The 230686-nt window shown below is 37.6% G+C and carries 240 protein-coding genes, 5 tRNA genes, 1 other RNA gene, 5 pseudogenes, 3 riboswitches and 1 other annotated feature (1 of these 255 only partly in view); of the genes and pseudogenes, 193 read left to right on the top strand and 58 right to left on the bottom strand.

Features of this window, described 5'->3' with window-relative positions; all coding sequences use genetic code 11:
• On the top strand, positions 1–229 hold the 3' portion of the coding sequence (locus PQ474_RS06615; protein ID WP_273841241.1) for a GntR family transcriptional regulator. The gene continues 482 nt to the left of window position 1, outside the view; only the last 229 of its 711 coding nucleotides appear in the window; its start codon lies off the left edge, out of view; the stop codon is at positions 227–229.
• Positions 230–432: 203 nt separating this feature from the next.
• On the opposite strand, the gene PQ474_RS06610 is transcribed toward PQ474_RS06615, so the two are convergent.
• The 3 genes from PQ474_RS06610 to vrrA form a co-directional block, all read right to left on the bottom strand.
• Positions 433–1377, bottom strand: coding sequence for a 4-hydroxy-3-methylbut-2-enyl diphosphate reductase (locus PQ474_RS06610; protein ID WP_273841240.1), 945 nt, complete (start codon positions 1375–1377; stop codon positions 433–435).
• Between the two features lie 134 nt (positions 1378–1511).
• A complete protein-coding gene (locus tag PQ474_RS06605; protein WP_273841239.1) occupies positions 1512–2006 on the bottom strand; it encodes a CarD family transcriptional regulator in 495 nt (164 codons plus the stop codon).
• A 146-nt stretch (positions 2007–2152) separates the two neighbouring features.
• Positions 2153–2719 carry a VrrA/YqfQ family protein gene (gene vrrA / locus PQ474_RS06600; protein ID WP_273841238.1) on the bottom strand — a complete coding sequence of 189 codons (567 nt, stop codon included), beginning with the start codon at positions 2717–2719 and terminating at the stop codon, positions 2153–2155.
• A 232-nt stretch (positions 2720–2951) separates the two neighbouring features.
• Here vrrA and PQ474_RS06595 point away from each other — a divergent pair, with 232 nt between their 5' ends.
• Positions 2952–4304 (top strand): DEAD/DEAH box helicase, encoded by a 1353-nt coding sequence (locus tag PQ474_RS06595; protein WP_273841237.1) that lies wholly within the window; start codon positions 2952–2954, stop codon positions 4302–4304.
• 22 nt (positions 4305–4326) lie between these two features.
• Positions 4327–5220, top strand: a complete 894-nt coding sequence (locus PQ474_RS06590) for a deoxyribonuclease IV (protein WP_273841236.1) — start codon at positions 4327–4329, stop codon at positions 5218–5220.
• Positions 5221–5274: 54 nt separating this feature from the next.
• On the opposite strand, the gene PQ474_RS06585 is transcribed toward PQ474_RS06590, so the two are convergent.
• Positions 5275–5538 carry a DUF2624 family protein gene (locus PQ474_RS06585; protein ID WP_273841235.1) on the bottom strand — a complete coding sequence of 88 codons (264 nt, stop codon included), beginning with the start codon at positions 5536–5538 and terminating at the stop codon, positions 5275–5277.
• A gap of 168 nt (positions 5539–5706) precedes the next feature.
• Here PQ474_RS06585 and PQ474_RS06580 point away from each other — a divergent pair, with 168 nt between their 5' ends.
• The 3 genes from PQ474_RS06580 (at position 5707) to PQ474_RS06570 (ending at position 8788) form a co-directional block, all read left to right on the top strand.
• Positions 5707–6852: a two-component system sensor histidine kinase NtrB gene (locus PQ474_RS06580; RefSeq protein WP_273841234.1), complete on the top strand. Its 1146-nt coding sequence runs from the start codon at positions 5707–5709 to the stop codon at positions 6850–6852.
• A 317-nt stretch (positions 6853–7169) separates the two neighbouring features.
• On the top strand, positions 7170–7922 hold the full coding sequence (locus tag PQ474_RS06575) for a metal ABC transporter ATP-binding protein (protein ID WP_273841233.1): 753 nt from the start codon (positions 7170–7172) through the stop codon (positions 7920–7922).
• The gene (locus tag PQ474_RS06570) at positions 7922–8788 is read left to right on the top strand and encodes a metal ABC transporter permease (RefSeq protein WP_273841232.1); all 867 of its coding nucleotides are present in this window, start codon (positions 7922–7924) and stop codon (positions 8786–8788) included. The genes PQ474_RS06575 and PQ474_RS06570 overlap by 1 nt, the downstream gene beginning before the upstream one ends.
• 138 nt (positions 8789–8926) lie before the next feature.
• Here the strand turns inward: PQ474_RS06570 and PQ474_RS06565 are convergent, their stop codons facing one another.
• Positions 8927–11041 (bottom strand): RNA degradosome polyphosphate kinase, encoded by a 2115-nt coding sequence (locus PQ474_RS06565; RefSeq protein ID WP_273841231.1) that lies wholly within the window; start codon positions 11039–11041, stop codon positions 8927–8929.
• A gap of 86 nt (positions 11042–11127) precedes the next feature.
• On the bottom strand, positions 11128–12669 hold the full coding sequence (gene ppx / locus PQ474_RS06560) for an exopolyphosphatase (RefSeq protein ID WP_273841230.1): 1542 nt from the start codon (positions 12667–12669) through the stop codon (positions 11128–11130).
• 164 nt (positions 12670–12833) lie between these two features.
• Between ppx and PQ474_RS06555 the strand changes: the two genes are divergently transcribed.
• The 6 genes from PQ474_RS06555 (at position 12834) to PQ474_RS06530 (ending at position 16449) form a co-directional block, all read left to right on the top strand.
• On the top strand, positions 12834–13610 hold the full coding sequence (locus PQ474_RS06555) for a metal ABC transporter ATP-binding protein (protein ID WP_273841229.1): 777 nt from the start codon (positions 12834–12836) through the stop codon (positions 13608–13610).
• Positions 13611–13613: 3 nt separating this feature from the next.
• Positions 13614–14495: a metal ABC transporter permease gene (locus tag PQ474_RS06550; RefSeq protein ID WP_273841228.1), complete on the top strand. Its 882-nt coding sequence runs from the start codon at positions 13614–13616 to the stop codon at positions 14493–14495.
• A 10-nt stretch (positions 14496–14505) separates the two neighbouring features.
• The gene (locus tag PQ474_RS06545; RefSeq protein ID WP_273841227.1) at positions 14506–15336 is read left to right on the top strand and encodes a metal ABC transporter permease; all 831 of its coding nucleotides are present in this window, start codon (positions 14506–14508) and stop codon (positions 15334–15336) included.
• Between the two features lie 13 nt (positions 15337–15349).
• Entirely contained in the window at positions 15350–15769 is a 420-nt protein-coding gene (locus PQ474_RS06540) for a Fur family transcriptional regulator (RefSeq protein ID WP_273841226.1), read from the top strand.
• Between the two features lie 243 nt (positions 15770–16012).
• A complete protein-coding gene (locus PQ474_RS06535) occupies positions 16013–16165 on the top strand; it encodes a hypothetical protein (RefSeq protein WP_273841225.1) in 153 nt (50 codons plus the stop codon).
• Between the two features lie 65 nt (positions 16166–16230).
• Positions 16231–16449 carry a DUF1540 domain-containing protein gene (locus PQ474_RS06530; RefSeq protein ID WP_273841224.1) on the top strand — a complete coding sequence of 73 codons (219 nt, stop codon included), beginning with the start codon at positions 16231–16233 and terminating at the stop codon, positions 16447–16449.
• A gap of 44 nt (positions 16450–16493) precedes the next feature.
• Here PQ474_RS06530 and PQ474_RS06525 read toward each other — a convergent pair whose 3' ends face one another.
• Entirely contained in the window at positions 16494–17072 is a 579-nt protein-coding gene (locus tag PQ474_RS06525; RefSeq protein WP_273841223.1) for a hypothetical protein, read from the bottom strand.
• Positions 17073–17231: 159 nt separating this feature from the next.
• On the opposite strand from PQ474_RS06525, the gene PQ474_RS06520 reads away from it, so the two are divergent.
• On the top strand, positions 17232–17690 hold the full coding sequence (locus tag PQ474_RS06520; RefSeq protein ID WP_273841222.1) for a DUF4190 domain-containing protein: 459 nt from the start codon (positions 17232–17234) through the stop codon (positions 17688–17690).
• Positions 17691–17761: 71 nt separating this feature from the next.
• Here PQ474_RS06520 and ispG read toward each other — a convergent pair whose 3' ends face one another.
• Both ispG and PQ474_RS06510 read right to left on the bottom strand, forming a co-directional pair.
• Complete coding sequence (ispG, locus tag PQ474_RS06515; RefSeq protein WP_273841354.1) at positions 17762–18856, bottom strand: flavodoxin-dependent (E)-4-hydroxy-3-methylbut-2-enyl-diphosphate synthase; 1095 nt, start codon at positions 18854–18856, stop codon at positions 17762–17764.
• 262 nt (positions 18857–19118) lie between these two features.
• Positions 19119–19472: a hypothetical protein gene (locus PQ474_RS06510; protein WP_273841221.1), complete on the bottom strand. Its 354-nt coding sequence runs from the start codon at positions 19470–19472 to the stop codon at positions 19119–19121.
• A 173-nt stretch (positions 19473–19645) separates the two neighbouring features.
• On the opposite strand from PQ474_RS06510, the gene PQ474_RS06505 reads away from it, so the two are divergent.
• The 3 genes from PQ474_RS06505 to PQ474_RS06495 all read left to right on the top strand — a co-directional run bounded on the left by PQ474_RS06505 (position 19646) and on the right by PQ474_RS06495 (position 22628).
• On the top strand, positions 19646–20878 hold the full coding sequence (locus PQ474_RS06505) for an MFS transporter (RefSeq protein ID WP_273841220.1): 1233 nt from the start codon (positions 19646–19648) through the stop codon (positions 20876–20878).
• 126 nt (positions 20879–21004) lie between these two features.
• Positions 21005–21880, top strand: coding sequence for a DUF1002 domain-containing protein (locus PQ474_RS06500; protein WP_273841219.1), 876 nt, complete (start codon positions 21005–21007; stop codon positions 21878–21880).
• Between the two features lie 103 nt (positions 21881–21983).
• Positions 21984–22628 (top strand): NfeD family protein, encoded by a 645-nt coding sequence (locus PQ474_RS06495; protein ID WP_273841218.1) that lies wholly within the window; start codon positions 21984–21986, stop codon positions 22626–22628.
• A 2-nt stretch (positions 22629–22630) separates the two neighbouring features.
• On the opposite strand, the gene PQ474_RS06490 is transcribed toward PQ474_RS06495, so the two are convergent.
• Positions 22631–23416 carry a DUF1189 domain-containing protein gene (locus PQ474_RS06490; RefSeq protein WP_273841217.1) on the bottom strand — a complete coding sequence of 262 codons (786 nt, stop codon included), beginning with the start codon at positions 23414–23416 and terminating at the stop codon, positions 22631–22633.
• A gap of 206 nt (positions 23417–23622) precedes the next feature.
• Between PQ474_RS06490 and PQ474_RS06485 the strand changes: the two genes are divergently transcribed.
• The 6 genes from PQ474_RS06485 (at position 23623) to PQ474_RS06460 (ending at position 25867) form a co-directional block, all read left to right on the top strand.
• On the top strand, positions 23623–25248 hold the full coding sequence (locus tag PQ474_RS06485) for a Na/Pi cotransporter family protein (RefSeq protein WP_273841216.1): 1626 nt from the start codon (positions 23623–23625) through the stop codon (positions 25246–25248).
• A 182-nt stretch (positions 25249–25430) separates the two neighbouring features.
• Positions 25431–25505 (top strand) — tRNA-Asn (locus PQ474_RS06480).
• 6 nt (positions 25506–25511) lie between these two features.
• Positions 25512–25585: transfer RNA gene (locus PQ474_RS06475), tRNA-Met, on the top strand.
• Between the two features lie 29 nt (positions 25586–25614).
• Positions 25615–25690 (top strand) — tRNA-His (locus PQ474_RS06470).
• A 4-nt stretch (positions 25691–25694) separates the two neighbouring features.
• A tRNA-Ile gene (locus PQ474_RS06465) sits at positions 25695–25771 on the top strand.
• A gap of 3 nt (positions 25772–25774) precedes the next feature.
• Positions 25775–25867 (top strand) — tRNA-Ser (locus tag PQ474_RS06460).
• Positions 25868–25962: 95 nt separating this feature from the next.
• Here the strand turns inward: PQ474_RS06460 and PQ474_RS06455 are convergent.
• Positions 25963–26775: an undecaprenyl-diphosphate phosphatase gene (locus PQ474_RS06455; protein WP_273841215.1), complete on the bottom strand. Its 813-nt coding sequence runs from the start codon at positions 26773–26775 to the stop codon at positions 25963–25965.
• Between the two features lie 233 nt (positions 26776–27008).
• On the opposite strand from PQ474_RS06455, the gene PQ474_RS06450 reads away from it, so the two are divergent.
• The 4 genes from PQ474_RS06450 to PQ474_RS06435 all read left to right on the top strand — a co-directional run bounded on the left by PQ474_RS06450 (position 27009) and on the right by PQ474_RS06435 (position 31483).
• Positions 27009–27617, top strand: coding sequence for a superoxide dismutase (locus PQ474_RS06450; protein WP_273841214.1), 609 nt, complete (start codon positions 27009–27011; stop codon positions 27615–27617).
• Positions 27618–27784: 167 nt separating this feature from the next.
• On the top strand, positions 27785–29083 hold the full coding sequence (locus tag PQ474_RS06445; protein WP_273841213.1) for an MFS transporter: 1299 nt from the start codon (positions 27785–27787) through the stop codon (positions 29081–29083).
• A gap of 68 nt (positions 29084–29151) precedes the next feature.
• A non-coding RNA gene (ssrS, locus tag PQ474_RS06440) (6S RNA) lies at positions 29152–29332 on the top strand.
• A 72-nt stretch (positions 29333–29404) separates the two neighbouring features.
• On the top strand, positions 29405–31483 hold the full coding sequence (locus PQ474_RS06435; RefSeq protein WP_273841212.1) for a peptidoglycan D,D-transpeptidase FtsI family protein: 2079 nt from the start codon (positions 29405–29407) through the stop codon (positions 31481–31483).
• 81 nt (positions 31484–31564) lie between these two features.
• Here PQ474_RS06435 and PQ474_RS06430 read toward each other — a convergent pair whose 3' ends face one another.
• On the bottom strand, positions 31565–32020 hold the full coding sequence (locus PQ474_RS06430) for a hypothetical protein (RefSeq protein ID WP_273841211.1): 456 nt from the start codon (positions 32018–32020) through the stop codon (positions 31565–31567).
• A 1-nt stretch (position 32021) separates the two neighbouring features.
• Positions 32022–32396, bottom strand: a complete 375-nt coding sequence (locus PQ474_RS06425) for a hypothetical protein (protein ID WP_273841210.1) — start codon at positions 32394–32396, stop codon at positions 32022–32024.
• A 488-nt stretch (positions 32397–32884) separates the two neighbouring features.
• On the opposite strand from PQ474_RS06425, the gene PQ474_RS06420 reads away from it, so the two are divergent.
• From PQ474_RS06420 to PQ474_RS06370, 11 genes are all read left to right on the top strand, one after another.
• Entirely contained in the window at positions 32885–33526 is a 642-nt protein-coding gene (locus PQ474_RS06420; protein ID WP_273841209.1) for a DUF4912 domain-containing protein, read from the top strand.
• A gap of 13 nt (positions 33527–33539) precedes the next feature.
• Complete coding sequence (locus PQ474_RS06415; RefSeq protein ID WP_273841208.1) at positions 33540–36320, top strand: 1,4-alpha-glucan branching protein domain-containing protein; 2781 nt, start codon at positions 33540–33542, stop codon at positions 36318–36320.
• A gap of 18 nt (positions 36321–36338) precedes the next feature.
• The gene (locus tag PQ474_RS06410) at positions 36339–38753 is read left to right on the top strand and encodes a sugar phosphate nucleotidyltransferase (RefSeq protein ID WP_273841207.1); all 2415 of its coding nucleotides are present in this window, start codon (positions 36339–36341) and stop codon (positions 38751–38753) included.
• Positions 38716–39396 carry a hypothetical protein gene (locus tag PQ474_RS06405; protein WP_273841206.1) on the top strand — a complete coding sequence of 227 codons (681 nt, stop codon included), beginning with the start codon at positions 38716–38718 and terminating at the stop codon, positions 39394–39396. The genes PQ474_RS06410 and PQ474_RS06405 overlap by 38 nt, the downstream gene beginning before the upstream one ends.
• A 144-nt stretch (positions 39397–39540) precedes the next feature.
• Entirely contained in the window at positions 39541–39690 is a 150-nt protein-coding gene (gene rpmG / locus PQ474_RS06400) for a 50S ribosomal protein L33 (protein WP_273841205.1), read from the top strand.
• A gap of 117 nt (positions 39691–39807) precedes the next feature.
• Entirely contained in the window at positions 39808–40368 is a 561-nt protein-coding gene (locus PQ474_RS06395) for a 5-formyltetrahydrofolate cyclo-ligase (protein ID WP_273841204.1), read from the top strand.
• Complete coding sequence (locus PQ474_RS06390; RefSeq protein WP_273841203.1) at positions 40365–41156, top strand: DUF92 domain-containing protein; 792 nt, start codon at positions 40365–40367, stop codon at positions 41154–41156. The genes PQ474_RS06395 and PQ474_RS06390 overlap by 4 nt, the downstream gene beginning before the upstream one ends.
• A gap of 61 nt (positions 41157–41217) precedes the next feature.
• Positions 41218–42234, top strand: coding sequence for a ThiF family adenylyltransferase (locus tag PQ474_RS06385; RefSeq protein ID WP_273841202.1), 1017 nt, complete (start codon positions 41218–41220; stop codon positions 42232–42234).
• A gap of 35 nt (positions 42235–42269) precedes the next feature.
• Positions 42270–43217, top strand: a complete 948-nt coding sequence (locus PQ474_RS06380; protein WP_273841201.1) for an L-lactate dehydrogenase — start codon at positions 42270–42272, stop codon at positions 43215–43217.
• 81 nt (positions 43218–43298) lie between these two features.
• On the top strand, positions 43299–43502 hold the full coding sequence (locus PQ474_RS06375; RefSeq protein ID WP_273841200.1) for a sodium:proton antiporter: 204 nt from the start codon (positions 43299–43301) through the stop codon (positions 43500–43502).
• Between the two features lie 119 nt (positions 43503–43621).
• Positions 43622–45121 (top strand): rhomboid family intramembrane serine protease, encoded by a 1500-nt coding sequence (locus PQ474_RS06370; RefSeq protein ID WP_273841199.1) that lies wholly within the window; start codon positions 43622–43624, stop codon positions 45119–45121.
• Between the two features lie 72 nt (positions 45122–45193).
• Here PQ474_RS06370 and PQ474_RS06365 read toward each other — a convergent pair whose 3' ends face one another.
• Positions 45194–46072: a hypothetical protein gene (locus PQ474_RS06365; RefSeq protein WP_273841198.1), complete on the bottom strand. Its 879-nt coding sequence runs from the start codon at positions 46070–46072 to the stop codon at positions 45194–45196.
• 126 nt (positions 46073–46198) lie between these two features.
• On the opposite strand from PQ474_RS06365, the gene PQ474_RS06360 reads away from it, so the two are divergent.
• The gene (locus PQ474_RS06360; protein ID WP_273841197.1) at positions 46199–47662 is read left to right on the top strand and encodes a spore germination protein; all 1464 of its coding nucleotides are present in this window, start codon (positions 46199–46201) and stop codon (positions 47660–47662) included.
• A 64-nt stretch (positions 47663–47726) separates the two neighbouring features.
• On the opposite strand, the gene PQ474_RS06355 is transcribed toward PQ474_RS06360, so the two are convergent.
• The gene (locus PQ474_RS06355; protein ID WP_273841196.1) at positions 47727–48125 is read right to left on the bottom strand and encodes a YueI family protein; all 399 of its coding nucleotides are present in this window, start codon (positions 48123–48125) and stop codon (positions 47727–47729) included.
• A gap of 151 nt (positions 48126–48276) precedes the next feature.
• Between PQ474_RS06355 and PQ474_RS06350 the strand changes: the two genes are divergently transcribed.
• The 14 genes and pseudogenes from PQ474_RS06350 (at position 48277) to PQ474_RS26380 (ending at position 58775) form a co-directional block, all read left to right on the top strand.
• The gene (locus tag PQ474_RS06350; RefSeq protein ID WP_273841195.1) at positions 48277–48789 is read left to right on the top strand and encodes a hypothetical protein; all 513 of its coding nucleotides are present in this window, start codon (positions 48277–48279) and stop codon (positions 48787–48789) included.
• Positions 48790–48807: 18 nt separating this feature from the next.
• The gene (locus tag PQ474_RS06345) at positions 48808–49014 is read left to right on the top strand and encodes a YqgQ family protein (RefSeq protein WP_273841194.1); all 207 of its coding nucleotides are present in this window, start codon (positions 48808–48810) and stop codon (positions 49012–49014) included.
• A complete protein-coding gene (locus PQ474_RS06340; protein ID WP_273841193.1) occupies positions 49011–49970 on the top strand; it encodes an ROK family glucokinase in 960 nt (319 codons plus the stop codon). The genes PQ474_RS06345 and PQ474_RS06340 overlap by 4 nt, the downstream gene beginning before the upstream one ends.
• 78 nt (positions 49971–50048) lie before the next feature.
• Positions 50049–51467 carry an aspartate ammonia-lyase gene (gene aspA, locus PQ474_RS06335; protein WP_273841192.1) on the top strand — a complete coding sequence of 473 codons (1419 nt, stop codon included), beginning with the start codon at positions 50049–50051 and terminating at the stop codon, positions 51465–51467.
• 268 nt (positions 51468–51735) lie between these two features.
• Positions 51736–52854 carry a YqgU-like beta propeller domain-containing protein gene (locus PQ474_RS06330; protein ID WP_273841191.1) on the top strand — a complete coding sequence of 373 codons (1119 nt, stop codon included), beginning with the start codon at positions 51736–51738 and terminating at the stop codon, positions 52852–52854.
• Positions 52855–52927: 73 nt separating this feature from the next.
• Positions 52928–53034, top strand: a riboswitch (TPP riboswitch).
• A 117-nt stretch (positions 53035–53151) separates the two neighbouring features.
• Entirely contained in the window at positions 53152–53778 is a 627-nt protein-coding gene (thiE, locus tag PQ474_RS06325) for a thiamine phosphate synthase (RefSeq protein WP_273841190.1), read from the top strand.
• 3 nt (positions 53779–53781) lie between these two features.
• A complete protein-coding gene (gene thiS, locus PQ474_RS06320; RefSeq protein WP_273841189.1) occupies positions 53782–53979 on the top strand; it encodes a sulfur carrier protein ThiS in 198 nt (65 codons plus the stop codon).
• A gap of 2 nt (positions 53980–53981) precedes the next feature.
• The gene (locus PQ474_RS06315) at positions 53982–54761 is read left to right on the top strand and encodes a thiazole synthase (RefSeq protein WP_273841188.1); all 780 of its coding nucleotides are present in this window, start codon (positions 53982–53984) and stop codon (positions 54759–54761) included.
• A 26-nt stretch (positions 54762–54787) separates the two neighbouring features.
• Positions 54788–55897: a glycine oxidase ThiO gene (gene thiO / locus PQ474_RS06310; RefSeq protein WP_273841187.1), complete on the top strand. Its 1110-nt coding sequence runs from the start codon at positions 54788–54790 to the stop codon at positions 55895–55897.
• Between the two features lie 84 nt (positions 55898–55981).
• Positions 55982–56794, top strand: a complete 813-nt coding sequence (thiD, locus tag PQ474_RS06305) for a bifunctional hydroxymethylpyrimidine kinase/phosphomethylpyrimidine kinase (RefSeq protein ID WP_273841186.1) — start codon at positions 55982–55984, stop codon at positions 56792–56794.
• A gap of 139 nt (positions 56795–56933) precedes the next feature.
• Positions 56934–57182, top strand: a complete 249-nt coding sequence (locus tag PQ474_RS06300; protein WP_273841185.1) for a hypothetical protein — start codon at positions 56934–56936, stop codon at positions 57180–57182.
• A complete protein-coding gene (locus PQ474_RS06295; protein ID WP_273841184.1) occupies positions 57145–57564 on the top strand; it encodes a hypothetical protein in 420 nt (139 codons plus the stop codon). Before PQ474_RS06300 ends, PQ474_RS06295 begins: the two co-directional genes overlap by 38 nt.
• A gap of 101 nt (positions 57565–57665) precedes the next feature.
• Positions 57666–58355, top strand: a pseudogene (locus PQ474_RS26385) (DUF1385 domain-containing protein); the annotation flags it as partial.
• 75 nt (positions 58356–58430) lie between these two features.
• A complete protein-coding gene (locus PQ474_RS26380) occupies positions 58431–58775 on the top strand; it encodes an MTH1187 family thiamine-binding protein (RefSeq protein WP_337956346.1) in 345 nt (114 codons plus the stop codon).
• Positions 58776–58813: 38 nt separating this feature from the next.
• Here PQ474_RS26380 and PQ474_RS06285 read toward each other — a convergent pair whose 3' ends face one another.
• The 3 genes from PQ474_RS06285 to PQ474_RS06275 are packed head-to-tail and all read right to left on the bottom strand — an operon-like array spanning position 58814 to position 60513.
• Positions 58814–59245: a GNAT family N-acetyltransferase gene (locus tag PQ474_RS06285; RefSeq protein WP_273841182.1), complete on the bottom strand. Its 432-nt coding sequence runs from the start codon at positions 59243–59245 to the stop codon at positions 58814–58816.
• A gap of 5 nt (positions 59246–59250) precedes the next feature.
• Positions 59251–59766 (bottom strand): YjcG family protein, encoded by a 516-nt coding sequence (locus PQ474_RS06280; RefSeq protein ID WP_273841181.1) that lies wholly within the window; start codon positions 59764–59766, stop codon positions 59251–59253.
• Positions 59767–59778: 12 nt separating this feature from the next.
• The gene (locus PQ474_RS06275) at positions 59779–60513 is read right to left on the bottom strand and encodes an esterase family protein (RefSeq protein WP_273841180.1); all 735 of its coding nucleotides are present in this window, start codon (positions 60511–60513) and stop codon (positions 59779–59781) included.
• 215 nt (positions 60514–60728) lie between these two features.
• On the opposite strand from PQ474_RS06275, the gene PQ474_RS06270 reads away from it, so the two are divergent.
• A complete protein-coding gene (locus tag PQ474_RS06270) occupies positions 60729–60914 on the top strand; it encodes a hypothetical protein (protein WP_273841179.1) in 186 nt (61 codons plus the stop codon).
• A 278-nt stretch (positions 60915–61192) separates the two neighbouring features.
• Here the strand turns inward: PQ474_RS06270 and msrB are convergent, their stop codons facing one another.
• The 3 genes from msrB to PQ474_RS06255 all read right to left on the bottom strand — a co-directional run bounded on the left by msrB (position 61193) and on the right by PQ474_RS06255 (position 62700).
• Positions 61193–61627, bottom strand: a complete 435-nt coding sequence (msrB, locus tag PQ474_RS06265) for a peptide-methionine (R)-S-oxide reductase MsrB (RefSeq protein ID WP_273841178.1) — start codon at positions 61625–61627, stop codon at positions 61193–61195.
• Positions 61620–62162 carry a peptide-methionine (S)-S-oxide reductase MsrA gene (gene msrA, locus PQ474_RS06260; protein WP_273841177.1) on the bottom strand — a complete coding sequence of 181 codons (543 nt, stop codon included), beginning with the start codon at positions 62160–62162 and terminating at the stop codon, positions 61620–61622. Before msrA ends, msrB begins: the two co-directional genes overlap by 8 nt.
• 61 nt (positions 62163–62223) lie before the next feature.
• Positions 62224–62700, bottom strand: a complete 477-nt coding sequence (locus PQ474_RS06255) for a hypothetical protein (RefSeq protein WP_273841176.1) — start codon at positions 62698–62700, stop codon at positions 62224–62226.
• A gap of 289 nt (positions 62701–62989) precedes the next feature.
• Here PQ474_RS06255 and PQ474_RS06250 point away from each other — a divergent pair.
• The 12 genes and pseudogenes from PQ474_RS06250 to PQ474_RS06195 all read left to right on the top strand — a co-directional run.
• Positions 62990–64472, top strand: a pseudogene (locus PQ474_RS06250) (BCCT family transporter); the annotation flags it as partial.
• A 242-nt stretch (positions 64473–64714) separates the two neighbouring features.
• Positions 64715–65035 (top strand): hypothetical protein, encoded by a 321-nt coding sequence (locus tag PQ474_RS06245; RefSeq protein WP_273841175.1) that lies wholly within the window; start codon positions 64715–64717, stop codon positions 65033–65035.
• 147 nt (positions 65036–65182) lie between these two features.
• The gene (locus tag PQ474_RS06240) at positions 65183–65560 is read left to right on the top strand and encodes a spore coat protein (protein ID WP_273841174.1); all 378 of its coding nucleotides are present in this window, start codon (positions 65183–65185) and stop codon (positions 65558–65560) included.
• Between the two features lie 190 nt (positions 65561–65750).
• Positions 65751–66209 (top strand): spore coat protein, encoded by a 459-nt coding sequence (locus tag PQ474_RS06235; protein WP_273841173.1) that lies wholly within the window; start codon positions 65751–65753, stop codon positions 66207–66209.
• A gap of 85 nt (positions 66210–66294) precedes the next feature.
• Positions 66295–66858 (top strand): annotated as a pseudogene (locus PQ474_RS06230) (manganese catalase family protein); the annotation flags it as partial.
• A 277-nt stretch (positions 66859–67135) separates the two neighbouring features.
• Complete coding sequence (locus tag PQ474_RS06225; RefSeq protein ID WP_273841172.1) at positions 67136–68914, top strand: PAS domain-containing sensor histidine kinase; 1779 nt, start codon at positions 67136–67138, stop codon at positions 68912–68914.
• 268 nt (positions 68915–69182) lie between these two features.
• Entirely contained in the window at positions 69183–69329 is a 147-nt protein-coding gene (locus PQ474_RS06220; protein WP_273841171.1) for a hypothetical protein, read from the top strand.
• Between the two features lie 517 nt (positions 69330–69846).
• Positions 69847–70434 (top strand): annotated as a pseudogene (locus tag PQ474_RS06215) (transporter substrate-binding domain-containing protein); the annotation flags it as partial.
• Between the two features lie 102 nt (positions 70435–70536).
• Entirely contained in the window at positions 70537–71193 is a 657-nt protein-coding gene (locus tag PQ474_RS06210) for an amino acid ABC transporter permease (RefSeq protein WP_273841169.1), read from the top strand.
• A complete protein-coding gene (locus PQ474_RS06205; RefSeq protein ID WP_273841168.1) occupies positions 71186–71908 on the top strand; it encodes an amino acid ABC transporter ATP-binding protein in 723 nt (240 codons plus the stop codon). Before PQ474_RS06210 ends, PQ474_RS06205 begins: the two co-directional genes overlap by 8 nt.
• Before the next feature lie 209 nt (positions 71909–72117).
• Entirely contained in the window at positions 72118–73086 is a 969-nt protein-coding gene (locus tag PQ474_RS06200) for an aromatic acid exporter family protein (RefSeq protein ID WP_273841167.1), read from the top strand.
• A 39-nt stretch (positions 73087–73125) separates the two neighbouring features.
• Positions 73126–73638: a L,D-transpeptidase gene (locus PQ474_RS06195; RefSeq protein WP_273841166.1), complete on the top strand. Its 513-nt coding sequence runs from the start codon at positions 73126–73128 to the stop codon at positions 73636–73638.
• Between the two features lie 57 nt (positions 73639–73695).
• Here PQ474_RS06195 and prli42 read toward each other — a convergent pair whose 3' ends face one another.
• A complete protein-coding gene (prli42, locus tag PQ474_RS06190) occupies positions 73696–73785 on the bottom strand; it encodes a stressosome-associated protein Prli42 (protein ID WP_157076802.1) in 90 nt (29 codons plus the stop codon).
• Positions 73786–73935: 150 nt separating this feature from the next.
• On the opposite strand from prli42, the gene mce reads away from it, so the two are divergent.
• The 3 genes from mce to PQ474_RS06175 all read left to right on the top strand — a co-directional run bounded on the left by mce (position 73936) and on the right by PQ474_RS06175 (position 77261).
• The gene (mce, locus tag PQ474_RS06185) at positions 73936–74343 is read left to right on the top strand and encodes a methylmalonyl-CoA epimerase (protein WP_273841165.1); all 408 of its coding nucleotides are present in this window, start codon (positions 73936–73938) and stop codon (positions 74341–74343) included.
• Between the two features lie 144 nt (positions 74344–74487).
• Positions 74488–75609 carry a M20/M25/M40 family metallo-hydrolase gene (locus PQ474_RS06180; RefSeq protein ID WP_273841164.1) on the top strand — a complete coding sequence of 374 codons (1122 nt, stop codon included), beginning with the start codon at positions 74488–74490 and terminating at the stop codon, positions 75607–75609.
• 194 nt (positions 75610–75803) lie between these two features.
• Positions 75804–77261 (top strand): NAD(P)/FAD-dependent oxidoreductase, encoded by a 1458-nt coding sequence (locus tag PQ474_RS06175; protein WP_273841163.1) that lies wholly within the window; start codon positions 75804–75806, stop codon positions 77259–77261.
• A gap of 28 nt (positions 77262–77289) precedes the next feature.
• On the opposite strand, the gene PQ474_RS06170 is transcribed toward PQ474_RS06175, so the two are convergent.
• The gene (locus PQ474_RS06170; RefSeq protein ID WP_273841162.1) at positions 77290–77490 is read right to left on the bottom strand and encodes a hypothetical protein; all 201 of its coding nucleotides are present in this window, start codon (positions 77488–77490) and stop codon (positions 77290–77292) included.
• A 112-nt stretch (positions 77491–77602) separates the two neighbouring features.
• On the opposite strand from PQ474_RS06170, the gene PQ474_RS06165 reads away from it, so the two are divergent.
• The 6 genes from PQ474_RS06165 (at position 77603) to PQ474_RS06140 (ending at position 84416) form a co-directional block, all read left to right on the top strand.
• Complete coding sequence (locus PQ474_RS06165; protein WP_273841161.1) at positions 77603–78787, top strand: DNA polymerase IV; 1185 nt, start codon at positions 77603–77605, stop codon at positions 78785–78787.
• Positions 78788–79019: 232 nt separating this feature from the next.
• Positions 79020–81653, top strand: a complete 2634-nt coding sequence (locus PQ474_RS06160; protein ID WP_273841160.1) for a hypothetical protein — start codon at positions 79020–79022, stop codon at positions 81651–81653.
• Complete coding sequence (locus tag PQ474_RS06155; protein WP_273841159.1) at positions 81650–81949, top strand: EscU/YscU/HrcU family type III secretion system export apparatus switch protein; 300 nt, start codon at positions 81650–81652, stop codon at positions 81947–81949. Before PQ474_RS06160 ends, PQ474_RS06155 begins: the two co-directional genes overlap by 4 nt.
• A gap of 52 nt (positions 81950–82001) precedes the next feature.
• The gene (gene fliS, locus PQ474_RS06150; protein ID WP_337956335.1) at positions 82002–82433 is read left to right on the top strand and encodes a flagellar export chaperone FliS; all 432 of its coding nucleotides are present in this window, start codon (positions 82002–82004) and stop codon (positions 82431–82433) included.
• Positions 82434–82465: 32 nt separating this feature from the next.
• Entirely contained in the window at positions 82466–83848 is a 1383-nt protein-coding gene (locus tag PQ474_RS06145; RefSeq protein WP_273841157.1) for a flagellin N-terminal helical domain-containing protein, read from the top strand.
• Positions 83849–83978: 130 nt separating this feature from the next.
• The gene (locus PQ474_RS06140; protein ID WP_273841156.1) at positions 83979–84416 is read left to right on the top strand and encodes a YaaR family protein; all 438 of its coding nucleotides are present in this window, start codon (positions 83979–83981) and stop codon (positions 84414–84416) included.
• Positions 84417–84452: 36 nt separating this feature from the next.
• On the opposite strand, the gene PQ474_RS06135 is transcribed toward PQ474_RS06140, so the two are convergent.
• A complete protein-coding gene (locus tag PQ474_RS06135) occupies positions 84453–85058 on the bottom strand; it encodes a CPBP family intramembrane glutamic endopeptidase (protein WP_390185868.1) in 606 nt (201 codons plus the stop codon).
• Between the two features lie 116 nt (positions 85059–85174).
• Here PQ474_RS06135 and PQ474_RS06130 point away from each other — a divergent pair, with 116 nt between their 5' ends.
• From PQ474_RS06130 to PQ474_RS06090, 9 genes are all read left to right on the top strand, one after another.
• A complete protein-coding gene (locus PQ474_RS06130; RefSeq protein WP_273841154.1) occupies positions 85175–85606 on the top strand; it encodes an SRPBCC family protein in 432 nt (143 codons plus the stop codon).
• 88 nt (positions 85607–85694) lie between these two features.
• The gene (locus PQ474_RS06125; RefSeq protein WP_273841153.1) at positions 85695–85934 is read left to right on the top strand and encodes a hypothetical protein; all 240 of its coding nucleotides are present in this window, start codon (positions 85695–85697) and stop codon (positions 85932–85934) included.
• A 105-nt stretch (positions 85935–86039) separates the two neighbouring features.
• Positions 86040–86810: a DUF4097 family beta strand repeat-containing protein gene (locus tag PQ474_RS06120; protein WP_273841152.1), complete on the top strand. Its 771-nt coding sequence runs from the start codon at positions 86040–86042 to the stop codon at positions 86808–86810.
• Between the two features lie 296 nt (positions 86811–87106).
• Positions 87107–87814 carry a phosphoadenylyl-sulfate reductase gene (locus PQ474_RS06115; protein WP_273841151.1) on the top strand — a complete coding sequence of 236 codons (708 nt, stop codon included), beginning with the start codon at positions 87107–87109 and terminating at the stop codon, positions 87812–87814.
• 60 nt (positions 87815–87874) lie between these two features.
• The gene (sat, locus tag PQ474_RS06110; RefSeq protein ID WP_273841150.1) at positions 87875–89011 is read left to right on the top strand and encodes a sulfate adenylyltransferase; all 1137 of its coding nucleotides are present in this window, start codon (positions 87875–87877) and stop codon (positions 89009–89011) included.
• An 18-nt stretch (positions 89012–89029) separates the two neighbouring features.
• A complete protein-coding gene (locus PQ474_RS06105; protein ID WP_273841149.1) occupies positions 89030–90106 on the top strand; it encodes an inorganic phosphate transporter in 1077 nt (358 codons plus the stop codon).
• Between the two features lie 300 nt (positions 90107–90406).
• Positions 90407–91003, top strand: a complete 597-nt coding sequence (cysC, locus tag PQ474_RS06100; protein ID WP_273841148.1) for an adenylyl-sulfate kinase — start codon at positions 90407–90409, stop codon at positions 91001–91003.
• A gap of 123 nt (positions 91004–91126) precedes the next feature.
• Positions 91127–92749, top strand: a complete 1623-nt coding sequence (locus PQ474_RS06095; RefSeq protein WP_273841147.1) for a nitrite/sulfite reductase — start codon at positions 91127–91129, stop codon at positions 92747–92749.
• Positions 92746–92946: a DUF3906 family protein gene (locus PQ474_RS06090; protein WP_390185872.1), complete on the top strand. Its 201-nt coding sequence runs from the start codon at positions 92746–92748 to the stop codon at positions 92944–92946. The genes PQ474_RS06095 and PQ474_RS06090 overlap by 4 nt, the downstream gene beginning before the upstream one ends.
• A 57-nt stretch (positions 92947–93003) precedes the next feature.
• Here PQ474_RS06090 and PQ474_RS06085 read toward each other — a convergent pair whose 3' ends face one another.
• From PQ474_RS06085 to PQ474_RS06070, 4 genes are all read right to left on the bottom strand, one after another.
• On the bottom strand, positions 93004–94854 hold the full coding sequence (locus tag PQ474_RS06085; protein ID WP_273841146.1) for a S8 family peptidase: 1851 nt from the start codon (positions 94852–94854) through the stop codon (positions 93004–93006).
• Complete coding sequence (locus PQ474_RS06080) at positions 94851–95420, bottom strand: GNAT family N-acetyltransferase (RefSeq protein WP_273841145.1); 570 nt, start codon at positions 95418–95420, stop codon at positions 94851–94853. The genes PQ474_RS06085 and PQ474_RS06080 overlap by 4 nt, the downstream gene beginning before the upstream one ends.
• On the bottom strand, positions 95399–96241 hold the full coding sequence (locus PQ474_RS06075; RefSeq protein WP_390185875.1) for a divergent polysaccharide deacetylase family protein: 843 nt from the start codon (positions 96239–96241) through the stop codon (positions 95399–95401). The genes PQ474_RS06080 and PQ474_RS06075 overlap by 22 nt, the downstream gene beginning before the upstream one ends.
• A 124-nt stretch (positions 96242–96365) precedes the next feature.
• Positions 96366–96671, bottom strand: coding sequence for a MerR family transcriptional regulator (locus PQ474_RS06070; RefSeq protein WP_035661684.1), 306 nt, complete (start codon positions 96669–96671; stop codon positions 96366–96368).
• A 295-nt stretch (positions 96672–96966) separates the two neighbouring features.
• Here PQ474_RS06070 and cobA point away from each other — a divergent pair, with 295 nt between their 5' ends.
• The 5 genes from cobA to cobT all read left to right on the top strand — a co-directional run bounded on the left by cobA (position 96967) and on the right by cobT (position 102445).
• Positions 96967–98436 carry a uroporphyrinogen-III C-methyltransferase gene (gene cobA, locus PQ474_RS06065; protein WP_273841143.1) on the top strand — a complete coding sequence of 490 codons (1470 nt, stop codon included), beginning with the start codon at positions 96967–96969 and terminating at the stop codon, positions 98434–98436.
• A 5-nt stretch (positions 98437–98441) separates the two neighbouring features.
• Positions 98442–99278 (top strand): sirohydrochlorin chelatase, encoded by an 837-nt coding sequence (locus PQ474_RS06060; RefSeq protein WP_273841142.1) that lies wholly within the window; start codon positions 98442–98444, stop codon positions 99276–99278.
• Entirely contained in the window at positions 99275–99907 is a 633-nt protein-coding gene (locus PQ474_RS06055; RefSeq protein WP_273841141.1) for an NAD(P)-dependent oxidoreductase, read from the top strand. The genes PQ474_RS06060 and PQ474_RS06055 overlap by 4 nt, the downstream gene beginning before the upstream one ends.
• 137 nt (positions 99908–100044) lie before the next feature.
• Positions 100045–101436: a cobyrinic acid a,c-diamide synthase CobB gene (locus tag PQ474_RS06050; RefSeq protein ID WP_273841140.1), complete on the top strand. Its 1392-nt coding sequence runs from the start codon at positions 100045–100047 to the stop codon at positions 101434–101436.
• Complete coding sequence (gene cobT, locus PQ474_RS06045) at positions 101426–102445, top strand: nicotinate-nucleotide--dimethylbenzimidazole phosphoribosyltransferase (RefSeq protein WP_273841139.1); 1020 nt, start codon at positions 101426–101428, stop codon at positions 102443–102445. The genes PQ474_RS06050 and cobT overlap by 11 nt, the downstream gene beginning before the upstream one ends.
• Positions 102446–102515: 70 nt before the next feature.
• Here cobT and folE2 read toward each other — a convergent pair whose 3' ends face one another.
• Positions 102516–103400, bottom strand: a complete 885-nt coding sequence (gene folE2, locus PQ474_RS06040) for a GTP cyclohydrolase FolE2 (RefSeq protein ID WP_273841138.1) — start codon at positions 103398–103400, stop codon at positions 102516–102518.
• Between the two features lie 209 nt (positions 103401–103609).
• Between folE2 and PQ474_RS06035 the strand changes: the two genes are divergently transcribed.
• The 4 genes from PQ474_RS06035 (at position 103610) to PQ474_RS06020 (ending at position 106520) form a co-directional block, all read left to right on the top strand.
• Positions 103610–103897, top strand: a complete 288-nt coding sequence (locus PQ474_RS06035) for a hypothetical protein (RefSeq protein WP_273841137.1) — start codon at positions 103610–103612, stop codon at positions 103895–103897.
• 24 nt (positions 103898–103921) lie between these two features.
• A complete protein-coding gene (locus tag PQ474_RS06030) occupies positions 103922–104551 on the top strand; it encodes a hypothetical protein (protein ID WP_273841136.1) in 630 nt (209 codons plus the stop codon).
• A 259-nt stretch (positions 104552–104810) separates the two neighbouring features.
• Positions 104811–106181 carry an aspartate kinase gene (locus PQ474_RS06025; RefSeq protein WP_273841135.1) on the top strand — a complete coding sequence of 457 codons (1371 nt, stop codon included), beginning with the start codon at positions 104811–104813 and terminating at the stop codon, positions 106179–106181.
• A gap of 9 nt (positions 106182–106190) precedes the next feature.
• Complete coding sequence (locus PQ474_RS06020) at positions 106191–106520, top strand: hypothetical protein (protein ID WP_273841134.1); 330 nt, start codon at positions 106191–106193, stop codon at positions 106518–106520.
• Between the two features lie 70 nt (positions 106521–106590).
• Here PQ474_RS06020 and PQ474_RS06015 read toward each other — a convergent pair whose 3' ends face one another.
• Positions 106591–107412: an ion transporter gene (locus tag PQ474_RS06015; RefSeq protein ID WP_273841133.1), complete on the bottom strand. Its 822-nt coding sequence runs from the start codon at positions 107410–107412 to the stop codon at positions 106591–106593.
• A gap of 156 nt (positions 107413–107568) precedes the next feature.
• Between PQ474_RS06015 and PQ474_RS06010 the strand changes: the two genes are divergently transcribed.
• On the top strand, positions 107569–107799 hold the full coding sequence (locus PQ474_RS06010) for a WYL domain-containing protein (RefSeq protein ID WP_273841132.1): 231 nt from the start codon (positions 107569–107571) through the stop codon (positions 107797–107799).
• Between the two features lie 44 nt (positions 107800–107843).
• Here PQ474_RS06010 and proC read toward each other — a convergent pair whose 3' ends face one another.
• Genes proC through proB form a run of 3 tightly spaced genes read right to left on the bottom strand, consistent with a single transcriptional unit; the run spans position 107844 to position 111056 of the window.
• On the bottom strand, positions 107844–108680 hold the full coding sequence (proC, locus tag PQ474_RS06005; RefSeq protein ID WP_273841131.1) for a pyrroline-5-carboxylate reductase: 837 nt from the start codon (positions 108678–108680) through the stop codon (positions 107844–107846).
• Positions 108681–108690: 10 nt separating this feature from the next.
• A complete protein-coding gene (locus PQ474_RS06000) occupies positions 108691–109938 on the bottom strand; it encodes a glutamate-5-semialdehyde dehydrogenase (protein ID WP_273841130.1) in 1248 nt (415 codons plus the stop codon).
• Positions 109935–111056: a glutamate 5-kinase gene (gene proB / locus PQ474_RS05995; protein WP_273841129.1), complete on the bottom strand. Its 1122-nt coding sequence runs from the start codon at positions 111054–111056 to the stop codon at positions 109935–109937. Before proB ends, PQ474_RS06000 begins: the two co-directional genes overlap by 4 nt.
• Before the next feature lie 90 nt (positions 111057–111146).
• Positions 111147–111369 (bottom strand) — a binding site (T-box leader).
• A gap of 125 nt (positions 111370–111494) precedes the next feature.
• Between proB and PQ474_RS05990 the strand changes: the two genes are divergently transcribed.
• A complete protein-coding gene (locus PQ474_RS05990) occupies positions 111495–112277 on the top strand; it encodes an SDR family NAD(P)-dependent oxidoreductase (protein WP_273841128.1) in 783 nt (260 codons plus the stop codon).
• 21 nt (positions 112278–112298) lie between these two features.
• Positions 112299–112487 carry a hypothetical protein gene (locus tag PQ474_RS05985; RefSeq protein ID WP_273841127.1) on the top strand — a complete coding sequence of 63 codons (189 nt, stop codon included), beginning with the start codon at positions 112299–112301 and terminating at the stop codon, positions 112485–112487.
• Here PQ474_RS05985 and PQ474_RS05980 read toward each other — a convergent pair.
• Positions 112472–112678, bottom strand: a complete 207-nt coding sequence (locus tag PQ474_RS05980; protein ID WP_273841126.1) for a YqzH family protein — start codon at positions 112676–112678, stop codon at positions 112472–112474. The genes PQ474_RS05985 and PQ474_RS05980 overlap by 16 nt on opposite strands.
• Positions 112679–112912: 234 nt before the next feature.
• Here PQ474_RS05980 and PQ474_RS05975 point away from each other — a divergent pair, with 234 nt between their 5' ends.
• Positions 112913–113821: an EamA family transporter gene (locus tag PQ474_RS05975; protein ID WP_273841125.1), complete on the top strand. Its 909-nt coding sequence runs from the start codon at positions 112913–112915 to the stop codon at positions 113819–113821.
• Between the two features lie 15 nt (positions 113822–113836).
• On the opposite strand, the gene PQ474_RS05970 is transcribed toward PQ474_RS05975, so the two are convergent.
• Positions 113837–114556 (bottom strand): polyphosphate kinase 2 family protein, encoded by a 720-nt coding sequence (locus tag PQ474_RS05970; protein ID WP_273841124.1) that lies wholly within the window; start codon positions 114554–114556, stop codon positions 113837–113839.
• 254 nt (positions 114557–114810) lie between these two features.
• On the opposite strand from PQ474_RS05970, the gene asnB (PQ474_RS05965) reads away from it, so the two are divergent.
• Positions 114811–116658: an asparagine synthase (glutamine-hydrolyzing) gene (asnB, locus tag PQ474_RS05965; protein WP_273841123.1), complete on the top strand. Its 1848-nt coding sequence runs from the start codon at positions 114811–114813 to the stop codon at positions 116656–116658.
• Between the two features lie 35 nt (positions 116659–116693).
• On the opposite strand, the gene PQ474_RS05960 is transcribed toward asnB (PQ474_RS05965), so the two are convergent.
• Positions 116694–116891 carry a hypothetical protein gene (locus tag PQ474_RS05960; RefSeq protein WP_273841122.1) on the bottom strand — a complete coding sequence of 66 codons (198 nt, stop codon included), beginning with the start codon at positions 116889–116891 and terminating at the stop codon, positions 116694–116696.
• Between the two features lie 414 nt (positions 116892–117305).
• Here PQ474_RS05960 and PQ474_RS26370 point away from each other — a divergent pair, with 414 nt between their 5' ends.
• The 10 genes from PQ474_RS26370 (at position 117306) to PQ474_RS05930 (ending at position 124669) form a co-directional block, all read left to right on the top strand.
• The gene (locus tag PQ474_RS26370; protein ID WP_337956333.1) at positions 117306–117440 is read left to right on the top strand and encodes a hypothetical protein; all 135 of its coding nucleotides are present in this window, start codon (positions 117306–117308) and stop codon (positions 117438–117440) included.
• Positions 117437–117598: a hypothetical protein gene (locus PQ474_RS26365; protein ID WP_337956332.1), complete on the top strand. Its 162-nt coding sequence runs from the start codon at positions 117437–117439 to the stop codon at positions 117596–117598. The genes PQ474_RS26370 and PQ474_RS26365 overlap by 4 nt, the downstream gene beginning before the upstream one ends.
• A gap of 85 nt (positions 117599–117683) precedes the next feature.
• Entirely contained in the window at positions 117684–117962 is a 279-nt protein-coding gene (locus tag PQ474_RS26360) for a YvdQ family spore coat protein (protein WP_337956331.1), read from the top strand.
• Positions 117963–117985: 23 nt separating this feature from the next.
• Positions 117986–118201 carry a DUF3231 family protein gene (locus tag PQ474_RS26355; RefSeq protein ID WP_337956330.1) on the top strand — a complete coding sequence of 72 codons (216 nt, stop codon included), beginning with the start codon at positions 117986–117988 and terminating at the stop codon, positions 118199–118201.
• Between the two features lie 348 nt (positions 118202–118549).
• Entirely contained in the window at positions 118550–120157 is a 1608-nt protein-coding gene (locus tag PQ474_RS05950) for a GGDEF domain-containing response regulator (RefSeq protein ID WP_273841121.1), read from the top strand.
• A 19-nt stretch (positions 120158–120176) separates the two neighbouring features.
• Positions 120177–121223 (top strand): HEAT repeat domain-containing protein, encoded by a 1047-nt coding sequence (locus PQ474_RS05945; protein ID WP_273841120.1) that lies wholly within the window; start codon positions 120177–120179, stop codon positions 121221–121223.
• The gene (locus tag PQ474_RS05940) at positions 121207–122619 is read left to right on the top strand and encodes a glycosyltransferase family 2 protein (protein ID WP_273841349.1); all 1413 of its coding nucleotides are present in this window, start codon (positions 121207–121209) and stop codon (positions 122617–122619) included. The genes PQ474_RS05945 and PQ474_RS05940 overlap by 17 nt, the downstream gene beginning before the upstream one ends.
• A gap of 19 nt (positions 122620–122638) precedes the next feature.
• Entirely contained in the window at positions 122639–122773 is a 135-nt protein-coding gene (locus PQ474_RS26350) for a hypothetical protein (protein WP_337956329.1), read from the top strand.
• Positions 122774–122798: 25 nt separating this feature from the next.
• Positions 122799–123014, top strand: coding sequence for a response regulator transcription factor (locus PQ474_RS26345; RefSeq protein ID WP_337956328.1), 216 nt, complete (start codon positions 122799–122801; stop codon positions 123012–123014).
• A gap of 176 nt (positions 123015–123190) precedes the next feature.
• On the top strand, positions 123191–124669 hold the full coding sequence (locus tag PQ474_RS05930) for a methyl-accepting chemotaxis protein (RefSeq protein ID WP_273841119.1): 1479 nt from the start codon (positions 123191–123193) through the stop codon (positions 124667–124669).
• A 592-nt stretch (positions 124670–125261) separates the two neighbouring features.
• On the opposite strand, the gene PQ474_RS05925 is transcribed toward PQ474_RS05930, so the two are convergent.
• Positions 125262–125687, bottom strand: coding sequence for a carotenoid biosynthesis protein (locus PQ474_RS05925; RefSeq protein ID WP_273841118.1), 426 nt, complete (start codon positions 125685–125687; stop codon positions 125262–125264).
• 139 nt (positions 125688–125826) lie between these two features.
• Between PQ474_RS05925 and PQ474_RS05920 the strand changes: the two genes are divergently transcribed.
• Positions 125827–126567, top strand: coding sequence for an SDR family NAD(P)-dependent oxidoreductase (locus tag PQ474_RS05920; protein WP_273841117.1), 741 nt, complete (start codon positions 125827–125829; stop codon positions 126565–126567).
• Between the two features lie 78 nt (positions 126568–126645).
• Here the strand turns inward: PQ474_RS05920 and PQ474_RS05915 are convergent, their stop codons facing one another.
• The 4 genes from PQ474_RS05915 to PQ474_RS05900 all read right to left on the bottom strand — a co-directional run bounded on the left by PQ474_RS05915 (position 126646) and on the right by PQ474_RS05900 (position 129567).
• Positions 126646–128169, bottom strand: coding sequence for a SulP family inorganic anion transporter (locus tag PQ474_RS05915; protein WP_273841116.1), 1524 nt, complete (start codon positions 128167–128169; stop codon positions 126646–126648).
• Positions 128170–128181: 12 nt separating this feature from the next.
• Positions 128182–128775 carry a xanthine phosphoribosyltransferase gene (locus PQ474_RS05910; protein ID WP_273841115.1) on the bottom strand — a complete coding sequence of 198 codons (594 nt, stop codon included), beginning with the start codon at positions 128773–128775 and terminating at the stop codon, positions 128182–128184.
• A 94-nt stretch (positions 128776–128869) separates the two neighbouring features.
• A riboswitch (purine riboswitch) is annotated at positions 128870–128971 on the bottom strand.
• Positions 128972–129059: 88 nt separating this feature from the next.
• Entirely contained in the window at positions 129060–129257 is a 198-nt protein-coding gene (sda, locus tag PQ474_RS05905; RefSeq protein ID WP_273841114.1) for a sporulation histidine kinase inhibitor Sda, read from the bottom strand.
• A 223-nt stretch (positions 129258–129480) separates the two neighbouring features.
• The gene (locus PQ474_RS05900; protein ID WP_273841347.1) at positions 129481–129567 is read right to left on the bottom strand and encodes a YjcZ family sporulation protein; all 87 of its coding nucleotides are present in this window, start codon (positions 129565–129567) and stop codon (positions 129481–129483) included.
• Positions 129568–129874: 307 nt separating this feature from the next.
• On the opposite strand from PQ474_RS05900, the gene PQ474_RS05895 reads away from it, so the two are divergent.
• The 6 genes from PQ474_RS05895 to PQ474_RS05870 all read left to right on the top strand — a co-directional run bounded on the left by PQ474_RS05895 (position 129875) and on the right by PQ474_RS05870 (position 136051).
• The gene (locus PQ474_RS05895; protein WP_273841113.1) at positions 129875–130393 is read left to right on the top strand and encodes a PTS sugar transporter subunit IIA; all 519 of its coding nucleotides are present in this window, start codon (positions 129875–129877) and stop codon (positions 130391–130393) included.
• Positions 130394–130482: 89 nt separating this feature from the next.
• On the top strand, positions 130483–131334 hold the full coding sequence (locus tag PQ474_RS05890) for a PRD domain-containing protein (RefSeq protein ID WP_273841112.1): 852 nt from the start codon (positions 130483–130485) through the stop codon (positions 131332–131334).
• Positions 131331–132278 (top strand): aminoimidazole riboside kinase, encoded by a 948-nt coding sequence (locus tag PQ474_RS05885; protein ID WP_273841111.1) that lies wholly within the window; start codon positions 131331–131333, stop codon positions 132276–132278. Before PQ474_RS05890 ends, PQ474_RS05885 begins: the two co-directional genes overlap by 4 nt.
• Positions 132279–132640: 362 nt before the next feature.
• Positions 132641–133171 carry a DUF8052 family protein gene (locus PQ474_RS05880; RefSeq protein ID WP_273841110.1) on the top strand — a complete coding sequence of 177 codons (531 nt, stop codon included), beginning with the start codon at positions 132641–132643 and terminating at the stop codon, positions 133169–133171.
• Positions 133168–134784 (top strand): carbon starvation CstA family protein, encoded by a 1617-nt coding sequence (locus tag PQ474_RS05875; protein ID WP_273841109.1) that lies wholly within the window; start codon positions 133168–133170, stop codon positions 134782–134784. The genes PQ474_RS05880 and PQ474_RS05875 overlap by 4 nt, the downstream gene beginning before the upstream one ends.
• A 157-nt stretch (positions 134785–134941) precedes the next feature.
• Positions 134942–136051 carry a metallophosphoesterase gene (locus PQ474_RS05870; protein WP_273841108.1) on the top strand — a complete coding sequence of 370 codons (1110 nt, stop codon included), beginning with the start codon at positions 134942–134944 and terminating at the stop codon, positions 136049–136051.
• A gap of 38 nt (positions 136052–136089) precedes the next feature.
• Here the strand turns inward: PQ474_RS05870 and PQ474_RS05865 are convergent, their stop codons facing one another.
• Positions 136090–137058, bottom strand: coding sequence for a TIGR03943 family putative permease subunit (locus PQ474_RS05865; RefSeq protein WP_273841107.1), 969 nt, complete (start codon positions 137056–137058; stop codon positions 136090–136092).
• 17 nt (positions 137059–137075) lie between these two features.
• Positions 137076–138113 (bottom strand): permease, encoded by a 1038-nt coding sequence (locus PQ474_RS05860; RefSeq protein WP_273841106.1) that lies wholly within the window; start codon positions 138111–138113, stop codon positions 137076–137078.
• Between the two features lie 203 nt (positions 138114–138316).
• On the opposite strand from PQ474_RS05860, the gene PQ474_RS05855 reads away from it, so the two are divergent.
• The 5 genes from PQ474_RS05855 to PQ474_RS05835 all read left to right on the top strand — a co-directional run bounded on the left by PQ474_RS05855 (position 138317) and on the right by PQ474_RS05835 (position 142187).
• Positions 138317–138871, top strand: coding sequence for a DUF2179 domain-containing protein (locus tag PQ474_RS05855; protein ID WP_273841105.1), 555 nt, complete (start codon positions 138317–138319; stop codon positions 138869–138871).
• 302 nt (positions 138872–139173) lie between these two features.
• Complete coding sequence (locus PQ474_RS05850; protein ID WP_273841104.1) at positions 139174–140124, top strand: CobW family GTP-binding protein; 951 nt, start codon at positions 139174–139176, stop codon at positions 140122–140124.
• Between the two features lie 60 nt (positions 140125–140184).
• Positions 140185–140823, top strand: a complete 639-nt coding sequence (locus PQ474_RS05845; RefSeq protein WP_273841103.1) for an SDR family oxidoreductase — start codon at positions 140185–140187, stop codon at positions 140821–140823.
• A 153-nt stretch (positions 140824–140976) separates the two neighbouring features.
• The gene (locus PQ474_RS05840; protein ID WP_390292351.1) at positions 140977–141105 is read left to right on the top strand and encodes a DUF1028 domain-containing protein; all 129 of its coding nucleotides are present in this window, start codon (positions 140977–140979) and stop codon (positions 141103–141105) included.
• A 146-nt stretch (positions 141106–141251) separates the two neighbouring features.
• Positions 141252–142187: an AEC family transporter gene (locus PQ474_RS05835; RefSeq protein ID WP_273841102.1), complete on the top strand. Its 936-nt coding sequence runs from the start codon at positions 141252–141254 to the stop codon at positions 142185–142187.
• 42 nt (positions 142188–142229) lie between these two features.
• On the opposite strand, the gene PQ474_RS05830 is transcribed toward PQ474_RS05835, so the two are convergent.
• Positions 142230–143063, bottom strand: coding sequence for an undecaprenyl-diphosphate phosphatase (locus PQ474_RS05830; RefSeq protein ID WP_273841101.1), 834 nt, complete (start codon positions 143061–143063; stop codon positions 142230–142232).
• 186 nt (positions 143064–143249) lie between these two features.
• On the opposite strand from PQ474_RS05830, the gene PQ474_RS05825 reads away from it, so the two are divergent.
• Both PQ474_RS05825 and PQ474_RS05820 read left to right on the top strand, forming a co-directional pair.
• On the top strand, positions 143250–143765 hold the full coding sequence (locus PQ474_RS05825; protein WP_273841100.1) for a TlpA disulfide reductase family protein: 516 nt from the start codon (positions 143250–143252) through the stop codon (positions 143763–143765).
• Between the two features lie 219 nt (positions 143766–143984).
• Positions 143985–145067, top strand: a complete 1083-nt coding sequence (locus PQ474_RS05820) for a DUF3866 family protein (RefSeq protein WP_273841099.1) — start codon at positions 143985–143987, stop codon at positions 145065–145067.
• Here PQ474_RS05820 and mciZ read toward each other — a convergent pair.
• Positions 144977–145192 carry a Z-ring formation inhibitor MciZ gene (mciZ, locus tag PQ474_RS26340; protein WP_337956327.1) on the bottom strand — a complete coding sequence of 72 codons (216 nt, stop codon included), beginning with the start codon at positions 145190–145192 and terminating at the stop codon, positions 144977–144979. The genes PQ474_RS05820 and mciZ overlap by 91 nt on opposite strands.
• A gap of 88 nt (positions 145193–145280) precedes the next feature.
• Here mciZ and PQ474_RS05810 point away from each other — a divergent pair, with 88 nt between their 5' ends.
• From PQ474_RS05810 to PQ474_RS05770, 9 genes are all read left to right on the top strand, one after another.
• Positions 145281–145826: an NUDIX hydrolase gene (locus tag PQ474_RS05810; RefSeq protein WP_273841098.1), complete on the top strand. Its 546-nt coding sequence runs from the start codon at positions 145281–145283 to the stop codon at positions 145824–145826.
• A complete protein-coding gene (locus tag PQ474_RS05805) occupies positions 145823–146986 on the top strand; it encodes an endonuclease Q family protein (RefSeq protein WP_273841097.1) in 1164 nt (387 codons plus the stop codon). Before PQ474_RS05810 ends, PQ474_RS05805 begins: the two co-directional genes overlap by 4 nt.
• Positions 146987–147106: 120 nt before the next feature.
• Positions 147107–147745 carry a stage II sporulation protein M gene (spoIIM, locus tag PQ474_RS05800; protein ID WP_273841096.1) on the top strand — a complete coding sequence of 213 codons (639 nt, stop codon included), beginning with the start codon at positions 147107–147109 and terminating at the stop codon, positions 147743–147745.
• Between the two features lie 122 nt (positions 147746–147867).
• Positions 147868–148332 (top strand): ferric iron uptake transcriptional regulator, encoded by a 465-nt coding sequence (gene fur, locus PQ474_RS05795; RefSeq protein ID WP_273841095.1) that lies wholly within the window; start codon positions 147868–147870, stop codon positions 148330–148332.
• 406 nt (positions 148333–148738) lie between these two features.
• Entirely contained in the window at positions 148739–148972 is a 234-nt protein-coding gene (locus PQ474_RS05790; RefSeq protein ID WP_273841094.1) for a YqzK family protein, read from the top strand.
• 28 nt (positions 148973–149000) lie between these two features.
• Entirely contained in the window at positions 149001–149891 is an 891-nt protein-coding gene (gene xerD, locus PQ474_RS05785; protein ID WP_273841093.1) for a site-specific tyrosine recombinase XerD, read from the top strand.
• A gap of 97 nt (positions 149892–149988) precedes the next feature.
• The gene (gene deoB / locus PQ474_RS05780; protein ID WP_273841092.1) at positions 149989–151170 is read left to right on the top strand and encodes a phosphopentomutase; all 1182 of its coding nucleotides are present in this window, start codon (positions 149989–149991) and stop codon (positions 151168–151170) included.
• A gap of 9 nt (positions 151171–151179) precedes the next feature.
• Entirely contained in the window at positions 151180–151992 is an 813-nt protein-coding gene (locus PQ474_RS05775; protein ID WP_273841091.1) for a purine-nucleoside phosphorylase, read from the top strand.
• 113 nt (positions 151993–152105) lie between these two features.
• Positions 152106–153407 (top strand): pyrimidine-nucleoside phosphorylase, encoded by a 1302-nt coding sequence (locus PQ474_RS05770; protein ID WP_273841090.1) that lies wholly within the window; start codon positions 152106–152108, stop codon positions 153405–153407.
• 79 nt (positions 153408–153486) lie between these two features.
• Here PQ474_RS05770 and PQ474_RS05765 read toward each other — a convergent pair whose 3' ends face one another.
• Positions 153487–154503 carry a sodium-dependent bicarbonate transport family permease gene (locus PQ474_RS05765; RefSeq protein WP_273841089.1) on the bottom strand — a complete coding sequence of 339 codons (1017 nt, stop codon included), beginning with the start codon at positions 154501–154503 and terminating at the stop codon, positions 153487–153489.
• Positions 154504–154644: 141 nt separating this feature from the next.
• Positions 154645–155016, bottom strand: a complete 372-nt coding sequence (locus tag PQ474_RS05760; RefSeq protein WP_273841088.1) for a Na-translocating system protein MpsC family protein — start codon at positions 155014–155016, stop codon at positions 154645–154647.
• Positions 155017–155355: 339 nt separating this feature from the next.
• Between PQ474_RS05760 and PQ474_RS26565 the strand changes: the two genes are divergently transcribed.
• The 3 genes from PQ474_RS26565 to PQ474_RS05750 are packed head-to-tail and all read left to right on the top strand — an operon-like array spanning position 155356 to position 155864.
• Positions 155356–155472: an ATP-binding protein gene (locus PQ474_RS26565; RefSeq protein WP_390185893.1), complete on the top strand. Its 117-nt coding sequence runs from the start codon at positions 155356–155358 to the stop codon at positions 155470–155472.
• Positions 155423–155665, top strand: coding sequence for a hypothetical protein (locus tag PQ474_RS05755; RefSeq protein ID WP_337956326.1), 243 nt, complete (start codon positions 155423–155425; stop codon positions 155663–155665). Before PQ474_RS26565 ends, PQ474_RS05755 begins: the two co-directional genes overlap by 50 nt.
• Complete coding sequence (locus PQ474_RS05750; protein WP_273841087.1) at positions 155643–155864, top strand: response regulator; 222 nt, start codon at positions 155643–155645, stop codon at positions 155862–155864. Before PQ474_RS05755 ends, PQ474_RS05750 begins: the two co-directional genes overlap by 23 nt.
• Before the next feature lie 359 nt (positions 155865–156223).
• Here PQ474_RS05750 and PQ474_RS05745 read toward each other — a convergent pair whose 3' ends face one another.
• Both PQ474_RS05745 and PQ474_RS05740 read right to left on the bottom strand, forming a co-directional pair.
• The gene (locus tag PQ474_RS05745; protein WP_273841086.1) at positions 156224–157369 is read right to left on the bottom strand and encodes an acyl-CoA dehydrogenase family protein; all 1146 of its coding nucleotides are present in this window, start codon (positions 157367–157369) and stop codon (positions 156224–156226) included.
• Positions 157370–157442: 73 nt separating this feature from the next.
• Complete coding sequence (locus tag PQ474_RS05740) at positions 157443–157937, bottom strand: L,D-transpeptidase family protein (RefSeq protein ID WP_273841085.1); 495 nt, start codon at positions 157935–157937, stop codon at positions 157443–157445.
• Between the two features lie 416 nt (positions 157938–158353).
• On the opposite strand from PQ474_RS05740, the gene PQ474_RS05735 reads away from it, so the two are divergent.
• Complete coding sequence (locus PQ474_RS05735) at positions 158354–158500, top strand: YycC family protein (protein ID WP_273841084.1); 147 nt, start codon at positions 158354–158356, stop codon at positions 158498–158500.
• A gap of 76 nt (positions 158501–158576) precedes the next feature.
• Here PQ474_RS05735 and PQ474_RS05730 read toward each other — a convergent pair whose 3' ends face one another.
• Positions 158577–160379 (bottom strand): dihydroorotate dehydrogenase, encoded by a 1803-nt coding sequence (locus PQ474_RS05730; protein WP_273841083.1) that lies wholly within the window; start codon positions 160377–160379, stop codon positions 158577–158579.
• A 191-nt stretch (positions 160380–160570) separates the two neighbouring features.
• On the opposite strand from PQ474_RS05730, the gene PQ474_RS05725 reads away from it, so the two are divergent.
• The 11 genes and pseudogenes from PQ474_RS05725 (at position 160571) to PQ474_RS26560 (ending at position 173461) form a co-directional block, all read left to right on the top strand.
• Positions 160571–161095 carry an alpha/beta hydrolase gene (locus PQ474_RS05725; RefSeq protein WP_273841082.1) on the top strand — a complete coding sequence of 175 codons (525 nt, stop codon included), beginning with the start codon at positions 160571–160573 and terminating at the stop codon, positions 161093–161095.
• Positions 161095–161511: an alpha/beta hydrolase gene (locus PQ474_RS05720; RefSeq protein WP_273841345.1), complete on the top strand. Its 417-nt coding sequence runs from the start codon at positions 161095–161097 to the stop codon at positions 161509–161511. The genes PQ474_RS05725 and PQ474_RS05720 overlap by 1 nt, the downstream gene beginning before the upstream one ends.
• A 169-nt stretch (positions 161512–161680) precedes the next feature.
• Positions 161681–162370 carry a response regulator transcription factor gene (locus PQ474_RS05715; protein WP_273841081.1) on the top strand — a complete coding sequence of 230 codons (690 nt, stop codon included), beginning with the start codon at positions 161681–161683 and terminating at the stop codon, positions 162368–162370.
• Positions 162348–164570, top strand: a complete 2223-nt coding sequence (locus PQ474_RS05710; protein ID WP_273841080.1) for a sensor histidine kinase — start codon at positions 162348–162350, stop codon at positions 164568–164570. Before PQ474_RS05715 ends, PQ474_RS05710 begins: the two co-directional genes overlap by 23 nt.
• A 129-nt stretch (positions 164571–164699) precedes the next feature.
• Complete coding sequence (locus PQ474_RS05705) at positions 164700–166679, top strand: transporter substrate-binding domain-containing protein (protein WP_273841079.1); 1980 nt, start codon at positions 164700–164702, stop codon at positions 166677–166679.
• A gap of 4 nt (positions 166680–166683) precedes the next feature.
• Complete coding sequence (locus PQ474_RS05700; RefSeq protein ID WP_273841078.1) at positions 166684–168036, top strand: sigma-54-dependent transcriptional regulator; 1353 nt, start codon at positions 166684–166686, stop codon at positions 168034–168036.
• Between the two features lie 160 nt (positions 168037–168196).
• Positions 168197–169210 (top strand): TAXI family TRAP transporter solute-binding subunit, encoded by a 1014-nt coding sequence (locus tag PQ474_RS05695; RefSeq protein WP_273841077.1) that lies wholly within the window; start codon positions 168197–168199, stop codon positions 169208–169210.
• Positions 169211–169304: 94 nt separating this feature from the next.
• Positions 169305–169754 carry a DUF1850 domain-containing protein gene (locus tag PQ474_RS05690; protein WP_273841076.1) on the top strand — a complete coding sequence of 150 codons (450 nt, stop codon included), beginning with the start codon at positions 169305–169307 and terminating at the stop codon, positions 169752–169754.
• A 5-nt stretch (positions 169755–169759) separates the two neighbouring features.
• Positions 169760–171733: a TRAP transporter permease gene (locus tag PQ474_RS05685; RefSeq protein WP_273841075.1), complete on the top strand. Its 1974-nt coding sequence runs from the start codon at positions 169760–169762 to the stop codon at positions 171731–171733.
• A gap of 13 nt (positions 171734–171746) precedes the next feature.
• The gene (locus tag PQ474_RS05680) at positions 171747–172535 is read left to right on the top strand and encodes an SDR family oxidoreductase (protein ID WP_273841074.1); all 789 of its coding nucleotides are present in this window, start codon (positions 171747–171749) and stop codon (positions 172533–172535) included.
• Between the two features lie 225 nt (positions 172536–172760).
• Positions 172761–173461, top strand: a pseudogene (locus PQ474_RS26560) (DUF421 domain-containing protein).
• A 66-nt stretch (positions 173462–173527) separates the two neighbouring features.
• Here PQ474_RS26560 and PQ474_RS05665 read toward each other — a convergent pair.
• Positions 173528–174490 carry a D-2-hydroxyacid dehydrogenase gene (locus PQ474_RS05665; protein ID WP_273841071.1) on the bottom strand — a complete coding sequence of 321 codons (963 nt, stop codon included), beginning with the start codon at positions 174488–174490 and terminating at the stop codon, positions 173528–173530.
• A 97-nt stretch (positions 174491–174587) separates the two neighbouring features.
• On the opposite strand from PQ474_RS05665, the gene PQ474_RS05660 reads away from it, so the two are divergent.
• Positions 174588–175322: an efflux RND transporter permease subunit gene (locus PQ474_RS05660; RefSeq protein WP_273841070.1), complete on the top strand. Its 735-nt coding sequence runs from the start codon at positions 174588–174590 to the stop codon at positions 175320–175322.
• Positions 175323–175392: 70 nt separating this feature from the next.
• On the opposite strand, the gene PQ474_RS05655 is transcribed toward PQ474_RS05660, so the two are convergent.
• Positions 175393–176253, bottom strand: a complete 861-nt coding sequence (locus tag PQ474_RS05655) for an MBL fold metallo-hydrolase (RefSeq protein ID WP_273841069.1) — start codon at positions 176251–176253, stop codon at positions 175393–175395.
• A 159-nt stretch (positions 176254–176412) separates the two neighbouring features.
• Between PQ474_RS05655 and PQ474_RS05650 the strand changes: the two genes are divergently transcribed.
• The 4 genes from PQ474_RS05650 (at position 176413) to PQ474_RS05635 (ending at position 178447) form a co-directional block, all read left to right on the top strand.
• Positions 176413–176958: a DUF421 domain-containing protein gene (locus tag PQ474_RS05650; protein WP_390185950.1), complete on the top strand. Its 546-nt coding sequence runs from the start codon at positions 176413–176415 to the stop codon at positions 176956–176958.
• Positions 176959–176995: 37 nt separating this feature from the next.
• Positions 176996–177379 (top strand): SMU1112c/YaeR family gloxylase I-like metalloprotein, encoded by a 384-nt coding sequence (gene gloA2, locus PQ474_RS05645; RefSeq protein ID WP_273841067.1) that lies wholly within the window; start codon positions 176996–176998, stop codon positions 177377–177379.
• Positions 177380–177466: 87 nt separating this feature from the next.
• A complete protein-coding gene (locus PQ474_RS05640; protein ID WP_273841066.1) occupies positions 177467–177667 on the top strand; it encodes an alpha/beta-type small acid-soluble spore protein in 201 nt (66 codons plus the stop codon).
• A gap of 357 nt (positions 177668–178024) precedes the next feature.
• Complete coding sequence (locus PQ474_RS05635; RefSeq protein WP_273841065.1) at positions 178025–178447, top strand: organic hydroperoxide resistance protein; 423 nt, start codon at positions 178025–178027, stop codon at positions 178445–178447.
• A gap of 17 nt (positions 178448–178464) precedes the next feature.
• Here the strand turns inward: PQ474_RS05635 and PQ474_RS05630 are convergent, their stop codons facing one another.
• Positions 178465–178917 (bottom strand): Rrf2 family transcriptional regulator, encoded by a 453-nt coding sequence (locus tag PQ474_RS05630; RefSeq protein WP_273841064.1) that lies wholly within the window; start codon positions 178915–178917, stop codon positions 178465–178467.
• 291 nt (positions 178918–179208) lie between these two features.
• Between PQ474_RS05630 and hmpA the strand changes: the two genes are divergently transcribed.
• Complete coding sequence (hmpA, locus tag PQ474_RS05625; RefSeq protein ID WP_273841063.1) at positions 179209–180435, top strand: NO-inducible flavohemoprotein; 1227 nt, start codon at positions 179209–179211, stop codon at positions 180433–180435.
• Between the two features lie 19 nt (positions 180436–180454).
• Here the strand turns inward: hmpA and PQ474_RS05620 are convergent, their stop codons facing one another.
• A complete protein-coding gene (locus PQ474_RS05620; RefSeq protein WP_273841062.1) occupies positions 180455–181246 on the bottom strand; it encodes an alpha/beta hydrolase family protein in 792 nt (263 codons plus the stop codon).
• 699 nt (positions 181247–181945) lie between these two features.
• Here PQ474_RS05620 and PQ474_RS05615 point away from each other — a divergent pair.
• The 4 genes from PQ474_RS05615 to sigF all read left to right on the top strand — a co-directional run bounded on the left by PQ474_RS05615 (position 181946) and on the right by sigF (position 184836).
• Positions 181946–183106: a D-alanyl-D-alanine carboxypeptidase family protein gene (locus PQ474_RS05615; protein WP_273841061.1), complete on the top strand. Its 1161-nt coding sequence runs from the start codon at positions 181946–181948 to the stop codon at positions 183104–183106.
• Positions 183107–183264: 158 nt separating this feature from the next.
• Positions 183265–183615, top strand: a complete 351-nt coding sequence (gene spoIIAA / locus PQ474_RS05610) for an anti-sigma F factor antagonist (RefSeq protein WP_273841060.1) — start codon at positions 183265–183267, stop codon at positions 183613–183615.
• Between the two features lie 3 nt (positions 183616–183618).
• Positions 183619–184059 (top strand): anti-sigma F factor, encoded by a 441-nt coding sequence (gene spoIIAB / locus PQ474_RS05605; RefSeq protein ID WP_273841059.1) that lies wholly within the window; start codon positions 183619–183621, stop codon positions 184057–184059.
• Between the two features lie 12 nt (positions 184060–184071).
• A complete protein-coding gene (gene sigF / locus PQ474_RS05600; RefSeq protein ID WP_273841058.1) occupies positions 184072–184836 on the top strand; it encodes an RNA polymerase sporulation sigma factor SigF in 765 nt (254 codons plus the stop codon).
• An 83-nt stretch (positions 184837–184919) separates the two neighbouring features.
• Here the strand turns inward: sigF and PQ474_RS05595 are convergent, their stop codons facing one another.
• The 3 genes from PQ474_RS05595 to mtnK all read right to left on the bottom strand — a co-directional run bounded on the left by PQ474_RS05595 (position 184920) and on the right by mtnK (position 187902).
• The gene (locus PQ474_RS05595; RefSeq protein WP_273841057.1) at positions 184920–185390 is read right to left on the bottom strand and encodes a DinB family protein; all 471 of its coding nucleotides are present in this window, start codon (positions 185388–185390) and stop codon (positions 184920–184922) included.
• Positions 185391–185651: 261 nt separating this feature from the next.
• On the bottom strand, positions 185652–186692 hold the full coding sequence (mtnA, locus tag PQ474_RS05590) for an S-methyl-5-thioribose-1-phosphate isomerase (protein WP_273841056.1): 1041 nt from the start codon (positions 186690–186692) through the stop codon (positions 185652–185654).
• Entirely contained in the window at positions 186685–187902 is a 1218-nt protein-coding gene (gene mtnK / locus PQ474_RS05585) for an S-methyl-5-thioribose kinase (protein WP_273841055.1), read from the bottom strand. The genes mtnA and mtnK overlap by 8 nt, the downstream gene beginning before the upstream one ends.
• Before the next feature lie 100 nt (positions 187903–188002).
• Positions 188003–188111: riboswitch (SAM riboswitch) on the bottom strand.
• A gap of 249 nt (positions 188112–188360) precedes the next feature.
• Between mtnK and PQ474_RS05580 the strand changes: the two genes are divergently transcribed.
• The 38 genes from PQ474_RS05580 (at position 188361) to PQ474_RS05395 (ending at position 229053) form a co-directional block, all read left to right on the top strand.
• Complete coding sequence (locus tag PQ474_RS05580) at positions 188361–189554, top strand: 2,3-diketo-5-methylthiopentyl-1-phosphate enolase (protein WP_273841054.1); 1194 nt, start codon at positions 188361–188363, stop codon at positions 189552–189554.
• A 5-nt stretch (positions 189555–189559) separates the two neighbouring features.
• A complete protein-coding gene (locus PQ474_RS05575) occupies positions 189560–190210 on the top strand; it encodes a 2-hydroxy-3-keto-5-methylthiopentenyl-1-phosphate phosphatase (protein ID WP_390185951.1) in 651 nt (216 codons plus the stop codon).
• A complete protein-coding gene (locus tag PQ474_RS05570; RefSeq protein ID WP_273841343.1) occupies positions 190204–190830 on the top strand; it encodes a methylthioribulose 1-phosphate dehydratase in 627 nt (208 codons plus the stop codon). Before PQ474_RS05575 ends, PQ474_RS05570 begins: the two co-directional genes overlap by 7 nt.
• Complete coding sequence (locus PQ474_RS05565) at positions 190831–191370, top strand: cupin domain-containing protein (RefSeq protein WP_273841052.1); 540 nt, start codon at positions 190831–190833, stop codon at positions 191368–191370.
• Positions 191371–191564: 194 nt separating this feature from the next.
• Entirely contained in the window at positions 191565–193472 is a 1908-nt protein-coding gene (gene asnB / locus PQ474_RS05560) for an asparagine synthase (glutamine-hydrolyzing) (protein WP_273841051.1), read from the top strand.
• A 181-nt stretch (positions 193473–193653) separates the two neighbouring features.
• Positions 193654–194112 (top strand): stage V sporulation protein AC, encoded by a 459-nt coding sequence (gene spoVAC / locus PQ474_RS05555; RefSeq protein WP_273841050.1) that lies wholly within the window; start codon positions 193654–193656, stop codon positions 194110–194112.
• 14 nt (positions 194113–194126) lie between these two features.
• A complete protein-coding gene (gene spoVAD / locus PQ474_RS05550; RefSeq protein ID WP_273841049.1) occupies positions 194127–195131 on the top strand; it encodes a stage V sporulation protein AD in 1005 nt (334 codons plus the stop codon).
• A gap of 2 nt (positions 195132–195133) precedes the next feature.
• Positions 195134–195487, top strand: a complete 354-nt coding sequence (gene spoVAE / locus PQ474_RS05545; protein ID WP_273841048.1) for a stage V sporulation protein AE — start codon at positions 195134–195136, stop codon at positions 195485–195487.
• Positions 195488–195492: 5 nt separating this feature from the next.
• Positions 195493–196068 (top strand): stage V sporulation protein SpoVABEA, encoded by a 576-nt coding sequence (gene spoVAEA, locus PQ474_RS05540; RefSeq protein WP_390185904.1) that lies wholly within the window; start codon positions 195493–195495, stop codon positions 196066–196068.
• Positions 196052–197545, top strand: coding sequence for a spore germination protein (locus PQ474_RS05535; protein ID WP_273841046.1), 1494 nt, complete (start codon positions 196052–196054; stop codon positions 197543–197545). Before spoVAEA ends, PQ474_RS05535 begins: the two co-directional genes overlap by 17 nt.
• A gap of 325 nt (positions 197546–197870) precedes the next feature.
• Positions 197871–199190 carry a diaminopimelate decarboxylase gene (gene lysA, locus PQ474_RS05530; protein WP_273841045.1) on the top strand — a complete coding sequence of 440 codons (1320 nt, stop codon included), beginning with the start codon at positions 197871–197873 and terminating at the stop codon, positions 199188–199190.
• Between the two features lie 274 nt (positions 199191–199464).
• Positions 199465–200223, top strand: coding sequence for a DeoR/GlpR family DNA-binding transcription regulator (locus PQ474_RS05525; protein ID WP_273841044.1), 759 nt, complete (start codon positions 199465–199467; stop codon positions 200221–200223).
• A gap of 112 nt (positions 200224–200335) precedes the next feature.
• Positions 200336–201094 carry a 2-dehydro-3-deoxy-D-gluconate 5-dehydrogenase KduD gene (kduD, locus tag PQ474_RS05520; protein ID WP_273841043.1) on the top strand — a complete coding sequence of 253 codons (759 nt, stop codon included), beginning with the start codon at positions 200336–200338 and terminating at the stop codon, positions 201092–201094.
• A 32-nt stretch (positions 201095–201126) separates the two neighbouring features.
• Positions 201127–201957: a 5-dehydro-4-deoxy-D-glucuronate isomerase gene (gene kduI / locus PQ474_RS05515; RefSeq protein WP_273841042.1), complete on the top strand. Its 831-nt coding sequence runs from the start codon at positions 201127–201129 to the stop codon at positions 201955–201957.
• A gap of 200 nt (positions 201958–202157) precedes the next feature.
• Positions 202158–203561 (top strand): glucuronate isomerase, encoded by a 1404-nt coding sequence (gene uxaC / locus PQ474_RS05510; RefSeq protein ID WP_273841041.1) that lies wholly within the window; start codon positions 202158–202160, stop codon positions 203559–203561.
• 144 nt (positions 203562–203705) lie between these two features.
• Complete coding sequence (locus tag PQ474_RS05505) at positions 203706–204455, top strand: NAD-dependent epimerase/dehydratase family protein (RefSeq protein ID WP_273841040.1); 750 nt, start codon at positions 203706–203708, stop codon at positions 204453–204455.
• Between the two features lie 173 nt (positions 204456–204628).
• A complete protein-coding gene (locus tag PQ474_RS05500; protein ID WP_273841039.1) occupies positions 204629–205330 on the top strand; it encodes a rhamnogalacturonan acetylesterase in 702 nt (233 codons plus the stop codon).
• A complete protein-coding gene (locus PQ474_RS05495) occupies positions 205323–206843 on the top strand; it encodes a glycoside hydrolase family 28 protein (protein WP_273841038.1) in 1521 nt (506 codons plus the stop codon). Before PQ474_RS05500 ends, PQ474_RS05495 begins: the two co-directional genes overlap by 8 nt.
• Positions 206844–206882: 39 nt before the next feature.
• A complete protein-coding gene (locus PQ474_RS05490; protein ID WP_273841037.1) occupies positions 206883–207707 on the top strand; it encodes a sugar phosphate isomerase/epimerase family protein in 825 nt (274 codons plus the stop codon).
• A gap of 242 nt (positions 207708–207949) precedes the next feature.
• Positions 207950–210250: a helix-turn-helix domain-containing protein gene (locus PQ474_RS05485; protein WP_273841036.1), complete on the top strand. Its 2301-nt coding sequence runs from the start codon at positions 207950–207952 to the stop codon at positions 210248–210250.
• Between the two features lie 369 nt (positions 210251–210619).
• Positions 210620–210772, top strand: a complete 153-nt coding sequence (locus PQ474_RS05480) for a hypothetical protein (RefSeq protein ID WP_273841035.1) — start codon at positions 210620–210622, stop codon at positions 210770–210772.
• Between the two features lie 36 nt (positions 210773–210808).
• On the top strand, positions 210809–211345 hold the full coding sequence (locus tag PQ474_RS05475) for a pectinesterase family protein (protein WP_337956345.1): 537 nt from the start codon (positions 210809–210811) through the stop codon (positions 211343–211345).
• A gap of 70 nt (positions 211346–211415) precedes the next feature.
• Positions 211416–211571, top strand: coding sequence for a hypothetical protein (locus tag PQ474_RS05470; RefSeq protein ID WP_273841034.1), 156 nt, complete (start codon positions 211416–211418; stop codon positions 211569–211571).
• A 91-nt stretch (positions 211572–211662) separates the two neighbouring features.
• Positions 211663–213210, top strand: a complete 1548-nt coding sequence (locus tag PQ474_RS05465; protein ID WP_273841033.1) for an extracellular solute-binding protein — start codon at positions 211663–211665, stop codon at positions 213208–213210.
• Positions 213211–213708: 498 nt separating this feature from the next.
• The gene (locus PQ474_RS05460) at positions 213709–214602 is read left to right on the top strand and encodes an ABC transporter permease (protein WP_390185954.1); all 894 of its coding nucleotides are present in this window, start codon (positions 213709–213711) and stop codon (positions 214600–214602) included.
• A gap of 134 nt (positions 214603–214736) precedes the next feature.
• Positions 214737–215612, top strand: coding sequence for a carbohydrate ABC transporter permease (locus PQ474_RS05455; protein WP_273841031.1), 876 nt, complete (start codon positions 214737–214739; stop codon positions 215610–215612).
• Between the two features lie 99 nt (positions 215613–215711).
• Positions 215712–216821 carry a prenyltransferase/squalene oxidase repeat-containing protein gene (locus tag PQ474_RS05450; protein ID WP_273841030.1) on the top strand — a complete coding sequence of 370 codons (1110 nt, stop codon included), beginning with the start codon at positions 215712–215714 and terminating at the stop codon, positions 216819–216821.
• Between the two features lie 36 nt (positions 216822–216857).
• Positions 216858–218057 carry an MFS transporter gene (locus PQ474_RS05445; RefSeq protein ID WP_273841029.1) on the top strand — a complete coding sequence of 400 codons (1200 nt, stop codon included), beginning with the start codon at positions 216858–216860 and terminating at the stop codon, positions 218055–218057.
• A gap of 15 nt (positions 218058–218072) precedes the next feature.
• Positions 218073–218384, top strand: coding sequence for a cupin domain-containing protein (locus PQ474_RS05440; RefSeq protein WP_273841028.1), 312 nt, complete (start codon positions 218073–218075; stop codon positions 218382–218384).
• A gap of 72 nt (positions 218385–218456) precedes the next feature.
• Positions 218457–220001, top strand: coding sequence for a glycoside hydrolase family 28 protein (locus PQ474_RS05435; protein ID WP_273841027.1), 1545 nt, complete (start codon positions 218457–218459; stop codon positions 219999–220001).
• Between the two features lie 24 nt (positions 220002–220025).
• A complete protein-coding gene (locus PQ474_RS05430) occupies positions 220026–221051 on the top strand; it encodes a dienelactone hydrolase family protein (protein ID WP_273841026.1) in 1026 nt (341 codons plus the stop codon).
• Between the two features lie 4 nt (positions 221052–221055).
• On the top strand, positions 221056–222645 hold the full coding sequence (locus PQ474_RS05425) for a glycoside hydrolase family 43 protein (protein WP_273841025.1): 1590 nt from the start codon (positions 221056–221058) through the stop codon (positions 222643–222645).
• Positions 222632–224197, top strand: coding sequence for a glycoside hydrolase family 43 protein (locus PQ474_RS05420; RefSeq protein WP_273841024.1), 1566 nt, complete (start codon positions 222632–222634; stop codon positions 224195–224197). The genes PQ474_RS05425 and PQ474_RS05420 overlap by 14 nt, the downstream gene beginning before the upstream one ends.
• Positions 224198–224213: 16 nt before the next feature.
• Complete coding sequence (locus PQ474_RS05415) at positions 224214–225329, top strand: glycoside hydrolase family 88/105 protein (RefSeq protein WP_273841023.1); 1116 nt, start codon at positions 224214–224216, stop codon at positions 225327–225329.
• Between the two features lie 131 nt (positions 225330–225460).
• Positions 225461–225994, top strand: a complete 534-nt coding sequence (locus PQ474_RS05410) for a hypothetical protein (protein ID WP_273841022.1) — start codon at positions 225461–225463, stop codon at positions 225992–225994.
• A 30-nt stretch (positions 225995–226024) separates the two neighbouring features.
• Positions 226025–226684, top strand: coding sequence for a YesL family protein (locus PQ474_RS05405; protein WP_273841021.1), 660 nt, complete (start codon positions 226025–226027; stop codon positions 226682–226684).
• Positions 226685–226777: 93 nt separating this feature from the next.
• Positions 226778–228070, top strand: a complete 1293-nt coding sequence (locus PQ474_RS05400) for a Gfo/Idh/MocA family protein (RefSeq protein WP_273841020.1) — start codon at positions 226778–226780, stop codon at positions 228068–228070.
• Positions 228071–228099: 29 nt separating this feature from the next.
• On the top strand, positions 228100–229053 hold the full coding sequence (locus PQ474_RS05395) for a sugar kinase (RefSeq protein ID WP_273841019.1): 954 nt from the start codon (positions 228100–228102) through the stop codon (positions 229051–229053).
• Positions 229054–229400: 347 nt separating this feature from the next.
• Here PQ474_RS05395 and PQ474_RS05390 read toward each other — a convergent pair whose 3' ends face one another.
• Positions 229401–230405: a LacI family DNA-binding transcriptional regulator gene (locus PQ474_RS05390; RefSeq protein ID WP_273841018.1), complete on the bottom strand. Its 1005-nt coding sequence runs from the start codon at positions 230403–230405 to the stop codon at positions 229401–229403.
• Positions 230406–230686 lie beyond the last annotated feature (281 nt).

The raw sequence follows: 230686 nt of genomic DNA, 5'->3' as shown, positions 1-230686 counted from the left end.
TATTAGGGATGCATTAGGATTAAAGGTCGGTTTTTCGGATATATACCTTCAAGTAGATAAGTTAAATGGGGAAGAAGCCAATTATTTAGGTTTGCCAAATCGGTCACCTAAACTTTGCGTTGAAACCATTTTTCATTTAACGAATGGCCAACCATTCGACTTCTCAAAAATCACTTATAACTATCAACAATCGCAGTTCTTCATCCAAGCGAATAGTCATTTTTTATAAAGGATATGTGTAAGCTTGTATTCCAAATTTAATTGAACATCCGACGGGGTTTTTTGCTAAAAGTAATTGAATAAGCGTAGCAAATAAAAAAACTAAAAAACTGCACCTCAAATGTTAGAGAATATCCAACAATTGAGGTGCAGTTTACGTTTTTTTCCAAAGTATCAGAATTTACTTAGATCATCAAAATTGGCTTTTTATCATTACTGCTTCGTCTTAACTTTAGGAAGAATCTTTTGGAGTGTAACTTTACGTTCAAGTGTCCAAGTAGATTCGTCTTTGGAGTCGTACTTTTCTAAAAAGGAAATAACCTCTTTTGTAATGGGTGTAGGAGTAGAGGCACCTGATGTAACACCCACGATTTCCACACCGTTTAACCACTCGAGTTTCAATTCAGAGATGTCCCCAATCCGGTAAGCGGTTGTTCCTGCTATTTGCTCAGACACTTGTGCTAAGCGATTAGAATTGTTGCTTTTTGGGTCACCTACTACAATGACAAGGTCACACTCTTTTGCTTGTTCAGCAACAGCCTCCTGTCGAACTTGAGTAGCAAGGCATATTTCATTATGAACCTCGGCACTTGGATAGACAGTCATGGCTTTTTTCATAATGTCACTAACATCCCATTGGCTCATGGTAGTTTGATTGGTAATAATGATTTTATCTGTTGAGATCGCTAAATTTTCAACATCCTCAACTGATTCGACAAGGTGAACAGATTCAGGAGCTACACCCATGGCACCTTCAGGCTCTGGATGTCCTTTTTTTCCGACATAAATAATTTCGTACCCTTCAGCTACTTGATCACGAATTAAATCATGAGTACGGGTCACGTCAGGACAAGTGGCATCAACAACCGTTAAGCCTTTTTCTTTCGCTAATTTCCGTACTTCAGGTGAAACCCCGTGTGCCGTAAAAATCACGGTTCCTTTATCGACTTGATTTAAAATCTCAACACGATTCGGACCATCTAAGGAGATAATACCATCTTCTTCAAATGCATCTGTAACATGCTTGTTATGAACAATCATTCCTAAAATATAAATCGGTCTTGGTAAATCCAAGTTTGCAGCAGCTTGTCTAGCAAGAACCATAGCATCAACAACGCCGTAGCAATATCCTCTTGGAGAAATTTTCTTTACATTCATGAAAGGCCTCCTACTAATAGAACGATTTAGTAAAAAAGTTCTTCTAAAAAAGAATAGCACCATCCGTATATTAACGAATGGTGTAATCTTTACCTATTATTTAGTATAAAGGAGTTTCTAATCAGTGACAATGCTTACGCTTCTTTTAACTCTGTAAGGGCATCATCTATGAATTCATATGCTTGCTCCTCAGTCATATCGTTAACAAGAACTAATTCGCTAGCAATCATTTGGCGAGCTTTCTGAAGGTGATTACGGTCTTGGATGTGGAGGCCATTTGCCCGTTCTGTTTGTTTCCTTGAAAGAGAAGAAATCAAGTGAGCTGCATCAATGATACTTCCGCTCTTTAAGAGATTTTCGGTCTCACGAGAGAAGTGACTTGTAGAAGGTGGAATGTCAGGTCCGTTTTGCAAAGCATCTACAAGTGAATCTAACTCTGATTGGTCTATAATCTTACGTAATCCAGAATCATTAATTTTGCTTTCTGGAAGCATAAGCTTCACATCAACGAGTGGAAAATTAAGAATAAAATAAGAGTGCGTTTCTCCTAAAACATCCTTTTCTTCTATATCTTGAATTGTTCCAGCACCGTGATAAGGATAGACTACGTGATCGCCAACTTTAAACATGGGCATTCCTCCAATCGGGTTGTAATCACAGTATAACACAAAAAAAAGCAAAAGTAAATTTTACTATCAAAAGGCGATTCTTGTCAATAAAAAAATCAGGAAATTATCATCTATTTTTGTTCACTGTTAGTTTATCCCATTAACGGTTAAACATACAACTTAGGTGCTGGTATTCCGTCAATGGTTTTGGGTTTTATAACTGTAGGTGTAATACCCTTAGAGGACGGAGCGCGTTCTATAGAATTTGAAAAAGATTCTTCATCTTCAATTGGTATTTCAGTTGCGACTGGAACATTCATTGGTTGCTCTGGTGATGGATTTGAATCATCTGTTGAATTGGTACTTCTCATAATTTTCCATAAAGCGGGTGCATTACGAATGAGAGGCCCATATTGATGAATCATTGGCATAACCTGTTGGGTTAAACCTAACACTTTTTGGGCGTTTGTTAATATTGTAGTAAAGTTCATCCCACCGGCTGCGCCAGCGGATGAAAATCCGCCCATTGCGGGAGCACTAGCCATATTAGATGCACCACCACCTAAGCCGCCTAGTAGCCTTGAGAGCACCCCTCCTCCTCGCATTGCCTGACTTCCAACTCCAGCCATAGGTGACATGTGACCTCCTGGTAACATGTTGGCTGCTTGAGACATGCCTTGCATCGGAGCTTGCATGGGCATTGAACTAAATGGTGGGCCAAAAAATGGTTGCATGTAAAAGTCTCCTTTCCTAGTTTAAAGCAATCTAAATAGTGTACCTTTAGTCATTTTTGGGAAGAATAAAATAAGCTAAAACACCGAAAATATTTTTCTTATAATTAGATATATGCAATGAATGATTTGGCGGTGAGTTCTAAGGTAGAAATATCATATTAGCCACGATCTGACAAAGTATGATAAAATGAACTATTGCACAAAGGAATCGGAAGGAAGATGAATTTATATTATGAAATCAGAAAACTTTAAGAGATTTGAATTGAAACCCTTTTTAATTGAAGCGTTAAGTGAACAAGGGTTTACGTTGCCGACAGATATACAGGAACGTTTAATACCAGCCATTCGAAATGGACGAGATGTGATTGGACAGTCACAAACGGGAACGGGAAAAACGTTATCGTTTCTCTTACCAATTCTAGACAGAATTGATTCGCAAAAAGATGAAGTACAAGCGGTAATTACAGCTCCAACTCGAGAATTAGCGGGGCAATTATTTGATGAGTTAAAAAAACTTTTAAATTTCTGTCCTGAAAACGAACAAATTCATGCCAAGCTGTTAGTCGGTGGAACAGATCGCGCTCGTGCTGTTGATAGCCTGAAAGTACAACCCCATATAGTTGTAGGAACTGCAGGTCGTATGGCAGATTTAATAGATGATCAAGCACTTAAGGTGTACACGGCTTCAATGCTTGTAGTCGATGAAGCCGATCAAATGTTAGATATGGGATTTATAGCGGATGTTGACAAGGTAGCATCTAGAATGTCAGAGAAATTACAAATGATGGTATTCTCTGCTACAATTCCAGAAAAATTGCAACCATTTTTGAAGAAATATATGACGGATCCTCGTCATGTTCAAGTTGAACCAAAACATGTGACGGCAACAAAGATTGAACACCGAATTATTCCTCTTAGACATCGTGAAAAAATTAAATTTGTTGTCGACATTGCTAAGTCAATTAATCCTTATTTAGCAATCGTCTTTACGAACACAAAAGAACAAGCCGATGAAGTAGCAGATGCTATGTATGAAGCTGGTTTAAATGTTGAACGTCTTCATGGTGGTCTTCAGCCAAGACAACGAAAGCAAGTTATGAAACAAGTTAAAGAGGTTAAAGTACAATATTTGGTGGCAACTGATTTAGCGGCTAGAGGAATTGATGTTAAGGGTGTTACTCATATTATCAATTTCGGATTGCCGCAGGATTTGGATTTTTATATTCACAGAGTTGGTCGGACGGCTCGCGCAGGTATGGATGGAATTGCGTTTACTATTTATGAAGATCATGATCAGCAAGCGATAGAAAAATTATTGAAGCGTGGAGTAAAATTCACTTACTATGACTTTAAACAAGGTGAATGGACTCAATTAGATCGAGCACCACTTGGAGTACCTGGAAAGAAAAAGACACCACGTTCAGGCGAAAGCAAAACAACAACGGCTAAAAAGCCAGCTGAACAAAAACGTACCGGTGGAAAAGCGGTCGCAAAAGCAAAGGCAGTCAAACCAGGATACAAGAAAAAGGCACGCTTTAAACAAGCAAAAGAAGAGCAAAAACTAAGACGTAAAAAGAAAAAGTAAGTAGGTAAAGGGAGAGGAAATAATGAAAGTCCGTTTAGGTTCTCATGTTTCGATGAATGGAAAAAAAATGCTACTTGGTGCAAGTGAAGAAGCAGCATCTTATGGAGCAAATACTTTTATGATCTATACAGGAGCTCCTCAAAACACAAGACGCAAACCAATTGAAGAATTAAACATTGAAGCTGGACTTGCTCATATGAAAGAAAATGGGATGTCTGACATTGTTGTTCATGCACCTTATATTATTAACATTGCTAATACAACCAAACCTGAGACATTTGAGTTAGGTGTTCGCTTTTTAAGGTCTGAGATAGAACGTACAGAGGCTCTAGGTGCTAAGCAGATCGTGTTACATCCTGGTGCTCATGTGGGAGCGGGTTCAGAAGCGGGGATTCAAAAAATTATTGAGGGTTTAAACGAAGTGTTTGAAGAAAAGCGTGATGTGCAAATTGCTCTTGAAACAATGGCTGGCAAAGGGTCAGAATGTGGAAGAACGTTTGAAGAATTAGCCGCTATCATTGACGGTGTTACACATAATGAGCGTTTATCGGTTTGTTTTGATACATGTCATACACATGATGCCGGGTACGACATTGTTTCAGACTTTGATGGTGTTCTTGATTCATTTGATCGAATCATTGGGATCGACCGTTTAAAAGTACTCCATATTAACGATAGTAAAAATGAATGCGGTGCAGCAAAAGACCGTCATGAAAATATTGGCTTTGGTCATATTGGTTATAAAGCCCTACACTACATTGTTCACCATCCACAACTAGCGGATGTTTCAAAAATTTTGGAGACACCTTTTGTAGGGGAAGATAAGAAGGATAAGAGAGCACCTTATAAACATGAAATTGAAATGTTACTTACGGGTGAGTTTGATGAAGAAATTCGCAGTAAAATGATGAATTAGGAAAAGAAGCAGAAGGTTTCCCCTTCTGCTTCTTTTTTATGATATGAACCACTCTTATAGGTATTGACTAAATTGTTGTAAAAGTTGTTGAATAACAGAAGAAACATATTCATCTACTTCTGTTTGCAAACGATGGATAATTCTCTCCACTTGTGCTTGGTTTCCAACATCAATTTGTTCAGTCCGAAGAATTGCAATAACTTGTTGAGCTTGTTGGGTAGACAGTTGAATATTATACTGTGTGGCTAGGTCTAATAATTCTTTCGTAGTAAGTGAGTTGACTTTGTTGTTTACGATTTGTTGCATAAAAGCATTCATAAAAACACCTCTCTTCAAGAGTTAAACATAATGACATTTTATGAGAGAACAAGAAATATGTGCAGAAAAAAAGGAAGTTTTGCTAGTTATAGCGAATTAAGGAGTTAGAGCAAAAAATACGTAGAAGATTTAATAGATAGATGTATGAAATAGAGGGGGTGGGGTCTTATGGATAATAAGTACCTAAATCAGAAAAAAGCCCCAATAGGGAGTAAGTTTATGTCGATGGATTCAAACAAGGAAACGTCGCATCTGCAGTCACCGACTCTTACCGAGGAGAAAAAAAATGAGAGGCATTTACTAATTGAGGAATTGGGTGTTCCTTTTCTACAAGTAAATGAATATTTACAACCTCTTAGTTGGAACCAGGCTTTTTTAGACCTAACCAATATAAAAGAATCAGAATTACAAATTTTCTCCTTAGAAGAAATAGGACGCAGAAATTCGGCTATTCAATTTAGTGGCAAGCTAATTCAGAAGGCACTGAAAAGTAAATGTAAACTAGAAGAAGACTTTGAAGAAGATGATTTACTTTATCGAATAAAAGCCATACCTTTTAGTAAAGATGGAGTTGTATACTTGATATATGAAGATCGCTCTCTTCAAAAACAATTTGAAAATTTACTTACTTTTCATCATCAAATGGAAGCTGTATCTCACATCGCTGCTGGAGTAGCTCATGAATTGCGAAATCCTTTATCGGTGATTAAAGGTTTTCTACAATTAGCTAAACTGACAAATGATCATCAAAAATACTATGATACGATTATGTCTGAGCTAAATAGAATGAATGGAATCCTTGAAGACTTTTTATCGGTCTCTAGGAGAAAACTTGACCGGCGTTTACAGTCACCAGCAAATATCATGCATTCATTGACAGAAATTATAAAGGCGGAGTGTCTTCTACATGATGTGGAATTTCATTTGAAGCTAACTGAAACAGATCAGCAAGTTCATGTAAATGAATCGATGGTTAAACAAGTGATGTTGAATTTACTTCGCAATTCAGTGGAGGCTTATGGAGAGTCCAATACAAACAGAGTTCTAACAATAGAAACAAAGATAGAGAATAACCAGTATGTAATAGAGGTTCATGATAATGGAAAGGGGATGCCTGAGTCTGTACTAAGGCAATTAGGTAAGCCGTTCTTCACAACGAAAGCAAGAGGGACAGGAATTGGTATTCCACTTTGTAAAAAGATTATTGAAGATCATGGGGGAAGCTTTCACATTCAGAGTACATATAATGTGGGTACGAAGGTTGTAATAACCTTACCATTAGAAATGCAAACAGGGGATAACTCTCCATATTAGGCTTTTCTAGTTTGATGAACTAGAGTCTAATATAGAGTTATTCTTTTTTGTGTTTTTTTTATAAAATTTACTCTTTATTTACAAGAGTGTTAATTCAGACTATAATGGACTTCAAGAGAAAGTTTACTTAGGGAAACTTTTCTGCCCTGTCCTAATTTTGCACATTTTTAAGTGTTTATCCATAAGATGTTGTGATGATTTAAGATTCTCGTTAAAACTAACATCCTCGTTCATTAACGAATTATAAGGACTAAGTGTGTAAATAAAGTTGCACTATGGCAAGAATATATATGGTTGAAAGATGGGAGGAGAAGTTAATGGCTGATGTATTAAAAGTTGAATCACTTTCTGTCTATTACGAGAAAAATGAAGCTGTTAAAGATATTAGTTTTAGTGCTGAACAAGGAAAACTCATTGGAATAATTGGGCCGAATGGTGCCGGAAAATCAACCCTAATTAAGGCAATCCTTGGTCTTGAAAAAGCCCTGGGTAAAGTCACTGTATTAGGGAAAAGTGTTAAAGATGTAAGGGAAAAGATCTCCTATGTTCCTCAGAGGAATCAAATTGACTGGGACTTCCCAGTACTAGTTGAAGATGTTGTGCTGATGGGGCGTTTCACACATATTCCTTGGTATAAAAAAGCGGGGAAGAAGGATCACTTGGTTGTTACTGAGTCTCTTGAAAAGGTAGGAATGTTAGACTTTCGTAAAAGACAAATTGGTGAATTATCGGGTGGACAGCAGCAACGTGTTTTTATAGCCCGCGCGTTAGCTCAGCATGCAGACTTATTTTTTTTAGATGAGCCGTTTGTTGGTATCGATGTAACATCTGAAGAGATTATTATCCATTTACTTAGAGAGCTTAGAAACGAAGGAAAAACGGTATTTGTAGTGCATCATGATTTAAGCAAAGTTGAACAATATTTTGATGAACTATTACTTATTAACAAAGAGTTAGTTGAGTTTGGTCAAGTGAAAGAAGTGTATCAACCTGACATTCTATCAAAGACATATAAGGGGAGTATCCAATTGTTCGGTGCTAATGAAAATATAATGGTGGTGAGTGATTAATGAGTAACATCATAATGTTCATTGACCAATTAACACGCTACGCTTACTTACAACAAGCGTTAATTGCAGCAATATTAGTAGGGATTATATGTGGTGTCATTGGGTGTTTTATTATTTTGCGAGGAATGGCTTTAATGGGTGACGCTATTTCCCACGCAGTCTTACCTGGTGTTGTTATTGCATATATGTTAGGAGCGAGTTTCTTTATTGGAGCAACCATTACAGGGGTTTTAACTGCGTTAGCGATCGGGTACGTTTCACAGAACAGCAGGATAAAAGATGATTCTGCGATTGGAATAATGTTTACGGCTGCTTTTGCACTAGGGATTGTAATGATTACAGGGCTTCGTGGAACAGGTGTAGACCTTTGGCATATTCTTTTTGGGAATGTATTAGCTGTATCAAGGAGTGATTTGTATGTCACTTTAGGAATTGGATCATTTGTACTGTTAATGATCATTATTTTTTATAGACCTTTACTTCTAAGTACATTCGATCCAATCATGGCAAAAGCGACAGGGATTCCAGTAAGGCTAATTCATTATTTACTTATGCTCCTATTATCGTTAGTTACAGTTGCTTCCCTTAAAACAGTTGGTATTGTTCTTGTTGTCGCCATGTTAATTACACCAGGTGCAACTGCATATTTACTAACAGATCGTTTGCCAGTTATGCTAACGTTATCTGCTCTATTTGGGGTATTGTCAGCCGTGATCGGAATGTATTATTCCGTCGTTTATGATGTAGCTTCTGGGGCATCGATTGTGCTTGTCGCTTCTTTCTTTTTCGGTTTAGCCTTTTTCTTCTCACCGAAGCAAGGAATCATTACAAAAAAATGGCGATCGAGAATGGTACAAAAAGCTTAAACTCATCAATCAAAAAAACGAAGCCGTTGGGCTTCGTTTTTTTGATTGATGTCTCAAGAAATGTAAGACTAGTAGAGACTTTTTTATTCTGCTAAGGAAGGGAAGGTCCCTTTTTAGAAGAAACTAAGTTTTATTATGTCATTCTTCACTAATTGTGAATCTAGCAGCAATTTCATGAAATTGCAATTGGCTTTGTATGGGCTGAACATGTTGAGGTCGTTTAACATAATGATAACTACCGTCTGCATTCTGTTCGCGCGTCTTTGTGTTATCACTTAAAGTAATCGTCAGAATTTCCTTAATCCGTTTTTTGTTTTGTTCACTAATAATAGGAAAGAGTATTTCAATCCGTTTATCCATATTTCGTGTCATCCAGTCTGCGGAGGATAAGTAAAATTTTTCTTCGCCACCTTGGTGAAAATAAAAGATACGGCTATGTTCTAAAAAGCGATCGACAATACTAAATACTTGAATGTTTTCGCTTACTCCCTTGATTTGAGGACGTAGACAGCAAATGCCACGGACAATTAAATCAACTTGAACTCCAGCTTGAGAGGCTTCATAGAGCTTTAAGATGATAGGTTTGTCAGTAAGAGAGTTCATTTTAGCAATGATTCTCCCGTTCCCTTGCTGTTTATGAAGGTCTATTTCTGAATCGATTAGGCTGAGAAATTTACTTCGTATTTCAAATGGAGCGATACTTAGATGATGCCAAACGGGTTTGTCACTATAGCCACTTAAAAAATTAAAAAAATTAGTTGCATCAATACCGAATTGTTCATTTGACGTAAGGTAACCGATGTCGGTGTATAATTTTGCTGTTGAATCATTGTAATTTCCTGTTCCTAAATGAACGAATCGTTGAATTTGATCGTCCTCGTGTCGGACAATAAGCGTTATTTTACTATGAGTCTTTAAAGCTGTTATGCCATAAATGACATGAACCCCAGATTTTTCTAACTTCTTGGCCCATTGAATATTATTTTCCTCATCAAATCGTGCCTTTAATTCCACTAATACAGTCACTTGTTTACCGTTTTCTGCTGCTAGTGCCAGAGCATTAATAATAGGAGAATCTCCACTTACACGATAAAGAGTCTGTTTTATAGCAAGTACATTCGGATCTTCTGCTGCCCTTGCTATAAAATCAATAACAGGTTGAAACGATTCATATGGATGGTGGAGAATAATATCTCGCTTAAGGATAGCTTGGTAAATATCCTCATCTCCCATTAAGTCTTCAGGTGGCTGAGGAATTAGAGTCTCATTGGCTAAATGCTCGTGATCCTTTGCAAGTTGTCCGTAAAGTTTAAATAAGAAGGATAAATCCATAGGTCCCTTTAATGAATATACATCATTTTTATGAAGTTCTAACACGTCTAATAAGAGATTTAAGACATTCTGATCCATCATATCTTCTTGCATTTCCAAGCGGACAGCAGATCCCCATTTACGCTTTTTTAATTCCTTTTCAATTTCAAGGAGTAAGTCACGTGCTCCCTCTTCGTGAATCGTCATATCAGCGTTTCTAGTAATTCTAAACGGAGAGACGGATTTAACCGCAAACCCATTAAATAAATCATTAATAAAATATCCAATGACATTTTCTAATAGAATAAATTGTTCTTTTTTTTCATTTGAAGGAAGTTTAATAAAACGATTTAAAACAGCTGGGACTTGAACGATAGCTAATTGTTCTTTTTCCTCCTCCCAGTTCCCAAGTTTTTTTAATACGACTGCAAGATTTAAACTCTTATTTAAAAGCATAGGAAAAGGGCGGTAAGCATCAATCGCCATCGGAGTTAAAACCGGAAATATATAATGTTTAAAACGATGTTTTAAAAATGCAATCTGCTCGGCATTGCATTCATCCATCGTCATAAATTGAAACCCCTCATGAAAAAGCATTGGGACAATGGTTTCTGTATATTCCGTATCTTGTAGACGTACTAATTTGTGGTTTTTATCAGCGATATGTTTGAGTTGCTGTTTCGGTGTTAATCCCGCCTTGTTTTCCGGTTTGTTATATCCTGCTTTCACTTGATCTTTTAATCCAGCTACTCTCACCATGAAAAATTCATCTAAATTTGAGCTGAAAATTGCCATGAATTTTAACCGCTCTAAAATAGGATTACGCTCATCTATTGCTTCTTCTAAAACTCGTTCATTAAAGGCCAGCCAACTTAATTCACGATTATTATAAAAGGTTGGGTTATTGAGATCAATGTATTCATGATTTTCATTTTCTATCATTGTACTCAACCTTTCTACTGAATTAGTCCCTTCTACATATTAAGAGGTGATTATAAATTTTATGTTGAATTTTCGTTTTTCAGAACTTACTTAAGCGGCTTATAGAGGAACTCAATTGACTGTTTAATCGATTTTTCTAGCTGTTTTTTATTTTTTTTAGCTTGAATATTTTCAAAATATGGATCTTCTTTGTAATAGAGCGGGAGCACTAATTGATCATTATTCTCTGTTACTTGTCCTATTTTTGTGATTATTTTTCTTTTTGTACGATCTAAAGAATAAGCTAACTTCATAATGGAGCCTAAAAATTCAAACAACTTCAAATTACTTTTTGAAATAATTTTTATGAAAGGCTCTGCATATTTCATCATTTGAGATTTGGACTTATATGAAGAGATAAACGCTACAGCTAATCGTTCTTGGTGAGATAATCCTTCAATGGTTATGTTTGTAAGTAAATAAAATGTATTTTGGCTACTTGATTCACTATTGATGGTTTCACCGATATATAAGACTCTAGCGCTGAGTTGAAGGAGTTTGAGTGCCTCTTTTTGATCGTGATCCACTAGAGCAAATGGTGAGAGCTGTTTATACAATTGCATGGCAAGATATGATATGTGGCTCACATAATCTAGCTTGATGTTATATTTAGATGTAATTTGGTACATGTTTTCTTCAATTACGTTTGGAAATCGGTTGGTTTCCATCGTTTTAAGCAGTTCCTCGTAAAATACCCCATCTCTTAAGCCCTTTCTACTCATGATGAATTTCTCTGCTTGAACGTGATCTACAATAGAAGATATAATCTCAACTGCTGGGACGATTATTTCTACTCTATCTTTAGAAAGGCCATCAATTTGTGAACGTTCCTCGGAAGAAGTAAGTTGCAACATGTCATTGATGTGAAACACCTCTGTCTTAGGTATTTCATATTGATGAATGCCTGCAAGCGGATAATTAACTTGACGTTGATGAATAAGGGAAAGGTTTCTTGCGCTTCCTCCGATTCCAATTACAGGGTAGTGTAAATGTGTTGCTAACCAAGGGAGTGTTAACCATTGCTCTCGAATATAGTTTTTCAAAGCTTGTACGGCATCAGCTAGGTTTTTTGTTTGTTGAAAGAACTTTTGATGGAGAGTAATGGCCCCAAATGGAAAGCTGTGATAGTGCACTAATGTTCGATTTTTAAATAAGGTTATCTCAGTACTACCCCCGCCAATATCGACGGTAAATCCGTCCGAAATATTGGTTGAATTGACAATGGCTAAATACCCATAGAAAGCTTCTTCATATTCACTGAGAATACGAATTGTCATACCGAGTTTTTTTTCTATGGAACGAACGATCTCCTCTTTATTCTTTGCTTTACGCATGGCAGCGGTAGCAATCACTATCAGCTTGGGAATTTGGTGGTAGTCGATTATTTCTTTAAATCGAGTAAGTGTATTACTAACGATCGCAACTCCCTCATCAGATAAATAACCATTGTTTAATATATACGTGCTGAGTCTAGCGACCGTTTTATAATTATGTAATTCGTTATACTGACCATGATGATCGACTTCATTAATAACGAGCCGAAAGGAGTTTGACCCCATATCGATAATAGCGTATTGATCTTTAATCACGAACCCCACCTCAAAACGAATAATAAAATTCTATTCCTGATTATACCAAAAGCGATAAGTAGAGCACAAAGGTAGACAGAATTGAAATAACCTTTATAATAAGAAAGGATAAGACACTAAATCGTAATTGTTCTGATAAAGTTGTGAAGAAAGGAGACGAATGTATGCATATTCCTATTCAAACTGAAGCTGTTGAATTAAAAAATATTTCATTTCACTATGGTAATCAAAAAGTTCTTGAAAATGTATCGTTAACGATAAAAAAAGGATCTTTTTTAGGTTTAGTAGGACCGAACGGGTCAGGAAAATCAACATTAATTAAATTAATGCTAGGATTGTTGCCTACTCAGCAAGGCGATATCGAATTATTTGGAGAAAAGGCTTCTAAGTTTCGCCATTGGGAAAAAATCGGGTTTGTATCTCAAAAAGCAAATAGTTTTAATACTGGATTCCCGGCAACGGTTTTTGAGGTTGTGTCGATGGGTTTATATGGGAAAATAGGGTTGTTTCGCTTTTTAGGCCGAAAGCATAAACAGCAAGTTAAAGAAGCGATTGATCAAGTAGGGATGTCTAAGTATATGAATAGAAATATTGGTGAATTATCTGGAGGTCAACAGCAACGAGTTTTTATTGCCCGAGCCTTGGTGAGTCAGCCTGAATTGTTAATACTAGATGAGCCAACAGTAGGAGTAGACGCAACCAGTGTTCGACAATTTTATGATATGCTCGATCATTTAAATAAAGATAAAAGGATTACTTTGGTAATGGTAACCCATGATATAGGTGCGATGACAGATCATGTCACCGATGTGGCATGTTTAAACAAAACTCTTCATTTCCATGGAAATACTGCAGATTTCGAAGCGAATCAAGATTTATCGACATTTTACGGCCATGACGTTCATTTGTTAACTCATAATCATAGTCATGGAGGACATTAATTCATGTTAGACGCCTTTTTTCGATATGAATTTCTACAAAATGCTTTCTACACAGGGGTGTTAATTGGTTTACTAGCACCAACATTAGGTGTTTTTTTAGTAGTAAGGAGACTTTCTTTAATTGCGGATGCTCTCTCTCATATTACGTTATCAGGAATTGCAGCAAGTTTGTTATTAGCTAAACATGTGGCATTTTTCCAAACGCTCAATCCACTTTATATGGGATTGTTTTTTTCCGTTAGTGGTTCTTTGTTAATTGAACAATTGAGGAGTGTTTATTCCTTTTATAAGGAGATTGCAATTCCAATTATATTGACAGGTGGGATAGGGTTAGGAGTTGTATTCATTTCACTTGCCGATGGGTTTAATAATGACTTATTTCATTATCTATTTGGAAGTGTCATGGCGGTAAGTCGCTCAGACTTATGGACTATCAGCATTATTACTGTTGTTGTATTGTTTGTCTTAATTCTATTGTATAAGGAATTATTTTTTCTTTCTTTTGATGAAGAACAAGCGATTGTTTCGGGTATTAACCGTAGGATTATTAATTTCATTTTTATTGTCATGGTTGCATTAGTTATCGCTGCTTCCATGAGAATTGTTGGTATTTTACTTGTATCTTCTTTAATGACATTACCCGTTGCTGCTGCGATGAGATTGGCTGTAGGTTTCAAACAGATGTTTCTTTACTCCATATTATTTGGTGAAATTGCCGTAATTGGAGGGCTCATCACAGCCTTTTATTTTGATCTTGCCCCTGGTGGAATGATTGTCATGATTGCGGTTGCAATCTTACTTCTTACCATGCTTTTAGAAAAAGTATTCGGAGAAATTAGGAAGGGAAGAAGACAAAAAATGAGCTTTGGAAATAACGAATGTTAGGGGCTCAGTAATGGAACTGTTAACACAATTGACGTTTATCGAACGAGGTATTTTAGCAGGAGTGATCATTGGATTTATCGCTCCGGTAGTAGGAGCATTTTTGTTAGTCCGTAGAGTTTCGATTATCACAGAATCGATCTCACACATTACACTAGCTGGATTATCAGCAGGAGTATTACTTGGAACGTTAGGGCCTTGGTTTTCAGAGTTAAATCCTATGTATATTGGGGTTATCTTTGCTTTGATTGGAGCTTTGGTCACAGAGCGTTTAAGAATGATTTATAAACATTTTCAAGAATTGGCTGTTCCGATTATCTTATCTACTGCAATAGGAATGAGTGCCATCTTTATTTCACTAGCGAGAACTGGATATAATGAATGGTATGCGTATTTATTCGGAAGCATTGTTAGTGTAACCATTAGTGATCTTCATTTTATCCTTGTGACAGCGGTGTTCGTTCTAATCATTATCGGTTTATTTTATAAAGAATTTATCTCAATTTCTTTTGATCAGGAATTTGCTAAGGTGTCAGGCATTCCATTAAAAGTGGTTAATTTTATGTTTGCGTTGTTAGTTGCCTTAGTCATTTCATTATCGATGAAGGTTGTAGGGATTTTACTTGTTGGTGCATTGGTCGTTATACCAGTAGCTACGAGCATACAATTAGCAAAAAGTTTTAAACAACTCGTGGGATATGGAGTCATATTTGCTCAATTGGCTATGTTGTCTGGATTATTTTTTTCTTATCAATTTGCCATTGCCACAGGTGGGATGATTGTTTTAATGAGCTTAGTAATCTTAATCGTTGTACTGGTATTGAAAAAAGTACAAGTAAAGTAAAGGAGGGCTTGTTTTGAATGTAAATGAAGCAATGGAACTCTTAAAAGAAAAGGGTTATAAGCATACAGATAAGAGAGAGGACATGTTACGCTTATTTGCTTTAGAAAAAAGATATTTATCTGCAAAAGATGTTTTAGAACGATTGCAAAATGAATACCCTGGAATGAGCTTTGACACGATATATCGTAATTTATCTTTGTTTGCCGATCTTAGCATTCTTGAAGAAACAGAACTGGATGGAGAAAAAAGATTTCGTTTTAGTTGTTCAATTTCCAAACACCATCATCATTTGATCTGTCTTGAATGTGGAAAAACTAAGCATATCGAAAGTTGTCCGATGGACTCGATTCGTCAACAATTTCCCGATTTTGAGGTTACTGGACATAAATTTGAGATTTATGGTAAATGCCAGGAGTGCGTTGCTATTAATTAACGAAGAGAAGTGAAATTAGGTTAAGATCAAATCTTTTTTTAGGTTTGGTCTTTTTTGTCTTTTCCTGTCTATGATGAACAGTTATCTCCAACCAATATTTTTAATTTCTTTCGGTGAAAGCGCTTGCTATTTGAGGGAATAATCGTATAATAAAAGATGTAATAAATTGTATGTATTTTTTGAATTTATATAAATATGCAAATTTACCGCAAATAAACTTGAGTTTAATCGAGGTGGGTAGTTATGGAATCCATAGTTAAGCATATGACGAAGGACTTTGAAGAGAAACTTAAACGAACACTTAATGATAATGAAGTAGAATTTATTAGGTGGATGGTTAGTAATAGTAACTATGATTGCCGCCCACTTCCGTTAGAGCATTTGAAACAGGCGTAACCATAAATTGATAAGGATATTTTAAATTCATTGTCCAATCCTAGAAATTAGGAGGGGATGATAAGATGGCTAATCCAATTGTTAAATGTAATGTAGCAAATTGTACGTTTTGGGGAGATGGCAACAGATGTCAAGCTGACTCCATTCTCGTAGAAATTGATGCACACGCAAACCGTGACTACAACATGGAAGCGGGAGAAGAATTTTACGAAAAAGCAGAACATAAGGATAAAGCTCAAGAGATTAAAGAGACTTGCTGTCATACCTTTCGACCAAAAGAGTAAACTAAAAAGAGGACTAGCTAAGGCTAGTCCTCTTTTTTATGTTCTCAGCTGTTTTCTTTTAACCAGTTGTCCACCCAATCTTTTGCTTCTATCCAGTTGTGCGCACGAATAACAGACTTAGGAGCAGGTAATCGATTGTAAGGTGTGTCTAATAAAATAACTGGAATATTAAATTCCTCCGCAATTGCAACAGCATTGTCATGTTTATCCTCAAAGAAGATATCAAGTTGATGTTCGCGAACGGCATCTAACTTATCATGTTTACCAACTAATTCAATATGGTCAAACGGAATAGCATTTGCTGTGAACCAATTAGTGGTTATATCTGCTAGATGGTTTCTTCTTGCCGTAATGTAAATTAAGTCATGAGATTTAGTCCAATCATGTAACGTTTTTTCAGCATAAGGAGCTAGCTTTGCTTCTTGATAAATAATCCCTTCATGATGTTCCATCCACTCCCAGAACTGCTTTTCTGTTATATCTAAAACAGAAGTTAAGTCGTATTCTGTTAAATCATCTAACGTTAACGTCTTATTAAAATGTTTGTTTAAATATGGAATAAATGTGTTAGGACTCGTAATTGTACCATCAATATCTAGTCCTATTCTTTTTTTAACGGACATAAATTCACCTCATAAATACCTTGTTTCTATTACCTTACACGAAAAAACGGAGTCGGTCTAGTGAACCTTCCTTTGCAAGAAAAGATTGACACCCATAATTATCTTGTCATGCGTCATACTAAGGACTGTTCCCCGAAACAAAGAAAGTGAGGGATTCGTATGACAGACCGAGAACACCCAAAAGATGAACCAATAAGGTTAGTTGATGAAGATGATCGATCATTAACTTTTGTGAATAACCATGTTGATGGAGAATATGAAAACGGACGAAGTGATACCCGGAGCTTAGATTTAACGGAAGAAGAAAAAGATCAACCATTCGTTACCAATTTTCAAGAAGAAACTGCCGTTGAATACGGAGTAATGAATGATAGGGTCGAACGAGATGAGACGGCGCGTATAAACGAAGATGATGTCACGGCTGGACGTGGTGTCGGAACATTTGCGATCGTATTATCCATTCTCTCCTTATTCTTCTTGCCAATATTACTTGGTGCAGCAGGTATTGTAGTAGGTTTTGTTTCACGTCGTTATGGCTCCACATCGCTTGGTAACTGGGCGATTGGTATTGGTGCGATTTCGATTCTCATGACCGTCTTTTTCTCACCATTCTTCTAACATTAGATTAATTAGGTGAGAGCGGGGAACATAGAGAAAGCACTAGTCAATTTCGGCTAGTGCTTCTCTTATTATGCATTTTCTAATTCACGTTGCTTTTTGAAGTGTTCTTCAGCAATTTTGTCAATTTCAATTTTTAGTTCTTCGACCATCGTTTCTTCAGGGACTTTTCTTACAATTTCGCCTTTCATAAATAAGAGGCCTTCCCCACGAGCGCCCGCAATTCCAATATCAGCTTCTCTGGCTTCTCCAGGTCCATTTACAGCACAACCAAGCACAGCAACCTTAATAGGGGCTTTAATGGTTGAAATGTAATCTTCTATCTCGTTTGCGATACTAATCAAGTCAATTTCAATTCGGCCGCAAGTTGGACAAGAGATAAGGGTTGCAGCGTTAGCAGCAAGACCAAATGACTTTAACAGCTCCCGTGCAACTTTGACCTCTTCTACAGGATCTGCACTTAACGAGATACGTACTGTGTTACCAATACCCATGTTTAAAATAGCACCAATTCCTGCGGCACTCTTGATCGTACCTGCAAATAATGTTCCAGACTCTGTAATTCCTAGATGTAGTGGATAATCAAAAGCTTTTGATGCTTTTTCGTATGCCTCAATAGCTAAATTGACATCAGATGCTTTCATCGACACAATGATGTCATGAAAATCAAGTTCTTCAAGAATTTGTATATGGTGAAGAGCACTTTCAACCATTCCATCCGCTGTCGGATACCCATATTTATCAAGAATTCGCTTTTCTAAAGATCCAGCATTAACTCCAATTCGAATGGGAATACCTTTTTCTTTAGCAGCTTTTACTACAGCTTCGACTTTATGACGTTTACCGATATTTCCTGGATTGATGCGGATTTTATCTGCGCCACCTTCAATGGCTTTTAAGGCTAACTTATAATCGAAATGAATATCAACTACTAATGGGATGTTAATCTGAGCTTTAATGTCAGCAATTGCTTCAGCTGCACGCATATCAGGACATGCTACGCGAACAATCTGACATCCAGCTTCTTCTAGTCGCTTTATTTCTGCAACAGTTGCTTCAACATCATGTGTTTTTGTCGTTGTCATGCTTTGTACAACTACCTCATTGTTTCCGCCGATCGTCAAATTGCCAACCTTAACCGGTCGCGTTTTTGTACGATGAATAATTTCGGTCATAGACCAATCGCTCCTTTATATTGAAGAGTGGACTCTTCACCTAATCTCACAAAGAGAATCGTCTCCATTTTATCAATGTCAGTATTTGTTTGGCAAGGATAAAGTCATTTCTATTTTAAGTAGGACGCTTTAAAGTCATACAAAAAAGGGGAGTGTCGTGTCTCCCCAAAGTGCGTGTCTTTCTGCTTAAGATTTGTCTGAGCGTTTTTTTACCTTGTCATTTTTATGAATGGCTTTGAAAAAAGAAATGAATTTAACGGTATACAGGGAATAAGTATGTTTTACCGATTTGAATCTCTTCAGGTCTAATACCATCATTTAATTCTTGGAAATCATAAACAATCTCTTGAATCGTTGCTTTAATGGTTCCTTCATGTAAGTGTTCTACAATGGAGAGAACGGTATGTCCAGGTTCAACCATCACTTCTTGGAAAGGATCTAATTCAACATTGGTCATTGTTTCTTCTGTCGTGTCAGAGTTAGTTACTGATTCTGCAACTGCTTCAGTAACTTCAGAAAGTCCATTGGGTAAAGTTCCAATAGTTAGATCATAATAAGTACTATATAAAATAACGAGGATAATGAAAATCGTCCCTATACGTTTCATTCAGCTTGTCCTCCTTTAGTGTATTCATTTATTCATTAAGAGTATATGTTCTTTCATCCTAAATATGCCAAAAAGGGAAGAAGAAATTTCAAAAGGTTGAGCTCAGGCTCTTTTGTTCTGCAATAAATGAAGAAGGTCTTAATGAACTAGTTAAACGTTTTAGGAGTGATAGTATGGCACTTCGTTCGTCTTACATCTTATTTTTTATTGGTCTTTTACCAGTCATTATGGTTATAGGTAATTCGATGTTTATTCCTCTCTTGCCCCAAATGCAATTAGATATGGGGCTAACAACAATTGAGAGTGGCTGGTTGTTAACAAGTTTCTCTATTCCCGCAGCACTGCTTGTCCCGCTAGGAGGTTACTTGTCTGACCGGTTTGGAAGAAAGAAAATAGCACTCGTTGCTTTACCCGTTATTATGATTGGCTGTTTGATATCAGCTCTTGCTGGTATCAGGGTAGAGGCAGCTGCGACGTTTCAATTAATGATGGTAGGTCGAGTATTTCAAGGTATAGGAGCAGGTCTAGTCACACCTCTTGCGATGGTATTTATTACAGAAATCTTTGAAGGGGAACAAAGAACCCGTGCACTGGGCAGCATTGAAGTATATAACGGAATGGGGAAAGTGATAAGTCCAATTATTGGGGGGATTATCTTAGCATTTTCATGGGAGTTAAGCTTTGTCATTCTTTTAGCTCTATCTTTATTTGCTTTTGTAGGAATATTATTATTTATCCGATCAGAGAAAACGATGGATAAAGCTAGTGAGAAGCAAAAAGTAGCAAGAGGCAGATTAAAGAAGATTTTTTCTATTCATTGGCGTTGGTTATTCCCTATATTCTCCTCTGGTGCAATCGGGATGTTTTTGCTTTTTGGTTATTTGTTTTATTTCTCTTATTTATTAGAGGCTACTCAGGTTCTTTCTTTTTGGAAGGGGATATTGTTAGCGACACCTTTATTTATGTTAACAATTTTATCTTATGGAACTGGTAGAAAATTAAAGGGGAAAGAAGATTCTTACAAAAAAGCGATTATTTTGGGTCTTATCCTCATGGTTTTAGGGTCTACATTAATGATCAACTTCGATTCGTTAATCCTATTCATTGGATCAATTATGCTTTTCTCAAGTGGGTTTGGTATATTACTTCCAGCTGCTAATGCAGCTCTTGCTTCAATTGTTCCAAAAAGGGAAAGGGGAACCATGTTTTCTCTTTACTCTATGATGAGATTTTTAGGTGTTGCTTTAGGGCCGCTTTTATTTGGATTATGGTTGCAAAACATTGAACAAATGATTTTTACTGCTTTATTTTTTATTAGTTTTAATTGTGTAATAGTCCTTTACTGCTGGCCTTGTTTACCAGTTGGTAAGAACTGCGATATACTAAATGAACACGTTATTAAGTAAAAAAAAGTGACTAAAGTCCCTTTTCTTTATGTGCGAAAAAGTGTTTCTTATTTAATAGAGCACTCGTCAATTAAGAGAGCTAGACTTAGGAAGATATTCTAAGTCATTAAAGGAGAGTTGATTGGGATGAATCTGAAATGGAAAAAAAGAATGATTCTTACACTTGTATTTGCTTTATTATTTCCAATGTTTGTTCTTGCAGATGCTGTACCAGGAGACGTAGTCATTACATTAGGAGAAAATTTATCAGAGACGCAAAAGCAAAGTTTGTTAACGGAAATGGGACACTCGGAAGATGACCTTGTCATCTATGTAACGAACGCGGAAGAGCATCAATATTTAGGAAATTATATTAGCGCTTCTCGAATTGGAAGCAGAGCGTTATCGTCTTCTAAGATCACACTTAGGGAAGCTGGTGCAGGCTTAACTGTAGAATCGAATAACATTGATTGGGTGTCAGATGAAATGTATGCCAATGCTCTTATTACAGCAGGAGTTGAAGATGCTGATATTTATGTGACAGCTCCTATTAATGTATCGGGAACAGCTGCATTAACTGGGTTAATTAAAGCTTATGAGATTGCAACAGAAATTGAAATTCCAGAAGAACAAAAGCAAATTGCTAATGAAGAAATGGTCCGTACGGGCGAATTAAGTGAATCAATTGGGGTTGAAGAAGCCACTGAATTAATGAATCGAATTAAAGAAGAAATTGCTAATAATCCTGTTGAGACAGAAGACGATTTACGTGAACTCATTCGACGTGTGGCAGCAGAGCTAGGCATAACGTTAACAGATGAAGAGTTAAATGGTCTTGTTTCACTTTTCATGCGAATGAAAGATATGAACATTGATTGGAATCAGGTTCAAGATCAAATTACAAAAGTTCGTGACAATTTAGGGGATTTTCTAAATCGAGAAGATACTCAAGGATTTATTAAGAATTTCCTTGATTTAATTAATCGTCTTATTGATTCCCTTCGAGGTTTATTTAGTTCATAATGAGAGAGGGGGGATTGCCCCCTCTCTTTATTTATACCATTTTTCCAAAAAAGTGAAACGGATTGATTTTGTACTCGTATACATTAAAAAGGAAGTTGTGAGTATGGAGTGGTTAAATTCTGCCAGTGTGGGCTTTATTGTTGTCTTTTTAGGAACTTTGTTTCTGATTGGAGAATTGCTTGTGCGGGCAAAAGGACTTTTTGCTATTTTGGGTGTTGCAATTATGGCTATGTATTTCTCCTACCATCTTTCAGGAGATGTAGGATTATGGGTCGTCATTTTATATATGGTAGGACTAGTCATGATTGTAATTGATGGTAAGGTAATCACAGATGGTACGATTGCTTTATTAGGAGTCTTATTAATGATCATAGGGATAGCAGTCCCTGCTCCCAACTTCATCTATGGTGCACTTGTATCAATGGGTTTCTTAGTAGGTGGGTTTAGTTCAGCACTCTTTCTTAAAGTCTTCCCATCAAGAAACTTATGGGCTAAAATGACGTTGAAAGACCGATTAACTGGAGATATTGGTTATAATTCTATTAACGAACGTTACCATGAATTAGTAGGTAAGCAAGGAAGAACGATTAGTTCATTGCGCCCAACTGGTACAATTGAAGTAGAAGGAGAACAGTATAGTGCGACTAGCGGTGGGCACTGGATAGAAGCCAATTCGGATATCATTATTACGTCCGTGGATGGTACGAGAATCCTTATAAAAAAAATAGAAGACGAAAAAAGCGAGTAAACCTATGGTTTTGTACTCGCTTTTCTTTTTGGAATTGGAATGGTGTGCACTGCCATAAAAACGAGCAACAAAGTCGAAAGTACAAATGCACTAAAAGGAATAGGTGTCACAAGTATATCAATCCAATAAAGGACAATGACAGGGAGTGTAAGAGCATGCGCTGTGATTGTCCAAAAGTGACGGTATTGTAACGGCCGACCCCTTTTAAAAAAGGTAGCAATAAATGCTAGTATAGAAATCCCTAAATAAGCAAGGCCTGAAAGACCTACATAAAGCAATGTGGTTACAATAAACAGCAATATAGGTAAGAACCCTTGCAAATCCTGAATTCGTTTAGCGAGTTCTTCTTTTGTTAGTTCGTTTAAGCCTAATAATGTATAAGAAATGCTCTGAATGTTGCCGTTAGCTACAAAAAGGATGTTGTGCTGTTGAAGTGCGATCCCTTCGTTTAGCAATTTTAAATCTTCATCTGAATAAAAATTAGCTGGGTCAATCAGAACGAAGCCTTCACCTAGTTCTTCTGTATAGAACGGTTCTGTACGGTCTAACTGGAGTGAACCGTTGATAAGTTGAAAGGAAGGTAAATCACTTACTAATAAATGATTTAATCGATCAACACCTGTATAAGTTGCCATATTTAAAGACACGAAATAAGGAATGCTAGCAATAAAAACGATAAAAAGGACATACCCAATTGTCGTTGTTATAGGGCGAAATCGACTATATGCAATCACTTTTCTACTATAAAAACTTTTAAAAAACCATTCCCAAAACGTCAGGTTAACCACCTCTTTCATCCCTAGCTATTTTATCTAAATAAGAAGAAAAATGCTATGACAATTTAAGAAATCGACAAGATGTGACTTATCAAAATAAAAAATATTTAATTGTTTACAAATCCTCTATGAATGCTTAATAATAGACAGAGTGTCCATGTTGATGTTTGTCGAATGGTCAGAATAATGTACCTTATGAAATGAAGGGATGAGGATTTGTGGATTTACAAACGCTCTTGTTCATGTTTTTCGGTGGTCTAGGAATATTCCTTTTTGGTATAAAATACATGGGGGATGGGCTACAGAAAGTGGCTGGCGATGGTCTTAGAGATTTATTAGATAAATTTACGACCAATCCAGTTATGGGGGTTTTTGCAGGACTATTTGTTACGGTTCTTTTACAAACGAGTACAGGAACTACGGTTTTGACAATAGGACTTGTTAATGCAGGGTTTATGACTTTGAAACAGGCAATAGGTGTGATTATGGGGGCTAATATTGGTACAACGGTTACAGCCTTCATTATTGGAATTAAAATTTCAGCATATGCCTTGCCTATTATTGCGGTAGGAGCAGCCCTTATTTTCTTTGTCAAAGCTAAAAAAGTTAATAATTATGGGCAGGTGGTATTTGGTTTTGGTGCCCTTTTTTATGGACTTGAATTAATGGGGACTGGATTAAAGCCTCTCCGAGAACTTGAATCATTTGCTGAACTAACAGTTAGTATGAGTAACAATCCACTGCTAGGTGTTCTGATTGGGACAATCTTTACGGTGGCCGTGCAAAGTTCAAGTGCGTCAATTGGTCTTTTACAACAATTGTATGAACAAGGAGCAATGGGGTTAGATGCGGCTTTACCTGTTTTATTTGGAGACAATATTGGAACAACAATTACAGCTATTTTGGCTTCAATTGGGGCTTCAGTTGCAGCAAAGCGTGCAGCTTTAACTCATGTTATTTTCAATCTAATTGGGACGATAATCGTTCTAATTTTATTCCAGCCTTTCTTACAATTGATAAGCTACCTTGCGATGCAACTAAATTTAAATCATCCAATGACCATTGCATTTGCTCACGGTATTTTTAATGTATCAAACACATTAATTCAATTGCCTTTTGTCGCTGTATTAGCCATTATTGTGACAAAGTTGGTCCCTGGTGAAGAATACAGCATTGAATATAAAGCGAAACACCTAGACCCTCGTTTTATCGGAAGTTCACCAGCTATTGCACTTGGACAAGCGAAGCAAGAAGTGCTACGTATGGCTGAATTCTCTGAAAGAGGTCTTTATGAAGTAAGTCAATATCTTGAAAATGGACAAAAAAGACATGCTGAGATGTCTATACAGTTTGAAGAAGCTATTAATAACCTTGATCGAAAAATCACGGATTACCTAATTCAAATATCATCACGCTCTTTATCAGCACAGGATTCAAAGTTACATTCCATGTTGATGGATACAGTTCGCGATATTGAGAGAATTGGTGATCATATCGAAAACATTGTAGAATTGAAGGATTATCAAAAGGCTAATAAAGTTCAGATCTCAGATAAAGCGCTTGAAGACTTACGCGAGATGTCGGAACTGACTTTATCAACATTGAGAGAGGCGATTACATCTCTTGAAATGGTGGATGGAGAAATGGCTCGTTCTGTTCTAGAAAAAGAAGAAAAAATAGATAAAATGGAGCGCAAGCTAAGAAAGCAACATATACAACGTGTGAACGAGGGGAAATGTTCCGGTTCTGCAGGTATCGTATTTGTTGATATTGTGAGCAATCTTGAACGTATAGGTGACCATTCAGTAAATATTGCTGAAGCGGTTATTGGGGAAGAAAACTAAGTAATAGATAAGAGGGACATATGGTATGTAGCCATATGTTCCCTTCTTTTAAAAAACATACTTGTCTATCTAAGTATAGTATGATAAATTAAATCAGTAAGTTGTTTGTCGATGAAGAAGTAAAAAAAGGGTTGACTTAAATTAGTTAGCGTGATATTATTATTCTTGTCTTTAAGAGATGTTCCACAGTAGCTCAGTGGTAGAGCAATCGGCTGTTAACCGATCGGTCGTAGGTTCGAGTCCTACCTGTGGAGCCAAATTATGGCGGTGTAGCTCAGCTGGCTAGAGCGTACGGTTCATACCCGTGAGGTCGTGGGTTCGACTCCCTCCGCCGCTACTTCCTTTTTAATTAAATAGAATTCTATGGCGATTGTGGCGAAGTGGTTAACGCACCGGATTGTGATTCCGGCATTCGTGGGTTCAATTCCCATCAGTCGCCCCATAGAGGACCCTTAGCTCAGTTGGTTAGAGCAGTCGGCTCATAACCGATCGGTCGTAGGTTCGAGTCCTACAGGGTCCACCATACGGAGGAATACCCAAGTCCGGCTGAAGGGATCGGTCTTGAAAACCGACAGGCGGGTTAAACCGCGCGGGGGTTCGAATCCCTCTTCCTCCTCCATTACATATTTAATGACAAAGGATCTGCAAATGCAGATCCTTTTTTGCATGTTCATAACGTTGTTTAACGGCTTACTCTCATTATGCGATAAGGCTTTATTGAAAACGCCAAGTTAGAATACCAAGAGCTATACAAAAGCCAGCAAAGTACGTTAGTTTTGTATTCTCAACCATTGAAATAATCCACTTTATCCCTACTAAAGCAAATAGAAAAGAAGTAATAAACGCAGCTGTTATTGCGTGAAGTTGTGTCTCGCTATAACTTTTTAGTATTTCAGGGATCTTCATTAAACTCATTCCAATGAAAACAGGAATGGATAACATAATGGAGTACCGGAGTGAGGTTCTTTTATTTAGACCTAAAAGAAGAGCTGTGAATAGTGTGCTGCCAGTTCTAGATATTCCAGGTATGAGTGAAATTGCTTGACCGAGCCCTATTATAATAGCATCTCTCCAATTAAGTTGAATCTCTGACCTATTTCCGTGTGTGAGCCCATGTTCAATCAAAACGAGTAATAAACCTGTAATAATTAAGGATACTCCAATTGTAGAAGGATTCGTAAAATTGTCGCCTAAACTAAACTCTAAAAGGTGAGCAACTACTAAAGTAATGATGGTTGAAATCATAATAAGCAGAGTAAAATGAAAATTGGTTTTGGTTCTTGGGCTTCTAGTTTGAATATGCAACCAAAAATCGCTCAATATTTTACGAATGTCGTGTCTAAAATAAACCAATACCGCTAAAACAGATGCAATGTGCAATAACGTTTCAATTGCTAGCTTAAAATCTTCACCGATGCTAATCTGGAGAAAACGCTGGATAATTAGCATGAGAGCTGTACTTGAAATTGGTAAAAACTCTGATATTCCCTGCACAAACCCAATTAAAATAGCTTCAAACATATTCATTAGATTTATGCCTCCGCCAGATTTCTTTTTACATTGTATGAGCTAGTCCAATCGTTATGACCATGAAAACGTTTATTTCATGTATGGGATGGGTAGAGTAAAAGAGTCTTCTATACGTAAAAATAGTGAGCATAATCGTTGCAAGAATGTTCAAATTTTGGTAATGTAAGAACTGGAAGACTTATGAAACATTTATGTTGATAAAGTTACATTAATCTGAGGAGGAATTTATTATGGCTTACGAATTACCACAATTACCTTATGCTGCAAACGCACTAGAACCACATATCGACGAGGCAACGATGAACATTCATCATGGTAAACACCATGCTACTTACATTGCAAAGCTAAACGCAGCTCTAGAAGGACATGAAGAGTTAGCTGGAAAAAGCATTGAAGAATTAGTCGCTAATTTAGATGCTGTTCCTGAAAATATTCGTGGAGCTGTTCGTAACAATGGTGGTGGACATGCAAACCACGCTTTATTCTGGCAACTACTTAGTCCAAACGGAGGCGGAGCTCCTACGGGTGAACTAGCTGATGCAATCAACTCTACATTTGGTAGTCTTGATGCATTCAAAGAAGAATTTGCAAATGCTGGAGCTAACCGTTTTGGTTCAGGTTGGGCTTGGTTAGTTGTTGATGGTGGAAAGCTTGCTGTAACAAGTACTCCAAACCAAGACACTCCTCTTATGGAAGGTAAAACACCAATTCTTGGACTAGATGTTTGGGAGCATGCTTATTATCTAAACTACCAAAATCGCCGTCCTGACTACATTAACGCTTTCTGGAATGTAGTAAATTGGGAAGAAGTTGCAAAACGTTATAACGAAGCAAAATAATACTTAGTTGTTGGACAAATCCAGAAGGTTACTTCTGGATTTGTCTTTTTTAATTAAGGATAAAATAAACTTCTAAAGACCAAATCAAAGGAAAAAAGCCTTTGGTTGGTCTTTTTTTGTATAACCCCATTTAGTGGTGACACACTATTTGTAAGGGTGGTGGAGTCGTGAATAAGTCTGTGTTAAAGAAAGTGATCGGTGATATAGAAGTAACAAGAGACTTAACACTTTTGCTTGTAATTGGAGGGCTTTATGCGTTAAGTTTTGCGTTGTCCAACACATTTGTAAATGTTTATTTGTGGAAACAGTCTGGAGAATTTGTTGATATTGCTCTTTACAACTTAGGTTCTGTCGTCATGCAACCTTTTGCTTTTATTTTAGCGGGAAGGATTGCTAAAAAAGTCGACAGGGTTATAGTGCTTAGGGGTGGTGTCATAACACTATCTATTTTTTTCTCAACTGTATTATTTTTAGGGGAGCATGCAAACGAATACCTCTTGCTTTTAGGTGCCTTAATTGGAACTGGAATTGGTTTTTATTGGTTAGCTTTTAATGTACTAACGTTTGAAATTACGGAACCTGAAACGAGAGATTTCTTTAATGGTTTTCTTGGACTATTAACTTCATTTGCTGGAATGATTGGCCCAATTTTGGCTGGGGTTATCATTACTCGAATGGAACAATTCACCGGTTACACAGTTATTTTTACCATTTCTCTTTCACTTTTTGTCGCTGCTGTTTTAACGAGCTTTTTGTTACAACGAAGATCAGCTGAGGGGCAGTTTTATTTTCGAAGAATACTCAAAGAACGTAAGAACAATTCAAATTGGCGGCAAATTACACGTGCTCATTTTTTCCAAGGTTTACGTGAAGGAACGTTTGTGTTTGTCATTGTTGTTTGGGTTTACATTGCTACTGGTAGTGAACTTGCCATTGGTACATATGGGTTAGTAGCTTCAGCTGTTCAATTTGTAGCGTATTATATTATTACTCGAGTCATAAAACCAACCTTTAGAAAGAAATTAATTTTAATTGGTGGGATGATATTATATGCTGCAATCTTCCTTATTGTAATCGGCGAACTTACTTTCACTAAATTAATTATGTATGGGGTCGTTGTATCAATAGCGTACCCTATGCTACTTGTCCCATATGTTTCTTTAACATTTGATGTTATAGGAAAAGGATGGAAAGCAGCAGAAATGCGAGTGGAATATATTGTAGTAAGAGAATTATTCGTAAATTCTGGTCGAATCGTTTCAGTATTAGCTTTTTTAGCCACCATTACGTTTTTCTCTGAGGAAAAAGGTATTCCTGTACTCTTACTTATTTTAGGTGCAGGACATGCGGTTATTTATTTCTTTGTCCGACATGTGCGTTTTAAAGATGGAAAAGGAGGAGAGAGTTACACTTTTGCTAGGCAAAAAGGTGGAGACGGCGATTCTACTAGTGAAACAAGAGTCTAATTTCATCGTGAGTGGATGGGTTTCCCTTTTGACAAAGAGAACCGATATGCTATAATAAAATCAATAAAAGTTACCTGCCGTGTTAGTCAGCTTCTACTTGTTTCGAACCTTGAATTTTCAAAGGGAGTTTTATATTGAAGCTCAGCCAACAAGCCAACATGTTTTGGAAGTTGAACGAGGTTCTGCGAACACCCACCTACTTAAGTAGGTTCATGAAACAACTGAAGCAACGGCATACGCGGGTTGCAACTACGATTTTTCTAGGCACCTCTTTGAAGGTGTCTATTCTACTTTTTAAGGGAGTTTGGAGGAATAACACAAGTGGGAAAATCAAGACAAAAGAAAAAACATCATGTCCCCATTCGTTTAAATGTGCTTTTCTTCGCGGTTTTTGTGTTGTTTTCGGCTTTAATACTTAGACTAGGAATGGTCCAAATTGTTGAAGGGCAAGAATTTGTGAAAGAATTGGAAAAAACTAGTGATACCACAGCAAGGATTGATGCTCCTAGGGGTCTCATGTACGATCGTTATGGAAATATAGTTGTTGATAATGAACTCGAACTCTCTGTCACATACACCAATCCTTCTAGAACAACGAATTCTGAAACGATCCTTGAATTAGCTCGTGAATTAGAAGAACTGATTGATGTCGAGACAGACCGAATCACAGAAAGAGATAAACGTGATTTTATTTTACTGTTGATGACAGAAGAAGAAAGATATAACTTAGTTACTCGTGAAGAAAGACAAGAGATTGAAACGGCGAGTGAAGAATATCGTCTAGAAGTTGAGCGTGTGTCAGAAGAAGCTATTCAAGCATTAACGGAACAAGACTTACGGGTGTTGGCTATTTATAGGGAGATGTCTCGTGGCTATGCAAATGCACCTCAACGAATCAAACGTGGGATTACAGATGAGGAATCTCACCAGTTAAGTGAAAATCTGTACAGGTTACCAGGGATTGATATCCAACGTGACTCTAGGAGAACTTACGTTTATGGCAACTCGTTTCGCAGTTTGTTTGGCTCAACTGGGGCTATACCGAAAGAAAAGTTAGACTATTATGTATCTAGAGGCTATGATCGTTCTGATTTTGTTGGAACTAGTTTCCTAGAATTGCAGTATGAAGATGTTCTTCGCGGAAAGAAAGCAGTAATAGAAACGTCAACTAGAGGGCAGGACAATGAAAGCTCTGTTAATGAACGTCCTGGACAACGGGGGAATGACTTAGTCCTTTCTGTGGATATGGAGTTGCAACAAAAACTTGAAGAGATTATTGAAGAAGAAATGAGAAAAGCAGGGAACTCATTTATCCTAGATCGCTCAGCCTATGGCGTATTAATGGACCCGCGAACAGGTGACATTTTAGCAATGGCTGGTTTTAATGATCCAGCGGGTTCAAATAGTCGGAATAAAGCAGATCATATCGGAAATGTGACAAAAGCTTTTGAGATGGGATCTTCAATAAAGGCAGCTTCAGTATTAACTGGTTTCGAATCAGGAGTTGCTTATCCAGGTAAGGTTTTTAATGACCGCCCAATTCGATTACCATCTACCCCTGAAAAGAAGTCGGTACGAAATTATGGTTGGGTTAATGACCAAAAAGCTCTTGAAGTTTCTTCTAACGTATATATGTTCGAAATGGGCATGTTGATGGCTGGATGTCAATATCCAAATAATTGTAGATGGACCAATTTACAGGGTGCATATGATGAAGTTAGATATAGCTTCAGTCAATTTGGTTTAGGTGCGGAAACGGGAATTGATTTACCTTCAACTTCTACAGGTTTAAGTGGTGGGAGTCAGGTTCCAGGTAATTTATTAGATCTTATGATCGGACAATATGATACGTATACTACTCTTCAACTAGCTCAATATATCTCAACTATTGCTAATGATGGATACAGAGTTCAACCACGTTTAGTGAATGAAGTTAGAGAACCGGTTGCTGATCGTAATGATTTAGGAGCTGTCGTTCAAAAGTTTGAACCAACTATTTTAAACCGCATAGATATGAGTGACGAGTATATTAGTCGTGTACAACAAGGTTTACGTAACGTGATGACGAGTGGCACTGCGAGTGGTCGCTTCTCGAATAAGTCTTATCAACCAGCTGGAAAAACTGGAACTGCTCAAGTCAGAGTGGCAGTTGGTGAAGGGGACAATCGTCGCTTAGTGGATGGCAATACACAAACGTTAGTAGGGTATGCTCCTTTCAATCAACCGGAAGTTGCCTTTGCTATTGTGGTTCCAAATGTGAAATTAGAACGTAACGGCGGTAGGCAGGGAATGGCTCAGGAAATTGCAAGCCAAGCACTAGATGTCTATTTTGATTTAAAAGAAGTTCGAAATGGTCCTAAAGCAGCAACTCCTATACTAGAGCAGCCTGACACGGAGTAAGGACCAACAGAATTTGAAATGTAGATTGCGAAGAGGGTGATCCGTAAGGTCGATACTGACCAAGCGAATCACCCTCTTTTATTACGAAATGGTTTGAATGATTTCTTCTATGGACATGTCACTACTCAATTCATATAATCCTATTTTTAATGAGGTTGACAAGCCTAATTGTTCGACAGTATGTAAAAATTGATTACGATCTTGAATGATATGACCGCTAACTAGACGATCAGCAATATCGTAACTAGACATGCCAGAATGTATCTCAAGAAAAAGAATATAAACTGTGTTTTGAAGCTCTTCAACTTGTGTATCTTGATTTTCTGGAATCTGATCTTCTCTTAAGCTCCTTAGCTCTTCCTCAGGTAAAACAGCAAGCCCATGGTTTACCATTTTAACTTTCATTTCTTTAATTGTTAGTGGTTCTTTTTCAGCTTCAAAAGAGGTGTCGTTTTGATTTAGGTAAAAGGTTGCCTCTAAAACAGCTGTTGCAAGAAATAAGCCCCCTGCAAAGGTTTGTAATCCATTGGAGCGCATACTACATCCCCGTAAAGCTATTCGATTTTTGGTAAGAATCAAGTAAGCCGTTTACTTCATCTTTCGACAATTTGGTCTTAATTGAGATCGATTGTATGTCATAGCCTTTTTCATAAAGGTCAATAATTTCTGTTAATAATTTATGATGTGAATTTGTATGGTTTTGTCTAATTGCTGTTGATTGATCAGCGCTTATTAGTAATTCGTCTTCAAGAAGGCGAATTTTACTCTTTAATTGATAAATTTCTTGCATATAAGTTATGGACATTTGATCGACTTGCTTTTCAAGCTCATCTGTTTTGTCTTTCCTGAAGAATGAAAGGATGAAGAGCAATGTTGCAAGTGTGAATAAACAAATTAAAACGATTTCTAACATAAAGCTACCTACTTTCTAAGCAATCCATTGGAGACTATGTGTGCTTTTTCTCTTTAAAAGCAATAACATCAGAAGTTAATTTAATTTTGTGTCAGAATTGAAAATCTTCTATTTGCATTATACAACTAAAAAAGCAAAATACGAAACGAAGACTTGTCGTTTCCTTCCGTATATCGACAAATTTCCTCCTTCCGGTTTTAAATCGAGTTAATCTGTGTTGTTTCAACAATATTCGACGCTCTTTTATTGACAAAATTCGCTAGCGAATAAAGGCGAATAATTTTTTTTGATCTTGAATGTGACAACTGGCTTTCGTCTGACAAAATGAGACAAATTCGCCTTCTTGTTCATAGAATTAGGGAGTTGTATGATTAACGTAACAAAAAAAGTAGTCATAAATTGAGTAATAATTGCATAAAGACATCGTTTGGCTACAGCTTATGAAAAAATAAAAGTGACAGCGAACTATTAATTAGGAGGTGAAGATAGTGATTGAACAAATATTAGCTCTACGTGAAGAGGGATACTCTTTTCGTAAGATTGCAAAAGAATTAGGAACAACGGTTGGAAAAGTGCAATATCGATATCAAAAATATCTTCAGCAACAAGAAAATCCTAACACTGTGGAGGAGGATGAACAGATTCAATTTTTACAAAGTATTCCTGCAAGCTATGATAGAGATGAGGTAACTTTATTACCGCAAAGCCCCACTGTTCTTCATGTTTTTTGGGAAATAAGCGAATCATTGAGACAAATGACAGAACATCAATGTAGGTTACCGTGGCACGAATTAAGGAAACAGTTACGTGTTTATGATTGTACGATGATTGAATTTAATGGTCACAATGCCCACAAATTTTTTGATATTGTGATTCCAGAAATGACTAATAATTGGACCATTCATAATTTAGAACCGAATCGAACGTATATGGTTGATTTCGGAGTTGTGACTAGACAGCAAACGTTTCTTTCACTGCTTCGTTCCAACGCCATAGATACTCCACGATCGACTGATAGTGAAAAGGGGTTACATGTGAACGCCGTTCATGAATGGAAACATGGTCAAACGACTGAGCCTAAATGGCTTGAACATTTTAGTACGTATTCTTATTACGAGACCGTAAAGTAAGGGGGGATTATTCTTGAAAGAAGGCTATTATTCATTAGTATTGCATGCTCATCTGCCTTATGTTCGACATAAAGAAGAGGGCCGACTGGAGGAACGTTGGCTTTTTGAGGCAATTACAGAATCTTATATCCCATTATTATGGGAGTTAAATGATACTGATATTAAGGGCGCGTTAACGATATCGTTTTCACCTCCTGTATTGGAAATGTTAGCAGACCCAATTATTCAAGAACGTTACCTAGACTACATTATTAAGACGGAAGAGTTGCTTCAAAAAGAAGTTGAATTAGCTAAAACGATAGAAGAAGAAGAACTTAACGACTATTACATACTTCGTTATCAGAAAATTAAAAAAACATTTTTAGATTTAAATAAAAATGTTTTAAATGGTTATCGGACTTTATTTAATAATGGTGCCATTTCTTGTATTACAAGTGCTGCAACACATGCCTTTTTACCTTACGTTAAAACGAAAGCTGCCATTCGCTCACAAGTTGTTGAAGCGATCCGTTGTTTTCAACAACATTTTGGAGTGAAGCCAAAAGGATTTTGGCTACCTGAGTGTGCAATAGCTCCTGGCATAGACCGAATTCTTGTGGAAGAAGGAATTACCTATTCTTTTGTTGATGAGCATGCAGTAATCACTGCTGATCCAACGCCTTCGAAAGGTTCCGGTTCACCTATTTATTCTCCGCATGGACTTATTCTTTTTCCTAGGCATACAGATCTTTCAAGTAAAGTATGGAGTTCTACATTAGGGTACCCAGGAGACGTTGATTATCGAGAATTTTATCGAGATATTGCGTATGAACGTGATTGGGATTATATCAAACCTTATGTACATGAAGAAGTAAGAATTGATACAGGAATCAAGCATAAGCGAATTACGGGACAAGGAGAAGAAAAGGACATCTATGTACCTAATTGGGCAAATGGAAAAGTACAGGCTCATGCCGAGCATTTTCTTGGAGCAATTGAACAAGAGATTTCCGAACATGGAGAACAATGCTATCCGCCTTATTTAATGATGACTCCATTTGATGCAGAGCTTTTTGGGCACTGGTGGTTTGAGGGGCCTGAATGGATTGGACAAGTTTTAGAAAAAGGACAAAATCGAATTCAATTTATCACTCCTGAGACTTACATCAACCGTCATTATCAAGATTTTGATACGGCACATGTTTCTTTTTCGACTTGGGGACGTAATGGTTATGGACATGTTTGGGTCAATGAAAAGAATGAATATTTATATAGGCATCATCAACGTATGGAAACAGACCTTACGGCAATGGTGGCATTGTTTTCGCAACCTACCGATCTTGAGAAGCGTGCTTTGAAGCAAATGGTTCGTGAATGGATGTTAGCTGTAAGTTCGGATTGGGCCTTTATTATTGATGGGCAAAGTGCGGTTCAATACGCTGAAGAGCGATTTTCTACTCACGTAAGCCGATTTGATGCTATAAAAGAAAAATTAATTGACGGAACGATTGGTGACAATTGGTTAGCTGTTATTGAACAAGGATTCCCATTCTTAAAGGATATTGATGAACAAATATTCTTTTCTACACATGATGCCTATGTGCAATCAAATAGTGAAAAGTATGGGATAGGTAATGAAAATCGTACCATTCTAATGTTGAGTTGGGAGTTTCCTCCAATGATGGTGGGAGGATTATCACGTCATGTGTTTGATTTATCAAGAGCTTTAGTTAAGGCAGGACATGAAGTACATGTTGTGACATCTTATGTAGAGGGTTATCCAGATTATGAAGTTAATCAAGGTGTGAATGTTCATCGAATAAAAGGGTTACAACCTGAATCTGAACAATTTTTTGATTGGGTAGCTAGTTTAAATCTAGCAATGGTGCAATACATTAACAAGCTTGCTAGAAAAATAAATTTTGATATTATTCATGCTCATGATTGGCTTGTTGGTGTTGCAGCAACAGCCATGAAGCGCTCCCTTCAAGTTCCTTTACTTGCTACGATTCATGCAACGGAACATGGGAGAAATAATGGCATTCATAGCGAACTTCAATATGAGATCAATCAAAAAGAATGGGAATTAAGTTATGAAGCTGATCATGTCATTGTTTGTAGCGAATATATGGAGAATGAACTTAAAACAATCTTTTCACTACCAGATGAAAAGGTCTCTGTTATTCCAAATGGTGTGGACTTTGAGCTAATCAAACCACAAATAAGTACTTATTCTCTACCGGCTAATGATGCGTTTACTATTTTTTCAGTCGGTCGAATGGTCAAAGAAAAAGGTTTTCAAACAGTCATTAATGCAGCTGCGATCTTAAAGGAACGAAATGTAAATATCCGTTTTGTTATTGCTGGTAAAGGTCCGATGCTCGCAGAATATCAGCAACAAGTGAGACAAAGAGATTTAGAGTCCCATATCGATTTTCTTGGTTTCGTAAGTGATGAAGAAAGAAACGAGTGGTTCTATCGTTGTGATGCTACGATTTTCCCTAGTCTATATGAACCATTCGGCATTGTAGCTCTTGAAGGTCTTGCAGCTGGTAAGGCAACACTTGTATCAGATACTGGTGGATTATCAGGAATTATTCGACATGAGGAAAATGGAGTTAAGTTCTTACCAGGTAATGAAGAAAGCTTAGTAACTCAAGTTCTTTATTTATATAATCATCCTATTCTAAGAGAAGCGTTAGCTACACAAGGATTAAAGGATGTCAAAACACGATTTGATTGGGGCACGATTGCAGGAGAAACAGAAAAAGCGATAAACAAGTGTCTAGGAGAAGAGTTAGAATTATCCATTTAATATAGGAGGTTTGATGCAATGAAAGGTGTCATCATGGCTGGAGGAAAAGGAACGAGACTACGCCCATTAACTTGTAATGTACCAAAACCAATGGTTCCATTAATTGAGAAACCTGTTATGCAATATAGCATTGAGCTATTAAAAAAGTATGGAATTACTGATATTGCGGTTACAATTCAATATTTACCGGATGTCATAAGAGATTATTTTGGAGACGGTTCAAGATTCGGTGTGAATTTAACATATTTCGAAGAAACAACACCTCTTGGTACAGCTGGTAGTGTAAAACAAGCTGAATCTTTCCTAGATGAACCTTTCATAGTTGTTAGTGGAGATGCCTTAACTGATTTTGATTTAAAGGCAGGAATGGACTTCCACAATGAACATAGTAGTGTTACGACTATTTTTATGAAGCAAGTGGAGTGCCCGCTTGAATTTGGCGTTATTATGACAGACGAACAAAATCAAATCGTTCGTTTTCTTGAGAAGCCGAGTTGGAGTGAAGTATTTAGTGATACGGTTAATACCGGCATATATATTATGGATCCAAGTATTTTTTCTTATATCCCAAATGATGCTGTTTGTGATTTTAGCAAAGATGTATTCCCGCGTCTATTAGAAGAACAAGCAGGAATGTACGGGTATTCTGCAACAGGATACTGGTCTGATATTGGAAATTTGAAGCAATATCGTCAAGCCCATAGTGATCTTTTGAACGGTGATATTGTTGCTGATATTGTTGGTACAGAAATTGAGCCAAAAATGTGGATCGGTGAAAATGTCATTATTGAAGAAGGTGTAAAATTAGAGGCTCCTATAGCCATTGGATCAAATACTATTATTCAGAATGGAGCTGTAATTGGTCCACATACGATTATTGGATCTGGAACTACAATCTCTAATGGAGCTTCTTTAAAAAGATCAGTGGTCTGGAATGGCAACTACATTGGTGAAAGCAGTGAACTTAGAGGTGTCACTTTATGCCACGGAGTTACAGTTGGGTCTAAGGCCTCCATCTATGAAGATGTAGTCATTGGACATCATAGTGCAGTAGGGTCAGGTGCGATTATCCAACCAGAAGCTAAAGTCTGGCCATATAAGAGAATTGAAGAGTTCTCCACAGTTGAACAAGCCTATGTCTGGAATGAAGTTGGGGTCAGGTCACTCCTAACGGGTCATAAAGCGACAGGTACTGCAAACGTTGAATTAACGCCTGAGAATGGGTCGAAATTAGGGGCGGCCTATGGAAGTTTACTTAATCAAGGAGATCGAGTGTTGGTAGCAAGTGATGGACATTCATTCTCAGAACTTTTAAAACTATCTTTGATCCAAAGTTTACAAGGGGTTGGTGTACATGTGGTTGAGCTTGGACGCACGATGTTACCAATCTTAAGATATAGTGTTGAAAATGAAGCTGTGCAAGGTGGTATCTACATTAGACTATCTGGTCGGAATGATGACAAACAAATGGTTATTGAATTCTTCAATGATGAAGGTCTACCAATTGACTCAGGGGCTCAACGTGACCTTGAACAAATTGTAACATTTCAAGCCTATCGTCGAGTGGCGTTTGATCACATTGGCGATTTAAAATATGACAATACATTAGAAGAGAAATATGATCAACAATTGTTACGTGAGATTAATCAAGTTGCAATTCAAGAAAAGAAATGGAAGGTTGGGCTTCATAATGAATCGACAAGTGAGTTAGAGTTCCTGCCTACACTGTTAAGGAAATTAGGTTGTGAAGTTCATCAAATTCCAAGGCAAATTGATGTTGATGCTATGAAAACCTATCTGCTTTCTCAAAACATAGACTTTTCAATCATGCTTGGGGAGAGTGGAGAATTTATTAGCTTAATGACAGAGCTGGGGGAACTTGTCACAGAAGAAGAACAGATGACATTGTTTCTATTATTACAACTTGAAAAAGGCTTGCGTTCAAAACTAGCTATACCTCTTTATGGTGGATCGGCTCTTGAGGAAATTGCAGCGAGTTACGAGAAGACCTTAATCCGTTCGAAGACATCAACTAGAGCAATGATGGAATCTGAAGGTACCGTGCAGATGATGTATTATGATGCTCCTTTTGCCATCGTTCATCTGTTAGAGTACTTAACAGAAAAAGACTTGTCCTTATCAACACTTTTGCCAAAGTTACCTATCCAGTCCATTTATAAGGAAGAGATAACATGCAAGACTGAACAAAAAGGATTGGTTATGAGAAAACTAATGGAGTCTATAAAAGGAAAAGAAGTCGAACTTATTGATGGAATGAAAGTACATCAAGAAGACAGTTGGACATTTATCATACCAGATCAAGAAAATGGATTGTTTACAATTTATGCTCAATCGAAAGATGGTGAGCATGCAAAACAATTGGCGGGTGAATACATTGAACAAATTAATGTTATTAAAAAGCAAACATCCTAAATGGATCATGATGTCCCACTATCGATCTCAGTTTATAAAGAGTTTTGCCATTTGGATGGAGGGGGAGTGCTCTTGGTTAAGTAGCAATGAATGGGATCTGTCTCCAAAAATCGATCATACATCTACTTTGTCCATCTTAGTGGCATATCATAAAAAGTGGAAGATACAAATTACCGTCTTACAAGAGAGATCTGCAAAGGATCTTGAAAATGTCATGACAGTTATTGTTAAAAATCAATCTGATACTAAGAAGACGATAAAACTTATTTTTCATTGTAAATTTATAGGTGAAAGTGTGAGTGGGATTTCTTTTGTAGCTCCTTCAGAGCAGAGCATCATGCAGCATAATGAAGGCCAGTTAACGTTAGTATCTTCTCAATTTAATAGGCAACAGGATAGTCAGCTTGCAGTTGGAAAGAAGGAAAAGATTTGGAACGAGCAAGAGGGGAGACTGGCTATAGCGCCTTTATGTCGCGACGGTCGTGAAAGTATGATTGTTACCAATGTAGAGCTTGATTCTTGGCAAGAAATTTACGGACGAATATGGGAAGTATCTGGATATTATGAAAGCGATGTATATGCGAAACATAAAAAGCAAAAGGCGTATGATCAATTGAAGCGAGCAGCAGAAAGAACGTTGTAAAAGAATAGAAAGATGAAAGAAACAGAGTTAATTAGTCTAAATGGAACGAATAAACACCACTGTAAAGAAAAAACACTTGATTGCTCTCTGAGAATTTGCTATCATATTCAAGTATGAAGTAAGCATAGTTTGGAGGGATAGCAAATGCGTGTACAAGTAACTCTTGCTTGCACTGAAACAGGAGATCGTAACTATATTACATCAAAAAATAAACGTGAAAATCCTGAGCGTATTGAATTGAAAAAATACAGCCCAAGATTAAAGCGTCATACGCTACACCGCGAAACAAAGTAAGCAGCTGGTTTATCCGCTGCTTTTTTTTTGTAGTTGGACCTTATTAGGTGTGAGTAGTATGCTACTAGTAAGATCGTTTTAGGTAGAAGGCTATTAAAAAAGGAAGTAGTGAGTGTTTTGAAGATAAAGCAATCTATTCGTAAACAAGTGGTCGAAAAGTTAAAGCACTTAACAAACGAACAGTACATAAAACAATCGGCACAAATAGCTCAACATTTGTTTGATTCACGATGTTGGAAAAAGGCTCAATTAATTGCCATAACAATTCCGCGTGACCAAGAGGTAGATACATATGAGATCATTAAAATGGGTTGGAAGCAAAATAAAATAATAGCTGTTCCTCGAGCGGACTTTAAAACGAAAACAATGACGTTTTATGAACTTACAAGTTTTGATAAATTAGAAGAAAGTGCATTTCGGGTAAAAGAACCTAAAGAATCGCTTTGTAGAACGATTAGTAAAGAAGAAATAGGGCTAGTTATCGTACCTGGTGTAGCCTTTGATAAAAGAGGATATCGATTAGGTTATGGTGGAGGGTTTTATGATCGTTTTCTTCCTCAAATTAAAGTCCCTACAATCGCGTTAGCATTTACGTGTCAATTGGTTAAGGAAGTACCGATCGACATTCATGATTGGAAAATAGACCATATTATTAGTCCAATGGGTTTCTATCGATGATGGAGACAGTTCTACTTTTACTTGGCGTTTTTAGTCTAGCCTTTCTCGCTTTCGCTAAAAAGAAGCTTACTGTATCTGGAGCGGTTGCTGCTTGGATCGTTGGCTCCCTTGTTGCAATGGGTTTAAAATGGTGTGGTCTTTTTTTACTAGGAATTTTCTTCGTTAGCTCAACTTGGTTGGGTACGTTAAGTGGAAAAAAAGAGAATGAGGTGATAGAGAAAGGCAATACGAGAGATGCTGCGCAAGTGTTAGCAAATGGTGGGATAGCAGCTATACTTGCTTGTGTGTATCTTTTCTTTCCGTCTCCAATTCTTATTTGTGGTTTTGTCGGATGTCTGGCTGCAGCTAATGCAGATACGTGGGCAACTGAACTTGGTGCTTTTAGTAAGAATAAGCCCTTCCACCTATTGAAAAGACAACGTGTGGAAGTAGGAACTTCTGGTGCCATGACTATACTTGGTTCAGGATCTGCTTTTGCAGGTAGTTTGCTAATTGCAATTGCGTCTATTTATTTTTGGTGGGGAGAAATGGACAGTAAAATGCTGCTACTATTTGCTTTAACAGTTGCAGGGTTTGTTGGGCATTTTGTTGATAGTTTACTTGGGGCTATTTTCCAAGTTCTTTATCGTTGCTCTTCTTGTCAAATTGAGACTGAGAGTAAAAAACATTGTGGTGTAGCAACCATTAGAATAAAGGGCGTTTCATGGATTAATAATGATGTTGTTAATCTGGTGTGTACTTTCGGTGGTGCAATTCTTGGCATCATTGCTGGCTTAATTCTTTTTTAATGTAATTAAGCAAATGTTAGTTAGTTGGTTAGTTAGTTAACTTTCTTAGGGAGGAATCAAAATGGAGGAGTCATTGGAGCGTTATTCAAGGCAAATACGTTTTTCACCTATTGGTGAAAAAGGGCAAAAGGATTTGGCCTCAAAGTCAGTCTTGATTGTTGGTGTTGGTGCACTTGGAACCGTGCTTGCTAATCATTTAGTGCGGGCAGGTGTTGGACTTGTTCGTATTGTCGACCGAGATTATGTCGAGATGAGTAATTTACAGCGACAAATGTTATTTGACGAACAAGATGTTGAGGATAGTTTACCGAAGGCAGTAGCTGCTGAGCGGAAATTAAAAGCAATCAATTCTTCCGTTACTATAGAAGCGTTTGTGACAGACGTTACAGTTGCGACATTACCAGAGTTATTAAAAGGAATTGATCTTGTTTTAGATGGAACAGATAATTTTAGGACACGATTTCTCTTAAACGATATGTGCTTTAAACAAGGTATTCCTTTCGCTTATGGAGGGGCTGTTAGTGCTAGAGGAATGTCAGCAATGTTCATTCCAAATCAAACTCCGTGCTTAAGATGCTTTATTAGTCATGGTGAAGGAAACGGACAGACCTGCGATACAATCGGTGTTATTAGTCCTGTTGTTGACATTGTTGCGTCTTATCAAGTAATTGAAGTATTAAAATACTTAGTTGGTGACCATCAGGCACTTAGAGGTACGTTAAAAAGCTTTGATGTTTGGAGAAATCATCAGTTTGATTTAAAAATGGATACACCTAAATCAGATTGCCCAACGTGTCAGAAAAAAGAGTATCCTGCGTTAATGGATGAAGAAGACCACATCACGACACTCTGTGGAAGAGAAACAGTTCAAATTCAGCGAAAAGAAAAAATTGATTTAAAAGTTTGGTCAAATAGGCTAGGTGGAATCGCTGAAATCCAAGTAACTCCCTTTCTTTTAAGAGTTCAGTTAAAAGAAGGAGAACGTTTAGTGTTATTCCCTGATGGAAGAGTACTCGTACAAGGTACAGAGGATCTGACAAGAGCAAAATCTTTGTATAGTAAATATATGGGTGGGTAAACTCATCATATTCAGGAAGGGAGTTGGCTAAAAATATGGAACAAAAAGATAAGGGCTCTAGAGTGATAGTCATTGGTACTGGATTTGTTGGTTCAAGCTATGCGTATGCTTTACTGAATCAAGAAGTAGTAGATGAACTGGTCTTGCTTGATTTAAACAAGGAGAAAGCAGAAGGCGATGCGATGGATTTAAACCATGGTATGCCTTTTGGTTCGCCAATGAAAATCTGGGCGGGAACGTATGCTGACTGCAAAGAAGCAGATCTTGTGGTTATTACAGCTGGAGCCAATCAAGGTCCTGGAGAAACACGTTTAGATTTAATTGAGAAAAACGCTAAGATCTTTAAGGGAATTGTTGAAGCAGTAATGTCAAGTGGATTTAATGGGATATTTATTATTGCCACGAATCCGGTTGATATTCTGTCTTATGCAACGTGGAAATTCTCTGGTCTGCCGATGAACCGAGTGATTGGATCAGGAACGATCCTTGATACTGCACGTTTTCGTTTTCTCATTGGACAATATTTTAATGTAGACTCACGGAATGTTCATGCTTATATAATGGGAGAACATGGGGATACGGAGTTGCCTGTATGGAGTCATGCTGATATTGGTGGTAAACCCGTTTTAAGTTACAGCAATATTGATATGAAGCAGTTAGATGAAATCTTCATCAACGTACGTGATGCAGCTTATCATATCATTGAAAGAAAGGGAGCCACGTATTATGGGATTGCTATGGGGTTGGTGCGGTTAACTAAGGCGATTTTACGAAATGAAAACTCAGTGTTAACGATATCGACCCTGTTACAGGGTGAGTACGGACTTGATGATGTTTATTTAGGGGTACCTGCAATTATTAACCGCCAAGGGGTAAGAGAAATTCTTGATCTAAAACTTAGTAATGAGGAGCACGACAAGCTTCATCACTCCGCAAGTGTGCTAAAGGAAGCAACAAAACCTGTACATGATTTATTAAAATAGATTTGTATCTTTATTTCTTTATTTGAAAAGCTTGGATAAAAATGAGGCTTTGAACACAAATTAAGAGTAGGAGGGATGATGATGTTCCAACGTCTTATTTCAATTCTATCGTTTGTGTTTTCTATGTACTTTGCTTATAAGTATCGTTATCGCGTAATTAACGCCGTACTTGGGCGTCGGATGTTACGGAAAATTGCAGTGATGCTTGCGATGCAAATTCCATTTATTCGCGATAAAGTACTTGGTTCCGTTTTACAATTTAACCGACCACAACAAAACATGTAACTATCGAAAGGTCTGTCTTCAGGTGTGATTGAAGGCAGGCTTTTTGTTTGGATTTCCTTCTAGAATAGAGAAAACTTGATATAATGGATAAAGATCCCAACTTGAACAGGAGGGTTTAAATGGAATGGCTACATCAGGATTACTTCTTTTGGAAATACATTCATCATTGTGTTTTTCAAAAAGGATACCGAGTTCATGAATTAAATCATAAAGAGGCATGGCTAGAAGATGAAGATGTAAAACCAAGACGTTTTATTCGGGTTGTTCGCATAGATATAGACTTCTCTAGTTGGCTGAGAAGAGACGTCGGTGAATCTGTGAACAAATTTGATCAAGTACGAAAACAATTGCGTTTAGGCAGGCTGATTGGAGAAAATGTATACATTAGTGTGTATCCACCTGTCGATCAATGGGAAGAGATCAATAAACCATTTTATGAGAGTAGAAAAAAACGAACAACCGTTTATTCCTCTATTATCGATCGTATTAAATCGAATCAGTTGGAAATATCTCCTGCGCCTTCTACTCATACGATTGAGGAATTAGAGTTCATGATTTTTGCTTTAAAACAAGAAATTCAACAAGCTATAAAACAGCGCGAAAGTCGGGAGAAATCATTATTTTTCTATGGCAATCCAATAGCTACTTATCTATTATTATTGAGTGTGGCCTTTATGTTTTACGTCTTAGAGCAAAATGGTAGGAGTACGTCGGTTTTGACGTTAATTAAATATGGGGCGAAATACAATCCGTTAATTCTTGATGGAGAATGGTGGCGACTATTTACGGCTATGTTTTTGCATATTGGATTTTTGCATCTATTTATGAATTCTCTTGCTCTCTTTTATCTAGGTGGAGCAGTAGAAAGGATGTTTGGAACCAGTCGTTTTCTTCTTATTTATTTTATTGCGGGCTTATCCGGATCTGTTGCTAGTTTTGCTTTTAATGAACAGGTAGCGGCAGGTGCATCTGGAGCTATTTTTGGTTGTTTTGGAGCTCTTCTTTATTTTGGAACGATTCATAAAAAATTGTTTTTCCGTACGATGGGGAAAAATGTTCTTGTGGTTCTCGTGATTAATTTAATTTTTGGATTTGCTTTTCCAATGGTAGATAACGGGGCTCATATTGGTGGGTTAATCGGAGGTTTCTTAGCTAGTTTTATTGTTCAATTACCCAAAACTCGTTTTTCAGTAAGGCAAATTACCTTTTTATTCATTACGGTTTGTTATGTAATGGGTCTTTATTGGTTTGGTGAAATAAATGAGAAGAAGGTCAGTTCTCCTTTGTTGGAACTGCAAATTGGGCAAGAGTATTTGCAAGAAGAAGAGATAGAAAAGGCCTATCCCTTTTTGCAACGTGCTGTCGATGAAGGTGCTGATATTCCTGAAGCGACTTTTCTGTTAGCATACGCAGAAGCCAAGTTTGAGAACTATGAGGAGGCAAAAACGTTATTGCTTAAGACGGTTGCTAAAAGACCTGACTTTCATGAGGCTCATTATAATTTGTCCCTTATTTATGTGGAGCTTGATCAGTTAGAAGAAGCACGCGCCTCCATCCAACGTGCAGTCCAAATTCATCCTGAACAAGCGTATCTCGACTTACAAGAGAGACTTCAATAAAGGCAATTGTTAGTAAGGTGGGATTTTAACATAGAAAAGAAGGTGTGAGTTTGCCCACACCGGATAGGTGTATTAATTTTGGAGCGTTTGTAGAAGTTGAACAGGTTCTCCATCGGATGTTCGAAATAGAACAAAAAAGTGGTCAGGAGTTTTGGGCACGAGAATGACAGGGACGGTACTACCTACAGGACTGACGGTAGTACCGTCTTGTTTTGTAATTCCTAGTACGTAGTTTTTATATAACCCCTCCCATAGCCCTCCTAAAAATTGAGCTGTTTTTTCTTGAGTTAAACCAGGTATAGGTTTTTCTTCGTATAGCACTAAGTCTGTTAAGGGAATACGAAGATAGTTATCTTGTGGAAGATTATAATATTCAAACAAAGAATCCCAGTCATAATCTTGCTGTTGTTTTAAAATGTAATCCAAAATTCGCTTACTTTCTTTTTCCTCTTCTGTTTGCGGTATGCGAAAAGCATGTAGTGGGGTTAAAGGAGAGTCAATGACATAAAGTTGGTCAAAACTCAACTTTTGGGCACTTTTAATCTCATCGTTGGGATAATGTAATTCAGCATGATGAAAGGTCACAACTCGATAATGACCACTGTCATCTGATTTTACATCTTTCTCCATTTGGATTGTTGATGTATTCTCCTGCCAAGAAGACAGTGTATCTTTTAAATATCCGTCTTCAAATAAAAGAGAAACATCTTGTCGTAAGTAAGCATCCTGATTTAGAACAGACTTTACAGTCCAATCAAGAGTATACTCGTCTTCGTCCTCCATAGTCTGGAATTGAATTCGAGATGTGGCCTCTTCGAAGGTAGCATTTGGATCTATAGGAAAAAAGATTAAAGCGTCCCTCAGTGGCTCCGGTTTGATTGAAATCACAAGAAAGAGTCCAACGAAAAATGATGTAATTAATAAGGTGATTGCAAATTTCCATTTACTCATACTAGTCCCTCCAATGGACAAACTATTTGCACCATTTATATGTCACTCAAAAAGGCAATATGCATGATCGATGCATGGAATTAGAACCTGAAGCAAATAATGTAAAACAATTGGAGGTGACGAAGGATGAGCAAAAAAGATATAAAAAACCCAGTAACGATCATCTACAAACAAAATGTTGAATTTCTAAAGAAAGAATTAGATGTAGATACAAGTTTTGATTTAATTCATTTGGAGCTTGAACATGCTGACCGCGAAATGTCGCTATTTCTAGTTGATGGTTTCGGGAAAGATCAGGCAATTACTCAAATTCAACGTGAATTACGTATCATGAAAGCATCAGATCTAGCAGATCGACCGTTAGATAAATTAATTAAACATCATATCCCTTATGCAGAAATAGAAACAACTGATGACTTAGATAATGTAGTAGATCAAGTTCTTGCAGGGCCAGCAGCTTTAGTTGTGGAAGGTCTAGATAAAGTCATTTTAGTCGACACGCGCGAATATCCAGTACGTGGACCGGAGGAACCAGATACTGAAAAGGTGATTCGAGGATCAAAGGATGGGTTTGTCGAAACACTCGTGATGAATGCTGCACTGATGAGAAGACGAATACGTGATAAGACGATGAAAGTCGAATATGTTTCAGTAGGACGACGGTCTAAATCAGACTTGGCAATTACATACATCGCAGATATTGCTGATCAAGATATCGTTCATAAAATTAAAGAGTCACTCGCTAAAATTGATACAGATGGGTTGCCAATGGGAGATAAGACGATAGAGGAATTTATCTTTGACCATAATTATAATCCTTACCCTATGGTGCGCTATACGGAAAGACCCGATGTTGCAGCTACTCACTTACTAGAGGGGCATGTTATCATTATGGTCGATGGTTCCCCAAGTGTGATGATTTCGCCGACAACATTTTGGCATCATATGCAGCACGCAGAGGAATACCGGCAAAAGCCACTAGTCGGAACTGCATTAAGGTTTGTTCGGTACATCGCTGTATGGGCATCACTATTTTTAATCCCTATGTGGTATTTAGTAGCAACCAATGATCAATTAGGTCCTCATACTCTTGATTTTATTGGTGCGGAAGAAGAAGGAACCGTACCCCTTTATATTCAATTTTTAGCTGCTGAGGTTGGAATAGAAATGCTGAGGATGGCTGCGATTCATACTCCTAATGCCCTTGCCACTGCTCTGGGTCTTGTCGCAGCTCTATTAATTGGTGATGTAGCAATCAACGTCGGATTGTTTTCACCTGAAGTGGTTTTATACTTAGCTGTCGCAGCAGTTGGAACATTTGCAACTCCAAGTTATGAGATGAGTCTAGCAAACCGATTAATTCGAGTTGCTTTATTAATTAGTACAGCGATTTTTGGTTTACCTGGATTTATGATAGGGGTAACCGTTTGGCTGTTAATGTTAGTACATTTAAAAGCTTTAGGAACGCCTTATATGTGGCCATTTATTCCTTTTAATGCATCTGCCTTACGTGATGTTTTCTTCCGTGTTTCCATGCCTGTTAAAAAACGTAGACCAACCGTCGTACATCCGAATGACCCAGATCGATAATAAACTCGATGGAGCAATATCAAATGTAAAGAAGGTGACTCAAATGAGTCACCTTCTTTACATTTTACAATTGCTCTTCCATTTCTCGCTCATATAGATCATCTTTAATAAAAATATTTGCCTGATCGACAGCTCGAGAATCATCTGCTACAACAAGTCCGAATGGAGTCTTTTTCTGAGGTGTCACAATGGTAAAACGTACACCTAGTTTGCTTGCTTCTTGAATGTAATTGGAATAATTGCTGTAATTTAGATCTCCATTCACATACAGGTGTATATTGGATTTTTTCTTCAGAATATCCAAGACTTCTGAATACATCCCTTTATGAATAACTTGTTTTTTGGTTAATGCAATATGAATTCGTTCTAATATAGTAGTTAAAAATAAATTTCTTTCCTCAGGTCTAATTTCTAAAGAACCGTATATTGCACGGTCAATGATATCTTGAACTTTTTCAGTCATTATTTTCCCTCTTCTCAAGCTGTACTTTGTCCTTCTTTTTTACTTAAGACATACATATCATACCATAACAGGCAACTAGCGCTGTGATCTTTCATACGTTTTTCAAGCGTAGGTTTCGTAAAAAAGCATCTAAAAAGGATGGTGTTTCATCATGTGGTTAATCATGATTATTTTAGTGTTTGTCTTCACATTGGGGCTAACAATAGGTGGTCTATTAGCTGCTCCACGGGAACCAGTTAAGCCGCTTCACCTTTTCTTATTTTCTTTATTTTTCTTATTTTTATGTTATATAGGAATGATCTCGGGAATGTTTATAACTGGTTGGTTGGCTATTAGAGTCGTTGAAATCCTCTTGTCCATTCTAGCTATTTTATTTATTGTTGCTTGCTTTAGCCGGTATCATCCCACTTTGGGATTCTTTCATCCAGAAGATCGTATTTTAATTAGTGTCTTGGCGTTACTGTTTTTCTTCATGGGTGTAGAATGGGGCCTACTTGAATTTAGAACCTTTTTTACGATAGCGGCAGGAGTATTATTTACTGCAGCACTGGCCTTAGGAATCTACATGCAAATGCAAATCCGACAAGCTTTATGGCGCCATTCTTCCTCAGCTTTCACTCCTCTTATTTGGCTACTTTTCGTATCCGTATTGAAGCTGTTATAATAAGACAGAGGTGGGCTTATGAAAACAATGTATGACATAGGGCAACTGCTAAAAAAGCATGGTACTATTATTTATACACGCGACCGTTCTTTTGATCTTTTGCTAATGGAGGACGAGTTGCGTGAACTGTACGAAATGAAATTAATCGATGTTTATCAATTTCAGCAAGGGTTACTCATTTTACGAAACGAAAAAGTAAACAAAGTTAAGGGTGGAGAGACATGAAAAAGAATTGGTATGTTGGTGTTGATATTGGGGGTACAACCATAAAAATGGCCTTTGTTACAGCTAAAGGTGAAATTGTAACAAAATGGGAAATACCAACGAATAAAATAGATGAGGGAAAGCACATTACTAGTGATATAGCACAAGCAATAGAAGAAAAGTGCAAGGAACTAGGCGAAGAAAAGGACATATTAGTTTCAATAGGGCTAGGTGCCCCTGGGTTTATTAATATGGAAAATGGCTTCATTTATCAAGCGGTTAATATTGGTTGGGTCGATTTTCCTTTAAAAGAACAACTTGAGGAAAAGACAGGTCTTACTGTAACGGTAGATAATGATGCCAATATTGCAGCTCTCGGTGAGATGTGGACAGGTGCCGGTGATGGTGCGAAAAATCTTCTATGTGTAACTCTTGGTACGGGTGTAGGTGGAGGGATTATTACGAATGGACAGATCCTACACGGAGTGAATGGAATGGCTGGAGAAATTGGCCATTATACTTCAGTTCCAGAGGGTGGAGCAGCTTGTAACTGCGGAAAAACCGGTTGCCTAGAAACGATTGCATCTGCTACAGGCATAGCGAGGCTTGCAGTTGAAAAACTTGCGGATTATCCTGAGAGTGTCTTAAAAGCAACTTATGATCAGCGTGCTACGATCTCATCTAAAGATGTTTTTGAAGCTGCAGAAAAAGGGGACAAGCTTGGAAATAAGGTAATTGAAGAGGTGAGTTTCCACCTAGGTCTGGCACTAGCTAACCTCGCCATTGCCCTAAACCCGGAGAAAATTGTTTTAGGTGGTGGAGTCTCAAAGGCAGGCTCACTTTTATTAGGACCACTTGAAGAACAGTTCAAACGATTTGCACTAGCTCGAGTGGCAGAAGGTTGCGAATTTAAAATTGCGACTTTAGGCAATGATGCAGGAGTCATCGGTGGGGCTTGGCTTGCAAAGCAGGTTTAGGGTAACGTTAGTTTTTTAAGGTACATATAATAAAGATGAAAATAGCAGCGAGCTTCATCATAAAGGAGACAAAATTGAATGTCAGAATTTAGAACAGAACGAGATCTAATTGGAGAAAAGCGAGTACCTAAGGAAGCCTATTACGGTATTCAAACGATGCGTGCAAGGGAAAACTTCCCAATTACAGGATACCCTCCTCATCCTGAGCTTATTCGAGCTTTTGGTTACGTCAAAAAAGCAGCAGCAATGGCTAATCGGGATGTGGGCGTTCTACAAGTGAACATAGCAGACGCAATCATTGAGGCTGCAGAAGAAGTGGTTAATGGAAATTTTAACGATTATTTTATTGTTGATGCCATTCAAGGAGGAGCCGGGACTTCGTTTAACATGAATGCAAATGAAGTCATAGCTAATCGTGCAATTGAATTGCTAGGTGGTCAAAAAGGCGAGTACATCCGAGTAAGTCCTAATACACATGTTAACATGGCTCAATCGACTAATGATGCGTTTCCTACAGCTATTCATATTTCGGCTCTCCGATTAGCCGATGGTTTGACGAAAGAATTAGAAAAGCTGATTGATGCAATGAAAGCAAAAGAATTGGAATTTGATGATGTTCTTAAAATGGGTAGAACTCACCTTCAAGACGCAGTACCAATTCGGTTAGGACAAGAGTTTGGTGCTTATCGTCGTGTGTTGACACGTGACCTTGGACGAATTAAACGATCAGTTGATCATTTATACGAAGTGAACATGGGGGCTACAGCTGTAGGTACTGGTTTGAATGCTAAGCCTGAGTACATTAAAAAGGTAGCTAAGTATTTAGCGGATATAACCGGCTATCCATTTAAAACGGCTGAAAATCTTATTGATGCGACTCAAAATACGGATGCTTATACAGAAGTATCAAGCGCTTTAAAAATTACAGCCATTAATTTATCGAAAATAGCAAATGACTTAAGGTTGATGAGTTCAGGACCTCGAACAGGTTTTAATGAAATTAATTTGCCTTCGAGACAACCTGGTTCTTCTATTATGCCAGGGAAAGTGAACCCAGTGATGTGTGAAGTAATTAATCAAATTTCGTTTCAAGTGATTGGTAATGATCACACGATCTGTTTAGCATCAGAAGCAGGCCAACTTGAACTTAACGTTATGGAGCCTGTTTTAGTATTCAACTTATTACAATCTTTCTCGATTTTACAAAATGGTATTCGGGTCTTTAAAGACTATGCCATTGAAGGATTGACAGCTAATATCGATCACTGTCGTGAGCTTGTTGAAAGAAGCGTGGGAATTATTACGGCTATTAACCCGCATGTTGGATATGAGGTAGCATCTAGGGTAGCGAAAGAAGCGATTAAATCGAATCGGCCAGTAAGAGAAATTTGTCTTGAACGTGGGATTTTGTCAGAAGAAGAGCTAAATGAAATTTTGGATCCTAAAGAAATGACCAATCCTGGCATAGCTGGTGCTCGTTTTATACAAGGGAAATGAAAGTTTTAAGAAAAAGAACCGATTATGATAAATTTAAGCAACATATGGCTATAAATTAAATAGATGACTCAACTTGCTTATTCTTTAGAATGAAAAGTAGTGCAAAACGGTTCAGTTTCGCGCTATAATGTAATTCTTTAGAGAATCGGTTGAGTGATCTTTTTTTTGAGTTTTTTTGATGAATTTGAAACATTTACGGTTAGTCATCCGTCTAATATATTAGGTAGTTACAAATAATAGCAATAGACAAAGAAAAGGGGTTGAGGCTGTGAAAAAGGTAATTTTAATAGTAGTATTATTAACAGTAACAGCGTGTACTCAAACCCCACTTGAAAGTCAGCCTTTACCGAAAAGTCTGATTGAATCACCAGTAAAGCGAGATATACCTCATTCATTTTTTGTTGGATCAGCTATCATACCTGTAGATGAAAATGCTCGAGTCGTAGAGGTTATGAACTGGTTTGATGATGAGACTATATTGTTTTTAGAGGAAGACATAGAAGGATCAACGATACATAAACACCATCTTTTTACAGGAGAATCTTCCGTCTTTTTTGAGATGAAGGGTTGGATTGTAAATGTTATTGCAAATGTTGATCATTCGTTATTTGCGTTACATGTTATAAATGAATTAGATCAATCTGAAATCGTCATCGTAGATAAACAAGGGGAACAGAAATTAACGATTAGGGATTTTGGTGAAGATTATTCTGTTTATTGGAATGAATATGAACCTGTTTCTTTCATCTTAACAGCGTACTTACCCGATTGGAATTTTGAGACCTATTTTGTGAATGTTGAAGAGGAACAAATCAACCAAATATATTTAGAACAATCTTACATCCAATGGATTTCCGCTGATTCAGTTGCATATTTGAATTGGGATGAGTTAGAACCTAGTTTCAGGGCTCCCCTTTACCGAGCCAATGTAGAAACAGGGGAAACTGAATTGTGGAAAGAGGATGTCATTGCTTATACGAGTTTTTCAGATGGTTTATCCTTATCCATATCAGTAGAAACCGACTATGATCTTTATTCTGTTTATAAATTTTATGATGATAAAGAAAAGTTCAGACAAATAGAAGTCCCAATCTTGAACACTTACTCAGAACAATGGTGGATTCCATTTTACACATATGACAATGAAAATGGAATTTTCTACTTTTTACGGCCTAAAACGAGTGGTGATTTCATTACCTACACAGATGGATATGATTTAATTGCCTATAATGTATATGCAGATTCTGAGACGAAATTAACAACGCTAGAGCGTCATGTCCCCATTTCCATTTCACCTGGTGGGTCTAGTCTTCTGATAGGAGAACGATTTGAAGACGTGTTGGACCTTAGTGAGGGCGTGCTTATTCCTGTCTGGGATAATGAATAGCGTAAGATCATAAAGTTTCACCTCTTGATTTTTAAGAAGAGTCTGTCATAATGAAAGTAATAACTAGTAGTATTTTCAAGACTAGGGGTGTCCATGTGGATGGACTGAGAAAAAGGAATTCCTTTTACCCTCATACCTGATCTGGATCACGCCAGCGTAGGGAAGTCGTCGCAGCCGTATTCCGTTCGTTCGGATACGGTTTTTTTCATGTTAAAGGTGAAAGATTACCGCTTGAAAAGCATGCTATGGACTTGACCTTCTTGAATATACATATTACCGATAAAGGTGGAATACAACATGAAAGAGTTTAAGTTATATGCGATTACAGGAGAAGAGTTTCACCAAGGTCGTGATTTAATTGAAGTGATGGAGCAAGCGATCCTGGGCGGTGTTGATATTATTCAACTTCGTGATAAAACAAGTAGTAAACGAGAGATTCTACAAAAAGCTAAGGCGTTGAGAGAGTTAACACATAAGTATGGTGTAACTTTTATCGTCAATGATCACATTGATGTTTCGCTTGCAGTTGATGCAGATGGTATTCATATTGGTCAAGATGATTTGCCACTCGCTGAAGCTAGAAAAATTGTTGGAGATAAAATTATAGGAATTTCAACACATAAAATTGAAGAAGCTCGTGAAGCTGAAGCTGGTGGTGCAGATTACATCGGCGTTGGTCCGATCTTCCATACAAATAGCAAAGTGGATGTGGTTGATCCTGTAACGACTACTTATATCAATCAAGTTTCTAATGAAATAACGATTCCGTTTGTTGCAATTGGTGGAATTAAATTGCATAACGTTGATCAAGTGCTAGAAGCAGGTGCAACAAGAATTTGTATGATTAGTGAGATTGTTGGAGCAGAAGACATTAAGGGAGTTTGCAAAACTTTCACAAAAATTCTATCTGAAAAGGGAGAATGAACAATGAGGTTATTTATTAATGGAGAAGCACATGAGATAGTGGTTGCCAATTTAGCTGAGGTCGTTACACACTTTGGTCTTGAGCCCCATCTCGTTATTACTGAAGTGGATGGTATAATTGTTGAACGTTCTAGCTGGGAAGAAACACAATTAAGTGATGGAATGAAAATTGAACTTGTACAATTTGTTGGAGGTGGATGATGATGAGAGATAAAAAGTTAACCATTGCTGGGAAAGAACTATCATCGAGATTTTTTCTTGGGACAGGAAGATATCCTAATCCTTTCGTTCAAAATGAAGCAATCAAAGCTTCTGAAGCAGAGGTATTAACATTTGCAATACGACGAGTAAACCTTGGTGCACCGAATGAAGATGCAATTTTACAACATTTAGAAGGAATGTCCTTTACTTATTTGCCGAATACATCAGGTGCAAAAACCGCAGAAGAAGCGATTCGGATCGCAAGACTTGCAAAAGCTTCTGGCTTAAGTGACTGGATTAAGGTAGAGATTAGTGCGGATGAGAAAACGTTGCTCCCAGATCCAATTGAAACATTAAAAGCAACGGAAGTACTAGCAGCTGAAGGTTTTGTTGTTTTACCTTATACATCAGATGACCCTGTGCTTTGTAAAAGGCTTGAGAGTGCTGGGGCGGCTGCTGTTATGCCTGGAGGTGCCCCAATTGGTACAGGATTAGGAATCCTAAATCCTTATAATTTACAACTGATTGTTGAACAAGCTGAAGTACCAATTATTGTGGATGCTGGACTCGGTTCAGCGATGGATATTGCTCAAGCGATGGAACTCGGAGCAGATGGGGTATTAATGAATACACCAGTCGCAAAAGCAAAGGATCCAGTTAAAATGGCTAGAGCAATGAAATATGCAATAGAGGCAGGAAGACTATCTTTTGAAGCTGGTCGAATTCCTAAGAAAAAATATGCTACAGCAAGTAGTGGTTTGGCTTCATACGTTTCAAAATAGAAAGAGCACTAGGGGGGAGATTGATTGTGCAAGAACGAGTACTGATTCTTGGGGGGGGAGTAATTGGTCTTGCTACAGCCTTTGAGCTGAGCAGACGTAATTACAATGTTACCGTTTTAGAGAAAACAACTTGTGGGGGACAAGCCTCAGGAGCTGCTGCAGGAATGCTTGCTCCTTTTTCAGAAATTGGAGAAGATCCTGATGATTTCTTTAAGTTATGTCTAGATAGTTTACGTTTATACAACAAGTGGCAAGCAGATGTGAAAAAAATATCTCAAATGAATTTCGAGTATGCACAGAGTGGTAGTCTTCATGCTGTCTATCATGATGCCGATGTATTGGCACTAGAAACGAGACAGTCCTGGCAACGCGAATGGGGAGCTGAAGCTGAACTAATCTCAGGAGAGCGTTTATGGAAGATGGAACCGTTACTTGCCAAAGATGTGAAGGCGGCTATGTACTACCCTGAAGAAAGCCATGTTTTTGCTCCTGATTATGTGAAGGCACTTGAAGCGGCTTGTCGAATAAATGGAGTTGTAATTGTTGAACAACTCGAGCAAGTGACGGTTACGGATTGGGCAAATTCCATTACTGTGAAGGCGAAAGAGGGTCAAGAATTTAGTGGTGATCGACTTATTGTCTGTTCGGGGGCGTGGTCGGGCGAATTGGAGGAAACGTTTGGGATTCGAATCCCAGTATATCCAATCAGAGGGCAAATATGTGCCTACGAAATTCCAATGAATCAAGTAAAACACATTGTCTATACAAGTCAAGGTTACCTCGTACCAAAGGCAAATGGAACTCTAGTCAATGGAGCCTCTGAAGACATTGCAGGATTTAAAACCGACGTAACGGAAAAAGGAATTGCTCGCTTAACCAACTGGAACAAGCATGTATTTCCATTTTTAGAAAAAGAAACGCCTTTTCATACGTGGGCAGGATTACGACCTGCCACTCAAGATGGTTTCCCGCTAATTGGTAAAATAGAAGAAGCTCCTCATGTAGTGTTTGCAACTGGACATTATCGAAATGGAATATTGCTTAGTCCAATCACAGCAGTGGCTATAGCAGACCTACTTGATGAGAAACAGCCCTATCAACCATTACAATCATGTAAACCAGAGAGATTTATATAGAGTTTGAACCCCCAAAGGTCGTACTTTACCTTTTGGGGTTCAAACTCTCAACTAATGTACAAACGTAAGGAAAGGATGAAGCATATGTCAATTGCTAAAGCTTTAACAATTGCCGGTTCTGATAGTGGTGGTGGTGCTGGCATTCAAGCAGATATCAAAACGTTTCAAGAACTTAATACCTTTGGCATGAGTGTTATTACGGCTTTAACAGCTCAGAATACATTGGGTGTTCATGGGGTATTTCCACAAACATTAGAAGCCATAGAAGCGCAAATGGAAGCAGTTTTATCTGATATGGGTACAGATGCAGTTAAAACGGGAATGTTATTTTCAGCCGATATCATCTCATTAGTGGCCAGAAAGTTAAAAGAGTACGAAGTGAAGAACATTGTAGTTGATCCAGTCATGATTGCAAAAGGTGGAGCTGCTCTTTTGCAGGAAGAAGCCATTAGGGCTCTTACTGAAGAACTTCTACCGATTGCAACCGTAATTACTCCTAATTTACCTGAAGCTGCGAAAATACTTGGACGTGAAGAAATGAAAACTATTGAAGAAATGAAGCAAGCGGCGGTTGATTTGCATAAGTTAGGTCCAGCCTATGTAGTCATTAAAGGTGGACATTTAACAGAAGGACCGGCAATTGACTTGCTATACGATGGTGAGTCCATTTATGAGTTAGAGACAAGACGAGTGGAAACAAAGCATACACACGGTACGGGATGTACGTTTGCTGCGGCTATCGCTGCAGAGTTAGCGAAAGGATCTCCCATTAAAGAATCTGTTGAGACGGCTAAAGCCTTTATTACAGCTGCGATCTCTTCATCTCTTGTGATTGGAAAAGGAATAGGTCCTACTAATCACGCAGCTTATCGAGCTGCTAGATTGCAAAAGCAATAATAGAATGAAAAGTGCAACCCAAATGAATCGTTTAAGTCTGCTAGAAGAATATTCTTTTAGCAGGCTTAATTGACTTTTAAGGTATTCTTTCCGTAAAAAGCGAGGTTGCGTTATAATGTAAATGAGCTTGAGTGATAAAATGAAGCTGTTAATGAAAGACATGGAGAGGAAGACGACAACGATGTTTAGTGGAAATAAACTTGTACTCATCTTACCAGGTATTTTAATGGTAGTCATGTTAATAGGTGGTTATCAATTCTTACAAGGGTCCGAAGAAGTTACAAATGAGCAACTTCAAGAACTTGTAGATTCTCAAGTAAACATTATAGAAGTAGAAAGTGGTCTACAGGTTGAAGTGGCATGGGATTTGGACTACGATGCCAGTTGAAGGTTTATACGGAGAAGATTATTTAAGTATATATGTATTGGATCAATCAACAGGAATAGCTAGAACGGATGTAGAAATGGAAGAGGGGTTGGTTCAACTTCTACATGCTGACCAAGTGATTGAGGAAGACACTGGTACGTTTGTTGATAATGGAATTATCTTCACTTTTTCTAATAAGCTAGTCGATCATGAAAGTTACGGTAATCTAGGTCAAGTTAGAGTAAAAGTAGAAGGGCTAAATCTTAATCCAAATGATGTAAAAGTACAACTTCTCCATACATGGACGGAACACAGCCCTCTTGAATTAGAAGATGCCACTTTTGCATCGCCCTCTTTTTCAGGTGCAGCCAATGTACCTTATTGGATTGAAGTACTTGATTGATTTGTAATAGTTAAGTGTAATAACTTTTAAACATGTTGCAGCTATTGTTGGGAAACTTGGATGATAAAGGGTAACTTGGTTGTTAACAAAAAAGGACTGGTATGGAAGTGAAAATTAGAGGACTCTCTTATCAAAATGGAATTTTTTACATAGGGAAAGAGCACGTTGCGTGCGCTTTCCATGAAAAAGGTAAATTAAAAAGCTGGGTAGAGCCTATTAATAGTCGTACATTATTCACAATGATGAAGCAGATAATGGTCTCAATGCCATTATGGTTTAAACTTCTAACGCTCCTTTATGTAGGATTCATTTTTGTACCTAAGATCATCGCAATCTGGCAACCTACAGTTTGGAACGGTATCCCTTTATACGCTATTTTTTATTTAATATTCGGAACCCACTTTCTCTTTCCGAAGCAATTAAAAAAATACCACGGAGCAGAACATAAAGTGTTTAGTGATAGGGGATTGATTGGAAGGGCGCGCTTGTTTCAAATTAAACAAGCTAGTATTACCAACCGATACTGTTCTACAAATGCCGTTGTCATCTATTTTATGAGTGTAATAGTTGGTTCCATCCTATTATTTGCTGTAACAAAACAAGTTTCAACATCGTTAGAAATAGCATCCTATAGTGGATTGATAATCGTACCAATGGTTCAAAAGCTTATGGAAGTTAAACAATTTCGATTACTCAGAAGGGTAATATTGAAAATTTCTTATTGGTTGCAGGTTCATGTGACAACAACTGAACCAGATCGAATTCATTTAATAGCATCAATAGAATCCTATCGACAGTTAGCGAAAAAGGAGTTTCCTGAAAGGCTAGTTGTTAGAAGAACAAGAGTGAAAAAGGAGGAGAGCCACATGGCCATAGTAGATGTCACAGTTATCCCAGTTGGAACAGAAAGTCCTAGTGTAAGTAAATATGTTGCAGAAATCCAAGAGGTGTTAAAGTCATATGATGGCAAAATTAAATATCAGCTAACGCCTATGAGTACTATCATAGAAGGCGAACTTCCACTTTTATTTGAAGTTATTCAAGCTATTCATGAAGTACCCTTTAAGCACGGACTTAAGCGGGTAGCCACAAATATTAGAATAGATGACCGAAGAGATAAGCTGTCCACGATGGAAGGGAAACTTGAATCGGTTCAGTCGCATTTAAAGGAAGAGGATGAGAAACTTGCTAAAGCAGATGATACGATTTAAACAAAAGGAAAGCTAACTAGTTAGCTTTCCTTTTGTTGTTATGAGAGTAATGTTTTGATCATAGTGACATGAGGGATGCCAGCATCCATAAATTGATCAGAAACGGTTTCATAGCCTAGTTTCTTATAGAACGTTTCGGCTTGAATTTGAGCATTGAGTTTGGTTTTCGATGCTCCTTTTTGTTGGGCTGCTTCTTCAATCTTATCCATTAAAAGGCGTCCAACTCCGGTTCCACGACTTGTTTTTACGATACAGATACGTTCTATTTTACCAAAGCCATCTATAAATCGAAGTCGGCCGGCACCGATCGCTGTTTCATTTTGATCATAAACAACAAAATGAATGGCTTGATCTTCAAATTCATCAATTTCTTCTTCCATCGGAACGTTTTGTTCTTCAAAGAATACTTCAGTTCGAACCCGAAAAGCGTCATCTAGCTGTTTTTTTGTTTCAACTGTTACAACATACATAATATTTAAGCATCCTCTCCAAGATGAAATGTTTCATATACACTCCAAGAACCATTTTCTAGTTGATAAAGCAATTGCATTCGATTAATGACTTCTTGAAACTCAAAGTTTCTCATTTTAAGTCTACCCACTACATCCGCATGTTCGTCATCAGAAAGTTCTTGTCCAATGGTGAGATGGGGAATAAAGCCATATTTGGGATTTTGGCTGAAGGGTTCACTGTGTAATTGATCGTATAAAAATGTCAACGACTCATGCTCTCGTATTTTAAAAAATATCGTATTTGATTGAGGGTAAAAACTATCAACCTTATAGATATCAATTAAAGCTGGCTGTGCTTTTTTAGCAATTTCACGGAGCATCGCCACTAATGTCGGTAATTCTTCTTCTTTTACGTCAAATGTTTCCTTTAACGTAATATGTGGTGGAATCATTGCATAGTGAGAATCATATCGCATACGAAATGAATTAGCTTGATCTTGTAGTTGCTTTGATGGAAACAGAGCAATACCAACCTTCATAGTAAATCCTCCTTAAGATAATAATGTAGTTAATCCCTTGGGTAGGTCTTTTTGCCAATAAGTCCAAGTATGGTCGCCGTCAAACTCATCATACGTATAAGCGGCAAATGATCTTTCTTTTATAGCCTTAAACAACTTCTTGTTTGGTGTTACAAAATCAATCACTTGGCCATCGGTTGTTTTAACGGCTGTCTCTTTTTTTCCAATTACATGATAGAGTACAATTTCTTCAGGCTTTTTACAAGTTTCAATTTCACGTAAAACCGTATCGTTCACAAATGGCGAGTGCATCATGACTTGACCAAATAAACTAGGGTACCTTAATGCGGCTAGTAGAGAAACTGTAGCTGCGAGTGAATCACCGGCTAATGTTCTTGCAGAAGCAAGTTGGTGGGTTGGATATGTTTTTTCAATAAAAGGAAGAAGTTCGTTTGCTAAAAATCGTATGTATGCTTCTACCTTTTCTCCGTTCGGATGATAACGTCTTCGTCTTTCATCAACAGAAGGATAAGGTACTCCAACTATGATTGTTTCTCGTATCTCACTTTCTTCGATTAATTCTTCAACCTGTCTTGGAATACGGCCGAGTTGGAAATAATCATTCCCATCCTGACAAATGAGGATGTCATATGTCTGCAAGGGCGTGTAATTGGGCGGAGTATAGATTAATAATGAAATCTCTTCATTTAATTCCTGACTTACTATTTTATTCTCAGATACTAAACCTTGTATAGACCTTCTAGCCAAATGTCTCAATCCCTTCCTTTCATTCTTTATTTTCATTTTACCTAATCACTGCTAAGAATGCCATGTTAAGCCTATTAATCCTGGTTATAATAAAGGGGACAACGCTAAATCATTCACTATATAAGGCTCTTTTTATTATGAGTTATAACCAATTGTGAAACATAATAATATTTTGTAATATAAGTTAATGAATAGTTTGGAAAGGTAGAGATGTTATGAGAAAAATACCAAAGTGGATCTATTATAAACAAGTGTTTCGCTCTAAATTTCAAGCCGGTTGTGTAAAAGCGAAGATTGAAGATAATTGGGTCAATGGTTATGAGGTAGGTCCATTGGTTGAAATTAAAAAGTTAAGAACGGATAAGTATGTTGTCAGGTATACGTATGACGAAACCATATAAATGAAGATCAATGGGTAATTTTAAATCTTCAAGAAGCTCTTTTATTGGGATTAATTGTTTGCTTTGCAATGTTAGGTGGGTGATTGTTTCTGGGCTTGTTCCATGGGAATTAGTCAAGGAACCAAAATTCTTTTTTTATAGGATAGGTGTTAGGATCTTTATAGTGATCAGCTATCTATTAACTAGAAGTTATTTACGATGAATAGAACAGTAAAAGGCAAGTGAAACTTAAGTTGAAAGAAAAGAGGGAAGAGACTGTGTCTCTTTCCCTCTTTATGTTAAGAAAATAATTTTTTATAGATACTATATCCTTCTTTATCTAGCTCTTCTTTTGCGATAAATCGGAGAGCGGCCGAGTTAATACAGTAACGTAACCCATTTGGTCCTGGTCCATCATTAAATACATGACCGAGGTGTGAATCGGCATCCTTACTACGAACTTCTGTACGAATCATGAAGTGACTGCGATCTTCTTTTTCAATAATTTCTTCATCAACGATAGGCTTTGTAAAACTCGGCCACCCACACCCTGCATCGTATTTATCTGTTGAACTAAATAACGGTTTTCCTGAGATAATATCGACATATATGCCTTCTTCTTCTTTTGCGTAAAACTCATTCTGAAAAGGAGGCTCTGTTCCGTTTTCCTGAGTGACATGATATTGCATCGGCGTAAGTCGCTGTTTTAAGTGTTCGTTTGATTCATTACTCATTTGTTTTCCCCCAGTGTTTATTGATAAACGCCTCTCTACCTGAACCTGTTCGATAACGATTGTAGTGCAGTGGGTTCTTTTTGTAATAGTCTTGATGATAGTCCTCTGCTAGGTAAAAGTGCTTTGCTGGTAGTATTTGTGTAACTACTGGTCGATTAAATTTATTGCTCCCCTTTAGTTCTGCTTTTGATTGCTCTGCTAAGAGGCGTTGATCCTCATTATGGTAGAAGATAGCCGTTCGATAAGAGTTGCCCCTATCAAAAAATTGACCACCTGCATCTGTGGGGTCAATTTGCTGCCAATAGATGGTAAGGAGTTTTTTGTAGGAGAATATAGATGGGTTGTATGTAATTTGAACAGCTTCGTAATGACCGGTTGTCTCGGAACATACTTCTTTGTAAGATGGATTTTCTGTATGACCACCTGTGTAGCCTGATACAACCGATAGTATTCCGTCAAATTGATCAAAAGGTTTGACCATACACCAAAAACATCCGCCTGCAAAAGTGGCAACTTCATAAGATGGAGATGTCATTTTATTACCTCCTTTTTTAATTAGTATACCAGTGTTTCGATTAAATTAAAAAATAAGGCATCTATGCTTGAGGATGAATACGTGCGGATCGAATGATGAATACCCTTATTATCATTCCAATCAAATAGCCACAGATAAGAAATAATATAGGTGACCAAATAACCCCGAGTATATGTCCAGAAATGGCGAAGGTGTGAGAATATATAACTCCGATTGTCCCAGTATACGCTGAAATGGCAAAAGGAATTGCTGAATAAGGCACATCCTTCCCTCCAGCATCCCTATAGGCATCATACATAGAAAATAAATATATACACGGATAAAACATTATCCATTGATAGTCAACAGTTTCATTTGCAACTTCACCTAAACCATAAAAACTGGGAATGATAGCGGCATTTAATCTTGCTTGAACATTAACAACGAATTCTAGAATAATAAATAAAAAGCCTTTTGCATATTTTTTATTTAGAAATTGACCAAATCCAGGAAAAGCAATACTCCAAAAAATGGCTTCTACTTTACGTTCTCGTTTCATTGACAACAACCTTTCGAAATAACCAATATGTAATGTGGAATCGATTTGCTTTAGCATAAGTGCTATACTTAGGTATTTCTCACCCCGCACTCATGTTCAATGTTTATAGTTTATCTTTTTATCATCTTTTTACCCTCGAAATTAATTTACAGTAATTAGGAGATTGTTTTGTTTTAGTCTTCTCTTGCATACTTTAGTTAGTGGGAGTAAAAAGGAAGGGAGTCAAAAATGAATCAAACGAATATATCCAATAAACCAGGTGTAGTACTGGTTGTTTCTGCTATAACCGGATGAACGCCCTGATTACTCATGGTATTCATGGATTGGGATGTTGTTTGCTGCTGGAATTGGCGTTGGTTTTGTCTTTTGGGGTGTGGCTGAACCGGTGTTGTATTACTTTGATACACCAATGGGATTTAGTCCAGAAACTCCTGAAGCCGCGGTTGCGAGGCTACGTTATGCCGTTTTTCATTGGGCCTTACATCCATGGGCTATTTTTGCAATCGTCGGTTTAACACTTGCCTATGTACAATTTCGAAAAGATCGACCCGCTTTAATAAGTTCTGCATTCTATCCAATCATTGGGGACCGTGTGAATGGATGGATCGGAAAATCGATAGATATTTTAGCCGTAATCGCCACTTGTACCGGGGGTGCAACCACTTTTGGTTTAAGTGCGCTTCAAATTACCGGAGGTTTGTCTTATATTTCTCCTATCCCTAATTCTGCTGTTACACAAACGGTTATCATCGCGAATGTCACATTTCTTTTTATGTTCTCAGCTGCAAAAGGAGTCGACAAAGGCATAAAAAGATTGAGTAATATTAATTTAGCTGTAGCAGGTGTCTTATTGCTTTTTGTCATTATAGTTGGACCTACTTTATTTATCTTAGAGAGTTTTGTAACTACACTTGGTGGATACATCACAAATGTAGCATCAATGAGTTTGACGATGACCCCTTTTACTGAAAGTACTTGGCTTGGAACAAATACGATTTTTTTCTGGGCATGGCATATTGCTTGGGCTCCATTTATGGGGATCTTTATTGCAAGGATCTCTCGTGGTCGGACGATTCGAGAGTTTATGACGGGAGTTTTACTTGTTCCATCTTTTTTAGCAGTTATTTGGTTTACTACATTTGGAGGAACGGCTTTAAGTTTAGAAATTGCAGGGGCAGCTCCTATTGGTGATCTAGTCATGAATAATGTGGAAATTGCGCTTTTTGCCATGCTAGGAGAATTGCCTTTAAGCGCTATTACGAGTTTTATTGCTGTAATCTTAATCCTTATCTTTTTCATAACTTCTGCAGATTCTGCTTCTTACGTACTTGGTGCAATGACGTCTAATGGAAGCTTGAATCCAAGTTTATTTGTAAAAATGCTTTGGGGTATTTTAATTGCAGGTACGGCTAGTGTGTTGTTAATAAGTGGTGATGGCGGCCTTAGTGCATTGCAAACCGCTTCGATTATCGCAGCGCTACCTTTTGCTATCATTATGGCTATCATGATTGTTTCGGTATTAATTATGCTTGGTAAAGATTATAAAGTAGAAGGAACAAAGAGAAAAAAGAAAAATCGAAAAGAAATTAAAGCTGAAATACGTGAAGAAATATATGAAGATATTTAAAGAAGAAGTACTAGAAGAAATGAGAGACGAAGTTTTGGAAGAAATAAAAGAAGAAGTCAAGGAGGAGCTAAAAGAAGAAATTAAAGATAACATTATAAAAGAATTGGACATTGAACATGAAAACAATAACGAGAAAAAAACTTAGCAGTATGTGAGATGAGAAATAAGTTCAATTACTATAAGTGATACTAAAAGTAAAAACAAACGTATTGGGTTTGATGTTCCCAATGCGTTGTTTTTTGTTCTAAATGTCTTACGTCTTTGAAAATTCGACTAATTTCAATTCCCCTTTAGCCTATTCTCTAGACATAGTTACACATCCCGAGCGCTTGTATCATATGCTAATAATGCCATTCGGCTACACTCAGTAAGAAAGGATGCCTGATTATGGGAAATTATCAACAAGACCTGATGGATATAATGGTCAAGAAGGTTTTAAGTAAGCATAATGTTACACCTGTTTCTGACTTGTCAGAAGAGGATAAAGAGAAAGTAAAAAAGGTAGTTGGTGAAATACAATCAGAAGTAGAAAGCTTCTTAGAAAATCAAAATAAAACACTAAGCGAACAAGATTTTCAGAGTAAGGATCAGCCTAAAGTAGAGGCTCAAAACACAACTAATCCAGTTGTTCATGAATCCCTGCAAAAGATTATAAAAAGCAACAATGATTTAGATAAAGTAAAAATGTTTTTAAATAAATTAAAATAAATAACTTACTTGTTAGATGGCCTCTCAGATTAGGGGCCATTTTTTTATAGGCCATTTCAATTTAGGCGCTAAGCTTGAGGCAAACGACCAAGCAAATATCCTAAGTGTTCATAGTTTACATTAGAACGGAAAAGGAGGAATTGAAAAATGAGTCAACAGATTTCACAAGATGCTGATCAATTAAATAAAACGTTGCAACAATCGGAAGAGCTAATTTTTATTAAAGATTCATGTGATGTAACAGTAAGCTCAACAGATACGAAAGCAGCAGTATCATTACAAGCTTCCTTACAAGCGGCAATCGCATTAGTGATAAGCATTTCCGTTGCGAGTAGTGAACAAGCAAAAAGCATCACTCAAGAATTATTACAAACAACCAAAACGAAGCAAGTGACTATACAAAAAACGGTAATCGAAAACTCTAAAAATGTAGATGTAACGACAACAGATACACAAGTTGGAGTTAATATTCAACTGTTGCTACAAATTCTTTTAGCATTATTAGTAAATCTAGATGTTTTATAGGTTTAACTAAGGGAACATTCATCGTTGAATATAGATACCAGTAAAAGAGAGCTTCTTCAACGTGTTTGGAGGCGTTCTCTCTTTTCATCTAATGCAAAATGAAAATTAGACACATGAACCAAGGCTAATAACCAAGCAAATTTCACGTAGAGACATAGTGTAAATTAGAAACGGAAAGGAGGAAATGAACATGAATCAAGACGTATACTATTCATCTAAAAAGAAAGAATCAAGGTGGTCAGCACTTGACACGAAAGCATGTCATCCAACTGACGATGCAGATGTAGAACAAGTTGCTGGTCAAGTAGATAAAACATTACAGTTCTCAGAGGAGTATATTTTCATTAAAGACTCTTGCGATGTAACGGTGAGTTCAACAGATACGAAAGCAGCTGTGTCATTACAAGCTTCTTTACAAGCAGCGATCGCATTAGTGATCAGCATCTCTGTTGCAAGTGCCGATCAAGCAGAGCAAATCACTCAAGAATTACTTCAAAGCACTAAAACCAAGCAAATGAACTATCAAAAAACAGTTATTGAAAACTCTCGCAACGTTGAGGTAACAACAACTGATACACAAATCGGTGTAAACATCCAACTATTGCTTCAAATTCTCCTAGCGTTACTAGTAAATCTTGACGTTCTTTAAACTGAGGTAGAGGCGGGATTTCCCGTCCTCTTTTTTTGATTTATCTTTTAAAATGCCTCTTAGACAAATAGATAAAAGTGCTTATCCTAAAATTGGAGCTGTGTTAGGTGGGATGAACCCTCAACATGCGATTGTGAGTGGACTTGGCGCAATGCCCGCCGATAGTGTAGGAAACCCATGGACTGCGTCGTACATTAATGCCAGCGGGAATATATTAGCTGACTTTCGATTGAACTTAACATATGAGTCACAAGGACGCCTCCAAGCAGTCAGACTATACGAAATGACAACCGACCCTGGTGTAAAAGATATGCTGTCTTTTTTAATTGTGCGTGATACCATGCATCAAAATCAGTGGTATGCAGCCATTTGCGAATTAGAAGAAAAAGAAAATATTGTTGTTCCTAGTACATTCCCACGTGAGCTTGAGAAGCAAGAAGTCGCGTATGATTTTTATGATTTATCAGGTGGTACAGCTAGTAAAGAAGGACGTTGGGCGCAAGGACCAAGTATGGATGGATTAGGTGAGTTTAAATATTATCATAACCCGAAACCGTTTAGAAAGATTCCTAAATTAAGACCAGCTCCACCTTACGTGCATAATACGATGCTTCCCAAAGGACCTCATATGCCACCTCATATGGGATAAGGTAAAAAAAGAGAGTTCAAAGGCTGAACTCTCTTTTGCTTTAATAAACTTATAAATAATCATTGAAAAAAATATGGTGGTAAAGATAAAAATTATGGATTTTAAAAAGGCTTTGTCTTACAAGTACTTGGAGAAAGTGGTATGTAGATCTAATCATAAGTTTTTTTGGGAGCATAAAGCATATGAAAAATTGTCTGTTACCTACATAAAAAATATAAAGGGTTTTGTGGAAGGATGGAGAATTTTATCGATAATAGAGTTTTTAAGGAGAATGTCAATGAATGGTTCTGTTTTTTCATCATGCTTAGAGGCATCATTACAGGGACAAGCAATTCTTAATGATAATGGAGAATTTTTGTTCGTTAATCGAGCTTTCTGTGAACATGTAGGTTATACCAAAGAGGAACTTCTGTTGTTATCAATTGAATCGTTTGTCATTTATGAGGCTAATGAAGACCTTATGAAAAAAGAACCGATCATTAAAAGAGGGATGCAGCAAAAACAGGTGGAAAAGCTCATCTTACACGGAAATGGTTATCTTCAAACAACACTGTTCACGGTTACGGATGTTTCTGACCTAAATCAGGGATATTACCATGTTCAGTTAGATAAAATTGTGACCACGTTTGACGATGTCGATTTCTCCATGCTCGAATCTAAATTACGTGATCGCGATGAAGTTCGTTTACCTAAAAAAATATTAGATGGGATTAAAGATACTATTATTACGATTAGGCTAGATGGTCAGTTCCTATATGCAAATGAAGCAGCGGAAAAATTGTTTAATCGTAGTATGGAAGAATTACTAAGTAATGATTTTTGGACTTATTTAAAACAAAATAATGATGAAGAACTTTTAAGTAAATTTTATCAATTATTAGCAGGTGAAGAATACACACAATTTGAAGTGTATAAAAAGGATCAAGATGAGTGGTTCGATGTGAGGGCATATCGTTCTGATGATCAAGTAACCCTTTATTTTATTAATATTAGCAATCGAAAGAAAATGGAGAAAGAATTAAAAGAGAGTGAAATGAACTATAGAAGTTTGGTTGAAAAGTCACCTGAAACCATTTCCGTACACAACGGAAAGGAAATTATATACATTAATCCAGCGGGCAAGAAACTCTTTGGTATTAGAAGCTTTTCAGAAGGTGCCTTGAATTTATCCGAAATAGTAGTAGCCCAAGATCAGGCTAGGATGCGTGAAAATTATAGAATGCTTTTAACGGGTAAGAAAGAAATGACTAATTCCGTCTATACATTAAAGAGGTTGGATGGGAAGAAGTTCGATGCAGAAGCAACAACCACTCTCATAACATTCAAAGGAAAACCAGCTTTTAGAACAATCTTAAAAGATCTTTCAGAGCGAAAAAAAGTAGATGACCTTATTAGAAAATCTGATAAATTATCAGTCGTTGCTCAACTTGCTGCGGGAGTTGCTCATGAGATTCGAAATCCACTAACAACAGTTAAAGGGTTCCTCCAACTCTTTCAGAAAGAACAAGAGGTTAAACCCTTTTATTTAAGTTTAGTAATGGAGGAGCTTGAGAGAGTGGAAGCCATTATATATGAGTATCTTACTTTAGCCAAACCAAATGTTGAGAGTGTTTTTAGTAAAATTGATATTCAAGTACTTCTTGAGCAAATCTTAACGCTAACCAAGGCTCAATCAAATATGAATAATGTGACATTGGAGTTTGAATATGAACAAGTACCAGCGATTTATGGTCTGGAGAAGCAATTAAAGCAAGTGTTTATTAACTTATTAAGAAATGCAATTGAAGCTCTAACAGATAAAGGGACTATTCATGTACGAATCTTAAAGCATCCAGATAATCAAGTTTGTATACAAGTAGAGGACAATGGTTGTGGCATACCAAGTGAGCGAATTGATCGCCTTGGAGAACCTTTTTATTCTACAAAAGAAAAGGGAACGGGTTTAGGTCTTATGGTTTGTTATAAAATTATCGAACATCATAATGGCGTTTTAAATATATACAGTGAAGCAGGAAAAGGAACAACATTAGAAGTAATTCTTCCCGCAAGTAACTAAAGAAATAGATTTAAACAACAGCCGTGAAACATTAGATTTTACAGCTATTGTATTGATCATATGTTCTTTTTTACGTGCAAAGAATAACGGCACCTCTTGAACTGTCAAAAAGTACTATAGAGATTGTGAGAATGTCAAAATAATTTGTAAAAAATTGTAAATGAGAGCGATAATCTTCTAACGAACCAGGTAGTTTAGTATGATAGGTACAGTTGGAAGCACATCTTACAAAGCAAATTCCAACCCAACTACAAAGGAGGAATTTACGATGAGCAAGAAACTACTTTATACGGTTTTAGCAGGAGCCCTTTCCATTAGTGTATTAGCAGCTTGTGGAGAACCAGTTGATGAGAACGCACCTTTAGAGGATCCAGCAACAATTGATGAGCCTGTAGACGAAGAAACAACTAATTAAGAATTCTTAACATGACAACATATGACAAAAGTGACTCAAATAGTTAATAGCTATTGAGTCACTTTTTGATTGGAACGATAAAATGGTTGTTTTCTTATTATTAAATAATATTTAAATATACAGAAATGCCGAATAAGTTTGAAAGAAAACCTGTCTAACATATTGAAACTATAAGTTGAATATGCTATTTATAATAAAGAACGTTTTTTCGTGACAAAAGTATTTGCATTCATAAAACAATGTGTTAATATGCATGTACAAGAATAAATATTATATTACTAGAGAAAATAGCGGGGGTTTAATGATGAAGAAAAAGTGGATGATGTTAGGGATGTCTGCAGTATTTTCTGTAGGTTTATTAGCTGGTTGTGGAGCCGAAGAGGACGCTGGTGAACAATTAGTGAGTTTTGAAATCCCAACTGAAGGTGAGTTAGGGTCAGCTATCGCTTTTCCTAAGGGCAGTGAGCTCGTGGAACCGTTTAACGAACAGTTGAATGAGTTAATTGAAAGTGGAAAAATGGATGATTTAATTTTAAAGTGGTTCGATGCTGGCGAAGGTTCTGTAGAAACGGATGATACAACAGAAGGAACGGAACGAACGAATACATTAATAATGGGTACATCAGCAGATTATCCTCCGTACGAATCTATTGACCTTGCAACGGGAGAAATTATTGGTTTTGATGTTGATATCGCTAAGTACATTACACAAGAATTAGGCTATGAATTAAAAATTGAAGATATGGATTTTAATGCGCTGATTCCTGCGATGGAAGCAGGTCGTGTGGACTTTGTTTTAGCGGGTATGACACCTACAGAAGAACGCAAAAATAATGTGAATTTTTCTGATATTTATTATGAGGCAACAAACCTTATCGTTTCTAAAGAAAACGCTAATCTTTCAACATTGGAAGACTTAGAGGGCTTAAAAGTTGGGGTTCAATTGGGTTCAATCCAAGAAGAGGAAGCAGAAGAACTTGCTGCAGAGTATGGTTTTGAAGTAGTGAAACTAAATCGTATTCCTGAAATTATGCAAGAATTAATAGCTGGGCGTATTGATGCAATTTTAATGGAAGATACAGTTGCAGAAGGTCACCTAGGAGCTCAACAATAAATATTAGTCATTAAGACACACCCGCGATTATATTCATGTCGCGGGATGTGTTATGTTTTATAATAAGTTACAAAACAGGAAGGATAATTGGGCATGAATTTGGACTTTAGCCAAATCGTGCCCCATATCCCTTTTTTATTACAAGGGATCGGGGTCACGTTACAATTCGTATCTGCAGCATTAGTGTTAGGACTCATTTTAGGAGTTATTTTATCTATTTTCAAAATTGGTAGGTTTCGTGTACTTCGTTGGTTTGCAGATGCGTATACATCTGTCTTTAGAGGAACGCCTCTTATCTTGCAATTATCAATAATTTATTTTGGGATCCCGCAATTTGGGTTTGATATCTCTGCTTATGTAGCTGGTGTTCTTGCTTTTGGTTTAAACTCGGCAGCTTATGTTTCAGAAATTATTCGTGCCGGTATTCAAGCTGTGGACAAAGGTCAGAAGGAAGCAGCGGAGGCTCTTGGGATCCCGTATCGTCCTACGATGCTTAGAATCATCTTACCTCAAGCGTTCCGTAACATTTTACCAGCTCTTTTTAATGAGTTTATTAATCTAACGAAAGAATCTGCTATCGTTTCTATTATTGGGGTTATGGATCTTATGCGTCGTGCTCAAGTTCTAAATGCTCAAATATATAGATACTTTGAGGCTCTTCTTTTTGTAGGATTGATTTATTACTTGTTAGTTATGGTACTGACGATAATCGGTCGTCTCATTGAAAGGAGGTTGCAACGTAGTGATTAAGGTTGATGATTTGCATAAATCGTTTGGGAAAGTAGAAGTGTTAAAAGGGATTACTACTGAAATAAAAAAAGGTGATGTAGTAGCGATTATTGGGCCATCGGGTTCAGGAAAGTCAACTTTACTTAGATGTATGAATCTTCTTGAAAAACCGACTTCCGGTAAAATATGGGTGGATCAAGAAGAATTAACAAACCCAAAAACGAATGTACTTCGAGTGAGACAACAAATAGGAATGGTGTTCCAACACTTTCACTTATTTCCACATATGACCGTTTTAGGGAATTTAATCTATGCGCCAATGACTGTAAAAGGACTTACAAAGCAAGAAGCTACAGAGAAGGCAGAAGATCTTTTGATGAAAGTAGGATTAATTGAAAAGCGAGATGAATACCCAAGTCGTCTATCCGGTGGGCAAAAACAACGTGTTGCTATTGCTCGTGCTCTTGCGATGGAACCGGAGGTCATGTTGTTTGATGAGCCGACTTCAGCGCTTGATCCTGAAATGGTAAAGGAAGTACTTGAAGTAATGAAAGACCTTGCGATGTCAGGGATGACTATGGCCATCGTTACGCATGAAATGGGATTTGCGCGTGAGGTAGCTGATCGGGTGCTATTTTTGGATCAAGGTATTCTAATGGAAGATGCTCCTCCTAACGAATTTTTTAATGCTCCGCGTTCCGACAGAGCTAGAGATTTTTTAGAGAAGGTATTATAATGCATGTAAGACTTACGGTGGAAAACTGTAAGTCTTTTTGTGACTTTCGTTTTGTAGGGATCGACAAAAGAGGTATTTCAAAACTCAAAACAGAAGAATGAAATGTTTAATAAACTATTATAGGTTTTTAACACACATTGTAGGTAGAGTTTAAGATGCTAGTTCATAAATGACACTTTGTAATTAAATTTTATACTTTGGGGGAGCGCATGCCATTTAAAATTGGTTATCGTACGTTGAAAACAGCTGTTGGAGCGGGCCTTGCTGTAGCAATTGCTCAAGCCATGCAGCTTGAATTTTATGGATCGGCTGCCATTATCACAGTGCTTTGTATTTCCGTTACAAGAAGAGACTCACTTAAAGTATCGTGGGATCGAATGGTGGCTTGCATGATCGGTATGGCTATAAGTGGTAGTTTGTTTGAGTGGATTGGTTATCAACCATGGACGTTAGCCATGATCATTATCGTTTTTATTCCTATTGTTGTTAAGCTAAACATGAATGCGGGAATTGCAACAAGCTCTGTTATTATTCTTCATCTTTACACGGTTGGAGGTATTTCTACGGCGCTAATCATTAATGAACTATTGCTCATTGTCATAGGTATTGGTGTTGCTCTTTTAATGAATCTCTATATGCCAAATAGTGATAAGGCTTTAAGACATTATCATAAGGAAATAGAAGATCATTTTAAAACAATTTTACATGAGTTATCTGTTTATCTAAGATATGGTGAAAGTAATTGGGATGGAAAAGAAATTCCTGAAACCGTTGATTTATTACAAAATGGAAAAAACCTTGCAATGAGGAATATACAAAATCATATTCTACGTTATGAAGACCAGTATTATTATTATTTTAAAATGCGAGAAAAACAATTTGAGATCATAGAGAGAATGATGCCTTATGTATCTAAAATGAACCATACTGTTGAACAGAGTGAAACGGTTGCCAACCTTTTAGACGAGTTAAGTAAATCAGTAAGTCCAGTTAATCGAGTACCCTATTTTTTAGATCGAATTAAAACAATGAAAGAAGGATTTGAAGAAATGCCATTGCCGACTTCGAGGGAAGAATTTGAAGTGCGATCAGCTTTGCTATACATCATGCATGAATTAGAGGAATATTTACACATTAAGGATCGCTTGTGGAACGATGCGGATAAAAAGAAATTATAGGGAAACACTAACAAAAAAATAGCAGAGGGAGGTTATCTTATGCAACTCTCGCTTCTAACGTTAGTAACATTTTTAATGGTTTCTCCTATTTGGCCGCTCGGTGAAAATCCTACCGTTGGGGACCCTTTTCTCATCGTGAACGTTTCAACCAATGAACTTGCGTATATCAATGATGGTGAAATTCAAGATGTCTATAAAGTAGCAACAGGTAAAGTGGGCGATGAAACACCTATTGGTACCTTTTCAATTATTGTCAAAGCGAAAGATCCATATTATCGAAAAAAAGATATTGTGGGTGGAGATCCAAACAACCCATTAGGCTCAAGGTGGATTGGATTTAACGCAAATGATACCGATGGTCGAACATTCGGTATTCATGGAACGAATCGCCCTGATTCAATTGGTTACTCGGTTACGGCTGGATGTATAAGGTTACCTAATGAAATAGTGGAGAAGCTTTTTGATGTAATACCTCTAGGAACAAAAATCTATATAACTGATAAAAATGAAAAATTTATTGAAGTGGCTCGTTCGTTTGGTGCTATTGAATAGTCAAAACCCCTGGTACACATGTACCAGGGGTTTAATATAAGATCCCTTAATTATTTTTTAGAAGAAAGATACGCCCATTAAAAGGGTGCCAAGAACCATTGTAATAATCATAAGGTAAATGATAGCTTTTTGAAATTTGCGTGGCATAAGAAAAACCTCCTCTACAATACCTACTTCTATTTTACTTTGTTATTAGCTTTTGGACAAGGGGAAAGTAGAAATACCAGATAAAAGCAGGAATTAAAACAATGATCCAGAACATAGTAGTAACGCTTACGAAAGAGTGGGGAATAGAAGATGACAAAACCGAAGAAAATCGATCATATAGGGATTGCGGTGGCATCAATTGAAGACACATTACCCTTTTATATGGGTGTACTAAATTTAGAGTTAGTTGGATTAGAAGAAGTGAGATCTCAAGGAGTCAAAGTAGCTTTTCTAAAAATAGGTGAATCTAAAATTGAATTACTTGAACCCTTAACGGATGAGAGTACGGTAGCTCAATTTATTAAAAAAAGAGGAGAGGGTATTCATCATATAGCTTTAGGTGTAATAAGTATTGAGGAAAGAATCAAAGAGATAAAAGAGAAAGGTGTGAACATGATTCACGATGAACCTGTAAATGGAGCTGGAGGTGCTAAAGTAGCTTTTTTGCATCCTAAGTCCTCTAAAGGCGTTCTTTATGAACTATGTGAAAAACAATGAGTGGAGTGAAACTTGCGCTTTTTAGTTTTCAACGTTACCATTTAAGAGGTTATTCAAATAGGAGAAATGACCTTATTGAACCCAAAAACTAATGAGTAAAGATATTGACAGACTTACAACACTATATTGGGAGGCAACATACATATGATTAATGAACAACGCTTGGTAGACGAGTTCCTTGAACTCGTACAAATCGATTCGGAAACCAAACATGAGGATGTTATAGCGCCAATTTTGAAAAGAAAATTTGAACAATTAGGTGTTCATGTAATCGAAGACGATGCAGCCAGTAAGACGGAGCATGCTGCTGGTAACCTAATTTGTACGCTTGAAGGTACGAAGGAAAATGTAGATATGATTTATTTCACTTCACATATGGATACAGTTGTGCCGGGCGTTGGTGTAAAACCTTCTATTAAGGATGGCTATGTGGTAACAGATGGAACAACGATACTAGGAGCTGATGATAAAGCAGGTATTGCCGCGATGTTTGAAGGTATTCGAGTGTTGAAGGAACAGAATATCGAACATGGGACGATTCAATTTATTATTACAGTAGGAGAGGAATCAGGCTTAAATGGTGCAAAAGTTCTTGATCCATCTCTTCTAAAAGCGAAATTTGGATTTGCCTTAGACAGCGATGGACCTGTTGGAAATATTATTGTCGCAGCACCAACGCAAGCGAAAGTAAAAGCAACGGTTCTTGGAAAAACAGCTCATGCAGGTGTAGCTCCTGAGAAAGGGATATCAGCTATTACTGTTGCAGCAAAAGCAATATCTAAAATGCCTTTAGGCCGTATTGATGAGGAAACTACAGCTAACATTGGACGTTTTGAAGGTGGAACACAGACTAACATTGTATGTGATCACGTGTCGATATTAGCAGAGGCCAGATCGTTAATTGCTGAGAAGATGGATGCTCAAGTGGCGAAGATGAAGGAAGCTTTTGAATCGACTGCTAAGGAAATGGGAACAACTGCAGAAGTAGAAGTGGAAATTATGTACCCAGGATTCAAACTTGGCGATGGTGATGAAGTAGTTGAAGTGGCAAAGCGTGCCATGTCATCCATTGGTCGTACACCAGAATTGCTACAAAGCGGTGGTGGGAGCGATGCAAACATTTTTGCAGGACACGGAGTTCCAACTGTAAATTTAGCGGTCGGTTATGAAGAAATTCATACAAAAAATGAACGTATGCCAATAACTGAATTAGTTAAGCTTTCTGAAGCCGTAGTTGCTGTAGTAAAAGAAGTAGCAATGAAATAAGGTTTATCAGATTGAATAAAAGGAGCACTTTTACAAGTAGTTTGTGAAAGTGCTCCTTTTTTTGCGAGGGTATAAATACGAACATTAACTTCGTTTGTGTGTAAAAACATTCGTAAATGTGTTGATTGTAAGTGTTCTCTTTGTTAAAATGATAAAGGTTCATGAGAGAACGCAAACGGGGAGAGTGAATAGTTGTGAATGAACGTTATGATGTAATTATTGTTGGTGGCGGCCCTGCGGGAATCTTCACTGCTTATGAATTATACAGACAACAACCTGAACTTAAAGTCCTTTTAATTGATAAAGGGCATACGATTTATCAACGAAGATGTCCCATAAATGAAAAGAAAATTGAAAAATGTCCACCTCCAGCCGGAAGAAAAGAATTTACGGGCTGTTTGCCTGCGTGTTCTATTACAAGCGGTTTTGGTGGTGCAGGTGCTTATTCAGATGGCAAGTTTAACATAACGACTGAATTTGGAGGTTGGTTACAAGATTATTTAGCTCCTTCTGAGGTACTAGAGCTTATCAAATATGTGGACTCAATTAATATGGAACACGGGGCACCTGATGAGATTACCGATCCCACAACAGAAGCGGTTCGTGATATAGAGAAAAAAGCAATTGGAGCTGGATTAAAGCTTCTGCGTGCTAACGTACGTCATTTAGGAACTGAGAAAAATCTCGAAATTTTAAAAAGTATTTATGAGTTTTTAAGTGATAAAATGGATGCTCGTTTTCGCACGGAAGTCAGTGACGTCATTACCGAAAAGACAGAAGAGGGTTATCGTGTAACTGGAGTCAAGCTTGTAAAAAAGGAGGAAGAAATCTTTGCTGATCAAGTTGTAATTGTACCAGGACGTGATGGTTCAGAGTGGTTTGGTAACATCCTACAAAAACGTGGCTTAAAAATGATGAACAATCAAGTTGATATTGGTGTCCGTGTTGAAACCTCAGATGTGATTATGGCTGAAATCAATAAACATTTATATGAAGCTAAATTTATTTTCAACACAAGTGTTGGAACGAAAGTCCGTACTTTCTGTTCGAATCCGTCAGGTCATGTAGTAGTTGAGAATCATAGTGGAGTCATGACAGCTAACGGCCATGCCTATAAAGCAGCGGAGCTTGGCAGCCAAAATACAAACTTTGCTCTACTCGTATCACATACTTTTACAGAGCCGTTCGACAAGCCAATCAGCTATGCGAAAGAAATATCGAAACGAGCTAATGATTTATCAAGTGGATCTATTATAGTACAAAAATATGGGGATATTTTAAAAGGTCGTCGGACAACCGAGAAGCGAATTACTGAAGGATTCATTGAACCTACTTTGAAAGAAGCTGTCCCTGGAGACTTAGGTCTTGTTCTACCTTATAACACAATGAAGAGCCTTGTTGAAATGATGGAAGCACTAGATGTAGTAACACCTGGTATTGCGTCAGAGCATACGTTGTTTTATGGAGTGGAGGCTAAATTCTACTCAGCTCGTCCTGAAGTAACGAAGGATTTTGAAACAAAGATTTCTGGGTTATATGCAGGTGGAGATGGTGCGGGGATGACGCGTGGTCTTGCGCAAGCTGGTGCTAATGGTGTTCATGTGGCACGCGCCATAGTTCGTAAGCGAGCGAGGGAATTGCAAACAGTCTAGGATTCTGAATGACTAGTTTTTCATTAATTTAGTGAGTGATTTTGTAAGGTTCAGGTCTACCAAGTTCCATACTCTCTAAAATATGTTCTTCTGTATCACCAGTGATTGCTGATATTTCAGCAATTGTTGGTGATTTTTTTTGCTCTTTTACATGGCTATGTTGAAGGAGTAATATGCTTTCAAGTAAAGCAGAGTAATTTGATGCTACTTTTAGCTTTCTTTTCGTCATAATCCCTCACTCCTTTACTCATAAGCTTACAAGAATTGATTAATGATTGCAACTAGGTCGAGCTTTCTTTAGCGAACGTATTTTCTTATAATAATGAGGAGGAGGAATGAACATGAATCGTGCACGATTAATCTTTCATCTGGATATGAATAGTTTCTTTGCATCTGTTGAAATCGCACATGACCCTTTGTTAAAGGGGAAGCCAGTTGCTATTGCAGGTAACCCAGAAGAAAGAAGAGGAATCATTGTAACGAGTAGTTACGAAGCAAGAGCTAAAGGTGTTAAGACAACTATGCCTCTATGGCAAGCTAAAAAACTCTGCCCAGGGTTGATTGTTCTTAAACCGAATGGTGATCGCTATCGAGTTGCGTCGAAAGCGTTATTTGAGATTCTATTTTCATACACTCCTCTTGTCCAACAAGTATCTATAGATGAAGGTTATTTGGATCTTACTTCATATTTAAAAGAGGTCCATCCAGTTAAACTTGCCCAGTCGATACAAGAAAGAATTTTAGCTGAATTAAACCTCCCGTGTAGCATAGGGATTGCCCCGAATAAATTTTTAGCAAAAATGGCAAGTGATATGAAAAAACCTAATGGAATTACCATTCTTAGAAAAAGAGATATAGCCACAATGCTTTGGCCATTACCTATCGATGAGATGCATGGGATTGGTAAAAGAACGGTTGATAAGTGGAAAAAGAACGACATTTTAACAATTGGTAATCTAGCACTAGCCGATCATGAAATGTTACTTAAAAGGTTTGGGGACCGAGGAATTCAATTGAAGGAAAGAGCAAATGGTCAGGATAATAGACCGGTTAACCCACATGCATATTCTGAGTATAAATCAATCGGTCATTCAACAACCCTACGTGCAGATACAAAGAGTTTACCATTAATAAGGTCAACTTTAGATGATTTAGCAGGGCGTGTCCATCAACGGTTACGGAAAAAGGATCTGTTTACAAGAGGGATACAAATCACGATTCGCTATCATGATTGGAAGATGGTAACAAAAAGTCAAAAGGTTTACAATCCCCTTCAGACAAAAGAAGAACTATTGTCTGAAGCTAACCGGATATTTGATAAAGTCTGGAATGGAGAGGCTATTCGCCTGTTAGGGATTAGTACCTATGATTTGTTAGAGAAAAAGTACGCGTATAAACAATTAGATCTCTTTACATATAAAGAGGATATAAAAAGAAATGAATTGGATGAAACGATGATGGAATTACGTGAACGTTTTGGAGACCATATTGTTCGAAAAGGTTGGAAGAAACAAGAAGATCAATAGAGTTAACATCTGATTCATTCAATCCGATAATAGTAACAAGAGAGAATTTTAAATAAAAAATACAAGGGCTAACCTAGGCGGTGCCGTTAATCACTTGAAAGATACGTTGTGTTTAGTTTTTTTATGAGATTATCAGTGCTTGTAACCTTGGGTTATGTCATTTTATAAGGGTTGTTTTTATTGAGAGTACAGCCTCAAATAGATTTGAAAAAGAGCGGAGCGTGAGCGTGAAATGCAAATTCAACACCATCTTCACACAACGGGACAACCAGTAGAGAAAATGCAACAGATGAAAGATGGGGAAATCTACTTGGCGAGAGTAAAGGAGCAAACGAGCAAAGATGAAGCACTGCTTTCCATCCGTGGCCGTGAAGTTCATGTGAAATTTGAGGGAGAAGTTCCGAAAATGGACCGAGTCTCGATTCAAATCATTGACTCGAAACAAGAGATCATGCAGGTTCGAGTAATTGAGGATAATCGAGTTCCATCCGCATCTTCTTCAAGGGTGAATGGAGAAACAGTGAATCAAACACTCCGTCAATTAGGTGTCCAACAATTCACACCTGAATTAAAACAAGCTGTTTCAATGATTTTAGATAAAGGATTAACATTAACAAAAGAATCGGTCCAAGATCTACAACGTTTTATGAGTGAAGGGAAAGTGGAGGCTCGACTTCAAACGGTACAGGCAATTGCTAATAAACATTTAGATGTAACTCAAACGCATCTTCGTGCTGCTCATGAAGCGATGCATGGTAGACCATTAAATGAAGTGTTGAATGATCTTTCAAAAGAATTAAACCGAGATTTTAAAGTAGAAGTCCCTGTTAGGGAGCGTCTTGATCGTAATGTCTTAGCTAGTCAGGAACAGAATCTGAATCCTATTAAGTCAAGAATGGAGTCGAACGTTCAAGCTCTAACTCCCCCTACTCAAGAAGGAAGGCTTCAGGAGCGGATTAAACAAGTGAGCGAATCAGTTCAAAAGGAAACATCTATTAACCGAGCTGTAGATAGAGTGCATGTATTAGTAAATCATCCACAAGTCAATGTGGAAACGAATCGGACGTTAGAACGAGCAATAACTGAATCAAGACACCTTGATCAGGTTGCTAGAGAAAGAGTCGATCAAACATTAAATCAAGTTGAACGTACGAGTTCACATCAAGTTGAGCAAAATACGGCGAAAGAAGCTAGATTGTTGATTCAAAAAGAAGGTCTATCACAGGCAGTTCGTGAGCAAGTCTCGGGAATGATTTACGAACGAGGGTTGGTTCAAAATGAATCTGGTGAACAAATTAATAAAGCTTTAAAGCAAGCGGATCAATTACAAGCTGTGGCTAAAGAGAAATTAGTCCAAGCGGTCCAACAACTCTCAGTCAAAGCAACTAATCTAGCTCATACGATCAATCGTGATATTTCCTCATTGAATGAAACCGTAAAGGAAAGCCAGACAGTCTTGCAAAGAGAAGCAAATCTCGAAAGGGCGATTCAACAAGTACAATCCTTGATGAGTGGTCAGACAGCGCTAGACGAAAGTTTGAGATCAGAACTCAATCAAACAGCGCAAACGGCAAGAGACTTGCAGCAGCAAGGTCGTGAGCTAAAAGCTAGACAAGAAATGGCAGCGGTGCTTAATAAAATAGAACAAGCCTCTAAGCAGGTTGTCACTTCGCAACCGATACTTGAGGCTAGAGTTTATACAGATAATGAACAGTTTCAAACGAGTGTAGAAATGGCAAGTAAATCGATTGCTGTGACAACGGTGACAGAAAAACTAGCGCAATTAACTGCTGATTTTAAACATTTACAACGAGATCTATCAAAGACACTTGATCAGGTTAACAGGCAAATTGAACAATTTCGTAATATGGCGCAACCGATTGTCAAACCTTTGCTTGAGACAACAATAAAAAAGTTAGATAATGCTATCTTGAAAAGCGAAATGATGCTTTTGACGGATATGAAAACAGAACGGCAACTCATGCAGGCAAGTAGTCAGTTAGCGGAAGCGAGCAAATTGCTCTCGCGCGGGAAGCATCGTGAAGCTAAGCAACTTGTCCAAGAGGTTAAGAAATTAGTTGATAAAATGAATTTTCAGCCTTCGGAGACGAAAGTAAAGTATTATACGGCAGTTAATGAAAGAGCATTACGTGAAGCTAATTTGCCATCGCAGTCTTTTTCAAATCAATACAGTGAAACCGTTCGAGGACCATTGCAAGAAGGTTCACCTAGAGCAATGTTTGAAACGATTCGTACTTTAGGGTTAAATCGTGATTCTGAAGTCGCGCAGTTTTTGGCTTCTGGAAAAGAGCAACAGCAAGAACAAGCGCAGCGTAACTTAAAAACGACTTTAATGCAATTAGCCCATGGGGAAGAAGAGACTCGCGTCCAACAATTGGCGAACCAAGCACTTCAGAACGTAACAGGCCAACAGTTGATGAGTCGATCGAATCAGCAGGGTAGCTTACAAAATTTATTCTTCCAGATTCCATTTTTATTACAAGAAAAAGTAGAAAACCTACAAGTCTTTGTGAATTCTCGTAATGAAAGTGAGAAGGTAGATTGGGAGAATTGTAGTTTATTCTTTCTAATGGAAACACCTAAGATGGGTGAGATTGGAATTTCAGTATCAGCTAGTGAAAGGAAATTATCGGTTACGATTAAAAATGACAACGCTGATTTTCAATCGAAAATGGAGCCTCTTGTGAAATTAGCTGTTGATAAGCTTTCGGAAATTGGGTATTCCATCAATGGAATTAAATATGCAAAATTGAAAAATGATGTGTCCATTATGGAAGAAAAAGAAGAAGGTACGTCCAGACAAACGCCTGTTATGACGGAGAAGGGATTTGACTTAAAAATATGATCGTATCTAAGCATTTCAACCATAAGCAACGTCGGCAAATAAATGGTCCAACAGCCGCAGTTATTCGGTATGATGACGAGAACGAAGGAGCGCCCAAAATTGTCGCTCAAGGGAAAGGACAAGTAGCTAACCAAATTATTGACTTAGCTAAAAAAAATAATATTCATATGCAAGAAGATGCTAGACTTGTTGAAAACTTGCTGGATATGGATTTAGGTGAGAACATCCCTCCACAATTATATTCAGTCATGGCAGAGATTTTACTTTTAATTGAGGAGATGGAGAAAAAGTATTAAACAATTATTTCAACTCTCCGATAATAGTATTAGTAAGAAAGAAAAAATGGAGGTGGGAGGTTTGACCACGTTCCTAACGAACGAAGCGCTTCACCAAAAAACATCTCAAGAATTAACGGCAATATTATATGAAGCGTGTCTAACCAATCTAGAAAATGCTAGCCAATTAATGGATGAAAAGAACTTCATTGGTGCTAATGAGTTGCTTCAAAAAGCAAGTGATATCATCCACCGGCTGGGTGCAGGTATAAATTATGAAGCAGGAATTATTGCTGACCAACTAGATCAAGTTTATAACTATATCGCTGATAAATTAATAGAAGCAAACGTGAAAAAGGATAAAAGTATTTTAGAAGAAGTAATTAAGCTCTTAACGATGCTAATGTCTTCTTGGAATGAAGCAATGAAGACGAAACATAATGTTCAAGCTAAAGGGATTAGACAAAAAACTTTAGCCTATGAAAGTAATTCAGTTTACGAATAAATCAATTAAATGCTGAAGGGACGTTCTCTCCTATGAAAATTAATAATAATATACAAGCGTTAAATTCATATCGCAACCTACACCAAAATCAATTTAATACATCTAAAAACCTTGAAAAGCTTTCTTCTGGTTTAAGAATTAACCGAGCGTCAGATGATGCTGCTGGACTAGCAATCTCTGAAAAAATGCGTTCGCAAATCCGTGGGTTAAAAATGGCTGAACGCAATGCGATGGACGGAATATCTTTAATGCAAACCTCTGAAGGTGCGATGCAAGAAGTGCATACAATGCTTCAGCGTATGCGTGAGTTAGCAGTTCAAGCTGCTAATGATACGAATACAGAGTATGACCGTGAGCAAATTCAAAAAGAAATTGATCAATTGAAGCTAGAAGTTGATGATATTTCAGAAAAAACGGAGTTTAATACTCGTAAATTATTAAATGGGTTTAGTGCGGTATTGACTACGTTTGATGCAGGTATAAATCCTATTAATATTGTAGGGTACCCAAAGGTTACTGATGCGAATATTAAATCAGGGAATTATCAATTAGAAGTGTCTAACGTGGTCATGACTGAGAAAGTTACACAACCTTCTGCTGGACTGGGACAGGGCGATATTAAGTTTGTGAATCCTAACGATGGGATGAAGCTTGGGGAGTATACCATTTTAGTTCGTGAGGTTGAGCAAAATCAAGATGCTAAAATTGAAGTCCTCGACCCAGATGGTCTCAGTATTGGTACTATGGTTATTCCAATTGGTAGTAATGGCGCTAATAATGCACAAGATGTTTATGGGATTCAAATGGATGCAACTAAAATATCAACTGCTGGTACAGTAAAAGTAAAATTAGAAGCAGAGGCTACATTGAAATTAAATGATGTATCTGATCCCGCGAATACAGTTACAATTCAAGCAGAAAGAAAGTTGACCTCTAACAACGGATTATTCCGTCATGGAGGAGTTGAATATCAATTTAACTCAAATCTGCAAGCAGCATCGTTAGATTATACAATTACGAACAATGCTCTTTCTTTTCAAATAGGACCAAATACAAATCAAAATGTTATGATTGATATCCCAAGGATGGATATTGTTACATTAGGAATTGAAGATGTTAATGTATTAACGAATGCTGATGCTAATAAAGCTATTTTTGCTCTGGATCAAGCTATTAATCGTTTATCTGACTCACGTTCTAAGTTAGGTGCAGTTCAAAACCGATTAGAACACACCATCAACAACCTTCAGGTAACACACGAAAACTTAACGGCTTCTGAGTCTCGTATTCGTGACGCTGATATGGCGCTTGAAATGACGGAATTTACGCGTAACAATATTTTAAATCAATCCGCTACAGCGATGCTTGCTCAAGCAAACCAATTGCCACAAGGTGTGTTACAGCTTTTACAATAATGAAAATATATGACGAGAGGAGGGTCTCTTCTCGTCGTTTTTTTATGCGAATAGAAAACGGATTCAACGTATAAATTTGTGATACACTACTAATAAAGAATATTTAGCGACTAAGGAAGTAGGTGTAAGAGTGGACGTCCAAAGAATTGGCAAAACTGGGATGAACCGAGTCGATACTAAGAAGGCTGGACCTGAAGCGAAGGTTTCCTTTCAAGAGGTCATGGGAAAGCAAAGAGATGAGAAAGCGTATGAGCGCTTAGCGCAGCTCATGCATAAAATAGATGATCAAGGCAAGGTGTTGGCTGAGAATAGAACCGTTGATGAATTGCGAAAGTACAAACAGTTAGTGAAAGAGTTTATGGAGGATGCCGTTCAATTTGGTCTAAGTCTTGAAGAACGTAGAGGTTTTAACCGTAGAGGGCGAACGAAGATTTATAAGATTGTGCAAGAGGTCGATCGAAAACTGTTGGATTTAACTGATGCTGTGCTAGAGAAGCAAAAAAAAGGATTGGATATCCTGAACATGGTTGGGGAAATCAAAGGTTTATTAGTGAATATATATGCATAAAGAAGAAAAAGTGTCTCAGAGTTCTGAGTCACTTTTTTAAATCAAAGGAAAAAGAACTAATAAAAATAAGTCAAAAATCAAATGAGATAGAATGGGTACCCAGATTGATTTTGACCGTACATAAAGAAAGGACCAAGCTAAACCAGCTAGAAGGGCAGCTAGGACCAGTAACAGACTTCCTGTTGCTAAATGGGCGCCTGCGTATAGAGTCGTCCCATAAACCGCAGCTTTGTTAACGGATAAATGGTTCGTTAACCTTTTTACAATAAAACCACGCCAAAACCATTCCTCTCCCGGTATTACAATGAAAAAAAGCCAAAGGTAATGAATGGGTTCGGTTGGTTTGACTAATGTAAATAAGGATTCTAGATCCGATAATAAAGGCAAACCAGTTATGAGCACGAACCATTTTCCAAAGGCGAAAAAACTATATAGCAGGATGCCGCTCCCGATAGCTGATAGTAATAGACGAATAGATGGTAATTTCAGGTCGTATGGTTCAAGTAACCAACTCCATACCGTCATGCAAAAGAGAGACAGGGGAAATAAGACCCAGAACTCTAAAGGTTGCCAATGAAAACTAACATAAAGTAAGCTAAATGCTAGTAGTAATCCACTGTAAAAGGTTTTTCTTTGATTCAATTTACTCATCCTTATTTCTTAAGTTGTAGTAATTTATAATAATTAGAAGTTATTAAGTCCATTTAATGTTAGTTGTCCCATGAGATTCTTAACTAGCTTGTAAAGGGGAATTCAAGATGACTTCTTTTGTTTACACGTATAAAACCATTATAAATGCACCGATTGATAATGTCTGGTCTTTTTTCTCATCTGCCACTAATTTATCTAAAATAACACCCTTTCCTAAGGTTGAGATTATATCTGATCCTAGGACTATTACTGGAAATAGAATTAAAATGAAACTAGGGTACGCTGGTTTTAATGTTAGGTGGATATCGTTGATTGAGGATGTTCAAGAACCTAACCGTTTTGTTGATACTGCTGTTAAGCTTCCCTTTCCGTTTGTAGAGTGGAGTCACATACATACATTCACACCAAACGGTAATGAAACCATTATGCAAGATCAAGTTCATCTACGCTCTTTCTTGCCTAGCGTTTTTTTGAAGCCTTTGTTAAACAGTATGTTTAAAGGGAGAGAACAAGCAATCAGACTTCACTTTTTAACGTAAATGCTGTGAGTGTTCGTTTTGTTGCATTCTTTTTAGTTTTATCTTCATTCTTTTCTGGGAAAGATAGACAGAAAAGGAGTGGCTTAGAATGCATTCAAAACAAACGGTTAAATATGTATGTGAGACTTATCCATCTGGTAATCATTATTATTATAAGATTGAGCTAATTACCCATGATTCTTGGGATAATATTGAATCGTTAATGTGGTCGACACCACGTCCTATTTCCAAAGAAACCTTTCATAAAAGAAAAAATGAGGGATACAAAGTAGAGTATGTAGCGAAGGAAAATCAACCTGCGGTCATTCTCCCTTTTGTTCAAAAGTGACTAAACCATGAATTTCAATGTTTATTTGTAGATTCTATTGGCTTATAATTGAGAATTTCTGTAGACTGTAGGATGGGTATGCAATATAGACAGGAGAGAATTGAAATGAATGGTCTTAAATGCTGGTTGATTTCAACTATGATTCTTATAACTTTGACAGGTTGTAACATAATTACGTTTGAGCACGAAGAAACGTACACGTTAGATGGAAAAGAGATAACAACTTTTAATATCAATCATGACGAAGGTGATGTCAAAGTTAAAGGTGTTGAAGGGATTGATCAAATCACAGTAACGGCTAAATTCACAGCCTGGAGTGATGATAGTGCTGAACAGGCACAGACGTTTAGTGAGAATAATTTAGCCGTTGATTTATTTGCGGAAGATGACCAAGCATTTCTTAAGACGTCAGTAAAACGAGGAGCCGAACCCGAACAAGGTTTTATCCACCTCGAGATTGAGGTACCGAATGATTTAGCTTTTGAATATCGTCAAAATGAGGGGCAGTTGCAAATTGAATCTTTGAGAGCTGATCTTAATCTACAGCACGGTACGAATCATTTGGTTTTGAAAGATATTCAAGGAAATATTCAAATCACCGATGGGGCAGGAGATATAACTTTAGAAGAGGTTGCTGGAGCTATTGTTATAAATAACAATGCAGGAACCACTAAAATCAATTATTCCACTGGTGAAACAAGTATTATTGCAGGGTCTGGTCATGTTGAAATTAACGAGCATGAAGGAAACGTGACCATTAGAAGTGGTGTAGGAAATATCGCAATTAATGATTTGGATGGAAATGTAACGATTTTAGAAAGTCGTGATGGGACCGTTACGATTGAGAACGTTACTGGCGAAATTGCGCAACCATAATTTGGAAAGTGCAGAGTGTTATGCTCTGCACTTTTTTTTGTGCCCAATTAAAGATTCATCAGGAAAACGATATTGACTTTTAATGGTAGGATCGGTAGAATACTATTAAACTAATAAATCATATCAATTTACAAGGAATTAAGTGTTGCTCTAGATTGTTATCGGTAAAGGTATTCAAGATCGGTATATCTAGTTTAAGAAGGTTTTGTTTAATCTATGAGTGATATGATCGGATTTAAAACAGAATATATAAAATCATCTGTTTTTACGATATCTTTTAAAAAAAGGGTGAGTATATGAAATTACAATTTGATGTACTGCAAAAGGGAGATTATGAAGTAATTAATAAAGAGTTAGAGAGAAAAGACTCCCTCGATGTTTTAAAATGGGTCTACAATGCTTTTGGTGACAAACTCGTTTATTCCTGTAGTTTCGGAGCAGAAGGAATGGTGCTAATTGACCTAATAAGCAAGGTCAAAAAGGATGCGACCATTGTTTTCTTGGACACCGACTTTCATTTTAAGGAAACTTATGACCTGATTGATCAAGTTAAAGAGCGCTACCCTTCTTTAAACATTGAGTTAGCAAAACCTGAAATCACACCAGAAGAACAAGCCAAACAGTATGGTGAGCGACTTTGGGAACGTGAGCCAGATGCTTGTTGTAAGGTACGAAAATTGGTGCCGCTAGAACGAGAGTTAAGTCGTTACGATGCTTGGATTTCTGGATTGCGTAGAGAACAGTCACCTACACGGATAAATACACAATTCGTCAATCAAGATAATCGTTTTCAATCGATTAAAGTATGTCCCTTAATTCACTGGACGGAAGAAGAAATTTGGATGTATATCAACCTTCACAAGCTTCCTTACAATGAATTACATGATAAGAGCTATCCTAGTATTGGCTGTGAGTACTGTACGAAACCAGTTGCAGAAGGTGAAGATCCTAGAAGTGGAAGATGGGCAAATTCAGAAAAGACAGAGTGTGGATTGCACAAATAAGTCACTTGTATGAATGAGGAAAACACAAAATTAGATGAGTAGAGAGGAAGATGATTTAGTATGATACAGGCACATGGAGGAAAATTAATTCAGAAATTTGATGCGAGTGTTAATTATTCAAACATAAAAAAGGAAATAGAATTAGATTCGTTTTCTCTTTCAGATTTAGAGTTAATTGGAATAGGAGCATTTAGTCCCTTAACTGGATTTCTTGGAAAAGAAGACTATGAATCGGTTGTTGAGAAAATGCGCTTGTCCAATGGAACGGTCTGGAGTATTCCAGTCACTTTACCTGTAACGGAAGAAAAAGCAGCTGAACTAGTAATAGGAGAACAAGCGAAGTTAACTTATAAAGGCGAAGTGTATGGGGTAATTGAAGTAGCCGATATTTATACGCCTAATAAAGCGGTTGAAGCAAAAAAGGTTTATCGTGCAACAGATGATCAACATCCTGGAGTTCAGAAAATGTTTGAACGTCCTAATGTATATGTTGGAGGAGAAATTACGCTAACAAAACGTGTGAAGCATGAACGTTTTGATTCGTATTATCTAGATCCAAGTGAAACAAGAGCAAAGTTTGCAGAGCTTGGCTGGAAACGAATTGTCGGTTTCCAAACACGGAATCCTGTACACCGTGCACATGAATATATCCAAAAATCAGCACTTGAAATTGTTGACGGACTTTTCTTAAATCCGTTAGTAGGAGATACGAAATCTGATGATATTCCTGCTGATGTTCGAATGGAGAGCTATGAGGTTTTATTAGAGAAATACTATCCGCAAGATCGAGTATTTCTAGCAGTATTCCCAGCTGCAATGCGTTATGCAGGTCCTCGTGAAGCGGTATTCCATGCAATTGTTCGTCAAAACTATGGTTGCACGCATTTCATCGTAGGACGTGACCATGCTGGTGTGGGTGATTATTATGGAACATACGATGCGCAGTTGATTTTCTCTGAATTCCAAGAGGGAGATTTAAGCATTCAACCATTGTTCTTTGAACATAGTTTCTTCTGTAAAGCATGCGGAAATATGGCTTCAACGAAAACGTGCCCGCATGGAAAAGAAGATCGTGTGATTTTATCAGGGACAAAGGTTCGCCAAATGCTATCAGAAGGTGTGACGCCACCACCGGAATTTAGTCGACGTGAAGTAGTGGAAGTTCTAATTCGTGGTATGCAGAAAGTACATGCTTAATAGGAAGGAAGAAAATATATGTTAACCATTGTCGCTATCATCATTGCTTGTTTCTTTGCAATGAATATAGGAGCAAGTGGAACAGCTGCGGCAATGGGTCCTGCCTATGGAAGTGGAGCTATTCCCCGAAAACGTAATGCGATGATTCTTGTTGGCGTGTTTGCGTTCTTGGGAGCTCTAGCAGGTGGCGAAGTAGTCCGGACTATAGGGAGTGGCATTATTCCTGTTTCTATTGTTGATGTCGAAATTGTCATCATTATTTTAGGTGCAGCTTGTCTTTCCTTATTCATAGCTAATTTACTTGGCATTCCTTTATCGACTAGTGAAGTAGTTGTAGGTGCGATCGTTGGAGCTGGTATTGCTTACCAATCCCTTTTCTTTGATAAATTAATTGTGATTGTTTCATTCTGGGTGATCGTCCCAATTGTCGCTTTTTTACTTGCCTTTTTGTTCGGTCATCTAGTCCGTAAATTAGAAAGAAAATATCCTGATCTAACAGGAAAGGGAAAATGGAGAAAACCTTTAGTTGCCCTTTTAATCATAAGTGGATGTATGGAAGCCTATGCGGCAGGAATGAATAATGTAGCAAATGCTGTTGGACCACTAGTTGGTGCAGGATTGTTAGACATCACACCTGCCATTTTAATGGGGGGCTTTTTCGTAGCAATCGGAGCTCTGTTGCTAGGAGGACGCGTCCTTGAAACAAACGGCAAACGAATTACAAAGTTAAGTCTATTGCAAGGGAGTACGGTTTCTATAACCGGTGGATCCTTAGTGATTACAGCATCTATTTTCGGTCTTCCTGTTCCGTTAACGCAAGTCACAACTTCAGCTATTATCGGGATTGGAACAGTAGAAGGTGGACTACGCTTATGGCAAAAAAGTATCTTAAAACAAATTCTTAAAGTGTGGATTGTTTCACCATTATTTTCACTTGTCTTATCATATGGACTCATTATGCTGTTTAAACAAGGTGATTATTACACTCTGTTTGTTTTAACCAGTGTACTAATCGCAACAGGCGGCGCCTACAGCATGTATCAATCAGCCAGAAAAGAAAGAAGAGCAACCTTCGACGACGGTGGCGGAATTTAAGAGCTTATACAAAAAGGTCGGTCTTTACCTTTTTGTATAAGCTCGAAGCATTGAGCGGAACCGCTGCAAGGTTTTAAGCCTTTTCTGAGCGGGTGTCTAAAGAAGAGGTGCAGAGCGAGAGAAGCCAATGCCGCTTCGTAGCTGGGCAGAAAAACCAAGGACAAAAAGGTCGGTCTTTACCTTTTTGTATAAGCTCGGTACGATCCGAAGAAAATCTATTGACAAACCATGCGAAGAAACGTATCTTAAAGCATAGTAAAAATGATCAGAATTTTTTGTGAGTTGGAAGGAGGAATTATAATGTCGCAGCAAAATATTGTTTGGCATGAGACAACGATAAAAAAAGAAGAGCGTCAAGAAAGAAATGGACATCGTAGCGCAATTTTATGGTTCACAGGGCTTTCGGGAGCAGGGAAATCTACGCTAGCCAATGCGTTAGAACAGCAGTTATTTAAACAAGGTAAAAATAGCTATGTATTAGATGGTGATAACGTTCGTCATGGTTTAAATAAAGGTCTGGGCTTTAGTGACGAGGACCGTAAAGAGAACATTCGAAGAATTGGTGAGGTTGCGAAGCTTTTTGTTGATGCAGGAACACTCGTCTGTACAGCTTTTATTTCACCGTTTAAAGAAGATCGTAATCGAGTACGTGAGTTGGTTGAAGATGGCGAATTTATTGAAGTGTATGTTCGTTGTTCTTTAGAAGCTTGTGAAGAGCGTGATCCTAAAGGTCTATATAAAAAAGCAAGAGCAGGAGAGATTCCAGAATTTACTGGAATTAGTTCCCCGTACGAAGAACCAGATGCTCCAGAAATTATTATTGATTCAGACAAAAAGTCAGTTGAACAATCGGTTGAAATGATTTTAGCTTATCTTAAAGAGAAAAAAATTCTTTAAGATGAAGGTTGTTATATAGAATCAGGAAGAAGGGCGTGAGGAAGATCTCACGCCTTCTATAAATGTATTTCAAAGTTGAATGAAGTAGAATGTGTAATTGACTACATCGAGGAGGAATTAGGCATGGGGTATGAAAAAGTTTGGTCTACGGACTTAGATAAATTAAATAAAGACGAGCTTCGCAAGTTAGAGAAGGACGGATTAGAAATATTAGAAGATATTGATAAGTATGCAAAGGAAGGTTTTGAATCAATTCCGAAAGAGGACTGGAGTTTATTTAAGTGGGCAGGTCTTTATTTGCAAAAGCCTAAAGAAGATGGGTATTTCATGATGCGTGTTAATATTCCTTCTGGTTTAATTACAAATGAGCAAGCCGAAGTATTAGCTGGAATTGGGCGTGACTATGGGAGAGATGTGATTGATATTACAACTCGTCAAGCCATTCAATATCACTGGCTAACAATTGAAACCTTGCCTGATATTTTTAAACGTCTTGAGTCAGTGGGTCTCTCGTCTGTTGGTGCCTGTGGAGATATTCCTCGTACGATTATGGGGAATCCGCTTGCAGGAATTGATCCGAATGAATTATATGATACAAGGGAGATTGTTGAGGATGTATACCGCTTCTTCCAACGTAACCCTGATTTTTCAAATCTTCCACGTAAATTTAAAATGTCAATTTCAGGAAATGTTCATAACGCTGGTCATGATCGCATTAATTGTATGTCCTTTACGCCGGCTGTGAAAGAAATCGGTGGAGAAGAAGTAATTGGTTTCCATGTTAAGGTGGGCGGGGGGCTTTCGGCTAAGCCTTATCTTGCAGAGGAGCTAGATGTGTTTGTACGTCCAGAGAAAGTAAAAGAGATCGCCATTGCGATTACCTCGATTTACCGTGATTATGGCTACCGAGAAAAACGTCACCGCGCCCGTCTGAAATTCTTAATTGCTGATTGGGGTGTTGAGAAGTTTAAAGAAAAATTGGAAGAATTTGTTGGAGAACTTCCGACAAAAGGAACTTGTAAGCTTGAAAAATGGAATGGTGGATATTTCTACGGAGTTAATCCTCAAAAACAAGAGGGTTTAAGTTATGTAGGTTTTAACGTTCCAGTCGGTCGAATGAGTTCAGACGAATGGTTCAATCTAGCTCGTATTGCAAGAGATTATGGAAATGGTGAAATTCGAACATGTAACACACAAAATTTGTTGATCCCTAATGTTCCAAATGAAAAGGTTGAAGATTTGTTACAAGAATCACTATTTGATCGCATTAAGTTAGAGCCTAAACACTTTATTGGATATTCTGTTTCCTGTACAGGGATTGAATACTGTAACTTAGCTCTTGTTGAGACAAAAGAGCGTATGAGACGTGTGGCTGAATATTTAGATGAGCATTTAGATATTGATGTTCCTGTTCGTATTCATATGATTGGTTGTCCAAATGCTTGTGGTCAACGTCAAATTGCGGACATCGGCCTTCAAGGTGTTTTATTAAAAAATAAAGACAAAAAAATGGTTGAAGCGTTTGAATTTTACGTCGGTGGAACTCTCGAGCAAGATGTGGCTCAGTTCAATAATAAATTAAAAGGAAAAATTGAAGCAGAAGAGTTAGCCCCTGCATTAACTTCTTTACTACGTTATTTTGAAGAAAACAAAGAACCGAATGAAGTGTTTTTTGATTTCTATACTCGTGTAGGACATGATGCTCTTCAAGCTACGTTAGATGAAATCCTAGTTGTTGCTTCATGATGTATTTATATCGATTTGAAGTAGAACTTGAAGTAAAAATGTTGCATGTGGTTGTTGCGGCCAATGATCAAGAAACCGCATTTGTGGCTGCAGAAGAAGAAGTTGAGAAGAACTTCCTGAAACTTCCAACTATTTCTTCTATTACACTATTAGAAAAAAAACCGATTCGTAAAACAGCTGGTTTTGTAATTGAATGATGAACAGCCCTCTTTAATGAGAGGGCTGTTTTTTTAATCATTGATTGCTTAGACTTATCAGTTCGCGATGGACTTTAAGGCGGCGGCTACATCAATTTCTCCATAGCCATAATAATAGTCATGGCCTTTAGTTCCTAAGTCTTTGGCTGTTGATCTCATCACTTCGTAGACTTCTTCGTTGGTTAAGTCCGGTCTGAATGAGCGTATTAATCCAGCCAAACCTGCTACATGTGGAGCAGCCATAGAAGTACCAGACATTACTACATAGTTGTTATCAGGGAATAAACTTGGTATATGCTCACCAGGAGCTGTAATGTCTACATGCTTTCCGTAATTCGAAAAGAAAGCGCGGTTCCTTGAATCATCTACAGCAGCAACAGTAAAGACTTCTTCATAATTTGCCGGATACATAGGATCCTCGACATTATCATTTCCAGAAGCACCAATTAAAACGACATCTTGCTCATACGCATAGGAAATTGCATCATAAAGAAGATCAGATGGATAATAATCTCCAAGACTCATGTTGATCACATCTGCACCTTGTTCAACGGCCCAATAGATCCCCTTTGCAACTTCATAGGATGACCCTTCGCCTTCGTCGTTCAGCACTTTTACGGGAAGTATTGTGCTGTTAAAAGAAATACCGGCAATCCCTGTTACGTTGTTTGTTAAAGCAGCAGCAACACCAGCTACATGAGTTCCGTGCCCGTGTGCATCTATAAAATCATCAGAGTCATCAATCGCATTATAACCGGGTCCTAGTTTCTCTTTTATGTCTAAATGATTCGGATCGACTCCTGTATCAAGAACAGCAATCTTAACCCCTTCTCCTCCAGATAAATTCCAGCCCTCATTAATTTCAATTTGCTCGAGGTTCCACTGATATGGTGCAAAAAACTCATCATTCGGTAAAGAAGTTAACACCGTTTGCTGACGCTCGGGCGGTCTAGCTTGTTTTGTTTTTTCAGGTGTCTCATTTGGAACGGTTGAAAAGATTGTAACCTGTTTTGAAATGATGAAGTTTGGTTCAACGATCGCTAAGTCGTAATCTCGTCTTAACCGTTGAATTAGTGCTTCAGTGGATTCTATGTTTGATTCAACGACGAATAAGGGGTTATTGTTTTCAACAATGATTAAATCTTGATGATCACTAAACCAAGTATCGGCCACTTCAGGATGCTTAAATTTAATTACCGCTTGGTTCTCATGATAGGACTGTTGTAATTTCTCTGGTTTCTGTTCATCCGAATGTACAACTATTTGCCAGCCTAATTCGGGCACTGTCTCAGACTGAAGATTTTCTGGTAGATCTTCAGTTGTTTCCCACTCAACTTCTGGATTATCACCAGATACGAAAAAAGTTCCGTTGGCATCTGCAACAGAAGCCATATCCTTCACGAAGGATTTAACGAAAGATAAGTCCACTTCTCCAACTACAGTGCGACCACCTTTCAACTTTTCTCCCATTAACATAAATTGTTTGCCATCAACGGTGTAAGGGTCGGAAAAATCACTTTTCATATGGTGATGAGTTAACTTAGATGGATGGTATCTTTTTAAATCTCCAACCTGCTCAACGATTTTTCCATTTTCTAAAATAGCAAACCCATTAAAATGCGGGTGTTCTGAGATTTCTTCTTTAAAACGTGCTCGCATTTCGTCTTCACTTAAATCTGCTTCGGCCCATCTTTGCATTTGGGCGGAGAGTTGTTTTAAAAACATGGAAGTTGTAAGCGATAAATCTTCAGCCATTAAGTGATCCATAGCTGAAACTTCTAGATTTTTGGGAATGTCTTTTGTTTGAATGGAATAGTTGTTATCATCTATTAGAGCACGTCCTATAATGGCTAAACCAAGACCTACGATCGCTACGATTGCTACTGTTTTTGCCATTCTCCACATCATTGGTCAGATTCACCCTTTCCTTTGAAAAAATACGCCATGAAAACCTCATCATGATATACATCGTTTATATACACCTGATCTTTTTGAACACCTTCTGTCACAAAGCCGTATTTTTCGTATAAACTCTTCGCAATTTTATTTGAATCAAATACGGTTAAACATAACTTGTGAAGTTGGTGAAGACGACACCAAGTAAGGGTATAATCCATGATTTGCTTCCCAATCCCTTTTCCTTGAGTATCTTCGTGTAACCAAGTTCTAAAAAGACCCGTATGACGCTTCATAGTTAATTCTCCTCGTATAACCCTTGCAATCCCCTTAACTAATCCGTTCACTTCTACAACTGTATACATATTGTCTTTCGAGGTCATTTCGATAATGAATGCTTGTTCTTCTTCTACGGTTCTTGCTCTTTCTTTTTGGATGGAAGAACCTTGTTTAATGATAGATTCAACTGATATGACTATTTCTTCAGCATCTTGTAAATGAACTGGACGTAAAACGACCTTAGAATGGTCTTTTGCCGTGAATGCTTTTTCTTGAATTAATGGATGAACGGTGTCCACGTGTGACTCTCCTCTCTAGGTTTCCAAAAACCGGAATGATCATGATCGATTTCGGTGTCTAATAAATGAGACATTGGTACAATCTCTATCTTTTCTTTAGAGAAGGTAGAAAGTGCTTGTTCAATACCAGCATAAGTTTCGTTTCCTTTAATACCAACATGTCCGATGGCAACAGCGTTATTCCTCTTTTTTGTGATTTTTAAAAGAGACGTCATTTGTTTATAAACATGCTGTTGTGAAGATAAGGTATCGTCTAGAAAGATATTCCTTGCTGCATGAGGGATATCTAACTCTTTTGCAAGTTCTAGAATAACAGAAGCCGAACTGGTCCCACTATCAACAATATATAGGTTGCGTTCTTTAGCGATTTCGAGTATTACTCTAATAATCCGCTCATCTTCAACTATTTTAGAACCCATATGATTATTAATGCCCTTTGCATATGGAACGTTCTCGATGGCTTCTAATACTCTTTTGCGTACTTCTTCATTTGAGAGGTCACTTGTAATGGCATTTGGACCTAACCAAGATGCCTTTCCTTTTTTTGGTTCCATTGGCATATGGATCATGACTTCAAGTCCTGCTTGATGGGCTCGCTCAGCTTGCTCAGTCGAGTGTTCCATAAAAGGCATAATAGCAACGGTAATAGGAATTTTGCCTGATAAAAAAGAATCGACGCCTTTTACATCACCACCGAAATCATCAATGATAATGGCGGCTTGTCCATACTCATTAGCTTGTGTGTAAGTTTGATTAATAAATAAAACAAAGACCATAGCTAAAAAAGAACAAAGAAGGACATAGGTACGCAAGGGTAACACCTCATTTCAAATGTTAGTTCCTATTAGTTTGTCAAAGGATAGAGCGTTCTATGTTAAAAAAGTTAAATTTAAAAAGAATGCAAAAAAAACACATATATTAACGAGGTTTTCGTTAATATATGTGTTATTTACGAATATTAAATGCGGCATTCAACTGACCACGAAGCATGCGATCGCGAACTTCTTGCTTCTGCATTTGTTTTTGCTCCATTTTTCGAATCTCAAAAGTCTGCATTCCGTCTTCCATTTTGTTGGCGATATCAAGCAGTCGCTCTACATCTAAGAAGGAATACTTACGTGTTCCTCCTTTAGAACGTTCTGGATAGATTAACTTTCTTTCTTCATAGTAGCGTATTTTTCTCTCTGATAGGCCTGTCAATTCACTAACGATCCCAATCGTTATCACTTTTTTATCTTTGTATGATGACACCCATTCCACCCCTTGTTAAGTTAGAATGTTCTGATCTTTTTTCTATCATAGCATAGCAGGCAGTGGAAAACGACTGGAAATGTTAGATAATCTGACAAGGTTTATTGATTGTTTCACATAAAATGTAAATTCTTTTGACTGGCTACTAATTTTAACAATGTAATTGAGGTGAACTCAAACTTATATTATAATTTATAAAACATATAAAAAAACTCGGAATAAGTTAAGCTTATGAAAAAATGGAACTTGTTATAAAATATGAATGACATGATGGAATCATCAAAGGAGCGAACTAATGAAAAAAGGTTATGTATATTTAGTTGGGGCAGGACCGGGAGATATTCGATTATTAACTGTAAAAGGACAACAATGTTTAGAAATAGCTGATGTTGTTTTATATGACCGTCTTGTGAACCCATTATTATTAGAAAAAACAAAAGCAGGGGCAGAACTTGTTTATTGCGGAAAGCTGCCAGATCGACATCTTTTAAGGCAAGAGGCTATTAATGACTTGCTGGTTAAATATGCGTTAGAAGGAAAAATAGTCGTTAGATTAAAAGGCGGAGACCCTAGTGTTTACGGTCGTGTCGGAGAAGAAGCAGCTGAGTTGGAGAAATTCAACATTGGCTATGAAATCGTACCTGGTATTACAGCTGGAATTGGCGCATCGACTTATGCAGGAGTACCCGTTACCCACCGGGATTATGGAGCTTCTTTTGCCATCGTGACAGGACATGATAAATCACCAGATGGTCACCCCTTGATTGATTGGCGTGGATTAGCTACGGGAATTGATACGATCGCTTTTTACATGGGTATTAAAAACCTCCCGTATATTTGTGAAAAGTTATTAGAAAATGGTCGGAGTAAAGAAACCTCCGTTCTACTTGTTCAGTGGGGAACACTTGGTAAGCAAAAAACGCTAATGGGTACGTTAGAGACAATTGCTCAATTAGTTAAAGAACAGAAATTTTCTAATCCAGCTATAACAATCGTCGGCGACGTGGCTCAACTGAGAAAAACGGAAAGTTGGTTTGAACGCCAACCTTTATTCGGAAAACACGTATTGTTTGGTCGAACTTCAGAGGGGGAAAGTGAAATTGCTTCTAAGTTAACGAGTCTTGGTGCCGAAGTTTTAGAATACCCAAGGTTTATGACAAAACACTTAAAAGAAACCTACGTTCATTTCGAGGACTATGATGAAATAGTATTTCATTCGCCAAAAAGTGTTGAGTGGTTTTTTAGTCAATTAAAAGAACAACGAGTTGATATTCGTTCGTTGAAAGCAACCCTCTATGGCGCATCAACCAAGTCTATAAAAGCAATTGAGTCTTTCGTTTGTCTTGGTTTTCCAGTTAATGAGATGATAGAGGGGAATAAAAGGTTGCTCATTGCATCTACTGTTTGGAAAGACAGGGAACAACAAAGAAGAGAACTTTATGGTCAACATGATTTCCTTGGCTCTCATTCAGAGTTAGTGGTTCGGCAATCAAACTTTACATGTCAACGAATTCTTGACGAAGATCGAGTAGATACCATTGTTTTTCCGAGTGCAGAGTCAGTTAAAGTTGTAACAGAGCAGATTACTGCCTGTCATGAGACACCTATGACACTCTCAGAACGTGCCGAGATTATTTGTTTCGGTCCTGCTACGTACGAAGCTGCGATTCGTTATGGGTACAAAGTAAAGACTACGTTACAAGAGCCCTCTGGACAAGCATTGATTAAAGAACTAGTAAAACAAGAGCAAGTTAAAGGGAGTTGAGCTTATTGCAAGCCATTTTATATATTGGACATGGTAGCCGAGTTCAAGCTGGAAATGAGGAGCTATATCATTTTGTGGAAAAAGCAAAGGCGGCTCATCCAAATGTAGCAATTCAAGAATGTTGTTTTCTTGAGTTAGCAGAGCCTACCATTCAAGAAGGAGTCGAAGTTTGTGTTAAAAAGGGTGCGACTAACATCGCAGTTGTGCCTGTTTTACTGTTAACGGCAATGCATGCAAAAGTAGATATTCCTGAAGCAATCGCTGAAATGAAAAAACAATATCCAGCTGTTTCCTTTTCCTATGGACGTCCTATCGGAATAGATACTACCGTTATTGACATTGTGAAGGAGCGCTTGCAAGAAGCAGGGTTGCCGTTACGAGATGGCCGTCCTAATTATGAAGACAGAGAGCCCATCTCTATACTTCTTGTAGGGAGAGGAAGTAGTGATCCTGATGCCACGAGTGATTTAATGAAAATTGCCCGTCTAGTTTGGGAATATACACCTGTAGCAGATGTAGATGTCTGTTTTATTGCTGCAACACGACCGAATGTAGATGAAGGGTTAGTAAGAGTGAATCGCCTACCGAATCAAAAGGTTTATGTCGTACCTTATCTTCTTTTTACAGGTGTTCTGATGAAAGGGTTACAAAAACAGCTCGACGAGTGGTCGAAGCAATCCAATAAGGAGTATATTCTTTGTGACTATTTAGGATTTGATGATCAATTAATTACCGTTCTAGCGAGGCGCGTCCAGGAAGTACTAGATGAAAGTGTGTTGGTCAATTGTGACACTTGCTTATATCGTTCAGGCTTCTTTGAACAACAAGGGACAAAGATATGAAGGGCCACCTACCATTAATGCTTAACATGGAAGGGAAAAGTGCTGCCGTGATTGGTGCGGGATCTGTAGCAAAACGGCATGTTTTAAAACTAATTAATGTAGGACTGAGTCAGATTTTTGTATATGCTCCAAGTTTAGACGACGCGTTTAAACCCTGGTTAAACGAAAAAAAGGTGATTTGGAAAAGAGGAGCAGTTGAACGCTCTCAGGTTTTTGATGAAGATCTATTACTTTTAACATCAAATCATTCCTCTCTTCATCTATCAATCTATCAAAACCGACAACCAGGTCAACTTATTTATATGGCTGATCACCCTGAACTTAGTGATTTTCACTTCCCACTGACATTGGAGAAAGGTCTTTTGACCCTTGCTTTGTCCACGGGAGGAGCAAGTCCAACATATGGCAAGCAACTCATGAATGAGCTAGAGTCATCTTTACCTTACACGATTGAAGAGGACTTAGATTTTTTAGTTGACGTAAGACAGCGAGTGCGTGCTAGTCGTTTAAAAGAGCAGGAGCGAAGAACTATTTTAAAAATGGTGGCTAGAAAAGAGTTCTTACATGAAAAAGAACGCGAAACATTATTCATACAGTTACTAGACGAGTATCTGAAGAAATCGACTTAATAGTCGGTTTTTTTCTTAGTCATAGCTGTGATCATTTCTAACTTTAAGATTTAGGTTTGAAAGCTAGATAATTAAAATGAGGTGAGTGAAGTCTAATAAAATACAATAAAAAGGAATTGTTAAATGGGAGTGATAAAATGCAACCGCGTATTATTGTATCAGGTACAGCTAGTGGTGTTGGAAAAACAACAGCGACACTTGGTTTAATGGCGGCTTTAACGAAGCAAAAAAAGGTAGTCCAGGGATTTAAGTGTGGGCCGGATTATTTGGATCCAACCTTTCACTTCGCCATAACCAACCGAAAGTCGCACCAACTAGATAGTTGGATGCTATCTGAAAAATGGATTAAAACCATTTTTTATAAAAATAGTGAGGAGGCAGATCTCTCTATCATTGAAGGGATGATGGGATTATTCGATGGACACTCAGCCTCCTCAAATGTTGGAAGTACATACGAGATAAGTCAAATCCTTGATACTCCGGTATTATTAGTTGTAGACATTAGCCATTGTGCAAGAAGTGCAGCTGCCATTGTCCGAGGCTTTCAATTAATGGAAGATAAAGTAAATATTGCAGGGGTTATTCTTAACAAGGCTGGTAGCGAAGGTCATGCTAAACTCTGTCAGGAAGCTATTGAACAAATGTGTGGAGTTCCTGTTGTGGGCTATTTAAAGTCAAATGATGTACCTGTTCTGCCTGAGAGACATTTAGGACTGGTTCCATCACTAGAACAGGGGCAACACGACTTACTTATTGAAACTTTGGCTCGTGCCGTATCCAATCAATTTGATTTAGCTAAAATCTTAGAGATCGCAGAGGGAGCGGTACGGATTCAAGAAGACATGGATGCCCTCCCCTGGCCTGTGCAATCAAAACAAATTCGTATTGCTGTAGCGTATGATGCTGCCTTTCATTTCTACTATGAAGAAAACTTTTCTCTACTCAAAAAGGCAGGAGCTGAATTAATCTTGTTCTCTCCTTTAGCAGGTGAATCATTACCTGTTGATTGCGATGGGGTTTATTTAGGGGGCGGATTCCCTGAAGAATATGTTGAACCATTAATGAAAAATAAGAAATTAATAGCCGATCTTCAGGAAGCTAGCAAAGCTGGAATGCCTATTCTAGCAGAATGCGGTGGATTTATGTTTTTAGCTAAAGAAATTCATGTTCATGGAAAGGCCTATTCAATGGCAGATGTGATTCCGATGGAAGTAACGATGCAAGAGAAACTTTCAGCAATCGGCTATCGCGAAGTGGAAACAGTGTCAGAGACCGTTTTTGGAAAAAAAGGGGCGCTTATTAGAGGTCATGAATTTCATTATTCAACTTCTAGATTCATGGAAAGTGTTCAACCGGCATTCAGCTATAAAACTTTAAATGGAGAAAGGCAACATGTCGGGTTTCAAGCCAATGGAGTTCTTGCTAGCTACATCCATCTACACTTAGCTTCGAATCCAGAGTTGGCCTTAACGTGGATGGATACCTGCCGACAATACCAGACAAAAGGGAGAAAAGAAAATGACGATTAAGACATTTAACAATGAAGTACTAAGGGAGACAAAAGCTCATTTAGATCAGTTAACAAAACCCATAGGCAGCCTTGGGAGAATTGAAGAATTAGCGATCCAATTAGCTGGAATTACAGGACAGTTTCCACCTATAATCGAGAAACCAGCAATTGTGGTTGCTGCGGCTGACCATGGGATTGTGGAGGAAGGTGTTTCAGCATATCCTCCAGAAGTGACGGCATTAATGATTGAGAACTTTGTCCGTGGGGGGGCAGCCATTAATGTGTTTGGGAAGCAAATAGGAGCAGAAGTGTTAGTAGTTGATGTAGGGGTTAACGCAGACATTAGTAGCCAGCCAATTATTCATCAAAAAATTAGAAATGGTACTAGGAATTTTCTTCGCGAAGACGCCATGACGGAAGAAGAGGCTCTTGCTGCCATCGCAGTCGGTAAAGAGATAGCTAACGATTTAATTTTAAAAGGTCATCGCTTACTAATTACAGGTGAAATGGGTATAGGAAATACAAGTGCATCTAGTGCTCTTGTTGCTTGTTTGACACAGGAGCCAATGGAACGAGTTGTGGGGATTGGAACAGGGCTGAAAGAAGAAGAAAGACAAAAAAAGATTGCCGTTCTTAAAGAAGCTATGTTGAATCGAAATATAACCGCTGGCACAAGTCCTTTGTCTATTTTAGCAAAGGTAGGTGGTCTTGAAATTGCCACATTAACAGGTGTTATATTAGCAGGGGCAGCAAAACAAACGCCTGTGCTAATTGATGGATTTATTTCAACTGCAGCAGCTTTAGTAGCGAAGAAATTAGAACCTGCTATTGGACCTTATTTAATGATCGCTCATCAATCAGCAGAATTAGGACATGAAGCAGTGATGAACTACCTAGAGGTCGAGCCGATTTTGCAACTTGACTTACGATTAGGAGAAGGGACAGGAGCAGCTCTAGCGTATCCTATTGTTGAGGCCTCATCTCGAATTCTAAGAGAAATGGCTACGTTTAAAGATTTAGGACTGTGAACGTTTTTTCAAGAATGAAGTTATAAAGAAAGGCAGTTGAGATAAACGATCTCAACTGCCTTTTTACAATTTATTTAGTATAAGTTAATTTAGCAATGGCATCGTGTTGGTGAATAGATTCTTCATTTCGACATTCAACGGTGAATGATTTAATGGCACCATTTTCATATAAATCAGCTGCAACAAGTCGAACGAGATCTTCAACAAAACGAGGATTTTCGTAAGCATGCTCAGTTACGGCTTTTTCATCAGGTCGCTTTAAAACGGGATAAAGGATGGAACTAGCATTTGTTTCAGCTGCATCTAGCAGAACAGATTTCCAATCAGCTTCATAGCTATCATCAACCGTTACAGTCATTGTTACGAAGCTACGTTGATTATGTGCACTGTACTCACTAATTTCCTTGGAACATGGACATAGCGTCGTTACGGCACCCGTTAATGTTATAATCGATGTATATCCTTTTTCTTCGTCAAAAGACACATCATAAGTTACGTCTGCATGAGCCATCCCTTCTTTTTGCATCGCAGGGCTTGTCTTTGTAAAAAACCAAGGGAACGTTACACGGACATTTGCAGCTCTCTGTTTCATTTCTCGAGCCAAGATAGCAGTGAATTCACGTAGTGTTTGATCCGTTAGTAAATGTGTTTGAAAAAACTTGTGCAGTTGTTCTGTTAGACGACTCATGTTAATTCCTTTAAAATCTTGCTCTAAACTAGTAGTTAATGCAAAAGTAGCTGTTGTTGTTTGAGTAGTTGGAGCCAACTCTGATTCAATCATGACAGGGTATTTCACATCAGAAATTCCAACCTGTTGAATAGGAAAATAAAAATCAGCTGGTTTATTTTGAAGATCTGGCATTTTCTCCTTATCTGTTGGTTTTGTTCCAATGATAGGGTCTACAGTCCCAAAATGACGGTGACGCTCAGCTTTAGGTGGTAAAGAACGTTTCATTTTATGATCACTCCTGAAAGTTAATTCTCTATTAAAAGTCCTAGCATAACTTTACATGTAAGTAAACGACATACATTAGTACTAAAATAGTTGCGAGTTATGCTTCCTACATATTACACTACAATGGGAAAAGGAAACAAGAATGTTGACTAATGTTATTAATCTAAAAGTTTAAAAAGTTGAAAAGGTAAAAAGAAAAGAGGTCAATTATGAAAAAAGGAACGACCATATGGTTAATGATAGCGATAGTACTTCTAATTGGGGGCTTCATCATTCAAGTAACGGTTATGCCTTCAGATGAGACAAGGGTTATTATTGATCACACACAGAAAGTCTATAGTGCACCTGCGTGTTATGACCAAGCGGGATTAACAAATAATCTAGAAGAAACCACACTTGGTTACGCAAAAAAACTAGACTATATGAGTGAATCAAATTGTACAGATCAGGAATTTTCAGGAGAACAAATGCCCTTTTTACTAAGCTTATTCCGATAATAAAATGAGACGGAGAACGAAAAAATGAAACAGTCGATACTCTTCCTCATGTGTCTTCTTAGCATTACTGGTTGCGATACATTACTGACTGCGGGGGGAGGGGAATCGGAGAGATTAAGAGAAATCACTTTATCAGAAAATGAGCAAGTGATTTTTTCATTGCTAGCTGATGAATTATTTTATATTGAATATATGGATCGAAGCAAACAGTTTCGTTCATTAGAAATCGGTGTTGATTATTTTCACTATGGTGAGCTCTCTGAGGAGAGTGGTGGGATCACGTTGGCTGCAAATAATCCCGACTTTGAAACCGAGGATGATCGAGCGAGATTTTTATTTACGATGGATTGGGAAGCGAGTGGCGATAGTCCTTCTGTCCAAGGTGAGATGATCATCTTTTATGACAGTGGAACGACGGGATCTAGTTCGTATTCCTTTTCACGCCCGACTTTAGAGCAAGGCGGACGAACAAGGGGCTATTTACTGGAGCAAATAGATAAAATTCCTTACGGAGAAAAGTTGTATGTTGCGTACCTGGCTGAGAACGTGAATTCTAATTCAATGAAGACATTTGACTTAGAACAGGTAACTACGCCTAACGACGAATATGAGCATGTATATTTATATTACGTAATGGTTAATCAGGAGTCATGATATAAAAAGGATTACTATTTATATACAAGGGGATGATGTTGATCATCCTCTTTCTTGTATATAAGCGTCATTGCCAAGAATAGGTGTGTATTGTATGGAACAATGTGGTGAGTTTAGCTGAGGAAGAATAAGGAGATTATGTAAGCTTATAACGGAACAGAATCACTTTGCAGATCGTATTTGATTGTGCTATATTGAGAATGTTCTAAAAACTTAAAATGTAGAGATAAACGAAGGATAAGGGAGCTGGAGACAACAGATGAAGGTAGCGAAATTTGGGGGAACATCGGTTGCAAGTGCGGAGCAAATTAAAAAGGTAGCTGCCATTGTAGCAGAGGATAAAGAACGGAAAATCATTGTAGTATCTGCACCTGGAAAGCGTCACAGCGATGACACAAAGGTAACAGATCTACTTATTCAATTAGGCGAAACGATGTTAGAAAAAGGAGAAGCAGAAATTGAATTGCAAGAAGTTGTAAAGCGTTACGAAGATATTGCAGAAGGTTTAGGCCTAGGTAGAGAGATCGTAGCAACGATTGAGGCGGATTTACGCAAAAGACTGGAGTTTGATTTAAATCGTGGGGACTCATTCATGGATTTAATCAAAGCCAGTGGTGAGGACAATAATGCAAAGTTAATTGCTTCATATTTTCAAAAAGTAGGGTTAAACGCTACATATCTTAATCCTCAAGATGCCGGTTTGTTTGTAAGTGATGAGCCGGGAAATGCGCAAGTTTTATCAGAAGCATATGATCACCTTATTCACTTACGCCAACGAGATGAGATTATTGTATTCCCAGGGTTTTTTGGTTATTCAAAAGAAGGAACACTTGTGACATTTTCACGTGGAGGTTCAGATATTACAGGTTCTATTTTAGCTGCGGGTGTGAAAGCGGACCTATATGAAAACTTTACAGATGTTGACTCTGTGTTTGCGGCAAATCCTAAAATCATTGACAATCCAGTAAAAATTAAAAGAATGACATATAGAGAAATGCGAGAATTATCGTATGCTGGTTTTTCTGTTTTCCATGATGAAGCTCTATTTCCGGCTTTTAGAAATGGGATCCCCGTTTGTGTGAAAAATACAAACAATCCTTCCTCGTCAGGAACGATGATCATTGCTGAAAGAGAATATTTTTTAAATCCAGTAATTGGGATTGCTGCAGATGAAGGCTTCGCAACCATTTATGTGCGTAAGTATCTGATGAACCGTGAAGTGGGATTCGGGCGTCGATTGTTGCAAATTTTAGAAGACGAGGGCTTGTCTTATGAGCATATGCCGTCTGGAATTGATGATACGTCCGTTATTTTACGTCAAGAGCAGTTAACAGATGAGATTGAAGAAAGAATTGTTGCAAAAATTAATGAAGAACTTTGTGTAGATGATGTCTATGTGGAACGTGACTTTGCGATGGTGATGATCGTAGGCGAAGGGATGCATAATACAATCGGGATATCATCACGAGCTACAGCTGCTCTAACGCGAGCCAACGTGAATATTGAGATGATCAACCAAGGTTCATCAGAAGTAAGTTTAATCTTAGGAATCCATGCCTCTGATGCTGACCGAACAGTAAGAGAATTGTACCAAGAGTTTTTTGGTGGAGCAGATGAAACCGTTCAATAAAAGATATTAATGACCAAACCACAAAAGGTTTGGTCATTTTCTGTTAAGCCACCGAATCAAGATGTTACTGTTAGACAGATGAAGGCGTTCTTGTCTTCGAATTATCTCGAGGAAAACAGTGGCGTTACTGATTTTGTGACCATTATTAATCGAATCGAAGAATTATCGAAACGATTAATCTCTTATCAGATTGATGGAGATAAGCAGGAGTGGGAGTCTAAGCTTCATCAATTTAAAATGGAGATCACATTCGAGGCTTATAAAAGATTTCATACTAGTAGAGAAACAAGAAGAGTGGAAATGATGATTCAAGATCTATTAAAAAGGAAGAGGAAATAAAAGAAACTAATAAGATTATCTCCAATACATAAGACAACCAGCCTTTCAATTAGATAGGCTGGTTGTTTCTTTATTTATGATCAGTAAGTTTCTGTAGCATGGATTTCATTTCTGAGATCTCAGCTTTTAATTCTTGCATTTCATTGTTAGATTCCTCTTCTTCTTCAGCTTTATTCGCTTTTTCAACATTACCAACAATGACTCCAATAAAAAGGTTAAAGACAATAAAAGTTCCAACAAGGATAAAGAGGACAAAATAAATCCAAGACCAAGCGACTTCAGCGAAGATAGGACGCATAACCCCACTTGCCCAAGATTCCAAGGTGACGACTTGGAATAAGGTTAAAAGTGAGAGTTGTAAATTACCAAAATACTCTGGTGCAATCCCAGCAAATAACATCGTTCCTATTACGGCAAAGATATAAAAGATGATACTCATAAGGATCATAATGTTTCCTAATGCAGGTATGGTCATCAATAAAGCATCAACTAGGCGACGCAAGGATGGAATAACAGATATGGCTCGAAGAACACGTAATACGCGCAGAATTCGTAGCACTGTAATAAAGTGTGCACCGACAAACAGATGCCCGGCGGCTACAATTAAAAAATCAAACCAATTCCAGCTACTTTTAAAGAAATTTTTTGTTGGTTTTGTTGCGATGAAACGCATGGCAATTTCAATGGTGAAGATCCACAGTAATATGTAATCTGCTAGAAAAAACCACTCTTTATGTTCCTGATAAATATCAGGATATGTTTCGATTCCAACAAGAATGGCATTTACAACAATGAGGCCAATTACAGTAGATGTAAATGCACGATGAAAAACAATTCGTTGTACGAAACGAATGAATTTATTTTGTGAACGTTCTGTGTTTGAAATTTCCATAATAATAACATGACTCCCCTGTACGCAATCTAACTTTTATTTTACTAGATTTTATACCTGTACAAAAGCATTAAGATAAAAAACGAACAAATGTTCTTGTTTTTGTTGTTCTTTTTTTGTATACTAAAAAAACGTAAGCATCAGGAGGGAAAGGTCATGGATAGATTGCTCAATCGTAGTGTGGAAGACTCCCTAAAATTAGAAATGGTATATCAAGCTCATAATGGTCTAATTACCCAAAGGACGATTAGTGTGAAATCTTATAATGAGATACAGCTGATTGCTTTTTGCCATTATCGTAATCAGAACCGCTTGTTTCGAAGAGATCGTATTCTGTCTTTGTTTCCACTCCATCGCCAAAAAGTGATAAATGATTTATATAATTAATAAAAACAAAGGCAACAAACTAGAATAGCCTGTTGCCTCAAATGTTATTTTTTTGTGTTTGAAAATACCGCTCCTAATTCTTTAGATCGAGCAATAGCGTTTGTGATTGCGTCTGTCAATGCTTCTTGACTGTTTCTTTCTTGTAGAACCTTCATACCGGCTTCGGTTGTACCATTTGGACTCATAACCTCTTCATAAAGCTCTTTAGACGTTTTAGTCGTGGACTGTAGTCTTTTCCCTACACCCACTACCGTTTGTGTAATAAGGGTACTTGCTTCTTCTTGTGAAAGACCCGCTTTTTCAGCTGCTATCTCCATAGCTTCAATTAAATAATAAAAATAAGCAGGCCCGCTTCCAGCAAGACCAGTTGCTGCGTCGAGTTTTTCCTCACGGACAACCGTAACCGTTCCTACTGCTGAAAAAAGTTTATCGACTTCATGCATATGTTGATCTGTTGCAAATGTACCTTTAGCGATAGCTGTTGCAGAAGCTCCCACTTTAGCAGAGGTATTTGGCATCGTTCTAATTACACCGGCTTGGTGACCAAGTAAATCCTCGATATACCCAGTTGGAATTCCAGCTAAGACAGAGACAAACAATTGTGATGGATTGGTTGTCTCTCTAACATCTTCAATCGCTTCTTTTACAGCCTTAGGTTTCATCGCTAGTATGACAATATCACCTTCTTTTACGGCTTCTAAGCGATCACTATTCGTTCGAATTCCGTATTCGATCTCGAGATAATTAAGCTTTTCCTGATCACTTAAATTTGTTGCGATAATTTGATTAGGTTGGACAACTTGAAGTCTAACAAGACCTGCAATGATGGCTTCGGCCATCGCCCCCGCTCCTAAAAAAGTAATGGTTTTGTTTTTAAGCAAACCTTTCCACCTATCCTTTCACTTGTCCCTGACCTTGGACGATGTATTTAGTAGAGGTTAAAGCTTCAAGCCCCATAGGACCGCGTGCGTGAAGCTTTTGTGTACTAATTCCAATTTCTGCACCGAATCCGAATTCAAATCCATCTGTAAAACGAGTAGAAGAATTATGGTAAACGGCTGCAGCATCTACTTTATTTAAGAAGTTTTCTACGTTCAGTGCGTCTTCACTTATGATGGACTCAGAGTGCTTGGTGCCGTAAGTATAAATATGATTGATGGCTTCATCGACAGAACCGACAATTTTTAAGGCGACTTTTAGATCAAGGAATTCATTTTCCCAATCAGATTCAGTGGCAGGCTCTATCCGACTATCGTATGCTCTTGCTTCTTCATCACCGACAAACGAAACACTCTTGTTCGCAAGTTCTTGCAGAAGCTCTTTCATATGAAGAATAGCCCATTCTCGGTCAACTAAGATGGTTTCAACAGCATTACAAACCGACGGACGCTGGGTTTTTGCATTAACAGCTATTGAAATAGCCATATCCTTTTCAGCTGTACGGTCGATGAATAAATGGCAATTTCCTACCCCGGTTTCTAAGACAGGAACGGAAGCGTTCTTAACGACTGATTGTATGAGAGAAGCTCCTCCTCTTGGTATGAGAACATCTAAATATTCGTTTAATGTAAACATTTCGGTAGCTGTTTCGCGACTCGTATCTTCAATTAGTTGTATCGCCTCAACTGGAATCTTCGTTTGCTCGAGGGCACGTTGTACGACAGTAACTAAGGCTGTATTCGAATGAATGGCAGAAGAACTACCACGTAATAAAACGGCATTGCCTGCTTTTAAACATAAACTAGAAGCATCAATAGTTACATTTGGACGTGCTTCATAAATCATACCAATTACACCAAGAGGAACACGGACTTTGCTGATCTTTAGCTTATTTGGACGTGTGTCAGTTGATAGAACCTCGCCAACTGGATCTGACAAAGACGCGACTTGTCTTAAACCTTCCGCCATATCCACTAAACGACTTGACGTTAACGTTAAGCGGTCAATAAGGCCTTCATTTGTCCCGTTTTGACGTGCGGTTACAATGTCTTTGTCATTTTCTTTAAGGAGGTAAGTTTCTTCTTCGATTAGCTGTATAGCAATCAATTGTAGAGCTTGGTTTTTCTCTTCAGTTGAAATAGTAGAAAGAATACGTGCACATTCACTTGCTTTCCGGGCTTTTTCTCGTAATTCACTCATTTCATCGTCTCCTTTATATTGGGAACCCATTCATTCCGATGAATGACAACGGGTTGTTTATGTTTTTTGGATGGATCATGTTCTTTTTGTTGATCTTGCAGAACTTTTAGTTCGTCAGTGGAGATATTCGTTTTTCCTTTTCCGATCACATAGCCACTCTTATTACGGACTTCTATCACGTCACCTGCAGAGAACTCACCATCTACTTTTAGGATTCCAACAGGTAATAAGCTTTTCCCACGGTAAAGAAGAGCATGCTCGGCACCTTCATCAATGGTGAGGCGAGCGGCAATGGTTGAATGGAGCGCAATCCACTGCTTAGTCATGGGCATAACGGGTTCATGCACAAAGGAACCAATATACGTTCCGTCTCCTTTGCCGTTTAAAATATCAATAAATGTCTCTGGATGATCTCCTTTACCAATAAAAACATTAACACCTAGTGTCAGAGCGGTTTGGGCAGCACTAACCTTAGACTTCATTCCTCCAGTACCAACTTTAGAGTTGGAATCTCCTGCAAAAGCAAGTAGATCTTCTGTTATATAAGGGAGATAGTTTATTTTTTTTGCTAAAGGGTTTTTCTGCGGATTCGCATCATATAATCCATTGACATCCGTCATGATACAAAGAGTATTAGCATGAATCAATCCACTTACAAGAGCGGATAGCATATCATTATCACCAAAGGTTAATTCCTCAATTGAAGTGGAATCATTCTCATTAATAATAGGGATGGCATTTCTTTTTAATAATTCAGTCAATGTTGAATAAGCATTTCCATATCGTGTTTCATCAGAAAAGTCTTGTCTAGTTAACAGTAGTTGGGCCGGTGTTAAGCTATATTTGGAAAATTGCTCAATATAAGCTTGCATTAACATCGCTTGCCCAACAGCAGCAGCAGCTTGTTTTCCTGCGATTGTTACTGGTCGACTTGGATAACCAATTGCTTTAAAGCCAGCTGCAACAGCTCCAGAAGATATCACAATGACTTCATGACCAGCTTGTTTTAGTTTCGCGATTGCCTGAACAAACCGAGTAACTTTTTCAAAACTAAGAGCACCTTGATTGGTCGTCAATGAGCTACTACCAATTTTAACGACTAGCCGTTGTCGACTCATGTTTTTCTCTCCTCATTTCCTTAGAATTTTATAAAGTGTACGAATGCTAAGGGCACTATCTACAAAATAAAAAAAACTTCTCTGTCCTATAAAAAGGACGGAAAAGTTTATCCGCGGTACCACCTTTGTTGGCAAGAAAATGCCCACTCATACCCGTAACGTGGGGAACGGTCTAATGAACAGAAAAAGTATGTTCATTCTAACTAGCTCAAAGGCAGGTTCAACAACATTAGCGGTGATGACCCTTTCAGCCGGTGAGGTCACTCTCTTTTCACATAATGATCTGTCTAATAATCCCTATCATCGCTTTTTCGTATTGTTTTTACTATTATATGAGGGAGAGAGGCTTGAGTCAACTATCAGTTTTTTTAGAGGGTAGTGAGGGTAGTTCATTTCTTGTAGAATGAAAAGAGATGATAAAGAGATGAGGAATTCTAGATGGCAAAGAGAAAAACAATTTGGATCACAGGGGCATCTAGTGGTTTAGGCTGGGAGATAGCCCTAGAGGCAGGGAAAAAAGGCTATAGAACCGTTTTATTAGCAAGAAACACAAAGAAGTTATATGAATTACAAAAATTAATTGAAGAACTTGGAGGCGAAGCGCACGTCTATTCGTTCGATGTTAGCAAGCCAGAGATGATTACAAAAGTAACAAAAAAGATCATGACAGAGGTAGGACAAATTGATGTTTTAATTAATAATGCAGGTTTCGGTGTTTTTGAAAGAGTGGAGTCGACTAATATTAAAAACGTTGAAGAAATGTTTGCTGTGAATGTGATCGGTTTAATTGCGTTAACGAAACAAATACTGCCGTATTTGTTAGAGCAAAATAGTGGACATATCATCAATATTGCTTCACAGGCCGGAAAATTGTCTACACCTAAATCGAGTGTTTACGCAGCAACTAAACATGCAGTTTTAGGTTTTACAAACGGGCTAAGACTTGAATTACATGATCAAAAGATTCATATAAGTGCCGTGAACCCTGGTCCTATTAAAACAGCTTTCTTTGAAAGGGCCGATCAAGAAGGAACTTATGTGAAGAATGTTGAAAAATGGATGTTAGATGCTCAAGAAGTCGCTAAAGCAACCATTCGCTTAATTGAAAAACCAAAACGTGAGCTTAACCTACCAAGGTGGATGAATGTAGGAACAACTTTATATCAACTTATGCCAGGTATCATAGAGAGAGTGGGAGGAAAGAGGTTCAATCAAAAGTAAAAACTCTTACAGGAGGGTACTATGAAAAATCGTTATCACTGTTGTGCGACGTGCCGTCATTTTTTAGCAAAGAAGAAAGAGAGCGGTGGGATGATTTATCGTTGCGTGCGGTTAGGTTTTGAAACAAAAACGACCTATACCTTTGATTGTTGGGACCCAAAAGATCAGATCAGCAGCCTTCTAAGAAGAGAAGGTCATTCTTCATCTTGACCTGTGAAAAAAGCATACACGACATCTTGGACGATATCTCTCACATCCGTTTGATTGGTTTCATTCATTTTTTTTACAATTTTTCGAGTTAGTTCCTTTTCTTCTAGTTCTGTTAAAGGAAGAGAAAAGTCGTGATCTGTATAGGTTTTAGCTACAGCTTTAATGTGCTTTTTAATTAAAAGAGTATCCATTAAACCACCTTCAGGTAATTAATTAGTCATTATTTTACTTAGTATAGTTGCGAATGAAGAAATGGTAAACCATTTGACTTACATTAGGAATCATTTTACAATCAGGCTAGTAAAAAATCAAATAGTTTAAAACCCTAATCTTTTATAGGGTGTGGACTTTTCTAGAGAAATCTATTTTCACCACACGTGTCTTTTAACGTGTGGTTTTTTTCATGGGGAAAAGGAGTGATTGTGATGAAGGCATGGCAGTATGCTTCATTGGTTTTTTTAGGTGGTTGCTGTTTTGGCATTTTATCTACGTTTGTCAAATTGGCGTACGGTGCAGGATTTTCAATAGCAGAAGTCACAGGGGGACAGTTTATTGTGGGGACCGTTTTGATTGGGGTACTGGCTCTATTCTCAAAAGGTAATAAATTATCGATAGGTCAAATCGTTCGTTTAGTAGTGGCTGGTATTCCAATGGGGTTAACCGGTATTTTCTATTACCAATCGTTGCAATGGTTGGACGCTTCTTTAGCGATCATTTTCTTATTTCAGTTTATTTGGATTGGTTCACTGTTGGAGTGGATATGGGAAAAGAAAAAAACATCCAAAGTAAAACTGTTATCTATAACGGTTTTACTTGTTGGATCGGTATTAGCTGCAGGAATATTCACACAAGGAGCAAACCGTTTTTCAATTCAAGGAGCGGCTTGGGCGAGTTCTGCTGCTGTTATGTTTGCTACATTCATCTATGTGAGTGGAACAGTAGGTAAGACATTACAGCCGGTTCAAAGAAGTGCATGGTTCTCAGTCGGAGGACTGCTCGCCGTTTTAACATTATATCCACCGATTTTCTTAACAGAGATTCCGCTCCTTATTGAGCTTACACCTTATGTTTTAGTTCTTGGGCTTTTCGGTGTTGCCTTACCACCGTTGTTATTTTCAATTGGAATGCCACATGTTGGAGCAGGTCTCGGAACGATTTTGTCATCTTCAGAGCTACCCGTTGCTATTATTCTTTCTACGCTTGTGCTAGCTGAACCTGTTAGTTGGTCACAATGGATGGGGGTTTCTATTATCTTAGCAGGAATTATTATCGGAAATAAAAAAGAGAGTTCAGTCTGTAGTAAGCAGGTTCGCATATCTGATTTTTCCGTTTAATTAAACAGGTAGGAGTTAGTCGATCTCTCCTACCTGTTTCTCAAATTCTTCAATAAGTTTGTCTAGAACAGCGATTCGAGCTGATTGTTTATCATTGCTATTTATGATATGCCACTTAGCCGAGGCTGAATTTGTTTGATTAATTAATTGCTCGACTGCTTCTTCATATAGATCCCACTTTTCTCGATTTCTCCAGTCTTCATCAGTGAGTTTCCAACTTTTAAATGGATCCGATTCTCGGGCTTTAAAACGACTTAATTGTTCTTCTTTCGATATGTCCAACCAAAACTTTATGATTATATGGCCATCATCTGCCAGCATTTTCTCGGTGTGATTAATCTCGTCATAGGCCCGCGTCCATTCTTCTATTGTTGCAAGTGATTCTACTCGTTCGACTAGAACGCGCCCATACCAGGAGCGATCAAAGATACAGATCTCGCCCTTTTTAGGTAGGACCTTCCAAAACCTTCTCATATAATGATAGTTTAATTCGTGTTTATCTGGAGCAGAAATGCCGTGTACGGAGTAACCACGCGGGTCAAGTCTTTCTGTTATTCGCTTAATGGTTCCGCCTTTACCAGCTGCATCCCACCCCTCAAAAATGAGAATGACAGGGATGTTTTGTTCATATAATTTTCTTTGTAGACGTATTAATTGTAATTGTTTCATTTTCAGTGTTTTTTTATAATGCTTTTTCGAAGTGAAGCGTGGGGATTCATTATTTGACTGAAGCATGGTAAACCTCCTTATTAAAAAGATTAACTCACTACTATTCTTACGATTATTAACTATTGTAAAGATTATGACCTTCTCATTACATCTTTACTAAATCAAATAGGTAATAAAAAAACATCACATCTGCCTAATTTTTGAATAGGATAGCTTATGGGTATAGAGCCTAGCATGGGGCATTGAGAGAGTAGACAACAGAGTTAAGTTCTAATGACTTACTCTTACAGAAAAACTTCCCAAAAGGGGCTGATGAATACATGTGTGGAATTACAGGGTGGATTGATTGGCGTCAAGACTTAAGAAAAGAAGAGAAACAAGTGAAGAAAATGGCAGAAACATTAAACCGGCGTGGACCAGATGACTTAAATGTGTGGACTTCAACGCATGCTGCTTTTGGTCATGCGCGCTTAGTGGTTGTTGATCCTGAAAATGGTGTTCAACCGATGAGTCGTACTTACAAGGGTAAAACCTACACGTTGGTTTATAACGGCGAGCTATATAATACAGAGGACATTCGGAAAGAACTCCTTGCTCGTGGTCATGACTTTAAAGGGCATTCAGATACTGAAGTATTATTAAAATCGTATATTGAGTGGGGGTATCAAGCACTCGAAAAGTTTAATGGAATTTTTGCCTTTGCCATCTGGAACGATAAGGATGAAAGTCTGTTTATGGCGCGTGATCGTCTAGGTGTGAAGCCACTGTTTTATACTGTTCGAAACGGTTTCCTAATTTTTGGATCTGAGCTAAAGGCTTTGTTAGCCCATCAAGAAATTGAACCGATTGTGAAAACAGAAGGTCTTGCTGAGATTATGGGTCTAGCACCATCACGAACTCCAGGTCATGGAGTATATGATGATATTCATGAATTAAGACCGGCCCATATGCTTATTTACGATCGGAATGGTGCAAAAATTAGTCGATATTGGACATTAAAAAGCAAAAAGCATGATCAAACGGTTGAAGAGACAGCAGAAAATGTACGTTCCTTATTAGGGGACGCCGTAGAACGCCAGTTATTTGCTGATGTCCCTGTTGGTATGTTTCTGTCTGGTGGAGTAGATTCAAGTGCGTTAACGGCTTTTGCTGCTAAGGTATACGAAAAAGAAGGGAAAGGCCCAATTAAGAGCTACTCAATTGATTACGACGAAAATGATAAATATTTTAAAGCAAATGATTTTCAGCCCAATTCGGATGCGCCTTGGGTGAAAGTAGTTTCTGATGCGCTTGGAACGGAGCATCATAATAAAATCATTTCAATTGATGAGTTGGCTAATCGTTTAAAGGAAGCTGTAGATGTCCGAGACTTGCCTGGCATGGCCGATATTGATTCATCCTTACTCTGGTTTTGTCATGAGATCAAGCAGGATGTGACAGTAGGATTATCTGGCGAATGTGCGGATGAAATTTTTGGAGGGTACCCTTGGTTCCATAAGCCGGAAATCATGAATTATGATGGCTTTCCTTGGATGAGGTCAATCGATGAACGTGAAAATCTTCTAAATGATAAATGGAAACCAAAATTAAAGTTAAAACAGTATGTTTATGATCGTTATAAAGAAACGATTGCTGAAACTCCACGTTTGGATGGAGACACACCTGAAGAAGCGAGAAGAAGAGAGATTTCTTACTTAAATATTATTTGGTTTATGACGAATCTCTTAGATCGCAAGGATCGGATGAGTATGGGTGCAAGTTTAGAAGTTCGTGTTCCATTTTCAGACCATCGGCTTGTTGAATATGTTTGGAATATTCCATGGGAAATGAAGCAACTAGATGGACGGGAAAAAGGAATTCTTCGGAAAGCATTAGAAGGACTTTTACCACATGACATTCTTTATCGCAAGAAAAGTCCTTATCCCAAAACGCACCATCCTAAATATACGGCTGCTGTTCAAAAAGGAATGCAAGAGGTTCTTGCACAAAAGGATGCACCTATTTTTGAATTCATAAACAAAGCTGCTTTACAGGAAATGGCAGAGTCAGGTGGGTTCCCAACAGGACAGCCGTATTTCGGACAGTTGATGGCTGGACCTCAACTTTTAGCTCATTTTATTCAAATGGACTACTGGTTAACAAAGTATAATGTGAAAATTAAAGAGTAATAAAAGGAAAAGAACCGACTAAGTGTCGGTTCTTTTTATGGACATGGGGAGGAAATTTCAAAGCCCAAAACGTTTTTTTTTACAATAAATGGATTTGCGCTATAAACATGTCCAGTTAGAGTAATGTACGGCTGAACTTCATATAAACGATTAGTAACTATCATGGAAATAGGATTTTCTTGGCCATCGAAAACTCCTTGCTGTAAGCCGGTAAAAAGCTCTGTAAAGGCCATTGGTGTCGGTTTTGCCCCAAGTGCTTTCCATTGTTCGTATCATTAACCCTTTCAGGTCGTTAACCTTTTTTATCTCCCGAATCAAAATTGTGAAATGTCGAAAGCCAATGTCAAGTGTTAACGCTTGTGTAATGGATTGTTCCTTTGTAGTTACGGTGGGAATCCTCATGATTTTAGTTCCCAATTTCTTTTCACTTTCAATCGTTGGAAAAGCGACTTGAAACATGGAAAGTATAATAAGCAAAGATTTAATTAGGTTATTCATTTGAGACCTCACAGTTTAATCTAAACACATATGCTTTATTTATGTTTTTCAAATGGAAGCAAAACATACAAATTTACTAAATATGGTCGAATGAGTTTTTTGCTAAGAAGGGAACAATATGAAGGAATAAACTTGCGGAGGTAATGAATATGTCGATTAAGCAGGCTTTCTCATCATCAGAACTAGGTACATTATGGATGGCATATCAACAAAATACGATGTTATCTAGGATACTGGATTACTTTATTAATAAGTCTGTAGATACAGATGCTTGGAGATCATGACTAATTTGCAGAAAGAAGTTGAGGTGTTTATAGAATTAACCGTTATATTTGAGGAAGATGGTGTGGTGGTACCAGTTGGGTATACGAAGTCTGATGTCCTATTAACGCACCAAATTTGTACGAACAAGATTTCGATATCGATTTTATCCGCATTATGAAAGCCGTTAGTATGGGATGCATGCACTTCATACTTGTATGGCTTACAGAGAGGACATCGTTAAATTATATCGGGATCTAACATCTATGACACAGAAATATTTTGACCAATGTACGGAATTTCTGTTAAGAAGAAGAACGCTAGTTAAACCACCACATATGACGATGCCTAATGAAGTAGAGTTTGCTACCAATCAAGATTACTTAAAAGGGATAAAATTAGTGGGCGACAAACGTACTTTAAATGCGGTAGAAGTGGCTTATCTTTATCATGCTGTTGAAAGCAATATTGTAGGAGCTAATTTGATCATGGGATTTGCCCATTCCGTTCCAGCTCTTGAAGTGGAACGATTACTTCATCTGTAACGCCCCCTTTTTCTGATAAGATAATGATGTATTGTACGAGCTTATTATGTAGTTTTTCTTTAGGTAGTAATGCATTTGGCACAAGTTTTAGTTTGCGGAATGACATTCCACCAGTTGTCGTATTAGCTGCTAAAGATATCTTTGATTATGCAACTGATGGAGCAAAGCTGATGGTTAAGCATGGATGGTTGGAAGAGCCTCCACAAATGGTAGACCGGAAAGAGTTAATTAACAAATAGGAGAATAAGTTGTTTGACATGGCCCCTCTCCTTAATCGATGAGGGGAAGGTCATTACCAATCAGTAAAACATCATAGTTGATGACCAGGTGAAAGCATTTCAGGAGACAGACACGTTCAGCAACTCCACCTCGTTTTTTCTCATTTTAGCTTATCACCCCACAACAAAACAACCAGACTCCATCTTCTAAGGATTCACGAACTAAAGTATTTCTGTAAGAGAATCATAAGGATTTAATTATTAGCCATAAGCTATTATTTTTGAAAAAATTATCGAATTATGTAGAAACTCCTCTATAATGATCATACATATATAGTTGTTTCTAGTGAGTTTTAAAAGGAGAGGCTTATGGAACGTTATCAAAAGAAATTTATCGAGCGTATGACGGAAACGATTGATAAATGGAAAAGTGAAAAGATGGTTTCACAAACAGCAGTTGTAAGATTTTTCCACACTGTGGTCGGAACTGGGGCGACTATTGGTCTACATGAATATGCGGATGCAGCAAAGGCACAGCTTGAAGTAGTGAAGGATGCAGGTAAAGAAAATGGTTGGACATATGACGAGTTACTTCCGATGCTAGTTAAGTTCCCCTCCAGTGAACAAGAAGTAAAAGAAGAAACAGAACAAGTGAATATAACAGTCGTAACCGAAGGGTTCAAACCACTGGTTTTGTTGATTGATGATGATCATGATTTCGTCAACTTCACAAAGAGACTGTTAGAACAAGAGGGATATGTGGTACTTGCAGCATTGACTGCAGAAAAAGGGCTTCAGTTATACATGAATCAACGCCCTGATTGCGTGATTCTCGATTTTGTTATTCCAGGAGTTCAGTCATTTGCATTATTAGAACAGCTATTAATCAAAGCAAAAAATGAATTTATTCCGGTTATGATGGTTAGTGCTGAAGATGACCCAGCAGTTATATTAGAAGCTTATCGAAAGGGAGTAACGGATTATTTTCTGAAACCCCTTCAGCAAGATGAGTTTCTTGTACGCTTAAAGAACAGACTCGATACAAGAATGGGTATCCAAAATTCTGTAATGATTGATGAATTGACGGGAGCTTTTTCACGACGATTCTTAGATATAGAAGCAAAACGTTTAATTGAAACGTATCATCGATATGGAGAACACTTTTCTGTAGCTTTACTCGATTTAGACCATTTTAAGCAAGTGAATGATACGTATGGTCATCCCGTTGGTGATCGAATTTTAGCAGAGTTTGTGCATTACTTAAATCAATCGAAACGTAAACTTGATATGGTCTTCCGTTTAGGGGGAGAAGAATTTCTGATGTTATTCCCTCACACTACCAAAGATCAGGCTCTAAAAACGTTAAACCGATTTTTAGAAGGTTTTCACGATATTGTTTTTCATGAAGCGGAGCAGAGTTTTCAGGTTACATTTTCAGCTGGCTTAACGGAAATGATAGAACAGACTCAAAGCCTTCAACCATTGATGGAAGAAGCGGATCAAGCCTTGTATGAAGCGAAAGGGAATGGACGAAATCAAGTAGCTGTTTATCAAGATTCTACGATTAAAAAGATTCATAATCAGGTTCATATCTATATTGTGGATGATGATCGAATTATACGCCAAGTTTTAACCGATAACATTCAGTCCTTAAAGGTAAAAGGTGTTGCGATTCATACTGAAAGTTTTCGGGAAGGGGAATCTTTCTTAGCATCAGATTGGTACAAACCAAGAGAACGCCATATTATTATTTTGGATCGGATTATGCCTCGAATGGATGGGCTAGAACTGGTGGCGAAAATTCGAGAAAAGTATCCACAAGGTAAAGTCGTCATTATGATGTTAACCGGAAGAACCAATGAAAAAGAAATCGTGAGGGCATTAGATCTTGGGGCTGATGACTATGTCACAAAACCATTTAAATTAGATGAATTATTAGCTAGGATAAAAAGATTGATCTATCGGTCAATCATATAAGTACTAGGAGGAGGAGACGATGACATATTTAATTTCGTTGATTATGATATTGTTCCTTCTGAACATTACACTCCTCATTTATTTGTTGATTCGCAAAAACTACCATCAGCGTAAACAAATTAGGAAAATGGAGTTAGAGAAAGAGGTAACCTTATTAATTGAAGAGATTGCTAGGAATAAACGTGAAGGGATTCCAAGTTCCGTTAAAAGATCTTTTTTGTTTTATGAAGTGCTACAAGAAATCATTAGTCATTATATCCAATTATTTAATGATCAGGAAACTAGTTCAGCTTTAAAGCAAGTAGCAAGTGATGAGTTATCGGTTTTGTATCGCAAGAAATTAAGAAAAGGTTCATGGAGTGAGCGAATGAATGTTTTATATTATATTGAAGATTTCGAAATGAAAGTCCTTCGAGGTGATCTTTGGTTGGAATATGAAACAAAAAAGCAAACAGAAGCAGAGAAATATCAAATTATTCGCGCATTAGCCACTCTTCATGATAAACGCTTATTAGATCAAATTAAAGGTTCGCCCGATTGGCCTTACTTCTTATTTAAAGAGTGCTTTAGAAGATATGGAGTTGAACCTCTACACTTTCTAATTGAAAATTGTTTAACAGATCTTTCAGAAAGAGTACAAGTCGCTTTATTAGATGTGGCCATTGAATCTAAGGACTTGAAACTAAGTTCTTTATTTGATGAATTGCTCTTGGCAGATTCACCTGAAGTTCGCATCAGAGCACTTAAAGCGATCTTTGTATTTGGAGCAACTTCAAAAGAACAAGAATTGGTTCAATTTCAATCGTCTGATCATTGGGTTGAGCGTATGTTATTTGCACGAATCGCTGGAAAACTTAAACTACAACGGTATTGTGAACTTTTGGTAAAACTTTTATCTGATTCTAGCTGGTGGGTTAGGCAAGCAGCAGCAGAGTCATTGGCTAGATATGAAAGTGGTTTATTTATTCTTGAGTTTGTCTATGAGACAAGTAAAGATAAATTTGCTAGAGATACGGCTTACCAATGGTTAGGAGAGGCGGTTGGACAAAATGTTGACAATGAATAGCATCTTCGATGGGTTTGGCCTTGCGATTTTTCTTTATATGGTAGGAGCATCTTTGTTTTATTTAGTCTTATTTATCTTTTCCTTTCTCGTTTTGCGCAGAGAAAAAGGGTTAAATAAAAAAGTTCCTTATGAAGATCTACTGATAAGTGATGATACTAAGCCAATTTCAATTCTTGTTCCTGCCTATAATGAAGAGTCGGGGATTGTAAGTAGTATCCGCTCACTACTAAGTATGAATTATAAGGAATATGAGATTATTGTCATTAATGATGGTTCAACCGATCAAACATTAGAAAAAATGATTAACTCTTATCAGATGACGGCTACAACTGTAACGATTCGAAAGCAGGTTCCGTCTAATGAAATCAAGACGGTTTATCAATCAACTCTTTTTGAGAACTTATTTTTAGTAGATAAAGTAAATGGGGGTAAATCCGATGCTTTGAATGCTGGCATAAATACTTCTCGTTTTCCTTATATTTGCACACTTGACGGTGATTCACTTCTTGAGCAAGATGCGCTTCTAAAAGTAATGAAGCCCATAATTGATTCGAATGAACAAGTAATTGCAACAGGTGGGAGTGTTCGGATTGCCAATGGTTGTGTAGTAGAAAAAGGAGAAGTTATGACTGTAAGCCTTCCTCGCAACCCCATTGTCATTATGCAAATCATTGAGTATTTACGTGCTTTTCTCATAGGGCGAATTGGTCTAAGTCGTTATAACTTGCTTCTCATTATTTCAGGTGCGTTTGGAGTATTCAATAAATCTTGGGTCATCAAAGCTGGAGGTTATGAACGAGGAACGGTTGGAGAAGATATGGAACTAGTCGTTCGTCTACATAAGCTTATAGTGGAAGAAAAATCAGATAAACAGCTTCAGTATATTCCAGACCCTGTTTGCTGGACTGAAGCACCTGACTCCATTTCGATTTTAAGTAGACAGAGGACTCGATGGCAACGAGGACTGTTTGAGACTTTGCGCACGCATAAAAATATGTTAATGAATCCAAAGTACAGAAAAGTTGGGCTTGTCTCAATGCCTTATTTTTTATTTATTGAACTTTTCGGTGCTGTCGTGGAAGGATTAGCGTATATATACATTATTTTAGGACTTTTCTTTTCATTTATCTCAATTGAAATTAGTCTTCTTCTACTTTTAGTTACGTGGTTCTATGGTTGTTATATATCGATGTGTGGTGTACTGCTTGAAGAATGGAGCTTAAGGCGTTATCCGAAGAAAAGACATTTACTCACACTTTTCGTTTATGCTAGTACGGAGATGTTTTGGTATCGCCCATTAACCGTTTGGTGGCGCTTAGAAGGAATTTGGCATGCCATAAATAAGCGTTCTGACTGGGGGATTATGACTAGAAAAGGAATCTCAAAGGACGATTAATAGAACGGAAAGTAAAATAATGAGAAAATTGCTGATTACGGATGATGAGGATGTATTACGAATGTTGATCGTCGATACTCTAGAGGATGAAGGGTTTGAGATTGATGAAGCGACTAATGGAGTAGAGGCATTAGAGCAACTTCAAGAAAAATAATTAAGTCCTGCTCATCCTCGAATATATGATGCCCAAACTGACTGGACTTGAAGTACTAAAAAAAGTAAGGAAAAATCCTTCTTCAAGCCATCAGAAAGTATTAATGTTAACAGCAAAGGGGCAAGCACAGGATAAGCAAGATATGCTAGATAGTGGTGCTGATTCTAATCTAATCAAGCCATTTAATCCAATGGAGTTAATAGATACCGTTCGTGACTTGCTAAAGGATAAAATTAGTTAATCTAAGTCAAGGAAACCAAATTGTATGATTCAAAAAGGGAAGCAGACTTTTTGAATCTTTTTTTATCTTCTGCTAAAAGCTGATAAGTCCATGATTGGAAAGAGATAGAGGTTATGCTACATTGTGATAAAACGCTTTCATTCTTGCGTGACGAGACTTTTACGAGGAGTGTTCATATGTCATTAGAAAATATAATTAGTCGAAATAAATTATTATCAAAATTAATCTGGTTTATGTTTGTTTTAGGGCTGGCTAGTAATTTTGCGAGCGGTGTTCCAACGGCCGGAATTCTAGCTTATTTGATTACAGGAATCCTATTAGCGGTTGTTATCACGTTAATAAGTTATCAACAATGGATTCCATCTACAGTTCCCTATATCGTGGCAATTTCCTTTGGAACTTTAATACTTGTTATGGGTTTAACTTCACCTAAATTATCAAACTACTTAATGGTTTATATTAGCTTAGCTATTGTCACACTCTATCATCATTATCTTGTCATTGCCTTATCAGGTGCAATTGGGCTTATATTAACAAATTATTTTTTTCTTACTTTAAATGAAACGATGTTCTTAGGTTTACAATCAGATGTATTAATCTCTTTAAATATATTTGTCGTTTTATTAACGTCAATACTAATAGCTCAAGCTAAAATCGGAGAACAGATGAAAATGGCGTTTGAAAATCAAGCGTTAGAAGCTTTAAAAGGAAAACAACATGTGTTGAAACTCTTGGAGAAAGTAACAGACTCGACAAAAATTATTCGTAATGTATCTATAAATGTTCAACAAGATGTTGAAGTAACTAGTTCAATATCAAATCAGCTTTTACAGACGTTTAAAGAAGTTTCAAAAGGAGTTGAACATCAAGCGGCTAGCGTAACAGATATGAATGAACAGATGTCCAAGCAATATGTAGCAGTCAAGGACGTCTCTCAACATGCAACAGAAATGAATGAAGCTGCTTCAGTAAGCTTAACTGAGACTAGGGCGAGCTACCAGGCGTTAAATAAGTTAACACAAGAAGTTAGTGATGTACAAAAAGTAGTTAATTCAACTACTGTAGTCATGAAAGACTTACAAGAGCAAACGCTAAACATTGGTTTGATCCTTCATGCAGTTGATCAAATAGCAGAGCAAACGAATTTACTGGCTTTAAATGCTACCATTGAAGCAGCACGAGCCGGAGAACATGGTAGAGGGTTTGCAGTAGTTGCTGATGAAGTTAGAAAGTTAGCGGTACATTCCCAACAATCTACAAAGCAGATAGCCGACATCCTCAGTGTAATTGAAGAAAGAACAGATAAGGTAGCAAATGAAATTGTCAGATGTGAGAAACTGATTAATAGTAGCAAAGCGAAGACGGAAGAAACCGAATTACAATTAGAAAGGGTGCTGAGTCAAATTGGACGAGTCGTTCAATCTTCAATTGGATTAGAACACCTTGTGAAACAGCTTGAGAAGTCGTCTCAAACCATAACATCTGAGCTTTCATCTGTCGCTAAAGTGACCGACGATTCAACTGCGATGGTAGAAGAAGTATTTGCATCGGTAGAGGAGCAGAATGGGTACATTACAATAATGAGTAATAGATTTAAAGAATTAGAAGTATTAAACAAAGATCTCATTGAGCTTGTACAATCTGTAGAGACATAATTACTTGGGTGATTCATTAAATACTATGTATTTCAGGATTGAACCTGTGGCTGTTACCGAATTGATGCTTGAATGGCGGTTAAAGGGCTCCTTTGATGTATCGAACTATTTAGGATCTAGTTCGTCGTAATCAATATGAAGTATTTCAAACGAAGAATTAAGTATGGAAACAAGATAAACGATAATTCAGACAAGCATTAAATCTGAAACATCTAAGTTCTACATGCATAAGGTGTAAGGGAAGCATGGATGTGGCCGCATTCATCTTCACCCTAGGGATAAAAAAGCGATTCAGTTTCGACTGAATTGCTTTTTTTATCCGGTAGTAATGACGAAAGATTATGTCGCTTAGTGACCATCAGTGAAGGTAATGATTTGCCATCAATGATATGAGCATTGGTTAACTTGGACAAATGCTGTATAAATGTCGGTTCCTATCTGTTAAATAATAGGTCTCCTACTCGATAAATATCTCAGGTTATGCTCATGTAAGAGGTATAATCATTGATGTAGGACCTTTCTTATTTAAATAGGTTAACTAGGTTTGAAGGTTAATTGTCTGATTTCTAATCCGGGAGCCAGAATTACAATATCAATATTCTTTAAAAATATAAACAACGGGGTCTAAAAGTAAATCCATGACAAAGGCAGCTCTAGCTCCAACAAAAGAAAAGGCAATCATTTTATATTTTGTGAGCTTTCTAGTAATATGTTTAGCAAGTACATGTGTAGTTGCAATAACCATTAGCCAAGCAAACCCAATCGTTAATGGAAGATCAAAAATAAAAAGTCCAAAATCTGGGTTGTAATAATAGTGACCAAAGAAAAGACCCAATGTGACTCCTAGCCACTCTACAAAGGTCGTGGAAAGTATTATGAAAATTGAAATGCCAGAGCCTATAACGGAGCCATAATTTCTTACAAAATAGGTACCACCTAGTAAGCATGCTAAGACAAGAAAAACGGCATTCGCCCATTCAAGTGAAGGGGGAAGTACATTAAAGGTTAATAGGATCACTCCACAGACATACCAAAAAATGAAGATTCGAAAAAGAATTAGGTCAAAGTAGTTTGGCCTAAAATACCTCCTCACATATAATTATAATGTTTTTTAATTTTTGTACAATATTTGCATAGTCAGAAAGGTAGGGAATACAATGAATGAACGTATTGTGATCGTTACGGGTGCAGGTCAAGGCCTAGGGGCATCTATTGCAAGAGAGTTCGGGAGAACAGGAGATATTGTGATCGTAACAGATGTAAGTGAAAGCCAAGCAAGGGAGACAGCCGCTCAGATTGTGAAAAGTGGAGGGGAAGCTCATGCTTTGTTGTGTGATGTTAGAAAGGAAGATCATATACGTGAATTGGTTAGTCATGTCGAATATCAGTTTGGACATATTGATGCATTAATAAATAACGCCGGGGTTTCTCGTTTTAAGTCGCCGTATGAGTTAACTATTGAAGAGTGGGATGACGTACAGAACACTAATGTAAGAAGCGTGTTTCTGTTCTCAAGAGAAGTGGCAAAAGTGATGCGAAAACATAGAAAAGGGTCGATTGTTAACATTGCATCAACCCGTGCAACAATGTCAGAACCTTTCTCTGAGGCTTATGCAGCATCGAAAGGAGCCATTTTGGCGTTAACTCACTCATTGGCTGCTTCTTTTCAAGAGGACGGAATTCAAGTCAATGCAATTAGCCCTGGCTGGATTCATACGGGAAAAATATCGGAGCTTCGTGAGGTCGATCATGAGCAGCACTTTTCTAAAAGAGTTGGAGAGCCTGGGGATATTGCAAGAGCTTGTCTATTCTTAACGGATGATCTAAATAACTTTATTAATGGTGAGAATTTGACCATTGATGGTGGAATGACACGAAAAATGATTTATGAGCATTAGAGATTTGGAACTGAAACTACTTAGCTCCTTTTTATATAGTCTAAAAAACCAGCTAATATATTAGCTGGTTTTAATGAATTAGGAAGCAAGTTTTTTCGCTTCTGTCTGTGAAGATGATAATGATAAAACGGAGCGTTGCTTATAGTAGGCATAGACAAAAAATATAGCTACCAAGACATAACCAATTGTAAAATCAGGAGCTGCATTTAATGCCAAACGAGGTGCATGCATAAAGCCTACAAACGATAGTAGTGCAGCGATGATTGAAAAGACGATTGCTTGCTTAAAGTTCTTATCAATGATGGCAACGGTCATTGCCCCAAGTAAAATCGCAGTAAACATTGCCCCTTGTCCTAGTGGAACAATCCCTGCAGAAATATTAGCTACAACTTCACCAGCTGCGTTGTTAAAGCGAGTCATGACGTAGTTAGCTAGATAAGGAAGCATCGCAATCGCAACAGCTGGATAATACTTTTTATCATTCGATAGAAAGGCTGTACCAACCATCGACATCCCAACAAAAACTAGAATAGGAGCAACAGCAGCAAGTGGAATAATAGCTGAAAATGCAGCAATCACACCAGTCATCGCAGCGAGTCCAAATACTACTGCATTTAAGATACTATAACCACGACCAGCTCCCATTTGTTTAGAACCTACTGTAGCAATGTAAACAGTTGTTGGGAAAAGCCCCCCGAAGAAAGCACCAATCATTGTACCAGCTCCATCTACAGCTTGACATTCACGAACATCATAAGAATCACCTGCTGCGGCCATGGCATCAACATTGTTCATTGTTTCAATCGCATTATATAATGTAATCGGAATTAAAACGGCTAAGATCCCAATAAGTGCACCAAATAAGTAAGTAAGTCCTTCAAAAGGAGCAAGAGTTGGAAGGATTGGATAAAAGCCAATGTTAGAAAGTCCTTCATTAATTTGAGCAGGTGACTGATAGCCTAAAGCAAAGGCTAAAATGGTTCCTGCAAGTACCGCAAAAAGAGAAGCTGGAATATTAAATGGCATCGCGATTTTAGCAACGATCCCTACTAGAATAATGGCTAAAGATACAAGGCCAACAACTGGAATAGAAAAGGTATTAAAAAGCATTTCACCAGCAACGAATGTTAAAGCAACACCAGCAATCGCACCAAGCATTGCTGCACGAGGCAAACGGTCGCGTACCCAATTTCCACTAAAGCTAACTAACAATTCAACTAATCCACTAAGTAAAGCAGCAGCTACCCCAATTTTCCAAGCAAGTTCTGGGTCACCTGTTAACGCATTAGCAGGTGCGAGGACGCCAAATAAGAAAACAAACATAACAGGTGTACTTATTCCATAGGAAAGAGCGGTGACATCCGTTCTACCTTCTTTTAAAGCTAATCGTTTAGCCATATGAGCATAGTAAAGATTTCCCACCATAACGGCTACCGCAGCACCAGGAATGACTTTTCCAAAAACGATGCTTGCAGGAAAGCCCATTCCAAGCATTGATACAGCAATGACAACAAAGTTAGCTAAATTATTTTGAAATAGTGCGAAAAAAGCATCTGTATCCTCTTTTTTATATAATGGATAATGAATGGATTTTGTGCTCATGTTGTTCTCTCCCTATCTGTTAGTAGTAACAAGTTCGTCTACGAAAGTGACATGTCCATTTTCTAATGAATGAATACGTGCTAACGATTCAACTCGATAGCCTGCCTTTTCCAACTGATTCCTTCCATCTTGGAATGACTTTTCAATTACAATCCCGATGCCTGCCATGTTTGCCCCTGCTTGCTTCACAATATTTATTAAACCTAATGCAGCCTGCCCGTTTGCTAGAAAGTCATCAAGAATCAAAACGGTATCGTTCTCGTTTATAAAATCTTTTGATACTGTAATTTCATTAGTTTCTTGTTTCGTAAATGAATATACTTTGCTTACATAAACGTTTTCGTTCATTGTTAGAGATTTTTTCTTCCTAGCGAAAATGAGTGGAGTTCCTAAATCGGCTGCTGTCATAAAACTAGGAGCAATTCCTGAAGATTCAATCGTGAGAACCTTTGTGATCCCCTCTTCTTTAAATAGCTGTGCAAACTCTTTACCTACTGCTGCCATTAAATCAACATCAATCTGATGATTTAAAAATGTATCGACTTTTAGTACTTCATTTGATAAAACGTTTCCACGCTCACGAATGGCTTGTTTTAGCCGTTCCATGTGAGTCTCCCCCTTTTTAAATAAAAAACCCGAATATCAAGGTTCCTCCATAACGAGTGACCATGACATTCGGGTTTTGTTTTAGACAAAACAAAAAAGTCAAAGAATCACTCGTAGTCAAGCCATTTACGGTAGCTTGGTAGAGACTTTCGGGCCATATTCCCGCGATTATACGAGTTCATATTTATTAGATGTTTGTTTATAGGGGTAAGTATAGATGAAAAAAGGTTGAAATGGAAGGTTTTTTTAAAAAAACACGAATAAAAAAAACCATTTTCATGAGTTTATTCGTTAATTGAAGGTTTTTGTGTGTGGATGAGGTATTTAGAGGAAGAAATGGAAAAACAATCATTGTATCGATCTAATATCCCTCTTTGTACGATTTCATTCTTAAGTAAGAGGATAAATTCTTCATCTAATTGTAAGGCAATTGATTGCTGATAAGAATCAAGAATGAATTGGTCATCTAATAGGTGTAGCATGCTATTCCTCCTTCCATATATATTTGTTTTATGTATTTTACTTTAAATATGCAATTTTTCATAGTATAATTGTATGAATTTTTAACAAACTTTTCGTTTGTAACGAATATGAAGTTCAAAATCATAGTTCTTATAGATTATATAAAAGGAACAAAGACTGCAATTTAGCAAGCTACAATAGTTGCAGTCTCATTTTGTTGTTCTAAAGTTTATCGAACATTAATTAGCAAACGTAAGCAGAACCTACAATTACTAATAAAATGAATAATACGACAATTAGAGTAAATCCACCTTTATATCCATAGCTCATTTTTTTCATCTCCTTTCTTACTTCTCGCTATATTATATGAAGGGAGACAAAAGGCGTATGGGCAAACGTATAGAGCAAGAAATATTTTAAAAGTGTAGCAAGAGTTTTAGATGAACAGCTACTGGGTAAAGTAAAGTAAGCCTTAATTGACTTTGGTATTCACTCATACTAAAATAACACTATACATTTTTGAATATCGGATTGTTACTGAGTAATATCAGGCAAGACTTAAATTCAAGAGGGGCTTATAGAGGTGCCCCCTGTTTTTAAGTCTTTTTTTTCGATGTATTCATGAAAGGGGAAAGACATGTTAAAAAAATTATTTGGTCTTGGAAAAAAAGAAGCAACACCGATTCAACCTCAAGAGGAAGTCATACATGCACCATTGACGGGTAAACTACTGGCTATAGAGGAAGTCCCAGACCCTACTTTTGCACAAAAAATGATGGGCGATGGTTTGGCCATTGTTCCTACAGAAGGTAAAGTGGTTGCACCAGTGACAGGTGAAGTGATTCAAGTTTTTCCAACTAAGCATGCAATTGGTATTAAAACAATTGGAGGCCTAGAAATATTGCTTCATATTGGACTGGAAACAGTCAATATGAAAGGAGAAGGATTTACTACTCATATAAAAGAAGGAGATCAAGTGAAAGTAGGAGACCTACTCGTTGATTTCGATTTAGCATTGGTTGAAGGAAGGGCTGCAAGTACGATTACCCCGATTGTAATAACGAACATGGAGCTAATTGAGAGCATGAAAAAGGAAGAAATAAATGAGGTAGTTGCAGGAGAAACTCCAGTATTATCGATTAAATATAGTGGTTAGACCATACAAGAGGATGACTCAAAAAAAAAACACATTAACCTTTTTTTGAGTCATCACCTCATTAATGTCCATGTGGGGAGCTAAGAAAAATGAGGATTAATCGAATATTAAATAATAATGTGGTTGTCGTTAAAGAAGATAATGAAGAGATTATTGTGATGGGTTCTGGGATTGCTTTTAGAAAAAGTAGGAATGATATTATCGCACCAGATAAAATTGAAAAGGTTTTTGTGATGAAGGATAAAGGAGAATATGAAAAGTTCACGCAAATTATTGATCAATTGCCTGAAGCACATATTATTGTAACAGAAGAGATTATTACACAGGCTGAAAAAACACTCAAAACGAAGTTGAACGAACATATTCATGTTGCGTTAACAGACCATGTTTCCTTTGCAATTGAGCGAGTAAAACAAGGATATCAAATACAAAATAAATTATTAAATGAAATTAGAGTTTTATATGCAGCGGAGTTTGAAATTGGACTTTGGGCGATAAGACATATTGAAGATAAGTTATTGATACACTTACCTGAAGATGAAGCGGGACATATTGCACTTCATATTCATACAGCCAAAATGAACGGAACAACGATGAACCAAGCCATGAACACAACTTCAATATTAAATGATCTTATTGTAAAAATTGAACAGAAGCTTAAAGTGAAAGTAGAACAGGACTCCATTTCATATCAAAGACTGCTCACGCATTTGAACTTTGCATTGAGACGTGTAGCGGAAGGTCAGCTTACGCAGGACGTAGATGAGGATATGCATCATTTAGTGAAAGAAAAGCATAAAACTGCTTATCAGGTTTCAGTAGAATTAGCAGAGTATTTAGATGCAGCATATAATTATACACTTCCTACTTCAGAACTCGTATATTTAAGTCTACATATTCAAAGAATTGAGCGTAATAAAAAAGGCGGGGTGGAAGAATGAGCGGAATAATTAGTCTAGGAGAAGCATTAATTGACTTTATCCCTTTAGACTCTGAAAACGTAACGTACCAAAAAAGTCCAGGAGGAGCACCAGCGAATGTAGCAGTAGCATTAGCTAAACTAGGAGCTAAGTCAAGTTTCTTAGGAAAAGTAGGTGAAGATGTTCTTGGGACTTTTATGAGGGAGACGTTAAATAGCCATGGTGTTGATACCACTAACATGTTGATGACAAATGAAGCGAGAACAGGGGTCGTTTTTGTCACACTTGACCCAACTGGTGAACGTAACTTCAGCTTTTATATCGACCCTAGTGCAGATCGTTTTTTAACAAAAGAAGAATTAGATTCAACCTTGTTTAATACAAATAATATCCTTCATTTTGGTTCCATTTCGATGATTAGTGAGCCGAGTAAGACAGCAACGTTAGAAGCGGTAAAGCTAGCAAAGAAAAACAATTTAATTGTCTCTTATGATCCTAATTTGCGCTTGGGTTTATGGCCTTCTGAAGAACAAGCTAGAGAAACCATCTTATCCATGATGTCAGAGGCCGATGTCGTGAAAATCTCAGATGAAGAACTTGCCTTCCTAACTGGAGAAACGTTACTTGAGAAAGGGATAAAGAAATTAAATTCTTATAAAATCCCCGTACTACTCGTTACATATGGTGGAGCTGGTAGTTATATACATCTAAACAATCAAACAGTTCACGTTCCGGCGATGAAGGTTCAAACGGTTGATACGACGGGTGCAGGAGATGCATTTGTCTCTGGCATTCTCTATCATTTAAATAAAGAAAAGTCTATGGAACAGATCTCTATAGAGCGATGGAAAGAAATTGTTACGTTTGCATCTGTATCTGGAGCACTCGCTGCGTCTACACATGGAGCAATGACTGCCTTGCCAACATTGGCAGATGTATTGGCAAAATTAGATCAAGTAAAATAGAGCTTTGTTTGAGACCATCGCTAAATAAGTGATGTTTCATTACTAGAGGTACAAGTGACTAAGAGTTGTACCTCTTTTTGTTGTGGATTTTGTAAGAGCCATGTATCTTAGGAGGAAAAACTAATCATTGATATGTGAAACAAGTTGTATATTAAGGGAAATTATGTATAATTAATTTAAGAATTATGTGAATATTTCTACTAATGAACTTGACACTTGAATATAATTTGTTCAAGGAGGGATGCAATAGAGAGAAGGATATTGAATTGGTTTTAATGGGAGATAGAAGAATGGGATCGTATGTAATGTTTAATCAAAATTTTCGATTTAAATTAAGTTAGTTAGAGATAGGTGGTTTTAGTATGACTGAAACATTGTCAAAGAAATTCGTAAATGAAATGGCAAACCAATATACCCTACAATTTAATGTTTATCGTGATGAAGCAATTGGCTCCATTCCTTTGGATTTCTATGCTGAGTTTCAGAGAAGAGATGAGAAATATTTAATGAGTAAATCGATTAAAGTTTGGGGAGTAGAAGTACAGCAATATGCATTTGTGACACAGCTAGATGAAGTTAATAAAGAATCGATTCAGCATTTTGCATCTGAAATCGACCGTCATATCCCGAGTTTTGTCCCAAAGAAACAAGATCACATGGCTACTTATTTTGTTGGAGTGATCGTAACAAATGAGTCGATCAATCATGAAATCATGAAACAAATCAAGAGGTCAAGAAAGATTCAATTCTTAAAATACGGGTGGCATGGCTGGGCTGATCGTTATATCGCCGTTGTTAGTTTAAAAGATAATCGTGTCTATGTACACAAAAAGGGTAGAGAATTTGTTACAGCTTTTGAAAACGCTTTATTGAAGGGGGATGTAAAGGTATGAACTTTTTAACTTTATTATTAATTGCCGGTGTTATTTTATTATTAGCTTATCGTATTTATGGAAAGTTCCTTGAAAAAGAAATGAAGGTTGATCCCAATCGTGTGACACCAGCGAACGAGATCAATGACGGAATCGAATACGTTCCAGCTAGAAAACCCGTGTTGCTTGGTCATCATTTTGCAACTATTGCTGGAGGTGGACCAATTACAGGGCCTGTTGCTGCTGTCGTGTTTGGATGGCTTCCTGCAGTCATTTGGATTATTGTCGGTAGTATTTTTATTGGTGGGGTTCATGATTATACGTCGCTACAAGCATCGATACGTCATAAAGCTAAGTCAATTGGTGGGATCATTAAAGAGTATATGGGTGGTCGAGGTCAGGTCTTATTCTTAACTTTCTCTATTGCGACACTTATTCTCATTGTTGGTGTATTTATGATTTTAGTAGCGAATACATTTGTAGCTGTACCTGAAGCAGCAACTGCATCGATCTTGTTTCTAGGGATTGCACTTGTGTTTGGTTTTTTAGTCAACCAATTAAGAATGAACCTTGTAATTGCTAGTATCGTAGGGGTTGCAGCGATGTTAGTTTCAATCTGGATTGGAATTAGTTTCCCTATTCACCTTAGTGCAACAACTTGGTCATTAATTCTTCTTGGATACGCCTATCTTGCATCTGTTATGCCTGTTTGGCTCTTGCTTCAGCCACGAGATTATTTAAATGCCTTTTTACTATATGGAATGATTATTGGAGCGACTGTGGGTATTTTAATTGCTTCTCCAACGATTCAAATGCCAGCTTATACTGGTTTTAGACATGAAACAATGGGCTTTTTATTTCCTATTTTATTTATTACGATTGCGTGCGGAGCTATTTCAGGCTTCCATTCACTTGTTTCATCTGGAACGACTGCTAAACAACTTGATAATGAAAAGAACGGTAAATTTATTGCTTATGGCGGGATGTTATTAGAGGCATTTCTAGCCATAATTGCTATTGGATCAGTAGCCTATTTAACTCAAGCTGATTTCGCAGCGAGAATGGATGCATTAGGTGGCCCAATCGGAACTTTTTCTGCAGGTATCGGATACTTCATGTCATTCTGGGGGATTCCAGAGCAAACAGCCGTGACTTTTACAGCTTTAACGGCATCAGCGTTTTTACTGACAACACTTGATTCAGCTACTCGCTTAATGCGTTATGCCGTTCAAGAAATTACAGAAGACCGAGCCCCTAAATGGTTCCAAAACAGCCATGTCGCTACGACAACAGGTTTAGTTGGGGCAGCGGCACTAGCATTAACTGGAAGTTGGCAACAAGTATGGCCTTTATTCGGATCAGCCAACCAAATGTTAGGAGCACTAGCTTTGCTTTCTGTTGCGGTATGGTTAAAGAAAACAGGCGCAAGAAACTTCTATGTGGTTATTCCGATGGTCTTTATGTTCATCGTTACCGTAGCTGCTCTAGGAGTTCTAATGTATAACAACTTTATCGCGGGTAATTGGTTCCTGTTTGGCTCGGCATTTGTCTTATTCATTCTATGTGCATTCTTAGCAATTGAAGGATGGAGATCAATGACTGAGGAAGAGCAAGATAGAACTGTAAAAATGTAGAAATTATTCTTTTTACAGGTAATGGGTTGATATGACTAGACGTCAACATTGCGCTGAGAGAACTCAGCGCTTTTTTAATACTTTAAGCAGGTTGTTATTGAAATAAATGATGCTGTGATATAGTAGATTCACTATTACTATTAAGGGAGTTGCCAGTGTGAACGTTCGCATTATTATATCAAGTCTATTGTTTATATTCATTTACAACGGTCTATTATTTTATATTGGATGGAATGGCTGGGTTTGGTTACAGCACTTTTTCACCATCAACTTATTTGTTTATACGCTCGTTATCATTGCTTTGGGATATTCTTATATTTTATCTCGGTTTATTGAGATGTCTTTTTTGAAATTAATTGGCTCCTGTTGGTTCGCGGTTATGCAATATGCACTCTTATTATTGCCAATAGCTAATCTAGCGGTATGGCTGATGGGCATGATCGGAGTAGACCGTGAAATGAGCATTATAGGAACTGGTTGGGTCACAGTTCTTGTGTTTATTTTTATTTTTGCTTATGGTCTCTTTAATGCGTATAGTCCAGTAATTAGACGGTATCAAATTGAAATTCCGAAGAAAGTATCTAAACAAAAAATGATGAAAATAGTTGTTGCTTCAGATATGCACTTTGGTACTCTCTCTGGTAAAGCACATCTGAACCGGTTGGTGACACTCGTAAACGGATTAAGGCCAGATCTTATTTTATTACCAGGCGATATTATTGACGATAACCCAAAGCCATTTATAAAAAAAAAGATGGACGATAAGATGAGAGAATTAACAGCTCCATTAGGGGTATATGGTGTTTTAGGCAACCATGAATACTATGGTGGTCAGATTCCTTGGTTCACTAAGATTATGAACGAGATTGACATCAGAATTTTACAGGACGAGATCATTAATATAGAAGGAATGTGCTATTTAGTTGGTCGCAAAGACAAAACGGATAAAAGAAGAAAAACGATTAAAGAATTGGTGAAGGAATTGAACGATGAACTACCGATTATTATGATGGACCATCAACCTTATCAACTAGAGGAGGCCATGACAAACCAAGTGGATATAATTGTTTCTGGACACACTCATCGAGGGCAGATGGCCCCAAATCATCTTATTACAAAACGCATGTATGAGTTGGACTGGGGATATAAGAAGAAAGACCAACTACATGCATTTGTTTCTTCAGGGTTTGGATTTTGGGGACCGCCTATTCGCTTAGGTAGTCGGTCAGAGATCGTGGTAATTGATTTGACGTTTACAGGAGAATAAATAGAAGAAAAGACCAAGCATAGGCTTGGTCTTTACAATTAGAAACTAAAGCGAGGAAATACATATGGACTATCAGGTTGCTCAACAACTTCAATTTCTCTTAATTGAATGAGTGGGATTTGAATATCATGGTAGTCTGTTTTATCTAAAACACCTGTTACTCGTACCCATGTATCATTCTCAAATTGATCTGCATCTTCGGTTGAGATCATTGTCCCATAAACAGAGGCATCGGCGACACAGCATGTCATACCAAAACGAGCCACAACAAGTTGATCATCCTCAAATTCTGGTTCGCGGTAAACAAATCCTACAATTTCAATGGTTTTACCCATAAAACGGTCAATTTGCAAATCAAGGACGGTCATCATATCTAAATAGTTTTCTTCTGTTACAATAATGCGCTCTTGAGCAAGGATTTCCTCTGTAAGCTCATCATAATATTGATTATAACCTTCTTCACTGAAGTAATCCTCAGCGGTTATGTGCTCACCGTCTATATCTTCAGGAGCTGACCCATTTTCTAACTCTTCAAAGTAAGCATCAGGGTCATTAAGGAAAGCTTCAGCACGGGATGTAGAAGAACTTTCCTTTGGTGATGCTGATTTTGTCTGATCCGTTTTAATTCCTGAGCCAAATTGAATGCCACGGTTCGCAGCAACTGAGCTGTCTAACAACTTATCGGGTAATACAAAACCAAGAACAATAGGTGTAATGAAAATAGAGTAGATAAGTAGTTTTGTGACAGGTGAACCAGAGATATTGTGATCGGTCCCACAGTCACAAAGCTGCTCTTCTTCTTGTCCTTTGGCGGTGCTCCGAATGATTTGAATGACCCCAAGTAATAAGAAGACGCCCGTTGCGAAATAAACGAAAGGCATCATTGTTGGTGCAATGTAATACGTAATGTTTCCGGTGATAATAAAAGCAAGCATGAGCAAAGCAAAACCAATAAGGATAATTCCACGGATATATGCATGAAAGCCTAAATCAGATTTTTTTTCCATTCTCATTCTCCTTTCTATTAAACAATCGCTAATAACTGCAACATCACAACAGCGATAAAGACAACTGCTGTTACGACGGCCATAAAGACTAGGACAAATCTAGCTTTAAAGAAAGCAAATAGCATAATCGTATTTTTTAAATCGAGCATAGGCCCATAAACTAAGAAAGCGATTAAGGAACCTGTTGTGAAGGTACTGCCAAATGATGCGGCAACAAAAGCATCTGCTTCGGAACAAAGAGAAAGCAAGAATGCAAAAGCCATCATGACGGCGGTTGAACTCCACTCATTACTGCCGATTGCTTGTAAGAGACTACGATCGAGGAATGTTTGAAAGAGGGCAGCAATAAAAGCACCCAATATTAAAAATTTCCCCATTAAAAAGAATTCATCTGCAGCATGATAAAGGGTTTGTTTAAGTCGGTTCATTTTTCTAGGCTGGGTATTTGTCTCTAGAACCACTTGGCGACCAACTAACTCTTCTTTTGTCCATTTTAACTGATCACGATTTTTAAAGACAAGGTACAAAACTCCCCCAATCAAAATCGAAAGAACAAAGGCCAGTCCCATTCGCGCATATAATACAGTTAAATCAGTTCGGAAAGCAAAAAAGGTCGAGGCCGCAACAACAGGGTTTAAGATCGGAGCTGCAACGAGAAAGACGACTCCAACATGCAAGGGCATTCCTTTTTTTATAAGACGACGGACAATCGGAACAATGGCACATTCACAAATGGGAAAAATAGCACCTAAAATCGCAGCTGGTAGAAGGGCTGCATAAGCATTTTTTGGTAGAAACCGCTGAATGAAATCTTCTTTCACGTAAATTTGTATAAGCGCTGAAACGAATACACCTAATAGAATGAAAGGAACAGCTTCAATTACAATTCCAAGAAAAATGGTGTTTACATTTAACCATGAATCGGGAACCGTAAAACCTGCTCGTTCGTTTTTAAAAGACTCAATATTAAAAAACAATACTAAGAAAAACAACAACAATATAAAACCTAAAAAATCTTTTCCAAAAGACAGGAAAAATTGTTTGAATTTCACCATCATATTCTCCTTATCTAATCTATCAAAATAGTCCTTCCGCCATTTTAACATAAATCATGTGTGGAAAGTGTGAAGAACCATTGTGTAAAACAATTGAAATGTTTGGCATAATTTCAAATATCCTTTAGAAAAATAGGCTAGCTTCAGTGCGTCATTCCTGTTACACTACGATAGTTATCTTAGATTGAAAGTTGGTGTTGAATGTGCTTCAAGCTTTAATTATTTTTGTTGCTCAACTCATATATGTACCTGTCCTAACGCTACGTACGATTACTATGGTAAAAGGGATGAAAGGGAAAGCATCAGCACTCGGTACGCTTGAAGGAGTCATTTATGTTGTGGCAATTGCGATTGTCTTTAGTGATTTATCCAACTATTTAAATATGGCAGCCTATGCAATTGGTTTTGGGGTAGGTTTATATATAGGTCAAATCATTGAGCAAAAACTGGCAATTGGGTACGTTACAATTGAAGTGAATATAATGAATAAAAATGAGCCATTAACCGAGAGACTTCGCGAAGTAGGTTTTAGTGTATCAACGGCTGAAGTGGAAGGGATGAATGAGGCAAGACGTTTTCGTTTAGATTGTACGGCAAGGCGAGATCGAGAACAAGAGTTTATCAAGATTGTCAGCGATTATGAACCTAGCGCATTCATTGTTTCATACGAACCTCGTAATTTTAAGGGTGGATATATTACAAAAGCTATGAAAAAACGGAAAGAAAAGTTTTTGAAAAACAAGAAGAATGTCTCTTAGTTAAGAACTTGTTATTGAGAGCTAATTGTTTTTTAAAGCCATTTCATAGATGATCATCAAGAGAAGGCACATCCTATCAAAACTGATAAGGGTGTGCTTTTTGATTCTATTAAGTGTACGAAATTATGGACAGGTGTTCGGAAATGAGTACAGGATCACACTGCTCTTGATCCATATTTTATATCAGAGAAATCGTAGTCTAAAGAAAGATAATGGATACATATGTATAATAAATAAGAATTATTCCTATTTGTAAATAGAGTAATAGATGTGCTATTTTAAAAAGTAAGGGGGAAGCGGAAATGAATAATAGAATACCAGTTTTTATCCTTACGGGTTTTCTCGGGAGTGGGAAAACAACGGTTCTCAAAAGAATGCTTACTCATGAAAAAGGCCTAGGGAAAAATCCTGCATTAATTTTAAATGAACTTGGTTCTGAAAATGTAGAGAAAGAATTGTTTGAAGATGAATCGATGATTGAAATGCTTAACGGTTGTATTTGTTGTACGATCCAAGATGATATGAAATCGGAACTTGTGCAATTATTAAACATGAGACAAGACGTGGATGTTTTATTAATTGAAGGAACGGGAATTGCTAATCCAAGGGAAATTGTTGAAGCACTTACTCATCCAGACTTAATTGATCAAGTCGATATTCAATCTGTTATTGGTCTAGTAGACGCTAGCAGGTACTTAGAATACCAAAGTATCTTTCAAAGCTCTAAAGAAATTAGAGTCATGTTAAAACAACAAGTAACATCCAGTACGCTGATTATTATGAACAAAATGGATCTATTAGATGATAAAAAAATGAAAAAAGTAATAGCTAAAGTAGAAGACATTAAAAGGAAAGATGCTCCTATTGCTTTTTCCACTTTTGGAGATGTAGCAACAGAGGTACTGTTCGCTAAACGGTTTCAAACTGAAACGATAAATTTAAAGGAAAACACACACCACCACCATCATCACTCCCATCCGTTTCAGGCATTGAAAATTTCAGGGTTTGAAGCTGTCTCTAAAGGGAAATTTAAAAGTTGGTTAAATGGTCAAGAACAGTCCTTAGTAAGAGCCAAAGGGTATGTTCGTTTTCAGGAAGATGACACTCTGTATTCCTTTCAATATGCATCTGGCCAATTACAGCTCATTCCACTTGAATCCAACTCAGAAACATGTATGATTTTAATTGGAAGCGATTTAGATCAAAACGCCCTTACTTCATCATTTGATCAATTTGTCAGGCAGATTCATTGAATTCATTAAGAATTTACTCCAGAATAAGGAAGGAAGAAGTTTAATTGAAGGAGTGATTTTGTGAAGGTACTTGTAATTGGCGCAAATGGGCAAGTAGCGAGACACACACTCGCTAAATTAAAGGAAGAGGGACATCAAGTAGTAGCGATGATTCGAGAGTCTGCACAAGCTAATGAGGTAAGGAATTTAGGCGCAGATGATACGGTTGTAGCTGATTTAGAGTCAAGTTTTGATCATGCTTTTAAAGAGGTGGATGCCGTTATTTTTGCGGCTGGTTCTGGAGGGCATACAGGAGCAGATAAGACGATTCTAATTGATCTCTGGGGAGCGATCAAAGCAGTAGACATAGCTGAAAGACTTGGGGTAAAAAGGTTTATCATGCTTAGTTCTATGGGAACGGTTGATCCAGACAAAAGTGAACGGATCAAGCACTATCTCGTTGCAAAGAAATTGGCTGATGACCATTTGATAAGATCCTCCCTTACTTATACAATTGTTCGACCTGGCAGTTTAACAAATGATGCAGCGCAAAAGTATATTAAGTTAGAAGAAGAAATACAAGTACGTGATGCTACAATTACACGAGAAGATGTAGCAATCGTGCTAGCAAAAGTAGTGAACTTAGAAAATACGTTTGGAAAAACATTCGAAATACTAAATGGCAAAGCCCCTATCGAGGAATCGCTACGCCAATTATAAGATTAAGGTTACGTAGGCTCTGCTTGCGTAACTTTTTTTCTTAAAGAATACATTAAAATGGTTCTTGGCTAAGTAGAAGTAACGTTATGAATCACCTTCATGAATGGGTTTATCATGGTATAATTTACAAAAAAAAGAAAAGGGTGACTTCTTGTGAAGAAAACCAACACAAAACTCTCAAGTGATCTTGTCCATACATTTTCAATCGTCGGATTTGATCCAAGTACGGCGGAGCTTGGAGTGGCAGTAGCATCCAAATTTTTAGAAGTTGGTTCGATTTAATTGAGAATTTTGATGAATGGGTTCTTGATGTTGGTTTAATTGATCAAAAAGTGTTGGATTTTATGGAACAATTAGCAGAACAGATGAAATAGATCGACTTCAGTCAAGAGGTAGACGAGAGAACCTCTTGTAGTTAGGGGAATGTGATGAGTGCTGTTCTTGGTTTGATACAAGAAATGCTAGTTTTATTAGTCATTGCTTTAATTGGCTTTGTGATGAGAAGAAAAAGTATTTTACCAAAAGAGACAAACTTTGTGCTTACTCAAGTCATTTTATATATTACTCTGCCTTGTTTAATTATTTACTCGATGGATGTAACTTTTTCTATGTCTTTATTAGTGGATATCTCATGGTTGTTAGGACTCTCGATTTTTGCACTATTAATGGCATCATTGATAGGCTATTGGATGAGAAAGAAGGCCAATTTAGATACAGAGCGCGAAGGTGTTTATGAGGCAGCGATCATTTTCGGCAATCAAGGATTTATGGGGTATGCAATTGCTTTTCTTCTATTTGGTGAAATTGGGGTATTGTATACAGCTTTTTTTATGATTTTTTTTCTGTTTTATGTATGGACTTATATCATTTATGTCGTGGCACGAGTGGGGCAGAAGGTGACTTGGAAACAGCTCGTTTTAAACCCAGGTGTATTAGCCACATCGATTGGGTTTATCGTGATGGTCCTTCCTTTTCATTGGCCACCTCTTTTCTCTAGTGTCCTAATTGATATCGGGACGATGACTTTGCCATTATCTATGATATTAATTGGGAGTTTGCTAGCGGCCATCAACTTTAAAGAATTTAAGCAACTTATGAAAAATAAATATATTTGGTATGCTACTGGTGCTAAGTTACTGTTGATTCCTTTGATGTTAGCTCCCTTTCTTTGGCTCCCAGTTTCTACAACCGTTATTGGAGTTGCACTATTAGTAACGGCTACTCCATCAGCCCCTACTGTTCCAATGTTTGCTCAAAAATACGGGGGAGATGTCACCTTTTCTTCAGTAATCGTGGCTACTACGACTATTTTATGTGTGCTCACAATTCCTGTTTTGTATGCCTTCATATTACTGATTAGATGAAAGGAGCCAGAAATCCATATAGTGGATCTCTGGCTCTAAACCTTATAATTCAATAATCATACTATTGTCTAAGAAGAAGTAGACAAAGATTGCTGCAGCGAAGCAGTAGATCGCGAAGTATACGAGCTTACTTTTCTTCAGAAAATCAATTAGCCAAACAATACCTAGCCAAGAAAAAATGAAGGTTACGATAAACGAAACGATTAAAGCAATTACTCCAACTTCTGATACCATAGCACCATCCCTAAAATCGCCGATAGCTAATACACTTGATCCAAGAATAACAGGAATGGATAGTAAGAAAGAATAGCGAACCGCTGTATCGCGACTTAATCCGGCAAATAAAGCTGTAATAAGGGTAGCGCCGGATCTAGAAATACCAGGAATAACAGCTAGTGTTTGACCTAGACCAACGATAATCGAATCACGAAATGTCATATCTCTTTCTGTACGATTTCCATAACGGACAAATCGTTCAATAACGATAAGGAAAAAACCAGTGACAGCTAAGGCAATCGCGATAAAAGGAGGTGTCTTAAGTGATGCCCCTACAAAGTCCTCCAGGAGCATACCGAGTACACCAGTAATTCCTGTTGCGACAATAATGTATAGTCCAAAGAAAAACTGAGTGCGATTATAACGTGACCGATTGGCAAAGTAACCAAAGAATCCTCTTATTACTTCGACTAAATCTTGTCTAAAGTAAATCACAACTGCTAAAATTGAAGCGAAATGAAGAAAAATTTCGAAACCAAATCCAGGGAATGAATAGCCAAGAAGAATTTGTGTAATAACAATGTGCGCTGTACTTGAGATCGGTAAAAACTCGGTTATACCTTGTACAATTCCAAATATAATAGCTTCGATAACTGACATATGTTAAATCCGTCCTTTCATAATAAAGGCAGCGTTTTTGAATGAAAAAGCACTACCTGACTCATTCTATCAAAATAATCTTTTTTCGAAAAGCTAGGATTGTTAATTAATTGTCACCGATGTTCTTGCCTTTTAAAGAAATACCTCACTATAATAAACTTATGGACTAGATATTGGAGGAACACTATGAAACGGAATGCAACAATAATGGTACTAGGTGTAGCAGCTATCCTTTTAATAGCAATCATCTTTTTCCAGGACCGTCAAGAAATCGGAAGTCAGCCTGGGATGATCGCAGAAAATTTCTCATTACCCATGCATAATCAAGATGCTGGAGAACTAAATGATTACAGTGGTGATGTCATCATCTTAAATATGTGGGCCTCATGGTGTGAGCCTTGTCGCGATGAGATGCCAGATCTGATGCGGTTGCAAGCAGATTATGAAGCTGAGGGGCTTACAATTCTCACGGTTAATATGCAAAAATTAGAACGTACGTTAACAGATGCTCCTCGTTTTATCGAGGAGCTTGAGATCAATCTTCCTGTATTTTTTGACGAAGATGGCGTAGTGTATGAACGTTACAATATAATTGGGATGCCGACTACTTATATTATAAGTAGAGACGGAACCATTGAGCATCTTATTAGAGGCGAAGTCCACTACGAGGGACTAGAAACCTTAATTGAACCCCTACTATAATATAAAGGTGAGTTTTTTATCCTTTTTGTACTTCTCGAAACATTAAGCGTTGGATTCATACGCTTAATGTTTTTTTTGCACATTTACTTAGCCAATGTTTTCAATAGAATCACAAGAGAGATTCCTTTTTCTGTACTACTTGAATAAAGGTATCTTGATATTGGTTACAATAAGAAAATATGGCATTTTTGGTAAAAAGCTTAGTTGAGGCGTGAGACTATGTATAAACAAATGGTAACGAAGGTTATAGACATTCAATTTGAAAATGAGAAGATACAAAAGTTAAAGACTGACAAAGGATCTAAGCGTGCGATTTTATATAAATGCTTATCACCATCTGTAGAAGTAGGAGCTGACGTTGTCGTCAATGTTACAGCAACTGATTTGCAGCTAGGTACAGGTGGATGGGACATCGTTCGAGAAGTCATTCCGGTTAAAAATTGGAGCGATGAAGCAGTTCAAGGTCACATAATGAAACTACGCTACACTCCCATTCAGCACAGTGTAATGGCTATTGAATCACAAGAAAGCGAGTATCATCATCTGTTTACAAAATCATTCACTTTAAAAGGAAGCCCTGTTTGGCTTGCGGAATTACATAGTATGGTTCCGCTTTTTTATTTTGTTTCCCAAGAAATAAAATCGGGTAGTCGCTGCTGTGTCATTTTCGATGATCAAGCCGGTTTAGCTTTAGCTATGAGCGATCAACTTAGAGCCTTACATCAACAGGGCCGTTTTCATTCCATTACAGTTGGTCAAGCTTTTGGCGGTGAATTTGAGGCTGTTACAATCGCCTCCGCCTTACAATTTGCAAAAAATACATTAGAGGCAGATTTTATTGTTATTTCTGTTGGACCAGGTGTTGTAGGTACAGGAACACGTTTTGGTTTCTCCGGGATGATTATGTCTCACTGGTCTCACACAATTAGTGCCCTTGAAGGTGTTCCTATTTGGATTCCTCGATTGTCATTTGCAGACTCCAGACAAAGGCATAGTGGACTAAGTCATCACACCCTAACCCCACTTTGTCAATTTACGTTTAAGGAAGCTGTTTTGCCAATTCCATACTTAGAGGAAAAGAATCGTCAGAAGCTTATGGAACAATTAGAATCATACCGTCCTTATCACGTAGAACACCAAATACATTTCTCTTTAGAGGATTACGTTACGGAAATGGTCACTCATGCTTTGAAAAGAGCTAGATTGCCAATTCAGACGATGGGTCGCAAGTATGAAGATGATCCGTTATTCTTTTGTGCAGTTGCTGAGGCAATTCGGGTAGGACTTTTGACGACAGGTTGATGATGGACACTTTCAACCCAATCTTCGACTAAATCAAATGATTTTTTAGCTTGATTTAACTTAGCTTTAATTTCCCAAGCCTTCCCTGCCAATACAATTCCTTTATCGTGAACGTAGATTTTCATTTGGGCTCGTCCTTTCCTATGAGAGGTATGCTACACTTTTATGAAGGAATGAGAAAAAAAAGAACCAATTAATGGAGGGAGAAAAAAGATGGACCATTTATATGAAAAAACAACCAAAACAACTGAGATTTTCAAAGGACGTGTTATAGAGTTACAAATAGAAGAAGTTGAACTTCCTAATGGAAAAACGAGTACCCGGGAGGTTGTGAAACATCCAGGCGCTGTTGCAGTGATACCAATAACGAAAGTAGGAAAAATCGTTCTGGTAAGGCAATATCGAAAAGCGTTAGACAAGGTCATTGTAGAAATTCCAGCAGGCAAACTTGAAGTAGGCGAAGATCCACTTGATTCTGCTATGAGAGAACTTGAAGAAGAAACAGGCTATAAAACAGAAAAGCTAGAGTTTATTCTCTCTTTTTACACGTCACCAGGTTTTGCTGATGAAATCGTTTATTTATATGCAACGGATAAACTAGAAAAGGGTCTAAGTCAAACAGATGATGATGAATTTCTGGATGTGTTAGAAGTGACTCTTGAAGAAGCAGAGCAAATGGTAAACAATCAAACGATTCACGATGCTAAGACAGCGTACGCAATTCAATACTTGAAAATGAGAGAGTTGAAAAAGCCGTGATAGAATTACAAGACTATGTTGCTGATTTACATATACATATTGGACGAACTCGGTTAGGAGCAGCCGTTAAGATAACGGCTGCTCCTTCGTTGACCTTAAAATCTATTATCCATTTTGCAAGAGAGGTAAAAGGGGTTGACATCATTGGAGTGATCGATTGTCATGTCCCAGAAGTTATCAATGAAATTGAAGATGATTTATTAAGCGGTGTCGCATTTGAGAAAACGGAAGGGGGGATCGAATATTCAGGTGTTACGCTTTTGTTGGGGTCTGAAATTGAACTTTATGATGAAAACTGTCATGGACCGATTCATATCCTTGCTTACCTTCCAACCATAGTAGCGATGCGTGAGTTTAGTGAATGGATGGCTCGTCGCATGAAAAATCCATCATTAAGTTCTCAGAGAATATATGAGAAAGCAAAAGTGCTTCAGAGGAAAGTTCGTGACCTTAAAGGATTGTTCATTCCTGCTCATGCTTTTACTCCCTTTAAAAGTTTATATGGTAAAGGTGTTAAAGAAAGTTTGGCCGAGGTATTTGATCCGCATCTAATTGACGCGATAGAATTAGGGCTAAGTAGTGATACAAAGATGGCCGATCAAATTAATGAATTACACAACTATCCTTTTTTAACGAATTCCGACGCACACTCTTTAGAAAAAATAGCAAGGGAGTATCAGATAGTAAGGTTAAAAGATCCATCATTTGAGGAAGTGCATAAAGCTCTTCAGAATACAGATGGAAGGGGGATTAAAGCTAATTTTGGTTTGAACCCGTTATTAGGAAAATACTATAATACCATTTGTGCGAAATGCTCAGTAACATCAGACACTCGAACTTGTTTAGCTTGTGGATCAACCAAATTTATTAAGGGGGTCTCTGACCGTTTAAAGGAGTTGGCTTCTTCAAATATGAATGAAAACCAGAGACCCCCTTACCAACACCAGGTTCCCCTGGAATTTATACCTAAACTTGGCAAGAAAACATTGGGAAAGTTACGTGACCACTTTGGAACGGACATGAATATTATTCATCACGTTACGGAAGAACAACTCAACCGCATTGTTACAGGTAAAATTTCTTCTGCTATTCTTGCTGCAAGGCAAGGAACTCTTTCTATTAAGGCGGGTGGTGGAGGAATGTATGGGAAGGTAGAATAAAATAGGGAGCTAGCAAGCAAAAGATAAAACTACCTTTTTTAATAACCTACATATCATAGTCATAGATTTCGGACTTGTCTCATAGATTGGAGTAAGAGCAAAAGAGGAGGTCATGACGTAATGAAGTACGGTTTAAGAGAGATGATATCTGCCCATCTGGAAGAAAATCGAACGATATACGTTTTTACGACAGTATTATTTCTTATTGGGATTGTATTTGGAGCGATCATTGTTAACAGCTTGAGCTTAACGCAAAAGCATGATTTATATATGTACTTAAATCAATTTTTTGGACATGTTCAAGAAGGAGAGCTTGCTCAATCCTCAGCTATTTTCAGTCAGAGTTTTGCCCATTATGCTAAGTACTTTGGCTTGATGTGGATTTTAGGATTATCAATTATAGGGTTGCCTGTTATTCTGATTCTTCTATTTCTAAAAGGGGTTGTTGTTGGGTTCACAGTGGGATTCTTAGTCAATCAAATGGGTATGGCAGGATTCTTCCTATCTTTCGTCTCAATTATGCCTCAAAACTTCATTTTAGTTCCAGCTTTTATTATTGTCGGAACAGCTAGTATCTCATTTTGTCTTAAAATGGTCAGGCAACAATTTATGAAACGAACTAATATGCCCATCTTTCCGCAGTTTATGAAATATTCATTACTCATCCTTTGTGTGGGATCAGCTCTTGTGTTCGCATCGGCTTTTGAAGCATATGTTTCACCGGTCTTAATGCGATGGGTCATCACAACAGGAGTTTGATTATAATGATTATCACTTACTATTGATTATAACTAATTAAGTAATAATCATTATCGATTGACACTGTTTTTTTGAATGATTATAATGAAAGGAGGTAAAAGGGTTGAGGGGAGGCATGAAAGATGGAGAAACGACTCGAACGAATAAAAAAACATCTGCACTCACAAAGTTATAAGCTTACTCCGCAAAGAGAAGCAACGGTAAGAGTGTTGCTTGAACACGAAGAAGACCATTTAAGTGCAGAGGATGTTTACCTCCTCGTAAAAGAAAAATCACCTGAGATCGGACTAGCTACTGTTTATCGTACTCTTGAATTATTAGCAGAGCTGAAAATAGTAGATAAGATAAATTTTGGAGATGGTGTTTCTCGTTTTGATTTACGTCAAGAAGGAGCTGCACATTTTCATCATCATCTCGTGTGTATTGAATGTGGAGCAGTGGATGAGATCCAAGAAGATTTACTCGGGGATGTAGAAGAAGTCGTAGAACGCGATTGGAACTTTAAAATTAAGGACCACCGTTTAACATTTCACGGGATCTGTCATCGTTGTCATGATAAAGAGACCAAGACAGGAACGGAAGAATAAAGTAGACAAAAAGTCTTGTTCTTTAGGAACAGGCTTTTTTTGTTGATTCTTTCGGATACGTATGTTGGTAGAGTGCCAATGCTGCGTTCTTTTCTATGGAACTAAAAGCCAGTTAAGGATGAAGTTGCTGAAAATGCATTAAAGTTGCTGAAAATGCATTAAAGTTGCTGAAATGTGTGATCAGCATGATGGATGTGGCACTGGCTTGGCACGCTGCGCACCGTTTCTGAGAAGAGCACTCAGAGACAGCTTAAAACCAGGCATCGGCTCAACTCAGTGCTCAGATTATAATCAAAAAGGTAAAAACCACCCTTTTTGATTATAGTCTGGTATATTCTCTATACTTTTTGGCATAGCTTGTATTAAGGGCTTAATGACAAGAAAGTCAAAAGCGGAGGTATGTCCCATGAGGTCATGGTTTTATTTAGTCATTCAAACTTTAAAAGTGTTTCTCTTATTTATGGGATGCACACTTCTCTTCTATTATGGTATTCTATGGGTAAGTCAAGAATATGAAAGCTACCATCGCTATGATGAGCCTCAAGGTAAGGCTGTAAAAGTATTTCAAATGGAGACTAGTGGTGCGAATTCGACTACTTGGATTGAACGTTTAATGATGTTTTACCGAGAAGGAGAATAGTAGTTAGCTCATAATGGGAGCGATTTAATTGGGTAATGAGATAACTGAGTTTTTACATTACATACAAGTGGAACGCGGCTTGGCCAAAAATACGATTCAATCGTATGAGAGAGATTTAAAGCAGTACGAGCTCTTTGTCAAAAATGTTGAAAATACAATGGATATTAACCAAATTGATCGGCAGACCATTCTTCACTATTTATATTTTCTTAAAGAACAAGGTCGCGCTGAAACAACCATTGCTAGATCCATTGCTTCCATCAGAGCCTTTCACCAATTTGCTTTGCGTGAAAAGTTAGCTGAGCAAGATCCTTCTGTACATTTAGACATTCCAAAAAGGGCTAAACGTTTGCCTAAAGTATTATCCATGCAAGAGGTTGAAGCGTTATTGGCAGTGCCTTTGGAAAAACATCCTATTTCTCGTCGGAATAGAGCGATGCTAGAAACGCTCTATGCTACCGGTATGCGAGTTTCAGAATTAATAAATTTAACTGTAACAGATACGCATTTAACGATGGGTTTTGTCAGATGCATTGGAAAAGGGAACAAAGAGAGAATTATCCCATTAGGCGGTGAAGCAACCAAAGCTTTACAAAGGTATCTAGAAGACAGTCGCCTAACGCTTTTGAAAAAAAATCGTCATGATGTATTATTTGTGAATCATCACGGCAAACCATTATCGAGGCAAGGATTTTGGAAAATTTTAAAACAACTTGCTGAAAAAGCAAATATTAATAAGCCATTAACTCCACATACGTTAAGGCATTCATTTGCTACTCATTTGCTTGAAAATGGGGCAGATCTTAGGGCAGTTCAAGAAATGCTAGGTCATGTTGATATTTCAACTACACAAATATACACTCATGTTACGAAAACCAGAATGAAAGAGGTCTATGCTCAGCATCATCCACGAGCATAGAATTTTTATATCGCAAGAGGTCAGACTTCTGACAACTAAATAGTTGTCAAATTTGGATGAAAGTAGGGCATAGTATAAAAAAAGGGGGAATCTAATCTTGAGTACGTTTCGATTTGAACGGGTGTTTTTAATAGTTATGGATTCTGTTGGAATTGGTGAGGCGCCTGATGCAGCTGAATTTGGAGATGTAGGTTCTCATACTTTAAAGCATATTGCTGAAAAAATGAATGGTCTTAATATGCCGAATATGGCCAATTTAGGTCTAAGCCACATTGATGAAATACCAGGGATTGAAAAAGTAGAAAAACCACTTGCACATTATGGAATCATGCAAGAAGCATCAAGTGGTAAAGATACGATGACTGGTCATTGGGAGATAATGGGTTTAAATATTCAAGAACCGTTTCAAGTATTTCCTGATGGATTTCCAGAAGAGTTAGTAGCAGAGTTAGAGAAACAATGGGGCCGTAAGATGATTGGTAACAAAGTAGCGTCTGGTACTGAAATACTAGATGAACTAGCAGCTGAACATGTTAAGACGGGAGATTTAATTGTCTATACTTCGGCTGATTCGGTTCTACAAATTGCGGCACATGAGGATGTGGTACCAATAGAGGAATTGTATGAGATTTGTGAGAAAGCTCGGAAACTGACTCTTGACCCGAAATACATGGTAGGTCGTATTATCGCTCGTCCTTTTGTTGGAAGGGAAAATAAATGGGAACGTACTCCGAATCGTCATGATTATGCACTAAAGCCATTTGAACGTACAGTTATGAATGAGCTTGCTGATAATGGTTTGGATTCAATAGCCATAGGGAAGATCTCTGATATTTATGATGGTGAAGGCATTACAGAATCTATCCGTACGGTTTCGAATGATGATGGAATGGAAAAACTGCTTGAGACCATTCGCAAGCCATTTACAGGTCTTAGTTTCATAAACTTGGTTGATTTCGATGCGAAGTATGGTCATAGACGAGATCCTATAGGTTACGGACAGGCGCTTGAACAATATGACTTGCAATTAAAGCAGGTCTTGGAGGAGCTTGGAGAGAAAGATCTATTAATCATTACTGCAGATCATGGGAATGATCCTACTCATCCTGGGACAGATCACACACGCGAGTATGTTCCTTTACTCGTGTACAACAAAAGGCAGTCAGAAGCAAGAGATTTAGGGAAGCGTCAGACGTTTGCTGATATTGGAGCGACGATTGCGGATAACTTTGCCGTAACACTCCCTAAGCATGGCACTAGTTTTTTACAGAAGTTATAGGAGGGAAATATGTTGAATTCGATTGAACAAACTGCATCATTTTTGAAAGACAAAGTGAATCAAGCACCAGAAATAGGTCTTATTTTAGGGTCGGGTCTTGGTATACTTGCAGAGGAAATTCAGAACCCAATTAAAGTTCCATATAACGAGATCCCTAATTTCCCAGTTTCAACGGTTGCGGGACATGCAGGTCAATTAGTTTTTGGAACATTAGAAGGGAAGCAAGTAGTAGCAATGCAAGGGCGTTTCCACTTTTACGAGGGTTATAGCATGGAAGTCGTCACTTTCCCTGTTCGAGTGATGAAAGCATTAGGCATAAGTCAGATGATTGTTACAAATGCTGCTGGTGGTGTGAATGAGGCTTATGAAGCAGGAAATCTCATGATTATTAAAGACCAAATTAATAATATGGGGCAGAATCCATTGATAGGGCCTAATGACGACTCAATGGGTGTACGTTTCCCAGATATGTCGACTGCTTATTCGGAGCGTTTGCGGAAGTTAGCACGTGAAAAAGCAACGAGCTTAAATATCGGCATTCAAGAAGGAGTTTATGTTGGAAATACAGGACCTGCATATGAAACACCAGCTGAGGTAAGAATGCTTCGTGTGATGGGAGCAGATGCGGTTGGAATGTCAACCGTACCAGAAGTGATTGTAGCTCGTCATGCTGGACTTGAGGTTCTCGGAATCTCTTGTATTTCAAACATGGCTGCAGGCATTTTGCCACAACCGTTGTCGCATGATGAAGTCATAGAAACGACCGAACGTGTAAAATCAGATTTCTTATCATTAGTGAAAGCGATTGTGATGGATATGTAGTACACCTTTTGAAATAGTTATGGATCTACATAAAAGTGTGGCTGATTAAAAGCCAAATTGAAGTATAAAATAGTGAAAATTTTTATGTACTTTTTAAAAAGGGAGTGACGCAAATGCGTATGGTTGACCTTATAGAAAAGAAAAGAGATGGCCATGAATTGACGAAAGAGGAAATTCGGTTTGTGGTTGATGGCTATACAAAAGGCGACATCCCGGATTATCAAGTTTCAGCTTTCGCGATGGCCATTTTCTTCCAAGACATGTCGACAAATGAGCGAGCTGAATTAACAATGGCGATGGTGGAGTCAGGGGATCAAATTGATTTATCTGCAATTGAAGGCATAAAAGTTGATAAGCATTCAACAGGAGGAGTTGGAGATAAGACTACGATTGCTCTTGCTCCACTAGTGGCTGCCGTAGGTGTACCTGTTGCTAAAATGTCAGGGAGAGGCCTCGGCCATACTGGAGGAACCATTGATAAGCTAGAGGCCATTCCAGGCTTCAGTGTGGAAATTGATACAAACCAATTTACGAAACTGGTTAATAATAATAAACTTGCAGTGGTTGGGCAGACAGGTAATTTGACTCCTGCAGACAAAAAGCTTTATGCTCTTCGTGATGTGACCGCAACGGTGAACTCTATTCCTCTCATTGCTAGCTCGATCATGAGTAAGAAAATAGCTTCTGGTGCAGATGCGATCGTTTTAGATGTGAAAACTGGATCAGGGGCTTTCATGAAGGAACTTGATCAGTCGAAAGAGTTAGCCGAAGCGATGGTGGCGATTGGGAAAAGTCTTGGACGTGATACGATGGCGATTATCTCTGACATGAATCAGCCACTTGGACGTACGATTGGTAATTCTCTTGAAGTAAGAGAAGCAATTGATATGCTGCGGGGAGAAGGGCCAGAAGACCTAAGGGAACTTTGCCTAACACTAGGAAGCCAAATGGTTTATTTAGCAAAAAAAGCTCCTTCAATTGAAAAGGCTCGCACCATGTTGGTGGATGTCATTGCAAATGGAAGAGCACTTGAGACATTAAAGGTTTTTATCGAGTCTCAAAATGGAGATGCCTCTATTGTAGACTCTCCTGAAAAACTACCTACAGCGAATTATCAAATTGAAGTAAAGGCGAAAGAATCGGGTAGCGTTTCATCTATTGTCGCTGATAAAATGGGGACAGCGGCTATGTTACTTGGGGCAGGTCGTGCGACAAAAGATTCTACGATTGATTTAGCTGTTGGAATTGTGTTGAATAAAAAAATGGGAGATCCGGTTGAACTGGGAGATTCATTAGTGACGATACATGCAAACCAGCAAGATGTTCAGCATGTAGTAGAGATGATTTCTTCCGCCTATTCGATTTCAAAATCAACTGTTGAAAAACCAACATTGATTTATGATGAAATCTATTAATTAATAATTGAACGAACTATATAAGCACAAAAGAGGAGACAAGTAATCTTGTCTCCTCTTTATATATCCTAAAAAAATGTTATAGTGTACCTAACCAACTGGCAAATTGATAAAATAACGGAATACCAAAAATGAGGTTAAATGGGAATGTAATCCCTAGTGCTAAGCCCAAATAAATGGATGGATTGGCTTCTGGCACTGAAGTGCGGAGGGCAGCAGGTGCCGCAATATATGAAGCACTTCCAGCAAGGACGCCCATTAAAGTCATTCCTCCAATTGATAATCCGATCATGCTTCCTACTAATACTCCAAGAGTGCCACCAACAATAGGCATAACGATTCCGAACAATAAAAGCTTCGGACCGTGTTTTTTTACTTCGGGTAGACGTTCGCCCGCAGTTATTCCCATACTTAGTAAGAAGAGAATAAGTACACTGCTGTATAAATCAATAAACAGTGGTTGAATGACGGGTATGGCATTGTCGCCAGCAACGAGTCCAATTAAAAGGGCACCTAGTAGGAGAATAATACTCTTTCCGAAGAATGCTTCTTTTAATACGTCTTTATCAAGAAAAGAGGTTGCTGGTGATGAAAAAGCTAACCTTTGAGGTATATAAGTTTCCGATCTATTCTCTTTAGAGTCAAGTACTTTAAGTAAAATCAGAGAAATAATAATGGCTGGGCTTTCCATCAACACGACCATCGCATTCATAAACCCTTCAAAGCTAGTGCCAACATGATCTAGAAAAGAAATGGCTGCTCCGTAAGTAACTATGCTTACAGACCCGTAGGTAGCTGCTAATCCTATAGCATTTTTTGTATCTAGTTTAATCGTCTTTAGAAGAAGAAGAGCGACGATAGGCAATAAAGAACCTAGAAATAAAGTAGCTATTACTGGACTAATGACTTCTTGAAATGAGTATTTTGAAAGTTCAATTCCTCCCTTAAGGCCAATTGCCACTAAAAGAAAGATACTTAAAGTTTCACTTAAAGCTTTTGGGAATTTTAAATCCGACTTAACCAGGGCGGCAATTAACCCTAATAGAAAAAATAAGACAACCGGGGAAAGTAAATTTTGTAAAATAATTTCGTACATCACAATACCTCCATTCAATTCCATTTACCTTTATTCAAAAAAAACCGACAATTAACAGAACAGACTCTACTTGAGTCGTGTATCTAGTAATTGTCGGTTTACCTTTAACGAGCTAAAAAGCTATTTAAAGATCTCCCATTATTAATCTAATGTTTTTTCGATATCATTGGCTAACCTAAATACCATAAGGCGTTCACCGGTTTTGGTGCTAATATCCGTATGAAAGGTTAAAACTTCTTCCCCGACTAATTCTTGAATCAGTTCTCCTAGTTGATCACGACCAGATTCAACGAGCTCACATCGGATTTTTTTTATAGACAACCGCCCTTCATCTTTTTGACACAACGCATACTCAGCTGGAGTAAGAACACCTTTAAGCGTGACGATAATCATATCGCGAATTATATCAGTTTTTACAGAAACGGATCCTCTTCCTAAGAAATCCTTCTCCCATTGAGTTAGCGCTTTGGAAATGGTCGCCTCTAAAGCGCCTTTCTTTTTGACAGCTTGCATCTCATACCTCCAGTTGTTTAGTTACAAAAAAACGGCATATTTCTCCTCATAGAAAAGAAATATGCCGATTTACCAAAACGTTTAAGAGTGAAGTAGCTAAACTTTTTCCAATCATCGATTTTTCATCAACAACAGGCTAAAGAGGGCTTAACTTCTATCTTTTTCATTTGATCTCTCGGTAGTTTCAATTAATTAAATGATAATTCGTAGTAACAATATTGTCAATGGTTTATTACAAAGTTGCAAGATTACATTTAAATCCTCTAGCTAGTCAAAAGGGGAACAGATATAATAATGTCGAATTTTGTAGTGTTATAGTGTGTAAGATTAGAAAAATTGGTGGAACAGGATTTGGGCCTAGCAATTTCTAAAGAAATAATTGTTCATCATAAAGGTGAAATCTGGATTGAAGCTAAGGAAGGGTCTGGGACGACTGTATTTATCAAGCTTCCTTAATTGCTTAAAAGTCATGATCGTTGAAGGTGATACTAGTCTAGCTCTCCTATTATCAGAGGAGCTTAATGGAAAAGGCTTGAGGGTAATTCATCATAACGATCCATCTAGAGCGTTTCAAGATGCGAAGAAGATTCCATTAGTTGGGATTGTCATAGATTTAATGTTAGGAAATGAGCGAGTGGGGTTTAATTAATTATTTAAAAGAAGGGGAAAAGACGCAGAACATTCCTATTGTAATCTCATCGGCACTAGAAAAATCCGAAATTGAAAAATATTTAACAAAACCGTTTCAACCTCATGAATTATCGACGACTATAGTTGAATTTCTCTTGCAATCTGAAACGGGTGATGTGTTGTTCATGGAACCGAAGGAAGAAATCGTCCAACAGTAAACATGTTGGACGATTTTTATTATTCTATTTGTTTAAAGTAGGCGTGTTCAGTGACACACATGAAAGGTAAAAGGACGCATAAAATCTAAGATTGAAGCATAAGTTGGGGAAGTAGATGCATAAAAACCAAAACTGATGCATAAAATTTAGTCGTTTGAAAAAATAAGCAAAAAGCATGTCTAATTTTGCAAAAAGAATGCTAAACTGTTCCAAGATTAGCAAACAGTATCTTGCATTAGAGGAAAATTCACACGGTTTGAGCATGTTTTTTATAAAATAAGTCACTCTTCTATGAAAAAAAGAGAAACAAAGCTAGGCTCTGTATCTCAACTCACGAAATCCTTTTTTGACGTTGTTACTTATTTTTGAAAGGCCTCTTTTGCTAGTAGAATTAACGTCAGATCATCCATAGGTGGATTGTGAAGGCCTGCACGGACATCGCGATAATAACGCTGAATGTCATTGTTTTTAAACAAACTTTGAGCCCCAACGACCCTCATTGCACGGTCGACAATGTCAATGGCTGCATTAACAACATGGTATTTTACAGCACCAAGTTCAGATTGCATCAACAGTTGGTCTGCTTCGTTACTTGAATCCCATTTCTTTGCAACGCCATATAGAAAATAACGAGCTTGCATTAGAGCGGCTTCGTTCTCTCCAATTTTCACTTGAACATTTGGCAATTCTTTAATCGAACCATCGAGGCTGTTTGGAGAATAGGAGTGTGAAAAATCGATCGCAAAATTTTGAGCCGCTTGTGCGATGCCTAAATAACAAGTAGGGATATGTAAGAGCCAGCCAGCGGGCCGTTTGTTTCCTGGCTGGATGAGTTCAACCAGATGATCTGCAGAAACTTCAACCTGATCTAGGTGAAGATCGTGGCTTGCTGTTCCCCTCATTGCAATGGAGTTCCACGTCTCTTCAATTCGAACCCCTTTAGCAGAATGTTGAATGAAAAAGTTTCCAACCTGACCATCATCCGTGGTTGCCGAAACGATGAAATAATCTAAAGCTGGCGCCATTGAAGTGAAATTTTTTCTCCCAGAAACGATCCACGAATCCCCCTTCTTATGCGCGCGAGTAGTAGGTTTTCCTCCTCGAGTTGGACTGCCTGTTTCGGGCTCAGATGCAGCAGCATTTATCAATTTTCCTTCTTGAACAATTTCCCTAAATAACAGATTAATGATGTTCGGAGGCCAATGTAATCGTTCACCTAATTGTGAAATAAGTCCCATGTGCCAACCAATTGACAAGGCGGTTGAGCCATCTTGTTCTGCGATGATTTCTTGCAATGGTAGCCATTCAGATAACGGAAGCCCCTGTCCGCCAAAGGACTTTGGAACAGTAAGAGAGGTATACCCTATTTTTTTTAGATCTTCTATATTTTCCATTGGAAACGTATTTTCTTCGTCATGTTTTTGGGCACGCTTAGCAAAAGCCTTGACCGTTTGTCGTATGATTACTTTTCTTTCTTCTAGTGTGGTAGCCTTGTGAAGTTGCATTCCGATACCTCCGATCCTTCTTTTTACCATTTTATCACAAAGGAGCGAAGATATAGAATGTTGCGCCTTTGGTTTAAGGCCTAATGTAGACGGCAGTCCCATTCGGAACGGTTCTCGCCAATTCCTCTACATCTTGATTGTACATCCGAACACAACCAAGAGAGACATAGTGTCCGATTGAACTTGGATCATTGGTTCCATGGATCCCATAAGACTTTTTAGATAAACTCAACCACATTGAGCCAAAAGGTCCTCCAGGATTAGGGGCTCTGTTCACTATGACAAAATCTCCCACAGGTGTCTCGTGAAGCATCCTTCCAACTCCTACAGGGTAGACTTTTTGAACGACACCTTGATTCATTAAAGTGAGAGTTCGATTAACTAAAGAGATGTGAATCGTATAAGGAATCGTATCGGGGTGAGGGAGATTTGGGATCACGATTTGTTGACCAACGAGAATCATATTAGGATTGATACCTGGGTTGGCAGCAACAATAGCTGAAAGAGAGGTACGATAATCTTCAGAAATGGCAAATAACGTTTCACCTGCTTTTACAGTATGGATCATTGTTTAATAACCTCCATGACCATTTTTATTATGCTTATTTAGAAAAAAAGTGAATCAGAACAGAATTTAAAGTGACGCTGTTGTAAAAAAACGTTATTATGAGCCAATGCACCTTCTATAGTAGCTAAAGTTAGAATAAACAAGCTCGATTAACTTGGAAATGCTCTTGTACAAAAATTTCAGGAGCAGGTCGAACGAATGGACCTCTGGAAAGGTTTGTTTCAGGTCGTTCAATTCTAGTGAGTGAGAGTTTCGACATTATTTTTTTGAACCTACTGATCCTTCACTCCAAGTCCACTAATGGTTCAAATTGGATAAGATGTATTCGCATTCAAACAACTTTCACTCATTAATAGATTGGATCCCCATATGAAAATATGGTTAAATAGAAGTAGCAAATCGTTGGAGGGATGAAGATGAGACCATTGCAGATATCTGCAGATACAGCTCAAAAATTAGCAAAATCGTTAAACGTTCCAATTGAACAGATCATGCATATGCCACAGCATATTTTACTAGCAAAGTTAGCGGAGTTTCAGAAAGATGAGAAAAAAGATGAGTAAGAAAAAGGTTGAATGAACTGTAAAAGTTGATTCAACCTTTTTATATAGATGAAACTTACTATCTCCTTATAGTTAGCTACTTAGTTAAATAAAAGTATCGATAGGAAAACAACAGTCCGGTCACATAAAGAAGCAGAGCAAAATAAGCAGGTAATAAATGAATGAACGTCGTATAACCAATGGCAAAATGAACTGCAATACCACTTGTAAAGGCAGGAATTCCTCCAATGAACAACGTCCACCATACCCAGCGATTTCCTTGCTGAAAGCCCCAGAGTGAAATCATTAAGACTAGCAGTCCCACACTTAATAAAGCACTACCAAATCCAGCGCGGTCATGGGCAATTACAGGAATAAGCTGTTGATTAAAATCGTCAAGCATCTCAGGTGGCATACAAAGATAAAGAAGGTCTGTGGTCACAAACACGTTCGTGACACCAATAAAAGAAATCATTGCTCCACCAAAAACAAATGAAAACCCAAGTATGACGAAGCAAAATTGACCAAATAAACTTCCTTTCCAGACGGAATGGTTATGTCTGTTGCGAGAAGTTGCTGTTTCGCGAATATGCCTTGTTTTTATGAAGCCTATTACATAAAACGGTAATAGAATTAGCCAAAAAAGCAGGTGAAGCCAGTCAAAATAACCATAACCTATAAACAGTAAGATTCCTAAAAAACCAACAATGGCTGCTGCATCAATGGTTTGCTTCGCCCAACGTAAACCCCGTTTAACACCGTAAGTGGCTAAAAACATATAGAGGAATCCGCCTGAAATCATGGTTCCAGCTAAAGTCATTCGATCGTGTGCCATGAAAGCAAGAATTCTTTCGTTGAAAAGCTCAATCGAAGATCTACTCATCTCTAAAAAATGCTCATCGTAAGGGAGGATGATGGTGGTCATACTCAAAAGCAGTGTAATCAGCCCACCGATCATAATTGAAAAACCAAATAAAAAGTACCACCCCCAACCCTTGTAGTTGAATTCCTCTTTGGGTAGTTGATCTAATTGGGCTTCTTTTATTCGTTTTGGTAAGCCGGGACCTGAAAATACATAGCCTGATGTTAGTAAGATAAGATCAGCACCTGCGTCAAATAGAGATAAGGCATCATCAGGTTCAAGTACGCCACCTACTGTAATAACGGGTAGAAGAAAGTGGTTGCTTTTTAAAAAAAGAAGTGCATGTTTATGAGATTGACGAGTGATAGAATCAACTTCATGAGGTACTTCATCTAACAATAGACCTGAATAAGTAGACTGAATTGTACTCAATGAAACCGATTCTACTTGAGAACAGGTAATGGCTAGAAAGATAGGCTTTTTTATAGGATCAAAACCATCTAAGTTCGATTCTTTAGTATCAAACTCGAAGATGAAGGCGTCGGCAACATCATCCAGTATACTTGTTAATTCTAATTGTTCCTTAACAGTACCTGACAGTCGAATAAAAATGGGTTGATTCGGCTGCTGTTGTTTTAGTCGATCTATTGTCTTAATGACTCCAATCGATTCAAGAGGGTCATGAAACTTAATGTTTTTATTTTGTTGATCGATCGTTGGGGGAACAGATTTTGTAGCGATCTTTGTAACAGGGCCGATTTCAATGAAACCGAATCCTAAATTAGTAAAGGCCTTAGTCCCAGTTAAATGAGGATCGATCTTTCCTGAAATACCAATTGAGTTAGAGACTCGTAAATGACCAATGTTTTTTTCTAATCTCCAAGACGATTCTTCGCGTCCTAGAAAATTTATGAATGATTTTCCTCCAGGTATGGACGCAATTCGATTCATTCCTTTATGAATGAAATCACGAGAAACAGTTGGAGGTAATCTTGATAAAAGTGGCTTGAATAAAACGTGATAGGACCAATCAGGCATTTGAATGTCCACCTTCCTGGTAGAAATATATATAAATATTGTACAATTCATTAGCACGTCCTACAATGAGTTTAAGAGTTATTTACTAACACATAAAGTTCTGTTGAGCTTGGAATGATTGAAAATTTGATATAAGGATTCTCGTAACTTACTAGGCAGAATTCAATGAATGAAAAAAGTGGGTATGGAATATGATGATCGCAGTTGTTTTTTTTCTTGTGTTTTTGACTGGAGCAAGCTTTTATTTCTATCAGGTAGCTATTGCAAGTACGTCTAAGGATTTCTTATCGGACAACCCCGATCTTGAGAAATCTGTTATTGCGGAGAGTATGACGGCAATGGAAGAGGATCCAAAAGCTTGGATAAGCAAGCAGGAGCTTGAGACAATAGAGATCACATCCAATGATGGTCTTAAATTAAAGGGATACTTTCTTAAAGCGAGTAAACCGACTAATAAAACCATCATTATTGCACATGGCTATTCTGGTCAAGCAAAGGATATGGGGAGATATGCAAGGTTTTATTATGAAAAACTGGGGTATCATGTGCTCCTACCAGATGCACGTGGTCACGGTAAAAGTGATGGCAACTATATCGGTTTTGGTTGGCATGAGCGAAAGGATTATTTGCAATGGATTAATGTTGTGATTGAAAGAGTAGGAGAAGATTCTAGTATTATGTTACATGGAGTTTCAATGGGGGGGCAACTGTCTTGATGACAAGTGGCGAAAGTTTACCTGATCAAGTAAAGGCGGTTGTTGCTGATTGTGGGTATACATCTTGTGAGGAAGTATTGAAATATCAATTAAAGAGAATGTATCACCTGCCAAGTTTTCCTTTACTACAAAGCACGAGTTTGCTGACAAAAGTGAAAGCAGGTTTTTCATTTAAAGAAGCATCAGCTATAGAACAAGTGAAAAAGGCCGAAGTGCCGATTTTATATATTCATGGTAAAGAAGATCTGTTTGTACCGACCGATATGGTTTATGAATTATATGAGAAGACAAACAGTGAAAAAGAATTATTATTAGTTCCTGAGGCTACTCACGGTGAAGCGTATGTCGTGAATAAAGAAGTTTATGAAAGCAAAATTCAGGAGTTCTTTAGTAAATATGTTAAAACAGGACGGTAGCATAATGAAGCTACCGTTTTTTATGGTACCCTTGTCACTCCATAGAACCGTTTGATGTGGTGACTATTAATATTAAGAAAGTCTTAAGATTTAAACTAAGTAAATGTTAAGATTTACACATTATGATAAGGGTAAGTCAAGGATCTAGAATGACGAAAGGGGGGTTACGATGAATTATCAAGTACTAGTTGTTGATGATGAGAAAGAAATTCGTACTGCTATTGAGATTTATTTGAAAAATGAAGGGATTACGGTGATCCAAGCAAAGGACGGGATTGAGGCGTTAGAGAAATTACAGGAGCAAACGATTCACTTGATTCTGCTAGATGTCATGATGCCTCGCCTTGACGGAATTTCGACAACATTTAAAATCCGTGAAGAAAAAAATATCCCAATAATCATCTTAAGTGCGAAAAGTGAGGATACCGATAAGATATTAGGGCTGCAGGTCGGTGCAGATGACTATGTAACGAAGCCGTTTAATCCTTTAGAACTTATTGCAAGAGTAAAATCGCAATTGCGAAGGTATGTCTCGCTAGGAACATACGAAGGCATTCACAAGTTAATTGATTTAAATGGCTTAACCCTAGAGCGAGAAGCGAAAGAAGTGAAAGCTCACGGAGAAGTGGTCAAGCTCACACCGATCGAGTATAAAATTGTTGAGTTACTTATAATGAATGCGGGACGAGTGTTTTCAATCAATGAAATTTATGAACGTGTTTGGAAAGAGCCTTGTTATAATGCTGAAAATACAGTGGCTGTTCACATTAGAAAGATACGAGAGAAAATTGAAATCGATCCGAAAAATCCTAGATATTTAAAGGTGGTATGGGGAGTTGGATACAAAATGGAAAAATAAAGTAATGATAGCTGCATGGTTATTTTTATTCACATTCGGGTTAGGCGGTGTGTTATCCGCGTTAACCCATGGGACGGATTATGTACGAAATTACTTTCATACGGATCAGTTTGAAAGCCAGTTCAATCATTTTATCGATCAATTGAGTATTTATGAATTAAATCATATACCGAAAGAAGAAGTAAAAGCATTGATGACCGTATCAGAGGATGAGGTTACCGAACATCGTTATCGGTATGGGAATCTAACTGAACAGGTTTCAAGTATTAAAGAGCAGTATGATCATCTGATTGAAGATGCCTTAACAAATGAAAATCAAGCTGTTGCAGATGCGTATACTGCTGAAAGAGATAAAAAAATAGAGGATATTACAAATAATTTTTCAAGTGATGAACATATCCGGGAAAAGATTATAAACGAAAAGGAACAAAGAGTAGATGAGTATTATCAGAATTTAGAAATCAACCGTGCTAATTTAGTGAAAATGAAATCTAGTTTTCAGTATTATTTGAGAGACATAGAATCAGGAGAAGTTTTTACAAATGTTACGTTAACGAGTGATGAAATCAATAGTGTTTTTAATCATAAGGATTTACATTTTATTCGCAGTTACCCATCAAGTAAATATGGCCATCTTTCAACACAAGGAAGCGGTGAAGCTTACTTTGGTTACGATGAGGTGATCGTTGGACCTTCACAAGCAAATAGAAGTCGGGAGTTTGAGGGGAAGGTGGCTGTTCCACAATCAATACAAGGAACAAGCCCAATATTAGCAGAATATGAGAACTATAAACAATCAAGACTCCTATATGCGATTTATGGCTTCACTGGATTATTGGCTCTGTTGATAAGTTTCTTTATTATTAAGAAAACAGCTATTTTAAGGAGTATTGACTACTCATCTTGGAAAGAAGTATATGCTCGTATTCCGATCGACCTTCGGCTACTTATTTTTGTTATTATGCTGTTTGTTGCATATCATTTGTTGATTCAAATATATATTTCTACTGATTTTTTAGCGGGTATAATAAGTTATATAAGCGATTTTTTTATTCATACAATTATAACTACTATATTTGTAACATTAACATTTATACAGGGAGTTCTGTTGAAAGCTGTTTTCATGGATTCCAATCTACTTATCAAAGGTTGGAATGATGCGATTGTGATGAAGGGGTACCGTGCTACTCAACAAGCCTTTGCAAATCGACGTTTAGGAACAAAACTAATCTTTTTGTTAGCAGTCGTATTTGGCTTTGGATTAGCCTTTTCAATCATTTTTATTGAACCTGTTTTAATTATTCCATACGGGGTTGTCTTTCTATTCATTGGTTTGCCAATTTTATTTATGCTATTTAAGCGAATTGGCTACTTTAACCGGATTATCGAGAATACGAATCACATCGTGAACGGTCGTTATGTCCCTGACCTGCCAGTGAAAGGAAAATCAGTGTTAGCTACATTAGCAAGTGACATTAATACACTAAAACATGGAGTCAAAACATCACAAAAAGAACAAGCAAAAAGTGAACGCTTAAAAACAGAGTTAATTACAAATGTTAGTCATGATTTGAGGACACCTCTAACGTCGATTATTACGTACACCGAATTACTAAAATCAATGGATCTTTCAGAGGATGATCGAAATGCGTATATTCAGGTGATTGATCGCAAATCAAAAAGATTAAAAGTATTAATTGATGATTTGTTTGAAGCATCAAAAATGGCGAGTGGGAACATTGAGTTAGTAAAAGAGGATATCGATCTCATTCAATTACTCCACCAAGCACTTGGCGAGTATAACGAAACTATCGACGAATCGACTCTACAGTTTCGAATATCGACACCATCATCCCCTCTTTTAGCTAATGTCGATGGTCAAAAAATGTGGAGAGTGTTTGATAACTTAATTGGAAATATTATCCGTTACTCGTTGGAACATACGAGGGTGTATATTTCAGTCAAAACCATAAATGATGAAGTAGTTATTATCTTTAAAAATGTTACCAAGTATGAATTAGGTGATGGGGTCGATGAACTATTTGAGCGCTTTAAACGTGGCGATGCTTCTCGTCATACCGATGGTTCAGGTCTTGGTCTTGCTATTGCTAAATCAATCGTGGATCTACATGGTGGACGGTTAGACATTAATGTCGATGGTGATTTATTTAAAGTAACTGTTGTTTTAAATGTAAAGTAATTTAATGAGTAGTCAGTTAGGTCAGCTAGAATTCAGTTGGCCTTTTTTTAGATTTTTAAGCCTGGCTTGGCTTTTACTCTAATTTCAACTACGATAGATAAAAAGATAACGTTTTCTAAGGGGCTGCGCATGAAAAAAATCTTTCTATTTTTTGCGATGAGTTTGTTATTAGCTTTTTGGGGATTAACCGTACAAGCGGAAGAAAATAAAAAACTTGTAGTTGGGTATGATCCCGATTTTCCTCCTGTCCATTTTAATCAGGATGGAGAACCAAGCGGGTTTGCAGTTGATATCATGAATGAGATTGCAGGGCGAATTGGAGCTGATGTTATATACAGTCCAATACCACAAAAAGAAGCTATCTCAGAGCTTCAAGATAAGAAGATTGATATTCTGCTAAGTGCCTATTTTAATGAAAAACATGCTCAAATGATGGAGTTTTCGGACTCTATTTTAAGTACATCTATTGGGCTTCTTGTACATGTTGAGAACAAGGAAATCGAAGGGCTCGCTCAATTAACGAGCGCAGTGACTGCCCTTCAACGTGATACCCTCGAATATGAGTTTTTACGTAATATTCGTAGAATTAAGTATCATGTTGCGAGCAACCAAGTTACGGCTATGGAGTTGCTCTTTAATGGACGTGCTGATGCGTTTGTTGGAAATGTGTTAACAGCTCAATATATATTGGAGGAAACAAATCAGCAGGACCAATATAAAATTGTCGGAAGCTATCTGTTACCAATCGATTATACAATGGCAGTTCAAAAAGAGAATTATCTCCTACTAGGTCTAGTTAATAAGAGTATTCGAGATATAAAAAGTGACGGAACTTACAGTATGCTATACGAGAAATGGTTTGAAAGTGAAAATGAACTAACGGATCGTTTATGGATAGTCATTCAAATTATCGGGTCGTTGCTTTTTGTAGCTATTATTTTATTTTTAATTGGTATGCGCTGGAATCGTCAGCTACAAAGAGAAGTAACAAAGAAAACCACCGTCTTAAATCACATGAACAACAAGCTTCAGGAAAAAATTGAACAAACAAAGAACAATGATGAATTTCAGAAGCAAATATTAAATAGTAGTCCACGCGGGATTGCAACGGTAAATCAAGAAGGTGTGGTTACGTCTTTTAACACGAAGGCTCTAGAAATATCAGGGGAACAAACGGAGGTTGTGGGTCTTCACTACGAACAGATTTTGTTGTTGCAAAAACTGTTGGAGAACCGTTTTAGCCAAGTGTTTCAAACGAAAGATGTATTCTTAGGGGAAGAAACGGTATGGGAAAAAGATGAACAACGCACCTACTATCTACGCTATTATGTGTATCCTTTATATGATTTTGAAAAACGATTAAATGGCCTAATTGTTACATTTGAAGACATTACAGAAGAAAGGAAACTGCGTCTTCAAATTTTTGAACAAGAAAAAAATCAGGCTCTAAGCAGAGTGGTTGCTGGGATTGCCCATGAAATTCGTAACCCACTAACCTCTATTAAAACGTTTGCTGAACTAATCCCACGTAAGTATATGAATGAACGGTTTCAAAAGGAGATTTCTACCTATGTTCCACAGGAAATTGAAAGGGTGAATCAGTTGATTGAAGGATTAATTGATTACGCAAAGCCAAAACAATTAACGAAAGAACGGATAGATGTGTCTTCGATCTTAAAAGAATGTTCAATTTTATTTGATCGTACGGCTCTTAACAAGGGTATCACTTTACAATGCGACACGGAGGAGAACCTCTGGATTAAAGCTGATTCCAATCAGTTAAAGCAAGTCATTATTAATCTCATTATTAATGGATTGGATGCGATGAGTTTAAAAGAAGAAACGAAAGATTTTGTTTTGAACTTAAATGCGTACACTAAGAATAAAAGCATTATCATCCAGATTTCAGATAAAGGGACAGGTATGACAGAAGCAGAGCAACTTAAAGCGTTAGAGCCTTTTTACACGACAAAAGAAAAAGGAACAGGTCTTGGTTTAGCCATTGCTCATCAATATGTCCATGAGAATCGTGGGAAGTTAGTGATCGAAAGTAAGAAAGGAAAAGGAACAACGATAACGTTAACATTCTCAAAAGAAGAGGGAGGGTGAGTGAATGAAAAAAGTTATCGTAATTGATGATGAAGCTTCAATTTGTTCTTCTTTGGAATTTGCATTAGAGGATCAATACGATGTTGTCACTACAACAAAACCAAATGAAGGCTTAAAACGTATTGAGGAAGATAGCTATGACTTGTGTTTGCTTGATTTAAAAATCGGTCAAATAGATGGTCTAGAAGTCTTAAAGAAGATTAAAGAAGTAAGTCCGAAGACAATTGTTGTGATGATTACTGCTTATGGAACGATTTCTACTTCTGTAAAAGCGATACAAGAAGGAGCATATTCGTATTTAACTAAGCCCATTAACATTGATGAGCTCTATTCAATTATCCAACAAGCGCTTCATTATCAGCATCTAAATCAGCAAGTTGATTTTTTAAGTCAAGAACTAGAAAAGAAATATAGTTTTGAAGGAATTATTGGTAAAAGTGAAGCAATGTCTGTTGTATTTAACTTGATCAGTAAAGTAAAAGAAGTTGATTCAAATGTGTTAATTACAGGAGAAAGCGGAACTGGAAAAGAACTGGTTGCGAGGGCGATCCATTTTTCTGGAAAACGGAAAAAGGCACATTTTGAAGTTGTCAATTGTGCAGCGATACCAGACCAACTCCTTGAAAGCGAGTTATTTGGTTACGAGAAGGGGGCATTTACAGGAGCTGTTTCAAGTAAAGAAGGAAAATTTCAACTTGCAAATGGTGGAACCATCTTTCTTGATGAAATTGGAGATATGCCTCTTTCGTTGCAAGCTAAGCTTTTACGTGTTTTGCAAGAAAAAGTGGTAACCAAGTTAGGATCTAATAAGGAAATTAATCTAGATGTCCGTGTCATTGCAGCAACGAATAAGAATCTGGAACAAGCCGTCAAGACAGGTGAATTTCGAGAAGATTTATTCTTCCGCTTAGATGTTATTAAAGTACCTTTACCACCACTAAGAGAAAGAAAAGAGGACATCCCCCTATTAATCCAACATTTAATCGAACAGTTTAACGTAGAGATGGTGAAAAATGTACAAGGGTTAACGAAAGAAGCAAACCGCATTTTACTAAATTATGATTATCCCGGTAACATTCGAGAACTATCTAATATCATAGAATCTTCTATGGTTCTAGCAGATGACAGATTTATTGAAGTGTTGGACCTTCCACAACAAGTTCAATCTATTCAAATGGTTGAGCGTAAAGAAGGAGTTACACTTTTAGATTCGGTAGGGATTCCGTTAAAAGAAATGGAAAAACAATTTATATTAGCTACACTTGAAGCGAATAATGGTCATCGAAAAAATACTGCTTTAATGTTAGGAATCAGTGAAAGAGGGCTACGTGATAAGTTAAATCAATATAAACAATAGAAACCGGCAAATTTTGCAGGACGGCAAATTTTGCCGGTTTAGAATCGGCAAAAATGTATGCGTTTACTTGGTAGCGTATACATTTTTGCGGTTTTAAAGTTGGCATGACCCTTGCATTAAAGAAAGTGGAAGATAAAAAATGTATGAGGGGGAAGTAAACATGAAAAAGTTTTACGCATTGTTTGTTGCAGCATTACTTGTGTTTCTAACGGCTTGTGGTGGGGAAGAAACGACAAGTCCAAATTCTGATGGGACAGAAGGTTCAGAAGCTGAAGCTGGTGACATGGAGCTAGAAGATTTATTTGTAACGGTTGCAACTGGAGGAACCTCGGGTGTGTACTATCCAATTGGTGGAGCAGTAGCCAATATTATTGAAAAAGAACTAGGGATTGATTCTTCGGTGCAAGCGACTGGTGCATCTGTTGAAAATATCAACCTTATTAATACAGGCAGAGCAGAACTTGCGATTACGATGGCAGATGCTGTTTTACAAGCTTATGAAGGAAGCGGTGCATTTGAAGGTGAGCAGCCGATCGATACATTAAGAGGATTAACGTCTTTATATCCTAATTTTGTTCAAGTTGTGACAACTGAAAATTCCGGTATTGAAAGTATTACTGATTTAGCTGGTAAAAGCGTTGGTGTCGGAGCTGCAAACTCTGGAGTGGAGTTAAATGCACGTATGGTGCTAGAAGCTCATGGAATGACTTATGATGATATTGATGTTGACTATTTATCTTATAGCGAAGCCATTGACCAGATCAAAAACGGAATGATTGATGCAGCATTTGTGACAAGTGGTGTACCTAATGCAACAGTCATTGACCTAGACACAACACATACAGCTAAAATCCTACCAATAGAAGGGGAAGCAATGGAATACTTAATTGAAAATTATCCGTTCTTCTCAAGTGAATGGATACCAGCAGGTTCTTATGGAAATGAAGAAGATATTCCAACAGCTGCAATCACTAATTTATTGCTCCTTTCTAAAGAGGTTTCTGAAGACGCAGGTTATGAAATTACGAAGACATTGTTTGAAAACCTTGAACACATTCAGGGATCTCACAATGCCGCAAAAGATATTGCGTTAGAGACAGTGGGCGTTGGAATGCCTGTTCCATTCCATCCTGGAGCAGAACGTTACTTTAAAGAGGTTGGGGCATTAGATTAATTAATTCAAAAAAACTGACTCATGATCCATGTTCTCTTTTTGTTTGAGAGGGTTGAATGAGTCAGTCACTATTTTTATTAAAGGGGTTTTGGAGATGAAAGTTTGGTTCGTATTCACTCTTTTCTTATGCACAGCTTGTACGAATTCAGACTACCTGACCCTTGTTGTTCAGAGTCAAGAAGATAAAACCGTTTATAACGAAGTGACTCATTTAAAAGCTGGTGATACATTTACCATTAAGTGGATTCATTCAGTCGAAAAAACACCATGGCGTGAGACCTATCAACTTACTGATGAAGGAGAGCTTTTATTAATAGAAACGGTCTTTCAATCATTTGGTGCAGGTGTTCCTCATCAAAAGGGAACGATGACCGTAGAAGATGGTGAAGTGGTCGTTCGAGATATTAATGAACAATTATCTGTGTTTCGATGGATACATTCTCAAAACGTTCATTTTGAACTTGAGATGAATAATACAATCGTCTTTGATGCGGAAGACCTGCCCCACCATGAACGAATGGAAATATTTATAGAGAAGAGGTGACTGTCATGGAAAAGCGTTCAACCTTAGATGAACCTCAAATGACAAAAGAACAACAAGAAGTGTTAGAAAAATACGATGCTGAATCACGTTTTCGAACTTTTTCAAATAAGACGGTTGCAATCATTGTCTCTCTTATTGCAATTGGCTTATCTCTTTACCATATGTACACGTCTTATTTTGGAACGCCGGCAACCTTGCAGCATCGATCATTGCATGTTGCAGCGATTTTAGCGTTAATATTCTTATTATATCCACCGTTTAAAAAGGCAAGTCGAACGAAACTCCCATGGTATGATGTCATTTTTGCGCTAATGGCTGTTTCTACATCTGTTTATATATTTGTAGATTACTTGGGGATTGTGAATCGTGGTGGTTTACCGAATCATTTTGACTTGTTTTTTGGAGCGATGTTAGTTCTACTTGTACTAGAGGCTTCTCGTCGTGTGACAGGTTGGGGTTTGCCAACGATGGCTGTTATTTTCTTTTTATATGGATTATATGGCCGTGAATTATCAGGGATTTTCCGCCATCGTGGTTATACATGGGATGAACTGGTGAATTTTATGTATGTGACGACCGAAGGGGTATACGGGACCGCAATTGGAGTCTCAGCTACATATATTTTCTTATTTATCCTATTTGGTGCATTTTTATCAAAGTCTGGAATGGGGCAGTTTTTTAATGATATGGCGCTAGCCATTGCAGGTCAAACGCGAGGTGGCCCGGCTAAAGTTTCTGTTATAGCAAGTGGTTTCTTAGGAAGCATTAACGGGGCTGCCGTTGCCAATGTTGTCACAACTGGTTCTTTTACGATACCTCTTATGAAAAAAATAGGATATAGTCGTAATTTTGCTGGAGCTGTAGAGGCCGCAGCTTCTGTTGGAGGACAGATTTTACCACCAATTATGGGAGCAGCGGCGTTTATCATGGCTGAGACTCTGGGTATACCTTACAGTCAGATTGCTTTGGCAGCGCTACTTCCAGCTTTACTATTTTATTTAGGAATCATCGTTCAAATTCATCTTCGTGCAACGAAGGAAGGCTTAAAAGGAATATCGAGAGAAAATCTTCCGAAAGTGATGGAAGTATTAAAAGAGCGTGGTCATTTGCTAATCCCACTCGTATTCCTTATGTATATGTTGTTCTTTAGTGGCCGTACGATTATTTTTTCTGCTTTACTGACCATCATTATTACTGTTGTTGTAGCGATGTTACGGAAAACAACCAGAATGTCTATGCGCGACATTATAGATGCATTGGTGCAAGGGGCTCGGACATCCGTAGGGGTAGCGATAGCTTGTGCTTGTGTTGGAATTGTTGTCGGTGTAGCTACTATGACTGGATTTGGCTTGAAACTAGCAAACGGAATTGTGACGCTTGGCGGTGAAAGTCTATTCTTAACACTTGTCTTTACCATGATTGCATGTATTGTTCTCGGGATGGGATTACCTAGTATCCCAACGTATATTATCACGGCGACTATGGCAGCACCAGCCCTTATCACTCTAGGGATTGAGCCATTAGTTGCACATTTATTTGTATTCTACTTTGGATTATTTGCAAACATTACACCACCTGTTGCTTTAGCCGCTTTTGCGGCAGCGGGGATATCCGGTGGGGATCAAATGAAAACAGGATTTCTCTCGATGAAGTTAGCGATAGCCGGTTTTATTGTTCCGTATATGTTTGTTTACAACAACTCACTTCTTTTAATCGATACAACCTTTATGGAAGGGGTTCTTGTTGTTATCACAGCTGTAACAGGAGTAATCATGTTAGGGACAGCGGCAGAAGGCTATCTTTTAGCTAGCATGAATTGGGTATTACGTTTACTGTTATTTGGAGGATCATTGTTATTTATGAATCCGAGTTTAACCCAGGATATTGCAGGGTTTGTGATTATTGTAGTAGTTGTATTAATCCAATGGAACAAAGGAAAGAAAATGAGAGCTATACAATCTAGTTCAATAGAGATGTAATGGAGGATAAAAAATGGAATTAGGATTAAAGGATAAATCAGTTATTGTATTAGCATCCAGTAAAGGGTTAGGTAAAGCAAGCGCTCTAGAATTTTCAAAAGAGGGTGCGAACGTGATGATTGCTAGCCGAAATCTAGAAGAGCTTCTCGTTGCCGCAAGTGAGATTGAAAAAGAAACAGGAAAAAAGCCCAATATTCGCGTATGTGATGTGACAAAACCAGAAGATATTAAAAGTCTAGTGAAGGAAACAGTTGAATTGCATGGTTCTGTTGATGTACTTGTGAATAATGCAGGAGGACCCCCTGCTGGTGGGTTTGATATTTTTGAAGATGAAATGTGGCAATATGCATTTGAGCTCAACCTGCTTAGTTTTGTTCGTGCGATCAGGGAAGTGCTTCCATATATGCGCAAACAAGGGGGAGGACGTATTGTCAACATTGCGTCCTCATCTATAAAAGAACCTGTAGATGGATTGATTCTATCTAATACATTCCGAACAGGAATAGTGGGACTATCCAAATCGCTTGCTAAAGAACTTGGCTCCGATCAGATTTTGATTAATACGGTAGGACCAGGAAGAATTGGAACAGAACGCGTAGCAGAACTTGATCAAATTCGAGCAGAGAAGTTGAATCTAAGCTATGAAGAAGGAAAGAAACAAATGGAGCAAGCCATTCCAATTGGCCGCTATGGCACTCCAACAGAGTTTGCTAAGATGATCGTTTTTCTTGGATCATTCGCCAATACGTATGTAACAGGTCAGGCGCTTGTAGTAGATGGTGGAGCAACTAAGTCATTATAGTTAAGATTGGTATTTACCTTTTTGATTCTTAATCTAAACAATTAGTAATGCTGCTTCGTGAGTCTGGGCTTACTCTGTGTGTTCTTTTTTTTAGTAAGCGAGCGGCGCAATTGCAATTTAAATGGAATCCAAAAAAGTAGAGGTAGACTCAGTCCGAGTTTACCTCTTTTTGAATGTTCAAAAATGAAAATGGAGATAATTAGTGCATAAAAGGTTGGTGGTATTATGACTGTGATGGAAATCATCATACGTGCTACGGTTGGCTTTGTTGTTCTTTACATATTGTGTCGGTTGCTCAATAAAAAACTCATAGCACAGATGAATTTTTTTGATTTTGTAGCTGGAATTACAATAGGTTCCATTGTTGCAAGTTCGATGATTACGAAAGATGTTCCAGTATGGATCGGCATGATCGGATTGATTTTATTTTGCTTTTATACTTTTTTGACTAGTGTCATTGCAATTAAAAGTTTAAGAGGTCGCAAAGTTTTAGAAGACGAGGAAACGTATTTAATTCAAGATGGACAAGTTCTTGAGGAAGGTCTTAAGAAAGTAAGGCTTACGATAGACGGTTTGCTTACCAGTCTTCGGAAGAAAGTTTTTTTTATGTGGATCAAGTAGAAACGGCGATTATGGAGACGGATGGTTCTATTTCTGTCCTTGCTAAACCACCCTATTTACCAGCAATGCAAAAGGATGTCCTTAATGTCCAAGCTACTCGTGGTTTAGCCCAAGGGTTTATTATTGATGGAAAGATTCTTCACCAAAGTTTGAAAATCTTAGGAAAAGATGAAAATTGGGTGAGAGAGATCTTAGTTCATCATAAAATTAAGAGGCTTGAAGATGTCTTCTATGCTCAAATAGACGAGCAAGGAATCATTTACATTGATATTCGAAATGATATAGTACCAAATCAATTTGAATAGAGAAAGTAGCCCCTTCATTCTGAAAATATGAAGGGGCTGCTATTTTTAGTGTATATAAGTTAATCTTTAATAGCCTTTTTTATAATCAACAACGTTTATACTAAGTGGCTCTTTTGCTATATACTTTTTTAAATTTGGAATGAAAATATCTTCAATCACTCGCTTATCATAATGTTCCGTTGAACCGGATGTATGAGGAGTAACAATGACATTTTCCATTGTCCATAATGGATTTTCTTCAGGTAGTGGTTCAGTCGTGAACACATCTAACCCAGCTCCGGCGATTTGTTGCTCAAGAAGTGCGTGAATAAGGTCTTGTTCAACAACGAGTTCTCCTCGTCCAATGTTGATAAAGTAAGCAGTAGACTTCATTAAAGAAAATTGTTCAGCACCGAATAGATGTTGTGTTTCTGAAGTAAGAGGCAAAGTGACAACGACGTAATCACATTTCGGCAATAAGCTATTTAACTGATCTGTTGTAAACATTTCATCGACCTGTTCTACTGGTGCTCCAGAGTGACGAATCCCCAAAACATGCATGCCAAATGCTTTAGCTATTTTTGCTGTCTCTTTTCCGATCGATCCAACTCCAATAATACCAATTGTCTTTCCATGTATTTCAAGTTTCATATTAGCGTGATGCCACGTTTTCGTTTGCTGATTTTTTACGTATGTATGAATCTTTCTTGTTAAGCCTAACATCAGAGCAAAGATTGTCTCTGAGATTGGATTGGCATGGACGCCATTGGCACTTGTTAATTGAATGTCACGAGAATGTAATTCGTTTAAAGGAAGATTATTAACGCCAGCAGACCATGTTTGCAGCCATTTTAAGGACGATTCCTTTTGTAGAACTAGATCACTCACTTCCTTTTTCCAGCCAACAATGATTTCAGCCTCGTTTAAATGCTTTTCCCATTTTGATGGATCTCGCCCGACGATGATCTGCCAATCCGGAACAATCTGTTGTACTTGAGTAATAAGGTTCTCGCTAATATTTTGTGTAATAATCACTTTCTTATTGTCCATTGTTTTTCTCCCTTTTTACTTATTAAATAAATTTTTTCATACTTCTTTGACTTTTTCAATAACTTTCAGCCTTGCTAGTGATTTAATACCCAATAACGTGATCTCCGTCTTAAGACGGAGAAAGTTTACACCTATTTCTGTACTAACAACAGATGGTGTGAAAAAGGTTCGTGGTTTTGCTAATGTTAGAGAACAATCAAGCCAACATTCATTAGGGGTCTGGAAAAATGGAAGTGAAGACTTTATCCTTGTTCAAATAGCTCGTGTTCCAACTGTTACACAAGTGGAGATGGCAAAAGCGATCCGGGCAGAGGTAGGGAAAATTAGAGATGAGGGTCTCGTTAGTGGGTTTGAGTTAGGAGAGGTGGTTGCTCAAGCTGATCATGTCAGTGATTCCATTGAAGGTGTGTCTCAAAATGTTTTAATTGGTGGATTACTAGCCATTGTCATGCTTTTGTTATTTTTAAGAAATATAAGAGCGATGATGATTATCGGCTTGTCGATTCCTCTATCAATTTTATTAACATTCTCGGCCATGTGGTTTTTCGACTATAGCTTTAACATGTTAAGCCTAATTGGACTCGGCTTGGGGATTGGAATGATGGTGGATGCTTCTATAGTCATTTTGGAATCCATTTTCAGAAAGAAGGAGCAAGGAGTAGCGAATACGGAAGCGGTTATTCAAGGAACAAGAGAAGTAGCGACTGCTGTAATAGCCTCAATGTCAACGACGGTTGTTGTGTCTAGAGGAGTAGGTAGAATGAAAAGGAAATATAATCGAAAACAGCAATCAGACTCTTTGCAATCAGATTCTGTGGAAAACACACTCTAACGATGAAAACCTGAGTCTACTGCTATTGGCAGTGGACTCAGGTTTTTTCTATCAGACAAAATGTCGTCTTTTAATGCATATTTGGATCAACGTAACGGCCATAGTCAGGGATTGCAATCTTATCAAAGTCTCGAACAAGTTTGTTAAGACTTTCTGTTAATTCCTCCCCTTGCATAGGAGGACCATGACCAGTTATGGCTAATGTGGGCTCTAGGTTATCTAGGATTTTTACCGATTCCCACGCAGCCTCCCAATCTGTTGTTAAGTATCGAGGTGGACCGTTTATTTCTTTTTGCTGTGTCAGCACTTTATATAGAGAATCTTGTTTAACCGTAACAAAGGCATCACCTGCAATAAGTGCGTGATCTTCTATCCGAATAAAAGAGACATGTCCTGGGGTGTGACCGGGTGTATGAATCCATCTCCAACCTGGTAATTCCGGAATTCGGTGATCTTTTGGAAGCTCTTTTAATCTACTTCCTAATTGAGTCGGTTCATTTGGAAAGAGTGGGGACATTTTTGCGATTAAGCCGCCTTCAACCGTTGAATCAGGTTCGGGATAACTTTTTTCGCCTGTTAAATAGGGAAATTCAGCTGAATGAGCATAAATAGGAACATCCCATTGGTTAGATAATTCAATAACGGCACCAACATGATCAAAATGTCCATGCGTTAACAAGATGGCACGTGGAGGATGAACTGCCCCAAAATTTTCTTGCAAAGCATCTAAAATTTTATCTGCTGACTTAGGCATACCTGCATCAACAAGCACCCACCCCTTGTCATGGCTTGGGTTTCCTACAAAACAAATGTTCACAACTTGAATAGGGAAGCAATAGAGATCTGGTGCAACAGTTTGCAACACACCATCTTTAATGGTCGTAATTGGAATAAATTTATTGTCTTTGCTATAGCTCATTTCTTGATCCACAACTAGACCTCCTTTAATATGTAACGTACGAATATTAGTTTTCGATTAAATTACTAATTTATGTGGAGTAAGGTTTTCGTTTTTTTGGGAATATAAAAAGGATGAAAAAAGAAAGGAGAATAAGTCGTGGATTTAAATATATTATGGGAATCGGCTGTAATGGTCATATCTGGATTTATGCTCCTGAGACTCTCTGGTCGAAAATCAATTGCGCAGATGACCATTCCGACAACCGTTGTGGTGATCTCGATCGGAAATATTATTGTCCAACCGATTATCGAAGATAGTAAATTAAATACCGTTATGGCCATTGCCGTTTTTATGGTGGTTTTAATCTTTGTAGAGTATATACAAGTGAAATTTAACTCCGTTGAGAAGTTTATAACCGGTACGTCTGCTGTAGTGATTCAAGACGGAGAAATTGTTGTTGAGAATCTAAAGAAATACCGGTTGACCGTTGATAAATTAGAAGCTGAACTAAGGCAATATGGTGTTACTGATTATAATGATGTGAAAGTTGCTTTACTTGAACCGAATGGGAGGATAGGAATTGAACTGACCGATGATGCAAAACCGCTAACTGTAGGTGAGTTCAAGCAAATGCTAGGGATACAAAACAAGAAGGAAGACGTGCATTATGGAGAACTTTTTGCTGAAGTAATGGATAAGAAACATACGAATGTACCTCCTACAAAACTTGATTAAAATGGTAAGATAAAGAAAATGAAAGTAGGTGCTAAGTTTGTTTAATCGAATCCATCATGCAGCTATTATTTGCTCGGATTATCAGAAGTCAAAGGAATTCTATGTAGATATTTTAGGATTGAAAATCATTAGTGAAACTTACCGATCTGAAAGAAAGTCTTATAAGTTAGATTTATTGGTCGGAGAAAAAGATCAGATCGAACTTTTTTCGTTTCCAGGTGCACCTGAGAGATTAAGTTATCCAGAAGGAAGAGGGTTAAGACATTTAGCATTTGAAGTTAGTAATATTGAAGCTACAAAAATAAAATTGGAACAACGAGGCATTAAGGTTGAGAGGGTGCGAATAGATGAGCAAACGGGGAAAAAGTTCACTTTTTTTCAAGATCCGGATGAACTTCCTTTAGAGCTTTATGAACTATAAGAAAAGATTACCAAAAGAAATCTTACATAAGTTTCTTGAAATCTCACACAATAGTTATTGAATACGAACAAAGCGAGGTGAACAGAAATGGCAAGCAACAACAGTAATGAACTTTTAGTTCCTGGAGTACAGCAAGCACTAGACCAAATGAAGTACGAAATCGCTTCTGAATTCGGCGTTCAACTTGGTGCAGATGCAACAGCACGTGCAAACGGATCTGTTGGCGGCGAAATCACCAAGCGTCTAGTTCAACAAGCTGAATCTCAGCTTGGAGGTTCTCAGTTTTAATTGTTAACATCTCTAGTCCATAATGATTGGCTTGACCTCCGTTGTTCACACAACGGGGGTTTTTTAGAGTCGAAATTTGAAGAGGCTTCTTTATGGGATAAAGAGTTAGAGGAGATGATGCATAAAAGCCTTATTTAAAGCATGAAGGGTAGATTTAACGAATAAAGTCACAATCCATTTTTTCTGAAGTGTAAATGAAGAGAACAGAGGGCTTTAGATTATCAAAATGACTATCATACAGCTGATTTTATCTCAGAAGTTATAGCTTCCTGAATTTTTTGTGGGTGGATGTTTAATGCGATTCTTTTTAGTGAATAGTCATAGAGAAGGATAAAGAAATGAGGAGAGTGTTAGCTAATGGCAGATATTTTATTTACTGCTCAAGCAAAAGCGGTTGGTGGAAGAAATGGTCATGTAACATCTGAAAATGGCGTATTAAATCATAAGTTGGTAATGCCAAAGGGTGATGTACAGGCTTTTGAGGGAACAAATCCAGAGCAACTTTTTGCTGCAGGCTATGCAGCTTGTTTTGACGGGGCCTTGAACTTAGTAGCAACTAAAGAAAAAAAGGAAATTAATTCAGAGATTAATGCTGAAGTGAGTTTAATGAAGGACCCAGAAGACAATGGCTTTAAGATAGGAGTTGTTCTTCATGTAACGGTCAAAGGAGCCGCTCAATCTGAGGCAGAAGAACTTGTACAAAAAGCACATCAAGTGTGCCCATATTCAAAAGCAACCAGAGGAAATATCGACGTTCAATTACAAACTACAGGCGAATAAACAAGGTAAATCCACATCTAGTGAGATGTGGATTTGTCTTGTTGTAACAACTCTTTCAACAGTGATTGGTTTTGTGTTAAATCAGCTAACGTGTATTGGTCAAGCACTTCTAAGTAGGCCTTTAAGGCTTGATGCAAGACGCCTTTTAACTTACATGCAGGTGAAATCGCACAAGTGTTTTGTTCGGTATTAAAACATTCAACAATATTTAAGTCATCCTCTGTTTGTCGAACAACAGAGCCAATATTAATCTCGTTTGGCTCGAGAGCTAGACGAATTCCCCCGTTACGACCACGTGTTGTGTCGATAAGACCTAGCTTTCCTAATTGAAAAATAACCTTCATTAGATGATTTTTAGAAATACCATAGGCACTAGCTATCTCTTTAATATTTGTTTTTTCATTCTCCTCAAGCGTTGTTAGGTAAATAAGAACACGAAGAGAATAGTCTGTATAAATCGTTAATTTCATTGTTATAGCCTCACATTATCTAGTAAATAAATATAATTTTATCATAATCTTATCGTAAAGTATGTCTTTATGAAGTGTGATCTAATCACTTCGATCACTTTCTATATAAGAAGCTTCACTTAAAAAAAATGTGAGAAAGATCTCACATTAGTGGCAATATCGTTAGTTAAAATCATGAATCAATTGTGACCAATTTATTAAAGGTGTATTTTATATATTGCTTTAAAATGAAATCAAGTCTACACTTAAAGCAGTATTTAAAATACATCTTTAAAGGTAGGGGAAAAGATTATGTTATCAGAAAAAACAATTGGAATTGTAAAATCAACCGCACCAGTACTTGAAGTAAAAGGAAAAGAGATTACAACTCATTTTTATAAAACGATGTTTGAGGCACATCCGGAATTGCTGCATATTTTTAATCATGCCAATCAGCAAAAGGGAAGACAGCAAACAGCTCTTGCTAACACGGTTACAGCTGCTGCTAAATATATTGATCAGTTAGAGGTTCTTCTGCCTGTCGTCAAACAAATTGCTCATAAGCATCGGAGCTTAGCGATAAAAGCCGAGCATTACCCAATTGTAGGAGAATTTTTATTGAAAGCGATTAAAGAAGTATTAGGCGATGCTGCCACGGAAGAAATCTTACAAGCATGGGCGGAAGCATACGGAGCTATTGCTGATATTTTTATTCAAGTTGAAAAAGAAATGTATGAGGAAGCAGAACAACAAAAAAATGGTTGGAAAGACTTTAAGCCGTTTCGTATTGTCGATAAGGTAAAAGAAAGTCAATCAATCACGTCATTTTATTTAGCGCCAGCTGACGGTCAAGGGGTACCAAGCTTTAGTCCAGGACAATATGTATCTTTACGAATCAATATCGATGGAGAAACTTATCTTCAAAATAGGCAGTATAGTCTTTCAGATTCTCCTAATGAAAAGATGTATAGAATTTCCGTTAAGCGTGAGGATGAAGGAACACCTGCTGGTAAAGTCTCAAATTATTTACATGAGTGTGAAATCGGTTATGAAGTAGAAGTAAGTGCACCTGCAGGAGATTTTGTTTTAGACTTTAAAAATCGTAAGCCAGCTTATTTAATTAGTGGAGGAGTAGGGGTAACACCGTTGCTCAGCATGTTAAAAACGATTGTCGCTAATGACCCTGAGCAAGAAGTGACTTTCATCCATGCTGCTAAAAATAGCAATGTACATGCATTTGGTGAAGAAGTGAAGGATAGCGTTGCGTTGTCTAATCATGCTAGAAATTATCTTCTATATTCTGAACCAACAAGTGAAGATAAGCGTGAAAGAAAATACGATCAAGAAGGTTATATAGACCAAGCCTTCTTAGAATCAGTGGTAAAGGAGAATGACGGACAGTTTTATGTGTGTGGCCCTGTTCCTTTTATTAAAGCAGTCGTCAGTGAACTCAAGCAATTAGAGGTGAAAACAGAAAACATTCATTACGAGTTTTTTGGTCCAGCTATTAACATAGAGGAACCCACACCGGTTCAATAAAAAAGAATCCTCGGGGCGATTAGCTTCGAGGATTTAGAACGTTTTCTAACCACTTATTTGTTTTGTGAAAAAGTTCATTCTCCCAAGATGTGTTCGTAAAAGTATGGTCAGCTCCTGATATATAAGAAACGTCAATCAATTGTTCGTTTCTTTTTTCATTTATTACTTTTCTATAGGTAGCGACATTTTCTTTAGGGACTTCTTGATCCTGATCACCATGAATAATAAAGATTGAGCCTTCATAGGAAGTGATTGCTTCTAGTGGATCGTGATTATTTAAGTCTCTGAAAAAATCATGACTAAGTAAAAAGCCTTTATAGTCAAAGGTACCTTTTTTTTCAGCCGTTAATATAGCTTCATCCCCTGTAATGAAACGAATGTCTAAATAAGGCCTAGCTACCGGTGACCAGAGCACAATGTTTTGAATAGACGGAAAGCTACTAGCCGATAAAGCGGTAATTGCGCCTCCTAAACTGTGACCAATTAGAATGATTTGTTCTGGATTGACTCTATTTAAGGTAGAAACATAGTGAATGGCGGCTCTTAATTCTTCCAGCTGCTTTGTGACTGTTACTTCTTGATAATCGCCATCACTTTCACCACAACCTCGAAAATCAAATCGAAAACAAATAAAGCCTTTTTGCACAAAGAAATTTGCTGCTTTGACAAATAGTCTATGGTCTCCCACTTTGCTTCCAACAAATCCATGTACAAATATAATAGTAGGAAAGCTAGACTGCTGTTGATCAATGGGGTAATGGATGGCGGCTGATAATTGATTTGAATGAAACCGAATTGCAGTAGAAGTCATTTTTCGTATTCCTCCGGGTAAGATCTCTTATTAAGAAGTATAAAGGAAAAGAGTCCAACAAACAATTAAAACAAACTAAATAGAGTGTAATAGTCAGGATTAAAATAGCAAAGGCAACACCACGCAAGAGTGAGTAATGTTTCACGATTTACTTAGTTAATTGTAGCGAATGTCGCCATGAATTCCATAAGTAAATTCCTGTATGTGGCTTCTAATCGTTTTTCACTGTAGATCATTTCGGTTTGGGCGAGAAAATAATTCTTATTTTTACATAGATTAAGAAATAGGTTTCAAATACATTTCGAAGATTAAACATCTTTTATTCTTTCTTTTCTTGTAGGACGAGTGAGCTAAAAGATAAGTAGGTTTAAATGAGTTTAGCTAAGATTGCTATCTTGTAAATACTTTTTTGGCTTTCTGTTTCCAACTAGTCGGAAGGGCAATGATAAACAGAATAATAGGAATGGTTATTTCAAAGATAGATTCAGTATTTCCTTTTTGGGGTGATTTTCTTCCGTTCTATCATACGTGTTGATAAATTTCTAGATAGTTAAAATTCAACTAATTTATCTTTATTGATGTATAAAAAAACATCAACTGGAGAAAATGGGGGGTAGCCAACTTGGGTGGATTTTCCTGCTTTGGAAGAATCGGATCACCTAAGGAAGACTATGAAAATGAGATGGAGGTCGGATGGAGATGAGGAAAATTCTATCCAGTTTATTAAGCGTATGCCTTGTTTTAAGTTTGTTTGCACCAATGGCTAGCGCCGAAGAGCCACAAGCGAAGTTAGCAGAAAAGGCATCTTCAGCGATAGTAATTGAACGAGATACTGGTGAAGTGATTTTTGATAAAAATAGTCATGAAAAGCTTCCACCAGCAAGTATGACCAAGATCATGACGATGCTTTTAATTATGGAAGCGATTGATAAAGGGGCACTTGCTTATGACGATAAGGTCAGGACAAGTGAATACGCAGCTTCGATGGGGGGATCACAGGTTTTCTTAGAGCCGGGTGAAGAAATGAGTGTAAAAGATATGCTAAAGGCAATTGCCGTAGCATCAGCCAATGATGCGTCTGTAGCGATGGCAGAGCATATTGCTGGAACCGAAGATGAATTTGTTGCAATGATGAATACCAAAGTTAAAGAACTAGGGTTAGAAAATACAAATTTCATGAATACAAATGGTCTTCCAGCTGAAAATCATTACACTACTGCTTATGATTTAGCGGTTATCTCAAAAGAACTTTTAAAGTATGAAGATATAACGAAATTCACAGGAATTTATGAGGATTATTTAAGAGAAGATACAGATGAGAAATTTTGGCTTGTCAATACGAATAAACTAGTAAAATTTTATCCAGGAGTAGATGGATTAAAGACAGGGTTCACGAGAGAAGCAATGTATTGTTTAACGGCAACCGCCGAAAAGAACGGAATGCGTGTCATAACAGTTATTATGGGAGCACCGTCTCCTAAAGAGAGAAACGCTCAAATTACTTCTATGCTTGATTATGCATTTAGTCAATATCAAACACACAAGCTTTATGATCGAGATCATATTTTAGCTGATGTAGAAGTAAATAAAGGTGATAAAAATACGATTCCTGTAGTCACGTCTGAATCTGTATCGATCTTAACGAAAAAAGGAGTCAAAGTGGATGATGTTGTTGAACGCTTAGAAATTGAAGCCAATCTACATGCACCTATCAAACAAGGTGAAATTATTGGGACTCTTTTCATTGAACGAGAAGGTGAAATATTAAGCGAAACACCACTCATAGCTGGAGATGATGTTTACGAAGCTTCATGGTGGAAGTTATTTAAGCGTGTCATTGCGAAATTTGGAGCGGCTTAACGCTTCTTTTGACAATTTCCTTCGAATCAAGACTAGTTTTGTCATCTAGCAGGAAGCACGAAGGAAAAAGGCGAAATTCTCTCTAGCAAAGAAAGTGTAGATGAAGATCATCTATAAGCTAACTCATGAATGTGAGCTAACTAGAGGGAGTGATGAAAATGAGTTTACAAATCGATTTAGAAAAAAGAGGTAGTGTCTTGCTCGTTCGATTAGAGGGAGAGCTTGACCACCATACAGCAGAGAAATTAAGAGCACAGGTTGAGCAGAAGCTAGCTGACGGTCAGGTAAAGCATATTGTCTTAAACTTAGAACTACTTTCATTTATGGATAGTTCTGGTCTAGGTGTCATTCTTGGCAGGTATAAACAAGTCAAAGCAAACGGAGGAGAAATGGTCGTTTGTGCCATTTCATCATCAGTCAAACGTTTGTTTGAAATGTCAGGTTTGTTTAAAATTATCCGTTTAGAAGACAGTGAACAATTTGCTTTACAAACTTTGGGGGTGGCTTAAACGATGCAAAATGTGATGGATTTGAAGTTTTCCGCTCAGAGCCAAAACGAGTCGTTTGCACGAGTGACTGTGGGTGCTTTTATTGCTCAACTTGACCCAACTATGGATGAAATGACAGAAATTAAGACCGTGGTGTCAGAAGCAGTAACCAATGCGATTATTCATGGTTATCAAAATCAAGCAGATGGGATGGTTTATATTCATTGTACGTTGGAAAACGGCACAATAGAACTTACGATTCGAGATGAAGGTATGGGCATACAAGATATTGAGGAAGCGCGTCAACCATTGTTTACAACAAAACCAGAACTCGAACGCTCGGGTATGGGATTTACAATTATGGAAAATTTCATGGATGAGCTTCAAGTTGTATCTGAACCGATGATTGGCACAACTGTCTATTTAAAAAAAACACTCACAAATAGCAAAGCTATGTGTAATTAAGGAGTTTTGCCTATGGATGTCGAGGTAAAACAACAAAAGAAGAAGCAGGCACATTTTTCCGATTCGGAAGTAAAGAAGCTTATAGCTAAGAGCCAAGAAGGCGATCAAGAGGCGAGAGACTTAATTGTAAATCGCAATACTAGACTTGTCTGGTCGGTCGTTCAGCGCTTTATGAATCGAGGCTACGAAGCTGATGATTTATTCCAAATCGGTTGTATCGGGCTTATTAAATCGGTTGATAAGTTCGATTTGTCCTATGATGTTAAATTTTCGACGTATGCTGTACCTATGATTATTGGTGAAATTCAACGTTTCCTGCGAGATGACGGAACGGTGAAAGTGAGTCGCTCAATTAAAGAATTGGGGAATAAGATACGCAAAATGAAGGATGAGATGACTAAGTCTCTAGGTCGAACGCCAACTGTAAACGAAATAGCGGAACAATTGGAAATTACGCCAGAGGAAGTTGTTTTTGCAGGAGAGGCTAGTCGATCTCTTTCATCGATTCATGAGACGGTCTACGAAAACGACGGTGACCCTATCACCCTCTTAGATCAGATTGCCGATCAAACAGAAACAAAATGGTTTGATAAAATTGCTTTGAAAGAAGCAATTAGAGATCTTGACGAGAGGGAACGATTAATTGTGTATCTTCGTTATTACAAAGATCAAACCCAATCAGAGGTTGCAGCCAGGCTTGGAATTTCACAGGTTCAGGTCTCAAGACTTGAGAAGAAAATTCTTGAGCAGATGAAGTTAGAAATGGGAGATGTTTAACATTTAGTATCAAGAAACCCACTTTTCAATTGAAGAGTGGGTTTCTTGATCTGTATTCAAAATCTTATCAAACTGATGAAGGGTTATTGGTTAGAAAAGCTGCTAGTCGCTTTAAGCAGTGTTCGTATTGCTCCGAGGTGTAACCCTTCATGAAAAGTGATGAAACTTATTATTTCCGTTAGATTGTCAAAGGTGTGCCCTTTAAGCTCGAATGGCTGCTTTAAAGGAGAGTGTGCATCATTTTCAAACAACTTTTGGATAGATTCAACTTGCTTCGCTGACATTACGAGAATGTCTTCAATGGAAGGGGGATCTTCTTTCCAGTCTTTTGGGCTCGTTCCCATGAAGAAAAAATCTTTATAGGCTGGAGGCAGAACAGGAACATATCGTTCTGAGTGCTTCAAGAGACTTTCGGAAATTGCTAATATATGGCCAGCATTCCACCGAATTGAATTATTGAAGTCTTCTGGAACGAGGTCAAGTTGCTCAGGACTTGCAGATTGAATACTAGAAATATTAGCAAACCGTGCAAACGAAAAAGCTTTAATGGCCATTATTTCTTCCTCCCTTATGGTAGATTACAAATAGTGTAAAAGATTTTTAATTAAATTGACAGTGTTTTACATTGAATATGAAAAGTATGTAAGATGTCAATCTAATAAGAATAAGACAAATGCTCGTGTGAAGAACAATTCTTTAATCGTCAATCTATATAATAAATGGAATTAAGTGCCGTTCTATTTTAATATTTTTTTCAATTTTAAAAAGGATGGCAATCTCATGAAAGAGATTTTCCATCCTAACATAATGACCTTCTATAAAAAAAGTTTAGCTAACTTTGGTTGATAATCACCTTGAATGATCCCTTTTTCTGTAATAATTCCTGTGATTAACTCAGAAGGCGTAACATCAAAGGCGGGATTAAAAACTTTCATATCCGGTGTCGTAATGGCCTGTCCATTTAACGTCCTTACTTCATCTGGATGTCGTTCTTCAATTTCAATCTCTCCACCAGATAAGGTATCAAGGTCAATCGTAGAAAGGGGAGCAGCTACATAAAATGGAATGCCAAGGGATTTTGCGATTAATGCAAGGCCATAAGTTCCAATTTTATTAGCTGTATCACCATTAGCGGCAATGCGGTCAGCTCCGACAATAACGGCTGTCACACCTTTTGACTTAATCGTATGAGCTACCATATTATCTGTTATTAAAGTCACATCAACCCCTAGTTGTTGCAACTCCCAAGCTGTTAATCTAGCCCCTTGTAAAACAGGACGAGTTTCTGAAGCGTAAGCTTTCAAATTCATGCCTCGTTCTTTTGCGATATAAAATGGGGCCAGTGCAGTACCGTAGCGAGCTGTTGCAATTCCTCCAGCATTACAATGTGTTAAAAGTGTATCTTCATCGTGAAATAAAGTGATTGCATATTCACCGATGGAACGACAGACATCTTCATCTTCCTTTTCAATCAATTGTGCCTCCGCCAAGATGGCTTCTTTAGCTGTCTCTACCGAAGAGACAGGTTCAACAACTGAAAGAATACGTTTCACAGCCCAAAATAAGTTAACAGCTGTAGGGCGAGAACTTTCTAAATAGGCTCCTTGTTTGACGAGCTCCGACTTAAAGTCATTAAAATTAGTCAAAGTTGTTTGCTGGGTCCATAGAGCTAACCCGTAGGCGGCAGCAATCCCTATTGCTGGAGCACCTCTAACCTTTAATTTAAAAATAGCATCCCATACATCCTTAATAGAAGTTAGGGAGAGAAATTCTGTTTTTGCCGGTAGAAGACGCTGATCGAGCAAGGTAATATGAGTGCCACTCCATTGAACGGAGCGAATAGGCGTATTAAGCATGGTCAGACACAACCTTTACAAGTTTCTGAATAGATGTTAGTTCATTTCGTTGTACAATTAATTTTTTACCTAGTGTTAGAGCGTTTTTCTTAACTTGATTTCGTAGGTTTACATCTGTGATCGATTCAACATCTTCGACTCCAGCAAGTCCAATCATTCTACGGATGACTTTACAACCTGCAAATCCAATTGCATCACTAAAGATCGTTTGCAATGTTTGCTCTAAATAACCATCAACATTCATAAACGCGTCTTGTGGATGTTCTTGCCACAGTGTTGTAAATTCTTGTTCAAACACTTGCCAAGTTTCTGTAATCACATCAAGTAAATAACGTTGGAACTCAGCTTTCTTTTGTGGTTGAACTGCTAAGTGAACATCTTGAGCTAAATAATTTAATATCAAGTTAGCGATAAAGGCACCTACATCAAAACCAAAAGGACCATAGTAGGCAAACTCAGGGTCAATAACGATCGTTTCTTCTTCACTTACGAAAATGCTACCTGTATGAAGATCACCATGTACGAGGGTTTCTCCTTTAGTTAGAAAAGCTTGTTTTAATTTAGCAACCTCAAGCTTTAAAGCTGGGTCTGCCCAAATCGTTTCCGTAACAAATAGCTTCAAAGTATCATCAATATTATTCGTATCGTGATCAAAAAATGGGTCTGTAAAAACGAGATCTTCTGTTATTTTGCATAATTCCGGATTAATAAACTGGCTGCTTTGGATCTTTTTATCTTGCTGGTTTAGCCCGAAATCAGAATTGAAGAAGAGGGTATGTGCTAAAAATATTCCGATATCTTTAGCTAGTTTCGGATATTGATTACCGGCAATTAAACCTTTTCTTAAAATGATTAAATGAGATAAATCATCCATGACGGTTACGGCTAGAGTAGAATCACTGTAATAGACTTTTGGTGTTAATTCTGGCACAAGTTGATATGTTCTTTTAAGAGATTCACCTTCAATACGTGAACGATCTAGTGTTAATGGCCAGCTAGTACCAACGACTTTCGCATAAGGAAGTGCTTGCTTGATAATATAGGATTTTTCATTTATTACATTTTGGATACGGAATACTAAATTTAAGTTGCCATCACCAATTTCAACCGCGGAAAGTTGATCATTTTGATTAAACAATTGTAAATTTTTACTTAGTTCTCTTGCTGTATCTGTAGTCAACGGTTCGTAAACCACTTGTTTAATAGCCATGTGTAATCCTCCCAATAGATGTTAGAGTTAGGCTTTAGCCCTAGATGCAGAAAAATCCTCTTGATTACAAATCAAGAGGATTGAAACGTCACGTTCGTTCCTCTTATCTGTCAGAATGCGTTCATTCTGTTGGAAGTAGCACCATTGCTTTTACAAGCCGGTTGCCGGGCGTCATCGGTCCAATTCCCTCAGCCTTCTCATCATAAGAGTTATAAAATTTAATTGTTGCTGACATCTTACACTTCAGAAAAGGGAGCTGTCAATTATATTTTGAAAATTAAATATTCATTTATCGTGATAAAGTTTTAAATTTGATATACTACTTCCAAGAAGGCTGTTATGTTTTAAAATAAATTGACGATCAAATAAAATGCTGTCATAATTCAAAACTATCAAAACTGTTCATTTTTTTTAATTCCATGGTAGGTAAGTGAATGCAGTAATGGAGGGAAAATGTAGTGAGTGAAGTTCTAGCAACATATATTCTCGAGGTAAAGCAAGACAACTTAGAAAAAAAAGCAGAAGCCATTGCGATTGGTTTAACAGTCGGATCTTGGACGAATCTTCCTGCAGTTGAACAAGAACAATTACAAAGACATAAAGGAAGAGTCGTTGAAACGAAGATGGTTGCTGACAACAAGGCTATTATTACTGTTGGTTATCCGGCTGTGAACTTTTCAAATGATTTACCAGCTGTTTTAACAACTACTTTTGGGAAATTTTCGCTTGATGGAAAAGTTAAACTTCTTGATCTATCGTTTAGTGAAGAGCTAAAACGAAGCTACCCTGGTCCTAAATTTGGAATTGAAGGAATTAGGAACTTAACGAATACATACGAGCGTCCTTTGTTAATGAGTATTTTTAAAGGCGTCATCGGAAGAGACCTTAGTTCTCTAAAAGAACAAATGAAAGCCCAAGCTCTTGGTGGGATAGATATTGTCAAAGATGATGAAATTTTATTTGAAAATAAATTAACACCACTTGAAAAAAGAATTCCTGTTTGTCAGGAAGCGTTACGCGAGAGCTATGAAGAAACGGGAAAACGCACACTTCACGCAGTTAATTTAACAGGGAAGACGATGGAATTAAAAGAGAATGCTTATAAAGCCGTTGAGCTAGGTGCTGATTTGCTTCTCTTCAATGTATTTGCTTATGGACTTGATGTCATGCAGGCACTTGCGGAAGATCCTAATATTCCATTGCCAATCATGGCTCATCCAGCCTTCGCAGGAACGATGATTTCTTCACCTGATTACGGTCTTTCTCCAGGACTATTACTTGGGAAATTAGCAAGAATGTCAGGGGCTGATTTAGTGTTGTTCCCATCGCCTTATGGTTCTGTAGCAATGGCAAAGGAAGAAACACAAGCAATTGCACGAAACTTAATAGAGGAAGATCAATTTAAAAAGGCATTTCCAGTACCGTCTGCAGGGATTCACCCAGGACTTGTACCTAAATTAATAGCTGACTTTGGTATGGACAGTATTATTAATGCAGGTGGCGGAATTCATGGGCATCCAGGCGGTGCGTCAGCTGGTGGGAAAGCATTCGTACAAGCAATTGATGCCGTTTTAAATAATCAAACATTAGTGGAGGCAACTGTCGATCATCCGGAACTTGCCGATGCCATTGAATTATGGGGTGGCAAATGAACGAGATGAAACGTCCTGTGATTTTTTGTGATTTTGATGGAACGATTACGGATAATGACAACATTGTTGCAATTATGAACAAATTTGCTCCTCCAGAATGGGAAGCTATTAAAGATGATATCTTGGCTCAGCGGATCTCGATCAAACAAGGAGTTGGACAGTTCTTTAGACTCCTTCCATCGGCTCTTAAACAAGAAATGACTGAATTTATCTTAAACGATGCAAAGATTAGAGATGGCTTTGAAACATTTGTCGACTATACGAAGAACCATGACATTGATTTGATTATTGTTAGTGGAGGAATGGATTTCTTTGTTCATCCGCTCTTGAAAAAATATGAGCTTCCTGTCTATTGCAATCAAGCCAAGTTTGATGAAGAAACGATTCGTGTGGAGTGGCTACACGCATGTGATTCAGAGTGTATAAATGAGTGTGGGTGCTGTAAACCCTCGATCTTACGCAAAATTGGAGAGGATCGGTTTAAAATTGTGATTGGGGACTCCATCACTGATTTACAAGCTGCCAAGCAAGCCAATTTTGTCATTGCCAGAGACTTCTTATTAGAAAAGTGTCGAGAGTTAGAAATACCACATGCTCCTTTTCACACATTTCATGAAGTAATTCAGATTTTAGAAAATAATGAGGTGACATCGTGATTACGAAGTGGAATGAATTAGCGGCTGTTAAGCGTGAGCTTGCAGCGAGAGATTGGTTCCCGGGAACGAGTGGGAACCTTTCTATTAAGGTGAGCGACAATCCTTTAACTTGTTTAGTTACAGTTAGTGGAAAAGATAAATACAAAGAAACCGAAACCGACTTTGTTCTCGTTGATGCGCAAGGCAAGCCCCTGTCAGATGAAGGCAAACCATCTGCAGAAACCGTTATTCACCTAGAAGTGTATAAAAAAACAGATGCAGGTTGCAGTTTACATGTCCATACGTTAGATAATAATTTGATTTCTGAGCTATATGCGGATAAAGGATCGATAACTTTTCGAAATGTGGAGCTCATTAAAGCTTTTGGTATTTGGGAGGAAGATGGTGAACTCACCATCCCAATCGTAGAAAATTGGGCTGATTTACCTAAGCTCGGTCGTGCGATTGGAGAAAAAATTGAATCTAAAACAAAAGCCGTCTTAATTCGTAATCATGGAATAACGGTTTGGGGAAAAAATGCTTTTGAGGCGAAAAGACATCTTGAAGCTTGTGAATTTTTGTTCTCTTATCAAATGAAACTATTACAAGCGAAAGCAGCTAATCTTAAGGAGGTTTTATAAATGGCGGTAATTAGAGTTAGAAATAGCGGTAAAGTAGTTGATGGACAAGAAAATGTTCATGCGTTTCTAGAATGTCAAGGGGTATTTTTTGAACGTTGGGACATGGGAAAGTTACCTGAGAATTTAGTTGAGAAGTTTGACTTAACAGATGAAGACAAAGCTGAAATTTTAAAAAGCTTTGATGAGGATATCCGCTCATTGGCTGAACGAAGAGGTTACGTGAATTGGGATGTCATTGCGTTATCTGAAAAGACACCAAATATTGAAGAGTTATTAAAGAAATTTGAGCAGGTTCATACGCACACTGACGACGAAGTTCGCATTATCACAGCAGGTCATGGTATTTTTATCGTAAAAGGTGATGACGAAACGGGTTACTTTAATATTGAGCTTGAAGCAGGTGACGTGATTTCTGTTCCAGAGCACACACCTCACTTCTTTACGCTAATGGATGATCGCCAAGTGGTTGCTGTCCGTTTGTTCATCGATACGGATGGATGGGTGGCACACCCGTATGAAGAGAAAGAGCATACAATTTAATCGAAAAACGGTTCCTTCTTTTTGAGGGAATCGTTTTTTTGTAATTCGGAATTAATTCATCTACAAAAAAAATAGAGCCTGTCTATTTTCTGTAACGTTTTAACAAATGCATGCGTCTAACCTTATGAATAATTGATGTAAAAATGACCAATAGTAGTAGAAGTATGTAGAACAGAAAAGTAGGTGTAGGAAAGATGTGTGGTTTTGTAGCAGGTGTATATGATAAACAATTAAAATATGATAATCAAAATCTAATTAAAGATATGAACGGAATGATTGCTCATAGAGGACCAGATCAAGAAGGGTATATGAAAGGTAAAAACGTTGAACTAGGCTTTAGCCGCTTGAGTATTATTGATTTGGAAAAAGGCTATCAACCCCTTTCATATGGGAATGGTCGTTATTGGATTGTGTTCAATGGTGAGATTTATAATTATATAGAGTTAAGAGATGAATTGTTAGAAAAGGGAAAGCACTTTGAAACCGACTCAGATACAGAAGTGATTTTAGCCCTATACAGTGAAGAAGGAAAACAAGCCGTAACGCGATTACGTGGTATGTTTGCTTTTGTTATTTGGGATAATCACAAAAAAGAAGTTTTTGCAGCAAGGGACCACTTTGGGATTAAACCATTGTTTTATCAAGAGAGTCATGATGGGCTCAGATTTGCATCTGAAAAAAAAAGCTTACTTCTTCAAGATCATCAAATAAATGAACAAGCACTTCATCATTATATGTCCTTTCAATATGTGCCTGAACCATTAACGATGACTGAAGGAATTTTTAAATTAGAACCAGGTCATTACATGGAGAAAAAAGTAAGGTACAAAGCTCAAATGAACCAGTACTTTAAACCGATGTTTAAACCAATTAATCAAACAGAAGATTATTGGAAACAGAGTATTCGAGAATCGATGTACGATTCAGTGGAAAAGCATATGCGTAGTGATGTGCCTGTCGGTTCTTTTCTTTCTGGTGGCATTGATTCAACCATTATTGCGGCAATCGCCAAAGAGATAAATCCTAAAATACAAACATACTCTGTTGGCTTTCAACAAGACGGTTATAGTGAGATTAATGTAGTACAAGAAAGTGCAGCTAAGTTAAATATTAAAAATAATAGTAAATTAATCACGGCTGACGAGTACAAGGACGAATTGCCTAAAATTATGTGGCATATGGATGACCCGCTTGCAGATCCAGCTTGTGTGCCTCTTTATTTTGTTGCGAAAGAAGCCAGTAAGCAGGTAAAAGTTGTTTTGTCAGGGGAGGGAGCTGACGAACTTTTCGGTGGCTATAACATTTACCGAGAGTACCAAAGTCTAGCATGTTTTCGCCATGTACCTAGGTTTTTAAAAAGAATGCTAAGACTATTAGCTTTGAAAATGCCAGAAGGGGTTAAAGGGAAAAGCTTTCTTGAACGCGGTACAACACCTTTAGAACAACGGTATATAGGTAATGCAAAAATATTTACGGGAAAAGAAAAACAACACCTTCTTTCTGACTATCATTCTAATTATACGAATGAATTTATAACAAAACCGATTTATCAACAATCGATAGGGCAACATGTTGTCAATCGGATGCAACATTTAGATATGTGTACATGGCTTCGTGGAGATATTTTATTAAAAGCGGATAAAATGACGATGGCTCATTCATTAGAATTGAGAGTTCCTTTTCTTGATAAGGAAGTGTTTGGATTAGCTTCTAAAATTCCAGCAGAATGGAAAACGACTTGTGGAACAACGAAGTATATTCTTCGTAAAGCTTTTGAGGAAATGGTTCCAGAACACGTATTTATGCGAAAGAAACTTGGTTTTCCTGTACCTATTAGACATTGGTTAAAGCATGAACTTTATGACTGGGCGTTAGAATTAATTAATGAAAGTGAGACGAGTCAGTATATTGATAAAGTCTATGTGAGAAAGCTGCTCGATGATCATAATCAGGACAAGGCAGATCATAGTAGGAAAATTTGGACTGTTCTTTCATTCATGGTTTGGCATCAAGTGTATGTTGAGCATAAGTACGACGTGAATCAGTGGAAAACCGAACGTCGATTGATAGAAGATCAACATATCGAACAGTTTGTTATTTAATGATAGAAGGCTAAGAGGCTGAATCAACAGGACCCATTTCCCTTGATTCAGCCTCTTTTCCTTTTTTTAAGAATGAAGGAAGGAATTCCAGTCATACTAACGTTATATCAAAATGAGTGAAATATGGTGAATTTCTAGATCAGAGTTTGATTGATCATTCTTCTAAAAGGGGGGCTTCTAGTTGAGTAAGGATGAGCAGAAACAATATCAAAAAAATATAAAGCTCTATCAGCCAAAGAGCCATATTTTTAAAAATGGTGTAAAGGCGTTTGTAGTAGGAGGGTTAATTTGTACGTTAGGACATGGAATTAGTCAAATTTATATGACATACTTGCCGATTACCCAAGAGGAAGCTATGAGTCCGACTCTAGCGACTTTGATCCTACTCGCGGCATTAGCAACAGGTTTTGGTGTCTATGATAAATTAGGCCAATTTGCTGGTGCTGGTTCACTTGTTCCTGTTACAGGTTTCTCGAATGCCATGACAAGTGCTGCTCTCGAGCATAAAAGCGAAGGACTTGTTTTTGGAATCGGAGCCAATATGTTTAAGTTAACAGGGGCCGTTATAGCATTTGGAGTTCTTTCCGCATATTTGGTGAGTTTAACGAGATTGCTTGTCGAAATGTTAATTAATTCGTAAAGGGCGTGTTGGGATTGGAAAGACGTGGACAGCAAACATGGCATTTTCACAATCCTGTCTACATACAGGGAACTGGAACGGCAGTTGGTCCTGAAGAATCGAAAGGACCCTTAGCGGATAGTTTTGATGTTTGTTATGACAATTTATATGCAGGAGAAGAAAACTGGGAGTTAGCGGAACGGCGCTTAATGAAAGACGCCGTAGAAACGGCATTAAAACATGCCGAGAAAAAGAGTTCAGAAATTGACTATTTCTTAGCTGGAGACCTACTTAATCAAATTGTGACATCTAATTATTACGCAAGGGAGTTAGAAATCCCGTATTTAGGATTGTTTTCTGCTTGTGCGACGGCAATGGAAGGCTTAGCTTTAGCTTCTCTCTTTATTGATACAGGAGTAGCTAAAACGTCTCTTGTGGCCGTTAGCAGTCATAATGCAACAGCGGAAAGACAATTTAGAAATCCAACTGAATTTGGGGGGCAACGCCCTGATACGGCCACTTTTACAGTGACAGGGGCGGGCGCGATCATCGTAGGGACCAAGCCTGCTGCTATTAGAGTGACAGAAGCTACGATTGGAAAAGTAAAGGATTTGGGAATTAAAAATCCATTTGACATGGGATCAGCAATGGCACCTGCCGCAGCTGATACCATTGTCACACATCTGAAAGAGACGAAACGTGATCCGTCTTATTACGATGTCATTGTTACAGGGGATTTATCACGTGTAGGAAGTGGGATTTTGCGCAAGCTAGTACAAGATAAGGGAATACAGTTAGATCATTATGAGGATTGTGGTGTAATGATTTATCACCAGGAACAACCTGTCTTTGCAGGTGGAAGCGGTGCTGCTTGTCCAGCTGTCGTGACATTTGGCCACTTACTGAAAGAAATGAATCGGGGGAGAATTAAGCGAATGTTAGTTGTTGCTACGGGCGCCCTACTAAGTCCTCTAATGATACAGCAAAAAGAGTCGATCCCTTGTATCGCACATGCAGTGTCATTTGAACGGGAGGAATAGATATGTTTGAATATGTAGCAGCTTTTGTAGTAGGAGGTTTGATTTGTTTCATAGGGCAAATGCTCATGGATGTAGGCAAACTTTCCCCTACTCATACGCTCAGTACGCTAGTTGTTGTTGGGGCCTTGCTAGATGGGTTCCATCTGTACGACCGATTAATTGATTTCGCTGGTGCAGGAGCCACGGTCCCCATTACTAGTTTTGGACATTCACTTGTTCATGGAGCGATGTCTGAAGGTGATCGATATGGTTTTTTTGGAGTCGGAATGGGTGTATTTGAAGTAACTTCTGTAGGGATTTCTTCAACTATTTTATTTAGCTTCTTAGTAGCGATATTCTTTAAACCAAAGGGGTGATGAAAGTGGAGAGACGAAAAGTGATCTTAGTAACGGATGGGGATGAGCATGCACGGAAAGTGGTAGAGTTGGCGGCAGAAGAGATAGGTGGAAGATGTATTAGTTACTCATGGGGAAACCCGACCCCAATTAGCGGGGAAGAGATCGTCTCTCTTATTTTACAGACTCCTTATGATCCCGTATTGGTTATGTTTGATGATTGTGGACAACGTGAGATGGGATTAGGAGAAAAAGCGATGCAACATGTGGCCTTACATCCACAAATTGACGTGTTGGGCGCCATTGCAGTGGCGTCTTCTACACACTCAAGTGAATGGACCCATGTTGATGTAAGTATAGATCGTTACGGTAACTTAACAGAATTTGGAGTCGATAAAGAGGGACTACCAGATTTGGAAATAGGAAGAATAAATGGCGATACGGTTTATATTTTAGATGAATTAGACCTCCCAGTGGTCGTTGGGGTGGGAGACATAGGAAAAATGGCAGGATTTGATACGATCAAAAAAGGTGCCCCGATCACAAAGCAAGCAGTAGAAATTATTTTGGAACGGAGCGGATATCATGAGTCACGTGCATGAAAAAAAAGAGACCCCGATATCTCGAAACATTGTTGAAAATGAAGCAGAGATTAAGAAGCGACTTGGTTTTGGAACGTCCTTTGATGTAGGTATTCGAACTTTAACGATTCTTGACAAACATATCCAAATTTACTTTGTAAATGGACTATGTGATATTCAATACATCATTGAATTGTTAAAAGAGTTAATGGAGTTAGATGCGCGTGGTCGCAAAACTGAAACAACGAATATTAAACAGGCAATAACGAATCATTTAACTCATGTTCAAGTAGAGTACACGAACACGTTAGAAGATGCAGTAACCAAAATGTTGTCAGGTCTTATCTTCATATTAATTGAAGGAGAAGACCAAGCAATTGTAGTAGATGTAAGGAGCTATCCGGGACGAGGACCTGAAGAACCCGATACAGAAAGAGTTGTTCGAGGTGCTCGTGATGGATATACGGAAAACATCATTTTAAACACAGCTTTAACTCGTCGTAGAATTCGTGATGAGGGTCTGCGTAATGAAATCATGCAGGTAGGAGAAAGATCAAAAACCGACATTTGTATTTCCTATATTGATGGAATTGCGGACCCAAAGATGGTCAAAATATTAAAAAAGGAACTGGAGGCCATTAAAATTGATGGTTTGTCAATGGCTGATAAAATCGTTGAAGAGTATTTAGTTAAACAAGGTTTTAATCCATTTCCACTTGTGCGATATACAGAGAGACCTGACGTGGCGGCGAATCATTTATTAGAGGGCCATGTGTTAATTATGACAGATACATCACCAAGTGTCATTATTACCCCCACTACTTTTTTTCATCATGTACAGCATGCGGAAGAATATCGACAAGCTCCCTTTATCGGAACGCTGTTAAGGTGGACACGTTTTATTGGCATTATTTTCTCGTTACTGGTTTTGCCTTTTTGGCTATTACTTGTTATGCAGCCTAACTTGCTTCCGGCAGGACTTGATTTTATCGGTCCGAATGAAACGAATAACATTCCAATCTTCTTACAGATTGTCTTTGCCGAACTGGGGATAGAATTGTTAAGAATGGCAGCGATCCATACGCCTTCTCCACTTGCAACGGCTCTCGGCTTAGTCGCAGCTTTATTGATAGGGGAGATAGCGATTCAGGTCGGTTATTTTACACCGGAAGTTATTTTATATGTTGCGATTGGAGCAGTCGGAATGTTTGCTACACCAAGTTATGAACTTGGGGTGGCATTGCGAGCAACAAGATTTATCATGATTCTGGCCGTAGCTGCCTTTTTAGCTCCAGGCTTTATTATTGGAACGACTCTTTTTATTTTGGCACTTGCCGCGATCAAAACATTTGAAAAGCCTTATTTGTGGCCGTTTCTTCCATTTGATCCACCGGCTATGTGGTCAATATTAGTTCGAGCATCTGTACCTAATGTCAGATTTCGGCCAAGGATTGTTAACCCACAAGATCCAATTAAGCAAAAAGTTAAATCGGAGTAGTAGAGAGAAAGCTTTGCAATTTTGCAAAGCTTTTTTGAATAGAAATTAGTGAAAGAAGCGAGTTAGTAGTAAAAAATGTAAGTTGAATTTCCCTTTATTTAACAGCTTTTTAGAACTCTTGCTCATATTGATTTAGTGTGATAAAGTTATACTCATAATTTTATAAATCTTGTACGATTAATAGATTGTTAAGGTGAACTTGCATATAGATATGTAACAACTTGTACGAATATACGAAGAGGTTACTTTGTGCAGTTTGTAGCAGCTAGTGGACCCACATTAGCTGCTTTTTTAAGGATTCAACAAGGAAAGGAAGTAGACATACATGTACACACACGGAACGAGTCGGATTAATAATCAAGGCCAATTAGAGATTGGTGGAGTAAATACAGTTGACCTCGCAGCAAAATACGGAACCCCTTTATTTGTATATGATGTGGCTCTTATTCGCGAGCGTGCGATGCAATTCCAAGAAGCGTTCAAAGCAGAAGAGGTCCCTTTTCAAGTCGCTTATGCAAGTAAAGCATTTAGTTGTTTAGCGATGTTTCAACTAGCTGATGAGTTAGGGTTAAGCCTTGATGTCGTTTCGGGTGGTGAGCTTTACACGGCGATTGAAGCTAGTTTTCCAATGGAACGTGTTCATTTTCATGGGAACAATAAAAGCATAGCAGAGCTTGAGATGGCAGTTGAAGCTGGAATAGGTTGTATTGTTGTCGATAACTTCTATGAACTTCGGGAATTAAGCCGCATTTGTAAAGAACGTCAGCATCGTATCGAAATTCTTCTCCGAATTACCCCTGGAGTCGAGGCTCATACGCATGATTATATTTCAACTGGGCAAGAAGATTCAAAATTTGGATTTGACCTTGTAAGCGGTCAAGTACATGAGGCAGTACAACAAGCACATGAGGATGAATTCTTAAACTTACTTGGTGTCCACAGTCACATCGGTTCACAAATTTTTGAAACAACCGGTTTTGTAATGGCGGTTGAAAAGATATTTGAATTAATTGGAGAGTGGAGAGAAAAATTCAATTTCACTCCTAGTGTGCTTAACTTAGGTGGTGGCTTTGGTATTCGTTATATAGAAGGAGATACACCCCTTCCAGTTGGAGAATATGTGAGAAAAATGATTGAGGTAGTGAAAGAGAAAGCATCGGCGACGAATCTAACGATGCCTGAAATTTGGATTGAGCCAGGTCGTTCGCTTGTTGGAGATGCAGGGACAACTTTATATTCAATTGGAGCTCACAAACATATTCCGAATGTTCGTGATTATTTATCTGTTGATGGGGGCATGAGTGATAATCTACGCCCAGCCTTGTATCAAGCTGAATATGAAGGTGTGTTAGCAAATCGTGCGAATGAGGAAGCGACAGAAACGTTCTCGATTGCTGGTAAATGTTGTGAAAGTGGCGATATGTTAATTTGGGATTTACCATTACCTAAAGCGAATCACGAAGATATCCTAGCTGTTTTTTGCACAGGAGCATATGGGTATGCGATGGCAAATAACTATAATCGAATTCCACGTCCAGCTGTTGTTTTTGTTGAAAACGGCGATGCATTTGAAGTGGTTAGGCGCGAACGATATGAAGACCTTGTTCGTTTAGATTTACCATTACCTAAGAAGGTATCAAAATAGATATAGGGTTTAAAAAACGAGTGTTTCCAATAAGGAAGCACTCGTTTTTTTCGAGAAAATATGTGTGTCATATATGAGGGCATTGTAAGTATCTTCAAAAACAGCTATTATTCATTCAACTATACACCGATTAATCATTTATATTGCCTTAATAGTAGAGACCCCTAACAAGAAAGTAGTAACGGTTCTTTTCAATATTTAAAAAATAAACAGGTTTACAAATGTTTGTTTTAGTTCGATAATATACATATTATAAAGTCTACGGAGGATATCTATGCTCTCAGTTGAACGCTTTGAAAAAATACTAAAAGAATTAGAAAAAAATAAGGTTGTTAAAGTTGCTGAATTAAGTGCTGTTCTAGGCGTGACAGAAAAAACAATCCGAATTGATCTAGAAGCTCTAGAAAAAAAAGGACTACTAAAAAGAATACATGGCGGTGCAGTACTGCAAGAAGAAGAAGTTAGAATCTTTCCTATAAACGAAAGGCAATCAAGTAACAACGAAAGGAAAGGGAACATCGCTAGAAAAGCATTGGATTTAATGAAGCCAAATGAAACGATTTTAATGGATGGTGGGAGTACCACTCTACAAGTTGCTAAATTACTTGGGGAATTCCCTGTAACGGTTATCACAAACGATATTAAAATTGCGTATGAGTTGCTCGATAAAGAAAAAGTTCAATTAATGGTTCTGGGTGGATCAAGAATAGGAGCGTCCTCGTCACTGTTTGGTGTGCAGACATCAGATTTATTAAAACGTATTCGAGTAGATCGTTTATTTTTTGGTGCAACTGGCGTCTCCATTGAGCACGGCTTGACGGTTTTTAATAGTTTTCATGTGGAGTGGAAAAGACAGATCATAAACTGTGCTGAATGCGTGACGCTCCTTGCCGAGTCCACTAAGTTTGAAAAAGTGGGTTTAATTCAATTTGCTACCTTAGATGATATTGATGAAATTATAACTGATAGAAGATTGGACAAAGAAGTCCAAAAACGATTAGAGAAAATGTCAATTCCGATCATATTTAGTTAAATAATTTTGAAAATCTAATATTGCTACAGGTTCATTTAGGTGCTATAATCGAACTGTAACGAACTTAAATGAACATAAAGAGACTTTTGATGTTTAAATAGGAGGTCGTATGATGACACAATCATCATTCACATTGAATGGGAAAGTCGCGCTTGTTACTGGAGCAAGCAGAGGACTTGGGCAAGGAATGGCAGTAGGATTAGCTGAAGCAGGAGCAGATGTCATCGGTGCTGGTATAAGTGATATGTCGGAAACGCGTATGCAAGTTGAAGAGCTTGGCCGTAAATTTTATGAAATAAAATCAGATTTATCTCAACCTGCTGCTGCCAAACAGCTAGTATTAGATGCAGTAAGTGAGGCTGGTAAAATTGATATTTTAGTAAATAATGCAGGTATTATTAAACGATCTGAAGCTGCAGATTTTTCAGATGATGATTGGAACGCTGTGATTAATGTCAATTTAAATTCTGTATTTCAATTGTGCAGAGAAGTGGGTAATCACATGCTTGAAAATGGGTCTGGAAAAATCATCAATATAGCTTCAATGTTATCTTTCCAAGGCGGATTGAGAGTACCTGCATACACAGCAAGTAAGCATGCGGTTGCTGGATTGACGAAATCATTAGCGAATGAATGGGCTAGTAAAGGAATAAATGTAAACGCTATCGCTCCGGGCTATATGGAGACGGATAATACGGAAGCATTACGAGCAAACGAAGAAAGAAATACCTATATCACTTCGCGTATTCCAAAAGGCGAATGGGGGAAACCAGAAGATTTAAAAGGTCCTATTGTTTTCCTAGCCTCAGAAGCTTCAAGCTATGTTAATGGACATGTACTTTGTGTAGATGGTGGATGGATGAGCTCTTAAAATCTAGTAAACTAATAAAGGGGATAGACAAAATGGAAATTAGATACGCTGCAAACCCAGTAGATTCAAAACAATATACAACGGAAAAATTAAGAAGCGAATTTCTAATTGAATCACTTTTTGAAAGCGGTAAAATTAATATGGTCTACTCACACCATGATCGCGTTATAGTCGGAGGTGCAATCCCAACAAGTCAAGCGTTAAAATTAGACGCAGGCGATGCACTCAAAACGGATTTCTTTCTAGCGAGAAGAGAAATCGGAATCGTTAATATTGGTCCTAAAGGGAAAGTTATTGTTGATGGTGAAGAGTTTGAGTTAAATAAACGCGATTGTTTATATGTTGGGTTAGGAAAAAAAGAAGTAACATTCCATAGTGAAGATGCGGCTAATCCAGCTCGTTTTTACCTTGTTTCATCTCCAGCTCATAAAGAGTATCCAACGAAAGTACTTCCGATTGCAGATGCTGAACCAACAAAGCTTGGATCTGATAGTGAATCAAATAACCGAACAATTTATAAATACATTCATGACGGTGGGCTTCAAAGCTGTCAACTGATGATGGGCATGACGCTCCTTGAGCCAAACAACATGTGGAATACAATGCCTGCACATGTTCACGATCGCCGAATGGAAGTATACTTATACTTTGACATGGATGAAGAATCAAGAGTGTTCCACTTCATGGGGGAACCTAGTGAAACTCGCCATCTAGTTGTTAAAAATGAAGATGCGATCATTTCACCTCCGTGGTCCATTCACTCAGGTGTCGGAACGAAAAACTATACGTTTATTTGGGCAATGGCTGGTGAAAATTATACATTTACCGATATGGATTTCGTAAAAATGGAAGACCTTAAGTAAAATAAATAACTACCTACCTAATGAATCCATTTAACCTTTCTTTAAAGGTTAAATGGATTCAAATATATGAACAATCTCATTATTAAAGGGTTGATTGGTTACTTAAAATAAAGTAAGATAGATGAATAAGTAGTTTGAAAACCTTTTCAACAAAAATAACAACGTTGTTATAAAAGGGAAACTTAAGGGAGGAACTAATAATGAAACCATTTATACACGAAGATTTTATGCTAAATAGTGAGGCAGCAAAAGTACTCTACCATGATTATGCGAAAGAAATGCCGATTTACGATTATCATTGTCATCTTAGTCCTAAGGAAATCGCTGAAAATCGCTCTTTTAACAACTTGTCTGAAATCTGGCTCCATGGTGACCACTATAAATGGAGAGCAATGAGAACGCTTGGTATTGACGAAAGATTCATTACAGGTGAAGCGTCCGACAAAGAAAAATTTCAACAATGGGCTAAATCAGTGCCGCATACAATTGGTAACCCGCTTTACCATTGGACACATATGGAGTTAAAACGCTATTTTGGTGTGGATACGCTCTTAAATGAAGATACGAGTGAAGAAGTCTGGAACCAGTGTAATCAATTATTAGAAACGGATGAGTTTACGACACAAAAGATTATTGAAAAATTTAACGTGAAAGTGATAGGGACAACAGATGATCCAATTGATAGTTTAGAACATCATGTTGCGATTCATGAAAATCCAGCGATACAAACAAAGGTCGTTCCTGCTTTTCGTCCAGATAAAGCTGTCGAGATTGCTCGACCTACATTCAACCAATATATTGAATCATTGAGTGAAGCAGCTGATCTTGAGATTGTAAACTATGAAAATTTACTAGCAGCTATTGAAAACAGAGCACATTTCTTCCATGAAGTTGGTTGTCGTATTTCGGATCATGGCATTGAGAATGTTCCTTTTGAGGAATGTACATTTGAAGAGGCTTCGGTCATTTTCCAAAAAGCAAGAAGTGGAGAAGCGATTTCTAAAAGTGAAGAAATGAAATATAAAACTCATACTCTATTATTTTTAGGAAAACTTTATGCTTCACTTGGTTGGGCCATGCAGCTTCATATTGGGGCTATTCGCAACAATAATAAGCGGATGTTTTCTAAGCTTGGACCAGATACGGGCTTTGACTCGATTCACGATTTAGATTTAGCAAGACCCCTGAATGCTTTTTTAAATGAGCTTGATAAAAATAATGAGTTACCAAAAACGATTTTATATCACTTAAACCCAGTTCATAACTATGTTATTGGTACTGCAATTGGAAATTTCCAATCTAGTGGGGTTAATGGTAAAATTCAGTTTGGCTCAGGTTGGTGGTTTAATGATCAGAAGGATGGTATGGTTAAACAGATGAGTGATCTTGCCAACTTAGGTTTATTAAGTAGTTTCGTTGGAATGCTCACAGACTCAAGAAGCTTCTTGTCTTATCCAAGACATGAGTACTTTAGAAGGATTCTTTGTGATTTGGTTGGAACTTGGGTGGAAACGGGTGAAGCACCTAGAGATTATCAATTATTAGGAAACATGGTGCAAAACATTAGTTTCACAAATGCGAATAACTACTTTGAGATTAAATAGTTTGTCCTCATTATTAACTGAGGCTACTGAAAAAGGTACGTCACCTTTTTCAGTAGCTTTTTTAATATGGTCTATTTTTTACATACTTATCTTTTAAAAGGAAAACCTATTGGATGGTTAAAGTTTAAAAAGGAAGTGTGTGAAATGAAAAAAATAGTAATAATCGGTGGTGCAGGTACTGTTGGCATTATTCTTACAAAAGCATTTTTAAAAAATGAGCATCAGGTCGTTATTATGGATCAACAGAAAAATGAAGAAGTAAGTGATGCACATTTTATAGAAGTGGATGCAACGAACCTACATGAACTTACAGAAAAAGTACCAGAAGCAGATGTCCTTATAAACTTATTGAATACAGAAACCTCACATGCGATCGATGAAGTCGAGACATTCGAACATATGACTGACATCTTTTTTAAAGCAACTTATTACATCCTACATACAGCCACATTGAGGAAGATCCCAAAAGTCATTTTTGCTAGTACGAATCATGTGACAGATTTTTATGAAGAAAATGGAAATTCCCTGCTTGGAAGAGAGATTAATGTAAATGATGTTCCTTGCTCACGGGGATTATATGGTGTTTTAAAGTTTGCCTCTGAGCAGATTGGTTTTCTTTTTTCGGCCGAAGAAGGGATTTCTGTCATGAACATTCGTATTGGTTCTGTGCCGAAAGATGTGTCTAAAGAGGACGTAGAAGCAAACGATCGATTAAAAAAGACCTTACTAACAGATACAGATTTGATTGGGCTTTTTACTTCTGCGATTGACTCCAACCTACCATTTGGTACTTACTATGGTGTGTCGGATAACCCAGGGAAGCCGTGGGATATGTTAAAGGCTAAAACAGAACTAGGTTACCGCTCCATGGAGGATACGACAGATATTTTATAAAAATGATACAAAAGATGTAGGGGATCTACTAATGCTGCGATTTTTCTCTACTGAGGAAATGATTATCCGTCCTCGAGCAAGCGCTATCAAGCGTTTGCTTGTCACCTAATGTAATGATTATTTACGTACCTTCAGTCCTTCCATATAATCAGACATAAATACGGGGGTGGCATATGTCAAACATCAATGTTTTTATAGCAGGTGACTCTACAGCTTCGAGTTATGCTGAATCAAGATCACCAAGAGCAGGTTGGGGACAAGTGTTGGGAAGGTTCTTTACCTCAAATGTAACGGTTCATAATCATGCTTCATCTGGAAGAAGCTCAAAAAGCTTTATAGATGAGGGAAGGTTAAAGGTCATTGAGGCACAACTAATGCCGGGCGATTATTTTCTCATTCAATTTGGGCACAACGATGCAAAAGTAGATAAAAAACGCTATACGGATCCTGAGTCGTCTTATAAATACTATCTTACACATTACATTGAGGTGGCACACAAAAAAGGGGCTCATCCCATTTTTTTAACTTCTATTCAAAGAAGAAGCTTTGATGATGATGGACGTATTATTGAAACGCACGGTCAATACCCAGTTGCTATGAAAAAACTCGCAGAAGAAAAAAATGTCCCGCTTATCGATTTAACTTTGAAAAGCAAAATCCTCTTTGAACAACTAGGTCCAGATCAGACGAAACAGCTATTTTTATGGATTGAACCTGGAGAACATCCAAATTATGTTCAAGGTATTCAGGATGATACTCATTTTTCTGAATATGGAGCTCGGGAAATGGTTGAACTAATTATAGAAGGAATTACAGAACAGAGCTTACCCTTAGCTCGATATATAACTGAAGGAGGTACCTATGAAGATGGCTGATCAGATAATTACCTTACCGGATATTCCAAATAGATCCTATTTAATAACTGATTATGGTGCTATTGGAGACGGAATCTTTGATAATTCATCTGTGTTTAAAAGAGTAATAGAAGTATGTAAAGATGCTGGTGGTGGGAAGGTAATCATTCCTGCCGGTGTATGGTTTACAGGTCCGATTCAATTAACAAGTAAACTTAATTTGCACTTAGAAGCAGGTGCTTTGCTGCTGTTTAGTTCTAATTTTGATGACTACCCATTAATCCTATCCTCCTTTGAAGGGGAAGAAACCGTCAGATGCAGGTCACCATTAGATGGAGAAGGATTGGAACATGTTGCGATAACCGGAAACGGTGTCATTGATGGAGCAGGTGAAGCTTGGAGGCCGGTAAAACGTTTTAAAATGACTGAATCGGAATGGGAGAAATTAACGCAATCTGGTGGAGTTGTTGAGTCGGAAGTTTGGTGGCCTACTGCACAAGCACTAGAGGGAAAAAAGGCTTTTCAGTCTCTTCGTAAGAGTGGTTCCAAGAAAATTGAAGACTTTGAGCCATATCGAGACTTTTTGAGGCCTAATCTATTAAGCTTACGAAGAAGCAAATACATTTTAATTGAAGGGCCGACTTTTCAAAATTCAGCTGCATGGTGTTTGCATCCATGGATATGTGAACAAATCACGGTTCGAAATATTACAGTCCGTAATCCGTGGTTTTCTCAAAATGGAGATGGTCTTGACTTGGAGTCTTGTCGGTATGGGCTTGTTGAAAATTGTACGTTTGATGTTGGGGACGATGCAATCTGTCTTAAATCTGGGAAGGATGAGGCTGGGCGTACGATAGCTAAACCATGTGAGGATATAACGATTAGAGGGTGTCAAGTATATAGCGGACATGGTGGATTTGTCATCGGGAGTGAAATGTCCGGGGGAATTCGAAATATACACATTAGTGATTGTACGTTTTTTGGAACAGATGTCGGCCTACGATTTAAAAGTACCCGTGGTAGAGGGGGGATCGTTGAGAAGATCACCATAGATGGAATTCGAATGATGAATATGAAGAATGAAGCGATTGTCTTTCATATGTTCTATGAACTTGATGGAGAAGAAGTATTAACAGATGAAAAGGTGTCGGAGAAAACACCAATATTTCGAAATATTGATATTCGAAATATCATATGTAAAGGTGCTAAAACCGCGATTAAAGTAAATGGTCTTCCAGAGATGCCGTTAGCCAACCTGACTTTTCACAATCTATCCATTACTTCACAACAGGGAATTGTATGCTCTGAATGTATCGGTGCTATGTTCTCAAATATAGTAATGAATGTAAAAAATGGAGCATTGTTTGCATTACATAATGGTCGGAACATCAAAATGAAAGACATTAGTAGTCAGAGCAATGCCAAACCTTTTCTCTATATATCAGGAGTAAAGACGAAAGAGATTATGAGTAATTCCGCATTACAGTCCATTTCGATTGCAACTGAAGTGGACAGCGAGCAGGTTAAACTTTAATTCTTAGTTACAAATGTAAGTATACAAGGGGGAATTCAGGTGACAGTAGGAGTATTAGCTCATTTGTTTGGGAAACAACCTTATCAACAATTAGCCGAAACAGTTGGATCTTATGGGATTGAACATGTGCAGTTAGCAATCTGGAAAGCGATCAGCGATTATGAATTTCAAAAACCAGGAATGTTAAGTCCTGGATTAGTGAGGAATATTGCAAGTGAATTCAACAATAACGAGGTTTCTATATCCATTCTCGCTTGTTATCTACATCTGTTTGATCGAGATGTAAAAAAAAGAGAAGAGAACCTTGCACGTTTTAAGGAAATCCTTCGTTATGCTCCATTATTTGGTGCTCCGATTGTTGCGGTAGAAGTAGGGAAAATACCAAACGAAGATTTTACTGAACAAGATTGGATAACGTTAAAAGTATCTCTTAAAGAATTAGTAGAGGAAGCAGAAAAGTGGGGAGTAACAATTGGAATTGAACCAGCTAATGGACATTTAATTGGTACGGCAAAAGCATTAAAACAAATGCTTGATGAATTGCCCTCTTCTCATTTTGGGGTTGTATTAGATCCAGGGAACTTATTAACAGTGGAGAATTTTCACAACCAAGATCAAGTCATTCAAGAGGCCTTTGACCTTTTAGGAGACCGGATTGTTGCCTGTCATGCAAAAGACCGTATGATTGATGAAAAGGGAGAAATCCAAACTGTAACCCCTGGTAAAGGAAAAATGAATTATGAGTTGTATTTAAAATTATTAAACCAAAATAAGCCTATGTGCGACATTATAATGGAACATACGAAACCTGAGGAAATGCTTGAGGTAAAAGAATTCATTGAACGTATGCGTTCGCACGTATAAAAAGTCAGCCACTCTTAGGAGGCCATTGAAAAGGTAAACCTCTACCTTTTTCAATGACCTCTTTAAAGAGTGGCTGACTTTTTCGTAATGTTTGATAATGATAAACATGGAATGAGGATGTTATGTTATAATAAATTTCATGAATTACAACAATTATGTGACATATTTCTCCTAATTGTTATGAAAGCCCTTTCAAATATTATCAATAGAGAAGCTATAACAAAGTGAAAGGAGGTTGCTTTATGAGAAATCAGAGCTTACTTACGAAACTAATTATTTTTGCGAGCATTGCCAGTATCATTCCTGTCATAATAGTAGGTGTTTTTTCGTATGTCCAATCTTCAAAACATATACAGGAGAAAGTGAATCATGAAAAGGTTCAAATTATTAGACAAATACAATCAAATATTGAGCAAGTGTTAGTAACGGTCCATCATAGTGTAAGTAGCACAATTGATTCACCTTTAATGGATTCTGTCATTAGAAGACCATTATTAGCAGAAGATTTCTCGATCTATAGAGAGTTAAGACAAGAGTTAAGTAATATCAGATCCTTTGATACTAAAGTAGACGAGGTCATTCTCTTAAACTTTCAAGAAAACTGGATTGTGAATAACTCCGGTTTGTCTCGACTGAATGAACACCCTGATGAAGAGGTTTACTTATCCTATCTTGATTTAGAGCATAATACTACATGGCTATTGCTAGAAAATGAAGCTTTTTCGAAGCCGATTTCTGGACGGAATTGCCCTCATACAATAAGTTTAGTAAAGAAACTTCCACCTAAATTAAGTTCTAAGTATGGACTGGCATTCACTAATATTCCAAGCTGCAGTTTAGCTGAAATGATTAATGTGGATGAACTTTCCGATGAAGTAATGATTACGGATGAAAACTATCAAATTATCGTTCATCGAGATCAATCGTTAATTGGAAAATCCTTATTAGATACGAAATACATTGATTCCCTCGATGGGTTCACAGAAAAAACAGGTCAGTTTGATGTTGGATCGAAAGAATATCCATATACCGTTACGTATAATAAATCTGATTTTAACAACTGGAATTATATTTCTTTTAATTCAATTGATATGCTAACGCAAGAAAGTAAGAAGATCGGTTGGTTTACGTTCTTTGTCATTACCTTCATCGTCCTAACATGTATCCTATATATCTGGATCATTAGTCGGAAATTGTACTCACCTGTCAATAAATTAGTTGGATATATTGAAAAGAATTGGCCCGATCAAGATCGGAACAAGAAAAATGAATTGGAAATCATTGAAGCACATATTAATGACCTATTTTCTTCTAAAGCTAATTTAGAAGTGGAGCTACGAGAACACACTCAACAAGTTAAGTCATTATTCCTTGATCGTTTATTTACAGGGAACTACAAAACGAGTGAAATTACTGAGAATTTAAATTATTTTCAGTTGGATAAAGTAGTCGGAAATTGGAAAGAGATGACGGTTTGTACATTACACGTAGATGGTCTTGAAAAAAACAGTTACGAATCTATGGATCTTGAAAAAATATCTTTTGCGGTAAAAAATATCGTTGAAGAAACGATTGATAGGCAGAAAAGACTTCCAACCGTATGGATTGATCAAACGTTAGTTATATTAATGGGTTTTAACGAAAATGAGGATGTTATAAAAGATACGGTCTATGAGGTAACTGAAAAGGTACAAAGTCATATTAAGAATACACTTAACATGACAGTTAGTATTGGAGTGAGCATGCCGTTCTCTGAGATAAAGGAAGCAAAACGAGGGTATAGGGAAGGAATAGAAGCACTTAAGCATCGAATGCAGTTGGGAAAAGGAGTTATTGTTCACTTTAGCAGTATCAACTCGGGAAAACACTCTGTTATTTTTGATTATCCTAAGCGCACCGAAGAAGAGTTGCTAGTTGCTATAAAATTAGCAGATGAAGAAAAATCACTAGAATTCCTTTCTGTTTGGATGACGAAAGCATTTAAAAACACACAATCACCAAGAGAGTATCAAATATCAATGATGCGTTTGTTAAACAATTTGTTAATGGTTAAACAAGAAAGTGGGGTTAGTTTTCAACAAATTGAAGTGTTTCATGCTTCGCTTTATGAAGAGTTACTAAAACTACAAATGAAGGAAGAGATTGAGCAATGGTTTAAAGATCGATTAATTTTGCCATTGGTCAAAGTGTTCCATGATCGGAAAGAGTCTCAGTTTCATAACCTTTCAGAAAAAATCATTGATTTGATTCATAAAAATTACGATACAGATATTACATTAGAAGAATGTGCATCAAAGCTGCATTATAACGCGAATTATTTAAGCAGTGTTTTTAAACAAGAAACAAATTACACATTTAGTGAATATCTAGCTATGTATCGCTTCAAAAAAGCAAAACAGTGGTTAATCGAAACAAATATGACGATTAAAGAAATTGCAGAAAACCTTAAATATAAGAACTCTCAAAATTTTATCCGATCATTTAAGAAACAAGAGGAAATGACACCAGGACAGTATCGTGAAAAGTACAAAAAAATATCCTAATCAGGAGAGCATCTTGGGATTAGGTTGGAGACAACCAAATTTCAAGATGCTTTTTGACGTGAAGGGAGTATGCCCTCTTTTGAAAGTGTATTAAATAGGAAAAAGGAAAGCTACTACGCATAATCATTAGATCAGATTTGTCTGTAATCATTGATATAACGGTATGTAAGTGCTTACATGATGAGTTGATGATTATGTACTTCACCACAGAATTCTATTAACATCAACGTAACAACTTATTTATTTCTAATGATTTCAACATCGGATTGTTACTGTAAATAAGTAATGGGGGTGATTTATGAAAGGGCTTTCAGGTTTTGCGGGTTGTAGTTCGGTGCTTTCCTTTTCATCATTAGTTGGTGGAGGAAATTGAAACATCAAAGAAAACAATCTGAAGGAAAGCTACGTTATTTGATTGTCTCTAAAGATGGAATGGGAGATTTTAGTTCCATTCAAAAAGCAATTGACACAGTGCCAGAACAAAGTGAACCTATTACGATCTTCATTAAACCTGGAGTCTAGAAGGAAGTTGTTCGAGTCCCAAAAACAAAACCATACATTTCGTTAATTGGGGAAAATGCTAAAACAACCATTATTACTTATGATTATTATGCAGGTAAGCAAAAAGACTGTGGAAAACTGTATGGAACAAGCGGGAGTGCGAGTATGTATGTTTTTGCAGATGATTTCAAGGCTGAAAATCTAACGATAGAGAATTCTTTTGACTACGCGCTAGATGTTAATGGCAAACAGGCAGTAGCTGCCTACACAAGTGGAAGAAGGATGATCTTTAAACATGTTCGCTTTCTCGGTCATCAGGATACACTTTATGCAAATTCTGGTACTCAGTACTTTTACAAATGTTACATGAGAGGCAATGTTGACTTTATTTTTGGGGCAGCTCAGGCTGTATTTGAAGAGTGTGAAATTGAATCTCTAGATCGCGGTTTAGAAGTAAATGGTTATGTGACAGCAGCTAGTACATCGAGACATCAAGAATATGGATATTTATTTCTAAGATGTAAACTAACTAGTAATGCTCAAGATCATACTGTCTATTTAGGTAGAACGTGGCAATCCAGGAGGCGATCCTGATGCGATTGCTAATGTAGTCTTTATGAAATGTTATCTCGGTTCTCATATTCATCCTATAGGTTGGACGGATATGTCAGGATTCTTGGCAGCCGATGCTCGTTTCTATGAGTATAAGAATTTTGGACCTGGTGTTCTAGAAAATATTTGTAGAAATCAACTAACAGATGATGAGGCCAACGGATATACGAAGACTAGTATATTAGATGGTTGGAACCCAGGAAAATAGCACATTGGATGTCTATGAATCTCGAAATTGAATGTTCTCGTGATCTTCAATTATGGTACTATCAAAATATAATAATTGTGGGGGTTAGTAAATGTTTAAGTCAAAAAAGCTTTTAACTATTTTTTGTACGTTACTGGTACTTGTTTTAATTTCTGCTTGTAACAATAATGAAAGCGCTTCAAACGATACTCCAGCACCAGCAGATACAGAGGGTGGTGCGGATGTATCTGTAGATTCAATTGAACCAATTGAATTCTCAATTATGACGAATCTTCACACAGCTGAAACACCAGCTAAAAAAGTTCAAGAGTTAATCGAAGAAAAAACAGGCTATACATTAGATATCCAGTGGGTTCCTGACAGTAGCTATGAAGAAAGATTAAACACAGCATTTGCAACAGGTTCATTCCCTGAAGCAGTTCGTGTAGGGTTTGCTCAATTAAATCAATTTAAAGATGCTATTCGAAATGACCAATTTTGGGAAATTGGCCCATACCTTGACCAGTTTGAATATCTTAGCAATCTAAATGAAGAAATTTTAGCGAATACAGCTGTAGATGGTAAGCTTTATGGTGTGTACCAAGGAAGACCTTTATCACGTCAAGGTATAATTTACCGTAAAGATTGGGCAGATAACCTTGGACTTGAAGCTCCAACAACAACAGAAGAATTTATGGAAATGGTAAGAGCATTTACTGAAGATGATCCAAATGGAACAGGTCGTAAAGATACAATTGGTTTAGCAGACCGTAGTGATTTAGTTTATGGAGGTTATAAATCAATTGCTTCTTGGTTCGGTACTCCTCATGAGTGGGGCGAAAAAGACGGAGAGCTATTACCAGAGTTCATGTTCCCAGAGTTCATTGAATCATTAGAGTTCTATCGTGAAATGCATTCAAATGGTTATATTAATCAAGATTTCCCTGTTACTAGTAAACAAGACCAAGTTGCATTGTTAACTAATGGAACAGCTGGTATGTATGTTGGTTCTATGGAAGATGTAACATCTTTATATAATGACGCAAGTGCATTAAATCCAGATATTGAATTTGATGTTCAAAATCACGTCGTAGGACCTGATGGAGAATTTGGTATATGGGCAATTCCTGGTTTCAGTGAATTGGTTATGTTCCCTAAATCAGCTGTTGAATCTGAGGAAAAATTACTTAGCATTTTAGGCTTCTATGATCAACTAATGAATCCAGAGATTGCTAACATTCTATACTGGGGAATAGAGGGAGAGCATTATGAGGTTGTTGATGGTAAAGCTTCTCCTATCACAGAAGATCAACAAAAAATTGATCGAGAAGTAAGACCTTATTTAACGCTTGAAGTTGGTGAGCCAGCTACAAATGGTAGGTACATGATTTATACTGATTATGAAGTAAGACAAAAAGCGGATCAGCTTGTATTAGATAACAATGATTATTTAATTCAAAATCCAACAATTACACTTGATTCCGATACGTTTATTCGCGATGGTGATAGATTGAAGCAAATGATTGATGATGCAACTGTTCGTTACATCCTTGGCCAAACAGACCAAGCAGGCTTTGAAGCTACAGTTGAAAACTGGAAATCTCAAGGTGGAAATGCGATCATTGAAGAATTCAACGCTTCTTACCAAGAACAAAACTAAGAGAATGATAAGAAAAGGGGATGACTTGAAAGAGTCATCCCCTTTTTACTTTGTTTTTAAGTTACCCAGTGCCTTTTCGCATTTAAAGAAAATTACATATATATTGTTTTCAGTCGAAGGGTAGTTATTTGATAGGCATTACGTTAGATTATCAAAAACCATTGTCTCTTTTGAAGAAGAAGAATATCAGATTACAAGTGCTAGCTTATTAGTTTTGGGAGAGGGAATATCATCTTGAAGTTAAATGAGTTTCTCAGTAATCACAATCTCAGTCACTGCAAATAACCCTTAGATTATCAAGGTTTTCGAGCTGTTATAACGTAATGATTATAGATGTAATGGAAAAAGAGCTTTAATATGTGAATTAGAAAGCGGTTACATTTAGCGTCAGGAAAAGCATCATGATCTTAATTAGAAAGGAAGTTGAAAATGGAGAACAATGTTTCATTAGAAAAATCAAAAACACCATTACCGAAAGTTGATAAACGGGCTGAGTTAATGAGGAAAATTAAAAAGAATAAGTGGCTTTATTTAATGATTGCCCCGGGGATCCTGTACTTCTTTGTATATAAGTACATCCCCATGTACGGATTAATTATTGCATTTCAAGATTACAAACCTTATTTAGGAATTACAGGTAGTGAGTGGGTAGGCTTTCAACACTTTGAACGGTTATTTACGAGTCCAGAGTTCTGGATGATCTTTCGAAATACATTAGTATTATTCGCCTTACAGATATTGGTTTTCTTCCCGATTCCTATTATCATTGCGTTAATGCTCAATGAAGTTCGAAATCAAATGTTTAAGAAAAGTGTTCAAACTTTGATTTACATTCCACACTTTATGTCTTGGGTTGTTATTGTTTCTATTAGTTTTGTTATGTTGACATTAGATGGAGGAATTATTAACTCTGTTTTAGAAGCATTAGGTTTTCAAAAAATTAACTTCTTAATGAACCCTGATACATTCCGTCCGATGTATATTATACAAGTTATTTGGAGAGAAGCTGGTTGGGGAACAATCATTTTCTTAGCAGCGATTGCTGCAGTGGACCCACAGTTATATGAAGCAGCGAAAATGGACGGAGCTAACCGCTTACGTCAAGCATGGCACATTACATTACCAGCTATTAGAAGTGTTATTGTTGTTCTACTAATTCTAAAAATTGGTGATGTACTAGAGTTAGGTTTTGAACATGTTTATCTATTACTAAATGCTTCTAACCGTGAAGTAGGGGAAATTTTTGATACGTATGTCTACACAGCTGGTTTAAAACAAGGACAGTTTAGTTATAGTACAGCAGTTGGATTCTTCAAAGGAATTGTTGGACTAATCCTTGTTATGGTTGCTAACTGGTTAGCGAAAAAAGCTGGCGAAGAAGGGGTTTACTAGAAAGAAATTTTAAAAGGCGGTTTGGTTTTTGATTTTAAAGTATCTTGAATAAAAAGGCGGTTTTCCTTTTTGAAATTTCTTGAATTTTAACTGGCTTTCTTTATAGCACCACATACACTTAAGGAGGAACGATTATGGTTGGAGATAAGTCGTTAGGCAGTCGCCTATTTACTTTTACAAATGTTGCGCTTTTAGCAATCATTGCGTTGCTTTGTGTTTTACCTTTTATCCATGTATTAGCAGCATCATTTACAACAAGCGCAGAACTCGCGGAGAAACGCTTCGTCTTAATTCCTACTGTTTGGAGTTTAGACGCATATAGATATATCTTTTCTACTGACACCGTTATGAGGGCGATGATGATTTCAATAGGAGTTACAGTCGGTGGAACAGTTTTTAGTATGTTCTTATCAACGTTAACAGCTTATGGTCTCTCACGCCAGGATCTAGTTGGAAGAAGGTTCATCATGTTCTTTATCGTATTCACGATGTTATTTAATGGTGGAATGATACCTACTTTCTTAGTTGTTCAGCAAACAGGTCTACTTAACTCATTAGCTGCCCTAGTTGTTCCCGTAGCGATTAATGCGTTTAATATGATCATTTTAAAAAGTTTCTTCCAAAATCTCCCTGCAGGCTTGGAAGAATCAGCGAAAATTGATGGGTGTAGTGATTTTGGAATCCTATTTCGAATCGTTATTCCTTGTTCGATGCCAGCGATTGCAACGATTTCTTTATTCTATGCAGTAACGTATTGGAACACATACATGCACGCGATTTTATATTTAAGTGATTCTTCAAAATGGCCAGTTCAAGTGCTTTTAAGACAAATCGTCGTTTTGGCAAGTGGATTGAACTATGATGGAGCTGAATTCACGAGTGTTCCACCACCTGAGATTACGATTAAAATGGCGGTCATCGTAGTGGCTACGATCCCTGTCTTAATTGTTTATCCATTCTTGCAGAAGTATTTTGCAAAGGGAGCTTTAATTGGTTCAATGAAAGGATAAGCAGTTGAGTTAGAATAACAAATAGAAATAAAAGGTTAATAGTGATATTAACCTTTTATTTTATAGATGAAACTAAATGATAGGAAAGCAGGTGGAGAGATGGAGAGAAATACTAAAGACCTTCAAAGCGTTTTAGATAAAATGGATCTTCAATATCAAGGATTGTTTCGTTGGTTAGCTGGACAATATCATCCATCAACTGGTGGGTTTTATTATGCGAGAAGTTCCATTCAGGATCATTCCTTTAATCCTGATATCGAATCCACAGCTCAAGCATTAAATATGCTTATTCGAAATGATTTGCTTCACTCAATGCCAAACCAAATGAAACAACAAATCATTCGTTTTTTTCAAGGTAAACAAGTAGCTGAATCAGGTTTTTTCTATGATGAAAATCCCGCGATGGCAAAAGATGAAGTCATGGTTAATCGAGCGATCAATTATTCTGTTCATTCATTAAAAAGGATGGGGAGTGCACCACTTTATCCTTTACCACTAAAAGCAAAGGCAGCTCCAAGTTATGTGAATACACCTGAATCGTATTTGGAAAAGTGGAGAAGCATTGATTTAAGTAATAGTTGGAGAGGGTGTGATCTTCTTGCAACTTCATGTGTGTATATCGGCGAGATGAACGAGTCAGATCGTGAACCATTCTTAAAAGAAGCTGTCAGTTATTTAGCCTCTATTCAAGATCAAGAGACAGGGTTATGGGGTGGTGGAAGTTTATATGTTCGTATTTCTGGGACATTTAAGCTTCACACATTTTATAACAAATTCAAAATCCCCATGCCGAATACAAAGAAAATCTATCAAAGTATTCTAACATGTTTACGTACTGAAGAAGCCGTTGATATGTGCTACATTAGAAACCCAATTGATTTACTTTCTTATATGAATATGTCCATTCCGACTGAGGAATTATTGGAGATTCTCCATATTACGACCGCGAATATGAGCAAGTTAAAAAGAGAGGATGGAGCTTTTTCGAGAGAGCTTGATCATTCACCTCCCGCTCCTAATGTTGCTCAAGTAAAAAAAGGAGCGTTTTATCCGAACATGCCAGAACCAGTGTACTTAGGAAAAGGGCTCTATGAAGGTGACATGAATGCGAGCACGCAAGCGACTTTAATTAGGCTACAGTGTTATAAGTTAGCGGGCATAGACGCAAAACCTATTAAGAGTGCTGAACCATTTTATTCATTCTTTTAATGTTTAGTCATGTAGCAGAGAGTATGTTGGAGGAACATGAAACTATTAAAAATTTCGAAAGAAAAGAGATTGTCTGAACAAGCCGTTATTACACTTGTTAATCATACGATCTTTCAATTTGGTAACTCTTTATCGTTAATTTTTATCAATCTTTATTTATGGCGTTTAACAGAAAGCTTACTAGTGAATGGACTGTTTAATTTAACAGCGATTCTCTCTCAAGCGATTGCGACCATTTTAATTGGTAAAATAGCGAAACAAAAAGGTCATTTAACCATTTATCGATATGGCATCTTTTTAACTGCTTTTTTCTATTTGTGCATTGTGGTGACCCAAGAGAATATGGTTGAATACTTTATTTGGTTTGCTTTACTTAGAGGAGTTTCACAAGCTGCTTACTGGTTAAGTTATTTTACGCTAGCCCACGAGGTTTCCAGTAATCATAACCGACATCGCTATCTTGGCTGGAATCAAATACTAATGGGATTAGCGAATCTAGTTGGTCCTGCTGCAGCAGGTGTGGTCATTAGTTTAAATACAGATTTAACTGGTTACTTAATTGTGTTCTCTGTTGCCTTTCTCATGTTCTTAATTGGAACGATTGGTAGTTTCCGAATCAGAAAACAAGAAACCCATCATAAAGAGTATTACATGAAATACTTAAGTCTAATTATTAAGAAGAAAGTGAATTTTGGTAAGTCCCTTTTTGGATGGTTCATCATCGGTTTTCCTCAAGGAATTTTGATGTATATTCCACCCATTTTACTTTTTACGATTTTTCCTGATGAAAGCTTTATTGGCTACATGAACGTGTTGTTTCTTAGTCTTTCGATCATAGCAAGTTACGTGATTTCACGTGTGGCTAATCTTGAATCTACGAAACTCTATTTATTCGTTGCCGCGATTGGAATGTTACTATCGTCTGTATTTTTATTATGGGAAATAGCCATTTGGACGGTTGTTTTATTCATGTCAATAAATTCGTTGTTTAAACCACTCCAAGCCAATACGTATGCTGTTTATTATTTCACTTGGCTTGATCAAATTCCTTTAAAGGAACATTTTCGTGTGGAGTCAGTTGTACTGAGAGAAGCTATTATTAATCTGGGAAGAGGGTTAGGAATCATTATTTTTATGATTTTCTCAACAGAGATTAATCCTGAAACCATACCTTGGATCTTAGTTTTTGTTATGGCTATTCAACTGTGGATTCCACTTTTAGCAAAAGAAAAATAAAAAGGAGGCACTATTATGGTGAATATTGGAAAATGGGAAATGGTAGACATAAAAGTAAAAAGAAAGATCCATCCACCTGGTCAAAATCTAATGATGATGGAAGTAGAATTTGAAGCAGGTGGTGTCGGTGCTGAGCATAGTCATCCACATGAACAATATACGTATTGCTTAGCAGGAAAGTTTGAATTTAAAATCAACGGAAAAAAGGTCGTAATAACTAAAGGAGAAACTCTCTATATTCCCAAAAATGCTGTTCATAGTGCACTCGCACTTGAAGCAGGAGCGCTACTAGATACATTCACACCGCTTAGAGAAGATCTACTCTAGGAAATATTTAAGCAGTAAATAAACAGAGCCAGAATGATAAAAAGGAAACGTCATGATAGGAGGTATTTTTCAATGATTTATTACGATATCACTGAATATGGAGCCAAGGGAGATCAGATAACTGATAATACTGAGGCGATTGCAGCTGCCATTGAAGCATGTTCAGATGCAGGCGGTGGTACGGTTTTGATCCCTGCAGGAACGTTTTTAACAGGAGCCATTCAATTAAAGAGCGATATTACTTTGCAGGCTGAATCAGGAGCTGTTGTGTTGTTTCACAGTCATTTTGATGCCTATCAGCCAGTTCAAACAAGATGGTCTGGCTATGAATGCTATGGTTTTTCACCATTAATTTATGGAAATGGTTTAAAAAATGTCTCCATTAAGGGACAGGGAACATTCGACGGACAAGGAGCCGCATGGTGGGACGTTTATCACAACATTAAGCAGGGAGAAGTCTATTCAAGCGTTGTAACGGAAAGAATTGCAGCACTAAATGAGGAAAAGTTAAAAATAGCAACAAATTTAGTAGAATGGGACAGTCAATTTTTACGCCCGCCACTGTTGCAGCTATTTAATTGTGAGCACGTGACACTTGAAGGAATTACCTTACAAAACTCACCCTTTTGGAATACACACTTAGTTTATTGTGATCATGTTAGTGTTCGAGGTGTTACGTTTAAAAATCCATCTAATACACCGAATGGAGATGGATTTGATATTGACTCATGTTCAAATGTTAGGGTGTCTGATTGTCATTTTGATGTGGGCGATGATTGTTTATGTTTGAAGTCGGGTATTAACGAAGATGGTAGAAGAGTGAATCGCCCCACTGAAAATGTAACTGTCACCAACTGTACGATGCAAGCAGGTCACGGTGGGGTTGTTATGGGAAGTGAAAACTCAGGAGGTATACGTAATGTGACCGTTTCAAACTGCGTATTTATTGGAACGGACCGTGGTATTCGCATTAAGACAAACCGCGCACGTGGTGCTTACATTGAAAACATTCTAATTAATAATATTTTTATGGAAGATGTTTTCTGTCCACTCGCAATCAATTCATTTTATAGATATGGGGTAGATGAAAACGATCCAGCAATGACGAATCCTGATGCAATACCTGTTACAGAGAAAACTCCAAAAATTAAGCATATCCAAATAAGCAATGTGACGGCTAAAAACGGTCGTGCAGCTGCTGGATTTATTTATGGTCTACCTGAAATGCCAGTCGAAGATGTGTCATTAAGCAATGTGACATTTGAGATGACATCAGATCCATTTGAGGTCGGTGGAGAACCTGACATGGTGAAAGAGGTCATTACGATGGCTGGAGAGGGAATCTATTGCAAGCATGTAAACGGTATTGAGTTTCATAGAGTACGAGTGGAGACAAGGCAAGGACCAGCCTTAATGATGGATGGGGGCAATGGTGTGGCTATTCATCATGTAACGATGAAAAACCTTCATAAGAACACTCCTGTTGTTCAATTAAATGAAGTTCGAGATGTATTTATCGAAGGTCGTCAAGCTACACAACTAGGAGAAACCTATTTGTCTATTCAAGAAAGCAAAAGTGGAGAGATTTCGATGAGCGGTCCATCTATATCAAGATAACGGCTTATGGTGGAGGTAAATAAGATGTGGTCTCCAGATTCATTTTTACAGCAGCTTTATGATCATACGATTCAAACACATCCAACGACGTATGATTCACAGTGGAAAATCAACCTTAAATCGGACTTGCAAGAATCATTAGGTGATTTCACGAATTTCAAGGTTGGTCTTGAACCATCGACTTTAGAAATAATCGAGCTTGATGGTTATATGCGTTTAAGAGTGGAACTTGCGACAGGTCCTGATCTTAAGATGCCTGTTTATGTTTTGCTACCTACATCGAAATCTGAGGGGAAAAGACCTGCGGTGTTGGCTCTTCATGGACATGGCTATGGAAGTAAAGAAATAGTTGGATTGCACCCAGGTGGAATGGAAAATCGTGGGGAACCAGGTATTCATAAAAATTTTGCTGTTGAGCTAGTTAAAAAAGGTGTTGTGGTTGTAGCACCTGAGTTAATAGGAATTGGGGACAGAAAATTAGATGCCAACCGAAATTCTGAATTAGTAAAAGCTAACTCGTGCTTCGAATTGGCAAGTCAGCTTTTATTAGTAAATAAAACATTAGCTGGGTTACGAGTTTTTGAGTGTAGAAGAGTACTTGATTATATAGAAGGCCTTACAGACATTGATCGTGAAAAAATTGGGTGTATGGGGTTATCGGGAGGAGCGCTTGTTGCTGCCTTCACATCCGCTCTTGATGAAAGGATTAAGGCCACTGTTATTAGCGGATACACTAATACGTTTAAAGGAAGCATCATGTCAAGAAGGCATTGTCTCGATAATTATCTACCTGGAATCTTGCAATACGCTGAGCTGCCGGAGTTGATAGGGTTAAGTTCACCGAAACCGCTATTTATTGAAGCTGGTTATGATGACCACCTCTTCCCTATGAATGAAGTGCAAGTTGCTTTGTCCACTTTGAAAAACATCTATAAATCTGAAAAGGCTTTGGATTCATTATCCTATCATTTTTTTGATGGTGGTCATGAAATATGTGGAGAAAAATCTATTTCTTGGTTAGTGAACTCTCTAATACAAGAAGGAAGGTGAGAGAATGAATTCTAATCTCGGTAAACAATCAATGGCTATTTGGTCACCCGATTTGGGCAATGGCTATTACCAAAATCCTATTATTCATGCAGATTATTCGGATCCGGATGTCATACGAGTAGGCGAAGATTTTTTTATGGTTGCTTCAAGCTTTAATATGTCTCCTTGTCTACCTGTCTTACATTCTAAGGATTTAGTAAATTGGACGATTATAAATCATGTTTTTGAGAAATTACCTTTTTCTTATTATGATGAACCTCGTCAAAGCGAAGGGGTTTGGGCACCGAGCATTCGGTATCATAAAGGACAGTTTTGGGTTTTCTTTGCCACACCGGATGATGGTATTTTCATGAGCAAAACAAATAATCCCTTTGGAACTTGGTCATCCCTTCATCTCGTTAAGAAAACGAAAGGTTGGATTGACCCATGTCCTTTCTGGGATGAAGATGGTCAGGCGTATCTCGTTCATGCTTTTGCCAAAAGTCGGATTGGCTTTAAGAGTGTTTTGCATATTTGCAAAATGAAACCAGATGGGACGGAGCTCTTGGATGAAGGTACACTTGTATTTGATGGAAATGCCCATCATCCGACAATTGAAGGACCTAAATTATATAAACGAAATGGTTTTTATTATATCGTTGCTCCTGCCGGCGGTGTGACGGATGGCTGGCAGACCATTCTTCGAAGCAAGAATGTATACGGACCGTATGAGGATAAAATTGTTTTAGCACAAGGCTCGACGGCTATCAACGGGCCTCACCAAGGGGCTTGGGTGGAATTGAAGTCAGGAGAGTCTTGGTTTATTCATTTTCAAGATAAGGGTGCTTATGGTCGCATTACTCATCTTCAGCCGATGAGTTGGGAGGATGATTGGCCACTTATCGGTTCAAATATAAATGCAAATGGAGTGGGAGAACCAGTCATGAGCTGGAAGAAACCACTTGATGTTTTAACCACTCCGACTGTGCCACAAACAAGTGATGATTTTAGCGGTGATAGGCTCGGACTCCAATGGCAATGGCGAGCAAATGTAAAAAGAGAATGGTATTCCTTGCTAGACAATAAACTCCGTCTTTTCTCAAGGAATCGTACGGAAGGGGTTACAACACTCTTTAATACGGGACAAATTGTGACGCAAAAATTTCCAGCATTCGTTTTTACAGCTACAACTTCAGTTTCTTTTCATCCTCATGATGAAGACGATGTTACTGGTTTGATCGTGTTTGGTCATGACTATGCAGGATTAAAAATAAGAAGAGGTTGTGCAGCGATTTCAATTTCTTTCTTCAATGGTTATTATAACGGTGAAAAAGCAGAAGAGGATGAGACATTAATAAAACAAATAGAAGCAGAAGCATTGTATCTACGAGTTGAAGTGAAAGAACATGCAATATGTCAGTTCAGCTATAGTGTTGATCAAATAGGCTTTCAAGAAATAGGAAGTCCATTTCAAGCAAATAGTGGTGGTTGGAGTGGAGCACAACTGGGTATTTTCTGCTTGAATGAAGGCGTTCGCACTAGCTCTGGTTATGCAGATTTTGACTGGTTTTATATCAGTGAAAACGAGAAAGGTGATGTAGATGGAAACATTTAAAAATCCAATTCTACCAGGTTGTTATCCAGACCCTTCGATTTGCCGGGCTGGTGAAGATTATTATTTAGTCACATCTACGTTCGAATATTTTCCAGGTGTTCCTATTTTTCATAGTAAAGATTTAGTTCATTGGCGCCAAATTGGTCATGTATTAGATAGGCCTTCTCAACTAAATCTCGATGAAACACCTTGCTCAAAAGGGATTTATGCTCCTACGATTCGATATCATAATGGTGTGTTTTATATGATTACGACTTTTGTTGAAAGTAAGACAGGAGCAAGACGAAATTTCTATGTGACGACAAAGGACCCTGAAGGTGCTTGGTCCGAACCCTATTGGTTAGAAGATGCTCCTGGAATCGATCCTTCGCTGTTTTTTGATGATGATGGAAAGGTCTATTTCACAGCGAATCGCGTCCCGCCAAACGGCCAACAGTACGCAAAACATATGGAAATTTATCTACAAGAGTTAAATGTAGAAACGCACGAACTAGTCGGACCCAAATTTAGTTTATGGGATGGAGCTCTGAAGCAAGTCCATGCGCAAGAGGGACCTCATCTTTATAAGATACACGGTATGTACTATTTAATCATTGCTGAAGGGGGAACGGGGTTCACACATTCCGTTACGATTGCTAGAAGTGAAACGATTACAGATCCTTATGAAGTATGTAAGACGAATCCGATTTTAACTCATCGTCATCTAGGGAGGAATTTTCCTATTGTCAATGTGGGTCATGCAGATATCGTGCAAACTCAAACAGGTGATTGGTGGATGGTTTGTCTTGGATCTCGCCCGTATGGTGGGGAGTTCAGTAATCTTGGAAGAGAAACGTTTTTAGTTCCTTTTACTTGGGAGAATGGCTGGCCAGTTGTGAATCCTGGAAAAGGTCTAGTCGAAGCAGAAATGCTCAGGCCACAACTAAAGCTTAAGCGTTGGTCTACTTTACCGGCATGTGATCATTTTGAAGCCGAAGAACTAGGATCTCAATGGAATTTTATTCGGACACCGAGGGGAGATTTTTATTCTCTAACGGAAAGACCTGGTCATTTAAGATTAAAAAATAGCCCTAAAACGATCATGGAGGAAGTAAATCCTAGCTTTATTGGAAGGCGTCAGCAGCATATCGAATTTGTCGTGAGAACCGTTATGGAATTTGAACCACAATCAGAATTTGAAGTAGCAGGCCTAGTTTTATTACAAAATCACGATTTTCAAATTCGAATGGAATGTACAAAGATGAATAACCGCTCTGTCATTCGACTTATTAAAAGAGAAGCAGGAGAAGATCGCACTTGGTCTGTGAAGGACGTAACGTCAGAGAAACTATTTTTAAAGATAGAAGCTTATGGACAGGAGTATCATTTTTATTTTGCAGAGCAGCCGGAACAGTGGCAGGTACTATTGGAAAATGTTGATGGGCGGATACTAAGTACGGATGTGGCAGGTGGGTTTGTAGGGACTTATATCGGGATGTACGCGAGCAGCAATGGGAAAGAAGCAAGTAATGCTGCCGATTTTGATTATTTTGAATATGTAGGATTATCATAAATAAGGAGGAACTAGAATGACGAATCAAACAGTTGTACATGGAAAGAGTGCCTTAGAATGGGCAGAAAAAGCAAGTGAGAGTTTAATGAAGCAATATGAGCCGGTATTACTTCCGCCAGCTCATAGATGGCACTACCATCAAGGCGTATTTTTATGTGGGGTTCATAGTGTTTGGCAGGAAACGAGAAAGGAAGAGTATTTTCAGTATTTCAAAGAATACGTGGATCAACTCGTTGATGAGAATGGAAATTTTTATTTTGAACGAGATCAGTTAGATGCCATTCAGCCAGGATTGCTTTTATTACCTCTTTATAACCAAACAGGTGAAAAAAGATATAAAATAGCTGCAACAAAGCTTAGAAATCTATTAAATACGATTAATCAAACAAGCGAGGGCGGCTTTTGGCACAAAGATAAGTATCCATATCAAATGTGGCTAGATGGATTGTATATGGCAGGTCCGTTTACTTTGCAATACGGTCAACAATTTAATGAGCCAGAATTGGTCGATCTTGTGTTACAACAAGAATCATTAATGAGAAAAAATACAAAGGATGAAAAAACAGGCTTATATTTCCACGGCTGGGACGAGAGCGGAAACACACCATGGTGCGTTCCTGAAACACATACGGCTCCAGAGATTTGGGGACGTTCATTAGGATGGTATGGGTTAGCAGTTGTGGACATTATTAGCATGCTTCCAGAAGACCATCCTAAAAAGCAAGAGCTAATAGGTGTTTTGCAAAATTTAATTGAAAACTTAGTGCGATACCAAGATGCTGAAACTGGGTTATGGTATCAAATTGTCGATAAAGGACATCTAGAAGATAACTGGTTAGAAAGCTCTTGTTCAAGCTTGTTTGTATATACGATCGCTAAAGCAGTTAACCAAGGTTATATTGATGCTAAATACTATGAAGCGGCCAAAAAAGGATACGAGGGAATTATTAGTCACTATATTAAAGTAGATGAAGAAGAGAAGGTAACGTTAACAGGGATTTGTATCGGAACTTCGATTGGAGTCTATGATTATTATGTTGGACGGGAAACGAGTGAAAATGATCTGCACGGGGTAGGAGCGTTTGTTTTAGCAAGTATGCAAATCAATCAATACGAACTAAGTAACGAGTAAACCTTTCATTTTGCAAGTAGGCCTTTAGAAGAGGGAATGATAGGTTTTCCCTCTTCTAAAGGCTAATTAATGATATAGTAGAGATCATAAAACAAACTTAGAAATGCTCACAGAAAGGTTGGAGGAGGAATATGAAAGGTTTACTGAAATTTCTTATACCTATTATTTTCATTGTCACTATAATTGGTTGTAGTAACAATGAAGACAAAATAGAATTACTATTTTTCTCGGAAATTCAAGCTACAATGCAGGAAGAAATCGAGGATATGATAAGCAATGCGATATCAGTCGAGAAAGATGAATTTATAGTGAATATACATCCAGTTACATATGAGAGACTTATTGTTGAAATTGCCTCTCATAATGGTGATCTTTTATTTCTAGATGAAGAGTTAATGTCTGCAGCCTATGATCCTGATGGATTATACCGATTAGATGAAGCATTAGACGATGCGTGGTTTGCATTAGTTCCTGATAAGTATAAAGCGATTGACTCGGAAACTGGAGAATTGCATGTGTATGCCCTTCCGTTAAATAACGAATCTCCCTTTTTACAAACACTAGGGGTAGAGTTAGAAGCGCCTTTAGTTGCAATTATTCCTGTTTACTCAGATAATAAAGCGTTTTCAATAAAGCTACTTAAGTATATAATAGAAAATAACTAGTTTATTAGTTTTATGAAAGGAGTCTTTACAATGGAAATGAATGGTTTCATGGGTAGCTTTTATCGAGCGAGTGTGTTTATTTCTCGACTAGCCTATATAAATCTTTTATGGATTCTGTTTACGCTAATGGGATTAATCGTGTTTGGCTTTATGCCAGCAACAGTTGCTATGTTTGCCGTAACAAGGAAATGGGTGAATGGAGCAGATGATTTCCCTATTTTCAAAAGATTTTGGCAGCATTATAAAGAGGAAATCATTAAATCTAATTTGTTTGGTCTGTTTTTTGTTTTTATTGGATATATCTTGTATGTGAATTTCATGATTGTAGCAGATCAAGTATTGTGGATGACGATTGTAAGGTATATCTTGCTCGTTGCTAGCATTTTATATATTGTGACTGTTTTAATGTTCTTCCCGGTTTACGTTCATTTGCAATTAAAAGGGCCTGAATATATAAAAACCGCTTTGTTACTAGGTATCGCTTATCCGCAATATACTATTATTATGGTAGTTGGAATAGTTGGAATTCAATATATAATGATGTTTCTCCCTGGTTTAATTCCGTTCTTTACCGCAAGTTTGATTAGCTACTTGTTAACCAAAGTTGTTAAAGTCGTGTTTAAAGTAGTGGAGCGCAAGAATAAGGAATTAGAAGAAGTTGAAATCGCTAAAGAGGTTCAAGTTTATTAGTGCTAACATAATAGGGTGATTGCTTGAATGAAGCATTCACTCTGATTATAGAGCAATCATAACAACGTTGTTAAAATAGGAGGGAATATAAGAATGCAAAGAATTGTTGTATGTGGATTGAGCAACCGAGCGCTTGAGATGTTTATCAACCCAATTATAACTAAGTTTTCTCACGAGAATGAAATTGTTGGTTTGCTTGATAATGATGAGAAGCGAGTCGATCTCTGTAAAGAACGCTTTCCTGAACTTGCTTTTTTACCTTCTTACACACCTCAGCAGTTTTCGCAAATGGTCAATGAGACGAATGCGACAACGGTCATTGTAACGAGCAGAGACGATACTCATGTTGATTATATTTTACAAGGATTAGAACATGACTTACATATTATAAGTGAGAAGCCAATGGTTACAACGAGCTTTGATGCTAAACGAGTCATGGAAGCAGAAGCAAAAAGCAAAGGCACAGTACATGTTGCTTTTAACTATCGTTATAGTCCATTTCATCGCAAAATAAAAGAATTGATTCTTTCTGGGAAGATTGGGAGAATCACATCAATTGACTTAAATTGGTACATTGATACTTATCATGGCGCTAGCTATTTTAAACGATGGAATCGAATGAGAGAGTTTTCGGGTGGTCTGTCCGTTCATAAATCAACTCACCATTTTGATCTAGTAAATTGGTGGATTGACCAGAAACCTGAACAAGTATTTGCTTATGGAGCCTTAAATTATTATGGGAAAGATGGAGAGTTAAATCCAAGTCCAGTGGATCATCGTTTCTGTGGGACCTGTACGGAAAAGCATGCATGTGGGTATTACATGCGTTGGAACAATCGAACAGACTCAAGCGCTGTAAAAGACGATCATATTAAGTTTGAAGAAAAACAAAATTATACAAATTACAGACCAGATGCTTGTATTTTTGATCATGAGATTGAAATTGAAGATACGTATGTAGCAACGGTGAAGTATGATCGTGGTGCTCTATTAAGCTACTCAATTAATTTTTCTTTGCCGTACGAAGGGTATCGTCTTGCTATTAATGGAACGGAGGGTAGAATAGAAACTCAGGAATTTCATGAGTTAAGTCGTGTTCCTTTTCCAGTACCAGAGCAAACGATTGATTATTATCCTTTATTTGGGTCAAAAGAAACCATTCACGTGATTCAGACAGAAGGTGGACATGGCGGGGGAGATCCTATCATTCAGGAAGATCTTTTCTTAGGAGTAGACCCAGCTAGGCCATATGAAATACTCGCTGGAGCTGAGGCAGGGGCCTATTCGATTGCAGTAGGTGAGGCTGTTTGGAAATCAAGCCTAGAAAATAAACCAATAAACATGAAAGAACTTCTAGAAAACGTTACACCAAAACATAAAGCATAAGACCATAGATAAATTTGGAGGGATTTAAAATGGATGTAGTAACAATTGGAGAATCAATGGCAGTTTTTAGCCCAGAGTCATCACCTTTAATGAGATATGCGGCTACGTATTCACGTAAGTTTGGTGGAGCTGAATCAAACGTTGCCATTGGATTAACAAGGTTAGGACATGAAGTTGGATGGATTAGTAAAGTGGGAAATGACGAATTAGGAAAAGGCCTTCTTTCTTTTATAAGGGGGGAAGGAGTAGATGTTAGTCAGGTGAAGATAAGCGAAACGGCTCCAACCGGTCTTTACTTTAAAGAGGTTAGAAGTGCAAATAATGTCCGAGTTGAATATTACCGCAAGGGCTCCGCTGCGAGTCAGTTATCTGTTAACGATCTAGATGAGTCATACATTGCCAGTGCTAAATTTTTACATATTACGGGAATTACACCAGCACTTAGTGAGAGCTGTTATGAAACCGTGATGCAGATGATTTCCATTGCGCGGGAAAATGGAGTGAAGGTCGTTTTTGATCCGAATTTACGTAAGAAGCTTTGGTCGGAGGAACGAGCAAGAGAAGTATTACTTGAAATTGCGGCTAAATCAGATATCGTGATGCCAGGAGTGGCCGAAGGTGAATTTATGTTTGGAGAGAATGATCCAGATAAACTGGGTGAGCTCTTCTTGAATCATGGTGCCTCTTTAGTTGTGATAAAAGTTGGAGCAAAAGGAGCCTATTATTTTACAAAGGAAAAAAGTGAGTTAGTTCCTGGCTTTCCTGTTGAACAAGTAGTTGATCCAGTTGGTGCTGGAGACGGTTTTGCCGCAGGTGTAATATCTGGTTTGTTAGATCAATTACCGTTAAATAAAGCAGTTGAGAGAGGGAATGCGGTTGGAGCGCTAGCTACACAAATTCCTGGGGACTTTGAGGGACTTCCAACGAGAGAAGAAATGGATCATTTCATGTATGCAACTGATTCGGAGGATATTAGTCGATAGAATATACATGGGAATAAAAAACTAAGGTGTGTAGCTTGACTAATTCCAGTGACATTGAGAATTAGCAGTGCAGTAGCCTTAGTTTTTTGTTTTATGGATCGGACTCACCACTGAAACGGACATACGATCCTTTATATATTCCTTGCTTCTAAATCGCTTTCACGGACATAGAAGCCCGTTATTTTCTTAAAATGATTAGAAATGGACTGTCTATGAAGGGAATAGCTTCACTAGGTCCGTTATTCCCTTAAAAATACCTTTTTAAATCATTTTAACAAAAATCTATGTCCGCTTAGAGGTGTGACTAAAGAGGTTAGTCACGTTGACAGAGAAGATGATCTAACCGATCAACTGCTTTCATGGTTGTTTGATAAAGGAGCACACGAGTCAAGGGTATTTAATTCAGGTTCAAGTATTATAGAATGTTGGACGGTTTCTCCTTCTATAATAGTTAATAGCGTTTCACTAATTCTTTGAGCAATGCGCGTAATGGGAACCCCTACAGTTGTTAATTGGATTTCGAGATTTTCAGACTGAGGGATATTATCATAGCTAATAATCGATAAATCCTCTGGTATTTTAAGAGAGAGTTCAGTTGTAGCACGAAGAATGCCGCGTGTTAAATCATAACTTCCACTAATGATCGCTGTGATAGAACTCTGTTTAGTGAGCAAGTTTTTTGCAGCCAGATAGCCATCATGAACTTCTAAGCCATTTGTTGGAATAATCATGTCAGGTAAATCTGAGGCATGTTCTACATTCATCGCTTCTAAAAATCCAATGAGTTTATCTTTTTGCAGTGGATCAAAATTAGATAAGTCTCCAATGAATGCTATTTGCTTATGACCGATATCCTGTAAATACTTAGTGGCTAATTTAATGGCTAAGCGACGATTTACATCAATTGTTGGAAAACGTAAATCTTCTTGGACTCCGTAATAAAGGATAGGTACCGTTGATTGAATTTTTGAGTTCGTTAGATCATTTTCATTTTCTCCAAACACTAAAATTGCATCTACTTGAAAGCGATTAAACGTTGAAATCGCAGATTCTATTTTATTAATGGAAAGCAGTGTCGTATAAGAATGAGCTTCTAACAGATCGTTAATTTGCGTGATTAAAATAGAAGGTGCCACTCGCTCAACACTCGGCCAAACCACACCGACTGTAAAAGATTTTTTCTGCACCAAGCTTCTTGCTGCTACATTTGGCTGATAGCCTAATTCTTCTGCTATTTTCATAATTTTTGTTTTCGTGGGTTTCTTAACTAATGGGCTGTCTCTTAAAGCCTTTGACACAGTAGAGTAACTAACCCCAGCCTGCTTTGCAATATCCTTAATTGTTACACTCATAATAGCCTCCATCACCTTGACAACGTTGTTAATCTATTTACATATTATATCAAAGTAAAGTAAGATTTATAAGAGTTTGATCAAAAAGGTTGGTCTTTACCTTTTTGATCAAACTCAGCAATGAGCGGAGCCGTTGCAATTTTTTAAGACTTTTTGAGTGATCTTCTCAAAAAGGCGTGCAACGAGAGAAGCCAATGCAACTTAATCAAAAAGGTTGGTCTTTACCTTTTTGATCAAACTCAGCAATGAGCGGAGCCGTTGCAATTTTTTAAGACTTTTTG

The organism is Halalkalibacter alkalisediminis (assembly GCF_028610705.1).
GTDB classification, from domain to species: domain Bacteria; phylum Bacillota; class Bacilli; order Bacillales; family Bacillaceae_D; genus Halalkalibacter; species Halalkalibacter alkalisediminis.
Note: the sequence above shows the minus strand (reverse complement) of the source record. Positions and strands in the feature narration are given on the sequence as shown.

Bases quoted from the DNA above. Each gene is read 5' to 3' on its own strand.
- PQ474_RS06375 (WP_273841200.1), top strand. From the start codon at position 43,299: ATGTTCCAACGTCTTATTTCAATTCTATCGTTTGTGTTTTCTATGTAC.
- PQ474_RS05390 (WP_273841018.1), bottom strand. From the start codon at position 230,405: ATGAGTGTAACAATTAAGGATATTGCAAAGCAGGCTGGGGTTAGTTAC.
- PQ474_RS06385 (WP_273841202.1), top strand. From the start codon at position 41,218: ATGGAGGAGTCATTGGAGCGTTATTCAAGGCAAATACGTTTTTCACCT.
- PQ474_RS05680 (WP_273841074.1), top strand. From the start codon at position 171,747: ATGGAATTAGGATTAAAGGATAAATCAGTTATTGTATTAGCATCCAGT.
- PQ474_RS06055 (WP_273841141.1), top strand. From the start codon at position 99,275: ATGAAGGGCCACCTACCATTAATGCTTAACATGGAAGGGAAAAGTGCT.
- PQ474_RS06380 (WP_273841201.1), top strand. From the start codon at position 42,270: ATGGAACAAAAAGATAAGGGCTCTAGAGTGATAGTCATTGGTACTGGA.
- thiS (WP_273841189.1), top strand. From the start codon at position 53,782: ATGAGGTTATTTATTAATGGAGAAGCACATGAGATAGTGGTTGCCAAT.
- PQ474_RS05485 (WP_273841036.1), top strand. From the start codon at position 207,950: ATGAGAAATCAGAGCTTACTTACGAAACTAATTATTTTTGCGAGCATT.
- PQ474_RS06355 (WP_273841196.1), bottom strand. From the start codon at position 48,125: ATGACTGAAAAAGTTCAAGATATCATTGACCGTGCAATATACGGTTCT.
- sat (WP_273841150.1), top strand. From the start codon at position 87,875: ATGATACAGGCACATGGAGGAAAATTAATTCAGAAATTTGATGCGAGT.
- PQ474_RS05825 (WP_273841100.1), top strand. From the start codon at position 143,250: ATGAAACGGAATGCAACAATAATGGTACTAGGTGTAGCAGCTATCCTT.
- PQ474_RS05465 (WP_273841033.1), top strand. From the start codon at position 211,663: ATGTTTAAGTCAAAAAAGCTTTTAACTATTTTTTGTACGTTACTGGTA.
- PQ474_RS05910 (WP_273841115.1), bottom strand. From the start codon at position 128,775: ATGGAACGGCTAAAACAAGCCATTCGTGAGCGTGGAAACGTTTTATCA.
- PQ474_RS06520 (WP_273841222.1), top strand. From the start codon at position 17,232: ATGACAGACCGAGAACACCCAAAAGATGAACCAATAAGGTTAGTTGAT.
- PQ474_RS05970 (WP_273841124.1), bottom strand. From the start codon at position 114,556: ATGCTTCAGTCAAATAATGAATCCCCACGCTTCACTTCGAAAAAGCAT.
- spoIIAB (WP_273841059.1), top strand. From the start codon at position 183,619: ATGCAAAATGTGATGGATTTGAAGTTTTCCGCTCAGAGCCAAAACGAG.
- PQ474_RS26370 (WP_337956333.1), top strand. From the start codon at position 117,306: ATGTCGATTAAGCAGGCTTTCTCATCATCAGAACTAGGTACATTATGG.
- PQ474_RS05705 (WP_273841079.1), top strand. From the start codon at position 164,700: ATGAAAAAAATCTTTCTATTTTTTGCGATGAGTTTGTTATTAGCTTTT.
- PQ474_RS05420 (WP_273841024.1), top strand. From the start codon at position 222,632: ATGGAAACATTTAAAAATCCAATTCTACCAGGTTGTTATCCAGACCCT.
- PQ474_RS06180 (WP_273841164.1), top strand. From the start codon at position 74,488: ATGATTAATGAACAACGCTTGGTAGACGAGTTCCTTGAACTCGTACAA.
- PQ474_RS05975 (WP_273841125.1), top strand. From the start codon at position 112,913: ATGAAGGCATGGCAGTATGCTTCATTGGTTTTTTTAGGTGGTTGCTGT.
- PQ474_RS05735 (WP_273841084.1), top strand. From the start codon at position 158,354: ATGAGACCATTGCAGATATCTGCAGATACAGCTCAAAAATTAGCAAAA.
- fur (WP_273841095.1), top strand. From the start codon at position 147,868: ATGGAGAAACGACTCGAACGAATAAAAAAACATCTGCACTCACAAAGT.
- PQ474_RS06255 (WP_273841176.1), bottom strand. From the start codon at position 62,700: ATGAAACGAGAACGTAAAGTAGAAGCCATTTTTTGGAGTATTGCTTTT.
- PQ474_RS06285 (WP_273841182.1), bottom strand. From the start codon at position 59,245: ATGTATGTTGTAACAGTTGAAACAAAAAAACAGCTAGATGACGCTTTT.
- PQ474_RS06235 (WP_273841173.1), top strand. From the start codon at position 65,751: ATGAATCAAGACGTATACTATTCATCTAAAAAGAAAGAATCAAGGTGG.
- PQ474_RS06545 (WP_273841227.1), top strand. From the start codon at position 14,506: ATGGAACTGTTAACACAATTGACGTTTATCGAACGAGGTATTTTAGCA.
- PQ474_RS06390 (WP_273841203.1), top strand. From the start codon at position 40,365: ATGATGGAGACAGTTCTACTTTTACTTGGCGTTTTTAGTCTAGCCTTT.
- PQ474_RS05810 (WP_273841098.1), top strand. From the start codon at position 145,281: ATGGACCATTTATATGAAAAAACAACCAAAACAACTGAGATTTTCAAA.
- PQ474_RS05745 (WP_273841086.1), bottom strand. From the start codon at position 157,369: ATGCAACTTCACAAGGCTACCACACTAGAAGAAAGAAAAGTAATCATA.
- PQ474_RS05400 (WP_273841020.1), top strand. From the start codon at position 226,778: ATGCAAAGAATTGTTGTATGTGGATTGAGCAACCGAGCGCTTGAGATG.
- PQ474_RS06145 (WP_273841157.1), top strand. From the start codon at position 82,466: ATGAAAATTAATAATAATATACAAGCGTTAAATTCATATCGCAACCTA.
- PQ474_RS05635 (WP_273841065.1), top strand. From the start codon at position 178,025: ATGGCAGATATTTTATTTACTGCTCAAGCAAAAGCGGTTGGTGGAAGA.
- PQ474_RS06430 (WP_273841211.1), bottom strand. From the start codon at position 32,020: ATGCGCTCCAATGGATTACAAACCTTTGCAGGGGGCTTATTTCTTGCA.
- PQ474_RS26360 (WP_337956331.1), top strand. From the start codon at position 117,684: ATGACACAGAAATATTTTGACCAATGTACGGAATTTCTGTTAAGAAGA.
- PQ474_RS06050 (WP_273841140.1), top strand. From the start codon at position 100,045: ATGCAACCGCGTATTATTGTATCAGGTACAGCTAGTGGTGTTGGAAAA.
- PQ474_RS06225 (WP_273841172.1), top strand. From the start codon at position 67,136: ATGAATGGTTCTGTTTTTTCATCATGCTTAGAGGCATCATTACAGGGA.
- PQ474_RS06350 (WP_273841195.1), top strand. From the start codon at position 48,277: ATGTGGTTAATCATGATTATTTTAGTGTTTGTCTTCACATTGGGGCTA.
- PQ474_RS06580 (WP_273841234.1), top strand. From the start codon at position 5,707: ATGGATAATAAGTACCTAAATCAGAAAAAAGCCCCAATAGGGAGTAAG.
- PQ474_RS05495 (WP_273841038.1), top strand. From the start codon at position 205,323: ATGGCTGATCAGATAATTACCTTACCGGATATTCCAAATAGATCCTAT.
- PQ474_RS06565 (WP_273841231.1), bottom strand. From the start codon at position 11,041: ATGATAGAAAATGAAAATCATGAATACATTGATCTCAATAACCCAACC.
- PQ474_RS05820 (WP_273841099.1), top strand. From the start codon at position 143,985: ATGTATAAACAAATGGTAACGAAGGTTATAGACATTCAATTTGAAAAT.
- mce (WP_273841165.1), top strand. From the start codon at position 73,936: ATGACAAAACCGAAGAAAATCGATCATATAGGGATTGCGGTGGCATCA.
- PQ474_RS06210 (WP_273841169.1), top strand. From the start codon at position 70,537: ATGAATTTGGACTTTAGCCAAATCGTGCCCCATATCCCTTTTTTATTA.
- PQ474_RS26355 (WP_337956330.1), top strand. From the start codon at position 117,986: ATGATGTATTGTACGAGCTTATTATGTAGTTTTTCTTTAGGTAGTAAT.
- PQ474_RS06315 (WP_273841188.1), top strand. From the start codon at position 53,982: ATGAGAGATAAAAAGTTAACCATTGCTGGGAAAGAACTATCATCGAGA.
- PQ474_RS06340 (WP_273841193.1), top strand. From the start codon at position 49,011: ATGAAAAAGAATTGGTATGTTGGTGTTGATATTGGGGGTACAACCATA.
- prli42 (WP_157076802.1), bottom strand. From the start codon at position 73,785: ATGCCACGCAAATTTCAAAAAGCTATCATTTACCTTATGATTATTACA.
- kduD (WP_273841043.1), top strand. From the start codon at position 200,336: ATGACACAATCATCATTCACATTGAATGGGAAAGTCGCGCTTGTTACT.
- cysC (WP_273841148.1), top strand. From the start codon at position 90,407: ATGTCGCAGCAAAATATTGTTTGGCATGAGACAACGATAAAAAAAGAA.
- PQ474_RS05505 (WP_273841040.1), top strand. From the start codon at position 203,706: ATGAAAAAAATAGTAATAATCGGTGGTGCAGGTACTGTTGGCATTATT.
- PQ474_RS06035 (WP_273841137.1), top strand. From the start codon at position 103,610: ATGAAAAAAGGAACGACCATATGGTTAATGATAGCGATAGTACTTCTA.
- PQ474_RS06165 (WP_273841161.1), top strand. From the start codon at position 77,603: ATGAATCGTGCACGATTAATCTTTCATCTGGATATGAATAGTTTCTTT.
- PQ474_RS05930 (WP_273841119.1), top strand. From the start codon at position 123,191: ATGTCATTAGAAAATATAATTAGTCGAAATAAATTATTATCAAAATTA.
- PQ474_RS05865 (WP_273841107.1), bottom strand. From the start codon at position 137,058: ATGGAAAAAAAATCTGATTTAGGCTTTCATGCATATATCCGTGGAATT.
- kduI (WP_273841042.1), top strand. From the start codon at position 201,127: ATGGAAATTAGATACGCTGCAAACCCAGTAGATTCAAAACAATATACA.
- PQ474_RS05790 (WP_273841094.1), top strand. From the start codon at position 148,739: ATGAGGTCATGGTTTTATTTAGTCATTCAAACTTTAAAAGTGTTTCTC.
- asnB (WP_273841051.1), top strand. From the start codon at position 191,565: ATGTGTGGTTTTGTAGCAGGTGTATATGATAAACAATTAAAATATGAT.
- PQ474_RS05410 (WP_273841022.1), top strand. From the start codon at position 225,461: ATGAAAGGTTTACTGAAATTTCTTATACCTATTATTTTCATTGTCACT.
- PQ474_RS06025 (WP_273841135.1), top strand. From the start codon at position 104,811: ATGAAGGTAGCGAAATTTGGGGGAACATCGGTTGCAAGTGCGGAGCAA.
- PQ474_RS06410 (WP_273841207.1), top strand. From the start codon at position 36,339: ATGAAAGGTGTCATCATGGCTGGAGGAAAAGGAACGAGACTACGCCCA.
- PQ474_RS05405 (WP_273841021.1), top strand. From the start codon at position 226,025: ATGGAAATGAATGGTTTCATGGGTAGCTTTTATCGAGCGAGTGTGTTT.
- PQ474_RS06550 (WP_273841228.1), top strand. From the start codon at position 13,614: ATGTTAGACGCCTTTTTTCGATATGAATTTCTACAAAATGCTTTCTAC.
- asnB (WP_273841123.1), top strand. From the start codon at position 114,811: ATGTGTGGAATTACAGGGTGGATTGATTGGCGTCAAGACTTAAGAAAA.
- PQ474_RS26350 (WP_337956329.1), top strand. From the start codon at position 122,639: ATGAGAAAATTGCTGATTACGGATGATGAGGATGTATTACGAATGTTG.
- mtnA (WP_273841056.1), bottom strand. From the start codon at position 186,692: ATGCTTAATACGCCTATTCGCTCCGTTCAATGGAGTGGCACTCATATT.
- PQ474_RS05460 (WP_390185954.1), top strand. From the start codon at position 213,709: ATGAGGAAAATTAAAAAGAATAAGTGGCTTTATTTAATGATTGCCCCG.
- PQ474_RS05885 (WP_273841111.1), top strand. From the start codon at position 131,331: ATGAGCGGAATAATTAGTCTAGGAGAAGCATTAATTGACTTTATCCCT.
- PQ474_RS05960 (WP_273841122.1), bottom strand. From the start codon at position 116,891: ATGGCCTTTACAGAGCTTTTTACCGGCTTACAGCAAGGAGTTTTCGAT.
- PQ474_RS06505 (WP_273841220.1), top strand. From the start codon at position 19,646: ATGGCACTTCGTTCGTCTTACATCTTATTTTTTATTGGTCTTTTACCA.
- PQ474_RS05950 (WP_273841121.1), top strand. From the start codon at position 118,550: ATGGAACGTTATCAAAAGAAATTTATCGAGCGTATGACGGAAACGATT.
- PQ474_RS05565 (WP_273841052.1), top strand. From the start codon at position 190,831: ATGGCGGTAATTAGAGTTAGAAATAGCGGTAAAGTAGTTGATGGACAA.
- PQ474_RS06585 (WP_273841235.1), bottom strand. From the start codon at position 5,538: ATGAATGCTTTTATGCAACAAATCGTAAACAACAAAGTCAACTCACTT.
- PQ474_RS05730 (WP_273841083.1), bottom strand. From the start codon at position 160,379: ATGCCTGATTGGTCCTATCACGTTTTATTCAAGCCACTTTTATCAAGA.
- vrrA (WP_273841238.1), bottom strand. From the start codon at position 2,719: ATGCAACCATTTTTTGGCCCACCATTTAGTTCAATGCCCATGCAAGCT.
- PQ474_RS06155 (WP_273841159.1), top strand. From the start codon at position 81,650: ATGATCGTATCTAAGCATTTCAACCATAAGCAACGTCGGCAAATAAAT.
- PQ474_RS05760 (WP_273841088.1), bottom strand. From the start codon at position 155,016: ATGCAAGCTGTCAAAAAGAAAGGCGCTTTAGAGGCGACCATTTCCAAA.
- PQ474_RS06360 (WP_273841197.1), top strand. From the start codon at position 46,199: ATGAGCAAAAAAGATATAAAAAACCCAGTAACGATCATCTACAAACAA.
- PQ474_RS05500 (WP_273841039.1), top strand. From the start codon at position 204,629: ATGTCAAACATCAATGTTTTTATAGCAGGTGACTCTACAGCTTCGAGT.
- PQ474_RS05455 (WP_273841031.1), top strand. From the start codon at position 214,737: ATGGTTGGAGATAAGTCGTTAGGCAGTCGCCTATTTACTTTTACAAAT.
- msrB (WP_273841178.1), bottom strand. From the start codon at position 61,627: ATGAGTAATGAATCAAACGAACACTTAAAACAGCGACTTACGCCGATG.
- PQ474_RS06605 (WP_273841239.1), bottom strand. From the start codon at position 2,006: ATGTTTAAAGTTGGCGATCACGTAGTCTATCCTTATCACGGTGCTGGA.
- PQ474_RS06270 (WP_273841179.1), top strand. From the start codon at position 60,729: ATGAGAAAAATACCAAAGTGGATCTATTATAAACAAGTGTTTCGCTCT.
- PQ474_RS06220 (WP_273841171.1), top strand. From the start codon at position 69,183: ATGAGCAAGAAACTACTTTATACGGTTTTAGCAGGAGCCCTTTCCATT.
- PQ474_RS05880 (WP_273841110.1), top strand. From the start codon at position 132,641: ATGACTGAAACATTGTCAAAGAAATTCGTAAATGAAATGGCAAACCAA.
- PQ474_RS05890 (WP_273841112.1), top strand. From the start codon at position 130,483: ATGAGGATTAATCGAATATTAAATAATAATGTGGTTGTCGTTAAAGAA.
- PQ474_RS05940 (WP_273841349.1), top strand. From the start codon at position 121,207: ATGTTGACAATGAATAGCATCTTCGATGGGTTTGGCCTTGCGATTTTT.
- PQ474_RS05720 (WP_273841345.1), top strand. From the start codon at position 161,095: ATGACAAGTGGCGAAAGTTTACCTGATCAAGTAAAGGCGGTTGTTGCT.
- PQ474_RS05715 (WP_273841081.1), top strand. From the start codon at position 161,681: ATGAATTATCAAGTACTAGTTGTTGATGATGAGAAAGAAATTCGTACT.
- PQ474_RS06170 (WP_273841162.1), bottom strand. From the start codon at position 77,490: ATGACGAAAAGAAAGCTAAAAGTAGCATCAAATTACTCTGCTTTACTT.
- PQ474_RS05920 (WP_273841117.1), top strand. From the start codon at position 125,827: ATGAATGAACGTATTGTGATCGTTACGGGTGCAGGTCAAGGCCTAGGG.
- PQ474_RS06450 (WP_273841214.1), top strand. From the start codon at position 27,009: ATGGCTTACGAATTACCACAATTACCTTATGCTGCAAACGCACTAGAA.
- mciZ (WP_337956327.1), bottom strand. From the start codon at position 145,192: ATGAAAATCTACGTTCACGATAAAGGAATTGTATTGGCAGGGAAGGCT.
- PQ474_RS06455 (WP_273841215.1), bottom strand. From the start codon at position 26,775: ATGAATATGTTTGAAGCTATTTTAATTGGGTTTGTGCAGGGAATATCA.
- PQ474_RS05750 (WP_273841087.1), top strand. From the start codon at position 155,643: ATGAGCGAGTGGGGTTTAATTAATTATTTAAAAGAAGGGGAAAAGACG.
- PQ474_RS06015 (WP_273841133.1), bottom strand. From the start codon at position 107,412: ATGGAAATTTCAAACACAGAACGTTCACAAAATAAATTCATTCGTTTC.
- PQ474_RS05445 (WP_273841029.1), top strand. From the start codon at position 216,858: ATGAAACTATTAAAAATTTCGAAAGAAAAGAGATTGTCTGAACAAGCC.
- PQ474_RS05770 (WP_273841090.1), top strand. From the start codon at position 152,106: ATGCGTATGGTTGACCTTATAGAAAAGAAAAGAGATGGCCATGAATTG.
- PQ474_RS06590 (WP_273841236.1), top strand. From the start codon at position 4,327: ATGAAAGTCCGTTTAGGTTCTCATGTTTCGATGAATGGAAAAAAAATG.
- PQ474_RS05425 (WP_273841025.1), top strand. From the start codon at position 221,056: ATGAATTCTAATCTCGGTAAACAATCAATGGCTATTTGGTCACCCGAT.
- PQ474_RS06535 (WP_273841225.1), top strand. From the start codon at position 16,013: ATGGAATCCATAGTTAAGCATATGACGAAGGACTTTGAAGAGAAACTT.
- PQ474_RS05470 (WP_273841034.1), top strand. From the start codon at position 211,416: ATGTCAGGATTCTTGGCAGCCGATGCTCGTTTCTATGAGTATAAGAAT.
- PQ474_RS06425 (WP_273841210.1), bottom strand. From the start codon at position 32,396: ATGTTAGAAATCGTTTTAATTTGTTTATTCACACTTGCAACATTGCTC.
- PQ474_RS06115 (WP_273841151.1), top strand. From the start codon at position 87,107: ATGAAATTACAATTTGATGTACTGCAAAAGGGAGATTATGAAGTAATT.
- PQ474_RS06245 (WP_273841175.1), top strand. From the start codon at position 64,715: ATGGGAAATTATCAACAAGACCTGATGGATATAATGGTCAAGAAGGTT.
- thiE (WP_273841190.1), top strand. From the start codon at position 53,152: ATGAAAGAGTTTAAGTTATATGCGATTACAGGAGAAGAGTTTCACCAA.
- rpmG (WP_273841205.1), top strand. From the start codon at position 39,541: ATGCGTGTACAAGTAACTCTTGCTTGCACTGAAACAGGAGATCGTAAC.
- PQ474_RS06010 (WP_273841132.1), top strand. From the start codon at position 107,569: ATGGATAGATTGCTCAATCGTAGTGTGGAAGACTCCCTAAAATTAGAA.
- spoIIAA (WP_273841060.1), top strand. From the start codon at position 183,265: ATGAGTTTACAAATCGATTTAGAAAAAAGAGGTAGTGTCTTGCTCGTT.
- PQ474_RS05650 (WP_390185950.1), top strand. From the start codon at position 176,413: ATGGTCATATCTGGATTTATGCTCCTGAGACTCTCTGGTCGAAAATCA.
- PQ474_RS06280 (WP_273841181.1), bottom strand. From the start codon at position 59,766: ATGAAGGTTGGTATTGCTCTGTTTCCATCAAAGCAACTACAAGATCAA.
- PQ474_RS06495 (WP_273841218.1), top strand. From the start codon at position 21,984: ATGGAGTGGTTAAATTCTGCCAGTGTGGGCTTTATTGTTGTCTTTTTA.
- PQ474_RS05640 (WP_273841066.1), top strand. From the start codon at position 177,467: ATGGCAAGCAACAACAGTAATGAACTTTTAGTTCCTGGAGTACAGCAA.
- PQ474_RS05985 (WP_273841127.1), top strand. From the start codon at position 112,299: ATGAAAAATCGTTATCACTGTTGTGCGACGTGCCGTCATTTTTTAGCA.
- PQ474_RS05415 (WP_273841023.1), top strand. From the start codon at position 224,214: ATGACGAATCAAACAGTTGTACATGGAAAGAGTGCCTTAGAATGGGCA.
- aspA (WP_273841192.1), top strand. From the start codon at position 50,049: ATGTCAGAATTTAGAACAGAACGAGATCTAATTGGAGAAAAGCGAGTA.
- PQ474_RS05900 (WP_273841347.1), bottom strand. From the start codon at position 129,567: ATGAGCTATGGATATAAAGGTGGATTTACTCTAATTGTCGTATTATTC.
- PQ474_RS06130 (WP_273841154.1), top strand. From the start codon at position 85,175: ATGACTTCTTTTGTTTACACGTATAAAACCATTATAAATGCACCGATT.
- PQ474_RS06365 (WP_273841198.1), bottom strand. From the start codon at position 46,072: ATGAGTAAATGGAAATTTGCAATCACCTTATTAATTACATCATTTTTC.
- PQ474_RS06200 (WP_273841167.1), top strand. From the start codon at position 72,118: ATGCCATTTAAAATTGGTTATCGTACGTTGAAAACAGCTGTTGGAGCG.
- uxaC (WP_273841041.1), top strand. From the start codon at position 202,158: ATGAAACCATTTATACACGAAGATTTTATGCTAAATAGTGAGGCAGCA.
- PQ474_RS05980 (WP_273841126.1), bottom strand. From the start codon at position 112,678: ATGGATACTCTTTTAATTAAAAAGCACATTAAAGCTGTAGCTAAAACC.
- msrA (WP_273841177.1), bottom strand. From the start codon at position 62,162: ATGACATCTCCATCTTATGAAGTTGCCACTTTTGCAGGCGGATGTTTT.
- PQ474_RS05685 (WP_273841075.1), top strand. From the start codon at position 169,760: ATGGAAAAGCGTTCAACCTTAGATGAACCTCAAATGACAAAAGAACAA.
- spoIIM (WP_273841096.1), top strand. From the start codon at position 147,107: ATGAAGTACGGTTTAAGAGAGATGATATCTGCCCATCTGGAAGAAAAT.
- PQ474_RS05740 (WP_273841085.1), bottom strand. From the start codon at position 157,937: ATGATCCATACTGTAAAAGCAGGTGAAACGTTATTTGCCATTTCTGAA.
- PQ474_RS06370 (WP_273841199.1), top strand. From the start codon at position 43,622: ATGGAATGGCTACATCAGGATTACTTCTTTTGGAAATACATTCATCAT.
- PQ474_RS06525 (WP_273841223.1), bottom strand. From the start codon at position 17,072: ATGTCCGTTAAAAAAAGAATAGGACTAGATATTGATGGTACAATTACG.
- PQ474_RS05630 (WP_273841064.1), bottom strand. From the start codon at position 178,917: ATGAAATTAACGATTTATACAGACTATTCTCTTCGTGTTCTTATTTAC.
- PQ474_RS05895 (WP_273841113.1), top strand. From the start codon at position 129,875: ATGTTAAAAAAATTATTTGGTCTTGGAAAAAAAGAAGCAACACCGATT.
- PQ474_RS05830 (WP_273841101.1), bottom strand. From the start codon at position 143,063: ATGTCAGTTATCGAAGCTATTATATTTGGAATTGTACAAGGTATAACC.
- PQ474_RS06240 (WP_273841174.1), top strand. From the start codon at position 65,183: ATGAGTCAACAGATTTCACAAGATGCTGATCAATTAAATAAAACGTTG.
- PQ474_RS26345 (WP_337956328.1), top strand. From the start codon at position 122,799: ATGATGCCCAAACTGACTGGACTTGAAGTACTAAAAAAAGTAAGGAAA.
- PQ474_RS05665 (WP_273841071.1), bottom strand. From the start codon at position 174,490: ATGGACAATAAGAAAGTGATTATTACACAAAATATTAGCGAGAACCTT.
- PQ474_RS05450 (WP_273841030.1), top strand. From the start codon at position 215,712: ATGGAGAGAAATACTAAAGACCTTCAAAGCGTTTTAGATAAAATGGAT.
- PQ474_RS06595 (WP_273841237.1), top strand. From the start codon at position 2,952: ATGAAATCAGAAAACTTTAAGAGATTTGAATTGAAACCCTTTTTAATT.
- PQ474_RS06085 (WP_273841146.1), bottom strand. From the start codon at position 94,854: ATGATGTGGAGAATGGCAAAAACAGTAGCAATCGTAGCGATCGTAGGT.
- PQ474_RS05620 (WP_273841062.1), bottom strand. From the start codon at position 181,246: ATGACTTCTACTGCAATTCGGTTTCATTCAAATCAATTATCAGCCGCC.
- cobA (WP_273841143.1), top strand. From the start codon at position 96,967: ATGAAAAAAGGTTATGTATATTTAGTTGGGGCAGGACCGGGAGATATT.
- PQ474_RS26380 (WP_337956346.1), top strand. From the start codon at position 58,431: ATGGCCATAGTAGATGTCACAGTTATCCCAGTTGGAACAGAAAGTCCT.
- PQ474_RS05435 (WP_273841027.1), top strand. From the start codon at position 218,457: ATGATTTATTACGATATCACTGAATATGGAGCCAAGGGAGATCAGATA.
- folE2 (WP_273841138.1), bottom strand. From the start codon at position 103,400: ATGAAACGTTCTTTACCACCTAAAGCTGAGCGTCACCGTCATTTTGGG.
- PQ474_RS06125 (WP_273841153.1), top strand. From the start codon at position 85,695: ATGCATTCAAAACAAACGGTTAAATATGTATGTGAGACTTATCCATCT.
- PQ474_RS06000 (WP_273841130.1), bottom strand. From the start codon at position 109,938: ATGAGTGAATTACGAGAAAAAGCCCGGAAAGCAAGTGAATGTGCACGT.
- PQ474_RS06575 (WP_273841233.1), top strand. From the start codon at position 7,170: ATGGCTGATGTATTAAAAGTTGAATCACTTTCTGTCTATTACGAGAAA.
- PQ474_RS05695 (WP_273841077.1), top strand. From the start codon at position 168,197: ATGAAAAAGTTTTACGCATTGTTTGTTGCAGCATTACTTGTGTTTCTA.
- PQ474_RS06195 (WP_273841166.1), top strand. From the start codon at position 73,126: ATGCAACTCTCGCTTCTAACGTTAGTAACATTTTTAATGGTTTCTCCT.
- PQ474_RS05765 (WP_273841089.1), bottom strand. From the start codon at position 154,503: ATGTACGAAATTATTTTACAAAATTTACTTTCCCCGGTTGTCTTATTT.
- thiD (WP_273841186.1), top strand. From the start codon at position 55,982: ATGTCAATTGCTAAAGCTTTAACAATTGCCGGTTCTGATAGTGGTGGT.
- mtnK (WP_273841055.1), bottom strand. From the start codon at position 187,902: ATGGCTATTAAACAAGTGGTTTACGAACCGTTGACTACAGATACAGCA.
- lysA (WP_273841045.1), top strand. From the start codon at position 197,871: ATGTACACACACGGAACGAGTCGGATTAATAATCAAGGCCAATTAGAG.
- PQ474_RS06105 (WP_273841149.1), top strand. From the start codon at position 89,030: ATGTTAACCATTGTCGCTATCATCATTGCTTGTTTCTTTGCAATGAAT.
- PQ474_RS05725 (WP_273841082.1), top strand. From the start codon at position 160,571: ATGATGATCGCAGTTGTTTTTTTTCTTGTGTTTTTGACTGGAGCAAGC.
- PQ474_RS05875 (WP_273841109.1), top strand. From the start codon at position 133,168: ATGAACTTTTTAACTTTATTATTAATTGCCGGTGTTATTTTATTATTA.
- PQ474_RS05990 (WP_273841128.1), top strand. From the start codon at position 111,495: ATGGCAAAGAGAAAAACAATTTGGATCACAGGGGCATCTAGTGGTTTA.
- PQ474_RS05595 (WP_273841057.1), bottom strand. From the start codon at position 185,390: ATGGCCATTAAAGCTTTTTCGTTTGCACGGTTTGCTAATATTTCTAGT.
- PQ474_RS05945 (WP_273841120.1), top strand. From the start codon at position 120,177: ATGACATATTTAATTTCGTTGATTATGATATTGTTCCTTCTGAACATT.
- PQ474_RS05860 (WP_273841106.1), bottom strand. From the start codon at position 138,113: ATGGTGAAATTCAAACAATTTTTCCTGTCTTTTGGAAAAGATTTTTTA.
- PQ474_RS06160 (WP_273841160.1), top strand. From the start codon at position 79,020: ATGCAAATTCAACACCATCTTCACACAACGGGACAACCAGTAGAGAAA.
- sda (WP_273841114.1), bottom strand. From the start codon at position 129,257: ATGCTACACCTATTAGATGACCAATTCATTCTTGATTCTTATCAGCAA.
- PQ474_RS26365 (WP_337956332.1), top strand. From the start codon at position 117,437: ATGACTAATTTGCAGAAAGAAGTTGAGGTGTTTATAGAATTAACCGTT.
- PQ474_RS05835 (WP_273841102.1), top strand. From the start codon at position 141,252: ATGAGTGCTGTTCTTGGTTTGATACAAGAAATGCTAGTTTTATTAGTC.
- PQ474_RS06020 (WP_273841134.1), top strand. From the start codon at position 106,191: ATGACCAAACCACAAAAGGTTTGGTCATTTTCTGTTAAGCCACCGAAT.
- PQ474_RS06120 (WP_273841152.1), top strand. From the start codon at position 86,040: ATGAATGGTCTTAAATGCTGGTTGATTTCAACTATGATTCTTATAACT.
- PQ474_RS06555 (WP_273841229.1), top strand. From the start codon at position 12,834: ATGCATATTCCTATTCAAACTGAAGCTGTTGAATTAAAAAATATTTCA.
- cobT (WP_273841139.1), top strand. From the start codon at position 101,426: ATGACGATTAAGACATTTAACAATGAAGTACTAAGGGAGACAAAAGCT.
- PQ474_RS06530 (WP_273841224.1), top strand. From the start codon at position 16,231: ATGGCTAATCCAATTGTTAAATGTAATGTAGCAAATTGTACGTTTTGG.
- PQ474_RS06345 (WP_273841194.1), top strand. From the start codon at position 48,808: ATGAAAACAATGTATGACATAGGGCAACTGCTAAAAAAGCATGGTACT.
- hmpA (WP_273841063.1), top strand. From the start codon at position 179,209: ATGTTATCAGAAAAAACAATTGGAATTGTAAAATCAACCGCACCAGTA.
- PQ474_RS05535 (WP_273841046.1), top strand. From the start codon at position 196,052: ATGAGTCACGTGCATGAAAAAAAAGAGACCCCGATATCTCGAAACATT.
- PQ474_RS05395 (WP_273841019.1), top strand. From the start codon at position 228,100: ATGGATGTAGTAACAATTGGAGAATCAATGGCAGTTTTTAGCCCAGAG.
- PQ474_RS05575 (WP_390185951.1), top strand. From the start codon at position 189,560: ATGAAACGTCCTGTGATTTTTTGTGATTTTGATGGAACGATTACGGAT.
- PQ474_RS05525 (WP_273841044.1), top strand. From the start codon at position 199,465: ATGCTCTCAGTTGAACGCTTTGAAAAAATACTAAAAGAATTAGAAAAA.
- PQ474_RS06570 (WP_273841232.1), top strand. From the start codon at position 7,922: ATGAGTAACATCATAATGTTCATTGACCAATTAACACGCTACGCTTAC.
- proB (WP_273841129.1), bottom strand. From the start codon at position 111,056: ATGAGTCGACAACGGCTAGTCGTTAAAATTGGTAGTAGCTCATTGACG.
- PQ474_RS05430 (WP_273841026.1), top strand. From the start codon at position 220,026: ATGTGGTCTCCAGATTCATTTTTACAGCAGCTTTATGATCATACGATT.
- PQ474_RS05700 (WP_273841078.1), top strand. From the start codon at position 166,684: ATGAAAAAAGTTATCGTAATTGATGATGAAGCTTCAATTTGTTCTTCT.
- PQ474_RS06510 (WP_273841221.1), bottom strand. From the start codon at position 19,472: ATGAAACGTATAGGGACGATTTTCATTATCCTCGTTATTTTATATAGT.
- spoVAE (WP_273841048.1), top strand. From the start codon at position 195,134: ATGTTTGAATATGTAGCAGCTTTTGTAGTAGGAGGTTTGATTTGTTTC.
- PQ474_RS05850 (WP_273841104.1), top strand. From the start codon at position 139,174: ATGAATAATAGAATACCAGTTTTTATCCTTACGGGTTTTCTCGGGAGT.
- PQ474_RS06300 (WP_273841185.1), top strand. From the start codon at position 56,934: ATGAAGCTGTTAATGAAAGACATGGAGAGGAAGACGACAACGATGTTT.
- PQ474_RS06095 (WP_273841147.1), top strand. From the start codon at position 91,127: ATGGGGTATGAAAAAGTTTGGTCTACGGACTTAGATAAATTAAATAAA.
- PQ474_RS06500 (WP_273841219.1), top strand. From the start codon at position 21,005: ATGAATCTGAAATGGAAAAAAAGAATGATTCTTACACTTGTATTTGCT.
- PQ474_RS06090 (WP_390185872.1), top strand. From the start codon at position 92,746: ATGATGTATTTATATCGATTTGAAGTAGAACTTGAAGTAAAAATGTTG.
- PQ474_RS05775 (WP_273841091.1), top strand. From the start codon at position 151,180: ATGTTGAATTCGATTGAACAAACTGCATCATTTTTGAAAGACAAAGTG.
- PQ474_RS05440 (WP_273841028.1), top strand. From the start codon at position 218,073: ATGGTGAATATTGGAAAATGGGAAATGGTAGACATAAAAGTAAAAAGA.
- sigF (WP_273841058.1), top strand. From the start codon at position 184,072: ATGGATGTCGAGGTAAAACAACAAAAGAAGAAGCAGGCACATTTTTCC.
- PQ474_RS06610 (WP_273841240.1), bottom strand. From the start codon at position 1,377: ATGAATGTAAAGAAAATTTCTCCAAGAGGATATTGCTACGGCGTTGTT.
- PQ474_RS05915 (WP_273841116.1), bottom strand. From the start codon at position 128,169: ATGAGCACAAAATCCATTCATTATCCATTATATAAAAAAGAGGATACA.
- PQ474_RS05615 (WP_273841061.1), top strand. From the start codon at position 181,946: ATGAGGAAAATTCTATCCAGTTTATTAAGCGTATGCCTTGTTTTAAGT.
- PQ474_RS06030 (WP_273841136.1), top strand. From the start codon at position 103,922: ATGAAACAGTCGATACTCTTCCTCATGTGTCTTCTTAGCATTACTGGT.
- PQ474_RS05690 (WP_273841076.1), top strand. From the start codon at position 169,305: ATGAAAGTTTGGTTCGTATTCACTCTTTTCTTATGCACAGCTTGTACG.